The organism is Ensifer sp. KUDG1 (assembly GCF_050434285.1).
Lineage (GTDB): Bacteria > Pseudomonadota > Alphaproteobacteria > Rhizobiales > Rhizobiaceae > Ensifer.
This window is the reverse complement of record NZ_JBNDIG010000006.1, coordinates 113,517-344,202: the sequence shown is the minus strand read 5'-3', so window position 1 is coordinate 344,202 and position 230,686 is coordinate 113,517. Positions and strand designations below refer to the sequence as shown.

197 protein-coding genes and 3 riboswitches (2 of these 200 only partly in view) are annotated in these 230,686 nt (G+C 64.0%); of the genes, 84 read left to right on the top strand and 113 right to left on the bottom strand.

All coding sequences use genetic code 11. The annotated features are described in order from the left end of the window. Positions 1 to 91: the end of an NCS1 family nucleobase:cation symporter-1 gene (locus M2267_RS17810; protein ID WP_043626402.1), read on the top strand. The gene continues 1,358 nt to the left of window position 1, outside the view; only the last 91 of its 1,449 coding nucleotides appear in the window; its start codon lies beyond the left edge, outside the window; its stop codon occupies positions 89 to 91. A gap of 46 nt (positions 92 to 137) precedes the next feature. Here M2267_RS17810 and M2267_RS17805 read toward each other — a convergent pair whose 3' ends face one another. The 5 genes from M2267_RS17805 to M2267_RS17785 are packed head-to-tail and all read right to left on the bottom strand — an operon-like array spanning position 138 to position 5,362. After that, entirely contained in the window at positions 138 to 920 is a 783-nt protein-coding gene (locus M2267_RS17805; protein ID WP_429115884.1) for an ABC transporter ATP-binding protein, read from the bottom strand. A gap of 7 nt (positions 921 to 927) precedes the next feature. Beyond that, positions 928 to 1,956 carry a FecCD family ABC transporter permease gene (locus M2267_RS17800; protein ID WP_429115882.1) on the bottom strand — a complete coding sequence of 343 codons (1,029 nt, stop codon included), beginning with the start codon at positions 1,954 to 1,956 and terminating at the stop codon, positions 928 to 930. After that, a complete protein-coding gene (locus M2267_RS17795) occupies positions 1,956 to 2,963 on the bottom strand; it encodes a FecCD family ABC transporter permease (protein ID WP_429115880.1) in 1,008 nt (335 codons plus the stop codon). The genes M2267_RS17800 and M2267_RS17795 overlap by 1 nt, the downstream gene beginning before the upstream one ends. Then, entirely contained in the window at positions 2,960 to 4,324 is a 1,365-nt protein-coding gene (locus M2267_RS17790) for an MATE family efflux transporter (RefSeq protein ID WP_429115879.1), read from the bottom strand. The genes M2267_RS17795 and M2267_RS17790 overlap by 4 nt, the downstream gene beginning before the upstream one ends. A 42-nt stretch (positions 4,325 to 4,366) precedes the next feature. Continuing rightward, positions 4,367 to 5,362: an ABC transporter substrate-binding protein gene (locus tag M2267_RS17785; protein ID WP_429115877.1), complete on the bottom strand. Its 996-nt coding sequence runs from the start codon at positions 5,360 to 5,362 to the stop codon at positions 4,367 to 4,369. Between the two features lie 272 nt (positions 5,363 to 5,634). Between M2267_RS17785 and M2267_RS17780 the strand changes: the two genes are divergently transcribed. Next, positions 5,635 to 6,522: a LysR substrate-binding domain-containing protein gene (locus M2267_RS17780; protein ID WP_402325050.1), complete on the top strand. Its 888-nt coding sequence runs from the start codon at positions 5,635 to 5,637 to the stop codon at positions 6,520 to 6,522. 29 nt (positions 6,523 to 6,551) lie between these two features. Here M2267_RS17780 and M2267_RS17775 read toward each other — a convergent pair whose 3' ends face one another. After that, positions 6,552 to 7,493: a sterol desaturase family protein gene (locus M2267_RS17775; protein WP_052202129.1), complete on the bottom strand. Its 942-nt coding sequence runs from the start codon at positions 7,491 to 7,493 to the stop codon at positions 6,552 to 6,554. Beyond that, a complete protein-coding gene (locus M2267_RS17770) occupies positions 7,493 to 7,936 on the bottom strand; it encodes a hypothetical protein (RefSeq protein ID WP_043626390.1) in 444 nt (147 codons plus the stop codon). Before M2267_RS17770 ends, M2267_RS17775 begins: the two co-directional genes overlap by 1 nt. A gap of 31 nt (positions 7,937 to 7,967) precedes the next feature. Here M2267_RS17770 and M2267_RS17765 point away from each other — a divergent pair, with 31 nt between their 5' ends. Then, positions 7,968 to 9,437, top strand: a complete 1,470-nt coding sequence (locus M2267_RS17765) for an amidase (RefSeq protein ID WP_429115875.1) — start codon at positions 7,968 to 7,970, stop codon at positions 9,435 to 9,437. Next, complete coding sequence (locus M2267_RS17760) at positions 9,422 to 10,087, top strand: TetR/AcrR family transcriptional regulator (protein WP_429115873.1); 666 nt, start codon at positions 9,422 to 9,424, stop codon at positions 10,085 to 10,087. The genes M2267_RS17765 and M2267_RS17760 overlap by 16 nt, the downstream gene beginning before the upstream one ends. Here the strand turns inward: M2267_RS17760 and M2267_RS17755 are convergent. The 4 genes from M2267_RS17755 to M2267_RS17740 all read right to left on the bottom strand — a co-directional run bounded on the left by M2267_RS17755 (position 10,072) and on the right by M2267_RS17740 (position 18,562). Next, entirely contained in the window at positions 10,072 to 10,734 is a 663-nt protein-coding gene (locus M2267_RS17755; RefSeq protein WP_429115871.1) for a sulfite oxidase-like oxidoreductase, read from the bottom strand. The genes M2267_RS17760 and M2267_RS17755 overlap by 16 nt on opposite strands. A gap of 309 nt (positions 10,735 to 11,043) precedes the next feature. Beyond that, positions 11,044 to 16,026, bottom strand: coding sequence for an autotransporter domain-containing protein (locus tag M2267_RS17750; RefSeq protein ID WP_429115870.1), 4,983 nt, complete (start codon positions 16,024 to 16,026; stop codon positions 11,044 to 11,046). A gap of 257 nt (positions 16,027 to 16,283) precedes the next feature. Beyond that, positions 16,284 to 17,393, bottom strand: a complete 1,110-nt coding sequence (locus tag M2267_RS17745; RefSeq protein ID WP_429115868.1) for a GAF domain-containing DNA-binding protein — start codon at positions 17,391 to 17,393, stop codon at positions 16,284 to 16,286. Positions 17,394 to 17,806: 413 nt separating this feature from the next. Continuing rightward, positions 17,807 to 18,562: an IclR family transcriptional regulator gene (locus M2267_RS17740; RefSeq protein WP_429115866.1), complete on the bottom strand. Its 756-nt coding sequence runs from the start codon at positions 18,560 to 18,562 to the stop codon at positions 17,807 to 17,809. Between the two features lie 177 nt (positions 18,563 to 18,739). Between M2267_RS17740 and M2267_RS17735 the strand changes: the two genes are divergently transcribed. From M2267_RS17735 to pcaF, 3 genes are read left to right on the top strand one after another with little or no spacing between them, the layout of a single operon-like run. Next, entirely contained in the window at positions 18,740 to 19,600 is an 861-nt protein-coding gene (locus M2267_RS17735; RefSeq protein WP_429115864.1) for a CoA transferase subunit A, read from the top strand. A gap of 11 nt (positions 19,601 to 19,611) precedes the next feature. Beyond that, complete coding sequence (locus tag M2267_RS17730; RefSeq protein ID WP_429115862.1) at positions 19,612 to 20,394, top strand: CoA-transferase subunit beta; 783 nt, start codon at positions 19,612 to 19,614, stop codon at positions 20,392 to 20,394. Then, the gene (gene pcaF / locus M2267_RS17725) at positions 20,394 to 21,599 is read left to right on the top strand and encodes a 3-oxoadipyl-CoA thiolase (protein ID WP_429115860.1); all 1,206 of its coding nucleotides are present in this window, start codon (positions 20,394 to 20,396) and stop codon (positions 21,597 to 21,599) included. The genes M2267_RS17730 and pcaF overlap by 1 nt, the downstream gene beginning before the upstream one ends. Positions 21,600 to 21,880: 281 nt before the next feature. On the opposite strand, the gene M2267_RS17720 is transcribed toward pcaF, so the two are convergent. The 13 genes from M2267_RS17720 to M2267_RS17660 form a co-directional block, all read right to left on the bottom strand. Continuing rightward, positions 21,881 to 23,893 (bottom strand): beta-galactosidase, encoded by a 2,013-nt coding sequence (locus tag M2267_RS17720; RefSeq protein ID WP_429115921.1) that lies wholly within the window; start codon positions 23,891 to 23,893, stop codon positions 21,881 to 21,883. 125 nt (positions 23,894 to 24,018) lie between these two features. Then, the gene (locus tag M2267_RS17715; RefSeq protein WP_402325034.1) at positions 24,019 to 25,053 is read right to left on the bottom strand and encodes a LacI family DNA-binding transcriptional regulator; all 1,035 of its coding nucleotides are present in this window, start codon (positions 25,051 to 25,053) and stop codon (positions 24,019 to 24,021) included. A gap of 14 nt (positions 25,054 to 25,067) precedes the next feature. Further along, complete coding sequence (locus M2267_RS17710; RefSeq protein WP_429115858.1) at positions 25,068 to 26,771, bottom strand: amylo-alpha-1,6-glucosidase; 1,704 nt, start codon at positions 26,769 to 26,771, stop codon at positions 25,068 to 25,070. 4 nt (positions 26,772 to 26,775) lie between these two features. Further along, complete coding sequence (locus M2267_RS17705) at positions 26,776 to 27,588, bottom strand: carbohydrate ABC transporter permease (RefSeq protein WP_429115856.1); 813 nt, start codon at positions 27,586 to 27,588, stop codon at positions 26,776 to 26,778. Continuing rightward, positions 27,581 to 28,537 carry a carbohydrate ABC transporter permease gene (locus tag M2267_RS17700; RefSeq protein WP_043625690.1) on the bottom strand — a complete coding sequence of 319 codons (957 nt, stop codon included), beginning with the start codon at positions 28,535 to 28,537 and terminating at the stop codon, positions 27,581 to 27,583. The genes M2267_RS17705 and M2267_RS17700 overlap by 8 nt, the downstream gene beginning before the upstream one ends. A 19-nt stretch (positions 28,538 to 28,556) precedes the next feature. Further along, a complete protein-coding gene (locus M2267_RS17695; protein ID WP_429115854.1) occupies positions 28,557 to 29,786 on the bottom strand; it encodes an ABC transporter substrate-binding protein in 1,230 nt (409 codons plus the stop codon). A 20-nt stretch (positions 29,787 to 29,806) separates the two neighbouring features. Next, the gene (locus tag M2267_RS17690; protein ID WP_429115852.1) at positions 29,807 to 30,955 is read right to left on the bottom strand and encodes an ABC transporter ATP-binding protein; all 1,149 of its coding nucleotides are present in this window, start codon (positions 30,953 to 30,955) and stop codon (positions 29,807 to 29,809) included. Between the two features lie 197 nt (positions 30,956 to 31,152). Further along, positions 31,153 to 34,185 (bottom strand): aminotransferase class III-fold pyridoxal phosphate-dependent enzyme, encoded by a 3,033-nt coding sequence (locus M2267_RS17685; protein ID WP_429115850.1) that lies wholly within the window; start codon positions 34,183 to 34,185, stop codon positions 31,153 to 31,155. Between the two features lie 13 nt (positions 34,186 to 34,198). Then, positions 34,199 to 34,861 (bottom strand): SDR family oxidoreductase, encoded by a 663-nt coding sequence (locus M2267_RS17680; protein WP_043625698.1) that lies wholly within the window; start codon positions 34,859 to 34,861, stop codon positions 34,199 to 34,201. Between the two features lie 10 nt (positions 34,862 to 34,871). Next, a complete protein-coding gene (locus M2267_RS17675) occupies positions 34,872 to 36,527 on the bottom strand; it encodes an amino acid ABC transporter permease (protein WP_429115848.1) in 1,656 nt (551 codons plus the stop codon). A 78-nt stretch (positions 36,528 to 36,605) separates the two neighbouring features. Further along, on the bottom strand, positions 36,606 to 37,352 hold the full coding sequence (locus M2267_RS17670; protein WP_429115846.1) for a transporter substrate-binding domain-containing protein: 747 nt from the start codon (positions 37,350 to 37,352) through the stop codon (positions 36,606 to 36,608). Positions 37,353 to 37,371: 19 nt separating this feature from the next. Continuing rightward, on the bottom strand, positions 37,372 to 38,445 hold the full coding sequence (locus M2267_RS17665; protein ID WP_429115844.1) for a LacI family DNA-binding transcriptional regulator: 1,074 nt from the start codon (positions 38,443 to 38,445) through the stop codon (positions 37,372 to 37,374). Positions 38,446 to 38,623: 178 nt separating this feature from the next. Next, positions 38,624 to 39,379: an SDR family NAD(P)-dependent oxidoreductase gene (locus M2267_RS17660; RefSeq protein WP_043616289.1), complete on the bottom strand. Its 756-nt coding sequence runs from the start codon at positions 39,377 to 39,379 to the stop codon at positions 38,624 to 38,626. A gap of 335 nt (positions 39,380 to 39,714) precedes the next feature. Between M2267_RS17660 and M2267_RS17655 the strand changes: the two genes are divergently transcribed. The 6 genes from M2267_RS17655 (at position 39,715) to M2267_RS17630 (ending at position 43,774) form a co-directional block, all read left to right on the top strand. Continuing rightward, positions 39,715 to 40,302, top strand: coding sequence for a L,D-transpeptidase (locus tag M2267_RS17655; RefSeq protein ID WP_082006005.1), 588 nt, complete (start codon positions 39,715 to 39,717; stop codon positions 40,300 to 40,302). A 189-nt stretch (positions 40,303 to 40,491) separates the two neighbouring features. Beyond that, complete coding sequence (locus M2267_RS17650; RefSeq protein WP_082006004.1) at positions 40,492 to 40,623, top strand: ABC transporter; 132 nt, start codon at positions 40,492 to 40,494, stop codon at positions 40,621 to 40,623. 144 nt (positions 40,624 to 40,767) lie between these two features. Then, a complete protein-coding gene (locus M2267_RS17645; RefSeq protein WP_043616286.1) occupies positions 40,768 to 41,337 on the top strand; it encodes a hypothetical protein in 570 nt (189 codons plus the stop codon). A 181-nt stretch (positions 41,338 to 41,518) separates the two neighbouring features. After that, the gene (locus M2267_RS17640; protein ID WP_205237012.1) at positions 41,519 to 42,106 is read left to right on the top strand and encodes a protein-S-isoprenylcysteine O-methyltransferase; all 588 of its coding nucleotides are present in this window, start codon (positions 41,519 to 41,521) and stop codon (positions 42,104 to 42,106) included. 10 nt (positions 42,107 to 42,116) lie between these two features. Continuing rightward, a complete protein-coding gene (locus tag M2267_RS17635; protein WP_429115841.1) occupies positions 42,117 to 42,899 on the top strand; it encodes a hypothetical protein in 783 nt (260 codons plus the stop codon). Continuing rightward, positions 42,896 to 43,774 carry an SDR family NAD(P)-dependent oxidoreductase gene (locus M2267_RS17630; protein ID WP_429115839.1) on the top strand — a complete coding sequence of 293 codons (879 nt, stop codon included), beginning with the start codon at positions 42,896 to 42,898 and terminating at the stop codon, positions 43,772 to 43,774. The genes M2267_RS17635 and M2267_RS17630 overlap by 4 nt, the downstream gene beginning before the upstream one ends. Before the next feature lie 78 nt (positions 43,775 to 43,852). Here the strand turns inward: M2267_RS17630 and M2267_RS17625 are convergent, their stop codons facing one another. From M2267_RS17625 to M2267_RS17560, 14 genes are all read right to left on the bottom strand, one after another. After that, on the bottom strand, positions 43,853 to 44,536 hold the full coding sequence (locus M2267_RS17625; protein ID WP_429115837.1) for a DUF930 domain-containing protein: 684 nt from the start codon (positions 44,534 to 44,536) through the stop codon (positions 43,853 to 43,855). 158 nt (positions 44,537 to 44,694) lie between these two features. Beyond that, entirely contained in the window at positions 44,695 to 47,547 is a 2,853-nt protein-coding gene (locus tag M2267_RS17620; RefSeq protein ID WP_429115835.1) for a DNA translocase FtsK, read from the bottom strand. 341 nt (positions 47,548 to 47,888) lie between these two features. Beyond that, positions 47,889 to 48,968, bottom strand: coding sequence for a plasmid partitioning protein RepB (gene repB / locus M2267_RS17615; RefSeq protein ID WP_402325011.1), 1,080 nt, complete (start codon positions 48,966 to 48,968; stop codon positions 47,889 to 47,891). Positions 48,969 to 48,973: 5 nt separating this feature from the next. Beyond that, positions 48,974 to 50,233: a plasmid partitioning protein RepA gene (gene repA, locus M2267_RS17610; protein WP_429115833.1), complete on the bottom strand. Its 1,260-nt coding sequence runs from the start codon at positions 50,231 to 50,233 to the stop codon at positions 48,974 to 48,976. Between the two features lie 250 nt (positions 50,234 to 50,483). Then, entirely contained in the window at positions 50,484 to 51,923 is a 1,440-nt protein-coding gene (locus M2267_RS17605) for a M20 family metallopeptidase (RefSeq protein WP_429115831.1), read from the bottom strand. Between the two features lie 113 nt (positions 51,924 to 52,036). Beyond that, positions 52,037 to 53,581 carry an ABC transporter substrate-binding protein gene (locus M2267_RS17600; protein WP_429115829.1) on the bottom strand — a complete coding sequence of 515 codons (1,545 nt, stop codon included), beginning with the start codon at positions 53,579 to 53,581 and terminating at the stop codon, positions 52,037 to 52,039. 31 nt (positions 53,582 to 53,612) lie between these two features. Next, entirely contained in the window at positions 53,613 to 54,470 is an 858-nt protein-coding gene (locus tag M2267_RS17595) for a serine hydrolase (protein WP_429115828.1), read from the bottom strand. 1 nt (position 54,471) lies between these two features. Beyond that, positions 54,472 to 56,100, bottom strand: a complete 1,629-nt coding sequence (locus M2267_RS17590; RefSeq protein ID WP_429115826.1) for an ABC transporter ATP-binding protein — start codon at positions 56,098 to 56,100, stop codon at positions 54,472 to 54,474. Then, positions 56,097 to 56,915: an ABC transporter permease gene (locus M2267_RS17585; RefSeq protein WP_429115824.1), complete on the bottom strand. Its 819-nt coding sequence runs from the start codon at positions 56,913 to 56,915 to the stop codon at positions 56,097 to 56,099. Before M2267_RS17585 ends, M2267_RS17590 begins: the two co-directional genes overlap by 4 nt. Then, complete coding sequence (locus tag M2267_RS17580; protein WP_429115822.1) at positions 56,912 to 57,856, bottom strand: ABC transporter permease; 945 nt, start codon at positions 57,854 to 57,856, stop codon at positions 56,912 to 56,914. The genes M2267_RS17585 and M2267_RS17580 overlap by 4 nt, the downstream gene beginning before the upstream one ends. A gap of 218 nt (positions 57,857 to 58,074) precedes the next feature. Then, positions 58,075 to 59,193: an FAD-dependent oxidoreductase gene (locus tag M2267_RS17575; protein ID WP_429115821.1), complete on the bottom strand. Its 1,119-nt coding sequence runs from the start codon at positions 59,191 to 59,193 to the stop codon at positions 58,075 to 58,077. A gap of 57 nt (positions 59,194 to 59,250) precedes the next feature. Continuing rightward, a complete protein-coding gene (locus tag M2267_RS17570; protein ID WP_429115819.1) occupies positions 59,251 to 59,739 on the bottom strand; it encodes a GAF domain-containing protein in 489 nt (162 codons plus the stop codon). Between the two features lie 97 nt (positions 59,740 to 59,836). Further along, entirely contained in the window at positions 59,837 to 60,739 is a 903-nt protein-coding gene (locus M2267_RS17565) for a LysR family transcriptional regulator (RefSeq protein ID WP_429115817.1), read from the bottom strand. A gap of 159 nt (positions 60,740 to 60,898) precedes the next feature. Then, positions 60,899 to 61,285, bottom strand: a complete 387-nt coding sequence (locus M2267_RS17560; RefSeq protein WP_043617543.1) for a hypothetical protein — start codon at positions 61,283 to 61,285, stop codon at positions 60,899 to 60,901. A gap of 395 nt (positions 61,286 to 61,680) precedes the next feature. Between M2267_RS17560 and M2267_RS17555 the strand changes: the two genes are divergently transcribed. Both M2267_RS17555 and M2267_RS17550 read left to right on the top strand, forming a co-directional pair. Then, complete coding sequence (locus tag M2267_RS17555; protein ID WP_429115815.1) at positions 61,681 to 62,898, top strand: SfnB family sulfur acquisition oxidoreductase; 1,218 nt, start codon at positions 61,681 to 61,683, stop codon at positions 62,896 to 62,898. 78 nt (positions 62,899 to 62,976) lie between these two features. Beyond that, entirely contained in the window at positions 62,977 to 64,374 is a 1,398-nt protein-coding gene (locus M2267_RS17550) for an LLM class flavin-dependent oxidoreductase (protein ID WP_429115813.1), read from the top strand. 79 nt (positions 64,375 to 64,453) lie between these two features. Here M2267_RS17550 and M2267_RS17545 read toward each other — a convergent pair whose 3' ends face one another. The 3 genes from M2267_RS17545 to M2267_RS17535 form a co-directional block, all read right to left on the bottom strand. Beyond that, entirely contained in the window at positions 64,454 to 65,680 is a 1,227-nt protein-coding gene (locus M2267_RS17545) for an acyl-CoA dehydrogenase family protein (protein WP_429115812.1), read from the bottom strand. 138 nt (positions 65,681 to 65,818) lie between these two features. Further along, positions 65,819 to 66,394, bottom strand: a complete 576-nt coding sequence (locus M2267_RS17540) for a class I SAM-dependent methyltransferase (RefSeq protein WP_429115810.1) — start codon at positions 66,392 to 66,394, stop codon at positions 65,819 to 65,821. 66 nt (positions 66,395 to 66,460) lie between these two features. Continuing rightward, positions 66,461 to 67,078 carry a Crp/Fnr family transcriptional regulator gene (locus tag M2267_RS17535; RefSeq protein WP_429115808.1) on the bottom strand — a complete coding sequence of 206 codons (618 nt, stop codon included), beginning with the start codon at positions 67,076 to 67,078 and terminating at the stop codon, positions 66,461 to 66,463. Positions 67,079 to 67,129: 51 nt separating this feature from the next. Between M2267_RS17535 and M2267_RS17530 the strand changes: the two genes are divergently transcribed. Then, positions 67,130 to 67,843 (top strand): SDR family NAD(P)-dependent oxidoreductase, encoded by a 714-nt coding sequence (locus tag M2267_RS17530; RefSeq protein ID WP_429115806.1) that lies wholly within the window; start codon positions 67,130 to 67,132, stop codon positions 67,841 to 67,843. Positions 67,844 to 67,893: 50 nt separating this feature from the next. Here M2267_RS17530 and M2267_RS17525 read toward each other — a convergent pair whose 3' ends face one another. The 6 genes from M2267_RS17525 to urtA all read right to left on the bottom strand — a co-directional run bounded on the left by M2267_RS17525 (position 67,894) and on the right by urtA (position 74,395). Further along, complete coding sequence (locus M2267_RS17525; RefSeq protein WP_029742909.1) at positions 67,894 to 68,352, bottom strand: RrF2 family transcriptional regulator; 459 nt, start codon at positions 68,350 to 68,352, stop codon at positions 67,894 to 67,896. A gap of 304 nt (positions 68,353 to 68,656) precedes the next feature. Continuing rightward, on the bottom strand, positions 68,657 to 69,352 hold the full coding sequence (gene urtE, locus M2267_RS17520) for an urea ABC transporter ATP-binding subunit UrtE (protein ID WP_043617532.1): 696 nt from the start codon (positions 69,350 to 69,352) through the stop codon (positions 68,657 to 68,659). A gap of 35 nt (positions 69,353 to 69,387) precedes the next feature. Continuing rightward, entirely contained in the window at positions 69,388 to 70,152 is a 765-nt protein-coding gene (urtD, locus tag M2267_RS17515) for an urea ABC transporter ATP-binding protein UrtD (protein WP_429115803.1), read from the bottom strand. A gap of 4 nt (positions 70,153 to 70,156) precedes the next feature. Further along, positions 70,157 to 71,317: an urea ABC transporter permease subunit UrtC gene (gene urtC, locus M2267_RS17510; protein WP_429115801.1), complete on the bottom strand. Its 1,161-nt coding sequence runs from the start codon at positions 71,315 to 71,317 to the stop codon at positions 70,157 to 70,159. Continuing rightward, on the bottom strand, positions 71,314 to 72,930 hold the full coding sequence (gene urtB, locus M2267_RS17505; protein WP_429115799.1) for an urea ABC transporter permease subunit UrtB: 1,617 nt from the start codon (positions 72,928 to 72,930) through the stop codon (positions 71,314 to 71,316). Before urtB ends, urtC begins: the two co-directional genes overlap by 4 nt. Positions 72,931 to 73,102: 172 nt before the next feature. Then, positions 73,103 to 74,395: an urea ABC transporter substrate-binding protein gene (gene urtA, locus M2267_RS17500; protein WP_402324985.1), complete on the bottom strand. Its 1,293-nt coding sequence runs from the start codon at positions 74,393 to 74,395 to the stop codon at positions 73,103 to 73,105. A gap of 324 nt (positions 74,396 to 74,719) precedes the next feature. Between urtA and M2267_RS17495 the strand changes: the two genes are divergently transcribed. Continuing rightward, positions 74,720 to 76,030 (top strand): adenylate/guanylate cyclase domain-containing protein, encoded by a 1,311-nt coding sequence (locus M2267_RS17495; RefSeq protein ID WP_429115797.1) that lies wholly within the window; start codon positions 74,720 to 74,722, stop codon positions 76,028 to 76,030. On the opposite strand, the gene M2267_RS17490 is transcribed toward M2267_RS17495, so the two are convergent. Together M2267_RS17490 and M2267_RS17485 are read right to left on the bottom strand one after the other, a co-directional pair. Continuing rightward, the gene (locus M2267_RS17490) at positions 76,017 to 77,951 is read right to left on the bottom strand and encodes a DUF5054 domain-containing protein (RefSeq protein WP_429115795.1); all 1,935 of its coding nucleotides are present in this window, start codon (positions 77,949 to 77,951) and stop codon (positions 76,017 to 76,019) included. The two genes, M2267_RS17495 and M2267_RS17490, sit on opposite strands and share 14 nt — an antisense overlap. Before the next feature lie 11 nt (positions 77,952 to 77,962). Further along, positions 77,963 to 79,003, bottom strand: a complete 1,041-nt coding sequence (locus tag M2267_RS17485) for a LacI family DNA-binding transcriptional regulator (protein WP_429115793.1) — start codon at positions 79,001 to 79,003, stop codon at positions 77,963 to 77,965. Positions 79,004 to 79,235: 232 nt separating this feature from the next. Here M2267_RS17485 and M2267_RS17480 point away from each other — a divergent pair, with 232 nt between their 5' ends. The 8 genes from M2267_RS17480 to M2267_RS17445 all read left to right on the top strand — a co-directional run bounded on the left by M2267_RS17480 (position 79,236) and on the right by M2267_RS17445 (position 90,077). Continuing rightward, the gene (locus M2267_RS17480) at positions 79,236 to 80,597 is read left to right on the top strand and encodes an extracellular solute-binding protein (protein WP_429115791.1); all 1,362 of its coding nucleotides are present in this window, start codon (positions 79,236 to 79,238) and stop codon (positions 80,595 to 80,597) included. Between the two features lie 115 nt (positions 80,598 to 80,712). Further along, the gene (locus M2267_RS17475; protein WP_043617508.1) at positions 80,713 to 81,621 is read left to right on the top strand and encodes a carbohydrate ABC transporter permease; all 909 of its coding nucleotides are present in this window, start codon (positions 80,713 to 80,715) and stop codon (positions 81,619 to 81,621) included. After that, entirely contained in the window at positions 81,621 to 82,454 is an 834-nt protein-coding gene (locus M2267_RS17470; RefSeq protein WP_429115788.1) for a carbohydrate ABC transporter permease, read from the top strand. Before M2267_RS17475 ends, M2267_RS17470 begins: the two co-directional genes overlap by 1 nt. Before the next feature lie 13 nt (positions 82,455 to 82,467). Next, positions 82,468 to 83,571, top strand: a complete 1,104-nt coding sequence (locus M2267_RS17465) for an ABC transporter ATP-binding protein (RefSeq protein ID WP_429115786.1) — start codon at positions 82,468 to 82,470, stop codon at positions 83,569 to 83,571. A 7-nt stretch (positions 83,572 to 83,578) separates the two neighbouring features. Beyond that, positions 83,579 to 84,982 (top strand): CehA/McbA family metallohydrolase, encoded by a 1,404-nt coding sequence (locus M2267_RS17460; protein WP_429115785.1) that lies wholly within the window; start codon positions 83,579 to 83,581, stop codon positions 84,980 to 84,982. Between the two features lie 196 nt (positions 84,983 to 85,178). Further along, a complete protein-coding gene (locus tag M2267_RS17455) occupies positions 85,179 to 88,565 on the top strand; it encodes a hybrid sensor histidine kinase/response regulator (RefSeq protein ID WP_429115783.1) in 3,387 nt (1,128 codons plus the stop codon). After that, entirely contained in the window at positions 88,558 to 89,481 is a 924-nt protein-coding gene (locus M2267_RS17450) for a response regulator (RefSeq protein ID WP_429115781.1), read from the top strand. The genes M2267_RS17455 and M2267_RS17450 overlap by 8 nt, the downstream gene beginning before the upstream one ends. 95 nt (positions 89,482 to 89,576) lie before the next feature. Beyond that, positions 89,577 to 90,077, top strand: coding sequence for a hypothetical protein (locus tag M2267_RS17445; RefSeq protein ID WP_043617491.1), 501 nt, complete (start codon positions 89,577 to 89,579; stop codon positions 90,075 to 90,077). A 31-nt stretch (positions 90,078 to 90,108) separates the two neighbouring features. On the opposite strand, the gene M2267_RS17440 is transcribed toward M2267_RS17445, so the two are convergent. Then, on the bottom strand, positions 90,109 to 90,720 hold the full coding sequence (locus tag M2267_RS17440) for a glutathione S-transferase family protein (protein WP_043617488.1): 612 nt from the start codon (positions 90,718 to 90,720) through the stop codon (positions 90,109 to 90,111). Positions 90,721 to 90,814: 94 nt separating this feature from the next. On the opposite strand from M2267_RS17440, the gene M2267_RS17435 reads away from it, so the two are divergent. Next, positions 90,815 to 91,534 carry a helix-turn-helix transcriptional regulator gene (locus tag M2267_RS17435; protein WP_192450326.1) on the top strand — a complete coding sequence of 240 codons (720 nt, stop codon included), beginning with the start codon at positions 90,815 to 90,817 and terminating at the stop codon, positions 91,532 to 91,534. Between the two features lie 76 nt (positions 91,535 to 91,610). Here the strand turns inward: M2267_RS17435 and M2267_RS17430 are convergent, their stop codons facing one another. Further along, positions 91,611 to 92,936: a dicarboxylate/amino acid:cation symporter gene (locus tag M2267_RS17430; RefSeq protein ID WP_043617482.1), complete on the bottom strand. Its 1,326-nt coding sequence runs from the start codon at positions 92,934 to 92,936 to the stop codon at positions 91,611 to 91,613. 228 nt (positions 92,937 to 93,164) lie between these two features. On the opposite strand from M2267_RS17430, the gene M2267_RS17425 reads away from it, so the two are divergent. The 4 genes from M2267_RS17425 (at position 93,165) to M2267_RS17410 (ending at position 99,423) form a co-directional block, all read left to right on the top strand. Continuing rightward, complete coding sequence (locus M2267_RS17425) at positions 93,165 to 95,033, top strand: ATP-binding protein (protein ID WP_429115778.1); 1,869 nt, start codon at positions 93,165 to 93,167, stop codon at positions 95,031 to 95,033. 3 nt (positions 95,034 to 95,036) lie between these two features. Further along, positions 95,037 to 96,401, top strand: a complete 1,365-nt coding sequence (locus tag M2267_RS17420) for a sigma-54-dependent transcriptional regulator (RefSeq protein WP_429115776.1) — start codon at positions 95,037 to 95,039, stop codon at positions 96,399 to 96,401. Between the two features lie 97 nt (positions 96,402 to 96,498). Further along, positions 96,499 to 96,627: riboswitch (TPP riboswitch) on the top strand. Positions 96,628 to 96,717: 90 nt separating this feature from the next. Next, positions 96,718 to 98,541 carry a phosphomethylpyrimidine synthase ThiC gene (gene thiC, locus M2267_RS17415; RefSeq protein ID WP_429115774.1) on the top strand — a complete coding sequence of 608 codons (1,824 nt, stop codon included), beginning with the start codon at positions 96,718 to 96,720 and terminating at the stop codon, positions 98,539 to 98,541. 372 nt (positions 98,542 to 98,913) lie between these two features. Then, on the top strand, positions 98,914 to 99,423 hold the full coding sequence (locus M2267_RS17410; RefSeq protein WP_429115772.1) for a hypothetical protein: 510 nt from the start codon (positions 98,914 to 98,916) through the stop codon (positions 99,421 to 99,423). 223 nt (positions 99,424 to 99,646) lie between these two features. Here the strand turns inward: M2267_RS17410 and M2267_RS17405 are convergent, their stop codons facing one another. Genes M2267_RS17405 through M2267_RS17395 form a run of 3 tightly spaced genes read right to left on the bottom strand, consistent with a single transcriptional unit; the run spans position 99,647 to position 103,311 of the window. Further along, positions 99,647 to 100,897 (bottom strand): Zn-dependent hydrolase, encoded by a 1,251-nt coding sequence (locus M2267_RS17405; RefSeq protein WP_429115770.1) that lies wholly within the window; start codon positions 100,895 to 100,897, stop codon positions 99,647 to 99,649. 29 nt (positions 100,898 to 100,926) lie between these two features. After that, positions 100,927 to 102,102: a M20 aminoacylase family protein gene (locus M2267_RS17400; protein WP_429115768.1), complete on the bottom strand. Its 1,176-nt coding sequence runs from the start codon at positions 102,100 to 102,102 to the stop codon at positions 100,927 to 100,929. Positions 102,103 to 102,105: 3 nt separating this feature from the next. Next, positions 102,106 to 103,311 carry a diaminopropionate ammonia-lyase gene (locus M2267_RS17395; protein ID WP_043621409.1) on the bottom strand — a complete coding sequence of 402 codons (1,206 nt, stop codon included), beginning with the start codon at positions 103,309 to 103,311 and terminating at the stop codon, positions 102,106 to 102,108. A gap of 153 nt (positions 103,312 to 103,464) precedes the next feature. On the opposite strand from M2267_RS17395, the gene M2267_RS17390 reads away from it, so the two are divergent. After that, positions 103,465 to 103,947, top strand: a complete 483-nt coding sequence (locus M2267_RS17390; protein WP_043621407.1) for an Lrp/AsnC family transcriptional regulator — start codon at positions 103,465 to 103,467, stop codon at positions 103,945 to 103,947. Positions 103,948 to 103,996: 49 nt separating this feature from the next. Here M2267_RS17390 and M2267_RS17385 read toward each other — a convergent pair whose 3' ends face one another. Both M2267_RS17385 and M2267_RS17380 read right to left on the bottom strand, forming a co-directional pair. After that, positions 103,997 to 104,797 (bottom strand): anti-sigma factor family protein, encoded by an 801-nt coding sequence (locus M2267_RS17385; protein ID WP_043621405.1) that lies wholly within the window; start codon positions 104,795 to 104,797, stop codon positions 103,997 to 103,999. Beyond that, positions 104,794 to 105,336, bottom strand: a complete 543-nt coding sequence (locus tag M2267_RS17380; RefSeq protein ID WP_043621403.1) for an RNA polymerase sigma factor — start codon at positions 105,334 to 105,336, stop codon at positions 104,794 to 104,796. Before M2267_RS17380 ends, M2267_RS17385 begins: the two co-directional genes overlap by 4 nt. Positions 105,337 to 105,493: 157 nt before the next feature. On the opposite strand from M2267_RS17380, the gene M2267_RS17375 reads away from it, so the two are divergent. After that, a complete protein-coding gene (locus M2267_RS17375) occupies positions 105,494 to 106,891 on the top strand; it encodes a S8 family serine peptidase (RefSeq protein ID WP_429115765.1) in 1,398 nt (465 codons plus the stop codon). Between the two features lie 24 nt (positions 106,892 to 106,915). Here M2267_RS17375 and M2267_RS17370 read toward each other — a convergent pair whose 3' ends face one another. From M2267_RS17370 to M2267_RS17360, 3 genes are all read right to left on the bottom strand, one after another. Next, positions 106,916 to 107,623 carry a class I SAM-dependent methyltransferase gene (locus M2267_RS17370; protein ID WP_429115763.1) on the bottom strand — a complete coding sequence of 236 codons (708 nt, stop codon included), beginning with the start codon at positions 107,621 to 107,623 and terminating at the stop codon, positions 106,916 to 106,918. 141 nt (positions 107,624 to 107,764) lie between these two features. Then, entirely contained in the window at positions 107,765 to 108,937 is a 1,173-nt protein-coding gene (locus M2267_RS17365; protein ID WP_429115761.1) for a glycerate kinase family protein, read from the bottom strand. Between the two features lie 173 nt (positions 108,938 to 109,110). Next, entirely contained in the window at positions 109,111 to 110,589 is a 1,479-nt protein-coding gene (locus M2267_RS17360) for an SLC13 family permease (RefSeq protein WP_429115759.1), read from the bottom strand. A gap of 231 nt (positions 110,590 to 110,820) precedes the next feature. Between M2267_RS17360 and M2267_RS17355 the strand changes: the two genes are divergently transcribed. After that, entirely contained in the window at positions 110,821 to 111,270 is a 450-nt protein-coding gene (locus M2267_RS17355; protein ID WP_429115757.1) for a pyridoxamine 5'-phosphate oxidase family protein, read from the top strand. Between the two features lie 46 nt (positions 111,271 to 111,316). Here the strand turns inward: M2267_RS17355 and M2267_RS17350 are convergent, their stop codons facing one another. The 7 genes from M2267_RS17350 to M2267_RS17320 all read right to left on the bottom strand — a co-directional run bounded on the left by M2267_RS17350 (position 111,317) and on the right by M2267_RS17320 (position 119,381). Continuing rightward, a complete protein-coding gene (locus M2267_RS17350) occupies positions 111,317 to 112,153 on the bottom strand; it encodes a universal stress protein (protein ID WP_429115755.1) in 837 nt (278 codons plus the stop codon). 248 nt (positions 112,154 to 112,401) lie between these two features. After that, positions 112,402 to 113,646, bottom strand: a complete 1,245-nt coding sequence (locus tag M2267_RS17345; RefSeq protein ID WP_429115753.1) for a Gfo/Idh/MocA family protein — start codon at positions 113,644 to 113,646, stop codon at positions 112,402 to 112,404. 81 nt (positions 113,647 to 113,727) lie between these two features. Further along, positions 113,728 to 114,747, bottom strand: a complete 1,020-nt coding sequence (locus M2267_RS17340) for a LacI family DNA-binding transcriptional regulator (RefSeq protein ID WP_429115751.1) — start codon at positions 114,745 to 114,747, stop codon at positions 113,728 to 113,730. Beyond that, complete coding sequence (locus tag M2267_RS17335) at positions 114,744 to 115,700, bottom strand: ABC transporter permease (RefSeq protein WP_429115749.1); 957 nt, start codon at positions 115,698 to 115,700, stop codon at positions 114,744 to 114,746. Before M2267_RS17335 ends, M2267_RS17340 begins: the two co-directional genes overlap by 4 nt. After that, entirely contained in the window at positions 115,697 to 116,689 is a 993-nt protein-coding gene (locus tag M2267_RS17330; protein ID WP_429115918.1) for an ABC transporter permease, read from the bottom strand. The genes M2267_RS17335 and M2267_RS17330 overlap by 4 nt, the downstream gene beginning before the upstream one ends. Further along, a complete protein-coding gene (locus M2267_RS17325; protein ID WP_429115747.1) occupies positions 116,689 to 118,194 on the bottom strand; it encodes a sugar ABC transporter ATP-binding protein in 1,506 nt (501 codons plus the stop codon). The genes M2267_RS17330 and M2267_RS17325 overlap by 1 nt, the downstream gene beginning before the upstream one ends. 161 nt (positions 118,195 to 118,355) lie before the next feature. Next, positions 118,356 to 119,381 (bottom strand): ABC transporter substrate-binding protein, encoded by a 1,026-nt coding sequence (locus M2267_RS17320; protein ID WP_429115745.1) that lies wholly within the window; start codon positions 119,379 to 119,381, stop codon positions 118,356 to 118,358. Positions 119,382 to 119,829: 448 nt separating this feature from the next. On the opposite strand from M2267_RS17320, the gene M2267_RS17315 reads away from it, so the two are divergent. The 6 genes from M2267_RS17315 to M2267_RS17290 all read left to right on the top strand — a co-directional run bounded on the left by M2267_RS17315 (position 119,830) and on the right by M2267_RS17290 (position 126,012). Next, a complete protein-coding gene (locus M2267_RS17315; RefSeq protein WP_043621374.1) occupies positions 119,830 to 120,648 on the top strand; it encodes a DUF3100 domain-containing protein in 819 nt (272 codons plus the stop codon). Positions 120,649 to 120,663: 15 nt separating this feature from the next. Further along, positions 120,664 to 121,176: a hypothetical protein gene (locus M2267_RS17310; protein ID WP_043621371.1), complete on the top strand. Its 513-nt coding sequence runs from the start codon at positions 120,664 to 120,666 to the stop codon at positions 121,174 to 121,176. 114 nt (positions 121,177 to 121,290) lie between these two features. Beyond that, positions 121,291 to 122,448, top strand: a complete 1,158-nt coding sequence (locus tag M2267_RS17305) for a M20 aminoacylase family protein (RefSeq protein WP_429115743.1) — start codon at positions 121,291 to 121,293, stop codon at positions 122,446 to 122,448. 24 nt (positions 122,449 to 122,472) lie between these two features. Then, positions 122,473 to 123,390: a LysR family transcriptional regulator gene (locus tag M2267_RS17300; protein ID WP_429115741.1), complete on the top strand. Its 918-nt coding sequence runs from the start codon at positions 122,473 to 122,475 to the stop codon at positions 123,388 to 123,390. Positions 123,391 to 123,567: 177 nt separating this feature from the next. Then, a complete protein-coding gene (locus M2267_RS17295; RefSeq protein ID WP_429115739.1) occupies positions 123,568 to 124,452 on the top strand; it encodes an NAD(P)-dependent oxidoreductase in 885 nt (294 codons plus the stop codon). Between the two features lie 18 nt (positions 124,453 to 124,470). Continuing rightward, complete coding sequence (locus M2267_RS17290; RefSeq protein ID WP_043621359.1) at positions 124,471 to 126,012, top strand: aldehyde dehydrogenase family protein; 1,542 nt, start codon at positions 124,471 to 124,473, stop codon at positions 126,010 to 126,012. A 74-nt stretch (positions 126,013 to 126,086) separates the two neighbouring features. On the opposite strand, the gene M2267_RS17285 is transcribed toward M2267_RS17290, so the two are convergent. The 4 genes from M2267_RS17285 to M2267_RS17270 form a co-directional block, all read right to left on the bottom strand. After that, a complete protein-coding gene (locus M2267_RS17285; RefSeq protein ID WP_245281690.1) occupies positions 126,087 to 128,369 on the bottom strand; it encodes a TonB-dependent receptor in 2,283 nt (760 codons plus the stop codon). Between the two features lie 669 nt (positions 128,370 to 129,038). Continuing rightward, positions 129,039 to 129,998, bottom strand: coding sequence for a 3'-5' exonuclease (locus tag M2267_RS17280; RefSeq protein WP_043621356.1), 960 nt, complete (start codon positions 129,996 to 129,998; stop codon positions 129,039 to 129,041). A gap of 251 nt (positions 129,999 to 130,249) precedes the next feature. After that, positions 130,250 to 132,151 carry a methyl-accepting chemotaxis protein gene (locus M2267_RS17275; protein WP_043622648.1) on the bottom strand — a complete coding sequence of 634 codons (1,902 nt, stop codon included), beginning with the start codon at positions 132,149 to 132,151 and terminating at the stop codon, positions 130,250 to 130,252. A gap of 292 nt (positions 132,152 to 132,443) precedes the next feature. After that, complete coding sequence (locus M2267_RS17270; RefSeq protein WP_429115736.1) at positions 132,444 to 136,064, bottom strand: hydantoinase B/oxoprolinase family protein; 3,621 nt, start codon at positions 136,062 to 136,064, stop codon at positions 132,444 to 132,446. Between the two features lie 121 nt (positions 136,065 to 136,185). Between M2267_RS17270 and M2267_RS17265 the strand changes: the two genes are divergently transcribed. From M2267_RS17265 to M2267_RS17220, 10 genes are all read left to right on the top strand, one after another. Next, positions 136,186 to 136,770: a winged helix DNA-binding protein gene (locus M2267_RS17265; RefSeq protein WP_043622645.1), complete on the top strand. Its 585-nt coding sequence runs from the start codon at positions 136,186 to 136,188 to the stop codon at positions 136,768 to 136,770. A 13-nt stretch (positions 136,771 to 136,783) separates the two neighbouring features. Continuing rightward, the gene (locus M2267_RS17260; protein WP_429115734.1) at positions 136,784 to 138,616 is read left to right on the top strand and encodes a dipeptide ABC transporter ATP-binding protein; all 1,833 of its coding nucleotides are present in this window, start codon (positions 136,784 to 136,786) and stop codon (positions 138,614 to 138,616) included. 90 nt (positions 138,617 to 138,706) lie between these two features. After that, positions 138,707 to 140,194, top strand: coding sequence for an ABC transporter substrate-binding protein (locus M2267_RS17255; protein ID WP_429115916.1), 1,488 nt, complete (start codon positions 138,707 to 138,709; stop codon positions 140,192 to 140,194). Between the two features lie 63 nt (positions 140,195 to 140,257). After that, positions 140,258 to 141,181 (top strand): ABC transporter permease, encoded by a 924-nt coding sequence (locus M2267_RS17250; protein WP_043622640.1) that lies wholly within the window; start codon positions 140,258 to 140,260, stop codon positions 141,179 to 141,181. Between the two features lie 4 nt (positions 141,182 to 141,185). After that, the gene (locus M2267_RS17245) at positions 141,186 to 142,040 is read left to right on the top strand and encodes an ABC transporter permease (protein WP_429115732.1); all 855 of its coding nucleotides are present in this window, start codon (positions 141,186 to 141,188) and stop codon (positions 142,038 to 142,040) included. Further along, a complete protein-coding gene (locus tag M2267_RS17240) occupies positions 142,037 to 143,776 on the top strand; it encodes a M14 family metallopeptidase (RefSeq protein ID WP_429115730.1) in 1,740 nt (579 codons plus the stop codon). The genes M2267_RS17245 and M2267_RS17240 overlap by 4 nt, the downstream gene beginning before the upstream one ends. A 350-nt stretch (positions 143,777 to 144,126) precedes the next feature. Continuing rightward, complete coding sequence (locus M2267_RS17235) at positions 144,127 to 144,933, top strand: FkbM family methyltransferase (protein ID WP_429115728.1); 807 nt, start codon at positions 144,127 to 144,129, stop codon at positions 144,931 to 144,933. A gap of 258 nt (positions 144,934 to 145,191) precedes the next feature. Next, positions 145,192 to 145,866 carry a response regulator transcription factor gene (locus tag M2267_RS17230; RefSeq protein WP_043622631.1) on the top strand — a complete coding sequence of 225 codons (675 nt, stop codon included), beginning with the start codon at positions 145,192 to 145,194 and terminating at the stop codon, positions 145,864 to 145,866. Then, positions 145,863 to 147,200 carry a sensor histidine kinase gene (locus M2267_RS17225; RefSeq protein ID WP_429115727.1) on the top strand — a complete coding sequence of 446 codons (1,338 nt, stop codon included), beginning with the start codon at positions 145,863 to 145,865 and terminating at the stop codon, positions 147,198 to 147,200. Before M2267_RS17230 ends, M2267_RS17225 begins: the two co-directional genes overlap by 4 nt. A 202-nt stretch (positions 147,201 to 147,402) precedes the next feature. Beyond that, entirely contained in the window at positions 147,403 to 148,029 is a 627-nt protein-coding gene (locus M2267_RS17220; RefSeq protein WP_043622629.1) for an outer membrane protein, read from the top strand. A 75-nt stretch (positions 148,030 to 148,104) separates the two neighbouring features. On the opposite strand, the gene M2267_RS17215 is transcribed toward M2267_RS17220, so the two are convergent. The 8 genes from M2267_RS17215 to M2267_RS17180 all read right to left on the bottom strand — a co-directional run bounded on the left by M2267_RS17215 (position 148,105) and on the right by M2267_RS17180 (position 157,978). Then, a complete protein-coding gene (locus M2267_RS17215; protein WP_429115725.1) occupies positions 148,105 to 149,634 on the bottom strand; it encodes an FGGY-family carbohydrate kinase in 1,530 nt (509 codons plus the stop codon). A 115-nt stretch (positions 149,635 to 149,749) separates the two neighbouring features. Next, positions 149,750 to 150,592, bottom strand: a complete 843-nt coding sequence (locus M2267_RS17210) for a class I fructose-bisphosphate aldolase (RefSeq protein WP_429115724.1) — start codon at positions 150,590 to 150,592, stop codon at positions 149,750 to 149,752. Then, positions 150,565 to 152,313 carry a glycerol-3-phosphate dehydrogenase/oxidase gene (locus M2267_RS17205; RefSeq protein WP_429115722.1) on the bottom strand — a complete coding sequence of 583 codons (1,749 nt, stop codon included), beginning with the start codon at positions 152,311 to 152,313 and terminating at the stop codon, positions 150,565 to 150,567. The genes M2267_RS17210 and M2267_RS17205 overlap by 28 nt, the downstream gene beginning before the upstream one ends. 12 nt (positions 152,314 to 152,325) lie before the next feature. Further along, positions 152,326 to 153,321, bottom strand: coding sequence for an aldo/keto reductase (locus M2267_RS17200; RefSeq protein WP_429115720.1), 996 nt, complete (start codon positions 153,319 to 153,321; stop codon positions 152,326 to 152,328). Beyond that, a complete protein-coding gene (locus tag M2267_RS17195) occupies positions 153,318 to 154,328 on the bottom strand; it encodes a sugar-binding transcriptional regulator (RefSeq protein ID WP_043622624.1) in 1,011 nt (336 codons plus the stop codon). The genes M2267_RS17200 and M2267_RS17195 overlap by 4 nt, the downstream gene beginning before the upstream one ends. A 2-nt stretch (positions 154,329 to 154,330) precedes the next feature. Continuing rightward, a complete protein-coding gene (locus tag M2267_RS17190) occupies positions 154,331 to 155,320 on the bottom strand; it encodes an ABC transporter permease (protein WP_429115718.1) in 990 nt (329 codons plus the stop codon). 28 nt (positions 155,321 to 155,348) lie between these two features. Next, positions 155,349 to 156,890 carry a sugar ABC transporter ATP-binding protein gene (locus M2267_RS17185; RefSeq protein WP_429115717.1) on the bottom strand — a complete coding sequence of 514 codons (1,542 nt, stop codon included), beginning with the start codon at positions 156,888 to 156,890 and terminating at the stop codon, positions 155,349 to 155,351. Positions 156,891 to 156,949: 59 nt separating this feature from the next. Continuing rightward, on the bottom strand, positions 156,950 to 157,978 hold the full coding sequence (locus tag M2267_RS17180) for a substrate-binding domain-containing protein (RefSeq protein WP_034805587.1): 1,029 nt from the start codon (positions 157,976 to 157,978) through the stop codon (positions 156,950 to 156,952). Positions 157,979 to 158,214: 236 nt separating this feature from the next. Here M2267_RS17180 and M2267_RS17175 point away from each other — a divergent pair, with 236 nt between their 5' ends. Then, positions 158,215 to 159,201 (top strand): substrate-binding domain-containing protein, encoded by a 987-nt coding sequence (locus tag M2267_RS17175; RefSeq protein ID WP_429115715.1) that lies wholly within the window; start codon positions 158,215 to 158,217, stop codon positions 159,199 to 159,201. A 62-nt stretch (positions 159,202 to 159,263) separates the two neighbouring features. Here the strand turns inward: M2267_RS17175 and M2267_RS17170 are convergent, their stop codons facing one another. The 6 genes from M2267_RS17170 to M2267_RS17145 form a co-directional block, all read right to left on the bottom strand. After that, positions 159,264 to 160,529: an ABC transporter substrate-binding protein gene (locus tag M2267_RS17170; protein WP_429115713.1), complete on the bottom strand. Its 1,266-nt coding sequence runs from the start codon at positions 160,527 to 160,529 to the stop codon at positions 159,264 to 159,266. Between the two features lie 23 nt (positions 160,530 to 160,552). Then, positions 160,553 to 161,389 carry a carbohydrate ABC transporter permease gene (locus tag M2267_RS17165; protein ID WP_429115712.1) on the bottom strand — a complete coding sequence of 279 codons (837 nt, stop codon included), beginning with the start codon at positions 161,387 to 161,389 and terminating at the stop codon, positions 160,553 to 160,555. Continuing rightward, entirely contained in the window at positions 161,386 to 162,306 is a 921-nt protein-coding gene (locus M2267_RS17160) for a carbohydrate ABC transporter permease (protein ID WP_429115710.1), read from the bottom strand. Before M2267_RS17160 ends, M2267_RS17165 begins: the two co-directional genes overlap by 4 nt. Next, positions 162,299 to 163,465: an ABC transporter ATP-binding protein gene (locus M2267_RS17155; protein WP_429115708.1), complete on the bottom strand. Its 1,167-nt coding sequence runs from the start codon at positions 163,463 to 163,465 to the stop codon at positions 162,299 to 162,301. The genes M2267_RS17160 and M2267_RS17155 overlap by 8 nt, the downstream gene beginning before the upstream one ends. Then, positions 163,462 to 164,304, bottom strand: a complete 843-nt coding sequence (locus M2267_RS17150; protein ID WP_429115706.1) for a metallophosphoesterase family protein — start codon at positions 164,302 to 164,304, stop codon at positions 163,462 to 163,464. The genes M2267_RS17155 and M2267_RS17150 overlap by 4 nt, the downstream gene beginning before the upstream one ends. A 221-nt stretch (positions 164,305 to 164,525) precedes the next feature. Further along, entirely contained in the window at positions 164,526 to 165,455 is a 930-nt protein-coding gene (locus M2267_RS17145) for a LysR substrate-binding domain-containing protein (protein ID WP_429115705.1), read from the bottom strand. Positions 165,456 to 165,607: 152 nt separating this feature from the next. Here M2267_RS17145 and M2267_RS17140 point away from each other — a divergent pair, with 152 nt between their 5' ends. The 7 genes from M2267_RS17140 to nrdF all read left to right on the top strand — a co-directional run bounded on the left by M2267_RS17140 (position 165,608) and on the right by nrdF (position 174,104). Next, a complete protein-coding gene (locus M2267_RS17140; protein WP_429115703.1) occupies positions 165,608 to 165,898 on the top strand; it encodes a hypothetical protein in 291 nt (96 codons plus the stop codon). 18 nt (positions 165,899 to 165,916) lie between these two features. Next, positions 165,917 to 166,136, top strand: a riboswitch (cobalamin riboswitch). A 101-nt stretch (positions 166,137 to 166,237) separates the two neighbouring features. After that, positions 166,238 to 168,589: a 5-methyltetrahydropteroyltriglutamate--homocysteine S-methyltransferase gene (gene metE, locus M2267_RS17135; RefSeq protein WP_429115701.1), complete on the top strand. Its 2,352-nt coding sequence runs from the start codon at positions 166,238 to 166,240 to the stop codon at positions 168,587 to 168,589. Further along, entirely contained in the window at positions 168,586 to 169,377 is a 792-nt protein-coding gene (locus M2267_RS17130; protein WP_429115699.1) for an acyl-CoA thioesterase, read from the top strand. Before metE ends, M2267_RS17130 begins: the two co-directional genes overlap by 4 nt. 151 nt (positions 169,378 to 169,528) lie before the next feature. Beyond that, a riboswitch (cobalamin riboswitch) is annotated at positions 169,529 to 169,755 on the top strand. A 391-nt stretch (positions 169,756 to 170,146) separates the two neighbouring features. Beyond that, the gene (gene nrdH, locus M2267_RS17125) at positions 170,147 to 170,368 is read left to right on the top strand and encodes a glutaredoxin-like protein NrdH (RefSeq protein WP_192450207.1); all 222 of its coding nucleotides are present in this window, start codon (positions 170,147 to 170,149) and stop codon (positions 170,366 to 170,368) included. A gap of 12 nt (positions 170,369 to 170,380) precedes the next feature. Continuing rightward, positions 170,381 to 170,797 (top strand): class Ib ribonucleoside-diphosphate reductase assembly flavoprotein NrdI, encoded by a 417-nt coding sequence (gene nrdI, locus M2267_RS17120; RefSeq protein WP_429115697.1) that lies wholly within the window; start codon positions 170,381 to 170,383, stop codon positions 170,795 to 170,797. Beyond that, positions 170,767 to 172,920 (top strand): class 1b ribonucleoside-diphosphate reductase subunit alpha, encoded by a 2,154-nt coding sequence (nrdE, locus tag M2267_RS17115; protein WP_429115695.1) that lies wholly within the window; start codon positions 170,767 to 170,769, stop codon positions 172,918 to 172,920. Before nrdI ends, nrdE begins: the two co-directional genes overlap by 31 nt. A 209-nt stretch (positions 172,921 to 173,129) precedes the next feature. After that, positions 173,130 to 174,104 (top strand): class 1b ribonucleoside-diphosphate reductase subunit beta, encoded by a 975-nt coding sequence (gene nrdF / locus M2267_RS17110; protein WP_429115694.1) that lies wholly within the window; start codon positions 173,130 to 173,132, stop codon positions 174,102 to 174,104. Between the two features lie 83 nt (positions 174,105 to 174,187). Here the strand turns inward: nrdF and M2267_RS17105 are convergent, their stop codons facing one another. After that, the gene (locus tag M2267_RS17105; protein ID WP_429115692.1) at positions 174,188 to 175,384 is read right to left on the bottom strand and encodes a multidrug effflux MFS transporter; all 1,197 of its coding nucleotides are present in this window, start codon (positions 175,382 to 175,384) and stop codon (positions 174,188 to 174,190) included. 189 nt (positions 175,385 to 175,573) lie between these two features. On the opposite strand from M2267_RS17105, the gene M2267_RS17100 reads away from it, so the two are divergent. Then, a complete protein-coding gene (locus M2267_RS17100) occupies positions 175,574 to 176,242 on the top strand; it encodes a TetR/AcrR family transcriptional regulator C-terminal domain-containing protein (protein ID WP_429115690.1) in 669 nt (222 codons plus the stop codon). Between the two features lie 30 nt (positions 176,243 to 176,272). On the opposite strand, the gene M2267_RS17095 is transcribed toward M2267_RS17100, so the two are convergent. Next, positions 176,273 to 176,557 carry an acylphosphatase gene (locus tag M2267_RS17095; protein ID WP_429115689.1) on the bottom strand — a complete coding sequence of 95 codons (285 nt, stop codon included), beginning with the start codon at positions 176,555 to 176,557 and terminating at the stop codon, positions 176,273 to 176,275. Positions 176,558 to 176,815: 258 nt separating this feature from the next. Here M2267_RS17095 and M2267_RS17090 point away from each other — a divergent pair, with 258 nt between their 5' ends. From M2267_RS17090 to M2267_RS17065, 6 genes are all read left to right on the top strand, one after another. Then, on the top strand, positions 176,816 to 177,706 hold the full coding sequence (locus M2267_RS17090; RefSeq protein WP_429115687.1) for a substrate-binding domain-containing protein: 891 nt from the start codon (positions 176,816 to 176,818) through the stop codon (positions 177,704 to 177,706). 110 nt (positions 177,707 to 177,816) lie between these two features. Further along, positions 177,817 to 179,328, top strand: a complete 1,512-nt coding sequence (locus M2267_RS17085) for a sugar ABC transporter ATP-binding protein (RefSeq protein WP_429115685.1) — start codon at positions 177,817 to 177,819, stop codon at positions 179,326 to 179,328. After that, positions 179,325 to 180,287 carry an ABC transporter permease gene (locus M2267_RS17080; protein WP_043622580.1) on the top strand — a complete coding sequence of 321 codons (963 nt, stop codon included), beginning with the start codon at positions 179,325 to 179,327 and terminating at the stop codon, positions 180,285 to 180,287. Before M2267_RS17085 ends, M2267_RS17080 begins: the two co-directional genes overlap by 4 nt. Positions 180,288 to 180,309: 22 nt before the next feature. Then, positions 180,310 to 181,251 carry a tagatose kinase gene (locus tag M2267_RS17075; RefSeq protein WP_429115684.1) on the top strand — a complete coding sequence of 314 codons (942 nt, stop codon included), beginning with the start codon at positions 180,310 to 180,312 and terminating at the stop codon, positions 181,249 to 181,251. Between the two features lie 5 nt (positions 181,252 to 181,256). Then, positions 181,257 to 182,537, top strand: coding sequence for a D-tagatose-bisphosphate aldolase, class II, non-catalytic subunit (locus M2267_RS17070; RefSeq protein WP_429115682.1), 1,281 nt, complete (start codon positions 181,257 to 181,259; stop codon positions 182,535 to 182,537). 121 nt (positions 182,538 to 182,658) lie between these two features. Beyond that, a complete protein-coding gene (locus tag M2267_RS17065) occupies positions 182,659 to 183,675 on the top strand; it encodes a LacI family DNA-binding transcriptional regulator (RefSeq protein WP_043622652.1) in 1,017 nt (338 codons plus the stop codon). Positions 183,676 to 183,744: 69 nt separating this feature from the next. Here the strand turns inward: M2267_RS17065 and M2267_RS17060 are convergent, their stop codons facing one another. After that, a complete protein-coding gene (locus M2267_RS17060; RefSeq protein WP_429115680.1) occupies positions 183,745 to 184,362 on the bottom strand; it encodes an isochorismatase family protein in 618 nt (205 codons plus the stop codon). A gap of 106 nt (positions 184,363 to 184,468) precedes the next feature. Here M2267_RS17060 and M2267_RS17055 point away from each other — a divergent pair, with 106 nt between their 5' ends. Next, complete coding sequence (locus tag M2267_RS17055) at positions 184,469 to 185,491, top strand: GlxA family transcriptional regulator (RefSeq protein WP_429115678.1); 1,023 nt, start codon at positions 184,469 to 184,471, stop codon at positions 185,489 to 185,491. Then, positions 185,488 to 185,781, top strand: coding sequence for a hypothetical protein (locus M2267_RS17050; protein WP_429115677.1), 294 nt, complete (start codon positions 185,488 to 185,490; stop codon positions 185,779 to 185,781). Before M2267_RS17055 ends, M2267_RS17050 begins: the two co-directional genes overlap by 4 nt. 141 nt (positions 185,782 to 185,922) lie before the next feature. Here M2267_RS17050 and M2267_RS17045 read toward each other — a convergent pair whose 3' ends face one another. After that, positions 185,923 to 186,837: a LysR substrate-binding domain-containing protein gene (locus M2267_RS17045; RefSeq protein WP_429115675.1), complete on the bottom strand. Its 915-nt coding sequence runs from the start codon at positions 186,835 to 186,837 to the stop codon at positions 185,923 to 185,925. A gap of 91 nt (positions 186,838 to 186,928) precedes the next feature. Here M2267_RS17045 and M2267_RS17040 point away from each other — a divergent pair, with 91 nt between their 5' ends. From M2267_RS17040 to M2267_RS17020, 5 genes are all read left to right on the top strand, one after another. After that, the gene (locus tag M2267_RS17040; RefSeq protein ID WP_429115674.1) at positions 186,929 to 187,321 is read left to right on the top strand and encodes a glyoxalase; all 393 of its coding nucleotides are present in this window, start codon (positions 186,929 to 186,931) and stop codon (positions 187,319 to 187,321) included. A 2-nt stretch (positions 187,322 to 187,323) separates the two neighbouring features. Then, the gene (locus M2267_RS17035; RefSeq protein WP_429115672.1) at positions 187,324 to 187,995 is read left to right on the top strand and encodes an SDR family oxidoreductase; all 672 of its coding nucleotides are present in this window, start codon (positions 187,324 to 187,326) and stop codon (positions 187,993 to 187,995) included. A 59-nt stretch (positions 187,996 to 188,054) separates the two neighbouring features. Then, complete coding sequence (locus M2267_RS17030) at positions 188,055 to 189,155, top strand: alkene reductase (protein WP_429115670.1); 1,101 nt, start codon at positions 188,055 to 188,057, stop codon at positions 189,153 to 189,155. Positions 189,156 to 189,196: 41 nt separating this feature from the next. Beyond that, a complete protein-coding gene (locus M2267_RS17025) occupies positions 189,197 to 190,213 on the top strand; it encodes a zinc-binding alcohol dehydrogenase family protein (RefSeq protein WP_429115669.1) in 1,017 nt (338 codons plus the stop codon). Positions 190,214 to 190,550: 337 nt separating this feature from the next. Continuing rightward, positions 190,551 to 191,357 carry an arginase family protein gene (locus M2267_RS17020; protein WP_429115667.1) on the top strand — a complete coding sequence of 269 codons (807 nt, stop codon included), beginning with the start codon at positions 190,551 to 190,553 and terminating at the stop codon, positions 191,355 to 191,357. Between the two features lie 37 nt (positions 191,358 to 191,394). On the opposite strand, the gene M2267_RS17015 is transcribed toward M2267_RS17020, so the two are convergent. Together M2267_RS17015 and M2267_RS17010 are read right to left on the bottom strand one after the other, a co-directional pair. Next, the gene (locus M2267_RS17015; protein WP_429115914.1) at positions 191,395 to 192,372 is read right to left on the bottom strand and encodes a serine hydrolase domain-containing protein; all 978 of its coding nucleotides are present in this window, start codon (positions 192,370 to 192,372) and stop codon (positions 191,395 to 191,397) included. Positions 192,373 to 192,541: 169 nt separating this feature from the next. Continuing rightward, positions 192,542 to 193,114 carry a TetR/AcrR family transcriptional regulator gene (locus M2267_RS17010; RefSeq protein WP_429115665.1) on the bottom strand — a complete coding sequence of 191 codons (573 nt, stop codon included), beginning with the start codon at positions 193,112 to 193,114 and terminating at the stop codon, positions 192,542 to 192,544. 89 nt (positions 193,115 to 193,203) lie between these two features. Here M2267_RS17010 and M2267_RS17005 point away from each other — a divergent pair, with 89 nt between their 5' ends. From M2267_RS17005 to M2267_RS16990, 4 genes are all read left to right on the top strand, one after another. After that, on the top strand, positions 193,204 to 194,112 hold the full coding sequence (locus M2267_RS17005; protein WP_429115663.1) for an SDR family oxidoreductase: 909 nt from the start codon (positions 193,204 to 193,206) through the stop codon (positions 194,110 to 194,112). Positions 194,113 to 194,244: 132 nt separating this feature from the next. Beyond that, positions 194,245 to 194,499, top strand: a complete 255-nt coding sequence (locus tag M2267_RS17000) for a hypothetical protein (RefSeq protein WP_429115661.1) — start codon at positions 194,245 to 194,247, stop codon at positions 194,497 to 194,499. A 333-nt stretch (positions 194,500 to 194,832) separates the two neighbouring features. After that, a complete protein-coding gene (locus M2267_RS16995) occupies positions 194,833 to 195,822 on the top strand; it encodes a hypothetical protein (protein WP_429115912.1) in 990 nt (329 codons plus the stop codon). Between the two features lie 83 nt (positions 195,823 to 195,905). Beyond that, entirely contained in the window at positions 195,906 to 196,745 is an 840-nt protein-coding gene (locus tag M2267_RS16990) for a L,D-transpeptidase (protein WP_082006150.1), read from the top strand. Between the two features lie 48 nt (positions 196,746 to 196,793). On the opposite strand, the gene M2267_RS16985 is transcribed toward M2267_RS16990, so the two are convergent. Further along, positions 196,794 to 197,510 carry a L,D-transpeptidase gene (locus M2267_RS16985; protein ID WP_043622551.1) on the bottom strand — a complete coding sequence of 239 codons (717 nt, stop codon included), beginning with the start codon at positions 197,508 to 197,510 and terminating at the stop codon, positions 196,794 to 196,796. A 185-nt stretch (positions 197,511 to 197,695) separates the two neighbouring features. Further along, entirely contained in the window at positions 197,696 to 198,454 is a 759-nt protein-coding gene (locus tag M2267_RS16980; protein ID WP_429115658.1) for a L,D-transpeptidase, read from the bottom strand. A 115-nt stretch (positions 198,455 to 198,569) separates the two neighbouring features. Here M2267_RS16980 and M2267_RS16975 point away from each other — a divergent pair, with 115 nt between their 5' ends. Further along, complete coding sequence (locus tag M2267_RS16975) at positions 198,570 to 199,232, top strand: response regulator (RefSeq protein ID WP_429115656.1); 663 nt, start codon at positions 198,570 to 198,572, stop codon at positions 199,230 to 199,232. Continuing rightward, entirely contained in the window at positions 199,232 to 200,605 is a 1,374-nt protein-coding gene (locus M2267_RS16970) for an ATP-binding protein (protein WP_429115654.1), read from the top strand. Before M2267_RS16975 ends, M2267_RS16970 begins: the two co-directional genes overlap by 1 nt. Before the next feature lie 70 nt (positions 200,606 to 200,675). On the opposite strand, the gene M2267_RS16965 is transcribed toward M2267_RS16970, so the two are convergent. The 10 genes from M2267_RS16965 to M2267_RS16920 form a co-directional block, all read right to left on the bottom strand. Beyond that, the gene (locus M2267_RS16965) at positions 200,676 to 202,346 is read right to left on the bottom strand and encodes an ABC transporter ATP-binding protein (RefSeq protein WP_429115653.1); all 1,671 of its coding nucleotides are present in this window, start codon (positions 202,344 to 202,346) and stop codon (positions 200,676 to 200,678) included. After that, positions 202,343 to 203,287: an acetamidase/formamidase family protein gene (locus M2267_RS16960; RefSeq protein ID WP_192450159.1), complete on the bottom strand. Its 945-nt coding sequence runs from the start codon at positions 203,285 to 203,287 to the stop codon at positions 202,343 to 202,345. The genes M2267_RS16965 and M2267_RS16960 overlap by 4 nt, the downstream gene beginning before the upstream one ends. A gap of 59 nt (positions 203,288 to 203,346) precedes the next feature. Next, the gene (locus M2267_RS16955) at positions 203,347 to 204,966 is read right to left on the bottom strand and encodes an ABC transporter substrate-binding protein (RefSeq protein ID WP_429115652.1); all 1,620 of its coding nucleotides are present in this window, start codon (positions 204,964 to 204,966) and stop codon (positions 203,347 to 203,349) included. A 29-nt stretch (positions 204,967 to 204,995) separates the two neighbouring features. After that, positions 204,996 to 205,916 (bottom strand): ABC transporter permease, encoded by a 921-nt coding sequence (locus M2267_RS16950; RefSeq protein ID WP_034805440.1) that lies wholly within the window; start codon positions 205,914 to 205,916, stop codon positions 204,996 to 204,998. A 1-nt stretch (position 205,917) separates the two neighbouring features. Then, positions 205,918 to 206,766, bottom strand: coding sequence for an ABC transporter permease (locus M2267_RS16945; RefSeq protein WP_429115650.1), 849 nt, complete (start codon positions 206,764 to 206,766; stop codon positions 205,918 to 205,920). Beyond that, positions 206,766 to 207,347, bottom strand: coding sequence for an ANTAR domain-containing response regulator (locus M2267_RS16940; RefSeq protein WP_429115648.1), 582 nt, complete (start codon positions 207,345 to 207,347; stop codon positions 206,766 to 206,768). Before M2267_RS16940 ends, M2267_RS16945 begins: the two co-directional genes overlap by 1 nt. After that, entirely contained in the window at positions 207,344 to 208,480 is a 1,137-nt protein-coding gene (locus M2267_RS16935) for a transporter substrate-binding protein (RefSeq protein ID WP_429115646.1), read from the bottom strand. The genes M2267_RS16940 and M2267_RS16935 overlap by 4 nt, the downstream gene beginning before the upstream one ends. A 304-nt stretch (positions 208,481 to 208,784) precedes the next feature. Beyond that, entirely contained in the window at positions 208,785 to 211,277 is a 2,493-nt protein-coding gene (locus M2267_RS16930) for a TonB-dependent hemoglobin/transferrin/lactoferrin family receptor (protein ID WP_429115644.1), read from the bottom strand. 93 nt (positions 211,278 to 211,370) lie between these two features. Continuing rightward, on the bottom strand, positions 211,371 to 212,312 hold the full coding sequence (locus M2267_RS16925; protein ID WP_429115642.1) for a FecR family protein: 942 nt from the start codon (positions 212,310 to 212,312) through the stop codon (positions 211,371 to 211,373). Further along, positions 212,309 to 212,833 (bottom strand): RNA polymerase sigma factor, encoded by a 525-nt coding sequence (locus M2267_RS16920; protein ID WP_429115641.1) that lies wholly within the window; start codon positions 212,831 to 212,833, stop codon positions 212,309 to 212,311. Before M2267_RS16920 ends, M2267_RS16925 begins: the two co-directional genes overlap by 4 nt. Before the next feature lie 280 nt (positions 212,834 to 213,113). On the opposite strand from M2267_RS16920, the gene M2267_RS16915 reads away from it, so the two are divergent. Then, positions 213,114 to 213,548 (top strand): GFA family protein, encoded by a 435-nt coding sequence (locus M2267_RS16915; protein ID WP_043612921.1) that lies wholly within the window; start codon positions 213,114 to 213,116, stop codon positions 213,546 to 213,548. A gap of 46 nt (positions 213,549 to 213,594) precedes the next feature. Here M2267_RS16915 and M2267_RS16910 read toward each other — a convergent pair whose 3' ends face one another. Next, positions 213,595 to 215,265: a SulP family inorganic anion transporter gene (locus M2267_RS16910; protein WP_043612922.1), complete on the bottom strand. Its 1,671-nt coding sequence runs from the start codon at positions 215,263 to 215,265 to the stop codon at positions 213,595 to 213,597. A 304-nt stretch (positions 215,266 to 215,569) separates the two neighbouring features. Between M2267_RS16910 and M2267_RS16905 the strand changes: the two genes are divergently transcribed. Further along, complete coding sequence (locus M2267_RS16905) at positions 215,570 to 215,887, top strand: potassium channel family protein (RefSeq protein ID WP_043612924.1); 318 nt, start codon at positions 215,570 to 215,572, stop codon at positions 215,885 to 215,887. A gap of 49 nt (positions 215,888 to 215,936) precedes the next feature. Here the strand turns inward: M2267_RS16905 and M2267_RS16900 are convergent, their stop codons facing one another. The 3 genes from M2267_RS16900 to M2267_RS16890 form a co-directional block, all read right to left on the bottom strand. Next, entirely contained in the window at positions 215,937 to 216,539 is a 603-nt protein-coding gene (locus tag M2267_RS16900; RefSeq protein WP_429115638.1) for a nitroreductase family protein, read from the bottom strand. Positions 216,540 to 216,601: 62 nt separating this feature from the next. Beyond that, positions 216,602 to 216,814, bottom strand: a complete 213-nt coding sequence (locus M2267_RS16895) for a hypothetical protein (protein ID WP_429115636.1) — start codon at positions 216,812 to 216,814, stop codon at positions 216,602 to 216,604. A 233-nt stretch (positions 216,815 to 217,047) separates the two neighbouring features. Further along, positions 217,048 to 217,242: a hypothetical protein gene (locus M2267_RS16890; RefSeq protein ID WP_043612968.1), complete on the bottom strand. Its 195-nt coding sequence runs from the start codon at positions 217,240 to 217,242 to the stop codon at positions 217,048 to 217,050. 106 nt (positions 217,243 to 217,348) lie between these two features. On the opposite strand from M2267_RS16890, the gene M2267_RS16885 reads away from it, so the two are divergent. From M2267_RS16885 to M2267_RS16870, 4 genes are all read left to right on the top strand, one after another. After that, positions 217,349 to 218,248 (top strand): LysR substrate-binding domain-containing protein, encoded by a 900-nt coding sequence (locus tag M2267_RS16885; RefSeq protein WP_429115634.1) that lies wholly within the window; start codon positions 217,349 to 217,351, stop codon positions 218,246 to 218,248. A 129-nt stretch (positions 218,249 to 218,377) separates the two neighbouring features. Then, positions 218,378 to 219,202 (top strand): N-formylglutamate amidohydrolase, encoded by an 825-nt coding sequence (locus M2267_RS16880; RefSeq protein WP_429115632.1) that lies wholly within the window; start codon positions 218,378 to 218,380, stop codon positions 219,200 to 219,202. Then, complete coding sequence (locus M2267_RS16875; RefSeq protein WP_429115630.1) at positions 219,199 to 221,076, top strand: flavohemoglobin expression-modulating QEGLA motif protein; 1,878 nt, start codon at positions 219,199 to 219,201, stop codon at positions 221,074 to 221,076. Before M2267_RS16880 ends, M2267_RS16875 begins: the two co-directional genes overlap by 4 nt. Positions 221,077 to 221,084: 8 nt before the next feature. Then, the gene (locus M2267_RS16870) at positions 221,085 to 222,131 is read left to right on the top strand and encodes a glutathione synthetase (protein WP_429115629.1); all 1,047 of its coding nucleotides are present in this window, start codon (positions 221,085 to 221,087) and stop codon (positions 222,129 to 222,131) included. Between the two features lie 42 nt (positions 222,132 to 222,173). Here the strand turns inward: M2267_RS16870 and M2267_RS16865 are convergent, their stop codons facing one another. The 4 genes from M2267_RS16865 to M2267_RS16850 all read right to left on the bottom strand — a co-directional run bounded on the left by M2267_RS16865 (position 222,174) and on the right by M2267_RS16850 (position 226,424). Next, on the bottom strand, positions 222,174 to 222,650 hold the full coding sequence (locus M2267_RS16865) for an RbsD/FucU family protein (RefSeq protein ID WP_429115627.1): 477 nt from the start codon (positions 222,648 to 222,650) through the stop codon (positions 222,174 to 222,176). A gap of 146 nt (positions 222,651 to 222,796) precedes the next feature. Next, on the bottom strand, positions 222,797 to 223,810 hold the full coding sequence (locus M2267_RS16860) for an ABC transporter permease (protein ID WP_429115625.1): 1,014 nt from the start codon (positions 223,808 to 223,810) through the stop codon (positions 222,797 to 222,799). A gap of 1 nt (position 223,811) precedes the next feature. After that, positions 223,812 to 225,377 (bottom strand): sugar ABC transporter ATP-binding protein, encoded by a 1,566-nt coding sequence (locus M2267_RS16855; RefSeq protein WP_429115623.1) that lies wholly within the window; start codon positions 225,375 to 225,377, stop codon positions 223,812 to 223,814. 114 nt (positions 225,378 to 225,491) lie between these two features. Next, complete coding sequence (locus M2267_RS16850; protein WP_429115621.1) at positions 225,492 to 226,424, bottom strand: sugar ABC transporter substrate-binding protein; 933 nt, start codon at positions 226,422 to 226,424, stop codon at positions 225,492 to 225,494. Between the two features lie 294 nt (positions 226,425 to 226,718). Between M2267_RS16850 and M2267_RS16845 the strand changes: the two genes are divergently transcribed. Beyond that, positions 226,719 to 227,720 carry a LacI family DNA-binding transcriptional regulator gene (locus M2267_RS16845; RefSeq protein WP_429115620.1) on the top strand — a complete coding sequence of 334 codons (1,002 nt, stop codon included), beginning with the start codon at positions 226,719 to 226,721 and terminating at the stop codon, positions 227,718 to 227,720. 129 nt (positions 227,721 to 227,849) lie between these two features. On the opposite strand, the gene M2267_RS16840 is transcribed toward M2267_RS16845, so the two are convergent. The 3 genes from M2267_RS16840 to M2267_RS16830 form a co-directional block, all read right to left on the bottom strand. Further along, a complete protein-coding gene (locus tag M2267_RS16840; RefSeq protein WP_429115618.1) occupies positions 227,850 to 228,668 on the bottom strand; it encodes a hypothetical protein in 819 nt (272 codons plus the stop codon). Between the two features lie 95 nt (positions 228,669 to 228,763). Next, positions 228,764 to 229,753 carry a beta-ketoacyl-ACP synthase III gene (locus M2267_RS16835; protein ID WP_429115616.1) on the bottom strand — a complete coding sequence of 330 codons (990 nt, stop codon included), beginning with the start codon at positions 229,751 to 229,753 and terminating at the stop codon, positions 228,764 to 228,766. Continuing rightward, positions 229,750 to 230,686, bottom strand: partial view of an adenosylmethionine--8-amino-7-oxononanoate transaminase gene (locus M2267_RS16830; protein ID WP_429115615.1) — the 3' portion only. 332 nt of this gene lie beyond the right edge of the window; 937 of the gene's 1,269 nt are visible here — the last part of the coding sequence; the start codon falls outside the window, past its right edge; it ends in the stop codon at positions 229,750 to 229,752. Before M2267_RS16830 ends, M2267_RS16835 begins: the two co-directional genes overlap by 4 nt.

Below are 230,686 nucleotides of genomic sequence, written 5' to 3'. Positions count from 1 at the left end.
CATTTATGGCTGGTTCTTCGGCGTCGCCATCGGCGGGGCGATCTACTACGTCTTGAGGATCGGCGCCCGCAAGCCGGCCTTTGCGGCCTGACCGCTTAGCAATGCGCCCGGGCAACGTGCACCGGGCACATTGCCGCTCATGTGGCAATGTGAGCGTTGAAATAGACGGCACCGGCCTGATCGCGCGGGCGCTCGAAAGCACCGCTGACCGAAAACGTCGTTTCGATCAGGCCGCTGTCGGCGAGCGAGTCGGCCGTGCCGCAAAAGAGGGTCCGACCTTTCGCCAGCAGCACGATCCGGTCGGCGATCGCCATGGCCTGGTTGAGGTCGTGGATGGCAACCACGACCGTCACCTGCCGCTCACGGCGCAGACGGCAAAGCAACTCCAGCACCTCCACCTGATGGCCGATGTCAAGGAACGAGGTCGGCTCGTCGAGCAGCAGGATCTCCGCCTCCTGCGCCAGCGCCGCCGCAATCCAGGCCCGCTGGCGCTCACCACCCGACAGAGCCCTCAGGTCCCGGTGCGCAATATCGCGCAGATCGGCGCTGTCGAGCGCCCAATCGACCGCCTGGCGATCGGCAGTGGAAAAGCCACCGAAGGCGCCGGTATGGGCAAAGCGCCCATGCCGGACCAGTTGCTCGACGGTCATGCCCTCGGGCGAGAGCGGCGCCTGCGGCAGGAAGGAGAGCCGGCGCGCCAGCTGGCGACGCTTCCATGAGCGCACCGACCGGCCGTCGAGCGTGACGTCGCCGGCCTCCGGCACCGTCAGTCCCGCAAGCGCATGGAGTGCGGTGCTTTTGCCCGAGCCATTCGGGCCGATCAGCGCAACGATTTCGCCGCGGCCGAGCTCGAGGGCGAAGGTCGCGAGTGCGCAATGCCCGGCATAGCGTATGGTGACGTCGGCGGCTTTGAGATGCATCACGGCCTCATCGATAGCGGCGAAGAAGAACGAGCAGGAACGGCGCACCGGCAAAGGCTGTGACGACGCCGATCGGAATTTCCTCGGCGCCGCCGACAAGCCGTCCGACGAGATCGGCCCCCACGACCAGCGTCGCGCCGATGAGTGCCGTCAGCGGCAGGACCGCCGAAAAATGTCGGCCGGCCAGGAACCGTGCGAGATGCGGCACCACGAGCCCGATGAAAATCAGCGGACCGACGACGCCGACGGCACTGGCGGCAAGGACGCAGGCAACGGCAAGAACCAGCGTGAAATGCAGGCGATAATTCAGCCCGAAGGAGCGCGAGACGTCCTCCTCGAAGCGCAAGAGCGCCAGTGAACGGTGGAGGAACGGAAGCACGGCGAGAGCAGCGATCGTGAACGGCAGCAGAAAGACCACGTGCTCCCAGCCGCGGGCATAGAGGCTGCCGGCCAGCCATTGCATGACGATCTCGAACCGGGCGCTGCCCCAGCCGACGATGATGCCCATGGCAAGCGCGTGAAGAAAGGCGCCGATCGCGATGCCGCACAGCGTCACGCGCAGAGCGCTCAATCCCTTGCGCACGGCAAGCCCGTAAATCAGCGCCCCGGCCGCAAGCCCGCCGATGGCGCCGACCAGCGGCAGCCAGGCAACCGGCAGGGCGTAGAGCGTGTTGGCATCGGAGGCGACGCCATAGACGGCGACGAAGAGGAAGAGGGTCACCGCCAGCGTTGCCCCTTGGGAAATCCCCATGATGGTCGGGTCGGCCAGCGGGTTGCGCGTGACCGTCTGCAGCAGCGCGCCGGCGACCGCGAAATGCATGCCGGCGAGAATGCCGGTCAGGATGCGCGGGATCCGGATGGTCTCGATGATCAGCCGCGCGTTGTCGGTTCCGCGGCCGAGCAAAACGGCGACGACATCGGACATGGGCAGGTCCGCGACCCCGAGCAGGATCGCTGCCAGGAGAAGCGCGGGAAACAGGGCAACCAGCAGCAAGCTGTGTCGCAGCGCCGGTGCTTCCGTCGTGGTCCTCGTCATCACCGCGCGCCTCCAGCACCTGGCCGCGGCCCGCGTTGCGTCAGGTAGATGAACACCGGGCCGCCGATCAGCGCGGTAAAGATGCTGACCGGAATTTCCCGAGGTGCGGCGACCGAGCGGGCGAGTGCGTCTGCCGTCATCAACAGGCATCCGCCAAGCGCGATATTGAGGAGAAGCGCCCAGAGCGCCGAGCCAGGCCGCAACAGCCGAACGAGATGAGGAGCGGCCAGCCCGACAAAGGCAACGGGTCCTGCAACCGGCGTCACGCCGGCAACGAGGCAGATGGCGGCGACAAGCAGCAGGAGCTTCCACAGGGCGGGATTGGCGCCCATGCCGGCAGCGGCCTTGTCGCCGAGCGACAGGAGCGTGATGATGCGGTGGCAGGAAAGTGCAATGCCGAGCCCGACGACGATCCATGGCAGCATGTAGCCGACCTGCGCCCAGGATCTCCCTTGAAAGCCACCGGAAAGCCAGAACAGCACCGAGGGCGACTGTGGTCCGCCCCGGACAAGCAGGTAGGTGGTGACCGCGTTCAAGAACAGGGCAACCGTAATCCCGCCAAGTGCCAGATGCAGCGGGGAGGCCCGGCCACCCCGTGCTGCCCACAGCGTCAGCGCAGCGGCCGCCAAACCGCCGACCATACCGATGGCCGGATAGAGCGTGGAGGAGACGGCCGGGAAAAGGACGAAGGTCGCGACGATGAAGGCGACGGCGCCGGCGGTGACGCCGGTGAGGTCGGGCGCGGCCAGCGGATTGCGCGTGATCGATTGCAGCAGGTAGCCCGAGACGGCGAGCGCCGCGCCCGCGAGATAGGCGGCGATGCTTCTCGGCATGCGCAGCGTCCAGACGATGATCGAGTCGGTGCCACCTGCTGGCGACGACAGCGCCGTCAACGCCTGGGAAAGCGTCATCGGCTTTGCGCCGAAGATCAGCGCCGCCACGCTGACGATCAGCGCCGCCGCGAGCAACATTGCAAACCACAACGGCGCGCGCGCCTGTTCGCTCATGGCCGTTGCTCCGAAACGGACCCTGTTGCGGCCAGATCGGTCGTTGCCCGATGGAAGGCCCAGAAGAGGCCACTCGCGGCGGCAGCAAAGCCGAGGGCCATGCCGAGCCAGACGCCAGTGGCGCCGGGAGCGAGGTAGAAACCGATGACCCAGGCGGCCGGAACGCCAATCAACCAATAGCTTGCAAGCGTGATCCAGAAGCCGCTCGCGGCGCGGCCGACGCCGCGAAGCGCACCGATACCGATGTTCTGAGCGAAATCGGGCAGTTGGGCGAGCGCCGCGACGGACAGCATCGCGGAAGCAGCCAGGTAGGTTGCGCCCCCGGCGCCTGCCGGCGACAAGGAAAACAGAGCCAGGATCGGCCCCGGTAACAGCAGGAATGCCAACGAGAAGATGGAGGCAACCGAGATACCGAGCAGAGGCCCCGTTCTGCCGACCCGCCGGGCGCGTTCTCGGTCGGCGGCCGCAAAGGCTTCGCTGACCCCGACCGAAGTCGCGTGCGAGAGGCCGACCGACAGCATGAAGACGACATAGACGACCTGGTTGACCGCCGCCTGCGCAGCGAGCGCGGCGGCACCCCAGGCGCCGACCATGAGGGTGACGAGCGCCGTGAACCCTGCCTCGGAAGCATAGGATCCGGCTGTCGGGATGCCGATCGCAAGCAGCCGCCTGATGGCTGCGACGAGCTCCCCTATCGACGAGAGACGCGAGAACGACAGCCGCCGGTGCGTGATCCAGGCAATGGCTGCGAACTGCGAGAGGTAGGCGAGCGTGCTTGCGGCTGCGACGCCCGGAACGCCGAGCCTCGGCAGGCCGAAGGCACCGAACAGCAGGCCATAGTCGAGCAGGGCATTGACCAGAATGGTCGCAAGCGTGATCGCCAGCAGGACATTCGCCTGACGCCGGCCGACGACGACCCCACGATAGGCGTAGAAGCAGAAGAGCGGGATGATGCCGGGCGCCAGGAACAGCAGGTATTCCCGCGCAAGCTCAACGACGCCGGCATCCTGACCGAGCCAGCGCAGGCCGCTGCCGCCGATCATCATCAACGCAGCCGAAATCAGCCCGGCAACAACGGCAATGCTCAGTGCACCCAGCAAATGGGACGGCGCAACCTCTTCGCCTGATGCCTCGGCCACCAGATTGGAGGTGCCGACGATCAGGCCGAATCCGATAGTGCGCAGCAGGTTGAACACGGCGAGCCCGAGTGCGGCAGCCGCCAGCGCCTCGGCGCCGACCCAGCCGAGCATCAGCAGGTCGGTGGTAGAGATCGCGACCTGTGCGAGCTGTATCAGCGCCAGCGGCGTTGCCAGCTGCACGATGCGGTGCGCTTCGCAAACTGTGGGGCGGTTACGAGGCATGAGAATTTACCGGCCCCGCAAACGCAAGGGCCGGTTCACCTGTTACTGGATGGAGGCGGGGATGAACTTGCGGGCTTCCACCTTCACGTCGATGGCTGGAAAGGCATCGGGGTAAAGCAGATGCGCTGCCTCGCGCAACACCATCTGGCGGGCGATGGGGCCATGCGCCTCAACCCAATGGTCGCCGACATAATGCACGCGTCCGTTCTTCACCGCCGAGAGCTGCTGCCAGATCGGATTGTTTTCCTGCGGGCGATCCGGGCCGTAGTCGTAGACGAAGATGACCTCCGGATCCTTCTCCAGCAGGGTTTCGAGGCTCATTTCCATGCCCCAGTTCCCCGGAACGGACGGCGTCGGATTCTGACCGGCGATGTTGTCGCCACCAAGCGCCACCAGGATGGCAGCGGTCATGTTTTCCGAACGGAAGACCCAGGGAATGTCACCGCCCCACATTACGACGAAGCGCGGATGCTTGTCCTTCGGCGCCTTCGCTGCAAAGGCCTCGAGGTCGCTCTTGAAGGCAGCGTTGATCTCCTGACCGCGCTTCGGCTGGCCAAGGATCGTCGACAGTTGCGCGATGGTGCGGTCGCTGTCGGCATAGAGTTCAAGGTCGTAGGCGAGATAGGGCGCGACCTTCTCGTACTGGGCGGCGTTGCCTTCGGTGTAGCGGCGGATCGCAACCGTGAGATCCGGCTTTGCCTCCGCAAGCAGCTCGATGTTCGGAGTGGCGCGCTGGCCGATCTGCTTGACGCCATCGAGATCGCCGCCGAGGAAATCGGGATGGCGGCCTTCCACCATGTAGGTTGTCGCAACCGGCGTCAGGCCGAGGGCGAGCGCGACATCCGCGGCGAAATAGGAAACGGAGGCGACCCGCTGTGCCTTCGCCGGAATGGTGACCGCCACACCGCGATCGTCGATCACGTTGAAGGTGACGGCGTCTTCGGCGGCGGCACCGGCCGCTTGGCCGAGAACGCAGCCAGCAATTACAACGGCGCCGATCAGCTGCGTGCGTGCGGCTGCAAAAAGCGGGCTGGGCATGGGGGCTCCTCTTGCCATTGCGGTGTCAACGTTGCCGGAGGACGAAAGCCGGCGGGCACGCGCGTCGCCGCATGGCTCGCCGCTTGCGGCAGGCACATGCCGATAACTGCGGACGGCTTCCTCACGCCGCTGCGGGGCGCCAAACCTCAGACCAAGAAAACGCGCGATCGCCATCAACAAACCTCCCGACATCAGGCTTCCTGCCTTCCAATATGGAGGATTGTTGATATTTATGGTCAAGTTATTTGCAAGCGAAAGGTTCTCACGCCGGCATGAAAAAATCGCAAGCCAAACGGTTCAAGCTTCCGCCGCTCAGCGTGCTGCCGGCTTTCTCGGCGGCGGCGCGCACGGGCAGCCTGACGCTCGCGGCCGCCGAGATGCACCTGACGCCGGGCGCGGTCAGCCGCCAGATCAAGGCGCTCGAAGACGCACTGGGCACGCCGCTGTTTCACCGCAGCCACAACGCGATTGCGCTGACGGCCACCGGGCGCCAGTTCCTCACCCACGTGAACGGTGCGCTCGCCACGCTTGAAACGGGCGCACGCGCCGTCAGCCCCGAACGCTCGCGCCTGGTGATCCAGGCGCCGATCACCATCGCACGCCGCTGGCTGATCCCCCGGATCGGCTCCTATCGGCAGGCGCATCCGAGCGAGGATCTCGTCATCCAGTCCCTGGCGCTGGGTGCTGCCGAGCCAGCAGACATCACCATCACCTATCGCCGCTGCGGCGACAGCGACGATCACGCGCTCGCCTTTCTGGTGGACCGCACGCTCGCGGTGTGCTCGCCGCAGTTTTTTGCGCGATCCGAACGCGAGTTCGACGCCCGCGACGTGCTCGGCCTGCCGATCCTTCTCGACACCGCCGACGCCTGGTCCTGGCGGCGATGGTGCGATGCGGCCGCGATCCCTTTCGAGCCGAAGGGCGGCAGCATCGGCTTCGACACGGACGAGGCTGCCATCGACGCCTGCATTTCCGGCCTCGGCATCGCCCAGGTCAGCCCGGCCTTCATCGAGAAGGAGCTCAGAAGCGGCCAGTTGATCGCGCTTTGCCCGTCGATTTCACCGATCGTCGGGGCGTACGAGATCGCAAGGCGCGCGCCGTCGGGCACGCCGGACAGCTTTTCCACGTGGCTTTCGCAATGGGGCCACGCAGAACTCTAGCCGGAGATGCCGCTCCGCGCGCGACGCCGTCATGAGCGTCGCTTCGGGAGGCCGAGGATTTCGCGCACGCCGTTCTTGGTGAAGGGTTGCGCCAGTTGCGCCAGAAAGCCTCGGGCGATCTGGCCCTTGATGCCGATGTCGGTCGAGGACGGACGGTCGGGATTATAGTAGGTGCCGAACAAAAGGTCCCAGACGACGACGTTCTCGCCGTAGTTCATGTTGCCCTCGCGGAGGTCCTTCGAATGATGCCAGCGGTGCAGCCGCGGCGTGCTGAAGAGATAGTCGAAGGGACCTGTGCGCATGTCGACGTTGCAATGGGTGAGAATGCCCATGAAGGCCGTGACCGCGCCGAGCCACCAGAAAACGTGCAGGGGAGCGCCGAGGCAATAGAGTGGGATCTGGCTCATGGCGATCTTGAACAGCGAATCGGCCACGTGGAAGCGGCCGGTATTGATGACCCAGAGGCGAACGACGCTGTGATGCAGCGCGTGGAACCGCCAGAAGAACAGCTTTTCGTGGGCGATCCGATGCGACCAATAGAGGCCGAATTCGGCGACGACCACCGCAAGCGCCACCTGAAGCACCATCGGCCAATCCGATGGCCAGAGACCAAACTTGAGCGCTGCGAGCGGCTGCAGGATATTGGCGGCATACATGGGAAAGACGGCGGCGATCAGGCCAGCCGCCTGCAGCAGGCCCTTCGTCGCCAGCGTGTGGCCAATGTCGTTCACCGTTTCGCCGTCCGACTGAAGCCAGCCCCGCTCGTAGGGAATGTAGCGCTCGAGAAGAAACAGGATGAAGACGGCGGCCGCGTAGACCGCCACAAATCCGACCATCGGCTTTGCGCTCGCGAACGCGTAGTACGCGCCGAGCAGCCCGCCGAAAAACACCAGCGGCCAGGACAGATACCCAAGCACTAATCTGAAAACCTGTCCAAGCTTCGACACGGTGTCTCTGCGCTCTGCCTTCATCAACGACGCTCCATCCATTCAAGCAGTTCCCGGCATGTGCGCGGCCGGCCGTCGCTGACGCGCCCGTCGCTACATGCATCCAGGCGATGGTCCTCTTCGGACCAGCCGCCTCTTCCATGCCGGTACATGCGCCTGATCTCGGCGCAGGTTCGCGGCGTTCCATCACTTAACCGACCATCACGACAGGGATCGTACAAAGGCTGCACGGTCCGATACGGATTGTCCGCAATCCACATTCCCTTTTCTTCGGCATGACTTGGGCTCGCGCTGAAAAGGATCAACCACATCGGTAAAATGGCCAGGCGCATCGACAACGTCCTTTGTTGAAACGTTGCGCGAGCTTTGCGGGGAGTGGATTGCACCAGCATTGCAGGAGACGGGAAGATGCAATCAGTCGCCTGTGGATGCAACCGCTCATTGACGATGAAAAGAGAATCAATCATTCTCTTTTCATCGTCAATGGAAGCTGGACCGATGCGCGCTCCCAATCCCGAACTCTCGCAACTGGAATCGGACGACTTTTCCGCGCTGGACGCGACCGAACAGGCCAGCCTTGTCTCGACAGGTGAAGCCTCGCCGCTCGAACTCGTCGAAGCCGCCATCAGGCGCATCGAGAGGCGCGAGCCGCACGTCAACGCCCTTGCATCCGCGGATTTCGATCACGCGCGCAAGCTCGCCGGCGCTTTTCGTCCGCAAGCAAACATGCCGTTTGCAGGCGTGCCGACCCTGCTCAAGGACCTGCTTGCCTATCCCGGCCATGCGGCCGGCTTCGGCTCGCGCCTCTTCAAGGGACAGCCCGCCCAAGCCGGATCGGATTACACGGACGCTCTCGACAAGGCCGGTCTGATCGTCCTCGGCAAGACGACCACATCGGAGTTCGGCCTGCTCGGCACCACCGAGACCCTCGCCCATGGCGCCACGCGCAATCCTTGGAATTTTGCGCTTTCGACCGGCGGCTCGTCCGGCGGCGCGGTGGCGGCCGTTGGCTCGGGCATGGTACCGATCGCCCACGCCTCCGACGGCGGCGGCTCGATCCGTGGCCCCTCCTCCTTCTGCGGGCTATTCGGCTTCAAGCCGAGCCGCGACCGCACGGTGAATGCCGGCCTGCCGCCGGCGATGCCGACGGCGCGGCTGATCAGCGACCATTGTGTCAGCCGCTCGGTGCGCGACAGCGCCGCGTGGTTGGCGGCAACCGAACGGCCGGACCTGACCCAACCATTGCCTGCGATCGACGACATGCGCCGTGGCCCGCAGAAACGACTGCGCATCGGCATTTATCGCCACGATGTCTTTGGGCGCGGCGTGTCCGAAGTGGTCGAGGACGCACTCAACGCGGCGATCACGCTGTGTGCGGCCTTGGGGCACGAGGTCGTCGAATGCACTGGCCCTGACGTCAACGCGCAGGAGAACAGCCGCGCCTTCTTCAACCTGACCGGAATTGTTCTTTCCGGCCTGTTCGACCAGATCGCAGCCGCGATGGGTGGCGCTTTCGATGAGACCTTGTTCGAGCCCTACACGGTCGAGCTCGTCCGCCGGGCCCGGCGGCTACCGGAGAAGGCAATCACGGAGGCGATCGGCGCAACGCTGAGGGCCGAGGCGAGCGCAAATCAGGCAATCTCCGGCTATGACCTGCTGCTTTCGCCCACCGTCCCCTTCACGGCCTTTCCGCTGGGGACGCAAGGCCCGACCGAGGATCCGGACCAGCTCATCGCCTTTACCGAACGCCTCGCCGGCTTCACCAACGTGGCCTCCTTTGCCGGATGGCCCGCGATGTCGGTGCCGCTTTTCGGGTCGCCTGAGGGACTGCCGGTCGGCTGCCATTTCGCGGCGGCAGCGGGCGAGGACGCGCTGCTCTTCTCGCTTGCCTTCCAGCTGGAAGAGGCGGCCCCCTGGCAACCAAGGCTCGTCGAGCTTGCAGGAAGGTTCGCATGCCCCAGCGCCTGAAGCAGGAAGTGCGTGAGCGGCTGCTTGCGGCTGCGGCTGCGGTGTTTGCCGAGCAAGGCTTCGAAAAGGCCCGACTTGCCGATGTGGCGGAACGGGCGGGCACCAGCTCGAGCAACATCTACAAATACGTCGCCGACAAGGAAGCGCTGTTTTACGAGATCGTGACACCGGCGCTTGCCGGGCAATTGTTGCGCCTGCTGCGCGCCCGCGTGCGGGAACTGCGGTCAGTTGGCATCTGGCTGGAGGCCGACGCTTCCGGATCCGAGCATGCCCGGGCACTGCTGTCCTTCTGGATCGAACAGCGGCTCGTGGTGCTGATCCTGCTTCGCGGCGCGGATGGCACGCGCTACGCCCATGTCCGCAAGCTGATGATCCGGGAGATGGTGCGGCTGGCTTCCGGCTACCTGACCGACAAGGGCGGCGAGCAGGCCCTGACGCCGCTGATGGGCTTCATGCTCGAGCGAACCTTCACCCGAACACTGGACACCATTGCCGATACGCTCAGTGAATACCGTGACGCTCCGTCCATCCAGTCGGCCATAGCACTCTTCTGGCGCTACCAGCTTGCGGGGCTGCAGTCGCTTCTGGACCCGGACGCGCCGGGCGGCGGTCGTCAGGCCTTCGCCGGCCCCGATCAATCGTCCGAGTAGCGCTCCTCGCGCCACGGGTCGCCACGCATGTGGTAGCCGTTGCGCTCCCAGAAACCAGGCATGTCACCTTCGCGAAAGTCGATGCGCGTCAGCCACTTGGCACTCTTCCACAAATAGAGATGCGGAACGACGAGCCGCATCGGCCCGCCATGGGTACGGCCGATCGGCTGGTCCTCCCAGTCGGTCGCAAGGATCGCGTCTTCGGAGGCGAAGTCCGCAAGCGGCATGTTCGTGGTGTAGCGGTCATAGCTCGTCAGCATGACGTGGCTCGCCTCGGGTTTCGGCATCACCTGGTCGAGCAGATCGCGTGTGGCCACGCCCTGCCAGCGGTTGTCGTAGCGCGACCAGGTCGTCACGCAATGCATGTCGGAGAGCCGGTCGCTTTGCGGCAAGGCCTTGAACGCGGCCCAATCGAGCGACAATGGATGCTCGATGTGCCCGGTGATATCGAGCCGCCAGCTTTCCGTCCGGATCATCGGCTGCTGGCCGAGGTCGAGCACCGGCCAGTCCTTGACCAGATGTTGCCCAGGCGGAAGGCGCTCGTCCTCGGGGCGCACGATCCGCCCCGTCAGGAATTTGCCGTCGGCGGCCCAGCGCCGCTTCGTCGTCGTCAGCTTGGTTTCCGGCGGCTGCGTATCGTCAGTCATGATGGTCCACTCCCAGCCCGAATTCACACCCCAGGCGAGATAGAAAGCGTGGCGTCGCGGAACGTCAAGCGCGAACGCACGGCGTCGTTGGCTCGGCACCATGCGTACCGCCCCTTCGTGTGTCCTTCGCAGCGGCAGATAGCGCTCGACCACCTCCGTCGTGGCGACGTGCGGAGCGGGCGAAGCTTGGACGCGTTGGCCCCCGGCATGCCACGCGCATGCGCACGTCAATCCAGCCTTGAAACGCCAAATTGCCGCCGCAGGGTCCTCGGGATCCCGGCGGCGGCCGTTTGGCTCGACTACGATCAATCAGAACTTGACGCTCAGATTTGCCTTGACGCTCTGGTCGCTGACGCCGCCGCCGAATTGGCCTGTGTAGGTCAAGCCGAGTGTCGCCTCGGGCGCGACGGCGAAATCAAGGCCGGCTTCGATCACCGCAGAATTCTCGGCGATCGGGACACCGGCGATGGCAAATGTGCTCGCTGTCGAGAAGCCGTTCGACGACAGCGGCAAGGTGTCGCCGAAGGCATGTCTCCAGCCGACGGTGCCGCGGGCCGTCGCCAGCACGCCGCCAAGGTCGAAGCTGGACGCTGCGCGCAGGCCAAGGGTCGTGAACGTCGTGTCCTGCGAGGCGTCCTTGCCGATGAGAGCGGCAGCGCCACCCCGCTCGACAAAGCCGTCGCGGTTGAGATGCACATAGGCCAGGTTGGCAAACGGCTCCAGATCGACCGACCCGGCCTTGAAGGCATAGGCGAACTCGCCAAAGACCTGGCCTGTCCCGGCGCTGTAGTCGGCAGAAAGGCTGTCCGTGAAGCCCGGGAACGAAACGGTGCGGCTCGTCTCGATGTCGTGCCAGCTAAAGGCGGCGCCGGTTCTCAGCGACGCATCGCCCCAACGTCCACCGGCATAGATCCCGAGATGATAGTTGTCGGAGGTTGCCGACGAGAAGCGCGCGTCGATGTCCATCGAGGACCGCGAGTAGCCGGCAAGCGCGCCGACGGTCCATTCGTCCACCTGCGTATCGGCACCGACGAAGAAGCCACCGATGGAGCGATCCGCCTTGGCGGCATTGCCGTCACCGTCGATCCGTCCCCAGGAACCGAAGCCCTGGCTCCAGAGCGCAAGTTCACCGCTGTCGATCGCGCCGGTGATCTCGCTCGATTGCTTCGCCGCCACCGTGCCGAGCACAGTGCGCAGACGATCGTTCGCGGCATCGCGCAGGAACCGGCTGTCCTCGATCAGGATCGACTGGAACGAGCTGTGCACTTCGCCGGAGAGCAGATCGAAGGCTCTGCGTGCCGCTTCTGGCGTTGCGGCAAAGGCGACCGCGTTGAAGATGGGATTGCCCATGCCCAGACGGTCGACCCCGCCACTGGTGGCGATCTGGTTGCGGGTCTGGGCGACGCTGGCAAAGCTGAGATCGTTGCGGGTCAGCTGGAGCGACAGGTCGTTGCCGTCGCCGCCGCTGTAATCGACGGTCGGATCGAGGAACACCAAGTTGTCGACGATCGACGCAAACGTGCCGGTGATCGCCCCGGAACTCGTCTTGTCGATCAGGATGAACGGGCCGTTGACCGGGTTCCAGCTCGCCGCCGTGTTGGGGGAGAGCAGGAGATCAAGGGTCGCGCCGGAGATATCGACGCTGCCCGATACGACCAGCTTGTCGGTGGCCGTGGGCGTGCCCTCGATCTGCAGCACGCCGTTGTTGGTGTAGTTGCCGGCGATCGTCTGCGTGCCGATCGAATTGCCCGGGGCATGAACGCCGCCAGCCTGGACGGTCGTATTGCCAAGCGTGCCGGTTCCGCCAAGACGCGCCCCGCGCTGGATGGTGGTCAAGCTGGAATGCGCCAGAGAGCCGTTGACGATCAGGTCGCCCGAGGCAATGTTCGTCGCACCGGTAAACGTGTTGATACCCGTCAAGGTCAGCTTGCCCGTGCCCGCCTGGGTCAACGTGCCGCTGCCAGAGACCGCCCCGGCATAGGTCACGTCGTTCGAGCGGTTGTAGATCAGCGCGCCATCGTTGGTGATCGAACCCACGAATTTGCCGCTGCCGCCGATCCAGCCGGTCGTGCCACCATTGCCGAGCTGCAATGTGCTGCCCGTGCCGATCGTCACCGCACCGGATGTGCTGTTGTTGGCGGTGAGCGTCAGCGTGCCCGTACCGATCTGCGAGAACGAGCCGGGACCTGTGATCGAACCGCCGTAGGTCAAATTGCCCGCGCTGTTGAAGACGAGCGCGCCGAAGTTGGTGACGTTCGATGCGATCGAACCGCCGGTACCGCCATCGCCGATCTGCAGCGTCGCGCCCGAGGAGATGCCCGCACCGCCGGTAAAGCTGTTGGCACCGCTCAGGACCTGGGTGCCGGCACCGACCGAGATGCCGCCTGCGCCGGTGATCGCACCCGAGAACGTGCCCGTGGCGTTGTTGATGATGAGCGTCTTGCTACCGAGCACAACCTGCCCGCTGCCGGCAAGCGACTTGACCTGCGCCGAGGCCGCCGCCGAGACGTCGAAGGTACCGTCGGCCGTCAGGCCGCTCGAAGCGTTGATCCGCCCCTGGCCCGAAAGCGCCAGTGTGCCGCCTGCCGCAATCGACGTCGCACCCGTATAGGTGTTCATGCCCGTCAGCGTCAGCGTGCCGTTGCCGACCTTGTTGAGCCCTGTCCCGGTCGCACCGTTCTGCAGCACCGAGCCGATCGTGGTGGCAACGCCGTTACCGACATTGATCGTCGCCGCCGTGCCGCTTGCCGGATTGAAGGCAAGCACGCCACCGTTGATGGTGTAGCCGCTGCCGTCGTTCGTCGCGGAGAACTGCAGCGTGTCGAAGCTCTGCGTGCCGACGACATTGACGGTGCCGCCGGTCGCGCCGGCAAAGACGCCGACCGATCCGCCGAAGCTGCCGTTGATGTTGGCGCGCCCCGGTGCACCGGTCCAGTTGGTGCCACCGGATGTCCAGGTGCCGGTGCCGCCGTTGACGGTGCCGTTGCCCGTTGTGTCCGCGCCGTCCCAGAAGTGCATCGTCTGGCCGGCGCCGAGCACCGACAAATTGACCTGCTTGGCAATCCCCGTCTGGACCTGATGGCTGGCAACGGTGAAGCCAGGAGCCGTCGATGTCGCGGCCGTCGTCGCAAAGCTGCCCGACAGCGTGCCGTCATACTCGAACAGCCGGTAATAGCCGGCCGAGGCCACTTGCGCGTCCAGCGCGCCGCCGAGCGTCAGGTTGCCGCCGACCTTCACCAGATCGTTGCCCGCCGCACTGCCGACGAGGCCGGGCGTATTCAGCTCGAAAACCGAATTAGAGCCGGCATTGAGCGTCAGATCGCCACCGATCGTTATCGTGCCCGGGCTGTTTCCCGCCGAGAGCGTGCCATCGACCGTGACGTTGCCGCCGATCCTGCCCGATCCGCCGAGTGTGCCGGCCGAGCCGACATGAACGTTGCCACCAAGCTGGCCGTTGACATAGGTCGTGCCGGACGTCACCGACGTTGCACCGGAGAACAACGAGCTGTCGCCCGTCAGCGTCAGCTTGCCGGTTCCCGCCTGCGAAATCGTGCCGTTGCCCGAGACCTTGCCGGCATAGCTGACATTGTTCGAGCGGTTGTAGATCAGCGCGCCATTGTTGGTGATCGAGCCGACGAAGTTGCCGGTGCCGCCGATCCAGCCTGTGGTACCGCCGTTGCCGAGCTGCAGCGTGCTGCCCGTACCGATCGTCACCGCTCCGCGCGTGCTGCTGGTCGTCGTCAGCGTCAGCGTGCCGCTGCCGATCTGCGAGAACGTCCCGTTGCCGGTGATCTCGCCGCCATAGGTCACGTTATCGGAACGGTTGAAGATCACCGCACCGCCGTTGGTAATGTTCGACACGAGCGAGCCCCCCGTGCCGCCATCACCGATCCGCAGCGTTGCGCCGGTATTCGTCCCTGCACCACCGGTAAACGTGTTGGTACCGGTCAGGACTTGCGTACCGGCCATGACATTGATGCCACCGGTGCCGTTGATCGCGCCCGAAAAGGTACCCGTGGCGTTGTGGATCATCAGATATTGGCTTCCAAGCGTGACCTGTCCGCTGCCGGCGAGCGACTTGACCTGTGCAGAGGCGGCGGCGGAAACGTCGAAGGTGCCGTTGGCCGTCAATCCGCTGGAGGCATTGATGCGTCCCTGGCCCGACAATGCCAGTGTGCCGCCCGCGGCAATGCTCGTCGCGCCGGTATAGGTGTTCATGCCCGTCAGCGTCAGCGTGCCGCTGCCGGATTTGATGAGCGAGCCGTCACCAGTAATCGTATTGCTGATCCTACCGTTGCCGGTCTGGTCGATCGTCAGGCTGGCGGAATTGTTGATCGCGATGTTGCCGGAAAGATCTGGGCTCGCCGCAGAGAACCGGAACGTGTTAGCGCCACCATCGAAGGTCATGGCGTTGGCGGTCCCGCCGTTACCGCCGATGATCGAGCCCGACGCGCCCAGGGTCACGTCCAGGTTCCGGCCGAAGATGCCGGCTCCGTGCACGACGCCGGTCCCGCCGCTTCCGGCCACGCCGCCCGTCACGCTGCCGCTGTTGATGATCACCGTCCCGCCGTTCAGAGCGCTGATGCCGTGACCGCCGTCACCATTGTGTTTTTCGAGAACGTGCCCGCCAGCGCCGGCGTTACCGCCGTTGCCGCCCGTCACGTTCGTGTTCACCGTCAATGTGCCGCCACCGACGAGTGCCGCACCATCGCCGCCGTCACCGCCGCTGCCCCCGATTCCGATGCCTGATATTGTCCCACCGGCACCGCCGTGTCCGCCCCGTCCGCCGGACACTGCCGGTCCGGAGATGCTGTCTGTTCCACCGGAGGCAACAATACGGCCGTAACCGCCGGCGCCGCCGCCACCGCCGTCCCCGTTCGGAGACGTGCCACCTTCGCCACCGCGGCCAGCGACATTGCCGACGCTGCCGTGCGCACCGCCGCCGCCACCCGCACCGCCGCCAAAGTCGCTGCCGTTGCCGATGCCGCTTCCGCCGGTTCCTCCGTTCGGGCTGCCGCTGGTGCCGCCGGCACCACCAGTGCCGCCAACCCCGGCGCCGCTCTGGCTTCCCGCGCCACCGGCCGCACCCGGCCCGCCGCCGCCGCCACCGTTTCCGGAATAGGTCGCATTGCTGCCAGGCGTCCCCTGCAGATTGCCGTCGATATCACCGCCGGTACCGCTCGTGCTCCCACCGGCGCCGCCCTTGCCTCCTGCATGCGCCAGCGGCACGGCCGCGACCATACCGAGAGCAATACCAGAGGCTGCAAACAACCACAGAGCGGTACTGCTCATCAGCGAGCGCTGACGCCCCGCTGCTGAGCGGCGCGATGGCGGCCGCCGGTCGTTGCGCTCTTCGCTCTCACGCCCGGCTCCCAAGCCCTGATTCTGACAATTGATTTTTTTCAAAGGCTTGCCCTCCGCCCCGCACCCCTAAAATTCTCCAGGGTGCTGGCTGACACGACAACCCTACAGCGACAACGCCTTATCGACGAAGCAACCTACGGGTTCGACGAAACGACAAACCGCGATATCAGCCACTGTGGAAAATCTCAGATGCCGAGACGACTGCGCAATTCCTGCCTGTAGGGGCGGGATACGGTCCAGGTTTCGCCTGCCCTGCGCAGACGCACGGCCCATGCCTGTTTGGTCGGACCGGAATGACGGTCGAGCTCGGTCACGTGCGCTAGGTTGATCACAGCCGTCCGATGGATGCGCAAGAAGTTCGCCTTGGGCAGCAGACCGATCCAGAATGAAAGCGGACGAAGATCCAGGACCGCGGCTTCGTCCTTCAGCCAGATCTGGGTGTAGTCCTTGGCGGAGCGAAGCCCTACGATCGAAGACAGCGGCACGCCGCGGGTGCGTCCCGGCATATGCAGATGGACGACCGGGTCGGTCTCGGCGGACGGAATGGCGCCCGCATCGTCCCGGGCGCCATATGTCTGCGTGCGCCCGTAGCGTGCGATCCCGATCAGCTTTGCACAGCGGACGAGCTGGTGGATTTCTTCGATCGGCCACCGACGCAATGCCCTCGTCGCATCGAAGCCGATACAGCCACGCAACCTGCCCTCGTGAAGGACCGGGACGCAGAGAACGCTCTTGTCGTTCTGACGAAGCATTTCCGCCTGAAGCGCCCGCGCCGGACGCGGTAGCCTTGCGACATCGTTGATCATGACTGCCTTGCCGGCCACCAGCCACTGATGCAGCCAGCCGATCATCGTCACCGGCGTCTGCTGCAGCTCATCGACATGCGACGACACGCCGCCTCGCACCCATTCGTCGGTGTTGCGGAAGCGCAGAAGGTCGTCGCTGTATTCGAACATCCACGCCCGGTCGGCACCAGCAAGCTTGCCGGTTTCCTCCAGGATCGCGGCGATCGCCGTTTTGGCCGGCGAACCGATGAGGTGCGTGGCGGCCAGATAGGCCCAGTCGTGTGTGGGTTGTCCCACTGCAGGGCAAGGCGGCTCGTTCGTCGCGATCAGTTCGTAGGGCGGCAGGCCTATGGAATGATCGGACGGGTACAATTGCTCATTCATGACGCTCGATAGGTAAAGGCGAAAAGGAATCGCTCTGTAAATTTCGGGTTTCCCGGCAATCCGGGTCGTAACAGTGGCAGTAAAGCCAGACGTGGCCGAGAGGCGGCCGTAGACAAAATTCGACAAAATATTCGGTTATCGCGGTGCGATGGCCCCCCTCCATCGTCCAGTGTCGGCGGCGCTCTGCGCCGTCGACATCCACCCGCGCGACCACTTGAATTTGTGGGGAAAACAAATGCAAGCCCAAACTGCATTGCCTCACGGAAACATTTTTGGGTCGGTTTCGCGCGTTCCAGCGTCCCAGACCGGTTCTTGCCGGTGGGACGAGCACCACCAAACCATCCACGGCATGAAGCGCAGGGGGACCTGCCTGGCCACGAGACATGTTGCCGGGCAAGGGCGCGCGCGCTGAGATCTCCGAGGTCCGTCGCTGGCCAATTCGACCATTGGAGCCAGCACCGCAAGGCGCTGGCGCAGTTCCTACCGTTTTCGCACCGACACCGCGCGCGCAAGACATCAAGCGCCGACGCTGAATGCAGCTACCTCAGCACTACACGCAAGGCGGCCTGGGTCTCCTTCAACAGCGGAAGGTAGCGCTCCACCATCTCGGCTGCGGCCACATGCGCTGCCGGTGCGCCGATGTTGAGTGCCGCAACGATCCGACCGCGATCGTTTTCGAGCGGCACCGCGATGGAACAAAGGCCGAGTTCCAGTTCCTGGTCGATCAGCGCGTAGCCCTGGTCGCGCACGCGGCGGAATTCGGCGACGAGGTCTTCGGGATCCGTCTTCGTATAGGGCGTGTTCGCCTTGAGGTTCGAGCGCGAAAGGATCTCGCGCGCCTCGTTTTCTGGAAGTGCTGCGAGCCACACCCGCCCCATGGAGGCGCAATAGGCCGGCAGGCGCGAACCGGTCGTCAGGTTGATCGACATCACCCGCTTCTGCGAGGCGCGGGCGATGTAGACGATTTCGGTTCCATCCAAGACCGAGGCCGAGGCGCTCTGCCCGGCGCGGTCGGACAATTGGTCGAGATAAGGTTGGATGATCGTCGGCAGCGGCGTTGCCGAGAGATAGGCATGGCCAAGGCGCAGGATCTTCGGCGTCAGCGCGAAGAACTTGCCGTCATAGTCTGCATAGCCGAGCTCGGAGAGGGTCAGCAGCGACCGGCGCACCGTGGCCCGGTCAAGCCCGGTAATCTTTGACGCCTCGGCTATCGACAGTTTCGGCCGGGTTTCATCGAAGGCTTCGATCACTGCCAACCCGCGCGCAAAGCCGCTGACGAAGTCCGTTTCCCGCATCCTTGCCTCCCAAATCATGCCGTTCGATTTTGTGCGATATACGAACAAAAGTCAAATATCGCACAAAATATTTGACCGAGCCTTTCGATCGGCGCTTATTGGCATCCGGAAGAGGAAGGCGCCTGCCGCCCACCGGGCGACGAAGGCCAAGAGATCACTGAGATGAAGAGAGGAAACATGGCGAAGATCGTTTCGCTCGCCGAGGCCGTCGGCGACAATGTCAGGGATGGCGACACCGTCGCCATGGAAGGCTTCACCCATCTGATCCCCTATGCCGCGGGCCATGAGGTGATCCGCCAGTGCCGTAAGGACCTTTATCTGGTGCGCATGACGCCCGACATTCTCTACGACCAGCTGATCGGCGTGGGTGCGGCGCGCGGCATGAAGTTTTCCTGGGGCGGCAATCCCGGCGTCGGCTCGCTACATCGCTTCCGCGACGCGGTCGAAAACCAGTGGCCGCGGCCGCTGGAGATCGAGGAGCACTCCCACGCCGCCATGGCCAACGCCTATGAGGCGGGCGCTGCCAACCTGCCGTTTGCGACGCTGCGCGGCTATATCGGCGCCGACCTGCCGAAGGTGAACCCGAACATCAAGTCGGTCGCCTGCCCGTTTACCGGCGAGGTGCTGGCCGCCGTGCCGGCGATCCGCCCCGATGTCACGATCATCCATGCGCAACGGGCCGACAGGAAGGGCAACGTGCTGATCGAAGGCATCGTCGGCGTGCAGAAGGAGGCGGTTCTTGCCGCCAAGCGCTCGATCGTCACGGTGGAGGAGATCGTCGACGAGCTCAACCCGCCGTCGCCCAATTCCCTCGTGCTGCCAAGCTGGGCGGTCACATCGGTTGCCCATGTTCCGGGTGGCGCCTTCCCATCCTACGCACACGGCTACTACCCGCGCTCCAACGCATTCTACATCGGCTGGGACGAGATCGCCCGCGACCGCGACAGCTTCACCGCATGGATCAAGGAAAACGTGCTCGACGCCCGGCCGGAAGATTTCGCCAAGCACGCCGGCAACAAACCGGCAAAAGCGGCCTGAGGGAGGATAGGATGAGCGACTTTACCCCCACCGAAATGATGACGATCGCCGCCGCCCGCGCGCTTTCCAACGACGACGTCTGCTTCGTCGGCATCGGCGCGCCGTCTGCCGCGTGCAACGTCGCCCGGCTGACCCACGCGCCGGATATCACGCTGATCTATGAGAGCGGCACGGTCGGAACCAAACCGGATGTGCTGCCGCTGTCGATCGGCGACGGCGAACTCTGCGACACCGCCCTTTTCACCGTCTCGGTGCCCGAGATGTTCCGCTACTGGCTGCAGGGCGGCCGCATCACCACCGGCTTTCTCGGCGGCGCCCAGATCGACAAGTTCGCCAACCTCAACACCACGGTCGTCGGCCCCTACGACCACCCGAAGGTCCGTCTGCCCGGCGGCGGCGGTGCCCCGGAGATCGCCTCCAACTGCGGCCGTATCTTCATCACCATGGCGCTTTCCAAGCGCGGCTTCGTCGAGAAGCTCCCCTTCATCACCTCCATGGGCCATGGCGAAGGCGGTGACCACCGCGAGCGGCTGGGCATGAAAACCAAGGGACCGACGCGCGTCATCACCGATCTTTGCATCCTGGAGCCGGATCCTGAGACCAAGGAACTGACCGTCGTCTCGATCCATCCAGGCGTGACGCGCGAGCAGATCGTCGAGAATTGCGGCTGGGCCATCAAGTTCGCCGAAGAGGTGATCGAGACGCCGGCACCGACGGAACTGGAACTCAAGACCCTCCGCGACATCAACGCCCGCACCAAGAAGGCGCACCAGGGCGACAGGGAGGCTGCGTGATGGCCGAGGCTTTCATCTGCGACTATGTCCGCACGCCGATCGGCCGTTTCGGCGGCTCGCTTTCCTCCGTCCGAGCCGATGATCTCGGCGCGGTCCCACTTCGCGCCCTGATGGAGCGTAATGCCGATGTAGATTGGGACGCCGTCGACGACGTGATCTTCGGCTGCGCCAACCAGGCGGGAGAGGACAATCGCAACGTTGCGCGCATGTCGCTGCTTCTGGCCGGCCTGCCCGTCGGCGTCACCGGCACGACGATCAACAGGCTCTGCGGCTCCGGCATGGACGCTGTCATCGCAGCAGCGCGTGCCATCAAGTCGGGCGAAGCCGAGCTGATGATCGCCGGCGGCGTCGAAAGCATGTCGCGCGCGCCCTTCGTGATGCCGAAGGCGGATACCGCCTTCTCACGCAATGCCGAGATCTACGACACGACTATCGGCTGGCGCTTCATCAATCCCCTGATGAAGAAGCAATACGGCGTCGACTCGATGCCGGAGACCGGCGAGAACGTCGCCGCGGACTTCCATGTCAGCCGCGAGGACCAGGACGCCTTTGCCGTTCGCAGCCAGGCGAAGGCCGCGGCAGCGCAAGCCAACGGCCGGCTGGCGAAGGAGATCGTCTCGGTAACGATCCCGCAGCGAAAAGGTGAGCCTGTTATCGTCGATCGCGACGAGCATCCGCGCGCAACAACGATGGAGGCGCTCGCCAAACTCGGCACGCCGTTCAGACAAGAAGGCGGCACGGTGACGGCCGGCAACGCCTCCGGCGTCAATGACGGCGCGACGGCGCTGATCATCGCCTCGGAGGCGGCGGCGAAGAAATACGGCTTGCGTCCAATCGCCCGCATTCTCGGAGGTGCTACCGCCGGCGTACCGCCGCGCATCATGGGCTTCGGCCCGGCTCCGGCATCGAAGAAGTTGATGGCCCGCCTCGGGCTCACGCAGGCCCAGTTCGACGTCGTCGAACTCAACGAGGCGTTCGCCTCGCAAGGGCTCGCCACGCTTCGCGATCTCGGCATTGCCGACGATGATCCCCGCGTCAACCGCAACGGCGGCGCCATTGCGCTCGGCCACCCGCTCGGCATGTCCGGCGCCCGCATCACCGGCACGGCAGCACTCGAACTACAGGAGACCGGCGGCCGATATTCGCTGTCGACCATGTGCATCGGCGTCGGCCAGGGCATCGCGGTGGCGCTAGAGCGCGTCTGAGCACAGAACTAATTGCCGTCTGAAAAGCAAAGAGCCCGCCCTTCGAAAAGGCCGGGCTCTTTGATTCGAGCGATTGAGAAGCCGGAGGTAACCAATGTCTCCGTCATTCCTGTGCTTGTCACAGGAATCCAGCAAGCCCAAGTCCTTGGGCCGAAAGAGTCTCCTGACCCGACGGACGTCGGGTCGCTGGATCCCCGCCACGAGGGCGAGGATGAGGCAGATTGTGTGGCTCTCCCGCCAAACACCACCGTCAACGTCCGAAGCGGCCACTCGGCCCTCTGCTATTCCGACCAGATCGCGACGTCGACCGGGCCGAGCATGCGGCCGCCGACATGGAAGGTTGCGTTGGAAGACGCCGGCACGTCCACGGCGGTCTTGCCGTAGTTGAAGGCGAAGGTGAGCTTGCCGCGGCGGGTGATGCGCAGGTCGCCGAGATCCGCCAGCGCTTCGACCGAAGCCCAGCCGAGCGCATCGCCGATCACCTTGTCGAGCAATTCGCCGCGGGCGCCGGTTGCCATATAGCGCGCCTTGTCGTTGCCGACGAGCGCCGGGGCACCGTTGCGGTAGTCGCCCTCGAAGGTCGCAAGCACGGTTTCGCTGGTGCGGACCGTTTCGCGCCAGACGCCGGCTGGATAGGTCTCGTTGCCGTAGAGCACGCTCTCACCGTGGAATTCCGGCAGCGACTCGACGCGGGCGACGCTGACGTCGATCAGCGATGCGAGCGGTCCCGGCGGCAGGCCCTCGGGAATATGCATGTCCTCGGTCTTGCTGCCGCTGCGCGGTCCGAAAAGCACCTTGGCGCCAGAGGCCGCAAGCTTCTGAACGAAGGCTTGATCCGGAATGACAAGGTCCGGCGCCAGCACGAGCTGGTAGCCGTCGAGGTCCGAGTGCTGGCCGATGATATCGACGTCGACGCCGAGGCGGGCAACGGTCGAATACCAGTCGAGCGCGATCTGCGACGCCAGATAGGTGCGGCCCTGCGGCAGAGCTCGTGTCGCCCAGCGCGAATTGTAGTCGAGCAGGAACGCGACCTTGGCCTTCTCGCGACGTTCGCCCTTGGGCAGGCGCTTCATCTCTTCGGCCACCTGCGCGACTTCGAGATAACCCTGGTCCGCTTCGCTGTTCGGCAACAGCAGGCCGGCATGGAACTGCTCCTGCGCAAACGGCACCTGCCGCCAGCGGAAATAGGAGACCATGTCGACGCCATGGGCATAGGCGAGCCAGGTCCACAGCCGCACCATGCCATCAGCCGGCGACTGGTTGTGCGACGCCCAGTTCACCGGGCCCGGCTGCTGCTCCATCACCCAGACGCGGCCATTGCCGACGGCGCGGTAAAGATCGTGGTTGAAGGCCGGCTGGTCCGGATCGCCGACGCGCAGATACCGGCCCTTGTCTTCCGACGAAAGACGGCCGTTGAGCAATCCACCCATCGGATAGACGTCCCAGGAGGCGATATCGATGTCTTCACCGACCTTGTAATGATCGAAGTCGGTGTTCTGCGACATGAAATTGTGCGTCACCGGCCGGCCAGGCGAATGCTTGCGGATGATGTCGACCTGCGCCTTGTTGAAGCTCTTCACCTGGTCGGAGGAGAAGCGGATGTAGTCGACGATATGGGTCGGGCTCGGCTCTTCCACGAGGTTGTTCGGAAGCTCGATCTCGTCGAAGCTTAGATAGTTCATCGCCCAGAAGGCCGTGCCCCAGGCGCGGTTCAGCTCCTCGACCGAGCCATAGCGGGCCTCGAGCCATTCGCGGAAAGCGCGCAACGCCTCGTCGGAATAGCTGTAGATCGTGTCGTGGTCGCCGTACTCGTTATCGGTCTGCCAGGCATGGACAAAAGCATTGTTGCCGTAACGCTCGGCCATGGCTTCAGAGATGCGCGCGGCCTCGGTGCGGTAGCGGCGGCTGGAGAAGCAGTAGTGGCGGCGGGCGCCGAACTTGCGCACCACGCCCTTGACGTCGACGGGCAGGATATCCGGGTAGCGATCGATCAGCCACTTCGGCGGTGCGGCGGTCGGCGTTCCCAGAATGACCTTGAGGCCGGCCTTGCCGAGCACCTCAATGGCGTCGTCCAGCCATTCCCAATGGAACTCGCCCGACCGGGGCTCGATCTTCGCCCAGGCGAACTCGCCGATGCGCACCCAGGCAAGGCCGAGCTCGACCATGCGGCGGGCGTCCTCTTCCCATTTTTCGCGCGGCCACTGCTCCGGATAGTAGCAGACGCCGAGTTCCAGCATGTCGGTCTGCTGCTCTTTGGCGTTGAAGCGGTTCGATCTCGTCAGGGGCATGTGCACGGTCCGGTCCTTCGTCATGTCTTACGGCCGGTTGGGTCCAGCCTCGGGTTTTGTCAGTATGGCCTCAAATATAAACGTTTATATTCAAAGGCATGAATGAGCGCCCTGCACGGGCGCGAAGTTCGTCAACGGTTCGGGTTCAGGCGGTCGTCGCAGCGCTCGATCAGGTTCGGCATGAGCAGCGTCTGCAGCGCCTCCGGCGGCTCGCCTTCCATTCGCCTGAGGATATAGGCGCCGAGCAGGCTGCTCGGCTCGCTGATCGGCAGGTAATAGGTGGTGATCGGCGGCGCGAAATACTGGCTGACATTGAGATCGTCGGTGGCGTTGATCACGGCGTCACGCCCGTGCACCAGACCACGCTCGTGGAAACCGGAGAAGGCACCGAGTGCGGAGGCTTCGTTGGCGCAGATATAGGCGGTCGGCGGATTGCTGAGCTCGGACATGGTCAACACGTTCTCGCGGCCGAAGGCCGGCGTCAGGCGGCCATGAGCGACGAGCGCCGGATCGTAGGGAAGCCCCGCGACTTCGAGCGCGTGTTTGTAGGCTTCGAGCCGCGTGATGCCGTAGCTCAGGTCCGACAGCGGGTTGAGCAGCGCGATGCGACGATGGCCGCGCTCCGTAAGCCGCGCCATCGACACCCGGATCATCTGCTCGTTGTCCGCATCGACATAGGCATGCGGCGCATTGTGAATGCTGGTGCCGTAAGTGACGAAGGGGAAATCCGCCGCCTGCATGGTGCGAATGCGCGGATCGTCGGCGCGCGTTCCAGAGATGATGATGCCGTCAGCCTTCTTCAGCGACACGATCTGCTTGATGACCGCCTGGCTCTCCTCGAAATTGCGCACAGCATAGAGCGAGACGCGATAGGGGCTGTCTTCGAGCGCCCAGGAAATGCCGCTCAGGAGCTGGGCGTATTCGACGCCTTCCCATTCGTTCTGCTTCGGGCCAGGCGCGGTCATGATGGCGGCGACCTGATAGGTCTTGCCGGTGCGCAGTTGCACGCCGTGCATGTTGAGCTCATAGCCGACGCGCTCGGCCGCCTCGATCACGATCGCGCGCGTCTCCGGGCGAACCTGAGGCGAATGCTTCAGGGCCTTGGAAACGGTGGCGATGGAAAGCCCCGTCTCCTGCGCAATGGTCTTGATCGTCGGTCTCTGCATGGCGGTTCTGCTCGTCACGGGCTGTTGGCGCTGAGCGATGCTGCCAGCACAAGATAGACTGCGGATGTCCAGGCGAATGCGCGATCGCGAAGGCCCCTCCCCGAGCGCGCGTCGAAGTTTTCGGCCATACCGCTTTTGCTCGCCAGTGAACAGAACTTTTCCGCGACCTCGTTGGCCAGTTCAATCTCCCCTTGCTGGCGCAGCCCATCCCAGAGGAGCATCGTGGTCGGCGCCCAGATCGGGCCGCGCCAGTAGCCGTCGTCCTCGTAGAAGGAACTCTTCGGGCTCTCGGTCGCCGGTCCCCATTCGGTGATGAAGTCGCCGGCGACGAGCCGCGCCACAAGCTTCTCGCGCATGTCGGGCGTCAGACGTGTTCCCAGCAGCAGCGGCATGAACTGGATGAGGTTTTCGCCCGGCAAGATCCGCTCTGGATCCGCAGCGAGCCGAGCGCCAAAGGTTTCGCCGGTCCACAGACGTTCAAACAGCAGCGCCTGCAGGTCTGCAGCCTTCTGCCGCCACATCGCCCGGCGCTCTCCATCGTCTTCGAGAAGATCGGCCAGCGCCTCGCAGGCAAGGATCAGGAACACGGGCAGATCCGGCGAGATCACCGGGCCGCCTTCGGCAAAGAAGGTGGCGTTGTCCCAGCCGCTGTCGTTGCCGTGGAAATAGGACGGCAGGCTCGTCGCATCCCTGCGGCCATAGGTCAGCCAGTAGTCCACCTGCTTGCCGATAGCGTCGCGCAGGTATGCCTTTCGCTCTGCCGTCAGGAAGCTCGGATCGGCAGCCGCAATCAGCGAGACGGCCCAGCCATGCACCGGCGGCTTGGTGAAGGCGAAGAGCACGTCGCGGTCGTTGATATAATCCGGCAACAGGCCGGAGGCGTCCTGATGGTCGAAGATTGCTGCGAACTGGTCGAAGGCGAGATCCGGGTCGAAGGCGGCAACGCCGAGGGCGGAAAAGGCGTTGTCCCAGCTCCAGATGTTGATCATGTGGTTCTTGGACATGTAGATCGCCGGCCGCGTCAGCGCGCCGCCGGCGGGCACGCCGTTCGCCCAGAGCAGATAGCTCGCCAGCCCGTGCGCTTCGTCCTGGCCGTCGACACCGCTGGGAACGCGCGCATGCCATTCTGAGAACTCGGCCGTCGCATCCGCGAGCGCTTCTGCGAAGCGGCCGGGACGGTCAACAGGCGGCACGGTGCGGAAGAAATCGACATTGCCCTCGAAAGCCGCGGTCCCCGAGAAGGCGAATGACACGTCTTCGGAATGATCGCGCTGCCAGGCGCCGGTGACCTTCAGGTCGCCGGTGATCGCCCGCGGGATGAACTTGACGTTCTCGACCGCGGCAACGAGGCAATCCTCACCGGTCGGGGTGCGGTAGACATAATCGTAACGCGAGCCTTCGAGGTGGAAACGCACGCCGGCTTGCCTGCCGGATATGTGCAGCCGCTCCCCTTCGCCGATGACGAAGGTGATTTCGCCCTCGCCGATGCGAGCATCGAGCCGTTCCGGGGAAAGCACGAGCACAGGCGTCACGGTCGCACCCGCCGCATCGAGAAATTCGACGCGGCAGAGGCGACCAAGCGACGGCCGCTCATCACCGCCGGCGACGTGGCGCAGATAAAGCGCCCGCTCGCCGTCGCGGCCCGGCACCCGCATCATCGAGAGCGTCAGGAACCGGCCCCTGCGGCTGAAGGGGACATACTCGATATCGAACAGCATGCCCTTATCCCTTCACCGACGAGCCGACCGCGCCATCCATGATGTAGCGCTGGGCGACGAAGAAGAGCGCGAGCGGCGGCAGGCAGAGGATCACCGTGATCGCGGCGATCGAGGTCACGTCCACCTCGTGCAGGCCCTTGAACATCGAAAGCCCGAGGGTCAGCGTGTATTTCGACTGGTCGTTGAGGAAGATCAATGGGCCGAGATAGTCGTTCCAGGCGTTCATGAAGTGGAAGGTGCCGACCAGCACCAGCGCCGGCATCATCAGCGGCAGATGGATGCGCCAGTAGATGTCGAAGGCGTTGGCGCCGTCCATGCGCGCCGCCTCGTCGATTTCGACAGGTACGGTCATGATGTACTGGCGAAGCAGGAACACGAAGAAGGCATCGGCGAAATAGGCGGGCACGATCAAAGGCTTCAGCGTGTTGATCCAGCCGAGCAGGTTGAACTCCATGTAGAGCGGGATCATCTTCACGTCCCACGGGATCATCATCGTCGCGAGCAACAGGATGAACAGCGGGTCGCGGCCGGGGAAGCGGAAACGGGCAAAGCCATAGGCAACCAGCGACGAGGAGATCAACTGGCCGATCGTCGACAGCACCACCACGATCAGCGAGTTGGTGAGATAGGTGCCGAAGGGCTGCTTGTTCCAGGCGGCGGCGAAATTCTCCCAGTGCCATTCGGAGGGCCAGAAGACCGGCGGGAACTGGTAGAGTTCGGCCGAGCTTTTGATCGCCGTCATGAAGGTCCAGTAGAACGGCGCGATGAACAGCGCCGAGAGCAGGATGAGCGCGGAATAGAGCAGCGTCTTACGCATTGCGTTCTCCATCGTTCTCGCGGACTTCGCCTTCGTAATAGACCCAGGCGGCCGACCAGCGCATGACGCCGAGGCTGAGAAGCAGCACGATGATGAACATCACCCAGGAGCCGGCGGCGGCATAACCCATGTCGAAGTATTTGAAGGCGTTGTCGTAGATGTACATGGCGAAGAAATAGGTGGAGCCGAGCGGCCCGCCCTTGGTCAGGAGCAGCGCGATCGTCAACTGCTGGAAGGCGGAGATGATCGAGGTGATGAAGGTGAAGAGCAGCATCGGCCCGAGCATCGGCAGGGTGATGAACACCATCTGCGCCCAGCCGGGAACGCCCGAAACGGTTGCCGCTTCATAGAGTTCCTTCGGGATGGCTTTCAGGCCTGTCAGAAGGATCAGCATGGTGCCGCCAAGCCCCCAGAGGCTGGCGATGATGATCGCGACGATCGCCAGGTTCGGATCGCCGAGCCAGTTTGGCCCGTCGATGCCGATGAAGGACAGCATGAAGTTCAAAAGGCCGTATTCCCGGCTGTAGATCCAGCTCCAGATCGTCACCAGTGCGACGCCGGAAATGACGCTCGGCAGGTAAAAGGCGGTGCGGAAGAAGCCGCTGGCAAAAGTGATGTGATGCAGCATCAGCGCCAGCAGGAACGACATGACGATGTTGAACGGCACGTAGATCGCCGCAAACTTCACCGTGATCCAGAGGCTCTCCCAGAACTGCGGGTCCTCGAACAGCATGGAACGGTAGTTCTCGAGCCCGACGAAGGTGCGCTCGCCGACGACAGGCCAGTCGTAGAAGCTCATCGTCAAGGAAAAGACGAGCGGGCCGAGCGTGAAGAACAGGAACCCGAGGATCCACGGGGAGATGAACAGATAGGGCGCTGCATAGCGCGCGATGGCGGAGCGCTTGCGCCTTGCCACCTGAGGCTCTGCACCGGCATAGGTCATATCCATCTCCCCGTACTCCCTTTTCTTACTTGATCAGTCGCTTCGAGCGGGCGACCGCCTCGTCGAGATGCTGCTTGGCATTGCCCTGGTCGATCATCGTCGCCTCGATGGCACGGGCGAGATTGTCCTGAACCTTGCCCCAGTTGGCGTTCTTCAGGAACGCGTGGGTCTCGGTGTTGGACGTCGCGAGGATGTCGAAGAAGGGCTTGTAGATCGGGTCCTTGGTCATGCCCTTCTCTTCCGCGACGCTGGTGCGCACCGGCAGGTCGTTGATGCGCATGGCAACAGCTTCCGGCGACGAGAAGAACTTGACGAATTCCCAGGCGAGGTCCGGATGGGCCGCATCCTTGGCGATCGAGATCGCCGAAACGCCGAGTGCGGAATGGGCGGTCTTGTCGCCAAACTTCGGCAGCGGCGCCACGCCATACTTGATGCCGGAGGCGTCGATGCCGGACTTCGACCACATGGCGCTCTGGAACATGGCGATCTTGCCGCCCTTGAAGAGCGTGCTGCCCGACGTGTCGTCGCCGAGGTTGAGCGTGATCGCTTCCTGCTTCTTGGCCATATCGCCGAACATGTCGAGCACCTCAGCGGCCGCATCGCTGTTCATGTAGCCGTCGATCTTTTTGCCGTCGTCGGAGATGTATTTGGTGCCGTTCGACCAGAGGAACTGCTCGAAGTCGTACGGGTCGGGCTTGGCGTCAACGGCAAAGCCGTAAACCTTGTTTGGCTCGTCACGGAACTTGGCGGCCTTGGCGCGCAGGTCGTCCCAGGTCCAGCCGTCCTTCGGCTCCTCGACGCCGGCCTTGGCGAACATGTCCTTGTTGTAGAACACAACTTGCGTGGTGAAGCCCGACGGCATGCCGTAGGTCTTGCCCTCGACACGAACCGTGTTCATCAGGCCCTTCGGGAAATCGTCCGGCTTGATCTCGGCTGCGTCCTTGGCGATCAGATCGTCGAGCGGCTTCAGCGAGGTGTAGTACTGCGGGAAATTCCACATATACATGACATCAGGCGGGTTGCCGGCGCCAAAGGCGGCGATCAGCTTCTGATCGTAGCCATCGGCATAGGGCTCCACCTGGACCTTCACGCCCGGGTGCTTTTCCTCGAATTTCTTGGCGATTTCCTGCTGGATCGCCAGGCTTTCGTCCGTGTCCCAGGTCGCAAAACGCAAGGTCTCTTCCGCGCGGGCCGTGGCGGTTCCGGCCATCGCCAGAACCATCAGCGAGCCGATGATCGACTTCCTGTTGAGCATGCTTCTCCTCCTCGTTCGGGTTACGCGACCCGCTTTGCCTTTTCCTGATTGATCAGCGCCTGCGTCTCGACATCGAGCCTGCGCGCGACCGCCTGGCCATCGCCGTCAAACAGATGGCAGTGCTCGGCCGGCAGGCGCAGATGCACGCGTTCGCGTGCCGACACCGGATGCGTGCCGCGCACGACGGCGGTCATGTCGCCGCCATTTGCAAGGCTGATATGGACATGGCTCTCAGTCCCGAGTCGCTCGACCAGCCGAACGTCGCCAACGAGATGACCTCGCTCGGCCGAAACCAGTTCGATCTTGTCCGGGCGAATGCCGAGCGTCACCGACTTCGGCTTGGCAACAGGGGCTACAGTTTGCATTTCGAGCGTCAGCGGATGGGCGAGACCGCCGCCATTGAGCGTCACCGATGCATCGACCTGCCCGGTCACTTCGGTCTTGACGAAATTCATCCGCGGCGAACCGATGAAGCCGGCGACGAACAGGTTTGCCGGCTGGTAGAACAGTTCGAGCGGTGTGCCGAACTGGCTGACCTTGCCCTTGTCGAGCACGACAACCCGATCAGACAGCGTCATCGCCTCGACCTGGTCGTGGGTGACATAGATCATCGTCACGCCGAGCCGCTCGTGCAGCGCGGCCAACTCGACGCGCATGGTGACGCGCAAGCCCGCATCGAGGTTCGACAGCGGCTCGTCGAGCAGGAAGAGTTTCGGCTCGCGCACGATGGCGCGGCCGATCGCCACGCGCTGGCGCTGGCCGCCCGAGAGCTGGCGCGGCTTGCGGGCCAGCAGCTCCTTGATGCGCAAGATGTCGGCGGCGTTGTCGACACGCCGATCGATCTCGTCGCGCTTCATGCCGTTCAGCGCCAGACCGAAGGAGAGGTTCTTTCGCACGTTCATGTGCGGATAAAGCGCGTAGTTCTGGAAGACCATGGCAATGTCGCGCTTGGCCGAGGCGACATCGGTGATGTCGCGGTCGCCAAGACGGATCGAACCGCCATCCAACTCCTCAAGACCGGCGATCGAGCGCAGCAGCGTGCTCTTGCCACAGCCGGACGGACCGAGAAAGCAGACGAACTCGCCATCGGCGATATCGAGGTTGATACCCTTCAAGACTTCAAGCGAACCGAAGCCTTTGCGCAAATTGTCGATGCGGATCGCTGCCAACGGGCCCTCCCTGCCGGCGGAGCGCTGTAACGGTGACCAAAGGTCGGCGTTCAGCGACTAGTTAAACGTTTATATGCACGATAAAAACGTTTAACTTTGTTGTAAAGCGGAAAATCACTTCAGCCGGATTTTGCTGTTGAGGGCCACTGGCAATAGCAAAACGGCCGCCCGAAGGCGGCCGTTTTTGGTGTTTTATCTCAGACGCTTAGACGTCCGAGTGTCTCGTCGAGCGCATTGAGGAAGCGATCGCAATCCTCGACGCTGAAGGGCGCCGGCGGCTTCACCTTCAGCACATTGTGGTGCGGCCCCTCGCTGCTCAAGAGAATGCGGTGCTTGCGCTTCATCTCGGCGATGACGAAATCGAGCTCGCATGCGGCGGGCTCCAGCGTCTCGCGGTTGCGCACCAGCTCGATGCCGTTGAAGAGGCCATGGCCGCGGACATCGCCGATGATCGGATGTTTTGCTGCAAGCACCCGCGCGCCATCCATCAGCCTGTCGCCGACGACGCGGCAATGGTGCATCAGCCGCTCGTCGCGGATAACGTCGAGCACGGCGAGACCGATTTCCGCGGAAACCGGATTACCGCCGAAGGTGTTGAAATACTCCATGCCGTTGGCAAAGGACGCAGCGATTGCCTCCGTGGTGACGACGGCCGCCATGGGGTGGCCGTTGCCGATCGGCTTGCCCATGGTGACGATATCCGGCGTAACGCCCTGCAGTTCGTGCGCCCACATGTGGCTGCCGACGCGGCCGAAGCCGACCTGCACCTCGTCGGCAAGGCAGAGCCCTCCGGCGGCGCGCACATGCGCATAGGCTTCGCGCAGGTACCCGTCCGGCAGCGACAGCTGTCCGCCGGTGCCGAGAATGCCCTCGCTGAAAAACAGCGCCGGGCGACGGCCCTCCGCGGCGAGGGCTTCGATCTGGCTTCGCACGTCCTCGGCATACTTCCGGCCCGCATCGACATCGCCGTAGCGATAGCGCCCGCGGTAGAGGTCGGGCATCTCGGCGACCTTCACATGCGCCGCCTGGCCTTCCCCGCCCTTGCCGGCGAATTTGTAGGGGCTGACGTCGATGAGGCTCGACAGATGGCCGTGATAGGCGTGATCGACGGTGATGATATCGCGGTTGCCGGTATAGGCGCGCGCCAGCCGGATCGCGAGGTCGTTCGCCTCGCTGCCGGAATTGACGAAGAAGCAGACGTTCAGCGGATCCGGGAACTGGGCGGCGAGCCGGCGCGAATACTCGACCAGCGAATCGTGCAGATAACGCGAATTGGTGTTGAGTATTTGCATCTGCGCCTGCGCGGCCTTGACGACGCGCGGGTGGCAATGGCCGACGTGGCAGACATTGTTGACCATGTCGAGCCAGCGCGTGCCGTCCTCGTCGATCAGATGCGCACCTTCGCCGCCAACGATCTTCAAGGGGGTGGCGCTATAGGCGATGCTCAACGACCGGCCGATGCGGCGATGGCGTTCACGCACCAGAAACGCTTTGTCGCGCGGCACGATCACCGACACCGGAACCGAAAGGCCAAGCACGACGCTCGGATCCGGGCTCACCTCGCGCCAGACCTGCCATTGGTCGCCAACGCCGACGCCATGCATCTGTCCGCCAAGACCGAGATGATCGGTGACGACCTGGAAATGCAGATGCGGCGCCCAGTTGCCGTTTTCGTCAGCGGAACCGAAGGTGACAAAAACCTCGCCCTTGGCGATCGCCTGCCCATCGGTGAGCTTGGCAACGCTGTCGCGTGACAGGTGACCGTAAAGCGTCCAGAAGCGAACGCCGTTTTCGATCTCGTGCTCGAGAAGCACGGTCGGGCCGAAACCGTAGGCGACCGCGTCGTCGTGAATGAAGGCGACCTTGCCGGCAAAGGGCGCCGAGACCGGCTCGCCCGCCGGCGCGAAGATATCGACGCCGAGATGGACCGAGCGCCGCGCGCCCTCTATCGCCGTCTCGTAAGCGTCACCCTGATAGATGCCACGATCCTCGCCATAAAGGCCGATGCCGAAGGCGGCACGCTCGCTGCCGATCTGGGCCATGATACGGGCTTCGGCTTCCGCCGCGTCGAGGTTTGCCCATTGCGCGGCTTCAGATCCCGAGGCTGAGAAATCGAACACCGTCACCTTCGGCTTTTCGACCGAGGGCTGAACGATCGGCGCGAAGTCATGCGCGTTCTTTTCGAGCCAGCGAACGACGGCGGCGGCCTGCGGGATCGGTGCGAAACCGCAGGCGTCGCGGATGCGCGCGATGGCGATTGCGCGGTTCTCGCCCTGCAGGCGATTGAGTTCGCGCCAGACGTCCTCCTGGCTGACGAGCAGATAGGTATTTTCGGGATTGTCGCGGATCTGCTTTGCCGCCATGCACATGCTGACGGCGTAGCGGGTCACGACCAGATCGAAGACCAGTTCGATTTCCGTTTCGCTCAACGGATTGACCTGGTGGTAGGCACCGGCAAGGGCTGCGATCGTGCCGACAGGATCGGCAGTGCCGATCAGCGCATAGGCGGAAGCGACGGCGATCTCGATCACCCGCCAGGTCTCGACCATATCGCCGAAGTCGAGCAGACCGCTGACGGTTCCGTCCTTGTCGAGCAGCACGTTATAGTCGTTGGCGTCGTTGTGAATGACCTGCATCGGGCACGACGCCAGACGCGGAAGCACCGCCGCAGCAAAGCGGTCGAGGATCGCATCGACCGCTTCGCGCTTGTCGTCGCCGTCGATCAGTTCCACATGCTTGCGGTGCATGTCGGCGCGGCCGATGTCCCAGGCATAGAGCCGCTTGGCGCCGGCATGGGAAAAATCTTCGAGACTGCGATCAAGTCCGGCGAGCAGGCGCCCGAGACTTTCGGCGCTTGCCGTATCGCGCCGCGGCGCCTTCGCCCAGATATCGCCCGGCAGCCAGGAGAGAAGCCGTGCGGTGCGCGGACCCCGAAGTTCGACCCGGCTGGCGACACCGCCTGAACGATCACGAAACGCCCGCGAGACCGGCAAGCCCGATGCCTTGGCCGCGAGGTGTTCGAGCACAGCCACCTGCATGTCCAGTTCGTCCGCATCGCCGGCGGCGTGCAGCTTCAGCAGGTACTCCTGGCCATCGGCGGCGGAGACGCGATAGTTGAGATCGTGCTCGCCCGGTAGCGGCGACAGGCTCGCCTCGATGCCGTAGGTCTCGGTGAGCCAGGCCCGGATCGTCGCCAGTTCCTGCTCGGTTCTCAAATCTCTGTCTGCCATAGTCACTGTCCTGTCACCACGAAACCCGGCGCCCGTCATAGGCGCGGAAACTGCCGCTATCGACCAAGCCTGTGCTGTCGATGATCGCCTTCAACCCGGCCGCACTTTGAACCACCGAAACGACGGCGTCGCTGCCGCCCATGTCCGTCTGCACCCAGCCCGGATGCAGCGAAACGACGGAGATCCCGTCGCGCTCCAGATCCTGGGCAAGCTTGACCGTCGCCATGTTCAACGCCGCCTTGGAGCAGCGGTAGGCATAGTCGCCGTCGTCATCGTCGAGCGTGCCTTCGGCGAGCGACCCGGCGCGGCTGCTGATATTGGCGACGACAGTCTGTTTGCCGGCGCGCAGGTTCGCAAGCAGCGCCCGCGTCACCAAGAGCGGCGCCAGCGCATTCACCCGCATCACGTCGAGAAAGTCGCCCGGCTCAAGCGTCGCAAGGCCCCCGACATCGCCGCGCACGGCCGCGTTGTTGATCAGCAAGTCGATCGCGACGCCCTGTAGCGACCGCCCAAGGGCCTCGATTGACGCCGGATCGGCAACATCCAGCGCCAAGCGATCCGCCGAGCCTTCGCTCGAGATCGGCTCCCGCTGGCAGGCGATCACCCGCCAGCCGTCTTCGGCGTAGAGCCGCGCGAGCTCCGCGCCGAGGCCGCGCGAGGTGCCAGTGATCAGCACCGTGCGAGATTTAGCGGTGCTTGATGTCATATTTCCGCTCGACCATGTTGACGAGGCTTGCCGCAGCCAGCGTCAGGAAGATGTAGAAGATTGCCGCCGAGTTGTAGGGTGCAAACGGCAGGAAGCTTGCCGATTGGAACTCGCGCATGCGCTGGGTGATGTCGCGGATCGACAGGATCGACAAGAGCGACGTGTCCTTGAGGATCGCAATCAGTTCGTTGCCGAGCGGCGGGATGATGATGCGGAAGGCCTGCGGCAGCACGACGAGACGCGCCGTCTGCCAGCGGTTGAGACCGATGCTGCGCGCCGCCTCTATCTGGCCGACCGGGATCGCGTTGATGCCCGAGCGGAAGATTTCGGCGAGATAGGCCGAATAGGCGAGCGCCATGGCGACGATGCCGCGCATCAGGTTTGGCGGGTCGAGCACCCCTTGCGTCGCGTCCTTCAGCGCCCCGCTCAAGGGCAGGCCGACATAAAGCACGATCACCAGCATCGGAATGCCGCGGATCGTATCGACGATGAACTCCGAGCCGATCGCCAGAGGATGGCGCTGGTGCAGATAGCCGCCGAAAGTGAGAAGGCCAAGGATGATGGCAAGCACGGCGACGGTGACACCGGCGGCACGGTCGCGGTCGTTGAGCGCCTCGGTTTTCCAGAGGACGGGCATGTCGGCGGGCGCGGAGGCGGCCGGCAGCAGGGCACCTGAAACGCCTTCACCCTTGGCAATCGAGGCGAGAGCCTCGGCCGGGCCGACGAAGGTGCGCACCGGCGTTTCCGTCTGCGGCGCACCGTCATACTGGCCGAAGCGCACGGCGCTGATCAGGCCCGCCGGCGTGTTGGTGATGATGCCGACCTTGCCCTCAAGCGTGCCGGCGAGCACGTAGGTGTCGCGCGGCTGCATCAGGAACCAGCCGGCCGCAACCGCCAGCACAAGGGTGGCAATGGCAAAATAGAGGCTGGTTCTGACGGTCGAATGCAGTTGCAGCAGCCCGACCCAGACAAGGCCCATGAGCGCCGCCAGGATATAGGCTGCGATCGCGGCGCGGATGGTGGTCGCGACCCCGGCCGCAAAGGCGATATGGGCGAAGAGAAAGACGAAGACCAAACCGGCGCCATTGGTGAGACCCAGGATCCAGCGGGCGACGCGACGCGCCTTTCCGTCGGAAGGGGCATCTGGACGGCCGCTGACGAAATGAAGCCCGAGGCCAACCAGCGTGACGGCGAGATAGGCGGGGAACAGCCAGGCTTCGACGCCCTGCACCATCAGGTCCGCGGCTTCCGTCAACTGCCGGGGCGTCACGCCCTTGACGATCAGCGTCGACTTGAATGGATCGACGCCGTTGGCGACGACGGATGCGATGAAGGGGTGAATGTTGTGGCCGATGACGAGAACGGCGGCGGCAGCGAGATTGAGCAGCGCGGCAAAGTTCGCGAGCCGTGGGCGCGGCGCCTTGGCGCGCGAGAACACGAGCACCGCGATGCCCGAGCAAAACGCGATCGCCAGCGCCAGGAAGCCCGGCACGAAGGCCGACGAACCGTTCTCGACGCCGAGGATCGCCCGCAGCGAGCGCTGATAGTCGCCGGAGGAAATGAACAGATAGATGATGAAGGGCAGCGCGGTCAGGATGATCAGATTGCTCGGACGCACGCTTCTCAGGAACGACATTCATTCCTCCGGGGCACAGGACAGACAAACAGACGATCCGGAGCGCAGCACGCTCCGGATCCGATCGATTTCAAAGGCTTACTTGAGGCCCCAGTATTTGCTGATCAGCTGGTCGAGCGTGCCGTCGTCCTTGATCTGCTTCAGGCCCTCGTTGAAGGCCGCGACGTTTTCGTCACCCTTGCGGAAGACGAGACCGAGCGGATCGGATTCGAGATCCTTGATGGCAACGACGAGCTCGCCGGCGAACTCGCGCTCGTAGGCGGCCGCATTGGCGCCGTTGATGACGACGCCGTCGACGTCCTTGTTCTTGAGCGCGATGATCGCGGCGCTGAACGTATCGTAAGCGGCGACGTTCTCCTTGCCGACGACGCTTTCGGCAACCTGGGCGTCGGTGGTGTTGGCCTGGGCCGACAGCTTCCTGCCGGCGTCCTTGAAGGCGTCGAGCGTGATGCCCTGGTCGTCAGCACGCATCAGGACGGCCTGACTGTTGACGATGTAAGGGTCAGAAAAGTCCATCGCCTTCTTGCGTTCCTCGGTGATCGAGACGCCCGACGCGACGAGGTCGAAGCTGCCCTGGTCGAGGGCTGCGAAGATGCCGTCCCAGCCGGTGGTGATGAATTCGGCCTGGCAGTTGATCTTGGCGCAGACGGCATTGACGACATCGACGTCGAAGCCGACAACCTGTCCGGTTGCCGGATCGATGCTTTCCATCGGGGGCGAGGTCGTGTCGGAGCCGACCTTCAAGAGCTTGCCGCCGAGATCGGCGGCGTGCGACACGCTCGAAGCAAGGGCCGCAATGGCCAGGGCAATCATCAGTTTTTTCATGGTTCTCCTCCTTGGATGATTAGTTTTGGATCAGACGGCCGCCGAGATTGTCGGGCTGGCGCTCGATCAACGTCGGCCGGAAGACCTGCCGCAACGCCCCAGGGTCCTCTCCCTCCATGCGGCGCAGCAGGAATTGACCGAGCGTGCGACCGAGCACCTCGATCGGCTGATAGAAAGTGGTGATCGGTGGCGTGAAATAGGCGCTGACATTGATGTCGTCATAGGCGATGACATCGACATCGACGCCGACCTGGCGCCCGAGGCTGCCGAGGCCCGAGAGCACGCCGAGCGTGGTGGATTCGTTGATGCAGACGAAGGCGGTCGGCGCGTCGTCGAATTGCAGGAAATCGATCACCGTCTGCCGTCCGAAATGGGTCGAGAGATCACCCTCGGCAATCAGATCCGTCGGGGCTTCCAGGCCGACCTCGCGAAACGCCCGGACAAAGCCGTCGATCCTGTCGAGCGCGTAGGAAAGCCGCCGTTCCGGATTGACCAGCGCGATCCGCCGGTGGCCGCCGGCGATCAGCCGCGCGGTCGCCGCATGCGCAGCCCATTCGTTGTCGATGTCGACATGGGCATAGTCGAGATCCCCGCGGCAACGTCCCATCGAGACGAAGGGGAAATCCTCGCCGACGAGCAGATCGATGCGCGGATCGTCGGCGAGAATGCCGGAGAAGATCAGACCGTCGGCAAGCCCCTGGTCGACGATGCGGCGCGCCGCATCCGCGCCATCGGCGGCATCGCGGATGACATGCACGGACATGCGGTAGTCGGTGCCTTCGAGCGCCTGACTGATGCCGCTCAGGGTCTGGGTGTATTCGACGCCGTCCCATTCATAGTCGCGCGCCGCGGTCACCGGCATCAGCACGGCCGCCTGAAAACTCTTGCCGGTGCGAAGCGCCATGCCGCGGGCGTTGGCCTGGTAGCCGACTTCGCGTGCCGCCTTGTAGATGATGTCTCTGGTCGCCGGTGCAACCACGGGCGATTCGCGCAGGGCCTTGGAGATCGTGGCAATGGAATAGCCGGTCATCTCCGCCAGGGTCTTGATCGTCGGCGTCGGCGTGCGTCGCGCCCTGTGCATCTCAGTCGCCATGCACCCTCCCAGGCTTAGGCCTTCTCCTGGAGACTAGAGGTAACAGCCAATAAAAACGTTTTCAAGAAAAATAAAAACGTTTTTATTCCTGCCGCACAGCAAACGCTACGCGAAGCCGGACGCGCGTCTGCGTGCCCTGAACAACGGGAGGGGATTGGAACGGTGCGTGCGCGGCCCGCTAGTGAGCGGTGTAGGCGCCATCGACGAGGTGAACGCTTCCCGTGATGAAGCTTGCCTGTTCCGACAGCAGGAAACAGATCAGGGCCGCCACCTCCTGCGGCGTGCCACGGCGTCCCATCGGCTGCAGCGACATCATGCGCCGGCTGCTGGACACGTCGGCATTTTCGCCCGATAGCGGCGTGTCGATCCAGCCGGGCGCCACCGCATTGATGCGGATACCGCTACGGGCGTACTCGATCGCAGCGGCCTTCGTCAGCCCGACCACTGCGTGCTTGGCCGCCGTGTAGGCGGCGGCGGTCGGCAAGGCGACCGAACCGAGAATGGACGTTGTATTTACGATCGCGCCGCCACCCTGCGCCGCCATGGCCGCGATCTCGTATTTCATACAATAGAAAACGCCATGAAGGTTGACGTCCATCAGCGCGTGCCAGCTGTCGATTGGATAGTCGGCGGTTGCCTTGCGAACGCCGTCGATCCCGGCATTGTTGACTGCGAGATGCAGGCCACCACAGGTCTGAACGGCGTAGTTCACCAGCTTTTCAACGGCGGCTGCATCCGCGACATCAAGCGCGACGTGATGGGCCTTGCCTCCATTCGCGCAAATATCTTCAACGACGAGACGCACTGCGTCCGCATCGACATCGGCAGCAATGACTTCCGCGCCCTCGGCCGCGAGTTGCCGGCATACGGCCGCGCCGATTCCTGAACCGGCGCCGGTCACCACAGCGACTTTGCCAGTGAAGCCTAAATTCATACCGTCATTCCAGTTGTCACATTCGACCAATCGAACGTGTGCGATGTCGCAAATCATTTCATGCATTCGATGCGAGGCACAGATTTATCGACCCACCGTCCACAGAAAGACGCGAAAAACACCAGCAATTTTAATGAGATTTCCGAGCACCATTCAGATTCGTCCGCACGAATACATTATTCTTGCGCAGACTTTCCCGCGGAACGTGCAAAAATATCTCCTGTTCCGAACGCATAGGCTGACGCATGGTTTAGTTTGACTGATCGGAACTTTGCCGGCAAATATTGCAATGCTAAAAGCGAGTCGGGGTGTACCATTTTTCTCAGCAGGTAAAGATGGACAATCAGCGCATTACTCGGAGAGCCCTGTTTATCAGCAGCCTTGGCTTGCTGGCCGGGTGCAGTTCAAGCTGGCAGGGCGTTTCGTTCCCATCGCTGTACGGTGGCACACCGGGTGTGGATCCACGCTACCGAAAGAGACACGTCCGGTATGACGGCAAGGAACCGGCCGGAACAATTCTCGTCGATACATCGCAACGCTACCTCTATTCGATCGAAAACGGCGGATGGGCGATGCGTTACGGAATCGGCGTCGGAGAGGAAGGGCTCACACTCAAAGGGCGAGCCATCGTCGGTCGCAAGGCCGAGTGGCCGTCATGGACGCCTACCGCAAGCATGATCCGACGCAAACCGGAACTGGCGCAATACGCCGGCGGCGTTACAGGCGGCCCTCACAACCCTTTGGGCGCGTCGGCTCTATACCTTTATCGCAACGGACAGGACACCAAGTTCCGCCTCCACGGCACGAATGCACCCTGGACTATAGGCCAGGCCGTTTCAAACGGCTGCATACGTCTAACCAATGATGATATAGTCGATCTTTACGCGCGGACACCAATTGGAACTCCGGTATTGATCATTTGATAGCGTACTCTATCTCCCTTCCGTATTGGAGTAGGGCGGGAATGTTCCGAAACACAGTTTGGATTTTGGTAACGATAAAGCGGACAGGGAGTGTGTTCTTTCCGCACTAGGCCGAATCGTGAATTGCTACTAATACTGTAAGCGTTGCCTTCGAATAACCATTCCGACCACAGAGGAAAGGACATATTGATGAGCAGAATCCTAATCGTTACAGTTGCGTTGCTTTCCGTCGCCAGCCTCGCGGCGTGCGGGACCATCGGCAAAGGCAAAGGCAAGGCCCCACCACCGGTGGCCGCAGAACCGGCGCCCGTTTACAAATAATTCTGACCTTGGTTCGGGGAGGACCATCGTCCTCCCCGCCCTATCTGATCGTGGCCAGCCCGGCCACTCGTAGGGGCGCGCGGACCGAAAGCCTTAAGTGGCATTCTCGCGTGCTCATCAGAATTCGGGAAAGATGGCGCAGGAATGATGCGTTCACGAGGTCTTATTTCGTTCGCCGTATTGGCCACAATGGCGCTCACGGCGTGTCAATCGCAAGATAAGGGCCCACAGCCGCGGTTTGTCTCAAGCTATGCGGGCACGTCGCAACAGAGCAATCAGGGCTACTTCATCGAGTTCCGCTCTCGTTATGCGCTCAGTTACGGGCACTCCTATGTAATTTTCGGCCAGCTCAGCAAGTCCGGAGCAATGGTCAATCCGGAAGTTGCGGGGCTTGCACCCGCGACAAGCGATACCGCTCCCTATGTTATTGGCCACCTTCTGCCGGTCCCCGCCGAAACTGGCGCCAGCGACGGCGACCTCGAAGAACAATACAGGTCCGCGAGTTGGCGCGTCATGTTGACGGAGGCGCAATATCGCGACGTCGTAGCCAAGATCCGAAAGCTCAAGTCCGAAGCCCGCTTCTGGCAGGCGTCGATCTACAACTGCAACGCATTCGTCGCCGACATCGCGCGCTCCATGGGTTACAAGACACCTGGCATCTGGCTTCGGCCGCAGCAGTTCATCACGCGGCTGCGTGAGATGAACGGCGGCTAGCGGGCGAGCACGCCACGCCTGACCAGGCACAAGGAAGCGCCTCCATCGCCCGTCAACGGCGTTCTCGACCGCTGCGGTTTTATTGCCTTGTCAGGTCCGAGCGACGCATGGCAGTCTCGTGCGTGATTGCCACCTGCGGACCAGCATCCGCACAAAAAAGCTTGGGTGAGCCAACGTGAACATGTCTGCCGCTTCCATCGGCGAAATCGTCTGGGTCGTGGGCATCATTGCCTGGTATGTCGTCCGTTACCCGTTCGAACGCCGTGCAAGGCGTGTGCGGGTGATGAGCAACCGTCGATCGACGACCGATACGATTGGCCTGGCTGCGGCTTCGCTCGGCCTTGCCATTGTGCCAGCACTCTATGTGGCGACAGGAATTCCGAGATTTGCCGACTATGTCGCCCAACCATGGCTGGTCGGACTCGGGGCGTTCGTGTTCGCCGCGGCGATCTGGACCTTCCGTCGAACGCACAAGGAACTTGGCCGCAACTGGTCCATTTCGCTGGAAATCCGCGAAAAACACAAGCTGATCAGCACGGGCCCTTACGCCACCGTCCGCCACCCGATGTATACGAGCTTCCTGCTTATGGGCCTCGGCCAGATGCTGCTGCTGTCGAACTGGATGGTCGGACTTGCGGGGCTTGTTGGATTCGCTGTTCTTTTCTTCCTGCGCGTGGGCAAGGAGGAGCGCCTGATGCTGGAATTCTTCGGGCCCGAATATCGCGACTACATGGACAGGACGAAGCGAATTATACCCTACATCTACTAGAGGTGGCACTATGCGGGGCCGACCGATCAAGCTTTCCGCCGCACGACGCCTCGTCGGCGATCTGATGCGTTTTTCCATCGGCGTGCCTCGGGTCACGGTGCAGCGGCAGATGGACATCAGCGCGTTGCACAAAGCCCGGGCAAGCCGGTCGGACCGGCCCTCGTGGATGGTGTTGTTTCTCAAGGGCTACGGGTTACTCTCGCAGGAGACGCCAGATTTCCGCCGGGCCTATATCAAGCTTCCGAGACCGCAACTCTATGAGTACCCCGGAAGCATCGCGTCCGTGGCGCACGAGCGCGAGTACGAAGGCGAGCGGGTCGTTCTTCTCAGCACGATCAAGACACCCGAACGGCGATCCATTGCCGAATTGAGCGCCCTGCTCCAGGAGGCCCGGTCCCGTCCCGTGCTCGAGATCAGGGAATTTCGGCGGGCGTTGAAGATCGCGCGCCTGCCGGCGCCGTTGCGGCGGCTGCTGATGTGGCTCAGCCTGAACATGGGGCGCCAGCGGGGCCACCGCTTCGGCACCTTCCAATTGTCTGTCTATTCCGGCCTGGGTGCAGAATCGCTCAATCCGCTGACGCCGCTGACGACCATCTTCAACTATGGGCCGATCGGCGACGACGGATCGGTCACCGTGAGAATCCACTATGACCACCGCGTCATGGACGGCGCCAACGTCGCGCGCGCTCTGGCGCGTTTCGAGGAAATATTGAACGGCGAGATCGCCGATGAGGTGGCAGGTCTTACGAAAGCCGACAACGCGCCCATCGCTGCGCCGGAGCCTTCCGCATGACATTGCAGCAATCACCACGAGCCGCCATTGTCGTCGTCGGAGCGTCCCGGGGTATCGGCAGAGCAATTGCCGAGCTTGCCGCGCGAGACGGCGCGCCGATCGTTCTGGTCGCGCGGTCCATCGAAGGCTTGCACGTCGTGGAGGCTGCGATCAACCAGGCGGGCGGCGAGGCATTCTCCTTGCCAGTCGATCTTGCCGCCCCCGATGCCACGCGCATCCTCGACGAATTTCTCGCGCGCGAAGGCCTCGTCTGCGACGTTCTTGTCAACAGTGCCGGCTATGGCCTGCGCGGCGCGGCGACCGCTTTGCCGGTCGCCGACCAGATTGGCATGATCGACGTCAACATCCGCGCACTTGCGGCGCTGACTTTGCACCTGTTGCCGGGGATGGTCGCGCGCGGCCGCGGCGGCATCGTTAATCTGGCCTCCGTCGCCAGTTTCACGCCCGGCCCGTACATGGCGATGTATTATGCGAGCAAAGCGTTCGTTCGTTCCTTCTCCGAGGCGCTCTACCAGGAGACGCGAAAGACGGGCGTAACCGTGACCTGCGTTGCGCCGGGACCGGTGTCGACCGAATTCCTCGAAAAATCCGGCGCCAACAGGGCGGCCTTGTTCAAAGCGCTTCCGAAGGCCACTCCGGAATACGTGGCAAGATGCGCCTGGCGCGGTTTCAAGGCCCGGCGGCGGCTGGTCATTCCCGGCATTTCCGCCAGGCTGGCGATCCTGATCGCCAGCCTCCTTCCCTCCTCAGCGCTTCTGCCGCTTGTCGGTCGCCTGCAACTGCGCGGCAACGACCCCTGCCCTTGCGGATCCGGCAAGCAACTCAAGCACTGCTGTCGCGCAGGCCACGCCAAAGGCGGACCGGCCCCGGCGTGATCCCCCTTCGCAGCCTGTTCTCGTCCGGCGCCTCACCAAAATGCGCCGGGTGCAGGCGGACCCTGGCCATGGCGACGATCAGTGGGCTTCGGCGCCTGCAGGGAGGAAATGCGCCTCCCACTCACTTTTCGGAATTTCATCGCCGACCTGAAACTCGAACCGCACGACGCTTTTGATATCCTGCGCCACAGCGCAGCCAAACTTGATGCTGAACCAACGCCCCCTGCTGCGGAAGGCGGCGCCATCGGCGCGGAGGTCCCGCCCCGTCAGGCGGACATTCGACGTGGCGTAGGCGACGAGCAAGTCGGGGTTAAAGTCGACGCGCCAGCGATGAACCTGCTCCATCGCCTCGAGATTGCAGAGCTGGACGATCCGCTCATCAGCAGCAAGCTGAGAAAGCCCTTCCAGAGCCTGCCTGCTGCGTGAATCGGCCAATATCGCCGCCGAGAAGAACCGCTTCGCTTGCACGATCGGCTGGGCAGCTGGAGGCAGCGTGGTTGTTTCCGCAGCAGGCGCCGTCTCCGATACGGAAGGCGCGACGGCCGGAGCTTCATGTGGTTCGTGCGCGGGCTGTACCACCTCAGGGCGTGGGGGCGGCAATTCCAGTATCTGAACGGCGATCCCCTCGTCCGGGGCCGGAACAGGTGGCCTCGCTGACGGGAGGAGGAACAGCGCCAGCGCGGCGAAAGCATGAAGGATGAGAGCAAGCGTCAGGCTTGGCCAGATCGGTGTCTCATTGCGACGATGCGTTACTGCCTGCACCGATCAGATCATCCCATGCGCGATATCAGGGCCGGAAGCATTACGGCCGCTCCTGGCGCCGGCGACACTACCACCAACGCGACAATAGAAAAGCCGCCGCCGACAATCTGCCAGCGACGGCTTGATATCTGTGTTTTGGGCGACGCCTGCGACCGGTATCAATCCATGTCGTCGTTGTCGGGCGCGCTCATATGGTCGCGGTTACCGTAGATGATCTCGCGCTTACCGACATGGTTTGCCGGTCCGACGAGGCCTTCCTTTTCCATGCGTTCGACCAGCGAGGCCGCACGGTTGTAGCCGACGCCGAGACGACGCTGGATGTAGGAGGTCGAGCACTTCTTGTCGCGCAGCACCACCTTGACCGCCTGGTCGTAGAGTTCGTTGCCGTCTTCCGACGCAAGCGCGCTCTTATCAAAGACCGGCGTCTCTTCCTGCGGCTCTTCTTCCTCTTCTTCCGCCGTGACGGTGTCGAGGTATTCCGGGCGACCTTGCGTCTTCAGATGCGCGACCACGTGTTCGACTTCCAGATCGGAGACGAACGGGCCATGGACACGGGCGATGCGCCCGCCGCCCTGCATGTGCAGCATGTCGCCCTGGCCGAGCAGCTGCTCGGCACCCTGTTCGCCAAGGATAGTACGGCTGTCGATCTTCGAGGTCACCTGGAACGAGATGCGGGTCGGGAAGTTCGCCTTGATCGTGCCGGTAATGACGTCGACCGAGGGACGCTGCGTCGCCATGATCAGGTGGATACCAGCCGCACGCGCCATCTGCGCCAGCCGCTGGATCGCGCCTTCGATCTCCTTGCCGGCGACCATCATCAGGTCGGCCATCTCGTCGACGATGACGACGATGTAGGGCATCGGCGCCAGGTCCATTTCCTGCTGTTCGAACAGCGGCTCGCCGGTGCCCTTTTCGAAGCCGGTCTGGACCGTGCACATGACAGGCTCGCCCTTTTCACGGGCGGCGGCCGCGCGCTGGTTGTAGCCGTCGATGTTGCGCACACCGAGCCGCGACATCTTGCGGTAGCGGTCTTCCATCTCGCGAACGGCCCACTTCAGCGCCATCACCGCCTTCTTCGGGTCGGTAACGACGGGGGTGAGCAGATGCGGGATGCCGTCATAGACGGAGAGTTCGAGCATCTTCGGATCGACCATGATCAGGCGGCATTGATCCGGGCTCAAGCGATAGAGCAGCGACAGGATCATGGTGTTGATCGCGACCGACTTGCCCGAACCGGTGGTGCCGGCGACGAGCAGATGCGGCATCTTCGCGAGTTCGGCGATAACAGGCTCGCCACCGATCGTCTTGCCGAGGCAAAGCGCCAGCTTGTAGCCGGTCTTGCGGAAATCGACGGATTCGATCAGCTCGCGGAAATAGACGGTCTCGCGCGTGGCGTTCGGCAGCTCGATACCGATGACGTTACGGCCGGGCACGACCGCGACACGGGCCGAGAGCGCCGACATGGAGCGGGCGATATCGTCGGCAAGGTTGATGACGCGCGATGACTTCACGCCGGGTGCCGGCTCGAATTCATAGAGCGTGACGACCGGACCGGGACGCACATGGATGATCTCGCCCTTGACGCCGAAATCTTCGAGCACGCTTTCAAGCAGGCCGGCATTCTGTTCCAGCTGTTCCTGCGTCATGAAGAAGCCCTGACCGACAGGCGCTTCCTGCAGCAGCTCCTCGGACGGGAACTCGTAGCCGTCGGCGCTCGGCGCGCGGTCCGTCGAGCCGATAGCCGGCATGTTGCTCGGCGCGCGGGTCACCTGCGCCGGCATGGTGATCGCCGCCTTCGTGGCGACCGGCGCCGGCTGTTCGATTTCGACCGGTTCGGCGTCGATGATGTCAGCGGCGGCGACAGACGCCGGTTCTTCAGCCACGGCAACGGGAGCCGGGGCAACGTCGGCAAGCGGCTGCGATGCCGGCATATCCTCGGGCTTTGCGCCACGGACGTCCACGACGCGGAACAGCGAGGTGATCGCCGTCGGCGGCACGCGGCGGATTTCAACCGGGCGCACGGGCGCTGGCGGAGTGACCGCAGTAGGCGCAACAACGGCAGGAGCGATAACGGGCGTCATCGCTGCCGGTGCTTGCGTCTCGACAAAGGGCTTCGGATGCACGGCTTCGGCGCCCGTAGCCCCTGCATCGTCGGCCGGGCCGAATTCGAAGAAGGCGAAATCCGACAGGAAGACGGAATGCGCAGCGCTCTGGTCGACGGGAGCTTCGGCTGAGGTCGGAGCGGGCGTGGGCGTCACTTCGGCGACCGGTGCGGAAACGGCGATCGACGTCGTCAGAACCGGCGCAAGGGCGACGCCCTCATCGGCCGGCGCTTCGACGCGCTCGAGCATGGCCGGCTCGATCGTGTTTTGTGCCGCGGTCCAGGTCGGCAGCTGGTTGGTCAGCATGCGCAGCAGTTCGGACGGGCTGTAGGACGGCAGCGCGACCTCGGCCTGCGGCGCCTCGTCAGCAGCAGCGGCCGAAGCTTCCATCGGCGCGGGTTCGACCGGAGCCGTCGCGACGGGCTCGACGGTTTCGACCAGGACCGGAGCAGGCTCCGCCGCCGCCGCGACGATCGCCTCTTCGGCTTCGGTAACCGTTTCGCTTTCTTCGACCTGCGGCGCGCGCCGCTTCATGAATTCGCGCTCGGGCGTGCGGGTAAAGCGCACGTTCGGTGCCAGGAAGAAATGGCTCTCCCAGGTGGAATCACCGTAGTGGCCGGCAATCTCCGAGAGGGTCGGCAAGGGTTCGCTCATCGTCGACGTCACCTGTGCAGGAGCGTAGGCGGAACCCTGCCCATAGAGGCGGGTCGCACGGCTCGCGGTTTCGGCCTGCTGGTTTGCCGGCCGGCGGGGCGCCGCAGGCGCCTCGTACAACTGATAGGGGTCGGCGGGGTCCGCCTCATGGGTGGGCATACCGCTCAACGCATCATCCTGCGGACCATCGAAATAATCCGCCTGGTTTGCATCATGCAAAGCAGCCTGTGAGAAGTTTGTCCTGGGAATACGCATGGGTCCTGGAAGAGCTAGAGACATCGCCGCGGGGCCTTCTAAGCGATAGGAAATGAAGGTTAACAAGTCCCTTCCAACGCCCCGTTTCGAACCGGACTCGGCGGTCGATTGCCGTCTTTCTGTGGGCTTGATGCAACGGCAAGGCCCGACGCCCCAAGGCGGCCGCGACATCCCGTCGCCGCCCTCGCACGGCCGAAAATATTTCTTGGATGAAGGCGATATCGGCGCTCACTAAGGCATGCCCACGGTGGCTCGCCACCGGCTCCACCGGGAAAACGAATCGGGCCCGCGTGAGAGCATCACGCGGGCCCGATCGGACGTTTCTAAGACGTAGGCTTCGCTCAGCCTTCGCGGCCGGACGCAAACACCGCATGATGCCTGGCAAGCAGCTCGACGACCTCGTCGATGAAGGCGGGATCGACATCGGCCGAAAACTCGATGCGGGCATTCTTGCCGTCGCGCTTGAGCTTGGCAAAGGCGCGTCCGCCGGCGTCGACCAGCGTTTCCGGCTTGGTCGCCGCTGCATCCGGCTTCGGCTTGCGCGACAGGCGGGTGAAGACGATCTGGAACCGCTGGTCGCTTTCGGCCTCGAGGAAGCGGCGCGAGCGGCACTCTTCCTGCGCCAGTTCCACGGTCGCCATATCTTCAAGCAGCGCGCCAAAGGCCATCCAGCGTTCGCGGCCGACTTTCGGCGCCGGGCCGATGGCGCGGGCGATCGCCGGCGGCACGCCTTCTGCCACCTGCAGCAGGCGCGACAGCTCGCTCTTCTGCACGGCGAGCGCCTCGCCGATGACCTTGCGGTCGAAGCCGCGGTCGGCAAGAGCGGACGCAAACATGGCGCGCTCGATGAAGGACAGGTTGCGACGCTCGGCGTTTTCCTTGCCCTGCGCCAGCACCAGCTCGTCGTCGGTCAGCGGCCGGACGATGGCCTTGACCTTGATACCGAGGCTGCGCACGGCGTTGAGGCGGCGATGGCCGTAGGCCGTCTGGTAGCGGCCCTGCTTCTGCGGGTGCGGGCGCACGAGGATCGGAGATTGCTGGCCGCTGTCGCGAATGCTGTCGGCGAGCGCCAGGAATTCCGGATCGTCGGTCTCGCCATCGGTCAGGCGGTCGCCGACGAAGGACGCGTCGATCAGTTCCGGATCAAGCTCGACGACGCGCTCGCCCTGGTGCAGGGCCTCGCGCAGTGCGCGCGCCTCTTCCGCCTCGCGAGTGATACTGCCGAGCGAAAGCCCCATGGCCTTGATCGCGCCGGAGGCCGCCCGCGGCACGTCGGCCTGGGCTGCAGGGACGACGACCGGCTTTGCCGGCTGCACGCTTGGTGCGGCGGGCGCCTTGTCGTCCACTTCTGCGGCAGGCGCCGCCGGGGCGACATTGCCCGAAAAGAGTGCGCGCAGTTCGTTCTTGCGGTTGCCAGCCATGTCGGTCAGCGCCCCCAAGCCGCGTGAATGAGCGTTTCGATCTCGCCGTTGACGGCGTTCAGCGATTCGATCGCGCGGTCATAGGTGACGCGGGTGAAGTTCTCCCGCCCGACCTCGTAGAGCGTCTGCTTCGTCAGGCCCGCATCGGAAACCGCCGTCGATTTCACCATGGCCGATGTCAGCACGCGGTCGCCGAAGAGCGAGCGCATGAAGCCGACGATCTGCGCCTGCGGCCCGTCATTCGGCTCGAAGCGGGTGACGAGATAGCGCAGGAAGTCGAAATTGAGCTCGCCGCCGGCCTCGCGCACGACGCTGAGCAGATCCGACGTCATGTAGAGGAACTGGTTCATCGAGGCGACGTCGAGCATCTGCGGATGCACGGTGACGACGACGGACGTCGAGGCGCAAAGCGCCGACAGCGTCAGATAGCCGAGCTGCGGCGGGCAGTCGATGATGACGACGTCATAGTCGTCGGCAACGCTCGCAAGGGCGGCCTGCACGCGGGCGAAGAACAGCGGGCCAGCGTCCGCGCCATCGTGACGGGCGCTCAGTGCCTGCGGCGTCGTGTGCTCGAACTCCTGCAGCTCGAGATTTCCGGGCACGAGATCGAGGCCGTCGAAATAGGTCTTGCGGATGATGTCCTTCAGCGGCCGCGCCTCGGCGTCGTAGCGGATCGCGCCATAGAGCGTGTCGTTGCCGGTAAGGTCGAGTTCCGGCTGGTAACCGAAGAGTGCGGAGAGCGACGCCTGCGGGTCGAGGTCGACGGCGAGCACGCGGTGGCCGGTCAACGCCAGATATTGCGCGATATGCACCGACGATGTGGTCTTGCCGGAGCCGCCTTTGAAGTTGGTGACCGAGATCACCTGCAGGTGTTCGCCCGCTTCCGCATCGCGCCATTTCAGATAGCTGCGCGCCTTGGCGGCGTTGCCCTTGGCAAGAGCCTGTTCGGCCAGATGCCGGCGCAGCGCATTGATGTCGGAGAGCGAATAGGAACGGCGGCCACCAAGACCGGTATCGGGCTGCGGCCCTTCGCCGGCAAGCGAAAGCTGGCGCAGGTAACCGTCGGAAACGCCGATCAGCTTGGCCGCCTCGCCCGAGGTGAAGCTGCGCAGCGTCTTCATCGCCGTCGGCGGGAACAGGCGCTCGCGCATTGCCTTCAACTGTTCGGAAAGCGCGCGGGCATCCGCCGCGATCGCCTCGTCGGCCGGGCGGCGGGCCTGGGCGTGGCCGGCGTCCTGTTTTGCCTGGGTTGCCGTCATATTCATTCTGCCATACTCCTTGCGCGCGTCAGCGGCCCAACGGCGCCCCATCGCGCTAACAGAGATTCAATTCAAATACGGCCAATTGGCACTTATTCGGAAAACTCCGTAACAGAGATGCCGGAGCTTGCGATTCGCGTCAAGAGTCGGGCGCCAATCAAAGGCGCGTGCGCTTGACGGGCAGGCCTTCCGGACGCCCACAAAACGAAACGCCTGCGGGGCGGCGCGGGCGTTTGCAAACATCGAAAAAGTGAACTTAGAGCTTGGGACCGATATGATCAGGGATCGGGCACTGGTACGGTTTACCCTCGGTCTTTTCCCGCCATTCGGCTTTTGCCCGCGCCAAGAGATCGGCGTCGAGGATCAGGTCGAGACCGGTCGTGGCCAGTGATTTTGCCGCGTGGGCAAACGCCTTGTGGGCGGCCGGGCTCTTGCCCTGCGCCACCACCTGCCAGGTGTGCGGCGCCGTGCCGATCGCCCAGGCAGGCGCCCAGCATTGCGCCGTCGGCGTGATCCAGCTGACGTCGCCGACATCGGTCGAGCCGGCGCGGAAGTGCGACTGGCCCTCGAAATCGCGCAGGCCGAGATGCAGACCGGTCGAACCGTCCATGCGGCTGTTGGCGAAAACGTCGCCCTTGATCTGATAGAGCCGGATGCTGCTCGATATTGCTTCGGCCGTCAGCGTCTTCTGGATGTCCTTGGCAAAAGCGATATCCGCCTCGTCGAAGGGCACCGGGCCGAGCGCCACCATGTTGTCGTGGATCGCCGTTTCCAGCGCGATATTGGGCAGCAGGTTGGTCGCCGCGCGGTCGAATACGATCTCGACCTCGGTCTCCGTCATCATCGCCGCACCCTTGGCGATCTTGTCGATGCGGGCGGCGAGCGCCAAGGCCTCCGGCATCTGCGGCGCACGCACGAGATAGAGCGCCTCGGCGCGGGCCTGCACCACATTTGCCGCCTTCCCCCCGGCATCGGTGATCGCATAGTGCACGCGGCAATCCTGTGGCATATGCTCCCTTAGGAAGTTGACGCCGACATTCATCAGTTCCAGCGCATCGAGCGCGCTGCGGCCGAGATGGGCACCGTTCGATGCGTGCGCGGCCACGCCCTTGAAGCGGTAATAGATTTCGAGAACGGCGAGATTGTTGGTCGAGCGTACGCCGTTGAAGGGTGCCGGATGCCAGGTCAGCGCCGTATCGACATCGGCAAAGATGCCGGCGCGCGCCATGAAGGTCTTGCCGGAGCCGCCTTCCTCGCCGGGGCAGCCGTAATAGCGCACCGTGCCCGGCAAGCCGTTTTCCTGGAGGTAGCGGGCAAGCGCGACTGCGGCGAGCAGCGAACCGGTGCCGAGCAGATTGTGGCCGCAGCCATGGCCCGTACCGCCTTCGACTTCGGCGCGCGCTTCGGCAACGCCGGCCACCTGGCTCAAACCGGCCAGCGCGTCGAACTCACCGAGAAAGGCGATCACCGGCAGGCCCTGCCCGCTTTCGCCGACGAAAGCGGTGTCGATCTCCGCCAGCCCGCGCGACACGCGAAACCCGTGCTTCTCCAGCATGGCGATCTGTGTCTCTACCGACTTTTCCTCATGAAAACTCAGTTCCGCGTGGTCCCAGATCGCGTCGCTCATTGCTGCGAATTCGGGCTTCAGCGCTTCGATCGTTTCGACAAGGGCGGTTCGTGCGGCTGGATTTGGCATCAATCATCCTTTTGCGACGGCGCGGGGCGCGGTCGCATCAGCAGTTTTGTCTAGGGAGGCGCGGAGGGCGGCAAACGGCCGCCATCCGCTGGAGAGGAAGGGCTACGCCCGCATCAGTCGTCGAGCGTCACTTCCCAAAGGCGGGTGTTGGACTGCCAGACCGGCTGGCCATGCAGCTTCTTGGTGGCGCCCCAGATGTCGACCATGTCGTACATGAAGATGCCGGGGACCTCTTCGAGCATCAGCTGGTGAAACTCGTCGAAGATCGCCTGGCGCTTGGCCTGGTCGGCCTCGACATAGGCCGCCTTCATCAGTTCGATCGCCTTTGGGTTGTCCCACATCAGCGAGGCGTTCTTGTCCTTGTTGCCGACATAGAAGCTGTACATCAGCGCCGGATCGAGGCGCGGCGACACCGACTGCGAGATCACCTGGTAGTTGCCCGAGCGGCGGCGATCGACCTGGGTCGCATAGTCGAGCACTTCGATCTGCACGTTGAGGCCGACCTGCTGCATCATCGCCTGGGCGACGACGGCAGCCGGGAAGCTCGGCACGTTGCCGCGCTTGTTGGCGATGATGGTGATCGGCTCCCCGTTGTAGCCGGCATCGGCCAGGTTCTTCTTCGCCTTTTCCAGATCCATCGGGATCTTCTTCTTCTGGACGTCGGAGTAGAAGATTGAGTCGGCCGAGACCATCGAGGCGTTGGCTTCACCGGTGCCGTTGGAGACGGCGGCGACGAGCTGGTCGAGGTCGAGCGCTTCGGCCATGGCGCGACGGACAGCCACGTTGCTCAGCACCTTGTCGCGGGTCTGGAAGTAGAGCAGGTTCTTGCCGTTGTTGCGCTTGACGATGAGCTGCATCGTGTCGCTGTCCTTGAACTCGGCAATGAGATCGGCCGAGACTTCGGCCGTATCGAGCGCGCCGGAGAGCAGGCCGGTCTTCACCGTCGAGGCGTCCGGGATGACCATGAACTTGATGCCGTCGACGAGCGGCCGCTTCGAGCCGACCATGCCATCGGGCTTCCCGTCATTGGCAGGCGAAACGTAATCGGCATTCTTTTCCAGCCGGACATATTCGCCCTTCTTCCACTCGGCCCACTTGAACGGACCGGTGCCGATGGGCGCGACATAGGCGCCGTCGGCGCCGACGGAATCTTGGGAGACGATGCCGGTGTAGCCGCATTCCGGCCGCGCCATCAGGCCGAGGAAGACGGCCGAGGGCTTCTCGATGCTCATGGTCACGGTGGAGGCGTCGGCTGCGGCGACATTCGTCACCTTGATCGACTTGCTGCCGTCGAAGTCGCCGGCGCAGGTCCACTTGGTCTCCGGCTTCATGTAGCGGTTCCAGTTCCAAACCACGTCTTCGGCCGTCAGTGGCTTGCCGTTGTGGAACTTCACGTCATCGCGCAGCTTGAACGTATAGGTCAGGCCATCGAGCGAAACCTCAAAGCTTTTCGCGAGCAGCGGCTTCACTTCGCCGTTTTCGGCGTAGCCGACCAAGCCTTCGACGATGTGGAAGATCACCGAGTCGGTGTTGCCGTCTCGGTTTACGCCGGGCTCGTTGCTGCGGATGTCCGAACTCTGGGCGACCGTCAGGTCGCGCGCATGGCCGAGCGCGATCGCGCTCATCAGCATGGTGCCGGCAAGAAGTATGGTTTTCATGGGTTCCTCTCTCTTGTTGTTGGTTGTCGGTTCAAAATGCGCGCCAGCAGGCCTGCGACAGCTTGCCGATGGTTTCGAGCGCGATGGTGTAGCCGGGCGTGCCGTCGGGCATCAGCGCGGGCACACCGTCGGTAAAGGCGGCAATGGCGTAGAGCGGCTTGCCGTCGCGATAGACGACGCCGGCATCCATGCGGCCGCGTTTGCCACGGCCGCCCTTGCAGGCGGCAACCGTGTCGAAGGGCAGCCGCGCGCGGATGCCGTAGCGAAGAACCTGGTTCTTCAGCGTCTGCACGGCAAAGGCGGCCAGCTCGACCGAAACGCCAAGCTTCGCGGCGGCCGCGGCATCGTGCTCGGCGGCGAGGATCAGTTCCAGCAGCATCACCTGGTCGGCGGCCGTCGTCGTCGTGACATCGGCCAGCGAATGATCGGGTTTCAGCGCCAACGGCGGGATGAGGAAGCGGTGGTGCGTGCCCACCATGCCGAGCGCCTTGCAGTAGCCGTCGACCTCTTCGAGCGTCAGCCGCTCGAAAACCATCTTGGTGCAGACATTGTCGCTCAGCACCATCATGCCGACGATCGCGTCGCGCAGCGAAATGACGATGCCGGGTGTCAGGTAGCGGAACATGCCGCTCGCCACTTCCTGGGCGAGCCGCGCCTCATAGGTGATGCGCTCGTTGAGATCGAGCCGCCCCTCGGCCACCGCCTTCAGCGCCGCCATCATGATCGAGGTCTTGCGGGTGCTGGCAGACGGTGTTTCCTCACGCTCGCCGCGGCCGATGGTTTCACCGGTCCGAAGGTTGCGCACGAGGAAGCGGGTAACGAAGGGCTCGGCATCGGCGATCGCATGGAGTTCGGCCGCGATCGCGCCGGTCTTGATTTCCGTGCTCATCTCAGGCCTCCAGGCGCCATTTGAGGGTGACGCCGCCGGTCTGGTTGAGATCGAGCGCCGGGATCGCGGACAGCAGCTTGCGGGTATAGGCTTCCTTCGGCGCATCGAAGATGCGGTCGCGGTCGCCTTCCTCGATGATGCGCCCGTCCTGCATGACGATGACCCGGTCGGCCACCTGCTCGACGACGCCGAGATCGTGGCTGATGAACAGGCACGAGAAGCCGTAGCGCTTCTGCAGGTTGGAAAAGAGCTCCAGCACCTGGGCGCGAACCGTGACGTCGAGCGCCGAAACCGGCTCATCGGCGATCAGGAATTTCGGCCGCCGCGCAATCGCCCGGGCAATCGCCACGCGCTGGCGCTGGCCGCCGGAAAGTTCATGCGGGTAACGATTGGCGAAATCGGCGCTGAGTCCGACCTCCTCCAAGGTTTCCAGCGCACGGCGGCGCTTGGCCGGCGTGTCGAGATCCGGCACCAGCCGCAACGCTTCCTCGACCAGCGCCTGGATGGTCATGCGCGGATCAAGCGACGAATAGGGGTCCTGGAAGACCATCTGGCAGTTCAGGCGATAGTCGCGCCAGTCGGCGCTGCGCTCGCGGCCCTGGAACAGGATCTCGCCTTCGGCCTGCTGGACGAGGCCGGCGATGGTGCGGCCAAGTGTCGTCTTGCCGGAACCGGAACCGCCGACAAGCGCCACGACCTCGCCGACATGGATATCGACGCTGACGCCATGCAGCGCGCGCTTCGGCTCGTGGCGGCGGAACAGCCCCTTGCGGCCCGGATATTCGACCACGATGTTGCGCGCCGAAACCATCGGCGTGCGCGTCGTGTCGAGTTCACGCGCCGCGCCGCGGAACGGCAGCGAAGAGAGCAGCTTGCGGGTATAGGGATGCTGCGGCGCCTGCAGGATCTCCTCGGTCAGCCCCTGCTCGACGACGACGCCCTTTTCCATCACCACGAAACGGTTGGTGTAGCGAGCGACCATCGGCAGGTCGTGGCTGATGAGCAGCACCGCCGTGCCCTGGGCCTGGGTCAATTCGACCATAAGCTCCATGACGTCGCGCTGCACGACGGCATCGAGCGCAGTGGTCGGCTCGTCTGCAATCAGCAAGGCCGGCTTCAACAGCATGACCGAGGCCAGCATGATGCGCTGGCGCATGCCGCCGGAGAACTCGTGGGGATAGGCGGTCAAGGCCCGCTCGGGCTCACGGATGCCGACGCGACCAAGCATCGAGAGGATCGCGGTGCGGCGCTCCTCGACCGACATCTTTGTGTGCAGGATCAGCCCTTCTTCGAGCTGCCGGCCGATGGTGATCGACGGGTTCAGCGAGGTCATCGGCTCCTGGAAGACAACGCCGACTTCGCCGCCGCGAAGCTGACGCAACTCGCGGTCCTTCATCCCGAGCACATCCTTGCCCCGGTAGAGGACCTTTCCGCCGGTATGGCGGACGGCCGGCGGAATGAGGCCGATGATCGCGCGGGTCGCAAGCGTCTTGCCGGAGCCGCTTTCACCGACGATGCCGACGATTTCGCCGGGCGCGACGTCGAAGCTGACGTTCTTGACCACCTGGTTGCCGGTATGGCTGACGGCCAACGAGAGGCCTTCGACACTTAAGAGGGTCTTGCCGGTCATTTCAGGCCTCGCATGCGGGGGTCGAGCTTGTCGCGGAGCGCATCGCCCAGAAGGTTGATGCCGAGCAGGGTGAGAGCGATGCAGAGACCGGGGAAGAAACCGAGCCAGACGGCCTGTTCGATGAACGGGCGGCCGGCGGCGAGCATGTTGCCCCAGGTGGGGGCCGGTGGCGGAACGCCAAGGCCGAGGAAGGAAAGCGCGCTTTCCGACAGGATTGCCCAGCCGAACATCGAGGTCGCAAGCACCGTGATCGGCGCCAGGCAGTTCGGCAGGATATGGCGCAGCATCGTGTAGATCTCGCCGTTGCCCATCACCCGCGACGCCTCAATGAACTCGCGTTCGCGCAGCGACAGCACCGCACCGCGTACCACGCGGGCCATCGACGGCGTGTAGGCGATGCCGAGCGCAAAGATGATGCCGTACTGGTTGGCGCCGAAGACAGCGAGCAAGCCGAGCGCCAGCAGGATGCCGGGAAAGGCCAGAAGCGCATTGTTGATCGCCATGATGACGCCATCGATCCAGCCGCGGGCATAGCCGCTGACGATGCCGATGAAGGTGCCGAAGACGACGGCGAAGGTGACGGTCAGGAAGCCGATCCAGACGCTGGCGCGGGCGCCGACCATCAGGCGGCTCGCGACATCGCGGCCGAACTCGTCGGTGCCGAGCCAGTGCGCTGCACCGGGTGCGGCAAGCCGCGCGGTGAAGCCGAGCGCCATCGGATCATAGGGCGTCCAGAAAAGGCCGATGAGGGCGGTGATGACCAGCAGGCCGATCAGGCCGCCGCCGATGACGCCGTTGAAAGTGAGCTTTCTCATTCTGCCACCACCCGCGGATCGAAGAGAGGATAGAGGAGGTCGACCACGAGGTTGACGACGACATAGGAGAAGGCGACGAGCAGCAGGCAGCCTTGGATCACCGGATAGTCGCGCTGGAAGATCGCATCGACCATCAACCGTCCGAGACCCGGAATGGTGAACACCGTCTCGATGACGGCGATGCCGCCGAGCAGATTACCGAGGATCAGGCCGATCATCGTCCAGGTGGGGCCGAAGGCGTTCTTGAAGGCGTGGCGCCAGAGAACGGCACTTTCCGAGAGCCCCTTGGCGCGGGCGTGGGTGATGTAATCGAGCCTGAGCACCTCGAGCGTCGAGGCGCGGGCCATGCGGATGATCACGCCCATCTCGTGGATGACGAGGGTCATGACCGGCAGCACCAGATAGAGAAGCCCGGCCTTCCAGTTCTCCGAGATCGGCACGTAGCCGAGCACCGGCAGCCAGCCAAGCTTCAGGCCGAAGGCGAGAAGCAGAAGAAGGCCGAGCCAGAAGGTCGGGATCGACAGAAGCACGGTCGCCGAACCGACGAGCGCCAGGTCGGTCAGGCTGTTCTGCCGCCAGGCGGCGATGACGCCGGCCGGAACCGCGATCAGGCTCGCGAGAAGCACGGCGATGACGACGATTTCGGCGCTGACGAAGAAGCGGCTGACCACCAGATGCAGCACCGGCTCGCCGGTGACGATCGAGGTGCCGAAATCCCCGGAGAGGATGTTGCCGGCCCAGATGACGAATTGCTCCGGGATGCTGCGGTCGAGACCGAGCTCCGTGCGCAACGCGGCAATCTGCTGCGGCTCGGCCATGTCGCCGAGCATCAGCGCTGCCGGGTCACCGGGAATGAGACGGATAAGCGTGAAGACGGCCACCGAGACGATTACGATCGTCGGTATCGCCATCACGAGGCGATTGAGAATGAATTTGATCATGGGTTCCCCGTACTGAGGCAGGCTGCCCGCGTTACCGCGATTCTCCCGCCCGTCGGCTCTCTTGTTACAAGGGACTATGATCGATTGGAAAAAATCGCGCAATATTATGAGTAAACGTCATACCTCTATGAAAAGGGCATGCAACTTCAGCGCCCGCCGGACGGGCGTTGCCCGCTGGCTTGCCGGCGAAGAAGCCTTCGCGATCGCGCCTGTGTCCGTCAGGTCAGATGAAGAAAATCTGAGAGTTCGCGAGCGGCAGCGCCTCCCGCCCGGTTCGCACCGATGGTGGAAGCCGACGGACCGTAGCCGACGAGATGGATCCGAGGGTCTTTTGCCACCTGTGTCGCCAGCCGACCGGTCATCAGGATACCGCCATCGGTATTGCGCAATTGAAGCGGCGCCAGGTGATCGAGCGCGCTTCTGAAGCCGGTGCTCCAGAGAATGACGTCGACGGCCAGTTCACGTCCATCCGGCCAGCGCACGCCCTGTTCGGTCATTTCGGCAAACATCGGCTGGCGCTCGAGCGCGCCGCGTGCGCGTGCGGCCATGATCGCCGGTGTCACCGGAATGCCCGTCACCGAAACCACGGAACCCGGCGGCAGGCCCCGGCGGACCCGATCCTCGACCATCGCTACTGCGGCGCGTCCGACCTCCGGCGTAAACGGCTCATTGCGGAAGGCCGGCTCCTCCCGCGTTACCCAGGTGGTCGATGTCACCTGCGATATTTCATCGAGCAGCTGGATTGCGGAGATGCCGCCGCCGACGACCAGCACATGCTGCCCGGCGAACTGTCCCGCCGACTGATAATCCTTCGTGTGCAACTGGCGCCCCTTGTAGCGCTCCGCGCCCGGATAGGGCGGGATATAGGGGGCCTCCCAGGTGCCGGTCGCGTTGATGATGCCGCGGGCGGCATAGGCGCCGTCGTCCGTCTCCACCCTGAAGCGCTCGCCGCGATCGCACACGACCTTGACGGCCACCGGCCTGCGGACCGGCAGATCGAACGCCTTCTCGTAGGCGCCGTAATATTGCGGCACGGCGACGGCCGCGTGGACCTCGCCCTTGCTGGTATCGACCGCTTCGGAAAATTTCATGCCGGGGAGATCATGAATTCCGTTGACCGTGTTCAAGGTCAGCGATGGCCAGCGAAACTGCCAGGCACCGCCCGGCTGCGGCGACCGGTCGATGACGACATATTGCCTGTGAGGCTCCAGCCCGAGCCGGCTCAGATGATAGGCCGAAGACAGTCCCGCCTGCCCGGCACCGATGACGACGACGTCGATCTTGCGGGCCACACGCGCATGCGTTTCGACGTCCACGGACGGAGCGGCATCTGTCATGGCGCGGCCCGAAGCCGGAGTTTGTCTACCCTTGCCAGATCATCCACCGCGGCAGTCCTAAGCGATCGCCGCCGCGAAGATCGCAGCAAGTTTTTCGATGCCGTTCTGGTCGTCACGGTCGAAGCGCGCGGGCTCCGGGCTGTCGAGATCGATGACGCCGATCACCCGGCCGTCACGCCGCACCGGAACCACGAGTTCCGAGCGCGAGGCCGCGTCGCAGGCGATGTGCCCCGGAAAGGCATGGACGTCTTCCACAAGGATCGAGCGGTCTTCCTTGACGGCCGTGCCGCAGACCCCGCGGCCGACGGCGATGCGCACACAGGCAGGCTTGCCCTGGAACGGTCCAAGCACGAGTTCTTGGTCGGTTTCGAGGAAATAGAACCCCGCCCAATTGAGGCTGGGCATGGCCTGGAACATCAGCGCCGACGTATTGGCCGCGTTGGCGATCAGGTTGGGCTCGCCGTGAAGCAGCGATTCGAGCTGTTGGGCCAGCTCCGCGTAGAAAGCACGCTTGTCGCCTGTGTCGATTGCGGCCGCCTGAAACATGATTCCATCCACTTCCCTGTTCGTATCGGTCCGCAATGTAGTGTCGCGTCCGTTCCATTGCCAATGGCGCTCTGCCAACGGCAGAGAGACCATTGTCTCAAGGCTGCTGCGAAGCGGCGACCTGCCTTTTCAGGCAGTCGATCATTGCCTGCGCGGCCAGCGACAGCGGAACGCCAGCCGCAGTGGCAACGCCGAAGTCCTGGGTGAGGTGTGGCGAAAACGGGCGGATCTCGATCGGCAGGTGCCGGTGCAGATTGGCAAAGAAGCTGCTGATGATCGCGACCCCAAGGCCGTAGGCCGCGTAGGCGCAGGCCGAGCTGTTGCTGTGGGTCTCGATCTTGACCTTCTGCGGCACGCCGGCCTTGCGGAAGATCTCGTCGAGCATGACCCGCGTCGGCCGGCGGCGGCCGATCAGGATCAAGGGCACGCCCCGCAATTCCCTAGGCGTCACGGTTTCGTGCTGCGAAAGCGCATGCCCCTTTTCCATGACGCAGACGCTGAGGCCGGTTGCGACCGGCTGCATTTCGAGACCGGCGCTCAGCTGCCCCTCATAGCGCAGGAAGCCGAAATCGATGATGCGCTGCTCGACGAGGCGGGCGATCGCGACGGTCGTGTCGAAGAAAGTCTCGACGCGCACGCCGGGAAAATCCTTGGCATAGTCGGCGAGCATCGCCGGGGCAAAGGTCTCGGACATGCTGTTCGGCAGGCCGATGCGCACGACCTCAGGCCCGACCGCGCCGCTGCGCAGGTCCTGCGCCAGATTGGTGAAACGGTCGATGCCGAGCAAGATATGCTCCGCGTCCTCGGCGAGCTTCATCGCCTCGGGCGTGGCAATCAGCCGGCCCTTGTCGCGGGCAAATAGCGTCAGCGACAGTTCTTCCTCGAGCTGCTGCAACAGGCGGCTGACGCCGGACTGGCTGAGCCCCATGGTCTTTGCGGCCGCGATCGTCGATCCGGTCGCCAACAGCGTGCGCAACACTTCCAATTGTCGAAAATTCACGCCCGCCCCCGGTCCGCTCGAACATCCGCTTGCTCTCCCCTCCGTGTTTACGGGAAGGCGATGCTTCAAGGAAGGGGTGGGCAAGCTGCGGGAAAATCCGTGCCGGATACCCGCCGGGAACGAGGAGCGCGCGCACGCGCTCCTCAGAGGTCACCGGTCTTACGCGCTGGCATGGACCGGATGGTTGAAGCGGTCGGCGAAGATCTCGATCGAGCCGCGGCCGAAGCTGCGCAGCTGCCGCCGCGTCAGCACCGACATGACACGCGCCGCCGTCGAGACGGTCATGGCGTCGAGCGGCCCCTCACCGCTCCACGGCTTGTTCAGCCGGTCCGTCACGATGCCGATGAGGTTTGCCGGCATGATGTCGGTGCAAGGTTTCATCCAGTCGAAGACCTCGCTGATGGGAATGCGCTTGCCTTCGAACGCAACGATGGGCTCGGGCATGTTGGCGCCCCAGTCATCATAGGCCTCCAGAGCATCACGAAACAGGTTCTGCAGCGTGATGGAGGCGTGCCCTTCATGGAGAGCAGGCAGGAAATTCGTCATTTGTGTCTCCTTCAGTGGTTAAGGCCGGGAAACGCGAATGGCCAATTCTGTCAGCATGTATTTGTGTTCGTGCCGGGTGGCCGATACTCTGGGGCCACGCGACGGGTCAAACTGCAGGCGATGAGGCAATGCACAAATCGGGCGATGGTTCCCTGAGCCGCAGTCAATTTTGGCGGGAAATCGGTGAGCATACACGCCGCCGACCGTCACCAGGGTCCTCTTCCCCGGCCTTCCCCCGAATCGATTTTACCCATCCCGACCCGAAGGTAAACACCAAGTCGCCATCAAGGCCGAAACGAAATACTCCAATCGATAATTTCTATAGAATATACTATCTTACCCGATCAGGCCAGATAATTCACTGATATGCACCTCAATCGACAGGGAGCAGTCACATGGGAACGATCTCGCGGCTTTCCGAGAAAACAAGAGCCCCGGCGCACCGGATCGAAAGCGAAGAGGAAGCGCTGTCGATCGCGCGTGCGCTAGCGGCGGAATATGCAGGGAGCGCCAACGAGCGGGATACCGATCGCATTCTGCCCTTCGACGAGCTCGATTCGCTCGCCCAATCCGGCCTGCTGGCGATCACCGTGCCGCCGGAATATGACGGCATAGACGTCTCCAATGCCGTTCTTGCCGAAGTCACCGCCATTCTTTCGGAAGCGGACTCCTCGATCGGCCAGATCCCACAGAACCATTTCTACATTCTCGAGGCGCTGCGCACCGACGGCACCGAGGAGCAGAAGGCCTTTTTCTTCGGCCGGGCGCTTGCCGGCGACCGCTTCGGCAACGCCCTTTCCGAGCGCGGCACGAAAACCGTCGGCGACTATGAGACCCGGCTTTCGCCCGACGGCCCCGGCTTCCGCCTGAACGGGCGCAAATATTATTCGACCGGCGTGCTCTTTGCCGAATGGATCGTCGTCTTCGCCCTCGATCCGAACGACAAGCTGACCATGGCCTTCGTGCCCCGTGGCGCCGAAGGCTTGCAGATCATCGACGACTGGGACAGCTTCGGCCAGCGCACGACCGGTAGCGGCACGACCGTGCTGCAGAATGTCTATGTGGCGGCCGATGCGGTGGTGCGCCATCACCGCGGCTTCGAGCGACCGACGACGATCGGTTCCGTCGGCCAGATCATCCATGCCGGCATCGACCTCGGCATTGCCCGCGCGGCCTTTGCGGAGACCCTGGACTTCGTGCGCAATCATGCCCGCCCCTGGATGGACAGCGGCGTCGAACGGGCGACCGACGATCCGCTGACGATCGCCCGCATCGGCCAGTTGGCCATCCGTCTGGAGGCAGCAACGGCAACGGTCGAGCGTGCCGGCAAGAAGGTCGACGTCGCCCAGATCAACGGCACCGAGGAAAGCGTGGTCGAAGCGACGCTCGCCGTTGCCGCGGCAAAGGTCCTGACGACCGAAATCGCCCTGGAAGCGAGCAACACGCTCTTCGAACTCGCCGGCACCGCATCGACGAAGATCGGCCTCAACCTCGACCGCCACTGGCGAAACGCCCGCACCCATACGCTGCACGATCCGGTGCGCTGGAAACACCACGTCGTCGGCAACTACCACCTGAACGGCATCAAGCCGCCGAAGAACGGCGCACTCTGAGCCCATCGACCGCGCGCGATCGGCCCGAGGCGTGACCGACGCTTCGGGCAACGCCCAACCTTGCCCGAGGAGAGACCCATGAGCTGCGAAATCCGGCTGAATGCCTTTGACATGAATTGCGTCGGCCACCAGTCGCCGGGGCTCTGGACCCACCCGCGCGACCAGTCCTGGCGCTACAAGGATCTCGACTACTGGGTGCATCTGGCAAAGACGCTCGAGCGCGGCAAGTTCGACGGCCTGTTCATCGCCGACGTGCTCGGCGTCTATGACGTGCTGAACGGCAATACGGATGCGGCCCTTCGCCATTCGGCCCAGGTGCCGGTCAACGACCCGTTGCAACTGGTGCCGACCATGGCCTATGAGACCCAGCATCTCGGCTTCGGGCTGACGGCCTCGCTCTCGTTCGAGCACCCCTATACCTTCGCGCGCCGCATCTCGACGCTCGACCATCTGACGAAGGGGCGCGTCGGCTGGAACATCGTCACCTCCTATCTCAACAGCGGCGCACTCAACATCGGCCAGGCGCAGCAGGCGCGCCACGACGACCGTTACGATCTCGCCGAAGAGTATCTGGAGGTCTGCTACAAGCTCTGGGAGGGAAGCTGGGAGGACGCAGCCGTCGTGCGCGACCGGGCAAGCGGCATCTTCACCCATCCGGAAAAAGTGCACCCGATCAACCATCACGGCCGCCACTTCACCGTTCCCGGGATTCACCTCAGCGAACCGTCGCCGCAGCGCACGCCCGTGCTCTACCAGGCCGGTTCTTCGAGCCGCGGCAAGGATTTTGCCGGGGCGCATGCCGAGTGCATCTTCGTCGCCGCGCCATCCAAAACCGTATTGAAACGCTATGTCGCCAATGTCCGCGAGGCGGCAGCGCGCGCCGGCCGCAACCCGCGCGAAATCCTTGCCTTCAATCTGCAGACGGTGATCCTCGGCGAAACCGATGCGGAGGCGAAGAAGAAGTTCGACGAGTACCGCAGCCACGTCTCCTACGAGGGAGCCTTGGCGCTGATCTCCGGCTGGACCGGCATCGATTTCGGCCAGTTCGGCCCGGACGAACCGCTGCGCCACCGTTACACCAACGCGGTACAATCGGCCGTCGAGACCTTTACGACCATCGATCCGGACCGGGTGTGGACCGTGCGCGAAATGGCCGACTGGGTGGGCATCGGCGGCTTCGGCCCGGTGTTCGTCGGCTCGCCCTCGACAGTCGCCGATCTGCTTCAGGAATGGGTCGAGGACACCGATGTCGACGGCTTCAACCTCGCCTATGCCGTCACGCCCGGGACCTTCGAGGACGCCGTCGACCTGCTGGTGCCGGAGCTGCAACGGCGCGGCGTCTACAAGACCGGCTACCGCGAAGGCACGCTGCGAGAAAAGCTCTTCGGCGCCGGTCCAAGGCTTGCGGCGCCGCATCCGGGCGCCGGCTATCGCGACCTCGCCGGCCAGAGGCAGGCCGTCGCAGCCTCCGCTTGATCGAAGACATCACGGAAACGCCGCCGGAACTTCTGTTCAGGCGGCGTTTTTTTTTGCACAAGTACCCTGTGCGTCAGGTTCAGCTGTAGAGGCTGACCAGCGGGATCCGCCCGTTGAGCGCAAAGTCGCCGACCTCGCGCGCCTTGTAGGCGACCGGATCGTGCAGCGTGTGGGTGCGAACGTTGCGCCAGTAGCGATCGAAGCGATAGTGGCCGGCCGTCGCCCGCGCGCCCATCAATTCGAACACCCTTGCGGTCACGTCGAGCGCCACGTGGGTCGAATGCACCTTGGCCGCATAGGCCTCGATCGCCGCCGCACCCCGCGCCTCCGCCGTCACCGAACTGCCCTGCGACAAGGCCGCTTCCACCGCCGTAGCGGCCGCGTCGGCGAGCGCCACAGACGCCTTCAGGTTCGTCTGGAGTTCGCCGATCGCCTCGAGGATATAGGGGTCGTCGCCAGCGCGTTCGACGCCCGATGTCACCCAGGGACGCGTCGTGCTGCGGACATAGTCGAGCGCTGCTGCCAGCGCCCCCTCGGCCGTGCCGAGATAGAAATTGACGAAGACCAGCTGGATCAGCGGCGTGTTGAAGGTCGCCAGCACCGCTGGCGGGTCGGACGGATCGGCAAGCGGCAGGATGAAGTCTCGCCCATAGACCGGAAAGTCGCGGAACTCGACGCTGCCACTGTCCGACAGGCGCTGGCCGATATTGTCCCAGTCGTCGTTGGCGATGTAGCCGGGACGGTCGGTGGGCACGACGAAGTTGGCGATCTTGCCGTCGAGCACCGCATTGACGTTGATGCGGTCGGAGACATGGGCGCCGGTCGAAAACGTCTTGCGGCCATTCAAGACGTAGTGCGCGCCGCGCCGCTCCAGCGTCAGCCCGGGGTCGCGCGGGTTGACGGCGGCCCCCCAGTAGAGCTGCCGCTCCACGGTTTCGGCGCCCAGCACCCAGGCCTGCCGGGGGTCGGCGGCCGCCCAGTAGACGTATTGGCTGTTGACGTAGTGGTAGCCCAGCAATTGCCCGATCGAGCTTTCGCCGCGCGCGACGATGCGCACCAGCCGCAAGCCGTCGATCCAGTTCAAGCCCGCCCCGCCGATCTCCGGCGAATGCAGCGCCGTCAACAGACCGGCTTGGCGGAGCGCCTCGATCTCCTCGCGCGGCGGCGCGCCCACCCGGTCGAGTTCGGCGCCCCGCCGGGCAAGATCCTGTGACAACGCCTCGGCGCGGGCCAATAGCTCCCGTCGCCTTTCGTCGTGCTCGGCGCTCGCCGGCGCCGGTTCTCTCAGGAAGTGTACGTTGCTCATCCGCCTCTCCTTGGTTGAGGCGTAATAATGAACTTATTCTATAGACAATGACAGCAAATGGATTCCGACTTGGGCAGGAGGCCGAGAAAGTCCTACCGCCCAGCCGGCGCGCGCCGTCAACGTATTAGACCGCCTACCTCAGGCGCGGCTCCGCGAAATGCGATAGACGCTGGCAGGCGGCAGGTTGAGCGGCACCCAGCGCCGGAACGAAGCCTTGAGGCCAAGCTCGTCCAGAACGCGGGGAGAGATCGGGCATCGCGGCCCATAGGTAAACTGGAACAGGCTTCCGTCCTCGGCAAGGTGATGGAAGACCGACGAAAGGATCGCCCGCACGGTCTGCGCCGGCATGGACAGAAGCGGCAGGCCGCTGATCGCCGCGCCGACCGACTTCACCGAAGGCAGCGCCAGGTTCTGGGCGTCGCCCTCGATCAGCGTCGCACTCGGGAACCGCTCCCGCAACAGCGTCGCAAAAGCCGGATTGCGCTCCACGAGGATGAGATTGTCCTCGTAGACGCCATTGCGCAGCAGTGCCCGCGTGAAGGCTCCGGTGCCGGGCCCAAGTTCGAGCACATTGCCGCAGAGCGGGCCGATCTCGGTGGTCATGGCGACCGCGAGCCGCCTGCTTGAAGGTGCGATCGCCGCGACCTCAAGCGGTCTTGCCGCCCAGGATCTGAGGAAGAGCAGGAAATCCGATGCCGTTTTCTGTTTGGTCAAGATGAGCCTCCGTTTTGCAACGGCGGCTGGTATCGCGCCTTGTCGGATGCCGCGCATTAACCCGGGTTAAGCTTGGGCGGTGGCCTCGGCCCGCACGCGCTTGGCGATGCGACTGAGGCCGACCGGGGTAATGCCGAGATAACCGGCGAGGTCCTTCTGCGGCACGCGCGCGACCACCTCCGGTTCCTCGACAAGCAGCGCGCGATAACGTTCCGCGGGATCAAGCGTCAGGAACTGGCGTTCGCGGCGCTCCTTGCGCTCAGCCAGCATCATCAGCGCGCTTCGGATCATCCGTGACCAGCCGAGATCGGCATCGGCCAGTGCCTGCAGCGTCACGAACGGAATTCTCTCGAGGCGCCCACCTTCGACCGCGACCGCCGAGAAACTCGCCCGCCCGGCGGGCACCAAGGCCGAGAGGCTGGCAAAGAACCGACCTTCGATGGCGAAGGACTTGATCCATTCCTCGCCATCGGCACGCAGATAGGTGAGCTTCACCAGGCCTCTTTCGATCACGTAGACATAGGGATGCGGCTCATCCTGATGGAAGACGGTTTCGCCGGCCCTGATGCTGCGCACCTGGATCGCCTCGGCCAGCCGCTCCGCCTGCGCCAACGGGTGCCCGGCGATGCGCTCGAATAGCGAAATCGCAGCGCCCTGTCCGCGCTTAACCTCGGTTAATGCCATCCCCGTCCCCCCGTTGCAGATTCGACAGCGCAACAACGGGAAATAGATCACATGGCACGCTACGTCGTCACCGGGGCAAGCTCGGGAATCGGCCGGGAGATCGCACTGCAACTGGCTGCGGGCGGGCACGATGTCGTCGCGCTTGGCCGCGACCGGGAGCGGCTGGAGGACTTGGCCCTGCGAAACCGGAGGATCGAAACGCGGGTGGTGGATCTCCGCGATCGGGCCGCGACCATCGCCTGCGGCAGCGCGCTGGCGGGAGGTCCGATCGACGGTCTCATCAACAACGCGGCTATCCAGCACAATGTCCGTTTCGATGACCCCTACTACGACGTCGAGCACATCGCCGACGAGGTCGATACCAATCTGCTTGCGCCGATGTTGCTGTCGCGGCTGCTTCTGCCGAAGACGCCCGGACGCCCCTTCGTTATCGTCAATGTCGGCTCAGCGCTCGCCTGCCATCCAAAGACGACGTCTGCGGTTTACAGCGCGACCAAGGCGGGGCTGCGCATGTTCTCGGACGCGCTCTCCGTCCAGCACCAGGCCGGCGCGGTCAGGGTGGTCGATGTGGTGCTGCCGCTTGTCGATACCCCGATGACCTCGGGGCGGGGGAAGGGAAAGATCAGCGCGGCCTATGCGGCAAAGGAAATCCTGCGCGCACTCGAACCGGGCGCCACCCGCATCCATGTCGGCAAGGCGCGGCTCCTGCGCCTGCTCGAAATCATAGCGCCACCAGCGGCCGCCGCGATCATCAGGAAGCTCTGACGCCGCGATCGTTCGGTCGCATCTCGCGATCGCAGGTGCAGCCGACCAGGTCAGCCGGCTTCCGCGTCCCGCAAGGCGACGATCTCGGAGGCGTTGTCGTTGGCGGCGAACTGCTCCAGAGTCATATTGTCGAGGATCGAGGCGATCGCGTCGCGAACGTTGCTCATCGACTTGCGCACATGACAGTTGACCGGATCGGCACAGTCGTCGCAAGCCTCGAATGCGGTGCGGCTGGCGCAGCGGATCGGCGCCAGGGGGCCGTCGAGCGTGCGGATGACCTGGCCGATGCGAATGTCGGAGGCCGGCCGTGAGAGCGAATAGCCGCCGCCCGGGCCCTTCTTCGAGCGCAGGATGCCGGCATTGCGCAATTCGAGCAGGATCGCATCCAGGAACTTCTTCGGAATGTTGTTCCGCGTGGCGATCTCGGTGATGAAGGCGGTCTCTCCGGGCTCCAGTTGAGCCAGGTCGACAAGGGCCTTGAGCCCGTATTTTCCTTTTTTGGTCAACATGTCACTTCACTTTCCTGAACAAGGAAAGCCGCCACAAGTCCGCGTTCCGCGGCATTCACCGGGGGAAACGGGTTGTGACGGCCGCACTCTTTCGCTTAGGATGTCCTACACCCAAACTGCACCATTCTCAATAAAATACGTCAGTTACTGCATAGATTTAGTGATTTTAGAAGGCGCTTTTATGGCAGGGGAGAATTTCACTCCCTTGAGCCGGCGGTTTTGCCGCAAAAACCTGCAGTCGCTTGCCTCAAGCGCCACGAAATCCAGCGTCGGAGCGCCGCAGGCGCCGCTGTTCAGGATGCGATCACACCGTGAGGTGTCTCCGCGCCTCTGGCGTGTCCAGCGTTTCGGGTGCGCCCTCGTGGACCACAGCGCCCCGGTCCAGGATGTAGACGTGGTCGGCGAGTTCGCGGCAGAAATCGAGATATTGCTCGACCAAGAGGATCGCCATGCCGGTCGAATCCCTGAGGTAGCGGATCGCCCGGCCGATATCCTTGATGATCGAGGGCTGGATGCCCTCCGTCGGTTCGTCGAGCACCAGGATCTTCGGCCGCGTCACCAGCGCCCGGCCGATCGCCAGTTGCTGCTGCTGCCCGCCCGAGAGATCTCCACCGCGCCGGCCGAGCATAGAACGCAGCACAGGGAACAGGTTGAAGACGTCCTCGGGTATCGAGCGGTCGCCGCGCTTCAGTGGTGCGTAACCGGTCTCCAGGTTTTCCTTGACCGTCAGCAGCGGAAAGATCTCACGCCCCTGGGGGACGTAGCCGATGCCTTCTTTTGCCCGCCGATAGGGCGCCATGCCGGCGAGTGCTGCGCCGTTGAAGCCGATCGCGCCGGCGCTGACCGGATGCTGGCCGGTGATCGCTCTCAGCAGGCTCGACTTGCCGACGCCGTTGCGCCCGAGCACGCAGGTGATCTTGCCCATCTCGGCCGTGATCGACACGTTTCGCAGCGCCTGCGCGGCGCCGTAATGTAGATTGACGTTTTCGACGCTGAGCATGGCGCGCCCTCCTTGACGATTTTCGGTGTGGGCCATCACCGGCCAAGATAGTTCTCGATCACTTTCGGATCGCTGCTGACGAAATCGATCGAGCCTTCCGCCAGCACCGCCCCTTCGGCAAGGCAGGTGACCTTGACCCCGAGTTCACGGATGAAGCCCATGTCGTGCTCGACCACGACAACGGACCGGGTCTTGGCGATCTCCTTCAACAGGACGGCCGTTTCCGCGGTTTCGGCGTCCGTCATGCCGGCGACCGGTTCGTCGACCAGCAACAGCTCCGGCTCCTGCGCAAGCAGCATGCCGATCTCCAGCCATTGCTTCTGGCCGTGCGAAAGATTGGCGGCGAGATCGCCCCGACGCGAAGAGAGGCGGATGGTGACAAGGATCTCCTCGATCCGCGCCTTGTCCTCGGCCGTCACCCGATAGAACAGCGTCGAAAACACGCCGCGCTGGCGGTTCAGCGCAAGTTCGAGGTTGTCCCACACCGTGTGGCTTTCAAACACCGTCGGCTTCTGGAACTTGCGGCCGATGCCGAGCGAGGCGATCTCCGCCTCGTCCTTCTTCGTCAGGTCGATCTCGCCCTTGAAGAACACCTGTCCCTCGTCCGGCCGGGTCTTGCCGGTGATGATATCCATCATCGTCGTCTTGCCGGCGCCATTCGGGCCGATGATCGCCCGGAGTTCGCCGGGCTCGATAACGAAAGACAGCGCATTCAACGCCTTGAAACCGTCGAAGGAGACGGAGACGCCGTCGAGATAGAGAAGGCTGGTCGGCTTGGTCTGCCCGATTGTCTGGTTCATGATGTTACTCCGCCGCCATGGGTTCAACGGCCAGATTGTCCGGCTTTTCAGCCGCCCGCGCCTTGCGCGCTGCACGCCGGCGGACGAAATAGGCGCTGGCCGTTCCGACGACGCCCTTCGGCAGGAACAGGGTGACGAGCACGAAGAGGCCGCCGAGTGCAAAAAGCCAGAATTCCGGGAATGCCGCGGTGAAGATGCTCTTGCCGCCGTTGACGAGGATGGCGCCGACGATCGGGCCGATCAGCGTGCCGCGCCCGCCGACCGCCGTCCAGATCACCACTTCGATCGAATTGCCGGGCTCGAACTCGCCGGGATTGATGATACCGACCTGCGGCACATAGAGCGCGCCGGCAATACCCGCCATCATCGCCGAGACGGTGAAGGCGAAAAGCTTGATGTGTTCGACCCGGTAGCCGAGGAAGCGCGTCCGGCTTTCCGCGTCGCGGACTGCGACGAGCACCTTGCCGTATTTGGAGCGCACGATCGCCGACGTCAGAATCAGGCAGAGCGCCAGCATCAGCGCCGAGGCCGCGAACAAGGCGGCGCGGGTGCCGTTGGCCTGGATGTTGAAGCCGAGGATGTCCTTGAAGTCGGTCAGGCCGTTGTTGCCGCCGAAGCCCATGTCGTTGCGGAAGAAGGCAAGCAGCAGCGCATAGGTCATCGCCTGGGTGATGATCGAGAGATAGACGCCGTTGACGCGCGAGCGGAAGGCGAACCAGCCGAAGACGAAGGCAAGCAGCCCCGGCACCAGAACCACCATGAGGGCGGCGAACCAGAACATGTCGAAGCCGTGCCAGAACCACGGCAGCTCCTTCCAGTTGAGGAAGACCATGAAATCCGGCAGCAGTGGATTGCCGTAGGAGCCGCGCGCGCCGATCTGGCGCATCAGATACATGCCCATGGCATAGCCGCCGAGCGCGAAGAAGGCCGCATGCCCAAGAGAAAGGATGCCGCAGAAACCCCAGACGAGATCGAGCGCCAGCGCCAGCAGCGCATAGGTCAGATACTTGCCGAACAGCGAGACCAGATAGGTCGGCACATGCAGCGGATGGTCGGGCGCGGTCAAGAGATTGAGCGCCGGGACAAGCATGGCGAGGCCGACAAGGATCGCCACGACCGCAAGGATGCTGCGATCTGCTGATTTCATCAGAAACGAGGTGATCATGCTTCCACCGCCCTTCCCTTGAGTGCGAAGAGCCCGCGCGGTTTCTTCTGGATGAAGAGGATGATCAGCACCAGGACGAGGATCTTGCCGAGCACGGCGCCAGCATAGGGCTCGAGGAACTTGTTGAGGATGCCGAGCGAGAAGGCGCCGACGAGCGTGCCCCAGAGATTGCCGACACCACCGAAGACGACAACCATGAAGCTGTCGATGATGTAGCCCTGTCCGAGATTGGGCGAGACGTTGTCTATCTGCGAGAGCGCGACGCCAGCCATGCCGGCAATGCCGGAGCCGAGCGCGAAGGTCAGGGCATCGACGAGCGGCGTGCGGATACCCATGGAGGACGCCATGCGCCGGTTCTGGGTCACGGCCCGCATCCGAAGCCCCATCGGCGTCTTCTTCAGCAGGAACAGGAGGGCCGCGAAGACCGCCAGCGCGAAGACGATGATCCAGAGGCGGTTCCAGGTGATCGTCAGCCCGCCGAGATCAAACGCGCCGGACATCCAGGAGGGATTGCCGACCTCGCGGTTGGTCGGCCCGAAGAGCGAACGCACCGACTGCTGCAGGATGAGCGAGATGCCCCAGGTGGCGAGCAGCGTCTCGAGCGGGCGGCCATAGAGAAAGCGGATGACGCCGCGCTCGATTGCAAGGCCCACCGCGCCGGTCACGAGAAAGGCGAGCGGCAGCGCGATCGCCAGCGACCAGTCGAAGAGGCCGGGATAGGCGTTGCGTATGACCTCCTGCACCAGGAAGGTCGTGTAGGCGCCGAGCATGACCATCTCACCATGGGCCATGTTGATGATCCCCATGACGCCGAAGGTGATGGCAAGGCCGATTGCCGCCAGCAAAAGGACGGAGCCGAGCGACAGCCCGTACCAGACGTTCTGGCCGGCGCTCCAGAACGCCTGGGTCTGCTCGATCCGGGCGATCGCCGCCTCGATATCGGGTTTGAGGGAAACATCGGCAGTCGCGAGAGCAGAGGTCAGGACGGCAAGCCCGCTCCGCCCGTTGCCTTCGGCAAGCAGCGCGATCGCCTGCCGCTTCTGATCGTCGGGGCGATCCGAGACGAGCAGCGTCACCGCGCGGGCCTCGTCGAGAACCTGGCGCACGGTCCCGTCCTTTTCGGCTGCGATCGCCGTTTCGATTGACTCGAGCGCATCGGCATTCGGCGCCTGCAGCATGGATTGCGCCGCCTTCAGCCGCGCGCCGGTGTCGTCGCTGAAGAGCGTAAGGCCTCCGAGCGCGCTGCGAACGGCACGACGCACGGCGTTGTTGACCTTCACCTTCTGCATCGCCGCCTTCGGTGCAGTTCCGGCCTCGGCAGTGGTCACGGGATCGACGAGCAACAGGTCTGCGCCCTGCGCCTTGACGAGGAAGACCTTGCCGTCGGACTTGCGCTGGTAAAGCTCGCCCTCGCCCAGGGCCTCAAGCACCGGAATGACCTTCGCGTCGCCGGTCTTGGCCAGCGCCGCTATTAAGTCGTCCATGTCGGAAAGTTTCGCGCTGCCCAGATGGTCGATCAGCGGGCCGAGGTCTTCGGCTGCGCGGGCACCGACCACATGGGCCGATATCACCAGGCACAGCGCAACAAACAGGATCTGCAGAATTCGGTACATGGCCCCCTCGTCCGGGTCCGGTCATGCGGCGCATGCACAAACCCGTCATAGCCCCAGGCAGGCTCCCTTCGCTCGTGCGCGCCGCCGAACGAAGGGCATGCCTGTCTCAAGTTTTCGTCATGCAATCACTGTCCGGGCGGCAAGCCGCCCGGCCTTTGACTAGGTGATGAAATCAGGAGCCCTTGCCGCCGCACTTGCCGGTGGCAACGTTGAAGTTGCCGCAGGACATCGGTGCGCGCCAATCGGAGATCAGGTCCTTCGAGTCGGGCAGATAGTCGGACCATTCGTCGCCGACGACGAGGCCGGGCGTTTCCCAGACGGTCTCGAACTGGCCGTCGGCCTGGATCTCGCCGATCAGCACCGGCTTGGTGATGTGATGGTTCGGCATCATCGTCGAGTAGCCGCCCGAAAGATTGGGCACGGAGACGCCGATCATCGCGTCGAGAACCTTGTCCGTATCGGTCGTGCCGGCCTTCTCGACCGCCTTCAGCCACATGTTAAAGCCGATGTAATGCGCTTCCATTGGGTCGTTGGTCACGCGCTTGTCGTTCTTGGTATAGGCTTTCCAGGTCTTGATGAACTCGGCATTAGCCGGCGTATCGACCGACTGGAAGTAGTTCCAGGCGGCGAGATGGCCGACGAGCGGGCCGGTATCGAGGCCGGCAAGCTCTTCTTCGCCGACCGAGAAGGCGACGACCGGGATGTCCTCGGCCTTGACGCCCTGGTTCGCCAGTTCCTTGTAGAACGGCACGTTGGCGTCGCCGTTGATGGTCGAGACGACGGCGGTCTTCTTGCCGGCCGAGCCGAACTTCTTGATGTCGGAGACGATCGTCTGCCAGTCGGAATGACCGAAGGGCGTGTAGTTGATCATGATGTCCTCGGGCTTCACGCCCTTGGCGATCAGATAGGCTTCGAGAATCTTGTTGGTCGTGCGCGGATAGACATAATCCGTACCTGCGAGCACCCAACGCTCGACGCTTTCGTTCTCCATCAGATAGTCGACCGCCGGGATCGCCTGCTGGTTGGGGGCAGCCCCCGTGTAGAAGACGTTGCGCTGGCTTTCCTCACCCTCGTACTGGACGGGGTAGAAGAGGATCGAATTCAGCTCCTCGAACACCGGCAGAACCGACTTGCGCGACACCGAGGTCCAGCAGCCGAAAACCGCCGAGACCTTGTCGACCGAGACCAGTTCGCGCGCTTTTTCGGCAAAGAGCGGCCAGTCGGACGCCGGGTCGACGACGACGGCCTCGAGCTTCTTGCCGAGCAGGCCGCCCTTCTTGTTCTGCTCGTCGATCAGCATCAGCATGGCGTCCTTCAGCGTCGTCTCGGAAATCGCCATGGTGCCGGAGAGCGAATGCAGGATGCCGACCTTGATCGTGTCGTCCGCGGCGAAAGCGCCGCTGAACGCCGTTGTCGACAGGATGGCGGCCAGGAATGCGCCGGTCACGCTTGCCTTGATTGTCATCTGATGGAACCCCTCTCGTTCTGGAGCAACTGGCCTTTCGGTGCTTCTAGCCGCTGCTTGAGGGGATCATCGGACAGCCACGCTGCACTGCACATACGTCATTCTACGTAGGCGCCGGGGGCAAAGAGGAACGCGAGAGGTAGCCTGGCCGCGGGCAGTTGCATAGCAACGAAGGCAGCGGCCTTGACCTTCCCATCGTTGGAAGCCCTAGACCTGATCTGGCCGCAGGTCAGCGGGCGTGCGGCCTCGCCACATATTCGACGCGAATCGACTGGTAGCAGAGCGGCTATCGCCGGCCGTTGACGCAGGGGAATGCCGAAAGACATGACGTCCTCACTCCATCCGCATTGGGATTCTGCCCGGGAGAAGCGTTCGCTCACCCTGCGCTTCGTTGCTTTCGCAATCCTGCTGGCAAGCCTGCTGCTCGGCGGCAATGCGGGTGCGGAACGCATGCACGCGGTCGTCGTCGTCAGCTACCTCGCCATCAGCGTGGCGTCGGTGGCGACGGCGCGTTATCTGCCCGGCCGCACCTCGCTGACAACCCTCTTCGTCGTTCTCGATGCGCTGTTGGTCGCGCTGCTGCTCTATGCCCATATTCTGGCCGGTCCGGTGACGGCGAACCACAATCTGACGACGACCAGCCTCGTCGTCGCCTTTATCCTGCTCGTCCATGTCGGCCTCAAGCTCGAGCGACGCCTGGTCCTGCTCTTTTCCGCCATTGTGCTTCTATCCTGGGTAACGATGCTGGCCATGACTGCGGCAAGGCACGATGCGTCCGGTCCGCTCTCGCTGCTCGGAGCGTTCTTCAACCAGGATCTTGGTTTGACCGTGAGCTTCGGCTTCACCGCCTTTGCCATCTATCTTCTTGCGCGCGACCACGACCGGACGCGCAAGGAAGCGTTGAAGGCCGACCAGCGGCGGCAAAATCTCTCGCGCTTCTTCTCGCCGCTGGTTGTTTCCGCGCTTCAGGAGAAAGGCGATGTGCTCGGCCTGGAGCGGCGCAGCGCCGCAATCATGTTCGTGGACCTGCGCGATTTCACCAGCTTTGCCGAGGCGGCACCGGCACCTGAACTCGCCTTCGTGCTTGCCGAATACCGCCAGCTCGTCTCGCAGACGATCTTCGAACACGGCGGTACGGTCGACAAGTTCATCGGCGATGGCGTCATGGCGGTCTTCGGCCAGCCGAGACCAAAGGAAGACGATGCCGACAGGGCGCTTGCCTGCGCGCTCGATCTCGTCGACATCCTCACGGACTGGAAGAACCACAACGCGCACAACAACCATCCGGCGCTTGATGCCGGCATCGGCCTGCACTACGGCACCGTCGTAGGCGGCGTTCTCGACAGCGGCTGCCACAGCGAATTCACCGTCATCGGCGACGCGGTCAACGTCGCCCAGCGCCTGGAATCCATGACCAAGACGCTGCAGGTGCCGCTCGTCGTCTCCGCCTCGCTGATGTGCCGGCTTCAAGGACCCGCACCGGAGGCCGCATGGATATCGCACGAGGCGGTCGTGCTGCCGGGTCGTCGCCTTCCGGTCGACATCTGGTGCCTCCAACGGGAGACAGGGTCGGCTCACCCGAACGAAGACGAGCCCTCCGCCGCTCCGCAGTCGCTGACGATTACCGACCGCTGAAGCTGAGTTTGAAGCGCGTGGTGGAATCGCCGCCCCACCACATGGGGAAGTTGGTGCCCCATTTGTTGTTGTGGACGTTGAAGCGGACGCCTGAGGAATAGTCAGGCAAGTCCTTGCAGAAGGCCATGAACGGCCAGGACTGCGGCGCGACCAGCGGCGTGTCGAGATTTTCGACTAGCAGTTCTACACCCGCTTCCGTCTGCCCGCGAACAGCCGTGACCGCCTGCAACTGCGCGCCACCCGCACGGGCAAAATTGTCGGTCACATGCCAATGCCCCATCTTGCGCACCCCCCACGCGGAACGCCCCTCGGGCGTGAACGACAGGAAGCTCGCTTCCGGCATACGGTTGGCGTTCTTGCCGTAAAGCGTCAGCCGGATGTCTAGGCCGTCCTTGCCTGCGGAAAAGTCGATGGCGATTTCGGCCGGCGCACCCAATTGCTCCACGGCCTCGATGGGCATTTCCGCGACGATCGATGTCGCCGTCGTACCGAGAAGTCTCGGAGCATAGGTCCGGGAGCGGGCCTCCGCGACGTTTGCAAGGCCCGGCTTGTCGTGATCAAGCACCGCCCAGTCCATCCATTGGGTCAGGTAGGTGTCCATGTGCCGCCGCACGTCGCCGGCATCGTAGCTTTCGTAACGGTAGGCGATCAGCGAACCCTTCTCGCCACGGACCGTCCGGCCGTCGGGCGCGGTCAAAGCGACGACATCGCCTGTGGTCGGATCGAGGTCGATGGTCCAGCCGCCCACCTGTAGCCGAGTGGCAGAATTCGCGGGTTCAGGACACGGTGGCACGGCAAGCTCGACAAGCGCCGCTCCCGCACGCGCGGCATCTTCTCCGTCGAGTTCGGCCACCGCCTGTTCAAGATAGGCCCGCTGCTCCGCCCAGGAGGCCTCGGTATAGTGGAAGCGCTGATCGGATTTCCGTGCCGCCTCGAAAGCGGGGCGTGCCCAGGCCTTCTCGTCACGCAGGAAGGATTTGATGTCGACGCCGCACGTGTGTTCGGCCACCAGCGCCAGCTTGCGGCCAAAGGCCTGGCGGCTTGCGGTCATCCGCTCGCCGGCAAATCGATCGTAAAGCCGCTGCAGCGCCAGATAGCGGGCGATTTTTTCCGGATCGGTGCCGCTGCCGTGGATCCAGCTATCGCCGAGTTCCTTCTCCACCACGGGGAAACGTTCGCGCGCCGCCCACATAAGCTTGCCGTAGTCCTCGAGCGTCGCCGCGCGCACGGTTGCAGCCGGCTCGTGTTTGAGGATTTCGCGATAGGCTTCGGCCGCCTGCGACACGCTCTGGGGGCCGATGTTGTCGCTGGTATGGGCGAAGCTCAGGCCATCGGAGAGACCCTCGGGGAAATACGTCTCGCCATAGGAGCGCTGGTACATGACGACGATTTCCTCGCCGCCCGCCGCCCGCCAGCGGAAAATATCCGGGATCTCCGGCGGCGGCGAGGCCGAGTTCACGCCGATATGCAGGAAGCGCACGCCGGCTTCTGCCAAGAGCGGCACCATGCCGAGCGTATGGCCGGGCACATCGGTCATCTTGGCGGCGATCGTCTTCAGGCCAAAGCGATGGTCGAGCTCCTGCGCGTAGGAAAGCCCCGCCTTGAAAAGGTCCGGCGACATCAGTTCCGTGTGGGTGGTGAAGGGCAGCGCATGCCAGCGGATCAGGCCGCGCTCGATCGCCTGCTCCAGGCGGGCGACCTCTTCCTTCGAGCGAGAATTCAGGTGATCCCAGATCAGCCAGGCGCCCGTCGTCCAGACGAACAGCGGCTCGTCCGGGTTCTCATTGTAGAAGTGCGCGCCGGTCTCGATCGCCTGCGGAATGAAGCGCTCGTGATACTGCTTTCGGATCTTCTCGGCGTGATCGGTAAAGCCGATGTCGAGGTGGGTCTTGAAGACGACGTGGATGCGTTTTTCGGTCATGTTCGCTACCTTCAGCCGACGGTGCCCCGCACGATCAGGCGGGTGTTGAGTGTCTCGGTAAACGGCTCGGCATCGGGTGCCCTAAGCCGCATGAGGATGAGGCGGACGAGCGCACGCACGCGCTCTTCGAGGTCGATGCGCACGGTGGTGAGGTTGTAGCTCTTCCAGTGCGCCTGCGGGATGTCGTCGAAACCGACGACCTTGACGTCCTCTGGCACCGAAAGCCCGAGTTCGTGGCGCAGCGCATCGATCGCGCCGAAGGCGCCGACGTCGTTGGCCGCGAAGATCGCATCGGCGCCCTCGCCGATCCTGAAGAGATCGAGCGTCGCCTGGTAGGCGGTGTCATAGGTGTAATCGCCGGCAAGCACGACCGGCGCATCCATGCCGCGCTCCGCGAGCGTCTCCTTCAGCGTGCGCTCGCGCTCGGCATTGGCAAGCGACTGCGCCTTGCCGCCGAGATAGGCGATACGGCGCGCGCCATAGCCCTGAAGCAGGGCCACGGCCTGCTCGATGCCGTTCTTCTGCCGGACGAGCAGGCGGTCATAGAGCGTACCGGATGCGGCGCCAGCAAACTGCTTCACGTCGTCGTAGATCACGTAGATCGGCACGGCGCGGTCGAGAAAGCCGCAGAGCACGTCGGGCAGGATGTTTTCGGTAAAGGCGATCACCGAATCCGGATTGAAGCCGCGCATATAGGTGAGCAGGCGCGGATCCATGCTGAAATCGGCCTTGGCCTTGAAGAGCAAGGTCGCGAAGCCTTCCGCCTGCAGCGCCGTCGTCAATGCGTCGATCTCCTGGCTCTCCCAGGGGCTGCAGACGTCGGGCACGATCATGCCGACGAGATGCGAGCGGCCGGTCACCAGCGAACGCGCTGCCATGTCGGGCGTGTAGTTCAGTTCCCGCGCCACCTGGAGGATGCGGTCGCGCTTTTCCGGCTTCAGCGACGCATTCGGGTTGAAGGCTCGCGAGACCGCCACGCGAGAAACATTGGCCTCGCGCGCCACCTGGTCTGCGGTGGCTCGGGCAGCTTTCTTGTCGGCGCGCTCGTTCATCGATCCGTCACAAAATGAAAACGTGTTCATTTACAAAAGAGAGCAATGCGACGTTTTCGTCAAGTGGAATAGATATTCCGTCATTTTTTGCGCACGGAACACATGATCCATGTTGACAAAGATGAAAGCGTGTTCATTCTTGACCGTCGTCGGGACGCCGGACCTGGAGGAGGGACGGACTGTCGCAGCCAGACACTTAGGTCTTTGAGAGGACCGACCGGGAGGAGAAAACATGCGTACCAGGTTTCATTCCCTATTGCTCAGTGCAGCCGCGGCCATCGCCTTTGCGGCACCCGTGAGCGCCACCGAACTCAACATTACCTGCCGCTGCATCATCGGCGGCGTAAACAGCGGCATGGCCGAGTGGATCGAAAAGAAGGTCATTCCGGCCTTTACCGAGAAGATGAAGGCCGAAGGCAAGGACGTCAGCGTCAAGCTCACCCAGTTCGGCGGCGAGGACGAGCAGCTGACGCAGCAGCTCGCGCTCGATTTCTCCACCGGCGCCGGCCCGGATGTCTCCGGCTTCGACGGCTTCCTGATCCCGAGCTTCGTCCAGGGCAATCTCCTGAAGTCGCTCGAGGAAGTGGCCGGCCCAGACGTTCCGAAATGGGAAGGCTGGCAGCATATTTCCGACGGCACCAAGGCGCTGATGAGCTACCAGGGCAAGCCCTATGGCATCGCGCTCGGCACCGACGCCCGCATGATCTTCGTGCGCAAGGACCTGTTCAAATCGGCCGGCCTCGATGCCGACAGCTGGCAGCCGAAGTCCTGGGACGAGTTGCTCGACGCCGCCCGCAAGATCAAGGCGGCCGCCCCTGACAGCTTCCCGCTGCAGCTCAATGCCGGCGTCTCCATGGGCGAGGCGACGACGATGCAGGGCTACTGGATGGCGCTGCTCGGCACCGGCGAACAGGTCACCGACGACAGCGGCAAATACATCGTCTCAAGCCAGGGCATTCTCGACACGCTGAAGCTCTACAAGACCATCTATGTCGACGACAAGCTCGGCGACCAGCGCGCGCAGTTGCTGGCCGACGGCCGCAACCGCACCTTCGCCAATTTCCGCGACGGCAAGACGGCGATGCTCGTCGAGGGCGACTGGTTCTATCGCTCGGTGACAGCGCCCGGCGCCGAATTCGCCGTCGCCGATCGAGACAACACCATGACCTGGAAGAAGATGCCGGCCGCGGCACCCGGCAAGGGCCTGCGCGGCCAGGACTTCGTCACCATGTCCGGAGGCACGGGCTTCGTCATCAATCCGCATACGGACGCGCCTGCCGAATCCTGGGCGCTGCTGTCCTTCATGAACAGCAAGGAGCAGCTCGACGCCTTCCAGGAGATCCAGCCGGCAATCCGCATCCGCGACGACGTGGCGATCCCGAACTCGCCGTTCCTGACCGAAACGGCAACGACCCTGCTGCCGATCACCACGGCGCGCCCAAACGACGCCAACTACAACAAGGTCTCGACCGAGATCCAGCGCATGACGGAAAGCGTCGTTTCCGGCGAGCTTTCGCCTGAAGACGCGATGGCCCAGTACAAGGCGGCCGTCATCGCGATCGTCGGCGAAGAAAACACCGTCAGCACGCTCTAAAGCCAATGCGGGATGCGACCGCAACGCGGCCCGCACCCGCTTCGATCCAACGACAGAGCGCCCGGCTGCCATCCGTGGCCGGGCTCCCGATCCAGGATATGGGCATGAAACGCGCATGAAGAAATTCTCCCTGCTTTCGACGCGCGCCGGCGCGCTTTTCCTGGCACCGGCGTCGGCCCTCGTCGGGGTCTTCGTCATCATTCCCTTCTTCTGGGTGATCTTCGTATCCTTCACCAACCGCACGCTGCTGGGGCGCACGGCCGTCGATCCCGATTTCGTCGGCCTGCAGAACTATTTCGCACTCTTCAATCCCGCGACCTTCTTCACCCGCGGCCAGTTCGGCTTTTCGCTGATCCTGACGATCCAGTTCGTGCTGCTCTCGGCCCTGATCGGCCAGGCGCTGCTCGGCCTGCTGCTCGCCTGGCTCAGCCAGACAGTCACGCCGACGCTCAAGTCCTTCCTGCAGACGGCTGTCATCGCCGCCTGGATCCTGCCGGAGGTGGTGATCGGCTTCGCCTGGTTCGCCTTCCTCGACTACGACAACGGCACGCTCAACATGATCCTGCGCGGCCTCGGCCTGCCGCCCGGCGACTGGTTGTTGCAGCAGCCCTTCTGGGTGATCGTGTTCTTCAACACCTGGCGGGGTGCCGCCTTCTCGATGATGCTGTTCAACTCGGCCTTCCAGTCGATCCCGCCAAGTTATTTCCAGGCGGCAGATGTGGCCGGCGCCACCTCCTGGCAGAAGCTGCGCGACATCGCGCTGCCCTTGATCCGCGGCCATGTCGTCACCGACCTGATCCTCATCACGATGTGGACCTTCAACGTCTTCACGCCATTCCTGCTCACCCATGGCGGGCCGTCCTATCGCACCGAAATCCTCTCGATCTACACCTACCGCATCGCCTTCAAGGATTTCGAGTTCGGCAAGGGAGCCGCCGTCGGCGTCGTCATCATGCTGATCAACCTGGCATTCGCCCTCGTCTATCTTCGGCTTGCCCACAAGAAGCCGGTGGAGGCGGAATGATGCAGAAGAAAGCCCAGAACATCTTCGTGCGGCGCACGATCTTTGCGGCCGCCGCCACCTTCCTCGGCACTGTCTTCGCGCTGCCGCTCGTCTGGTTCATCTTCGCACCGTTCAACGCGCGTGCCGAACTCGGGCTCGCGATCCCCTCGCCCTTCACGCTCTCGAATTTCGCCACCGTCTTCCAGAACACGTTTGCCATGCAGGCACTGCTCAATAGCCTGATCCAGGCGGCGGGCGGCGTGGTGCTGGTCGGCGCGGCGGCGACACTTGCCGCCTATGCCCTCTCGCGCTCGCCGATCCCTGGCAAGGGCGCCGTCACCTACATCCTGCTGCTCTTCTCGTCGGTCGTTTCAGGCTCGGCGGCGATGGTGCCGATCTTCCTGATCATCTCGGCGGCCGGGCTGATCGATACCCATCTCGCCGTCATCCTTGTCTTTGCCGGCGGGCTGCTGCCGACGGCGATGTTCATTCTGCGCGATTTCATCGACGCCATCCCGCGCTCCTATGAAGAGAGCGCCATGGTCGCCGGCGCCTCGCCACTCCAGGCCTTCTTCGATGTGGCGCTGCCGGTCATCCGGCCGGGCATCGTGGTGGTCGTCGTCTGGGCCTTCGTCAACATCTGGGGCAGCTTCCTCATTCCCTTCATCCTGCTGCGCAGCGACAAGCTGATGCCGGCGTCGGTCGCCATCTACTCCTTCTATTCGGAGGCCGGCACGCCGATCGTCACGCTGCTCGCCGCCTATTCGCTGATCTACTCCCTGCCGGTCATCGCCCTCTATCTCTTCGTGAATTGGAAATTCGGTTTCCGGTTCTTCGGTGGCATCAAGTCGTAATCGGAAATCTGTCATGGCCTCTGTCGAATTCCAGAACATCTCCAAGACCTTCGGCGCTTTCGTCGCCGTGCCCGATATCAGCTTCCAGATCGCCGACGGCGAATTCATCTGCCTGCTCGGCCCCTCGGGCTGCGGCAAGACGACGAGTCTGCGCATGATCGCGGGACTCGAAACCCCGACCTCCGGCCGGGTGATGATCGGCGGCCGCGACGTCACCTATTTGCATCCGAAGGACCGCGGCATTTCCATGGTCTTCCAGGACTACGCGCTCTACCCGCACATGAACATCGCCGACAACATCGCCTACCCCCTGAAAGTCCGCGGCGAGCAGGAGACCAAGCGTCACGCCCGCGCCAAGGAAGTGGCCGACGTGCTCAAGATCGGCGACCTGATGAAGCGCCTGCCGAGCCAGATCTCCGGCGGCCAGCAGCAGCGCACGTCGCTGGCGCGTGCGCTGGTCTATCCGAGCGACGTCTATCTTTTCGACGAACCGCTTTCGAACCTCGACGCCAAGCTGCGCCTCGAGGCGCGCGGCTTCCTCAACCATCTGCAGCGTGACATGGGCATGACCGCGGTCTACGTCACCCACGACCAGGCCGAAGCCATGGCGCTTGCGACCCGCATAGCAGTCATGGACAAGGGCCGGATCGTTCAGTTCGCCCCGCCGATCGAGATCTACCGCCGGCCGGCGACGACCTTCGTCGCCAACTTCGTCGGCAATCCGCCGATGAACCTGGTGCCGGTCGCGGCATCCATCGGCGAAGGCGCATTGCACCTAAAGGCCGATGGCCTCCAGCTTGCCCCGATCGCACTCACGGGCGCCATCGCTAAGGCGGCGAAATCAGGCAAGATGACGCTCGGTGTTCGTCCCGAACATCTGCGCATTGCTGCCGCGGGTGACCCGAACGTGGTCTCCGGCGAACTCTTCGCCAACGAGAACATGGGACCGGAGAGCCTCGTCACGTTGGAGCGCGGCGACAACGGTCGCGTCACCGCGCGCATCTTCACCGACGACGAGATCAAGGTCGGAACATCAGTCCATCTCGCCTTCGACGCCAGGCACATCACCCTCTTCGACGACAGCGGCGCCCATATTCCCGCCTCCGACGAGCGCTGAGGCAACCATGCAGGAGTTTTTCATCCGGATCACCCGGCAGCATCAGGCGGCCGATCCCTATTTCTACCTCCCCTTCGAGGTGCCCGATGGGGTGACGCGCATCGAGGCCACGCTAAGCTATCCGAAGGCGGAGGATTGCATCATCGATCTCGGCGCGCTCGATCCGCGGGCGACCGATTATCCGACCCGCCAAGGCTTTCGCGGCTGGAGCGGTGGCGCGCGTGACCGTTTCTTCGTCGCCACCGACGACGCCACGCCCGGCTACATCCACGGCGAGATGCCGCCCGGCCAGTGGAAGGTGATGCTCGGCCTCTACAAGATCCCCGAAGAAGGCGCCGAAGTGCGCGTGACGGTCGATTTCGACAGAAGCCCGCGCTCCATCGTGCCGCAGCCGGAAAGAACGTTCCCGGTGCGCAAACATGCCGGATGGTATCGCGGCGATCTGCACTGCCACACCTTCCACTCGGATGCGGCCGGCTCGCCCGAGCTGCTGCACGCCGCCGCCAAACAGGCTGGCCTCGATTTTCTTGCGGTCGCCGACCACAACACCATCACCCAGCGGCGCTACTTCCATCCGCATTCCTCCGCCGACCTCGTCTTCGTCCGTGCCATGGAAATCACCACCGCGGTCGGCCATGCCAATGTCTTCGGCGTCGACGACTGGATCGACTTTCGCATGACGAAGCCGGAACATGCCCACACGCTCGCACGCATGGTACACGAGCGTAGCGGCCTGCTCTCGGTCAACCACGACAAGCCGACCATCCCCTGGGACTACGACCTGCCTAAGATCGACTGCATGGAGGTCTGGCAATCCCATTGGCTCGCCTGGAACTGGGTTTCGCTGGAGCGCTACCAACAGCGCCTTGCCTCGGGTCTGAAGATCTCGGCGATCGGCGGCAGCGATTTCCATCAGCCGGAGCGGCTGATGCCCGAGGGACCGCTGGTTCTTGCTCGGCCGACGACGGTTCTCTATCTGAATGAGCTCTCCGAAGACGCCGTGCTCGGGGCCATGAAATCAGGCCACGGCTATGTCACGGAAAGCCCAACCGGGCCGCATCTGGAACTGGTTGCCAACGGCCAGCCGATGGGATCGACGGTAGCTGGCCCGGTGGCTGCAGAGGCTTTGGTTCGCGGCGCCAGCGGCGACAGGCTGCTGTGGCTCGACGCGTCAGGCATCGTCAGCGAACAGGTGATCGAAGCCGACGATTGGACCGGCCACTATGCCGGTTCGCCCGATCGCTTCCTGCGGACCGAAATCGTCGCCATCGCAAGCCGCGAGACGATCGTTACCGAGTTCCGCGACGCATTCGCCGGTAAAAACCCGCCCTGGCAGCTTTCCGACGAGGATATCGCCCGCCAGACGATCCGCCGGGCGATCAGCAACCCAATCTATTGCCGCGCTGGCTGACGCACGCTTCCTGCTCGCGTTTGAATTGGTTTCCACGGCATCAACTAGCGCCTGCCGTCCATTGACCTATGGTCATTGGGAAGGGGCGCCCCAGTCTGCCCTTCCCGCAAATTTTTCGTTTGCAGCAATTTTAAGCAGAAATCTTCCGTGCTAAGAAAAGAGGCAATGACGCTCTCGACAGTACGTTAGGACTCCCATGGCGGCACGCCAGCGCATCATTCCCGTAAGGCGGGAATACAATCGTTGGGTCGCCAACCAGACGCTTGAAGACTATGCGCTGCGCTTCACCGCCAAGAGCGCGCGACGCTTCTCCTCCGAACGCATTTCACAGACCGCCATCGGCGCCATCTCCTTCCTGGCACTGGAAGCGATCGGCGGCGCCATCACCATGTCCTACGGCACGACCAATGCGATCGTCGCGATCGCCGTCGCCAGCCTGATGATCCTGACTGTCGGGCTGCCGATCAGCCGTTATGCGATCCGCCACGGCGTCGACATCGATCTTCTGACCCGCGGCGCCAGCTTCGGCTACATTGGCTCGACGGTGACCTCGCTGATTTATGCCAGCTTCACCTTCATCCTCTTTGCGATCGAGGCCTCGATCATGTCGGGCGCGCTCGAACTGGCGCTCGGTATTCCCCTGTGGATCGGCTACATCCTGAGCGCAGTCGTCGTCATCCCGCTCGTCACCCACGGCGTGCGGCTGATCAGCAAGTTCCAGCTGATCACGCAGCCGTTCTGGATCGTGCTCAACGTCCTGCCTTTCGTCTTCATTGCCTTCGCCGATTGGGAAAAGGTCGGCACCTGGCTCGCCTATGCGGGCATGCATCACGCATCGGGTCCACCCGGCACCTTCGCGCCGTTCGATCTCGTCGAATTCGGCGCGGCATCTGCCGTGATCTTCGCGCTGATGGCGCAGATCGGCGAACAGGTCGACTTCCTGCGCTTCCTGCCACCGGACGGGCAGCGCAAGCTGCATCATCGCATCGCCGTCTTTCTCGCCGGCTCTGGCTGGGTGATCGTCGGCGCGCCGAAATTGCTCGCAGGCTCCTTCCTGGTGGTGCTGGCGCTTTCGGCCGGGGTGCCATCGACCAAGGCTGCCGATCCGGCGCAGATGTACTACACCGCCTTCGGCTACATGATCCCGTCGGAAACGGCAGCACTGCTGCTGATGGTCGCCTTCGTCGTCGTGTCGCAGTTGAAGATCAACGTCATGAACGCCTATGCCGGGTCGCTCGCCTGGTCGAACTTCTTCTCGCGGCTCACCCACAGCCACCCGGGCCGCGTCGTTTGGCTGGTGTTCAACGTCGCGATCGCGCTTCTGTTGATGGAACTCGGCATCTACCGGCTGCTCGAAGAAACGCTCGGCGTCTTCTCGATCATCGCCATGGCCTGGCTCTGCACGATTTCGGCCGACCTCTTCGTCAACAAGCCGCTTGGTTTGTCGCCGCCGGGCATCGAGTTCAAGCGCGCCCATCTCTATGACATCAACCCTGTCGGCCTCGGCGCTATGGCGATCTCGGCGACGGTGGCACTGACAGCGCATTTCGGCGCCTTCGGCGAAATCGCTGCCTCGCTCGCCCCCTATATCGCGCTGGTCGCCGCCTTCATCGCCTCGCCTGCGATCGCCTGGGCGACCGACGGCAAGTTCTATCTTGCCCGCAAACCGCGCCGGAGCTGGGCGAACCGGACGGACATCACCTGTTCGATCTGCGAGCACCCGTTCGAGCCGGAGGACATGGCCTGGTGCCCAGCCTATGCGGCGCCGATCTGCTCGCTCTGCTGCTCGCTCGATAGCCGCTGCCATGACATGTGCAAGCCGAAGGCGCGCTTCAACGCTCAGGTCGCGACCGTGGCCAACACCCTGCTTCCGCGCACCGTCACCGAGAAACTCGCGACGCGGCTCGGCCGCTACGCGATCTCTGCGGTGCTGTCGATCGCCGGCATCGGCCTCATCCTCGCAATGATCGCCCACCAGACCGCCGGCGCATCCCCTGAGGTGAAGGCCGTCGTCGAGCGCACCGTCGCCGTCGTCTTCTTCGTCTTTGCCGTGCTCGCCGGCATCGTCTCGTGGTTCTACGTGCTTGCCCATGACAGCCGGGTGGTCGCCGAGGAAGAATCCTCCCGGCAGAACACGTTGCTCCTGAAGGAAATCGCCGCCCACAAGAAGACCGACGCCGCCCTGCAGCAAGCGAAGGAAACGGCGGAGGCCGCCAACCGCGCCAAGAGCCGCTATGTCGTTGGCCTCAGCCATGAACTCCGAACGCCGCTCAACGCCGTGCTCGGCTACGCCCAGGTGCTGGAGCGCGACGAGACGATACCGCCGGCGCGCCAGGGCGCGATCAAGGTCATCAAACGCAGCGCCGATCACCTCTCCGGCCTGATTGACGGCCTCTTGGATATCTCGAAGATCGAGGCCGGCAAGCTGCAGGTCTATTCCAATGAGATCAACATTCACGACTTCCTCGACCAGATCGTCGAAATGTTTCGGCCGCAGGCATTGGCCAAGGGCATCAGCTTCGAGCACGAGCGCGCTAGCGGCCTGCCACGCTACGTGAAGACCGACGAAAAGCGCCTGCGGCAGATCCTCGTCAATCTCCTATCCAACGCATTGAAGTTCACCGAGCGCGGCGGCATTCGTCTGGATGTCATCTATCGCAGCCAGGTGGCGACCTTCACCATTGCCGACAGCGGCCGCGGCATTGCCGACAAGGACCTGCCGCGCATCTTCGATCCCTTCCAGCGCGGCGAGGCCGAACATCAAGGCGGCATGCCGGGCCTCGGCCTTGGCCTCACGATCACGCGGCTTTTGACGCAGACGCTTGGCGGCGAAATTTCAGTCACCAGTGCGCTCGGGCAAGGCACCAGCTTCCGGGTGCGGCTGATGCTGTCGGCGGTCGATCGTCCGCTACCTCCCGCAGCCCCGCGCCGCATCACCTCCTATCTCGGCCCGCGCCGCACCATCATTGTCGTCGACGACAACGCCGACCATCGTGACCTCATGCGCGAAATCCTCGTGCCGATGGACTTCACGGTGCTGACCGCCGCGTCCGGAGCCGATTGCCTGGCGCTGCTTCAAGACCTCGGCGCCGACCTCTTTCTCATCGATATCTCGATGCCGGGCATGAGCGGCTGGGAGCTTGTCGATCGGCTGCGCCAGGGCGGACAGACCGCGCCGATCATCATGCTGTCGGCCAATATCGGCGACGGTTCGGCGACCGGAGCGTTCCGCGGCCACAGCGACACGCTCGCCAAGCCCTTCCCGGTCGGCCAACTCGCCGACAAGCTCGCCGTGCACCTTGGCCTCACCTGGGTTCACGAGGGAGAGGAGAAGCAAGCACACCCGTCGCCGGCGGCCGCACCGTTGACGCGCCCCGACGCCTATCACGTGGAAGAACTGATCCGCCTTGGAGAGATCGGCTACGTCAGGGGCATCGAGGCCAAACTGACGGAGATTGCCCTGCAGCCCGAACACCAGCCCTTCGCCGAGGCCGCCCGCGCCTATGTGCAGGCCTTCGACCTCTCGGGCTACGACGCTTTCCTCAAGAACAACGCGGCCAACGGAGACGATGCTCATGGCTGAGACCAGCGACCGCCGCGACATCGTGCTTCTCGTCGACGATTCCCCGGAGGCGCTCGGCTTCCTGACGGAAGCGCTGGAGCAATCCGGCTTTTCCGTGCTGATCGCGACCTCCGGCAACGCCGCCCTTTCGATTGCCGAGCGCATCACGCCCGACGTCATCCTGCTCGATGCCGTCATGCCCGGCATCGACGGCTTCGAGACCTGCCGCCGCCTCAAGGGCAACGCCGCCGTCGGCCAGACGCCGGTGCTGTTCATGACCGGGCTGACAGAGACCGAACACGTGGTGCGCGCGCTCGAGGCCGGCGGCGTCGACTATCTGACCAAGCCGATCAACATCGACGAGTTGAGGGCGCGCATCCGCGTCCATCTCTCCAATGCCCGCTCGGCCCAGAGCGCAAGGGTCGCCCTCGACGCGGCCGGCCGCCACCTGCTCGCGGTGCGCGGCGACGGGAGCGTCTGCTGGTCGACGCCCCAGGCAACGCGTCTCGTCAACGCCGCAACCGGCCGCGACGATGGCATGGCAATCGTCACCCGGCGCATCGCGGGCTGGATGGCAACCCGCCTGCGCGCCAGCGTGCCCGAAGACGGCAGCTTCACGCTCGACCAGCCGGAGCAGTCGTCGCTGCAGATATCCTTCCTCGGCTCGATCGGTCCGAATGAACACCTCTTCCGCCTCACGGCCGAAAATCGCCGCTCAGACGATGCGGTGTTGCGTCAGCACTTCGCATTGACCCCCAGGGAATCGGAGGTGCTGCTGTGGATCGCCAAGGGCAAAGCGAACCGCGACATCGGCGAGATCCTCGGCCTGAGCGCGCGCACCGTCACCAAGCATCTGGAGCAGATCTATGTGAAGCTCGGTGTCGAGAACCGGGCGTCCGCCGCGGTGAAAGCCACGCAGGTTCTGCACGGAATATGACGCCGCGAACGGAACATCCGCCGCCGTCACACGTTTGGCTGGTTATCCAGATGCCCTTTTTGTAAGATCGACGCCCTGGAGGGAGGGTTGCGTCCATGCCCCAATGGTTGCTGCTTGTCGCCATGACCGCACTCGCTGCCGGCGGTGCGCGCGCAGACGAAGGCGCTTTCCTGAAGACGCTCGGCGGCAACTGGGCGGGAACAGGAACGGTGCGCATCCGCACCAACCTGTCGCCGGTCAATGTCACCTGCAGCTTCAATTCCGAGGCCAGCGGCCTTGCCCTGTCGATGGAGGGCGTCTGCCGCGGCCTGCTCGTGATCTCGCGCTCGGTCGACGCGAAGCTGCGCTATTCCGGCTCGACCTATAGCGGCTCCTATCTCGGCCCGCGCGGCGGGCGCGCCGGCCTTAATGGCAGCCGGCGCGGCGACGCGATCAACCTCACCATCCGCTGGGCCAAGGAAGTCAACGGCGACCGCAGCGCCGACCTCACCTTGCGCAAGATCGGCGCCAATGGAATGCGGTTGACGACCATCGATGTCGATCCCGCTTCGGGAAAGCGGGTGGTGACGAGCGAGATCAATCTCAAGCGAAAATAGGCCGCCCCACCGGAGCGGCCTTGGCCGGCGATCAGGCCGCAGCCGTGGTGCGATTGTCGAAGTCGGTGGTCCATTGCAGCGACGGGCGCTCGCCGCAGCGCTCGACCCAGGCATTGACGACGGCGCTATCGGGCGTTGCCGCCGGATACCAGGCAAAGGGCGAGTGCAGCAGAAGGTCGACGGCCGTATAGCGGTCGCCCATCAGATAGGGACTGTCCTTCAAGGCGTTTTCGAGCCGCTCTGCGATTTCCGCCGGGCCGCGGAACGTGGCGTCGAGATAGGGGTGCGAGAGCCCGGCAGCGTGGGTGATCAGCACCGGCTCGACGACGCCGGCATACCAGGCAAGCCAGCTCAGATACCGACCGCGCTGCGGGTCACCTGCGACCGGCGCCATCTGCTTTTCCGGAAAGAGATCCGTCAGGTACTGGATGATCGCGATGCTCTCCCAGAGCACGACGCCGTCATGGACGAGCAGCGGAACCTTGCCTTCCGGATGCGGGTTCTTCGGATCCTTGCGGCCGCTGCCATCGCCTCGAGTGATATCGACGATCTCGATCGCGACCTTGTCCACGGCGTCGAGTTCGCGAAGCAGGGTGATGATGCGCGACGAGCGCGAGCGCGGGGCGTGAAAGAGTGTCAGCATGGTCTGGTTCCTCGGTTGCGTTTGGCAATGCGGATCTTATACAGTCGGCCAACTGCCAGTTTTCGTCAGTAGGCTTCCTCTATCCTCCAAAGTCATGGCCCGCAGTGATCGTCTGTTCCGCCTGCTCCAGGCGCTTCGCACACTCCCCTCCCCGGTAACGGCCGCGCGCCTCGCCGAGGAAACGGGCGTGTCGTTGCGCTCGCTCTATCGGGACATCGACAGCCTGCGCGCCGCCGGCGCCGTCATCGACGGCGAGCGCGGCTTCGGCTACCGGCTGACGGAGGACATCGCCTTGCCGCCACAGACTTTCACGCGCCTGGAGATCGAGGCACTGGTGCTCGGCCTTGCCGAGGTGCAGCACATGGGAGAGCCGGATCTCGCGGCCGCAGCAGGCGCCGTGCTTTCCAAGATAACGGCGACACTGCCCGATCGGTTGCAGCGCCAGGCGCTCCATGCGGCATCGCAGGTCTACCGCTTCGAGCGCCGGGAGCCGCCGGTTGCCGACGTCGCTCTTTTGCGTGAGGCCTGCTGGCAGGAGCGCGCGGTCATGATCGGCTATGTCGACGCCGACCAGCAGCGGACCGACCGACAGGTCCTGCCGCTGGCGATCGTCTATCTCGAGCGGATGCTGGTGCTGCTTGCCTGGTGCTGCCTGCGCCAGGATTTCCGCAAGTTCCGCGTCGACCGCATCGTCGATGTCGCGATGACGGAGGAGAGTTTCCGCCCGCGCCGGGTGCCGATGCTCCGGGACTTCGTCGCCTATCTGAACGCCGGTGCGCCCGAAACGTCGAAGATGACCTTGAGCGGCCAGTAGCCCAAACGACAACGCGGCCCGTGTTGCCACGAGCCGCGTCCGGACTGCTTTCGCAGTCATGCCTTGGGAGGCAAACTTATTCCGCGGGCTGCAATGCCGGCTGCGGCAAGGCTTCCGGCGTGCGGCCACCAAGGACCGCGGCCATCTGTGCCTCGTCGAGTTCCCCTTCCCACTTCGCAACGACGATGGTTGCGACCGCATTGCCGACGAAGTTGGTCAGCGCCCGGCATTCCGACATGAAGCGATCGATGCCGAGGATCAGCGCCATGCCGGCGACCGGTACGGCCGGCACGACCGAGAGCGTCGCAGCGAGCGTGATGAAACCGGCGCCGGTGATGCCGGCGGCACCCTTGGAGCTCAGCATCGCGACGAGCAGCAGCAGCACCTGGTCGCCGAGCGACAGCGGGATATCCATCGCCTGGGCGATGAAGAGCGCGGCCAGCGTCATGTAGATGTTGGTGCCGTCGAGGTTGAAGGAGTAGCCGGTCGGGATGACGAGACCGACGACCGAACGCTTGCAGCCGGCCTTTTCCATCTTGCTCATCAGGCCCGGAAGGGCTGCTTCCGACGAGGAGGTGCCGAGAACGAGCAGCAGCTCTTCCTTGATGTAGCGGATGAGCGCCACGATCGAGAAACCGTTGTAGCGGGCAACGGCGCCGAGAACGATGAACACGAAGAGGAAGGACGTGATGTAGAAGGTGCCGATCAGCATCGCGAGGTTGGCGATCGAGCCGACGCCGTACTTGCCGATGGTGAAGGCCATCGCACCGAAGGCGCCGATCGGGGCCGCCTTCATCAGGATTCCGACAAGCTTGAAGACCGGCAGCGTCAGCGCATGCAGGAAGTCGACGACCGGTTCGGCCTTCTTGCCGACCATGGCGAGCGACAGACCGAAGAGCACGGAAATGAACAGCACCTGCAGGATGTCGCCATCGGCGAAGGCGCCGACCAGCGTCGTCGGGATGATGCCCATCAGGAAGCCGGTGATCGTCTGCTCATGCGCCTTCTCGGCATAGGTCGTCACGGCCTTGACGTCGAGCGAAGCCGGATCGATGTGCATGCCGGCGCCCGGCTGCACGACATTGGCGACGATCAGGCCGATGATCAGCGCCAGCGTCGAAAACGTCAGGAAGTAGATCATCGCCTTGCCGGCGACGCGGCCGACCTTGGCAAGATCGGTCATGCCGGCAATGCCGGTCGCAACCGTCAGGAAGATGACCGGCGCGATGATCATCTTGACGAGACGGATGAAGGCGTCGCCGAGGGGCTTCAGTTCCGTGCCGAGCGACGGATAGAAATGGCCAAGCAGGATGCCGGCGGCGATCGCCACCAGCACCTGGACATAGAGATGGCGATAGAAAGGTGTCTTGCCGCGCGGTTCCGCGGATTGTTCGATAATCATGAGATCCTCCACTGGACCCAGTCCGGCGTCATGCCGGGCCTCCCGGGTCAAATTCCGATGCGCGACAGCGCGGGCTGTCATGAGGATGTCATTTGCAACGGCCGTGCCAGTTCGCCGCGGCAGAAACCAAGCCTTTGAATTGATGAGGATGTTTTGTGCGGGTGGCTTGGTGCGCACAAAGAGTTGAGCGGATTTCCGCACAGCCCATCTGGAAGCCTGAGCGAAAAAATGCACAATTGGGCCATGTTCGATGCCCTCTCCGCCCCCCTCAATATGGCAGATCTCGACCAGTCGATGCGCCGCACCTGGCTGGTCTTTGCCGGCCTTGCCGTCGCGCTGCTTGTCGCCGCGCTGCTGCTTGCCGGCGAATACGGCCGAAGCCAGGCGCTCGAAACTGTCGATGCCCAAAGCCGGATCGATGCCAATCTGAAGGCCTCGCTGCTGCGCGCCGTGCTCGAGCGCCAGCGCTCCACGCCGCTGGTGCTGGCCGACGATGTCGAGGTGAAGGCGGCCCTTTCGACCCGCAGCCCAGAGGCGCTGCAGCGGCTGGACGAAAAACTTCAGGCGCTGGCGGCCAACACCGACGCCGCTGTCATCTACGTGATCGGCCTTGATGGCGTCGCGGTCGCTGCCAGCAACTGGCGCGAGCCGACGAGTTTCGTCGGCAACGACTATGCCTTCCGCGAATATTTCCGCATGGCGATGCGCGACGGCAAGGCCGAGCATTTCGCCATGGGCAATGTCAGCAAGCGGCCCGGTCTCTATATCTCCCGGCGGGTCCAGGGCCCTAACGGTCCGATCGGCGTCGTCGTCGCCAAGCTCGAATTCGACGACGTGGAAGCCGAATGGCTCGCCTCCGGCAAGCCCGTCTACGTCACCGACCGGCGTGGTATCGTGCTGATCACCAGCTTCCCGTCCTGGCGCTTCATGACGACGAGGACCATTCCGCGCGATCGCGTCGCCGCCATCCGCGACAGCCTGCAGTTCGGCGATGCTTCACTGTTGCCGCTGCCCTTCCGCGACATCGAACCGACGAGCGACGGTTCCAGCGAGTTGCGCGCGCTCCTGCCCGGCGACAGCGAGCGGCGGTTCCTCCGAGTCGAAACCATGGTGCCGACCACAAGCTGGCGGCTGGAGCAACTGGCGCCGCTCGACGGCGCGATCTCGGCGGCAACCCGCGAGGCCCGGCTGATTGCGCTCGCCCTCCTCGCACCGCTGCTCGCCCTTACCACCTTCCTCCTGCGCCGCCGCCAGACGCTGGCGCTCGTCTCGGCGCGCGATCGCGCCGCCCGCGACGAGTTGGAAACCCGTGTGGCGGAGCGCACCCATGATCTCAGCCTTGCCCGCGATCATCTCGAAACGGAGATCGCCGACCATCGGCGCACCGGCGAAAAGCTGCAGGCGGTGCAACAGGAGCTCGTCCAGGCGAACCGACTGGCGATCCTCGGCCAGGTAGCAGCCGGCGTCGCCCACGAGATCAACCAGCCGGTCGCGACCATCCGCGCCTATGCCGACAACGCCCGCACCTTCCTTGACCGGGGCCAGCAGCAGACGGCGGTCGAGAACCTCGTCAGCATCGCCGAACTGACCGACCGGGTCGGCACCATCACCGACGAACTCAGAAGCTTTGCCCGCAAGGGCCGTTTCGTCGCCGAACCGACGCCGATGCGCGACGTGATCGAAGGGGCGATGTTGTTGCTGCGCAGCCGCTTTGCCGGCCGCATGGATGCGATCGTCATCGACCTGCCGGAAAATGGCCTCCGCGTGCTCGGCAGCCGCATCCGGCTGGAACAGGTGCTGATCAATCTTCTCCAGAACGCGCTGGAAGCGCTCGGCGCGCGTGCCGACGCCGAGATCCGCGTGCGCTGCGAGGACAGCACCTCCGGGACGGTTTCGCTCGTCGTTGCCGACAACGGCCCGGGCATTGCCCCGCATATCCGCGAGGATCTGTTCACGCCGTTCAACACCTCGAAGGACGAGGGCCTCGGCCTCGGCCTTGCCATCTCAAAGGAGATCGTCGCCGATTATGGCGGCGATATCACCGTCGACACCAGCGACAAGGGCACCGTCTTCACGGTTCGCCTGAAGAGGGCCTGAGCGATGCAGCCGACCGTCTATCTCGTCGACGACGACACCCATCTGCGCAAGGCGATGACGCAGACGCTGGAACTCGCCGGCCTCACCGTCATCCCGTTTGCCAGCGCCGCCGAAGCGTTGAAGACGCTCGATGCCAATTTCGACGGCATCGTCGTAAGCGATATCCGCATGCCGGGCATCGACGGCCTCGCCTTCTTCCGCCGCATCGAAGCCTTCGACGCAGACCTGCCGGTGATCCTCGTGACTGGCCACGGCGATATCCCGATGGCGGTGCAGGCGCTTCAGGACGGCGTCTACGACTTCATCCCAAAACCCTTTGCCGCCGATCGGCTGGTGCAAAGCGTGCACCGGGCGCTCGAAAAACGCCGGCTCGTGATGGAAAACCGAGCGCTGAAGCGGGCCGCCGAGACGGCCGGCGACAGCCTGCCGCTGATCGGCCAGACGCCGGCCATGGAGCACCTGCGCCAGACCATCCGGCACATCGCCGATACCGATGTCGACGTGCTCGTCGCCGGCGAGACCGGCAGCGGCAAGGAAGTGGTGGCGACGCTGCTTCACAATTGGAGCCGCCGCCGTAACGGCAACTTCGTGGCGCTGAATTGCGGCGCGCTGCCCGAAACGGTCATCGAAAGCGAACTCTTCGGCCATGAACCGGGCGCCTTCACCGGCGCCTTGAAGAAGCGCATCGGACGGATCGAGCATGCGAGCGGCGGCACGCTGTTCCTCGACGAGATCGAGGCGATGCCACCGGCAACGCAGGTGAAGATGCTGCGCGTTCTGGAAGCGCGCGAGATCACGCCGCTTGGCACCAACCAGGTTCGTCCGGTCGATATCCGCGTCATTGCCGCTGCCAAGATCGATCTCGGCAATCCGGCGGAGCGTGGCGATTTCCGCGAGGACCTCTACTTCCGATTGAACGTCGTGACGCTGTCGATCCCGCCGCTGCGCGAACGCCGTGACGATATCCCGCTACTCTTCTCGCACTTCCTGACCCGGGCGGCCGAGCGCTTCAAGCGCGACGTGCCGATGATCTTTCCGGCCGTACAACGGCATCTGATGACGCATGCCTGGCCGGGCAATGTGCGTGAACTCTCGCACTTTGCCGAACGCGTGGCGCTTGGTGTCGAAGGTCCGCTGGGACAGCCGATTGAGCGCGCCGAACAGCCCGGATTTGCGCTGCCGGAACGGCTCGAACGCTACGAGGCGGAGATCTTGAAAGAGGTGTTGCGCGCTCAGCGCGGCGACGTCAAGGCGACGATCGAGGCGCTCGGCATTCCGCGCAAGACCTTCTACGACAAGCTCCAGCGCCACGGCATCAATCGCGCCGATTATGCCGAGCGGACAGCACCGGAAAAGGCCGGCCGCTAGCGCCAAACTCGAATCCGAAAACACACGCACTAGGCGCATCTTTGTCGATAGGCGAATTCACGCTTGACGACCCGGGCCGTTCGATGGCTATGATCTAGGCATTCACCAGGGGGGTCCCGCAAGGGGCTGAGATTCTGCTGGATGGCCGGCTTGCCGGCTATAGCGCAGTGACCCGTTGAACCTGATCCAGTTCATACTGGCGTAGGGACGGTGCAGATATCGAAGCCAGGATTCCGTGCGGTGAGCACCTGGCGGAGCGTCTTTCATCTTTCCGGCATCAGAACTGGGTCTCCAATCGCAAACTTGGAGCCTCGTCATGAATATTGCCACCAAACCCGCAGCCCTCACGGTCACGCAAGGCCCGCTTCCGGCCTCCCGAAAGATCCACAAGCCGGGCGTTCTTCATCCGGATATTCGCGTGCCGATGCGCGAGATTGCTCTGCACCCGACCTCGGGCGAGCAACCGGTCACGGTCTATGACTCCTCCGGCGCCTATACCGCCGACGGTGCCGAGATCCGCATCGAGGACGGCCTGCCGCGGCTGCGCCGCAACTGGATCGTCGACCGCGGCGATGTCGAGACCTATGAGGGACGAACGGTTCGTCCCGAAGACAACGGCTTTGTGAGTGGCGACCGCCTGACGCCAACCTTCCCGTTCCAGCATGCGCCGCTGAAGGCCACGGGTGGCCGGGCAGTGACGCAGCTTGCCTATGCCCGCGCCGGCATCATCACGCCGGAGATGGAGTTCGTGGCGATCCGCGAGAACCTCGGCCGCGACGCGGCGCGCGCGAAAGTCCGCGACGGCGAAAGCTTCGGCGCCCACGTTCCCGATCACGTGACGCCGGAATTCGTACGCCAGGAAATCGCCAGCGGCCGCGCGATCCTGCCCGCCAACATCAACCATCCGGAATCCGAACCGATGATCATCGGCCGGAACTTCCTGGTGAAGATCAACGCCAATATCGGCAACTCCGCCGTCACCTCGTCGATGGCCGAGGAAGTCGAGAAGATGGTCTGGGCGACGCGCTGGGGTGCCGACACGGTCATGGACCTCTCGACAGGCCGCAACATCCACAACATCCGCGAATGGATCATCCGCAACTCGCCGGTTCCGATCGGCACCGTGCCGCTCTACCAGGCGCTGGAAAAGGTCAACGGCATTGCCGAGGACCTCACCTGGGAAGTCTATCGCGACACGCTGATCGAGCAGGCCGAACAGGGTGTCGACTATTTCACCATCCATGCCGGCGTGCGGCTGCACTACATCCCGCTCACCGTCGACCGCGTCACCGGCATCGTTTCGCGCGGCGGCTCGATCATGGCCAAGTGGTGTCTGCATCATCATCGTGAGAGTTTCCTCTACGAGCATTTCGAGGAAATCTGCGACATCTGCCGCGCCTATGACGTCTCCTTCTCGCTCGGCGACGGCCTGCGCCCCGGCTCGATCGCCGATGCCAACGACGCGGCACAATTCGCCGAACTCGAAACGCTCGGCGAGCTCACCAAGATCGCCTGGGCCAAGGATTGTCAGGTCATGATCGAGGGCCCAGGTCACGTGCCGATGCACAAGATCAAGGAAAACATGGACAAGCAACTGGCCGTCTGCGGCGAGGCGCCGTTCTACACGCTCGGACCGCTGACGACGGACATCGCACCCGGCTACGACCACATCACGTCGGGTATCGGTGCGGCGATGATCGGCTGGTTCGGCACCGCCATGCTCTGCTACGTGACGCCGAAGGAGCATCTGGGTCTGCCTGACCGCAACGACGTGAAAGTGGGGGTCATCACATACAAGATCGCCGCCCATGCCGCCGATCTCGCCAAGGGCCATCCGGCCGCCCAGGTGCGCGACGACGCGCTGTCGCGCGCCCGCTTCGAGTTCCGCTGGGAGGACCAGTTCAACCTCTCGCTCGACCCAGAGACGGCCCGAAACTTCCACGACGAGACCTTGCCGAAGGAGGCCCACAAGGTCGCGCATTTCTGCTCGATGTGCGGGCCCAAATTCTGCTCGATGCGGATCTCGCACGACATCCGTGCCGAGGCGCAGAAGGAAGGGCTGGAGGCGATGGCTGCGAAGTACCGCGAGGGCGGCGACCTCTACATGCCGGTGGAAGAGGCGGCTGGCGCGGCCAAGTAGGCGCCAAAGCCCACTGAAGGGGCCGGTCACGGCCCCTTCAATTCGCTCAGGATCTCCCGGTGTTCGCCAACGGTCTCCTCCTCCTTCTTCATGTTCGGGTTTGACCAGAGTGGGAGGCGCGCTACCGACCCGCCCAATCGGCGAACGCGCCCCCCCTGTCGAACCCGCGATCATCGGCGTGTTGCGGCCACCGCCATGGGCCCGCACCTTGCGCGGCACCCGAATAGCTTGTCCCCGCGTCGATTGAACGGTATGCAAGGCACTCGCAAAAGTCGCTGTCGCCGAAATTCATTCGCGACGCGCTGCAGTCCTATGACGCGCAGAAGGTGTTGCAGAACGACGCAACAACGCCGTTCGCACAAGGAGAAAGACTTGAGGACACGCCTGCTGAGACTGACGGCCCTGTCCATCGGGGTCCTTGCATTCGCAGGCGACCTGTCGCGCGATGGGAGCTTTACCGCGGGCCTTTCCTGGATTTCCGCCGCCCATGCGGACGACGCCAATACCGGCGGCGGGAATGGTGAAGGTGCTCCGGGCGGCGGCGACCAAGGCGGCGAAAACGTCGGGAGCGGCGGCACCGAGGGTGGCGGTGACGGGAGTGGCGGCAACTGGGGCTCCGGCGACGGTAGCGGCGCAGGCCCTGAGCCCGGCCTTGAGCCCGGCGGTACCGGCGCAGGCGGCGGAGGTGCTGCCGTCATCGACCGCAACAGCCACAGCGAGCCCCACTCATCGATGCGTGACTCGCGGGATTACGGACCTGGCGGCAGCACTTGGCACGGCGGCAGCAGTTTCCTGAACCTGTTCCGCCAGACGCCGGAACGGCGCGGCGAAGGGAGCCAGCCTCAATCGTCTGCCCGGCAGAAGACCATTCACACGAATTGAGAGCCCTGAAGAGAGGTCAAGTTCGTCGCAACGAAGGCGGGCCTGCGCTCTTTCTCGAAACCGGACTTCGGATGTGCGTGCAGGAACGGCTTCTGACGCGCGAGAACAGATCAACGGACGTCAGAATTTTACGTTCGAGATACGTCTATCCCGATCGCGACCTGCCTGAGTGAGGCGACGGAGCTATGGATAGAGAGCCTCATCGTTCTCGTCGTGAATCTTCCTAACTGCCGTTCCGGCCGCTGCAAGCAATCCGCTCGACCACATCGAGCAACACATTGGCGCCGGCGACGAGCTCGTCCGGCTCCGTGTGTTCGCGCGGGTTGTGGCTGATGCCGTCGCGGCTCGGCACGAAGATCATCGCCGTCGGCGCGATGCGGGCGATCATCTGGGCATCATGGCCGGCGCCCGAGGTCATGCGCCGGCTCTTGAGGCCTCGCGCGCTGGCCGAAGCCTCGATCGCTGCGACGATGCCCTGATCGAAGACCACCGGCTGGAAGCGTGCAAGCCTCTCAACGGCGATCGTCACCCCCTCTTCCTCGGCGATACGGACAAGGAAGTCCGCAAGCGCCGTTTCGAGCGCCTGCAGCCGTTCTTCGTCCGGATCGCGCAGATCGACGGTGAAGGTGGCACGCGACGGGATGACGTTGATCGCGTCGGGTTCGAAACGCATGGTGCCGATGGTCGCGACACTCGGCGCGTTCGACCGGGCAATAAGTTCGCGCAGGAACAGGCCAACCCGGGCGGCGGCGAGACCGGCGTCGGAACGCATCGCCATCGGTGTCGTGCCGGCGTGGTTGGCGACGCCATCGATCGTCACCCGCTGCCAGGAGATGCCCTGCAGGTTCTCGACCGCACCGATCGCAAAGCCCTCGCGCTGCAGCACCGGCCCCTGCTCGATATGGAGCTCGACATAGGCGTGGGGAGTGAGGAAACCCGGCTCGACGGTACCGGCATAGCCAATCCGCTCGAGTTCTTCGCCCAGCAACGAGCCATCCGTGCCGATGGTCGCAAGCGCCGTCTCCAGCGGCAGACCGCCGGCATAGACGAGCGAGCCGAGCATGTCGGGCGCAAACCGCACGCCCTCCTCGTTGGTGAAGGCGGCAATGACGATCGGCCGGGCCGGCGTCGCACCATTGCTCTTCAGCGTCTCGATCACTTCCAATCCGGCAAGCACGCCGTAGCAACCGTCATAGATGCCGGCATTGATGACCGTATCAATGTGCGAGCCGAGCAAAACAGGCGCTTCGCCCCCGTTCGCGTCGTCGCGCCAGATGCCGAAGATGTTGCCGATACGGTCGACGGCAACGTCGAGCCCGGCCGCCTCGATCCACGCCACGAGGCGATCGCGACCGACCTTGTCGTTGTCGGAGCCGGCGAGCCGAGTCAATCGCCCCTCCGCATCGCGACCGATGTCGCCGAGTTCACGGAGCCGCTCGATCAGGCGCGCGACGTCGATGGAAGGAAATGACATGTTAGTCCTGCTTTCATGCGGATTTCGGTTCATGGCCGGCTTTCGGTGGGCGCCAGTCTCTGCCGAACAATCTCGGCGTGATAACGCGCGCCGAAGATCAGGGCGTCGTCGTTGAAGTCGTAACGCGGATTGTGCAGCGGCGCCGACGCCTCGCCATTGCCGATGAAGACGAAACAACCCGGCACGTGCTCGAGGAAGCGCGCGAAATCCTCCGAGCCGGTCATCGGCTCGGCGGCCGTCGCGACATTCGCAGCACCGAACACCGTTTCCGCTGCGGCAAAGGCGTGGCCGGTCAGGGCCGCATCGTTGATCAACGGAACGAACTCGCGGGTGTAGCTGACCTCGACCGCGCAGCCGTAGGCATCCGCCGTTCCTTTGGCGATCACCCGCATCTCCGTTTCGATCTTGGCACTGACCTCCGGGCGGAAGCTGCGGGCATCGCCGAGGATGCGGGCGAGACCGGGTAGCGCGTTGCGCGTGCCATCGGTCAAAAGCTCGGTGACAGAGACAACGCCGATATCCGTCGGCGACAGGCGGCGCGAGACGATCGTCTGCAGATTGACGACGGTGGCGCAGGCGGCAACCAACGTTTCATTGCCCCAGTGCGGCCGCGCCGCGTGCCCGCCGACGCCCTTCAGCACAATCTCGAAATTGTCCTCCGCCGACATGATCGCGCCGACCCGGGTCTCGAAACGGCCGACCGGCAACCCGGGCATATTGTGCAGGCCGTAGATTTCGTCGAAGGGAAAGCGCTCCATCAGCCCGTCGTCGAGCATCGCGAGCGCGCCCTTGCCCCACTCCTCGGCAGGCTGGAAAATGAAACAGGCAGTGCCGTCGAAGCCGCCATCTTCGGCGAGCATCTTGGCGGCGCCGAGCAGCATGGCCGTGTGACCGTCATGGCCGCAGGCATGCATGGTGCCCGGCTTCGTCGAGCGATAGGGAAGTTCTCCCTGCTCCGGTATCCTGAGCGCATCCATGTCGGCCCGTAGCGCGATCGCGCGGTTGCCGCTGCCGCGTTTCAGCCGACCGACGACACCGGTACCTCCGACCCCCTCCACCACCTCGTCGAGCCCGAATTCCCTGAGCTTTGCCGCAACGAAGGATGAGGTGCGCTGTTCCTCGAAGCCGAATTCCGGGCGCGCGTGCAGGTCGCGGCGCCAGGCGGTCATGTCCTTCACAAGCCGGTCGAAATCCATTCCCGCCATGGCTCAGTTCCTCTCGTTCGATGTGTTTGCGACGGCCTCGGGCGACAAGCCGACGAGGGCGGCATAACGCTCGGGGTCGGTCGCGCCCTCGGTATTGATGACGAAGACGCGCGATTGGGCCGTCAATCCGAGCGCGTCGCGCAGCGCCGGATCACGGGCAACCGACAGCAATCCGGCCAGGCCGACGCCGCCGCTTTCGCCGGACACGATCGCTGGATCAGAGCCTGCGGGCCGCGCCAGCCGGTTCATCACCGAAACGGCATCCTCCTCGTCGACGGTCATGAACGCATCGGCGACACGTGACAGGATACGCCAGGCGACGAGCGACGGCTCGTAGCATTCGAGCATGGCCATGATCGTCGCCTCGCCATGCGCCACCTTGACCGGATGGCCGGCCCTGACGCTTTCGTAGAGGCAGGCGGCGCGCGCCGGATCGACGACGACGAAACGGGGACGCTGCGCGCCATAGCGCAGCGCCAGATGCCCAGCCGTGGCAGCGGCAATGCCGCCGACGCCCGCCTGCACGAACACGTGGGTCGGCGGCTCTTCCATCTGCCGCAGCGCCTCGTTCAGCAGCGCCGTATAGCCCTGCATCACCAGGCCGGGAATGTACTCGTAGCCGGGCCAGGTGGTGTCCGAGACGACCGTCCAGCCATTTTCGTCACAGACGCGTGCGGCCTCGCGGACCGAATCGTCATAGGTCCCGGCAACGCGGACGATCTCCGCACCATAGGCCGCGATCGCCTCGATGCGCTTCTCACTGACGCCTCCGTGCACGAAGATCACCGATTTCGCGCCGACCAGCCGAGCGCCCATGGCGACCGAGCGGCCGTGATTGCCATCGGTGGCGCAGCCGAAGGTCAAGGCGGTGGCGATCGCCCGAACCTCGGGCTTTTCCAGGTCGTCGAGATCGACGCTGCGCCCGAGGCGACGTTCCGCCTCTTCGAGCACCAGCCGGATCACCGCATAGGAGCCACCAAGCGCCTTGAAACTGCCGAGACCCAGGCGATGGCCTTCGTCCTTGATGAAGACGCCGGCGATACCGAGTTCGTCCGCCAAAGCGGGCAGGGCTTGAAGCGGCGTCGGCCGATGGTCGGGGCGCCGCGCAAGCTGCTGTTCGACACGGGCGGCGGCGGCAAGCGACAGCATGTCGGCATCCGCGGGCAGTAGCGGGTGGCCGAAATCGGCATGGGTGTTGGCAAGAAACATGGTGCAATCTCCGTAGACGGCGAAAATCTATTTCATCGCTGCCGAGAAATGCGCTCTAAATAGCCGGCGCGGATGCAAGTTTGTAAAGCGAATGGGGTGCCGTGACGTGGGGTTCCACCTTCGGCGCCCGGAGAGCAGGAACCGAAAGGCACTATGGCCCCGTCGAAAAAGCCACAGGTCGAACTGGATCGCTTCGATCTTGCGATTCTCGCCATCCTGCAGAAGGACAACACGACGCCGCAACGCCAGATCGGCGAGGCGGTCAATCTGTCGGCGCCCGCCGTGCAGCGACGGATCAAGCGCATGGAGGAAACCGGCGTCATCCGCGCCAATGTCGCCCTGGTCGATCCGGTCAGCGTCAATCAGGCGCTGACGATCCTCGTCGAAGTGGAGGTCGAGAGCGAGCAGATCGCGCTGCTTGATGCGGCGAAAGTGGCGTTTACCGCAGCACCCGAGGTGCAGCAGTGCTACTACGTCACCGGCGACGTCGATTTCATGCTCGTCGTCATTGTGCCGACGATGGCCGATTACGAGGCCTTCACCCGTCGCATGTTCTTCGGCAACGCGAACATCAAGCGCTTCCGCACCTTCGTGACGATGGATCCGGTGAAGGTCGGGCTTTCGGTGCCGCTCTAGGACGAGTCCGGAAGCGGCGCAGCGATTGCCCGACGTTGGAATTCTCCGTTTACTTCGTGCCGGCGAGCGCCTTCTTCTCGGCGTCCGCATCGAGCGGCTGCCCGGCGCCGATCGACGTCAGGAAGGCATCGACGGTCTCAAGCGAGGAGGCCGGTGCATAGCCGTCTCCGCCTTCCGGTCTGGCGACGGCCAGCCGCGTCTCCCAGGTTGATGCCTTGCGGCAAGCGACCGAAACGAGGCCGGGCGCACCGGGCCGGGCGAGTTCGTATTCGCGGCAGAGCTGCCCCGAGCCGAGTTCGAATGCCGATACCAGACGGACCGTCCCCTGGCCTTCACCAACGGCGACTTCGTCCCCCGAAGCCGCCTTGTCGAGGATGGCGGCGAGCGCGGGGCCGACAGTACCGGCCACCTGCAGGGCGCCGGTCTCCGCCAACCCGCCACCACGAAGCAGGTAGCCGCCGGCGCCGCCGACGATCACCAGCAGCGACGCTGCCATCGCCATCAGAAATCGCGACGGACCAGCGTGCGGCAACGCCGCCTGATCCGCAGGGCGCCGGAAGGCCACGACGTTATCGCCGCCTGTAGCAGGGGCATCCGCGGCGCGTTGCGCGTCGCTCTGCGCGGCCGCCATGGCTCGCACCTTGGCAACCAGTTCGTCCGGAACCGGCTCGTCGAGCACCGGCTTCAGGGCCTCGCTTGCGGCGGCGCGCGTTTCCATGAACATCGCGATCCGCGCCATCAGTTCGTCGTCCGCTTCCAGCGCCGCCTCGACACGACGCATCGTCTCCTCGTCGAGTTCGCCGTCGGCGAACGCCATCAAGATCTCATCGCTGAATTCCGTGTCGCTCATCTTGTCCCGCCTCTCATGTCCTGTGAACGCGCGACCGGCGGTTCTATTCCCGTTGCCTCCGCAAGATTTTTACGCGCCCGGGCCAGCCTGCTCATGACGGTTCCGATCGGAATGCCGAGAACCTCGGCCGCCTCCTTGTAGGAAAGCTCCTCGACGCAGGTGAGGATCAGAACTTCCCGCTGTTCGAGCACCAGGCCGTCGATCGCAGCCGCCACGCTCTTCAGCGCCATGCGCGCCTCGCTCCCGGCCTCGCCGGAGGGAACGGCGAGCTCGGCCTGAGCCTCGATCTCCTCCGTCGGGCCGGCGGTCTTCTGCCGGCGCAGCTGGTCGATCCAGAGGTTGCGCAGGATGCGGAACATCCAGGCATCGAAGCGCGTGCCTTCCTCGAAGCGGTCCGAACCGGCAAGCGCCTTTTCGCAGGCCGCCTGCACCAGATCGTCGGCCACGTCGCGCGACCGGCAAAGCGAAATGGCAAAGCGGCGCAGGTTCGGCAGAAACGCAACCAGCCGCTCACCAAAGGCGATGGTCGGGTCCGTCATCGGGCGCCTCTTTGGGTAAAACCCTTCGTTCCCGGTGGAATAATTTGTCCATTCATCCGTTGAGCGTTATGGGAACTACACCCGAAAGTCACCACTTATGGTCCTTTCATTCACGGTAAGCTTTCGTTTTCGGATGCCGTTGCACAAGGAGAAAACCTTGAAAAACCGCCTGTTTCGAATGTCCGTCCTGTCGTTGTGCGGCCTGGCTGCGGGCGCGGGGGACCTCTCCTTTGGCAGCAGCGACGGCCAGTCGGCCGTTCGCTTTGCCTGGGTCGGCCAGGCTCAGGCGGACGACGACGATGGGGGCGACGATGACGATGGCGGCAGTGGTGGCGGCTCGTCACGCAGCTCTAGCGATCGCGGCTCGAGCGGCAGTTGGGGCGGAGGCGGCGGCAACCTGCTTGACCTTTTCCGCGGAACGCCCGAGCGACGTGTCGTGCGCCAGCGTCCGCCGGCCCGCCGGGCGACCCACGTGCCGGGCGAAATCATCGCGCTCGGCCTCGACGAGGCGGCCGTCCAGCGTCTGACGGAAAGCGGCTTCACGGTGCGCGCGCGAGAACCGCTCGGGCTTTCGACGACAGAGATCGTCAAGCTCGGCGCGCCCCGCGGCATGGCGCTCGAAGACGCACGCCGGCAGGTCGCGGATGCGACGCCCGGAGCGATCGCCGATCTCAACCATTATTTCGATCCGAACGAAGGCGCCGCCTCACCGGCTCCCTGCGCCGACGGTGGTTGCGCGCTCGTTCGCACCGCCATCGGCTGGCCGGACGCCAGCGCGGCTTGCACGGCCGCCGGCCCGATCGGGTTGATCGACACGGCGATCAATCCCGCCCATCCCTCGCTCAAGGACGTCAAGCTCGACATCGTCAGGTTGGCGGAGGAAGAGGCGCCGGAATCCGGGCGCCAGCACGGGACCGCGGTTGCCGCCCTCATCGCCGGACGGAAGGACAGTCGCGCGCCGGGGCTGCTCGGCAATGCCCATTTGATCGCCGTCGACGCCTTCCAGCGCAAGGGCGGGGAGAGCGATATCGCCGAGACCTACGATCTCGTGCGTGCCATCGACCTCCTGGCCTCGCGCAAGGTCACGGTCATCAACATGAGCCTCTCCGGGCCGCACAACCTGCTGCTCGAAAAGACCGTCGCGCTTGTCGCCGAGCGGAACATCATCCAGGTCGCGGCGGCTGGCAATGACGGCCCGCGGGCAAAGCCCGTCTATCCCGCCGCCTATCCGGCTATGATCGCGGTCACCGCCGTCGACCGCAATTTCAAGCCCTATCGCCGCGCCGGGCGGGGCGACCATATCGATGTCGCGGCACTCGGCACCCGCGTCTGGACGGCCGCATCGATCGAGGGGGCAGCGCCGCGAACCGGCACCTCCTTTGCCGCCCCCTTCGTCACGGCTGCCGCCGCCATCCTGCGGGCATCGCATCCTGATCTCTCGGCGGCAGAAGTCGCAAAGCTCGTCACCGAGACGACGCAGGATCTTGGTGCGCCGGGCAAGGATCCCGTGTTCGGCTGGGGCGTTCTCAACGCCCGCGAGCTCTGCCGCTCGTAGCACCGGCGAGCGAGCGGCACGGAACTACGGCTTCTGCCAGTCCATGACCAGGAACGAGGGAACCCTTCGAAAGAAATCCGTCTGTTCCGGGTCGCCGCCCCGCGGCAACGGTTCGTCGAAATAGCGCAACTGCAGGCCCGCTCCCAACAACAGCGACATGTAGGTGCTGAGCGGCCGGTGCCAGTTCATCACTCGAAGATTGCCCCAGCCGATCCAATCGGACCGTTCGTCCATGTAATGGTCGATCGTGAAGCTGCGCTTGCCATCGCCGCCATCGCGCCAGCCGGTCGGGTTGCTGGCGCTGTAGAAGCTCGTCAGGTTTGCGATCAGCAGATGCCCGCCTGGGCGCAGAACCCGGTTCATCTCGCCGACCGCCGCCTCCAGGTCGGCAATGTCGATGAGGCTGAGATAGGCAACGACGAGATCGAAGGTCTCGTCCGCGAAAGGCAATTCTTCGGCCTGTGCGATGCGATAGTCACCATCCGGATGCAGGCGTCTCGCCTGGCCAACGAGCGACCTGGCGGGATCGATGCCGACCGTGCTCAGCCCCTCCGCCGTCAGCAGCCGGCAGAACCGGCCCTCGCCGCACCCGACATCGAGGACCGTTCTTGCCCCGCTTTGCCGCGCCCGTTCGAGCATGGGCGCATCGAGAACGAATCGCCGCGCAAAATCCCCTTCGACGCCCAGCCCGGAAATCCAGGCAGCCGCCGACTCTTCCCATCCGTTTGACATTTGACGTTTGGTCCTCGTGATCCGTCCTGCGTTTGCGAAGACTGAGAGGACAATCTCGGCGATTGCGTGACGGTAGCCACCCGTGCGGTTCCGGCGGGAGGCGGCAGCGCCACCATCCCGCCAGACCGGTCAATGCGTCAATCAGGCAGCCAGTCCACGCTCGTTCAGCAGCATGCCGACGCGCACCATGCGCACGGCATCTTCCGCGGCACGCACCAGCAGTTTCGGCGCTGCATTGATGGCGTCGTCGAGGGTGCACGGCGCCTTCAGGATCGAGGCGAAGGCATCGATGCCGTGATCGAAGTTGAGGGTCACGCCCTTGCCGATGGTGCCGGCGAGCGCGATGACCGGGCGTCCTGCGTCCTTGGCCCTGTGGCCGACCTCGGCCGGCACCTTGCCGAACGGCGTCTGCCCGTCAAGGCTGCCTTCGGCGGTAATCACCAGGTCGGCCCTGCCGATCATGCTGTCGAGATCGAGATAGCGCATGACGATGTCGTAGCGCGGATGCAGAGCGCCGCCGAGCAGCCCCATGACCGCCGCGCCGAGGCCGCCGGACGCGCCCGCTCCCGGTGCGTCGCCGACCGCGATGCCGGTCGTCGCCTGAATGGCCGCGGCATAGGTCTCCATCGCTGCCGCGAGCAGCTCCACCTGCTCCGGCGTCGCGCCCTTCTGCGGACCGAAGACGCGGGCGACGCCGCGTTCGCCGAGCAGCACATTATGCCAGTTGACGGCCGCGTCGATGCGAACCTCGGCAAGACGCGGATCGCGACCGGACATGTCGACGCTTGCCAGCGAGGCAAGCGCCGCACCGCCGGGCGCAAGCGGATTGCCATCGCTGTCGAGCAGCTTCACGCCCAAGGCCGCGGCCATGCCGGCGCCGCCATCGTTGATGCCGCTGTCGCCGCAGCCAAGCAGAATACGGCGGGCACCGGCGTCGAGCGCCGCCCGGATCAGTTCACCGACACCGTAGCTGGTGGTGATGCAGGGGTTGCGGCGATCACGCGGCACCAGCCGCAGACCGGCGGCCGCCGCCATTTCGATGACGGCCGTGCGTTCGGACTGCCCACCGAGAAAACCGAAATGTGAGGCGACGGGCTCGCCAAGCGGACCGGTGACATCAAGTTCATGTAGGCTGCCGCCGGTAATCGCGACGAGCGCCTTGGTGAAACCTTCGCCGCCGTCGACCATGGGCACCTTCAGAACCTCGGCATTCGGGCAGGCGCGCAGCACGCCCTTCTCGATGCAATCGGCAGCTTCTTCCGCCGACAGGCTTTCCTTGAAACCGGACGGTGCAACCAGAATGGTAAGTGACATGTGACAATCTCCTTGCACTTTTGTGACAATGCGGATGCAAGGGAGAAACGGCGGCTCGCGACGTTTATTCCGCCCGAAATGCAGAATTCTTTCTTTTGCGGAAAGAAAAACAAAAGAGCCGAAGCGAACGACGCTTCGGCTCAAAAAAATGTCTATATATCAGACGTTTATCGTTACGTCGCCAAGCCGATTGCCGGCCAGATCACAAGGGCGAAAAGGGCAAGCAGCGCGATGAACGGGAGGGCCAGCATCAAGGCCAGACGCAACAGATCGGAAGGGCTGAAAGCCGGTGGTTCCATGCCTCCGAACAACGCCACGGGTTTGGCCGAAACCATCAGCGTCTGGCAGAAACCACCACCTATGGCTGTAACCATGATGAGACTGGCGGGGCTGACCCCGAAGCCCGCCAGCGGCAGCGCCACGGCCGGAATGAGCACCGTCGCCCGCGCCGTTCGCGAGGCAATGACGATATGGGCAAAGGTCGCGACCGCGATGGCAAGAAGCACCACCAGCCACGCCGGCGGCTTGCCGATCTGGCCGAAAGCACCGATCAGACGATCGGCAAGCTCGGTCGCCGTTCCGGTCGACAGCAGCGCTTCGCCGATGACGAGCGTGCCGGCAAGAAACAGAAGCAGGTTCCACTCCACACCTTTCAGCGCCTTGCGAAACGGCATGCCGGAGATCTTTTCCGACGCCAGGATCAGGGCGCCGACGAGGGCGACGACCGGCAGCGCGATGCCGTGCAGGTCCGAGGTCGCGAGTGCGGCGACGATCGCCGCGGTGACAGCGAGGATCGCCTTGTCGCGCGCCGAGAACGGGCGTTTCTCTGTCGGTGCGGCCGGCAGGTCGAGGCGCCAGTTCCGATCGGCATCGTCGAGGAAGAAACGCAGGATCAGGCCGCAGGCAATCAGGCTCGTCAGCAGCGCGAAGGGCGCTGCGAGCAAGGCCCAGCCGAGGAAGCCCGGTGCTTCACCACCGCTGCGACGAATGAAATCGACGGCAACGAGATGGGCGCCGGCACCGGTCAGCGAAGCAGCCGCCGAAAGCAGGATCACCGACGGAAACAGCAGCGCCAAAGCGCGGGTGATGCCGGGACGGCCGATGGTCGAGGCGAGCCCCAGGAAGACGGGCATGAAAATGGCCGCCCGTGCCGAGGTCGAGGGAATGACGAAAGCGGTCACGAAGATCGTCAGCGTCACCACCCAGAACAACCGGCTGACGTCGCGGAAACGGGCGAGCAGCCGGAAGGCGAGCCGCTCGACGAGACCGGATGCCTGCAGCACCGCCGCAATCACCGATGCCGCCATCATCAGCCAGACGATGTCGTTGCCGAGCGCGGCGTAAACCGCCTCCTCGCCGACGGCACCGGTCACGGCCAGGGCCGCCGCCCCGGCAAGCGCCACCGGCGTTTCCGGCAGGTCGAAGATCGTCCAGCAGATCAGCGTCGTCGCAAACACCATCAACGAAAGCCGCATCGGCAGAGCCAGGCCGTCAGCCGCGAGAAAGATCAGAACGCCTGCAAAGGCGACGAGCATCGCGCCGACGAGCAGGCGCACCTGGCTCACCGGCATATGGCCGTCGATGCGTTCGGCAACCGCCGCGTTCAGGGTGACGAGGTCTTTTTCCGAAGCGATCACCGGGCTGATGGTCATAGCTACGCTCCCTTTTTGCTGGCCCGACGCTCGCACGCGGCAACCGCGCCGCACGCAAGCCATCAGGCTGATTTCGTGGGAGGGCAAACGCGGTGTCGGCAAGTTTATTCCCGCGCGCCTGAAGATTTTTTCGACTTCGCGTCCGATGGCCCGGTTTGAGCGAGATCAATGCCGGTTCGCCGGACCGGCAGAGACTGGTGGCCAGATGACCTCTTTGAAAAGGAGAGTTTCATGTTGATCAGGGAAATGTCGCGGCAGGAATGCATCGACCTCGTCGCCGAGAACCACATCGCTCGTCTTGGATGCGCCCGGGATGGCCGGCCCTATGTCGTGCCCTTCCAATATGCTTTTGCCGCTAACCGGCTCTACGGCTTTTCGATGCCCGGGCAGAAGATCGACTGGATGCGGGCCAATCCCCGCGTCTGCATTCAGCTAGACACGGCAACGGACCGGCAGCACTGGCGAAGCGTCGTCATCTACGGCCGCTATCAAGAACTGCCGGATACGAAACAATGGCACCGCGAGCGTTTGAACGCCTGGGCGCTTCTCGAACAGCGCGTGAACTGGTGGGAACCGGGCGGCCTGAAGCCTGGCGACCAGGCAATTGCCGGCGCCTCGCCGCATCTCTTCTTCGAAATCGAGATCGACGAGGTGACCGGACGGGCAGCGTCCGTGGGTTGATTGCCGTCGGCGCGCAGTCAGATGGCTGCGCGCCCGGCCCTGCCGATCAATGGGCCATGAGCACGGGAACCACGGCGTTTTCGAGCATCGAGCGGGTGACCCCACCAAAGACGCGTTCGCGCATTCTGGAGTGGCCATAGGCGCCCATGACGATCAGATCGGCCGCCACGTCGGACGCGAACCGATTGATCACGTCATCGACCCTATGCCCGCCGCTCGGCAGCCGCTCGACGGAAACCGAAACGCCGTGCCGGGCAAGGTAACCGGCGATATCGGCGCCCGGTTCCTCGCCGTTCTTGCCAGAGGAGGACCGCGGGTCGACCATCGTCACGTGCACGGTCTTGGCCCCCTTCAGAAGGTCGAGCGCTTCACGCACGGCACGGGCCGCTTCCAGCCGGGAGTTCCAGGCAAGCACGACCGTCTTCGGATCGAGCCGCGCCGGCTTGCCCTTAGGCAGGACGAGGACCGGTCGGGCGGAGTTGAACAGCGTCCCGTCGATGGTCCGCGACCGTAGCTCCGGGTCCAGCATCAGGCCGTCGCCGGCCAGCGTCAGGTCGGCATAGCGGGCGCGCTCGCCGATCTCGTCATCCGCCCAGGCGGCTTCGGTGTATTTCGTCTCGACGCTGAACGAGATGCCTTCCCGGGTGAGAATGTCGGTTGCACGCGCCACGCAGGATTCGAGCTTGTCGACTTCGCGCTGACGTTCGTTCAGCCAGTCAATCGAGATGGCGGCGGCAAAATCGCCGATCGGCGGAGAAGCGGCAAGCTTGACGATCAACAGGGAGAGGTGAGCGTTTGCCGAAGCGCAGACCTGTGCCGCGGCACGCAGATCCTCTGCGGAATGATCGACGCCGACCACGGCGAGAATTGTCTTGTATGTCATCGCGTTTCCTCCTCGCGACCGGACCTAAGAACTGAGTCAGCCTAGGCAATTGCGCATCCGGCGACATTGATCCCCGTCAACCGGGATCATGGAGGAAAGCGTATAATTATGGGGGCTCTACGCGCAGGCGTCTAAGCCGACCGCCCTCGTTGCGGGCGGGCCGGCGAAGACTATCATTGCCTCCGCCGCCCAATTGCTCCGCAAACTCGGCCTCACGGTCTCGACCGCGCGGCCCTGAACTTCAGTCGTCAGACACCCCGACGCGCGACGACTGGCACGTAATGTTCGAGCTCCGGCGCCGGGAAGCTGAGCGTCGCGTTGATTTCTGCCGACCGGTAAAGACCCATCAGCATCTCGACCACGGCAAGGCCGTCCTCGAAGGTTTCGAGCGGCTTTTCGCCCTTGCGGAAGCACTCGACCATATGGCGGTTCTCATCCGTGTAGCCATAGACGCCGGCCTCGTCCTCGAGCACCGGCATCAGGCCCTGCTCGGCATTCTGCTTCTCGACGAGATCCTCGCCTTCCGAGCCCTTGACCTCGCGCGACATGAAGATCTTCAGGCCGGTAGAGAGCGAATTGTATTCGAGCGCATATTCCGGCCCGAGCAGTTCGAGCTGGATGCGTAAGCCAGCGCCGACATAGGCCCAGGAGGTGGTCGCCTCGATCATCAGCTCGTTGCCGTCCTGGTCTTCGAGCGTCACCGTGGCGCGAGCGAAATCCTCGGACGGCCGGTTGCGATAATCGACCTCGTTGCCGAAGCGGTTGCGCAGTTGTTCGGCATACTGAGGACGCGTCCATTTGAGGTTGGCGACGGTGCCGTTTACCGCCTTGATCTTCAGCGAATTGCGCGGCGCACCGGGTGCCGTCAGCAGGTAGCGCGCGACCTCGACGCTGTGGCACATCATGTCCGAAAGCACGCCGCCGCCCTGCTTGTCGCCCTGCCAGAACCAGGGCTCGTGCGGGCCGGAATGTTCCTCGGCCGCGCGCGCCAGATAGGGACGGCCGGTGGTGGACGCCGCACGCCGCCAGATGATTTCCTTGCCGCGCAGCACCGGCGTGCAGAAAACCTGGTTTTCAAGATAGCCATGGTTGAGGCCGGCATCTTCGGCAAGCGACAGCATCTCGCGGGCTTCGGCCACGGTGCGCGCCAGCGGTTTTTCGCAGGCAACGGCGAAGACCCTGCTGCGGCCGTCCTTGACCGCCTTGTGCAGCGAACGCATGACGTCGATGCGGGTGTAGTTGGGCGAGAGGATCCAGACGGCGTCGACATCGTCGGCGGTCAGCAGCGCTTCCAGGCTTTCATGCGTGCGGCAGGTGCCGAGACCGAGGGCCTCGACCTCTTTCGCAAATTTCTCCCGGTTTTCCGCCTTGCGGCTGAAGACGCCGGTGACCTCGACATTGCGCACGCCGATCATCGATTTCAGATGGAAATGGGCGATGAAGCCCGATCCGACGAAACCCACGCGCAGCGTCTGCTTCGGTAGCTGTGTCATTCTCTTCTCCCATTGATCGATTTTGGTAACGGCGGGGTGCAAGCGCAAAACCGCACGCGGCTTTCCTCGTCCCACCTCTGGCTATTTACGTGGCGGTGCGGTGCTGCCACGGATGTTGAGCGTGGTCGGCAGGACGATGGCCGGCTCTGTGCCGACCTCACCATCCGAGAGGACGTTGAGAAGCTGGGACATCGCCGTGCGGCCGATGTCGGCGCGCGGCTGGCTGACGGTCGTCAGCGGCGGATAGAAGGCCTTGCTGAGATAGAGATCGTCGAAGCCGACGACAGAGACGTCGCCCGGAACATCGCGGCCGAGCCGCCGCAGCGCATGGATAGCGCCATAGGCCATCTCGTCGTTGGCGGCGAAGATCGCCGTCGGCGGTTCCGGCAGCGCGAAAAGGTCCGCGGCGCGGGCCTCGCCGCTTTCGAGCAGGTAATCGCCGCGAACCTCGTACCCCTCGGGGATATCAAGGCCGGCGGCCTTCATGGCGGCCCGGTAGCCGTCACGGCGGTGAAGCGCCATGACCTCCGGCAACGGACCGGCGATATGGGCGATGCGGCGATGACCGAGCGCGATCAGATGTTCGACCGCAGCCTGAGCCGCGGCGACATTGTCGATCTGCACATGCGGGAAACCGGATCCCTCGATCATTTCCAGCGCGATAACAACAGGCAGGTGCGAGAGATCAGCACTTTCACCCGGCTGCGGTGGCGGCAGCTTGCCGGTCATCAGGATCATGCCGTCGGCATGGCCGTCGCGCAGCATGTTGAAATACTCGACCTCGCGGTCCGGATCGTTCTCGGTGTTGCCCATGAGGACGGCGTAGCCGGCCTCGCGCGCAGTCGCCTCCACGCCCTTGAGGATCTCGAGATAGAAGGGGTTGCCGACATCGCGCACGACGAGCAGCACCGACATGGAGCGTCGGGTACGCAAGTTGCGGGCGCTGACATTCGGGCGATAGTTGAGCTCGCGTGCCAGCGCGTTGACGCGCTTGCGTGTCTCGTCGGTCACCAGCGACGAGCCGCTCAGCGCCCGCGACACGGTTGCGACCGAGACGCCGGCGCGCTCCGCGATGTCCTTGATCTTCGGCCGCTCGCTCATGCCCGCATCGCCCTCCCGCGGCCATAGAACAGCATGAGCAGGAGCAGGGTGGCGCCGAATACCATCTGACGCCCGGATTCGTCGATGTTCACGGTCGTCAGGATGCCCTGGAGGATGACCAGCAGAAGCGCGCCCGCCATGGTGCCTGTATACCCGCCCTTGCCACCGGCAAGAGACGTGCCGCCGAAGACGACGGCGATGATCGACGACAGCATGTATTGCTCTCCGACATTGGCAAAGGAGGAGCCGGAATAGCCGAGCAGGCAGAGCCCCGCAATCGCCGCGAACATGCCGGAGATCATGAAGAGACCGATGCGCATGAGCCGGACCGGCACGCCGGCCATATAGGCCGCATGCTCATTGGAACCGATCGCGTAGATGCGGTGGCCGAAGACCGTTCGATGGAGCAGGAAGGCCATGACCAGGCCGATCGCGATCCAGAGCCAGATGATACCGGGAATGCCGAGCGCCAACGGCTGGGTCACGAAGGCGGAAAGCCCCGGTGCGGCGCGGCCCGAGGGAATGCCCTGCCGGATGACGACCAGCAGACCCTGCAACACGCCGAGCATGCCGAGCGTCATCACCAGCGGCGGGATGCGCAGCAGCGTGACACCGAGCCCGTTTAAAAGTCCGAAGAAGGCGCCGGCTGCGAGGCAGGCAAGCACGGCCGGCAGGATGCCGCCATCGGCACCGTTCATGACATTGCCGGCGATGATCGCCGAGAGCGAGACGACGCCGCCGACGGAGAGATCTATGCCCTCGCGGCCACCGAGAATGACGACATTCTGGCCGGCAGCGACGATGCCGAGCAGCGCGGCGACGATCAAAAGTCGCAGGATCTGGTCGGCCGAGGCAAAGCCCGGCGAGAGGCTTTGGCCGAGAACAAGCAGCGCGACGATGAGGATGAGCGCCACGACCAGCGGCTGTTTGAAGAAGGCGAAAACCGAACTCATGCGCGTGCCCTCCGGCCGGCGAGCACGCCCGCCATCAGGACGATCAGAATGGCGAGGCCCTGGACGAAGTTCTGCCATTCCGACGGCGTGCCCATGAAGAAGACCAGCGAATTGACGAGGCCGATCGTCAGCGCGCCGAGGAGCGAGCCGACCACCGTCGTCCAACCGCCGGCAAGCGCACTGCCGCCGAGCACGACGGCGGCGACGCTGTAGAGCGTCATCTTGCCGCCGACCAGCGGATCGCCGCTTGCCGTATCGCCCGTCAGGCAGAAGGCTGCGAGCGCCGAGAACAGGCCGCATAGCAGGTAGCCCTTGATGCGGACCGCGACGACCGGCAGCCCCGTCTGATAGGCCGCCTGCTGATCATCGCCGACGGCCAGCAGTTCGGTAACGATGCGGGTGCGCGAAAGGAGATAGAGCAGCACGGCCAGCGCCGCGAGCACGTAAAAGACGAAGGGCAGGCCCAAGACGCGTCCACCATAGGTGCGCCAGAACAGTGCTGGCGCCGGCGTACCGGCAACCGGCATGACATAAAGCGCCAGTCCGGTGAAGAAGATGCTGGTCGCAAAGGTCGCGACGATCGCCTGCAGCCGAAGGGCCGCAACGACCAGTCCGTTGACCAGCCCGCAGGCAAGACCGATGAGGAGCCCAAGCGTCAGCGCAAGCAGCACTGCGCCTGCGCCGCCGCCCCAGCGCTCCATCAGCACGACGATTGCGACATTCACCAGCGACAGCGTCGCGCCGGCGGAAAGGTCGATGTCGCCGGCGGAGACGACATAGGTCTGTGCGATCGCGAGCATGACCAGCGCCATGTAGGTGCTGAGCAGGCCCGTCAGCGAGCGGAAGCTTAGGCTGTTGGGCGAAAAGAGGCCGTTCAGCGCAAGCAGCGCGATGAGGATGACCAGCGCTGGCAGGAACGGGTAACGCTCGAGACAGGAGCGCAGGCCGCCACTCCCTGGCGTAGAAATGTCTGTCGCGGTCGAAGTCATCATGCGGCCTCGTATGCAGCCTGGTAGAGATTGTAGCGGGTGCGATCGTCGCCGGTCAGTTCACGCGTCACCGAGCCGCCGTTGAAGACGAGGATGCGGTTGGCGTTGCCGAGCAGTTCGGCGTCTTCCGACGAATAGAGCAGGATGCCGAGGCCCTCGGCCGCAAGCTGCCGGATGAGTGTAAAGAGATCGGCCTTGGCCTGGAGGTCGATGCCCTTGGTCGGATCGTCGAGCAGCAGCACATCGGGACGATCGATCAGCCAGCGGGCGATGATCACTTTCTGCTGGTTGCCGCCGGAGAGCGAATTGATCGGATGGAAGAGGCTCGCAAACTTGGTGTGCATCGCTTCGAGCGCCGGCATTGCCTTGCTCTTCAGGCTCGCGGGTCGCGCGAGCATCAGCCGGTCGCGAAGATAATGGATGGGCGTGACGTTCTCGATGATCGGACGGCCGCTGATGACGCCGTCGCGACCGCGGTCGCCGGAGACATAGGCGCAGCCGTGGCGGATGGCGTCGCGCGGGCTTTTGGCATCGTAGCGTTGGCCGCCGAGCGTCACCGCGCCGGATGTGACGGTGCCTGCGCCGAAGATGGCCCGGAGCAGCGCCGACTGCCCCTGCCCGTGCAGGCCGCCGAGGCCGAGGATCTCACCCTTCGCCACTTCGAAGCCGACGTCGCAAAAGCCCTTACCCGAGAGGTTGCGAACCGAGATTGCCGCTTGTGCCCCGATTTCCACCACTGCCGGCGCCGAGGACCTTGCCGCCGGCATGTCGCTGGCGCCGCCGACCATCAGCCGGATGACCGTTGCCGGATCGGTCTCGGAGAGCTTGAGCGTCTCGATGGTTTCGCCATCGCGGATAATCGTGACGCGATCGCCGATCGCGGTGATTTCGTCCATGCGGTGCGAGATGAAGATGATGCCGCGCCCTTGCGCCTTCAGATCGCGCAGGATCTCGAAGAAGCGATCGACCTGGGCGCGGTCGAGCGCCGAGGTCGGTTCGTCGAAGATCAGGATCGGCGCTTCGCTGGCGAGCGCCTTCATGATTTCGACCAGTTGCCGCTGGTCCGCCCTGAGATTGCCGACCAGCGATTCTGCATGAAAACCCTCGCCGGAGACTTCGGAAAAAAGCGCGATGTAACGCGCCGCGCGCGCCTTCAACGCCGCCCGGTCGATGAAGAGACCCGCCTTCACCGGCAGCGCCGAAAGGCAGATGTTCTCCTCGACCGACCGGTGGCTGGCGAGGCTGAGTTCCTGATAGAAGATGCCGATGCCGGCGGCACGTGCGGCTTGCGGCCCGGAGATCGTCACGGGCTTGTCGTTGATCAGGATCTGGCCGCTGTCGGGTCGCACGCTGCCGGCAATGATCTTGCAGAGCGTGCTCTTGCCGGAGCCGTTGGAGCCCATCAGCACATGCACCTCGCCGGCAGCGATCTCGAGATCGCCGCGGCGTAGCGCCATCGTTGCGCCGTAAGCCTTGCTCACGCCGTTCAGTCTCAGTTTCGACATCGGCTGTCGTCCACTTGGTTGCTTGCCGCATCATCAGGGATGCCCGTGTCTCGGGACAGGCTCCACTGCAGCGCTCTTTCACGCCGGTCGGCCTTGTTCGCCATCGGCGGCATCGGTCGCCGGGCGGCTCAAGACAGGAGCCGCCCGGCAAACCCCCCTGCTTACTTGAACAACGCCGTGGCGTCGTCGATCGAAAGCGCGTTGGTGTAGGAGTAGTAGCCCGGCTTGCCGTCGAGCTGCTTGGCAGCGTCGCCAAGGTTCTTCGAGTCGATGAACGGGATCGGCAGATACATGGCGTTCTTGTACTGCCCGGCCGTTGCCGGCTCCTTCAGTTCCTTGCCCTGCAGCATCAGCACCGCGACGTTGAGCGCGCTTGCCATGACGCCGGGCGGGTTGACGGTCGCGCCGGAGTTCAGCTTGTCCTTCATCCACAGATCGATGAAGTCCTTGCGGATTTCGCCGGTTGCCGCGATCTGCCCGGTCTTGCCGGCGTCCATGATCGACTTCCAGGCGCCGGCCGCCATGCCGTCCTGCACGACGACGCCGTTGATGTCAGGATAGGTCGCAAGGATGTTCTGCATCGCCTGCTGGCCCTGGGCCTGATCCCAGTTGGCGTTGACCTCGTTGACCACCTGCAGATCTGGATAGTCCTTGAAGACGCTCTTGTAGCCGGCGACACGCATCTCGTTGGCCGGATGGCCGGCGACGCCGTTGATGGCGACCACCTTGCCCTTGCCGCCGAGCGTATCGGCCAGCCACTTGGCGCCGGCTGCACCCCAGGCCGTCTGGTCGATGCCGACATAGGTCGCATCCGGCGAGGAAACCTCGGCGTCCGTCGCGATCACCAGGATGCCGGCTTCCTTCGCCTGGGCGAAGATCGGATCGAAGGCCGTCGGGCTGTTGGGGTTGATAATGATGGCGTTGACGCCCTCGGCGATGAAGTTGCGCACATGCGCGATCTGGCCGGGCACGTCGACATTGGCGCTCTGGACGGATACTTCGACGTCGACGCCCTTCTCCTTCCACTTCGCCGCGGCCTCCTTGGCCTCGTCGATCATCTGCGTGCGCCATTCGCTGCCGACCCAGCCGTTGGACAGGCCGATCTTGAAAGTCTCGGCATTGGCGAAAGAAGCGGAAATAGCAATGGTTGCGACAGCGCCAAGCGCTGCGGCGATAAATTTCTTCATCAGATCCTCCCAAATCTTGCGAAAACCATGAAGCCAGAAAATGTAATCGATTTCAATGGGGGTTTTCAGGGAATTTTGTTGGCTCTCGTTTTCCGTCGCCGGAGTATCAACGAGATGATGGAGAGCGTTGGGCGCAGGCGGAATAGACTTCGCCAAGTCTCTCGCCGAAAGAAGCCAATAGCGCTTGGCTGCCCCTCCCCGCTGTGCGACAGCAAGGGCAGAGGCGGTGACGATTCGTCGTTGCGCCAACTGGAATGAACTGCAGGAATGACGCCATGACATGAAGGCGCTCAGGGATTGGTCCCGATGACCGCCCGAACAGTGGCCCCCGTTGCTCAAATCGCAACACTTCGTTGCTTGCCGGCCGGCTAGCCGCAATTTGCCCTCACCGCCTACTCTGAACGCTGGGCAAAGAACAACAACTGGCTCCCAACCAGAGGAGAACATCATGACCGGGAAAACCGGAGCCGCCTCGGGCGCGCTCTATCTGCATATCCTTGTGCTGGCGATCGTCATCGTCTCCGAGCTGATCGGCATTCAGCGCCTGCCGATCGGCATCGGCACTGTCATCTTCCTGCCGATCCTTTACGCCTTCGCGCTCGGCATCGCCTTCAATCCGGCCATTTTCAAGGCGACCGGCAAGTTCCTGTCGCGTGACGCGGTCAAGCTTTCCGGCGCGATGATCACCGTTGCCATCATGCCGTTCATCGCCAAGTTCGGAACGACGGTCGGCCCGCAGATTTCGCAGATCATCGAGGCCGGCCCGGCGCTGGTGCTGCAGGAACTCGGTAATCTCGGCACGATCATCGTCGCCTTCCCGGTCGCAGTGTTTCTCCTGAAGATGGGCCGCGAAGCCGTCGGCGCCACCTATTCGATCGACCGCGAGCCGAACATCGCGCTGATCGCCGACAAATACGGCCTCAACTCGCCGGAAGGTGCCGGCGCAATGGGCGTTTATGCGACCGGCACGCTGATCGGCACCTTCGTCTTCGCCATCATGCCGCCGATCGTGCACGGCCTCGGCATCTTCGACGTGCGTGCGCTCGCCATGTCCTGCGGCGTCGGCTCCGGCTCGATGCTCGCCGCCTGCACCGGCGGTCTTGTCGCCGCCGTGCCGGACCAGAAGGACATCATTCTCGCACTCGCCGCCGCCAGCAACATCCTGACCTACGCCACCGGGCTTTATGTCGGCATGTTCGTCGCGCTGCCCTTGACGGAGTGGCTCTACAACAAGGCTCGCCCGTCCGAGCGTCGCACCGCAGCCTGATCGGGAGAGAGAACCATGACCAACCAGAACACTTCCGCCAACTACGCCGACGATCTCCCGCTGAACCCGGAGGACGAACGCAAGCTCGACGTCGTCGGCCATGCCGGCCTGCTGATCATCGCCTGCGCCATTGGCCTCGTCGCCAACTGGGTCGGTACCGGCACCTCGCCGCTCACCGCATTGCCGGGCATGGCGACGCTTTATGCCGCCTGCATCGTCGGCCTGGCGCTTGCCCGCTTCGTGCCCTTCTACCTGCCAAGCGTCGCCTGGGTTTCGCTGATCGCGATCCTCATCACCATCCCGGGCGTACCGGGCGCTGCCTGGGTCAGCGAACAGGTCGAGCACCTCAACTTCCTCGCATTGGCGACCCCGGCGCTTGCCTATGGCGGCCTTGCCTTGACGGCGAACGAGTTCGCGATCGCCCGCCGCTCAGGCTGGAAGATCGTCATCGTCGCGATCTGCGTGATGGTCGGCACGTATATGGGCTCGGTCGTCGTCGCCGATCTCTTCCTACGCCTCGGGCAGTAACGTAGGAGCCCAATTCCAGGAAAACTGCTCAGCGGTTTTCCGTCTGGAACTGTGCAAAAGAAAAGGGTCGGCCGCTCTGCGGCCGGCCATCCCTCAAATGACAGGACGCACGCCATGACACGCCACGACATCAGCCCCGAGCGCATCGAGGAAACGATCCGCTGGCGTCATCACCTGCATGCTCATCCCGAGCTTGCCTTCAAGGAGCGCCAGACCGCTGCCTTCATCGCCGGCAAGCTTGGCGAATGGGGCATCGCCGTGAAGGACGGTTATGGCGGCACGGGGCTTGTCGGCACACTCAAGCGTGGCACGTCCGGCCGATCCATCGCCATCCGCGCCGACATGGACGCGCTGCCAATCGTCGAGACGAGCGGCGCTGCCTACGCCTCGAAGACGACGGGCAAGATGCACGCCTGCGGCCACGACGGCCATGTCGCCATGCTGCTCGCCGCCGCCCGGCAGGCGAGCGAAATGGACTTCGACGGCACCGTGCATTTCATCTTCCAGCCGGCCGAAGAGGCCGAGGGCGGCGCCCGCGTCATGGTCGAGGATGGCCTCTTCCGTGATTTTCCCGCCGATGCCGTCTATGCGCTGCACAACTGGCCGGCGCTCGACGTCGGCTCGGTGGTTGCCCGCGACGACGCGATGATGGCCGCCTTCGGCGTCTTCGAGATCACCATCACCGGTCGCGGCGCCCATGGGGCGATGCCGCATGAGGGTGCGGACCCGCTCGTCGCTAGCGCCCAGATCGTCACGGCCTTGCAGACGATTGCCAGCCGCAACGTCTCGCCGCTCGAAGCGGCCGTCGTCTCGGTGACGCAGATCCACGGCGGCGACGCCTGGAACGTGATCCCGGAGAAAGCCGTGATCCGCGGCACCACGCGCTGGTTCGACAAGGCGGTCGGCGATACGCTCGAAAACCGCATGCGCACGCTCGTTTCTGCACTTGCCGAGGGGCTCGACTGCACGGCCGAACTCGACTATCAGCGCCGCTATCCGGCGACGATCAACGATCCCGCAGCCGCCGCGCTCGCACGCTCGGTCGCCGCTGCGGACGCTGCCTTGACCGTCGTCGATGCGGCCCCGAGCATGGCGGCGGAAGACTTCGCCTTCATGCTCGACGAACGCCCCGGCTGCTACCTCTGGCTCGGCGCAAGACGCGAAGGCGCTAACCCCGGCCTGCACTCGCCGCACTACGATTTCAACGACGCGATCATCGGCCAGGGCGTAAACCTCTGGACACGCCTGATTGCGACCTCCCTTGGTCGTTGACCCCAAGGGGATTCCGTCGCATCCATGACCACCATGGACGTACTCGACGCGAAAGCGCTCAGGATCTTTATGGCGGTTGCGCGCATCGGTTCGATCCGGGGCGCTGCGGAGCATATGGGGCTGGCGCCATCGGTCGTCAGCCGCCAGATCGCCGACACTGAACGCGACATCGGCTTGTCCCTCTTCGAGCGCACCGCCCGCGGCACGGTCCTGACCGACGCCGGCGAACTGGTGCTCGAACACGGCAAGCGGGTACTCGAGGACAACGGGTTGCTCGCCGAACAGCTCGACCAGATCCGCGGCGTGCAGCAGACCCGCATCCGCATTCGATGCGGCGAGGGTTTCATGGCCGATCTGGTGGAGCACGGGCTTTCGTCGTTTTCGAAAGCGCATTCCTATGTGCGCTACATCGTCGAGCTCGGCAGCACGGAAGACGTGGTTGACGCCATCGCCAACAGCGATGCCGATATCGGCATCGCCTACAATCCCCTGACCGAGCCGCGCATCCGGGCGCTGGCGATTGCGCGCCAGCCGCTCTGCGTCATCGTGCCGGCGGGTCATCCGCTTTCCGAGCGAAGCGCCCTGAAACTTGCCGATTGCCTCGCCTTCCCCTGCGCCTTGCTCGGCAAGGGCAATGGCGTGACCCAACTGGTGGCGCGCGTGGCGGCCGATGCGGGGCTCGCGCTTGCGCCGCTGCTCGAAACCCATTCGATCGAGGTGCTCAGGCGTTTTGTCGCCGCAAACCTTGGCGTCACCTTCCTGCCGCGTACGTCCGTCACTGTCGAAATCGCGCGCGGGTCCATGCGGGCGATCGATCTCGCCGATCCGCTGCTGAGCGAGGCGAGCGCGCATCTGATGGTGCGGGCGCACCGCCGCCTGCCGCTGTCAGTCGAAAAGCTCGGCCAGCACCTTGCACAGGAAATGCAGTCCTTCCGGACGTAAGCTACCGTCCCCGGCTCCATGAAGCCCACGTGCCGCGGACGCGCCTGCCCCGTCGCCGGCGGCCCTCCAGACGTTGCCACGCCAGCAACGCATTGTACCAGGCGCGCCGTCTACCCGCTCACCAGCCCGCATGCCACCTTCGCCGGATCAATCTGTTCATACGAGGGTAAGCGGATCATGACGGCGGAACGAACGACAGTGGGCGTGGTGGGACTGGGGGCCATGGGGCTCGGCATGGCGACGACGCTCGCCAGCAAAGGCTTTGCCGTCAAGGGCTTCGACCTTTCCGACGCACGCCGCGCGCTTGCCGCCGATGGCGCGGTGACCCCGGTCGCCTTACTCGCTGAGGTCTTCTTCGACACCGATTTCATCGTCTTCTCGCTGCCGACCGCCAAGGACGTGGCCGCCGTCGTCGAGGCCAATCTCGAGGCGCTGAAGGAGGCCGGTCGGCGGGTCGTCATCATCGACACCTCGACCTCCGAGCCGGATGTCTCGCGTGATCTCGCCGCAGCCCTTGCAGGCCTCGGCCACGGCTTCATCGACGCGCCTGTCTCCGGCGGACCGGCGGGTGCCGCAAGCGGCAAGCTGACGATGATGATCGGCGGCAGCGATCAGGACGTCGGCCTTGCCGGCCCGGTGATCGACGCGATGTCGGCCAAGGCCCTGCATGTCGGCCCGAGCGGCGCCGGCAACGTCGCCAAGCTCGTCAACAACCTGCTCGCCGCCGCCCATATGGTGACGACGGGCGAAGGGCTGAAGCTGGCGCTTGCCGCCGGGCTCGATGCCGAAGAGGCGCTGAAAGTGCTCAACGCCGCCTCCGGCAAGTCGATGATCAGCGAAGTGCATTTCCCGACCTGGGTGATGAACGGCCGCTTCGACAGCGGCTTCACCATGGGCCTGATGCGCAAGGACGTGCGGCTTGCCAGCGAGCTTGCGGCCCGCACCGGCGCCGATCTGCCGCTCTCGGGCGCGGTCGCCAAGCTCTGGGCCGAAAGCCCGCTCGACAACGCCGAAGACTTCACCCGCATGGGCGCCTTCCGCCCCGTGGCCAACGACAACTGAGACTTGAAGGGAACGACGATGAACGACATGACCATGCCCGCCAAGGCCGAGCGCATCCGGGCGCTGTTCCACGGCCTCATCCCCGGCACCGAGATCGGCAGCTATGTCGACGGCACGCTAGTGCCCGGCTCCGGCGACGAACAGGCGCTCACCGATCCGGCGACCGGCGAAATCTTTGCCACCTTCAAGGATGCCGGCGCTGATGTCGTCGATGCGGCGCTGCAGGCGGCGGCGCGCGCCCAGCGCGAATGGATCTCGATGACCGCTTCGGCCCGCGGCCGGGTGATGAACGAGATCGCCCGCAAGATCCGCGAGCGCGCCGGGGAGATCGCCGAACTCGAAAGCCGCTCGGCTGGCCGGCCGATCCGCGACATTCGTGGCGAGGCGGTGCGCGTCGCCGAGATGTTCGAATATTATGCCGGCTGGTGCGACAAGCTACATGGCGAGGTGATCCCGGTTCCGACCTCGCACCTGAACTATACCCGCAACGAGCCGGTCGGCGTCGTCGCCCAGATCACCCCCTGGAACGCACCGCTCTTTACCGGCGGCTGGCAGATCGCGCCTGCCATCTGCGCCGGCAACGGCGTCGTCATCAAGCCGTCGGAACTGACGCCGCTGAGCACCCTCGTGCTCGGTGCGCTCTGCGAAGCGGGCGGCGCGCCGCGCGGCCTCGTCAACGTCATCGCCGGCCAGGGCGTGACTGCCGGCCAGGCGATGGTCGCCCATCCGAAGACGGCGCTCGTCGTTTTCGTCGGCTCGGCGCTCGCCGGTTCGGCGATTGCCGCGGCAGCGGCGAAGAACGTCGTGCCCTGCATCCTCGAACTCGGCGGCAAGTCCGGCAACATCGTCTTTGCCGATGCCGATATCGACCGTGCCATCGTCGGCGCCCAGTCGGCGATCTTCTCCGGCGCCGGCCAGAGCTGCGTTGCCGGCTCGCGTCTGCTCGTGCATCGCTCGGTGCATCAGCAGTTCGTCGAACGTTATGCTGAGGCTGCCGCCCGCATTCCGGTTGGCGATCCCTATCTGGATACGACGCAGATCGGTCCGATCAACAACGCCCGCCAATGGGCGAAGATCGAGGAAATGGTCAAGCAGGGCGTGGCCGAAGGTGCGACGCTTGCAACCGGCGGCGCCAAGCCGGCTGCCCTTCAGTCCTCCGGCGGCTTCTATTTCGCGCCGACCATTCTCGACAACGTCAAGCCGGACATGACGATCGCCCGCGAAGAGGTCTTCGGCCCGGTCGTCGGCGTTACCGTCTTCGACGACGAGGAAGAAGCGGTGACCCTCGCCAACGACAATCCTTATGGCCTTGCCGGTGCGGTCTGGACCCGTGATGTCGGCCGCGCCCACCGGGTCGCGTCAAAGGTGCGGGCCGGGACCTTCTGGATCAACGGCTACAAGACGATCAGCGTCATGTCGCCCTTCGGTGGCTTCGGCCGCTCCGGCTATGGCCGTTCCTCCGGCCGCGACGCACTGATGGCCTATACCCAGACGAAGAGCATCTGGGTCGAGACCGCGGAAAACCCGGCCGTCGTCTTCGGCTATTCGCCGGAAGCCTGATCAGCACGATCCCGAAACGAGAAACGGCCGGCGAAATGCCGGCCGTTTCTTTTTGTGACTGAAGTTCCGCTGGCTCAGAATTCGAATGCGGTCGACACCATGAAGGTGCGCGGCGCGCCGGCGGCAAGGAAGCCACGGGCTGACGAGGCCCAATAGTTCTCGTCGAAGACGTTCTGCACGGTCGCGCGCACTTCCACCGGCTTGCCGCCTTCGCGCTCGAAGGAATAGCGCGCGCCGAGATCGACCCGCGTCCAGTCCGAAACCTTCTGCGTGTTTTTCTGGTCGTAGTAGGTGCTGCCGGTGTAGACGAGGCGGCCCGTCAGCGTCAGGTTCTCGACCCAGGGAGTGTCATACTCGCCGTAGAGGCTGACCGCGACATCCGGAACGCCGGGAACACGATTGCCATCGAACCGTTCCCCTGTCCGCGAGTTTTCTGCCTTATCGAGCTTGGCGTCCATGAACGTGACCCCGCCAAGCAGGCGAACACCGTCAACCGGTTCGCCGTAGGCCGAGAGCTCGAGACCACGGTTAACCTGCAGGCCGTCGACGGCGAAGACGCCACCGGTCGTCAGACCGTTGGGCTGTCTGATCTCGAACAGCGCTGCGCCCAGCATCACCTCGCCGAGATCGTACTTGAGGCCGATTTCCTTCTGCTTGCTGACGACCGGAGGGAATATCTGGTTGCTGTTCACAGCGGTGGACGGCGCTGACGGCCCTTCGGTCAGGGCTTCCACATAGTTGGCATAGACCGAGAGGCTGTCGGAAACGTTGAAGAGAGCGGCGACGGCAGGACTGAACCGGGATTCTTCGTAGTAGTAGGTCTGCTGACCAAGCGGCACGGCACCGGGACGCGTATTGTAGCCCCGCACACGCATTTCCTGATAGCGCCCGCCGACCGTCAGCTGGAACCGATCCTCGGCGAACGAAAGCGTATCGGAGATTGCAACGCTAGTCGCGAGCAGGTCAGAAAATGCATGTAGGTCGTTCGAGCGCGGAAGTCCGCCCGTATTGACCCAATCGCTCGGCACATAGATCGGGTTGTAGATATTCGTCATATAGCTTCTGAAGCCGAGCCGACCGGGATGGAAGTAGCCGCGGTTGTTCTCGTTGAGCGCCCGGCTTACGGAAACGTTCAGTTGGTGACCGACGGGACCGGTATCGAACTCAGACCGAAGGCCGATTTCCCCCGAGACACCTTGGATCTCCTGCGGATTGTAGCCGAATTCGGCCAGTGCATCGCCCTTGGAGTTCTGAATTGTGTAGGAGGTGCTCAGGAAGTCCTCGCGGTAGCGGCTGATGCCGCCGGCCGCGTAAACAGTGGTGTTATCCAGCACGTCGAATTCGATGCGACCAGCGGCCATGTTATGCTCGCTGTCGTGGTATTCGAACGGGTTGGATGTGTTGATCCGGCCGTCCGGCGCTTCCGGGATCTTGATGCCCGGCGCTGCCGCGTTGAACAGCGAGGCCGGCGCATTGATGTTCTGCTTGGAGTGGTTGATGTCGAGCGAGGCGCGTACCCGTTCGCCGCGATAGTCGAGGCCGAGCGACAGCACGCCGATCTCGTTCTCGTTGTGATCAAGCGCCGTGTCTCCGCCGCGATAGGATCCGTTGAAACGGACGCCCCATTCGCCCTCGGGTCCGAAACGGCGACCGACATCGAGGTGCGACCACAGTTGCGAGTCCGACATATAGGTCGTCGTCAGCCGCGTCAGCGGCTCGTCGGTGGCGCGCTTGGGCACGAGGTTGATGGTTCCGCCGACGCGGCCGACGCCACCGTTGACCAGCGCGCTCGGGCCCTTCAGCACTTCGACCCGCTCGATGCCCTCAAGCGGGCTGCGGCGCGGATTGGTGATGTAGAACAGGCCGTCATAGGCGGTGTCCAGATTGGTGACCGAGAAGCCGCGGATGAAGAAGGAGTCGCGCTCGCTGAATGCCGGCGCATCCATGCGCACGGACGGATCGTTGAGCGTGATGTCGGAGATCGTTCGCGCCTGCTGATCGCGGATCAGCTTGTCCGTATAGCTGGTGATGCTGAACGGCGTTTCCTTGACAGGGCGGTTGCCAAGCGCGCCGAGCCGCGCACCCGTTGCCATCTGACCGCCCGCATAGGGAGCCGAAGGCTGGCCGATGGTGCCGGTCTCGGGCGGCTGGCCGCCCGTTTGCCCGACGGCCACGATGGGCGCCAGTTGCGTCGCGCCGCCCGAACTGCGTTCAGCCTGGGCCGGGCTTTCGACCCGGTTGGTCTTGCGCGCCTCCTGCGCCGACGTCGCTACGGCGGACATCGCCAGCAGCGACACACCCGCCAGAACGACTTTGCCTCGCCGACGCGAAACCGAATTGAACCTGCCCCTTGCCATTCTCTTACCCCTGTAACTTCGATTAACGTGAATTCCGTATCCGCCACGGTCGCCGGCCGAACCCAGCCGCCGCTCAGAACGCGACGCACCCGCCTTGCCCGTTGAACAACGGTGCAGGGCGAGCCCCAGACATTGCGTTCAGTTGCGGCTATTTCGACCGACAGACGGGTCTCGTGCGCAGCAGCTCGCTTCGGCAAAGCGGGTGCGTGACCGGCCCTTCGGTCACTGCGCGTGCGGTTACGCCGATGCAGGCCCGCAGCCAGACAAAGTGTCGGCGACCGCGGGGCGTCCCATGGTTGGGAACAGTCTCAAAACTGGGCGACATTGCGAACATCGGCATTGAAACATCAACTATAACAACGGCATAAAACTTGAATTTCTAAGTCAAGTCTGTGCACGTATAGTCGGATTCGGCCGGGCGTCCACGCTTTTTGTGCGTGAATTCAGCGGTTAACGGTAAACCGGACATTGCCTGCCAGATGCGGAATGACGGGTAATCGGGCCTGGCGGGTCCGTTATCTCACGCCGGACGGCACAACCCACTCCAACGCAGGCCGGCCGATCGGAAACCGGGCCATCCGAAGATCGATGGGAAAAGGATGCCCTTATCGAGCGACGCCCCTATCCACCCAAGGGCCGCTCAGTCCTCCGGAGCGGCTCGCTCGCCTGTCAGGCGCGGAAGCGATCGAAAGCGGTCAAGCGCTTGATCGGCGGATCGGCTTCCTTCCAGCGGTAGATCTCCGAGCGGAGATAGCCGAGTTCGTCTTCCAGTGCGGTTTCGGCGACCTCGACCCACCAGGCTTTCGGGCGCCCGTCGCTTCCGTCAGACCAGCGGTAGCCGCGGGCTTTCAGGTGATCCTTCATGTCGAACGGGCTGTTTTCCGCAAAAATGCGGACGCGCGATCGCAGGCTCGCCTGGTAAAGCTCGGCAAAGGGTGTTTCGCCGGAGCCGCCATCCTTGGCAAGGACTTCGAGCAGAGCGAAACAGTCGTCGACCGCCCGATGGCCGTCGTGGAAGTAGCCGGCCTGCCCGATCAGGTAGCCGAGTTTCGTGCCTTCGAAGCCGCGAGAGGACCAATCGACCTCGGAGACGGAACAGGCCCACGCCTTTCCGGCGAAAACGGGCGAGAAGGCCTCGCAGAAGGGCCGGTCGAAGCCGGCATTGTGGGCGATGACAAGGTCCGCCTTTTCCATCAGCACCCGCACCTCATCGAGGTCGATCGACTTTCCCGCAACCATCTCGTTGGTGATGCCGGTCAGGCGGGTGATTTCCGCGGGGATCGGGTTGGTCGGCTGGCGCAAGCCGCCGAAAACGCCGGTCACATCGCCGAGGTTCCCCTTCTCATCGAAGGTAAAGGCGACCAGCCCGATCTCGATGATCTCATCCTTGCGATGGTTGAGCCCGGTGGTTTCAGTATCGAGGATAACGCCATGCAGCGGAAAGCCGGGACGAGCGACGGGCACCACGGAACGCGGCACGAGCCGCTGCAACAGGCGATAACGACCCGTCGCCTGAAGGTGACGGACCATGTCTTCCTCGTTCAGCGATGCTCTTTTGACCGCTGAGCCACCGCCTGCCTTTTTGGAGGTGGCCTCGCTCGAAGCAAAGAGGTCGAACTGCTGCGTCATTCGGTTGTCCCGCACATTAACGACTCACACGCGTGCGCTCCAGAATAGCCGCTAACGGGCATGCTTCCCAGAAAATCAGGAAGAAGGCGCAGGAGCGCCTGTTTTTCAGGGGCAAAAGATGGGGAAACTGACCCTCGCTTCAATAGGCTGCGGCGGCACTGTCGTCCCTACCCCCGTCAACACGGGGTGCAGAAACGACAGTGCCGCCGCAGCGAGAACGTCAGTAACGTCGTGGCGATTGCGCCGCTCGATCAGGCCGCGCGGCTCCAGCTTTCACGTGCCGCAGCAGCTTCCAGCTTGAACTTCGCCAACATCGTGCGCAGCTGACGGCTTTCTTCGGCGAGTGTGCCGCTCGCCGCCGTGGTCTCTTCGACCATCGCCGCGTTCTGCTGGGTCATCTGGTCCATGTGGTTGACCGAGGTGTTGATCTCCTGCAGCGCAGTCGCCTGCTCGCGGGCAGCAGTTGCGATCGTGTTGACGTGGCCGCTGACATTGTTGACCAGCGTCTCGATCTCCAGCAGCGCCTCGCCGGTGGAACGCACCAGCGAAACGCCGGTTTCGACTTCCGATGCCGAGCTGTGGATCAGCGTCTTGATCTCCTTGGCCGCATTGGCCGAACGCTGGGCGAGTTCTCGCACTTCCTGGGCGACAACGGCAAAACCACGGCCGGCCTCGCCGGCGCGTGCCGCTTCGACGCCGGCATTGAGCGCCAGCAGGTTCGTCTGGAAGGCGATCTCGTCGATGACGGAGATGATCTGGTTGATGCGGTTCGACGAATCCTCGATGCGCCCCATCGCGTCGACCGCGCTGCGGACGATCGCACCGGAACGGCCGGCGCTTTCCTTGGTGGCACGCACCATCTCATGCGCCTCGTTCGCCCGCTCGGAGGCGGTGCGCACGGTCGAGGTGATCTCGTCGAGTGCCGCAGCGGTCTCTTCAAGCGCTGCCGCCTGCTGTTCCGTGCGCTTGGAAAGATCATTGGCAGCCGAGCTCAGTTCGGCCGAGTTGTCGTTGATGGTGCTTGCGGCGCTGCGCACGTTCTGCATGGTCGAGCGCAACGTCACCATCGTCTGGTTGACGTTCACCTGCAGCTCGGCAAAGGCGCCGTGGAATTCGCCGCGCATGGTCTGCGTCAGGTCGGCATCGGCAAGGGCTGCAATGACGCGGCGAACCTCGTTGACCGTCTGGTCGACGCTCGACACCAGCTCGTTGACGCTCGAGGCAAAACGGTTGAGGTCCTCGTTTTCGTAGTCCTTGTTGATGCGGCCGGTGAAATCGCCGGCAACGGCCGAGGCGACGACGACGCTGATGTTGGACTGCAGGTCGCTGCTGCGGGCATGGAGGGCTGCTTCCTGCGCCTTCATCGCACGCATGGCAATGCCGTTCTTGCGGAAGACTTCAACGGCGCGGGCCATCTCGCCGATCTCGTCCTGGCGGGAAACGTCCGTCGCATCTCCATCGAGTTTGCCGTCCGCAAGTTCGCTCATCGTCGAGGTCAGGTCACGGACCGGCATGACGATACCGCGGCGGGCAACGACGAGGCTGACGCCGACGCCGAAGAGTACGCAAAGCGCCGCGGCGGCGGCAAGGATCGTCATGGCCACGGACGAGGAGTTGAGCGCCTCTTCACGGGCCGTCGCCAGCGCATCGCCGGAATAGGTGCTGTAGGTCTTGACCGTTGCCGTCACCGTCTTTTGGGCTTCGAGCGCCTTGTCGAGTGCGGCCTTGACGGCACCGGCATCGCCGCCCTTTTCGGCGGCAACGGCGACCATGGCGCGGATCTCGTCGAAGTAGCTGTTGAGCGTCAGGCGAATGTCGTTCAACAGCTTGTCTTCGGCATCGTCGGCGACGGCCTCGATCTTGGTCAGGCGACCGAGCATTTCTTCGGCACGCTTCTCGGTTTCCGCGCCAAATTCGGCAGCGTTCTCAGGCGCGGCGGCGAGCTGGTAGGTCATGCGGCTGACGGCAATGATGTCGACCCGCAGGTCCATCGCCTCGCGCGCTGCTTCCTCACGGGCGCCGACATCGACGATCGTCGCACCGAGCGAGGAAAGACCACGCGCTCCGGCGAGCGCAATCAGAATGGAGGAAATGCCCATGACCACGACCACGAGGCCGACCTTGGTCAAAATCGAGAGGTTCTTGAACGTCACTGCCGTGACTCCTTGGATGTCGCGATCGCGCTGTTGGGAGGGACATGGTCAGCCAAACCGGCGGGAGGAGGACCGGATGTTTGCAAGCGCCGTCGAGGGAGGAGGTCGGGCGCGCACTGACCAATGAGCACTTAGTAATTTCGAATTTAAATTCGAGTTAAAAAAGCGATCACGTCTTTTCGCATATGCAGCAAAAGAAATGGCGCATATCCCGGAACGAAAAACGGGCGGACGATCGCTCGCCCGCCCGCAGACCACCGCAGCAGTCTTGGGAGATTTCAGTCTTTCCGGCTTATGACCGGCCGTAGCCGCCGCCGGTCGGGGTCACGACGGTGAAGGCTTCGCCGGCTTCCAGAACCGTATGGGCGCAACCCGACAGCTCCTCCGTCCGGCCGTCGTTGCGGCGGACGATGTTGCGGCCAAGTTCACCCTGGCTTCCGCCCTTGATGCCGAAGGGCGCGACCCGGCGATGACCTGAGAGGATGGCGAAATCCAGTTTTTCGCGGGCACGGATCGTGCGCTTCGTGCCGTTGCCGGCATTCCACTGGCCGCGACCACCCGAGCCGACACGAATGTGGAAGTCTTCGAGCACCACCGGAAAGCGGGTTTCGAGGATTTCCGGGTCGGTGAGCCGCGAATTGGTCATGTGGGTATGGACCGCATCGGCGCCGTTGTAGCCGGGACCGGCCGGTGCGCCCGAGCAGATCGTTTCGTAGTACTGATAGTTGTCGTTGCCGAAGGTCAGGTTGTTCATCGTCCCTTGCGCGCCCGCCTGGCTCTGGACCGCGCCGAACAGGCAGTTGGTGACGGCCTGGCTGACCTCGACGTTGCCGGCGACGACGGCGGCCGGATAACGCGGCGTCAGCATCGTGCCCTCGGGGATGACGATGTGGATCGGACGCAGGCAACCGGCGTTCATCGGAATGTCGGCCTCGACCAGCACGCGGAAGACATAGAGAACCGCCGCGCGGGTGACAGGCGCCGGCGCGTTGAAGTTGTCGCCGCGCTGCTCGGACGTGCCGGTGAAATCGACCGTCGCCTCGCGCTTGTCGCGGTCGACGGTGATCTTGACCACGATGCTGCAGCCCTGGTCCATCTCGTAGGAGAACTCACCATCGGGCAACTGGTCGAGCACGCGGCGCACGCTCTCGGCGGCATTGTCCTGGACGTGGCCCATATAGGCTTCGACCACATCCTCGCCGAACTGGGCGATCATCTTCTTCAGTTCGGCGACGCCCTTTTCGTTGGCCGCAACTTGCGCCTTCAGGTCGTTGACGTTCTGCAGGATGTTGCGCACCGGATAACGTGCACCGTTCAGAAGCGCTTCGAGCTCCACTTCGCAGAAGCGGCCGGCATCGATGAGCTTGAAGTTGTCGATATAGACGCCTTCCTCCTCGATATTGGTGGCAAGCGGCGACATCGAGCCCGGCGAGATGCCGCCGATATCGGCATGATGGCCGCGGCTGGCGACCCAGAAGCGGATCTCTCGTCCGGCATCGTCGAAGACTGGCGTGCAGACGGTGAGGTCAGGCAGGTGCGTACCGCCGTTATAGGGCGCGTTGATCAGGAACACGTCGCCCGGATGGATGACCGGGTTTTCGCGGATCGCAGTTGCGACCGAGGCGTCCATGGAGCCGAGATGCACCGGCATGTGAGGGGCATTGGCGACGAGATTGCCGCGGTTGTCGAAGACGGCGCAGGAGAAATCGAGCCGCTCCTTGATGTTGACCGAATAGGCGGTGTTCTGCAGTGTCACGCCCATCTGCTCGGCGATCGACATGAAGAGGTTGTTGAAGATCTCCAGCATGACCGGATCGGCATGGGTGCCGATCGCGCTTTGCTGCTGCAGCACCTTCACGCGGCGAAGCACGATATGGTCCTTCGCGGTTAGCTCCGCCTGCCAGCCGTCCTCGACGACGACGGTCTGGTTCGGTTCGATGATGATCGCCGGACCGTCGAGCCGCTGGCCGGGGCTCAGCTCGGCGCGCAGCAGGACCGGCGCATCGTGGAACTGGCCTTGAGAATAGAACTGGGTGCGACGTGAAACGTCTGGTGCGCCTGACGTGACGGATGCGCCTTCGCGCTCCATCTGGGCCGCACCGCCGCCGACCGTCTCGACTTCGACGGCGTCGATCACCAGCGCCTTGTTGTCGGCGACGAAGCCGAAGCGGCGCTTGTGCAGCTCTTCGAACTCGGCGCGCAGGCGGGCGATGTCGTCATGCGCCGGGAAGGTCGCGTCGACGGCGAGCACCGTATCAGTGCCGGCATAGCGGATATGGGCGCGCAGATGGGTGCGGATCTCGTCGCGGGCAATTCCTTGGGCTTCCAGTTCGCCGAGGCAGTCGACTTCCAGCTCGGCGCCGAGCGTGCTGAGCGCTGCCGGCGCCTGGTCGTCGAGCGCGACGCCGAGCGCCTTCTGGCGGGTCGAGCGGATATCGGCAAGGCCCATGCCGTAGGCCGAGAGCAGGCCGGACATCGGATGCACGAGAATGCTCTTCATGCCGAGTTGGTCGGCAACGAGGCAGGCGTGCTGGCCGCCGGCGCCGCCGAAGCAACTCAACGCATAGCGCGTCACGTCATAGCCGCGCTGCACGGAAATCTTCTTGATCGCCTCGACCATGTTGGCAACGGCGATGCGGATGAAGCCATCGGCCACGTCCTCGGGGCTCCGGCCATCGCCGATCTCGGAGGCCATGGCGGCAAAGCGGCCGCGGACGGTCTCGACATCGAGGCGCTCGTCCTGGTTCGGTCCGAAGAGCGCCGGGAAGAAATCCGGCATCAGCTTGCCGAGCATGACATTGGCATCGGTGACAGCAAGCGGGCCGCCGTTGCGGTAGCAGGCGGGGCCCGGGTTGGCGCCGGCCGAGTCCGGGCCGACGCGGAAACGCTCGCCGTCGAAGTGCAGGATCGAACCGCCGCCGGCGGCAACCGTGTGGATCAGCATCATCGGCGCGCGGACACGCACGCCGGCGACCTCGGTCTCGAACGCACGCTCATATTCGCCGTCGAAATGGGCGACGTCGGTGGAGGTGCCACCCATGTCGAAGCCGATGACGCGATCAAAGCCCGCGGCTTCACCGGTCTTGGCTAGGCCGACGACACCGCCGGCGGGGCCGGAGAGAATGGCGTCCTTGCCCTGGAACATCTCCGCTGCCGTCAGGCCACCCGACGACATCATGAACATGACGCGCGCGCCAGTGCGGGCAATGTCGAGCTCGCCCGAGACTTGAGCGACGTAGCGGCGCAGGACCGGGGAAAGATAGGCGTCGATGACGGTGGTGTCGCCGCGGCCGACATATTTGATCAGCGGCGAAACCTCGTGGCTGACCGAGACCTGCTCGAAGCCGAGTTCGCGGGCAATGCGGGCAACGGCCGCCTCATGCTCCGGGTATTTGTAGGCATGCATGAAGACGATGGCGACGGCCTTATAGCCCTTACCCTTCAGGTCATCGAGGGCAACGCGCGCCTTTGCCTCGTCGAGCGGCTGCTCGACGATACCGTCGGCCAGCACCCGCTCGTCGAGTTCGACGATGTCCTGGTAGAGCGCTTCCGGCTTGATGATTTCGGTCGCGAAGATCTTCTTGCGTTCCTGGTAGCCGATCTTCAGCGCGTCGCGGAAACCCTTGGTCGTCACCAGCGCCAGGGGCTCGCCCTTGCGCTCGAGCAGCGCATTGGTGGCGACCGTCGTGCCCATGCGCACTTCGCCGATGAGACCGGTCGGGATCGGCGCACCGGTCGCAAGGCCCAGATGCAGGCGAATGCCCTGCACGGCCGCGTCGCGGTAGGCCTCGGGATTTTCCGAAAGCACCTTGCGCGCATGCAAGTTCCCTTGCGGATCGCGACCGATGACATCGGTGAAGGTGCCGCCGCGGTCGATCCAGAAGTCCCAGCTGCCGGTTTCGCGTGCGCTCATTGTCCATCCCTCTCATTCGCGAGCCGCTTCATTGTGCAAGCCCGGAAATTCATCAAAGCAGTTCGTTGACAAAATGTCGATAAAATGATGACATAAAATCGTCAAGATGAGGAAGAGCTGAATGACGAAGAAGTCGGAGGATAGCTTCGAAGGAAGGGAATGGGCCGAAAATGCCCTGCCCGAACATCTAAAGCCGGTCGCGGCCATCGGCCCGATCGTTTCCTCCGCGCACCTGGCTGAAGGCGGCTCTCCCGGCCTCTCCGAGGTCGAATACGGGTTGATTCTCGCGTCGCATGCCTTTCACCGCTGGATGATGCGCTGCATGGCGGCTGCCGGCGTTCCCGGTCTCTCCCCCATCGAAATCCTGATCCTGCACACGATCCGTCATCGCGATCGCGGCAAGAAGCTCGCCGACATCTGTCTCGTACTCGACATCGAAGACACCCATGTCGCGACCTATGCCATCCGCAAGCTCGAAGCCGCCGGCCTGGTGACGACGGGCAAGGAAGGCAAGGAAAAGACCATCCTCATCACCGACAAGGGCTCGGACGCCTGCACGCGCTACGCAAAGATCCGCGAGCGGCTGCTGGTTTCCTCCACCGCCAAGGCGCGTCCTTCCGAAGAGACGCTTTCCGAGATCGCCGCCGTCCTGCGTTTCATGTCGGGCGCCTATGAACAGTCCGCGCGCGCCGCGACCACATTGTAACAAGGAAGACCGCGTGACCGTCGAAAAGCCTGCGCCCCTGCTCGCCGTTGAGAAGCTTTCCGTCGCCTTCAACGGCAATCCCGTCGTCGAAGACCTGAGCTTCACGGTAACACCGGGCCGCACGTTGGCAATCGTCGGCGAATCCGGCTCCGGCAAATCGGTGACGTCGCTGTCGATCATGCGGCTCGCCGACATGATGGGCGGCCAGTTTCCGACCGGCCGCATCCTGTTTCGCGGCAAGGACGGCGAAATCGATCTGACGAGCGCCCCGCAGAAGGCCATGCGCGCGATCCGCGGCAAGGAGATCGCCATGATCTTCCAAGAGCCGATGACGTCCTTGAACCCGGTCTTTACCATCGGCGACCAGGTCGCCGAAGTGCTGATGCTGCACGAGAAGATGACCAAGGCCGAAGCGCTCGTCGAGACGCGCCGCCTGCTCGACATGGTCCGCCTTCCTGACAGCGCCGAACTGATCGGCCGTTATCCGCACCAGCTGTCCGGCGGCATGCGCCAGCGCGTCATGATCGCCATGGCGCTTGCCTGCCGGCCGAAATTGCTGATCGCCGACGAGCCGACGACGGCGCTCGACGTGACGATCCAGGCGCAGATCCTGACGATCATCCGCGACCTGCAGAAAGAACTCGGCATGGCGGTGATCTTCATCACCCATGACATGGGTGTCGTCGCCGAAATGGCCGACGACGTCGTCGTTATGTGGAAGGGCCGCAAGGTCGAGGAAGGCCCGGTCGACGAGATCTTCGCAAGCCCCAAGCATCCCTATACCCAGACGCTGCTTTCCGCCGTGCCGAAGCTCGGCAGCATGACCGGCGAGGAATTCCCGAAGCGCCTGCCGCTGACCATGATGGTGGACGGCGAGCCGAAGCGCGTCGGCGAAACCCATATCCAGCGCACCGCCCGTTACGACGCTGCACCGATCCTTTCGGTGCGCGATCTCGTCACCCGCTTCGACGTGCGCAAGAACCTCTTCGGCAAGGCGACGCACCGCGTACACGCGATCGAGAATGTCAGCTTCGACATTTTCCCGGGCGAAACGCTGGCGCTGGTCGGCGAGAGCGGCTCGGGCAAGTCGACGATCGGTCGCACGATCCAGCAACTGCAGAACGCAACCTCGGGCGAGATCCTCTTTGGCGGTCGCCCGGTCTCGGCCATGAGCTATGCCGAGCGGCAGCGGCTGAAGCAGGAAATCCAGTACATCTTCCAGGACCCCTTCGCTTCGCTCGATCCGCGCAAGACTGTCGGCTTCTCGATTGCCGAGCCGATCCGCACCCATGGCCTGATCCTCGGTGAAAAGGAAATCGAAAAGCGCGTGCACGAATTGCTGGAGCGTGTCGGCCTGACGCCCGCGCATGCCAAGCGCTATCCGCACGAATTCTCCGGCGGCCAGCGCCAGCGCGTCTGCATCGCGCGGGCGCTTGCCTCCCGCCCCAAGCTGATCATCGCCGACGAGGCGCTGTCAGCCCTCGACGTCTCGATCCAGGCGCAGATCATCAACCTGTTCATGGAGCTGCAGGAACAGGAAGGCCTCGCCTATCTGTTCATCAGCCATGACATGGCGGTGGTCGAGCGTATGAGCCACCGCGTGGCCGTGCTCTATCTCGGCCAGGTCATGGAATTCGGCAGCCGCCAGCAGGTCTTCGAGACGCCGTCCCATCCCTATACCCGCCGGCTGCTTTCCGCTGTGCCCGTCGCCGAGCCCGGCAAGGGCCGCGAGCGCGCCATGCTGGAGGGCGAGATCCCGAGCCCGATCCGCCGCGTCGGCGACGAACCCGCGGTGCTGCCGCGCAAAGAGATCGCCCCTGGCCATTTTGTGGCCAAGGGTGCGTGAGCCGCTTTCTCTTCTCAAGAAGGCTGTCGAAACAGGAGTGAGTAAATGATCAACAAAAAGGGGATCCACGCCGCTTTCATCGCACTTGCGATGGCGGGCAGTTTCATGACCGCAGCCCCGGCCTTTGCCGCGGGCACGCTGACGGTGTCTTCGCCGCAGGATCCGGGAAGCTGGGACCCGGTCGACACCTTCCTCGTCAACTGGGCGTCGGTTGCCACCAACATCTATGACGGCCTGACCTATCGCGGCCCCGACTTGAAGCTCGTACCCGGTCTTGCGACCGCCTGGGAAGAGCTCGACGGCGGCAAGCGCCTGCGCTTCACGCTGCGCGAAGGCGTCAAGTTCCACAATGGCGAGCCCTTCAACGCCGAAGCGGTGAAGTTCACCTTCGACCGTCTGCTCGGCGAAGAAGGTTCCAAGGGCCCGCAGAAGTCCAACTATGCCGTGATCGAGAAGGTCGAGATCGTCGACGAGAAGACCGTCGACCTCGTTCTCAAGACCCCGGATCCTGTGCTTCTCACCAAGCTCGCCGGCTACGGTGCGATGATCGTTCCGCCGAAGTACATAAAGGAAAAGGGCGAGGACTACTTCAACGCCCATCCTGTTGGTACCGGCCCGTTCAAGTTCGTCTCCTATGAGCCGAAGGTCGGCATCAAGCTCGAAGCCTTCGCCGAGCATTGGGGCGGCGCGCCGAAGCTTTCCAACCTCAACTACCGCTTCATTTCGGAGCCGGCGACCGCCGTTGCCGAACTGCAGGCCGGCCGCGTCGATCTCGTCATCCCGCCGACCATTCCGATCGGCATGATCCCGACGATCCAGGGCGACAGCAATCTGGAGATCGTCTCCAGCGCCGGCCCGACGGTCTACGCGCTGCGCTTCAACACCCGCGACGGCATCACCAAGGATTCGAAGGTCCGCAAGGCGCTGATCCTCGGCGTCGATCGCGACACCATCATCCAGTCGATCCTCGCCGGCCAGGCCGACCCGATCGCCAGCTTCCAGGGCAAGCTCTCCTTCGGCTTCGACCCGGCGATGAAGCCGCTTCCCTACGATCCGGAACAGGCAAAGGCGCTGCTGAAGGAAGCCGGTGTTGCACCGGGTGCCTCCGTGCAGATCGACGTCCGCGGCAACGACGCGACCTTCAACGAGGTCGTGCAGGCAACCGCAAGCTACCTGCAGCTGATCGGCATCAACGCCACGATCAAACCGTACGAGACCAACGTTCTCTTGAACGACATCATCCCGGCCGGCAAGACCGGCGCGATGTTCCAGCAGTCCTGGGGCGGCTGGACGCTCGACTACGACAACACCGCCTACTCGATGTACCACTCGGGCGAAAAGTGGAACCCCTACGACAGCGATCCGGAACTCGACAAGCTGCTCGAATCGCAGCGCTCGATCACCGACCAGGCCAAGCGCGAGGAGATCCTCAAGCAGATCGCCAACTACGCCGCAGACCGTTCGCTCGAAATGCCGCTTTATAACCTCAACGCCATCTTCGGCGTGAGCAAGCGCGTCAAGAACTTCACGCCGGTGCCGGATAGCCGCCTGCGGCTGACGGACGTGACGGTCGAGTAATACAGGCCAGTCCGCCGCCTCACGCTTGAGGCGGCGGACCATTTTTCCAAAAGGGCGGGTCACTTGGCCGGATTTCTGATCAAACGTTTTCTGCAGGCGGTTTTCGTCGTGTTCGTCGTGACACTGACCGTCTCCTATGCCATCCGGTTCACCGGCGACCCGGCGCTGATGCTGGCGCAGGGTGCGGGCAGCGTCACCGAGGCCGACCTCGTGCGCATCCGCGAGGGCCTCGGCCTCAACCAGCCTTTCCTGGCGCAATATGCCGATTTCATCACGGGCATGTTCAGGCTCGATTTCGGCCGCTCCTTCATGGGCGGAACGCCTGTTTCGCAGCTGATCGCCTCTGCGTTGCCGGCGACCATGCTGCTCGCCTTCGCCTCGCTGATCGTCTCGATCGCAATTTCCATTCCGCTCGGCATTCGCGCCGCCGTCGCCCGCGGCAAATGGGCCGACCAGACGATCCGCATTCTGTCGCTGATCGGGCTTTCCTTCCCGAACTTCTGGCTGGCGATCATGCTGGTGTTGCTGTTCTCGATCGTCCTCAAATGGCTGCCGCCGAGCGGCATGGACGGTTTTGCAAGCTTCATCATGCCGGCGCTGACCATGGGCATCATCCTGACGGCAACCAATGTGCGCCTGGTGCGCACCGCGATGCTGGAAACCTTGCAGTCGCAATACATCATGGTCGCGCGCGCCAAGGGCCTCAGCGAAAGCAAGGTGCTCTACAAGCACGCGCTTCGTAACTGCGCGATCCCGCTGATCACCTATTTCGGCCTGCAGTTCGGCGGCCTGCTTGGCGGCATCGTCGTCGTCGAACTCGTCTTCAACTGGCCGGGCATGGGCACGCTGGCCTTCGATGCGGTCGCTTCCCGCGACTACCCCGTGCTTCAGGCGGTCATCACGGTGCTTTCGCTGATGATCGTGTTCGTCAATCTTCTGGTCGACATCGCCTATGGCCTCGTCGACCCGCGCATCCGGACGGAGTGAGCCGATGACGTCAAAGGCTGCAAACTCCCGCTTCGCCCGTTTCCGCAATCTCGAATTCATCCTCGGTGCGTTGCTCACCGGCGGCATCTGCCTCGCCGTTCTTTTCTCCGGCGTGCTCTTTCCCGGCGGCGTCGACAAGATCGACCTGATGGCGCGGCTGACGCCACCCTTCGTCAACTGGGCGCATCCGCTCGGAACCGACCCGCTCGGTCGTGACGTGCTTGCCCGGGTCGTTGCCGGCGGCAAGATCTCACTGCTCGTCGGCCTGACCTCGGTTGCCGGCGCCGTCGTCGTCGGCGTGGTCATGGGGCTCGTCTCGGGCTACTATCGCGGCTTCTGGGACATGATCGTCATGCGCTTTGCCGACGTTCAGCTCGCGCTCCCCTTCATTCTGCTCGCGATCACCTTCATCGCCATCGTCGGCGGCGGGCTCGGCAACACCATCATCCTGCTGATCGTCTCGCAATGGGTGCAATATGCGCGACTCGTGCGCGGCTCGGTGCTGTCGCTGCGCGAGCGCGAGTTCATCCAGTCGGCTCGCGCCATCGGCGTGCGCGACTACAAGATCCTGTTCCAGCACCTGCTGCCGAACCTGGTCGGCCCGGTGATCGTCCTGATGACGCTCAACGTCGCCAACAACATCCTGCTCGAAAGCAGCCTCACCTTCCTCGGCCTCGGCGTCGATCCGCTGATCCCGAGCTGGGGCGGCATGCTCGCCGACGGCCGTACCTACCTGCAGAACGCCTGGTGGGTCAGCGTCTTCCCGGGCCTTGCGATCCTCTTGACCGTTCTCGGCCTCAATCTTCTCGGCGACTGGCTGCGCGACAGCCTCGACCCAACCGGTAGAACCTCACGATGACGACGATTTTCGAAGGCGCCTTCGAGCGCACGCTCGACACGCTCCTGACCACCTACGGCAAGGAAGCCGCCCGCGGCACCAAGCTCGAAGCCTGGTTGTTCGACGATGCCGCGAGCCGCAAGGCGGCCGAACAGAAGCTCGCAAGCTTTGGCGTCAAGGCGGCGCTCAGGAGCGCCTACAAGCCGCTGCTGCATTTCTTCCTGGAAGAAGTGGATCGCGCAGCCCTCGCGAACGTCATCGTCCGCTATCCCCAGCATGAAGGTGCGCCACAGAACCGCTTCCTGCTCGAGGCCTATCCGCTCGCAGCCCTCCTCGGCGATGCCGAGATCCACTTTGCGGCCGGTAGCGCCAAGGCTTTCACCTACGATGTCGCACTGACCTTCCGTGACGGACGGAAGGAGAGCCACGCGGTCTTTGCCCCGAACCGCATCCACACCGACTTCATCGGCGAAACACTGCTGTCGCCGACGGGCTGGATCCGCCTCGACGAGGGCTGCGACAAACATCGCGAGTGCCACCTCGAGACCGATTACGAGCGGTTGTTTGCCGGTACGATGCAGGCGATCGCCGATCATGCCTGGGGCGACAGCGAGCCCTATTTCGAAGAGCTCAACATCCGCGCGACCCTGCCGATCACCGACTTCCGCCTGCCGGTCGGCGAAGAGGTCATCAGCCTTCGCGAGGCGCTGCACGAGGACTTCTATTTCTCGCTGCTCGAAGTCTTCCAGAAGAAATCCGGACGTCCGCTCGGCGACCGCGGCCTGAAGCCGGGCCAGATCGTGCCGGAGATCGTCTTCGGCGTCGGCAAGCCAACGGTCGCCGTCAAGGCCCGGCCGCTGCAGGCGACCGATGTCGACGGCGAAACCCTGCCGCTTAATACCGCCGAGGCACCGCTGGCGGTGGCGCAGATCCACGCCGAACTCGCCGCGATCGACGGCGAGCCCTTCGAGGCCAAGTCGCGTGCCGGCCGGCCGGTCAAGGCTCGCTACCACAAGGGAACCGACGCCGCTGTGATGATCAGCGGCGGTCAGCACCCGAACGAGACGACCGGCATCGTCGGCGTGCTCCGCGCCGCGCAGGCGCTCGCCACACGTGCCGGCACCCACTTCACCATCTCGCCGCTCGAAAACCCCGACGGCTATGCCGTGCATCAGCGACTGCGCGTCGACAACCCGCTGCACATGCACCATGCCGCCCGATACACCGCCCTCGGCGACGATCTCGAATATCGCACGGGTGCCGCACTCAACGAGCGCGAGATCCGCAAGGAAGCCGAGCGGCTGACGGGCGCGCAGCTGCACGTCAACCTGCACGGCTACCCGTCGCATGAATGGACGCGGCCGCTTTCGGGCTACGTGCCGCGCGGCTTTGCCATGTGGACCCTGCCCAAGGGCTTCTTCCTGATCATGCGCCACCACGCCGAATGGGAAGCGCGCGCCGAACAGCTGATCGCGGAAGTCACCGAGCGGCTTGCGGCCGTTCCGGGCCTGCTCGCCTATAACAACGCGCAGATCGCGCTTTACGAGACGCATGCCGGCGAGACCGGTTTCCGCATCATCAACGGCTTCCCCTGCATGATCTCCGTCGACGACCGCCACACGGCACCGCTGACGCTGATCACCGAGTACCCGGATGAGACCATCTACGGCGATGCCTTCATTGCCGGCCACGAGGCGCAGAAGGAAACGGTGCTCGCGGCCTATGACGCATTCCAGCGGATCATGGCGGTCGCCTGACCGCCACCATCGACCGGCTTATGGCCGGTCCGTGCCGCTGCGTGCCCTTGGGCAGCGGCACATCCTTGGCTCCCAAACCTCTCCCGGATCGCGCACGCACCTGCGGTCGCTCGGCCCTGCTTCATAGCGGCGGCGACGCGCCGGGGCTGCGGTGTCAACACCGCCGCGGCAAAAGCGATAGCCAGCGATTTTCCTGGGTACAAATGCAATCATGAGTAGGAAAACCGTCACACTCCCCGTTGACGGCCCGACAGGAATGCCTGAGAGGGCAATCCTATGGGATCATTGGGCTATTTCCCATCTGATCTCGGGGCAACACGACATGATTATATCGCGGGGGCGAAATTTAGATGAAGCTGCTGAAAAGCGCTCAGCAATCATTGATTGAGGGGATCTCCAACCGTCAGTTCGTCAGACTGGCAAACAGCACGAGTGCATTGAAGGGTCACAAGCATCGCATCGCGATGAACGACAACGACGCCATCATGACGCTGACGGATGGCAAAAACGAACTGCATATCTGCCGCCGCGATCGGCTTTGGCTCTACAAGCGTGGCATCGATGCGCGCATGGCCCAACTGACGCGCTCATACCTGCTGCACCACATCACCGAACCGCTTGAAGGGGCCTTCATCGATTGCGGCGCGAATGTGGGCGAACTCGGCAACTTTAGCCGCGGCAAGGGGCTGGAGTACCACGCCTTCGAGCCCGAGAACCTCGAGGCCGATTGCTGCGATCTCAACAATTTCGACGGCGCGCGCGGGACGAACCGCTTCGGGCTCTGGTCGCATGATGGCGAACTGACCTTCTATTCGAAACCTTCGACCGCCGATGGCTCGCTGTTCGAAACCGATGAATATGTCGATCAATTCAAGATCAAGGTGCGCAGCCTTGACAGCTTCGCCGCCGAGGTCGGCTTGAAGAAGATCGCCGTCCTGAAGATCGAAGCCGAAGGCGCCGAGCCTGAGATTTTGACCGGCGCACGCGAAATGCTGAAATCGACCGCCTATGTCACGGTCGACTGCGGCTTTGAAAAGGGCGTCAACAAGGAGAGCACTCTGGTCCCCGTCTTCAACATCCTGATCGATGCGGGCTTCGAGGCCGTCGACTGGAACCCGCAGCGCGTGACCGCGCTGTTCAAGGCCAAATCGCGCTGATCACGCTTTGATGACGGTCTCGCGTGGCAGCCCACCGGCGCTGCCGCGCAAGGCTACTTTACTGGCCTTCTTCCGATCGCCCGCCGTCCGGATGCGCGGGCATTCTCTCCGTCCCATCCGAACACGGTAAGCATCACCCGCGCTGCATTGCCGGGCTCCCGCCCTCGCCGCTAAAAAGGCAGGAAAGGCCGCAACGTTGTTGCAATCCTCGTCCACCAGACGTGAACGAGACACGCCTATCGGATTCGGAGATATTCAATGCGCCTGCTCCTTGTCGAGGATGAGCTGGAAATGGCGGCCGCGCTCAGCGCCGCACTTAGCCGCTATGACATGATCCTCGACCATGCACCGTCGATCGACCATGCAATGGCGGCGCTCGCCAACCAGGTTCACGACGGCATCATCCTCGACCGGCAACTGCCGGACGGCGACGGCCTGTCGCTGATCCCTCGGGTGCGCGCGCTGCGATCGGGTATCCCGGTGATCGTGCTGACGGCGCGCAGCGCGATCGACGAACGGGTCCGGGGGCTCGACATGGGCGCCGACGACTATCTCGCCAAGCCGTTTGCCGTGGAGGAACTGCTGGCGCGCATCCGTGCCCTGATGCGGCGTTCGCCGGATATTGCGCCGATCACCGCCCGCATCGGCCAGCTGATCTTCGATTTCGAAGGCAGACAGGCCCGCGTCGACGGCCGGGTGCTGGACCTGCCGCGGCGGGAACTCCTGGTACTGGAGGCGTTGGCGCGCCGGCAAGGGCGCACGGTGCAGCGCTCGACGCTGGAAGAATCCGTCTATGGCTATGACGACGAAATCCAGTCCAACTCTCTCGACGCGCATGTTTCGCGGTTGCGCCGGAAGCTCTCTGAAACCGGTGCCGGCGTCGAAATTCACAGCATCCGCGGCGTCGGCTACCTTCTGAGACCCACTCCATGACAAACGTTTCCACCAACTCGCTGAAGAAGCGGCTGATCTGGCAGATCCTGACCTTTCAGGTGCTGCTGCTGATGGCGGTCATCGCCGGTTTCATGGCCTTGCTGACGCGGGCCGATCTCGGCGGCAAGTTCCTCGACGCCGATGCCGCATCGATCGCGGCCGGAGCGATCCGGCCGGATCCCGCCGGTGGATTGACGCTTGTGGAGACGCCGCAACTGCTTGCCATGCGGGCCGAGTCCGCCGATTTCTGGTTCGTCGCGCGGAACGAACGCGGCGAGATGATCCGCAGCGGGCCGGTGCCGGACGCCTATCGCAGCATCGGCGAGCACCTCGACCGCATCGCCTTTGGCGATATGCGCGACAGCATCGAGCCCTATACGCTCTCGTCGATCGTGCGCTCGGTAACCACGGACAGCGGAACCTACACGGTGCTTGCCGGCGGCGGACGGCTCTGGAGCGCGTCCTTCGCCGTGTTCATCCTGGCCAACCTGCTGCTGCTGCCGATCGTCCTGATCGTGGTGCTGATCCCGGCCTTCGCAATTCCGATCATTGTGAGGCGCGCCTTTGCCGGCCTCGCCGAGGTTGTCGACCAGGCCAAGACGATCGATGTCGACCGCCGCGGCGCGCGGCTGCCCGATCATCGCATTCCCGGCGAAGTGCGGCCGCTCGTCGAAGCCTTCAACGGCGCGCTGCAGCGGCTCGATGAAGGCTACGAACGCCGCCAGCGCTTCATCCTCGATGCCGCGCACGAGCTTCGGACCCCGGTCGCGATCCTGCACACGCGCCTGGAAAGCATGGAGGCCGGCCCGCTCCGGAACCGCCTGCTGATCGATTCCAACCGTATTGCCGGGCTTGCCGAACAGTTGCTCGACCTCGAACGCATCGATCGCGACGGCACGGATTTCGGGCAGCTCGACCTGGTTTCGCTCTGCCGCGACGTGACGGCCGACCTTGCTCCGCTTGCCCTTTCGGCCGGCTGCGACCTTTCCTTCGCTCAGGGCACGGAGCGCGTCGTCGTTCGCGGAGATACCGGCGCCATCGAGCGGGCGGTCACCAATCTCGTGCGCAACGCCATCGAACATGCCGGCGGCCTGATCACGATCCGGGTGGAACGCGGCGGCGTGATCGAGGTTACCGACGAAGGCCCGGGCATTCCGGAACGGGAGCGCGCGCGGATCTTCGAGCCCTTCCATCGCCTGCAGCCGCGGGACCACGGCGCCGGGCTCGGCCTGCATCTCGTCAGCGAAATCATCGGCCGCCACAAGGGCCATATCTCCGTTGTCGACGATCCCGCCGGCGGCGCCTGCTTCCGGATCACCTTGCCAACCGGCTAGGTCATGTCTCCGTGGGGTTATGGTTAACAGACAACTAACAACAAAATCAGCAACTTAGACAAGTTGCGCAATGTTGATGCAATCCGCGAGGCCGACAAAGGCGGTGTACCGTCCAAACATGGCCATCTCGCCCCAAAGGTGAAGCGCGCATGGGAGGACGCAAGCGCCACCAAGGCGCGTTTCCTATGCACGGAGCAAGAAAATGCGGCAGTCCAGCAAGCTTTCCATCTGGTCGGGTCTTACCCTCCTCGCCCTCTGCGGCGCACAATCGTCCCGGGCGGCTGATTTCTCCGCCCCCACCTATCAGGACCCGCCAGCCTTCAGCTGGAGCGGCGCCTATGTCGGCGCCCATGGCGGCCTTGGTTTTACCGGCAGCCCCAACCCGTTCGCCGACCGCAACGGCGTCGCACTCGGCGTCCAGGCCGGCTACAACATGCAGGCCGGCCCCGGCATCGTCGGCGCGGAAATCGAAGGCTCCTACCTCGGCGACACCGAGCACAAGGTCAATGGCGGCAAGCTCAAGGAGAAATGGCGCGGCGCGATCAAGGCGAAGGCCGGTCTCACCTTCGACCAGACGCTCGTGTACGGCACGGCCGGCTATGCCATGACCAGCTACAAGAAGGGCGGCGACGTGCGTAACGACGTCGGCTTCAAGGGTGGCTATCTGCTCGGCGCCGGCGTGGAGCAGGCCTTTGCCGGCGGCCTCTCCGCCAAGCTCGAATACAACTACATCACGACGCCGGATGTCCGCACCCACACGAGCTCAGGCTCCAGCGAGAAGGACATCAACAGCCACGTCATCAAGGCCGGCATCAACATGCGTTTCTGACGGGGCAGACGGTTTGCGGCGGCGCGGCAACGTTCCTCCCCGCAGCGCCCCCACAGATCGATGCCCCTGCCTTGATCACTCCGCCGCTTCCCGCGCCGATCGCTCGGGCGTCGCCAGCCGACGCCAGATCGGCGCCAGGGCGGCGGCGATCTCGCCGTAAAGCGCAAAGCGCCTGTCGTAATGCGCGGCAAGTGCCGGGTTCGGCCGGTAGTGGCGCTCGGTCTTGACCATCGCCGCCGCACCAGCGGAGATGTCGGCGAAAAGGCCGATGCCGGCGCCTGCCGTGATCGCCGCACCGAGTGCGCCGGTCTCGCGCGAACGGGCGACCGTGACCGGCACGTCGAGCACGTCGGCGAAGATCTGCGGCCAGATCAGGCTGCGCGATCCGCCACCCGAAAGCACAGCTTCATCGAAGCGCGCGCCGGCGGCGCGCAACGCCGCGATATGCCGGCGATGGCCGAAGGCGACACCTTCAAGCACGGCGCGGACCAGATGGCCCTTCGAGTGCCAGCCGGCAACGCCGTAGAAGCCCGCGCGCGCGTTGCCGTCCTGCTGCGCGCCATAGAGGAACGGATGATAAAGCGGATCATCCGCGGCCGGCGTGATCTCGGCCGCCAACTGGCAGCAGAGATCGAAGGGCGACCGGCCGTCCTTGCCGTCATGCGGGAAGAGTTCGCGCACCAGCCATTCGAGATTGGCGGCAGACGTCGCACTCGCCTCGATCGCCATGTAGCGCTCACGGTCGAAGGTCGAAGACATGAAGAGCGGGCGCGAAAGATCCGGCTGATCGATGATCACCTGGTTGATGCTCCAGGTGCCCGCGATGATCGAGGCCGCACCGGTGCGGGTGACGCCTGAACCGATCGCCGAGGCGACCACGTCGAAGAGCCCACCGACGACGGGTGTGCCGGCAGCCAGACCCGTCTGCGCCGCCGCTTCTTCGGTGACGCGTCCGACGATATCGGCGCTTTCGGCGAGATCGGGCAGCAGCGCCATGTCGTCGCCGAGGCCATAGGCCTTCATCAATCCCGCATCGTAGCGCCGACCGGCGACATCGAGCAGACCCGCGCCGCTCATGTCCGAGACGTCGCTGACGCGCGCGCCGGTCAGGCGATTGACGACGAAGTCCTTGCAGAGAAATACCGTGCCGATCCTTGCAAACTGCTCCGGCCGATGGCGCTTCAGCCAGGCAAGCAGTGTCGGCGTCTGGGATGGCCAGGGCTTCTGTCCGGCGATCGGATAGGTTCGCTCGCCGACACCTGCGGCCTGCCACTCTTCGACGAGGCCAGCGGCGCGCGTGTCGAGCGACTGGATGCCGACAAGCGGTTCCCCGTCTCGATCGAGCGCATAAAGTCCGTTGCCGTGCCCGGCGCAACCGATCGCGGCGATCTCGCTGGCATCGATGCCGGCGCGCTCGATGCAGGCGCGGATTACCACCTTGGCATGGCTCCACAGTTCGCCGAGCCCACGCTCGACGTGGCCGGGCATCGGCACGTGGCTGTGTCCTTCTTCCGCAGCCATCGCGATCTCGTTGCCGTCGCGATCGAAAAGTACCGTCTTGATCACGGTGTTCCCGGCGTCGATCCCGAGCAGATATTTACCCATTGCCGAACCCCTCCCAAGGTCCTTAATTCCTTTGCCGGAACGCCGCCGGTGTCCTCACAGCGGCAGCGTTCCTCTTGCCCCGGAGCATCGCTGAAGCGGTTCCGGATGAGCGATTTCAACCGCGCTGGTAGAGCGCGTAGGCTTCGTCGCCGCTGACATCCTCGTGGATAATCGCCATCAGGCCGCGCACGACGGCGCTCGGATTGGCGTGCTGGTAGATGTTGCGCCCATAGACCATGCCCATTGCGCCCTGGCGCATCAAGGCCGCCGACTTGTCAAAGACGTTGCGCAGATCCTCCTTGCCGCCGCCGCGCACCAGAACCGGGCAGCGCGCCGCCTCGACGACCCGGTGGAAATCTTCGGCATTGGTGGTCGGATCCGCCTTGACGATGTCGGCACCCATTTCGCGCGCAAGCCGGGTCAAAGTCACGATCTTCTCGGCGTCGCCATCGACCATGTAGCCGCCATGCTCGGTGACCGGCTGCATCACCAGCGGCTCGATCATCAACGGCATGCCGTACTTGTCGCAATCGGCCCGCACGCGCGAGATGTTGGCGACGCATTGGCGGAAGAGATCGGGCTCGTCCGGCAGCATGAACAGGTTGACGACGACGCAGGCCGCATCCATCGCCAGCGCGCCGATCAACGGTTCGGCTTCGTTCTGCAGAACGGCCCACATGTGCCGGTGGCGGATGCGGTTATAGGGATTGCCCATGTCGAGGCGCATGACCAGCGCCGGCTTGTCCTTGCCCGGCACCTCCTGCAACAGATCCGACTGGCCATAGTTCATCTGGATCGCGTCCGGTGCGGCCGCAACCAAGGCCTTGACCACGGCGGACATGTCTTCCAGCCCGTTCAGGAAGGACGGTTCGTTGCAGACGCCGTGGTCGATCGCCACGTCGAGGCAACGTCCACCGCCGAACAGACGGTTCATCCGGACCTTGCTGTTGTTTCGCATAATGCACTCCTTTGTTCGTTCCGTACGGATAGGGTTTCCTCGTCGACGCCATGGCGCTCGGCGAGAAGGGTAAGAAATCTCTTACGCTCGGCAGCGACACGTGGCGGCGACCACTGCTTTTCGATGGCAAGCAGAGCGAGCACCGCGTCCACTATGTCGAGCGAGAGCGCGCCGGTGATTGCAAGCGTCGTGCGGCGCAGCAAAAGGTCGTCGAGATGTTCGGCGGCTTCACTGCGGATCAGGTATTGCAGCTCACGCGCGGTGTAGTCCGGATGCGGCAAGGCATGGTCCGCACCGGCGGCGATGAAATCGGCAACCTCTCGCGCGCCCGTTCCATAGCGGGCAAAAAGCACGCGCAAGCGCTCCCGCGAAAGCCCGGTGGCTGCTGCAACACCATCGATCCACCGGTCGCGATCAGCGGGATAGTGCTGCCCGCCACCGATGGCGCGCTCGCCCGTGCTGACGCGGCGCTGCTGTCCAAGCCGTTCCAGGGTGAGGTCCGCCGCCATTTCGCCGAAGGAGCGGAATGTCGTCCATTTGCCGCCGATCATGCAGAGCACCGGCGGGCCGCCGTCGGCGCCCTCCACGAAGGTGCAGAAATGGTCGCGCGGGATGCGTCCGGTAAAGCTGTCCTGGCTTGCCGGCAGCGGCCGGACACCCGAAAACTGGAAGACCACCTCTTCCGGCCGGATGCGGATATCGGGCAGGACGAAGGCGAGCGACTGCAGGATGTAGTCACGCTCGTCAACTTCACAGCGCACGGTTTCCGGATCATCGACGCGAATATCCGTCGAGCCCACCAGCACTTTGCCGAGATAGGGAAAGAGGATGCAGATCCGCCCATCCTCGTTCTCGTAGTAGATCATGTGGCCGTCGAGCGCGTCCATCAGCTTGGCATTGTCGATGATCAGATGCGATCCCTTGGTGCCGCCCATCAGCGGCGCCGGCTTCGAGGTCGAGGGAAACAGCGCGCCGTTGGCGATATCGATCCAGCCGCCGGTGGCGTTGATGATGAGGCCGGGCTCGATCGCAGCGACCGCGCCGGTGACACCGTCCTTCAGTTCGTAGCGTCCGGATGCCGCCAGCGTCAGTTCCGTGTAGTTCAGCGCCTGGGCGTGAGAACCTGCGGCAAGGCCGTCCTTCAAGAGCTCGATGCCGAGGCGCTCCGGCTGGCTGACCCAGGCGTCGTAATAGGTGGCGGAACTCTTGATATCAGGGTTGAGCGCCGGCCAGCGGGCAAGCGTGGCGCGCCGGCCGCGAAAGGCGTGCTTGGGCATCAGCGCCCGCTTGCGCGTCAGGAAATCGTAGATGCCGAGGCCCATCTTGACGGCGATGGCACCGCGGCGGCTCGGCCGACGGGTAAGCCCCAGGAAGCGCACCGCGCCATTGGCAAGGCCCGAGAAGATGTCGAAGATCGGCACGGTCGTCGGCAGCGGCGCCACGTAATGCGGCGCGTTCTTCAGCAGTCGGTCGCGCTCGACCAGCGATTCCCGGACCAGGCTGAACTCGCCATTCTCGAGATAGCGAAGCCCGCCATGCACCATGCGCGACAGTGCCGCACTGGCGCCGGAACAGTAGTCGTGCTTCTCGACGAGCAGCACGTTCACCCCTTGCAGCGCCAGTTCGCGAAAGACGCTGAGGCCGTTGATGCCGCCGCCGAGGACGCACACGTCCACCTTCGGGCTCTTGGCGAGCCCGTTGAAAATCTCTTTTCGGTTCATGATGGCAGTCCGTTAGCTGTCCATGTTGACGAGCGTCGCCGCGATCGCCGCGTCGATCCCCTTGAGATCGTCTTGATCGAGCCGGATCGTCCCGGCCCGTGCGTTATCGAGTGCCTGCGCCGGATTGCGTGCCCCGCAGAGCGCGAAAGTCACGCCCTCTTGGCAGAGCGTCCAGGCAATGACGATCTGGGCGATCGTCGCGCCATGCTTCTCCGCGACCGGCCGGATCGCCCTAGCGAAGACCGCGACCTTTTCGCGGTTGCCGACCGAGAAGCGTGGGTTGTCGCGCCGCTGGTCGTCGCCGGAAAAAACCCGCTCCGGTCCGATGCCCCCGGATAGAAGGCCGAGCGCCAGCGAGGAGTAGCTCAGCGTCGCAACACCGTTGCGCCGCGTCAGCGGCAAAAGCTCCGCCTCGATCTCACGATCGATCATGCTGAAGCGCTCCTGGATGGCATCGAGCCCGCCGATCGCGATGTACTGTTCCAGTTCGCCGCGCCCGACATTGCTGGCGCCGATCGCCTTGATCTTTCCGGCCTGGCGCAGCTCTTCGAGTGCAGCCATCGTTTCCTCGATCGGCGTCGTCGGATCCTGCCAGTGGGTGATGTAGAGGTCGATGTAATCGGTGCCGAGCCGCTTCAGGCTCTGCTCGACTTCTTGGTGGATGGCATCGCGGCCGAGGTAACGATGCACCGGCTTGCCGTCCTGATCGAAGAAGTGCCGCCCCTTGTCCGTATGCCAGACGAGCCCGCATTTGGTGGCGATGATTGCCTTGTCGCGACGGCCGGCCAAAGCCTTGCCGACGATTTCTTCGGAGCGGCCGAGGCCATAGGCCGGTGCCGTGTCGATCAGCGTCACGCCGGCGTCGAGCGAGGCCTGGATCGCCGCGATCGATTCCCGCTCGTCCGTGCCGCCCCACATCCAGCCGCCGATCGCCCAGGTGCCGAGCCCGACGGCCGAAGCCTTCACGCCCGACCGGCCGATCTCCCGCATCAATTGATCCCCGCTCATGCCAGAAGTCCCTTTTCTTGTGCCATGGCGAGCACGCGCTCGCCGGTCGCCTCGTCCGTCACCAGCGTGTCGAGGTGGTGCCCCCGCATGACGCTGAGAATCGGCCCGGCCTTGTTCGGTCCGCTCGCCACGCCGATCTTCGTCGGGATCGAGGCGAATTCCTCGAGCGTCAACGACACCAGCGAACGGTTGAGGCTGTAGTCACAGACCTGGCCCTTATCATCGAGCAGATGGGCGAGCAGCTCGCAGCTTGCGCCAGAGCGCTCGATCGCCGCCCGGTCCGTGCTCGAGGACGGATGCAGGTCGTAGTAACTCGAATCGTCCGAAAGGATCGAACCGATGCCGACGACGGCCACCTTCGCCTCGCGCGCCCGTCCGAAGACATCGGCCACCGAGCGCATGTTGATGAGCATCGCCCGCTCGGCGGCACTGTCGGCAAAGAGCGGCGCGTGGATCTGGAACGACCGCCCGCCAAGCCGATCCGCCATCATCGTCGAGACGTGGTTCACGTCCGTATAGTGCTTGCCCTGAACGCAGCCCGTTCCGGGGATAACCTCGACATCGAAGCGGCGCGGCGCCTGCAGCCCGGCGACGACGGCGCTGACGCCCTTGCCGCCGGTGATGCAGATGGTGTCGCCATCGCCGATCTCCTCAAGCAGCAGCCGAGCCGCCGCCTCGCCGACCGCCTGGAGGGCGGTCTGCTGGTTGTCGGAAACCGTCGGCACGACTATCGCCCGGCGGATGCCGCCGATCGCAAGCAGTTGCTCTTCCATGTCGACCAAGGGCTCGATCGGCGACTTGATCTTGATTTCGACCAGACCGAGCTGGCGACCGCGCTTGATCAGCCGGTTGACGGTCGGCTGCGAGATGCCGAGCCGATCGGCGATCTGCGACTGGGTCAGCCCTTCAAGGAAATGCAGGACGAGCGCCTGGTGCATCTGCCGCGCAACGACGAGTTCTTCTCGCGCAGTTGGGGCCTGGGACAAAATGGGTTTGGCAATCGGCATGGTCAGGCGGCCTTCCGCTTGTGCAGCAAGTGGTCGATGGAAACGGCAGCCAAGAGAATGCAGCCTTTGATCATGTCCTGCCAATAGACGGAGACGTCGAGCAGGATCAACGAGCTGGTGACGACCGAGAGCAGGGCCATGCCGAGGATTGCGCCGAGGATGGTGCCGGAGCCGCCGTTGAGCGAGGCACCGCCGATGACGGCCGCAGCGATGATGTTGAGCTCCATGCCGACGCCGAAGGTGGGGGTCGCCGCCCCGAAGCGCGACATGTAGATGACGCCGGCGACACCGGCGAGCGTCGAGCAGAGCACCGTCACCCAGAACTTCACCTGCTTGGTCTTGATGCCGGAATAAAGCGCCGCCTTCTCGTTGCTGCCGGTATAGAACACCTTGCGGAAGGCGGTCGCCCGGCGCAGCAGGAAGTCAAAGAGCACGACGACGGCGACGAAGATCAGGATGACATAGGGGACACCGTGGAAGGTGCCCTGCCCCACCGCCTTGAACGACGCCGGCAGCGTGAAGAGCGACAGCGGCGTGCCCTTGGTAATCACGAGGCAGAGGCCACGCACGATCACCATCGCCGCCAGTGACGTGATGAAGTGATTGAGCCCGACGACGGTGACGAAGAAGCCCATGATCATGCCGATCATGCTGCTGGCGAGGATACCGACCAGCGAGGCTGTCCAGGGATCGACACCGGCGAGGAACAGCGAGCCGGCCAGCACCATGGCGAAGCAGACCACCGAACCGACCGCAAGGTCGATGCCGCCAACGATGAGCAGGATCGTCATGCCGACGACGACGATGCCTTCGACCGAGAAGCTCATCAGCATAGCGCGCATGTTGCCGAAGGTGAGAAAATGCGGCGAGGCGAAGCTCATGATGATGCCGAGCGCCAGGATGATGGCGATCAGCCCCGCCTCGCGCATCGTGCCGATGCGTTTCCAGGCCGGCGCCTGTGCTTGCGTTGCAACCATCGTATCAACAGTCATTTCCGCCTCCCCGGCTCTGTCAGTTCTTTCAGGCGACATGATCCACCATCCGGCCGGCCTCGGCCGTCTGCGTCACCCCCGAGGCCAGGCGGATCACCGCCTCCTCGCTCATGTCCGTGTCATCAAGCTCACCGGCGATCGCGCCTTCGCGCACCACCAGCACCCGGTCGCAAAGCCCGAGCAGTTCCGGCAACTCCGACGAGATCACGACAATGCCGATGCCGGTTTCAGCGAGCTCGCGCAGCAACCGATGAATTTCGGACTTCGCGCCGACGTCGATACCGCGCGTCGGCTCGTCCATCAGGATCACTTGAGGGCGAACGGCGAGCTGCTTGGCGATCGCCACCTTCTGCTGGTTGCCGCCCGACAGCGACGAGACGGGCATATCGATGCCGCCCATGCGCACGCCGAGCCGGCGCACGAAATCGCGGGCGAGATCAGCCTCGGCCCTGGAATTCAGCAATCCGAGCGGCCCGGTCAGCGTCTTCAGGTCAAGCACGGAAATGTTCTGGGCGATCGACAGATCGACGAAGACGCCGGAGCCCTTGCGATCCTCCGAGAGGTAGACGATGCCGGCATCGACCGCATCGCGGTAATTGCCGATGCGATGCGGCTTTCCGCGCAGCGTAATCTCACCCTTCGACTTGGCCCTGAGGCCACAGATTGCTTCGGCGATCTCGGTTCGACCGGAGCCGATCAGTCCGCCGATGCCGAGGATCTCGCCGCGCTTCAGGTCGAAGGAAACGGTGTCGATACGATCGCCGTCGCTCAAGGCCCGGACCGAAAGAATGGTCTCGTCCGAGCGCGCCTCCGGCGCCTGCTTTTGCGGATAGAGCTGGCTGATTTCGCGGCCGACCATGCGGCGCACCACATCGTCGGCCGTCACGTCGGCGATCTTCTCGGTGACCACATGGCGGCCATCGCGAAACACCGTGACGCGGTCGCAAAGCGAAAAAATCTCGGCCATGCGGTGGCTGATATAGATGATGGAAATACCAGCAGCCTTGAGATCGCGGATGATGGCGAACAGCGCCTGCGCCTCGGCTTCCGTCAGCGCCGCGGTCGGCTCGTCGAGGATCAGCACGCGGCAGTCGAGAGTCAGCGCCTTGGCGATCTCGACGAGCTGCTGGCTGGAAATGGCAAGGTCGGCGACCTTGCGGCGGACGTCGATCGGCGCCAGCCGGTTCATCACAACTTGGGCTTCGCGTTCGAGCGCGCCGTAATTCATCAGCGGCGAACGCCGGCGGTTGGTGGCCGCCATGAACATGTTTTCCGCCACCGTCGCATCCGGGCAGAGCGCGATTTCCTGGTGGACGAGACCGATGCCGAGCGTCTGGGCGATCGCCGGCGAGGCAACCTTCACGGGCGCTCCATCGACCAGCACCTCGCCGTCATTCGGCTGCAACACGCCGGCAAGGATGTTCATCAGCGTGGATTTGCCGGCGCCGTTTTCGCCGCAGAGCGCGTGGATTTCTCCCCGCTCGAGGCGAAAATCCACCTCCGTCAGCGCCTTCACCGCACCGAAATGCTTGGTGACGCGCCGGACCTCCAGAACCGGTTGTGCTGTCATGCTGTCCTCCACCCGCAGTCCTGGCTGCCCGGAAACGTCCGGGCAGCCAATTCACGATCTTACTCGTCGATGCCCTTGGTGCCACGGCGCTTCAGGTACTTGTCCCAGTAGAAGTCATCGGCATTCTCGGCGGTAACGATCGAAAGGCCGTTGTCGACGAAGGGGATGCTCATTGGGTTGAAGCCGGAACGCTTGGCGTCGTTCATCGGGTCGATCAGTTCCGGATGCTTGGCCATCCACAGGAGCATGAAGCCCATGTAACCCTGCATGCCCTGGTTCGGGTTGATCGAGCCGAAGACTTCGCCGGCCTTGATCATGTCGAGGATGTTGGCGTTGACGTCGGCGCACATGACGAGCACCTTGCCGCCGCTTTCCTTGCTGGCCTGAGCCGCACCGATCGCGGAGTTGGCTTCCGGCATGAACACGGCGCCGAGGTTCGGATTGGCCTGGATAAGGCTCATCAGGCCCTGATAGGCCTTGTTCGGATCCTGGTTCGAGGCGGCGCGACCGACGAGCTTCATGTCCGGCCACTTCTCGGCCATGCGGTTGACGAAGGCGGTGATGCGCTTGTCGTGGTTGTCCTGGCCGGGGTTTTCAAGCACGGCATATTCGCCCTTGCCGCCCATCTTCTCGGCGATCGCGTCAGCGGCATAGATGCCTTCGCGGGTGTTGTCCGAGGTGATAAAGGAGACGCGCTTCGACAGCGGCGAGTCCGCCGCGAAAGTCACGACCGCCGTGCCCTGGTCGATCGCCCGGTTGATCGGCTCGATGAACGGATCGGAGTTCATCGGGTGTACCAGAATGCCGGCCGGGTTCTGGGCAAGCGCCTGGTCGAAAGTGGCGATCTGCTTGTTGACGTCATATTCCGGCGTGCCGGTATATTCAGTCTCGCAGCCGAACTGCTGGCCGGCCTGCTTGAACATTTCATAGACCGGGAACCAGTATTCGACGCCGGATACCATGACGTTCATGACGTATTTTTCGCCGGGCTGGCAGCGAAACGGGTTCGCCGTTTCGGCGCTGGCCGAACCTGCCCAGAACGAAGCTGCAATGACCGCCAGAGCGGTCGTGCTGAGAAATTTGCGCACGCGTCCTCCTCGAGGCCGAAGCCCCTCCCAAAAAACCGATAGGGCCGTTTGCTTGCGGCCGCTGAATGTATGAGTTTGCCGGAACTCCTCCTCGACTTCCGACAATTGCGATTTAAGCCGCGGACTCAGCCTCTGTCAATATAATTCATGGCATGAATAATAATTCATGCGCGACGTGGGAAAACTCGGGTCTGGTCATTCAATCAGCTGTCACGCAGACCCTTTAGAGCGCGCACATGATTACCCTGCAACAGATCGCCTTTCATGCCGGCTGCTCGCTGGCGACCGTCTCGCGGGTGCTGAAGGGCGAAGGCCCGGTCAGCGACGAAATGGTGCGCCGCGTGCGCCGGGCCGCGGCCGAACTCGGCTACCGGCAGCCGCCGGCCACGGGCCGTGCGACCAACCGCAGCCAGCCGATCGTCGGCGTGCTGGTGCCAAGCGTCACCAACCCTGTGTTCGCCGCCTCGCTCGGCGGCATCCAGCATCGATTGCAGGCCGCAAACCATGGCGTGCTGATCGCCCAGTCCAATTACGATCCCGCACTCGAGGCACGCGCCGTGCGCTCGCTGCTCGAACAGCGGCCGACCGGGCTGATCCTGACGCTCTGCGACGCCAAGACCAGCGAGGCGCTTTCGGCGGCGCTGCCGCCGACGGTGCTTCTCAACAACCGTCCGGTTGCCCGCTTCGCCGCCGCGGTCACCGTCGACAATTACCGGGCCGGTTTCGACCTCACCCGCCACATCCTCGACCACGGTCATCGCCGCATCCTCGTCGTCTCCGGCCACTTCCGTTCGTCCGACCGGGCGCGCCTGCGCTACGACGGATATTCCGCCGCCATGAGAGAAGCGGGTGTCCAGCCGATGGAAGCGGTCGAGATCCCCTTCGTCGACGGCTACGAGAACCTCGACCTCGCGACGGTTCTAACGCAGCACCGCCCGACGGCGATCATCGCTTCCAACGATCTTCTGGCGCTCGGCGTGATCGCGGCGCTTCGGCGCGAAGGCCTTGCCGTGCCCGACGATGTCTCCGTCGCCGGCTTCGACGGCATCGCCCTTGGACGGCTGATGACGCCAACACTCACCACCATCTCCATGCCCGACGGCGACATGGGGCTTGCGGCAGCCGCCCTGCTGCTCGATATGGCGGAAAACGCGTCGGTCTGCCGCCATCTCAATCTCGACTGCCGCCTTTATCCCGGCGGCACGGTTCGCCACCTCGCCTGAGCAAACACGAAAACGCCGCCCCGAGATTTCCCCGGGGCGGCGCTTGTCACCTAGGTACAGGATCAGCTCCGCGGCAGCAGGCTTTCGACTTCGGCTGCAGCTTCGTCCAGCGCTTCCTTCGGTGTGGCCTGCTGCTCGACGATGCGCGACAGGTTCTCGACGATCGTCTGCGTGACCTTCACGCCGTTGCTGCCCGGGAAGGCATACCAGGGGCGCATCAGCGGCATCTGCTCGAGGCCGGCGCGGAACAGCGGGTTCTCCTTGTAGAAGTTGGCGAGGTACTCCGGCGACTTGGCAGCCAGCTCGTTGTTCGGCACATAGCCGGTGCCGGGAACGACGACCGAGGCGCCATAGGGGCCGGCCGCGAACTTCGCGAACTTCCAGGCTGCTTCCTGCTTCTCGGCGTCGCGCGTCAGGATGACGACGGCATTGCCGCCGGTCGGCAGCTTGCCCTTGGCCGGATCGATCAGCGGAATATGCGCTGTTCGCAGGTCGAACTTGTCGCCGACATTCTTGATGGTGTTGCGAAGTGCCCCTGTCGTCTGGAAGGCGAAGCCGACCTTGCCGGCAACGAAGGCCTGCTCGCCCGCCTGCTTGGTCAGAACCGGCAGGCCACCTTCCTTGACCATGCGGTCAAGCACTTCGACAGCCTTCTCACCTTCAGGGCCGTTGAAGGCAACCTTGCTTTCGTCTTCGCTCAGCATCTCGCCGCCGGCGCCGAAGAGCAGCGCGGAGAACATCCAGTCGTCGCCCTGCCAGCGGAAGTCGATGCCTTCGTTGCCGTCGCCAAGCGCCTTGATCTTGCCCCCGAGCGCGATGACCTCATCCCAGGTCTTCGGCGGGGTGTCCGGATCGCCGCCGGCTTTGCGCACCAGATCGGCGTTGTAATACATGATCGGGTTGGAGGTGGCGAAAGCAAGGCCCACCTGCTTGCCGCCGACCTGGGCGAGCTTCAGGATGTTTTCCGAGAAGCCCTGCTCGGCCATGTTGCCGTCCTTGGCGATGAACGGGCCGAGATCGACGGGGATGTCGCGCTCGTTGACCATGCGCAAACGGTTGAGACCGATGAAGGTGAGATCGGGCATCTCGGCCGTGCCGGCCTGACGCATGATCGTCTGGATGCCCTCCTCATAGGTCGCCGACGGGTTGGCGAAGGTGATCTTGATATCAGGGTTTTCTTCCATGAACTTCTTCGAGATCGTGTCCATCACGTCCTTGAAGAAGCCGGGCATCGGATAATGCACCGTCAGCTGGGTATCGGCAAAGGCGGGGGCAGCGAGCATCAGCGATGCGGCAGCCGCGGTAAAAAGCTGTCTCAGATGTGTCATGGTTGCGCTCCAGGTTGGACCGTTCAGCCTTTGAGACCGGTCATGGTGATGCCCTCGACGAAGCGCTTCTGCGCCAGCAGAAAAGCGGTGACGAGAGGAAGGGTAATGATGAGAGTGGCGGCCATCAGCGCGCCGTAGTCGTCGCCGGCTTCCGCGGCTCGGAAGTAGAGAAGACCGAGCGGCGGGGTGGCATAATCCTGGTTGGTGACGACGATCAGCGGCCAGAAGAGATCGTTCCAGTGGGCGACGACCGAGAAGATCGCGAAAGCCGTGATCGCCGGCCAGGCATTCGGCACGATGACCCGCGCGACGATGCCGGCTTCGGACATGCCGTCGAGCCTTGCCGCATGGATCAGATCGTCGGGCATGGCGCGGAAGAACTGCAGGAACAGGAAGATCGCAAAGACCGAGATCGAGAAGGGCGCCACCAGGGCCGTGTAGCTGTTCAAGACCGAGAGCCTGTCGAAGGCCACGTAGATCGGCAGCGCCGTCGCATGGATCGGCACGAGCAGTCCGAGCATGACCAGAACCATCATGGTGCGGGCGGCCCGGAACTTCAGCTTCGCCATGGCATAGGCGCAAGGGATGGCGACGACGATCTGGATGACGAAGATCAGCGCGCAGACGATCACGCCGTTGAAGAGCAGCGTCGACATCGAGACGCGCGACAGCGCCTTGGAGAAGTTCTCGATGTAGGACCACTGCTCAGGGATCAGCGACAGCGACGAGGAGAAGATCTCGCTCTGCGCCTTGCCTGCGGTCGAGACCATGAAGATGTAGGGCGCTAGAAAGATAAGAGCGCCGAGCGACAGCACCGTCAGACGGGCGATGCGGGTGACGGAGAAGGCGTTGCTGGTCATGCGTAATGCACCTTCCGGTCAAGCACGCGGTACTGCAGAAACATCAGGACGACGAGGATTGCGAGGAAGACGACGGTCATGGCCGAGGCGTAGCCGACGCGCAGATAGACGAAGCCTTCCTGGTAGATCGTGAAGAGCAGCACTTCCGACGCCTTGTTCGGACCGCCCTCGGTCAGCGTCTTCACTGTCTCGAACACCTTCACCGAATTGATGATGCTGATGGTCGTGACGAACAGCGTCGTCGGCCCGAGCATCGGCCAGGTCACCAGCCGAAAACGATCGAACCAGGATTTCGCGCCGTCGACTTCGGCGGCGGCATAGAGTTCCCGCGGGATGGCGGTGAGGCCGGCGAGGAACAGCACCATGTTGAAGCCGACCGACTGCCAGATGCCGATGATCGACAGGCCATAGAGCACCGTGCCGGAGGCGCCGAGCCAGTTGGGGCCGGCAATGCCGAAAACGGCGAGGAAGGTGTTGATCGGGCCGATGGTCGGGTGGAACAGGAATTGCCAGACCGTGGCCATGGCGACGAGCAGCGAGGCGACCGGCAGAAAATAGACGGTCCTGAAGAAGGCTCGGCCCTTGGTTTCCGCCTCGATCAACATGGCGATCGCCAGCGAAAGCACGATCGATACCGGTGTGACGATCGCGGTGTAGACGGCGGTGTTCCAGAGCGAGCGACGGAAGGTGCGGTCGCCGAAGAGCTCGGCATAGTTCTCGAAACCGACGAAACGGAAGCTGCCGTAGCCGAGCTCGAAATCGGTGAAGCCGAGCACGATCACGGCAGCGGTCGGCAGCAGGATGAACAGGAAGAGCAGCGTGATGGCCGGCAGCGCCAGCAACCAGGCGATGCGGGCTTCGCGGCGATCGGGGTGGGACGCAGCAATCGCGGTTTCGAAGGTTGCGACACTAGCCATGGACCTTCTCCAGCGTCGCGGCGATAGTGATCGGCTCGGCTGCCACCCGGGTGCCCTCGCCGTCGAACAGCATCGCCCGTTCCGGCATGAACGCGACATCGACGGGCTGACCGATCGCGAGTGCTGCGGCTTCGGCGGGTGCTGACTTGGCAGTGACCACCTCGCCGATCGCATCGAGACGGGCGTGGACGATGACTTCGGAGCCGAGAAACTCCATGCGCTCGACCCGCGCGGTCAGGCGGCCGGCGCTTGCCGCATGGAAGCGGACAAATTCCGGACGGATTGCAAGCTTCACCGGTGCATCCGGCGCCTGCCCGCGGCTTGCCAGAAGCACGAAATCGCCGAAGCGCACGATGCTTGCGGTATCCGTGCGGGTTTCGAGCACGTTGATCTTCGGCTGACCAAGGAAGCGCGCAACCTCGATATGGGAGGGGTTGTCGTAGATCTCCTTCGGGCTCGCCAGTTGCAAGAGATTGCCGCCGATCATGACGGCGACGCGGTCGGCCATCGACAGCGCTTCCGACTGGTCGTGGGTGACGTAGAGTGTCGGCACACCGGCGCGGCGGTGCAGGTCGACGATTTCGCCGCGGGCATGGACGCGCAGGTTGGCGTCGAGATTGGAGAGCGGCTCGTCCATCAGGAACACGGCCGGACGGCGCACCATGGCGCGGGCAAGCGCCACGCGCTGGCGCTGACCGCCGGACATCTGCCCAGGCTTGCGGTCGAGCAGATGATCAATCTTCAGCGCTCCGGCCATCTCCTTGACCTGGCGCTGAATATCGCTGCGGATCTGCTTCTGGCCAGGCAGAAGACTGCCAATCATGGGCAGGCGCTGCATCGCCGTCAGGCGCCGCATGGCGAGCGGTACGGCAATGTTTTGACCTGCCGTCAGGTGCGGATAGAGCGCGTAGGACTGGAACACCATCGCAACGTTGCGGTCGGCCGCCGCCATGCGGACAACGCTACGACCGCCGATGACGATCTCGCCGGCATCGCCGTGATCAAGGCCGGCGACGATGCGCAGAAGCGTGCTCTTGCCGCAGCCGGAAGGGCCGACGAGCGCAATGAACTCGCCGGCTCCCGCCTCCAGGCTGACGCCCTTCAGGATGGCGTTGCCGCCATAGGACTTGGTGATGCCATCCAGCGAAAGCACGCTCATTGCGCTGCCTCCACGCGAACCTTCTTCTTGGCGGCGAGCGGATAGACGTCCTCGACGATCGGGTCGAGCACGTAGCTCGTCAGACCCGGCACAGCGACGATTTCGCTCGAAACACCGTCCTCAGTGAACGTGTGCACGACGGCACCCACCAGCCGCTCGCCCGGCATCGGCCGCTCCAGCGTGTCGATGATGAAGGAGGTCGGCGGAGCCCAGACAAGCGACGTCCCGGCATGTTCGCCGGTCCAGGCCCAGTGCAGGTGACCGCTGGCATGCAACGCCACCTCGGCTTCGGCGAAAAGATCAAAGAGCCGCTGGCGCTGGCGCGGACGGATGCCCCAGTAGCCGGTGTCGCCTTCGGCCGGGGCGTCGACGAAGAGCGGCTTGTGGGCGAAGACCGCCACCCGGCGGCCGTCGCGACCAAGCAGTTGTTCCTCCAGCCAGGCAAATTGCCTGTCCTCTTCCTCGTCTTCGAAGCCGATCAGCAGGCTGTTGAGGCCAAGCAGCCGCCAGTCGCCATGGTCGTGGCCCCAGTAGTCCGGACCGGCGAGACGGCGCCAGCGGGCAAGCCGAACGGGATCCACAGGCTGGTGCGAGCCCGGCAGATGGCCGACATCGTGATTGCCGGGAACGATCGCGACCGGCATCGAGAGCTGGCCGATCAGATCGAGTGAGAAGGTGATGTCGTCCTCGTGGTCGGCGCCATCGATGGTGACATCGCCCGTGTGGATGACGAGATCGGGTTTTACCGCCTCGATCCAGGCGCGAACCGGTTCCCAATTGCCGTTGAAATGGCTTTTGGCGGGGCTGAGATGGGTGTCGCTGATCTGGACGATTTTCATGGAAACGGGCCTCCGACGATGGCTTGCGGTATCCGCGTCGGAGGGCTGTCTCTCCCCTTCTCTGCGGTTGGCCGCAGTCTTTAGGGAGCCGCCATGTCAGTTTGGTAACAGCCGTTCTCAGCTGATTTTCAGTTTCTCCATGAAAGCGTCATTTTCCGAAGCCCGGCCGGCGCGAACCGGCACGCGCGCACCGGATGCGTCTGCGTCTTCTTTCCCCAGACTCACCACTTTGCACCGAGCTCGCCCCGAATAGATGCCGGACAGGATTGCTCCATGACGGTCGCAAGCATCGCATTCGACGCGTCTGCTTCGGCGACGACCCAGTCGCGAAAAGCCTGGATCTTCTTCTGCCGCCTGGTGCTTTGCGGATAGACCAGCCAATAGGCGCGGCCGTCGCGCACCACATGCTCGAACGGCCGGATCAACCTGCCGCTCTTCAGTTCATCCATCAGGAAGGTCGAGACGGCAATCGCCATGCCGTGATCCGAAAGGATTGTGGCGACATCCATCGCCTGGACGTCGAAGATCAGCTCGGTACCGTTGCTCGCCGGCGGCTCGACGCCGGTTTCGATCATCCAGCGCCGCCACCAGTTGGCGTTGCCGAAACGCCGGATCCTCAAGACGTCGGCGGGCTCCTTGAGTTGATGTTTCTCCAGGAAGGACGGCGTGCAGACCGGCACGTAATCGAGCGGAAACAAGGGAAAGACATCGTTTCCCGGCCAGTCGCCGGCGCCGCTGCGCACCGCGAGATCGATGGCATCACGCTTGAAATCGATGAGTTCGGTCGACATGTGCACCCTTATGCTGATGTTCGGATGCGCGGTCTGGAACGAGGCGAGCCGCTGGCCGAGCCAGCTCGAAACGACGGTCGGCAGCACCGAGATGTGCAGGTGATGTTCGGTCTTGTCGGCAATCTCCGAGAAGGCCGCCCCTAAAAGATCGATCGCTTCGGTTACCTTTGGCGCCAGCTGCCGCCCGGCACCGGTCAGCCGCACCTCGCGCGGAAGGCGGACGAAGAGCGGCGCGCCGATGCGGTCCTCCAACAACCGGATCTGGTAGCTGACGGCCGCCTGCGTCATGCCGAGCTCTTCGGCGGCGCGGGTGAAACTCAGGTGCCTGGCAGCGGCCTCGAAGGCGCGCACTGCACTCATAGGAGGAATCTTGCTCATGACGCTGAGATAAGCATTCTTTATGCCAGCATGCGAGAAATCGCTTTGCGCGAAACGGCAAAAAACCTCACTTTTTTCGCGAACACACGCCTTGTAGAGAAGTGAGGATAGCAATGCTTAGCGCAATGCGATCAATGATTTACCATGTCCTGAATTGGGCAGACAGGACCCTCAGCGCTCCGGTCGCCATCGACACGTTCAACGAGTTCCAGCTCCGGGATATCGGCCTGACGCGGGACCAGGAACATATCCGTGCGCGCGTCGGCGACACCGCGGATCCGTGGCACTGGCCGGAGGAGCCCGATCCCGTGCCGGTGCAACCCGCCGCCAAAGCAGTTTGCAGCGAAGGGCCGCGCATTGCCCGCGTCTCGCCCCGCGCCCTGGCTGGAGAAAATAAAGACATAAGCATTTCTTTATGCGATTGACGAGCAAGCGATTGCAGGGCATTGTCCCGGCATCGTGGTTCTGCGCCTCGCCATCCGGCGCGGCGGAGCTAAGAGGGAATTCGGTGCGGCGCTGACAAGCGCTAAGGCCGGAGCTGCCCCCGCAACTGTAGGCGGAGAGCGGCCGTTCGATGATGTCACTGAGGAAGACGCCTCGGGAAGACGGAACGGTCCGCGTTGACCCGCAAGCCAGGAGACCTGCCGCGATGAACAACGTCCACGGGCGGGGTGTCCGATGAGGCGCGTTGACGACGCGGGACCCTTCTCGCGTCGCGGATGCGTCGCATTCAAACCTTGCCCTTCAACCTTCGGGGTAAGGAAATGACCATCAAGACTGCCAATCTCGGCTTCCCGCGCATCGGCCGCCACCGCGAACTGAAATTCGCGCTTGAACGCTACTGGTCCGGCAAGATCAGCCGTGACGACCTTTTCGACGTCGGCCGCCGGCTTCGGGCCGAAAACTGGGCGGCGCAAAAGGCGCGCGGCATCGATATCCTCCCTTCGAACGATTTCTCGTTCTACGACCACGTGCTCGATACTGCCGTGCTCGTCGGTGCGGTTCCGGCCGCCTATGGCTGGAAGGGCGGTCCCGTCGATCTCGACACTTACTTTGCTATGGCGCGCGGCTCGACGGGTTCGCCCTGCGCTTCCGGTTGCACGCATGCGGGTGACGGCGGCAACGCCGCACTCGAGATGACCAAGTGGTTCGATACCAACTACCATTACATGGTGCCCGAATTCGAAGCGGATCAACGCTTTGCGCTGACGCATAACCGGCCGCTCGAAGCCTTTCTCGAGGCCGGAGCCCTCGGCTATCGAACCCGCCCGGTCCTGCTTGGCCCGGTGACCTTCCTCAAGCTCGGCAAGGCGAAGGGCGGAGATTTCGATCCCCTCGACCTGATCGAGCGCCTGCTTCCCGTTTACGTCGAGCTGCTCACCGAACTTGCCAATGCCGGCGCCGACTGGGTTCAGATCGACGAGCCTAGTCTGGTGCTCGATCTCACCGACCGGGAAAGGCAGGCCCTGGACCTTGCCTATCATACGTTCCGGGCGAAGGTTCCCGGGCTCCGGATCATGCTTGCGACCTATTTCGGCTCGATCGGCGAAAATATGGTGAGCGCCCTGGCGCTGCCGATCGCGGGCCTGCATGTCGATCTCGTGCGCGCGCCGCAGCAGATCGAGGTCCTCATCCAGTCCGCTCCGGCTGACCGGGTGCTGTCGCTCGGCATCATCGACGGCCGCAACGTCTGGAGGACGGATCTTGCCGGCCTGTTCCGCCGCCTGCAGCCGCTGGTCTCTGCCCATGGCCGCGACCGGATCGAGCTTGCGCCCTCGTGCTCGCTCCTGCATGTGCCCGTCGACCTCGGCATGGAAAAGGCGCTCGACCCGGAGCTTGCCTCGTGGCTCGCTTTCGCCGTGCAGAAGCTCAATGAATTAAGCCTTCTCGCCCGTGCCTTCGAGCCGGGGCTTGCCAGCCCGGAAAAGGTCTTTGCGGCCTCGATCGAAGCAGCCAAGGCGCGGCTGACGTCGCTCAGGATCCATGATCCACTTGTTGCCGGGCGACTGAAGGCGCTGACGGCAGCCGACAGCGAGCGCCGGTCTCCCTTCCCGGCCCGTCGCGCGCTCCAGGCGGACGCGCTGCCGTTGCCGCTTTTCCCGACGACGACGATCGGCTCCTTCCCGCAGACACCGGAAGTACGGCAGGCCCGTTCCCTGCATGCCAAGGGCGAACTCAGCTATGTCGACTACACCGCGTATCTGCGCCGGGAAACCGAGCAGGCGGTGCGCTGGCAGGAGGAGATCGGCATCGACGTGCTGGTACACGGCGAGTTCGAACGCAACGACATGGTGCAGTATTTCGGCGAGCAGCTCTCGGGCTACGCCTTTACCCGAAGTGGCTGGGTACAGAGCTACGGTTCGCGCTACGTGCGCCCGCCGATCATCTTCGGCGACGTTTCCCGGCCAAACCCGATGACTGTCGAATGGGCGGCCTTTGCGCAGTCGCTGACCGATCGCCCGGTCAAGGGCATGCTGACGGGTCCGGTCACCATGCTGCAATGGTCCTTCGTGCGCGACGACCTGCCGCGGTCGGTGGTGTGCCGGCAGATCGCGCTGGCGCTCAGCGACGAAGTCAGGGACCTCGAGGCATCGGGCATCGCCATCATCCAGATCGACGAGCCGGCGCTGCGCGAGGGCCTGCCGCTCAAGGCCGCCGACCGCAAGGCCTATCTCGACTGGGCGGTGGAGTGCTTCCGCCTCAGCGCCGCCGGCGTCGGCGACGCCACCCAGATCCACACCCACATGTGCTACTCGGAGTTCAACGACATCATGCCGGCGATCGCGGCGATGGATGCCGACGTGATTTCGATCGAGACGTCGCGATCGAAGATGGAACTGCTCGGCGCGTTCACCGGAAGGGCCTATCCGAACGAGATCGGCCCGGGCGTCTACGATATCCATTCGCCGCGCGTACCGGCGGTGGATGAAATGGTGCACCTCATCGAGCGCGCGACCGAAGGGCTGACGCCGGCGCAGATCTGGGTCAACCCGGATTGCGGGCTGAAGACCCGGCGCTGGGAGGAAACCCGGCCAGCGCTTGTCAACATGGTGGCGGCGGCGCGCGCCCTGCGCCAGGCCTTCGCGGATGATCCCTACAAGGCGCTTCGCGCATGACGGACCACCCGGAAGCGGCGTCGGGGGAAACCCCGGCGCCACAGACCCTCGTCGATATCGTCTTTCCCGGCGACACCAATCATCACGGCACCCTCTTTGGGGGTGCCGCATTGGCGCTGATGGACCGGATCGCCTTCATCGTCGCCACCCGCCACGGCCGCGTTCCCTTCGTCACCGCCTCCTGCGACCGGATCGACTTTCGCGCACCCGCCCGCATCGGCCAGATCGTCAGTTTCTCTGGCCGCCCGGTGCGCGTGGGGCGACGCTCGATGGTCGTCGACGTCGAGATGGTGGCCGAAGACCTTGCGACCGGCGGCCGCGATCTTTGCTCACGCGGACAGTTCACCATGGTTGGGATGCCGCAGGACAAAGGTGCCGACTGGCGCCTTCCGCCGCTCGCCGAGCCCGCGCCGGTGGTGCCCGCGGCGGATTTCGTCGGCATGACCGACATCGTTTTTCCGGGCCAGACCAACAGCGCCGGCGCGCTCTTCGGCGGCGATGCACTCGCCCGGATGACGAAGGCGGCCTTCGTCGCCGCGACCCGGCTGACCGGCAAAGCGATGGTGCTCGCCTCCTGCAGTAGCGATTTCAAGCGGCGTGTCGCCGCCGGAACGATCGTCGATACGCTGGCGCGCGTCACCCGGACCGGACGCAGTTCCACAACGATAGACGTCGAGCTCTGGTCGGAAGAACTGCTCAGCGGCGTGCGCGTGCTGACCGTCACCGGAACTTTCGTGATGGTGGCTGTCGACAGCCGCAACCGCCCAGTTGCGGCCTTCGCCGCCTGAGCAAGCCGGGGGCGCCGCTCATGGCGCCCCCGATCCACAGGATTGATTGCGCGCCGCCATTTACTCCCCGTTATCCACACCGAAAAAGAAAAGACCTCTGCACTCCCGCCTTCAGCATATAGAACCTATTGACGCAGATTTGCGATGAACTACTATATCTAGTGTTCGAGGTTCTTCCGATTCGCAAGGATTGGGAGCTAAGACGGGAATACGGTGCGCCGGCGGGTTTCCGCCCAAGGTTATGCCGTAGCTGCCCCCGCAACTGTAGACGGCGAGCAACTGTCCGGAATTGGACCACTGAGGCATGAGGCCTCGGGAAGGTCGGGATGGAAGCTTTGACCCGTAAGCCAGGAGACCTGCCTCGAGCAACAAACGTCCACGGGCGGGGTGTCCGGAGGGGTTGGGTGCATTGCGGCAGGATGAGCCTGCCGGATCGTCTCGACGTCTCCCCGGCAGCCTGTCGAAAGCTTCGGGGTGAAGTCATGTCAGTTTCTTCCAGTTCAGATCCACCTTCTGCGGACGGGTGCGCGTTGTTGCGCGCCTGATCGAAAGGCCGCGCCCTGAAAACCCGCATCCGCGGAATTCCTGAGCGCCCGAGCAAAACGAGCCGGCCCGGTTGCGTAACCGACCTTGGGCCAGCTTGACGACGTCAACTCCGGTCGAAGCGACCGGGGAGCGATGTTTCGTGCCCGATCGCCAAGCCCACGGTTCGCGTTCGCGCGACCCGCCGATTTTTTGCGCTCATTTGCCAGACCCTCACGAGGAACCCATGTCGATCACCGTCTACAGCAAACCCGCCTGCGTCCAATGCACCGCCACCACCCGCGCGCTCGACCGTCAGGGCATCGATTATCGCATCGTCGATATCTCCGAGGATTCCGACGGTTTCGCGCTCGTGCAGGGTCTCGGCTACCGGCAGGTTCCAGTGGTCGTCGCCGGCGAACGGCATTGGGCGGGGTTCCGCCCAGACATGATCAGCGCGCTTTCCTGAGGGAGAGAAGCAATGGGGCTGATCGTCTATTTTTCCAGCCGCTCGGAAAACACCCATCGCTTCGTTGAGAAACTCGGCCTTCGCACAGCCCGCATACCGCTCAAGGAGGGTAAAGATGCGCTTACGGTCTCGGAGCCCTATGTGCTCGTCGTGCCGACCTATTGCGGCGACGATGGCCGAGGTGCCGTGCCGAAACAGGTGATCCGCTTCCTGAACGACGCGGGCAACCGCTCTCACATCCGCGGCGTGATCGCAGCGGGCAACAGCAATTTCGGCGCGACCTACGGGATCGCCGGCGACGTGATCTCGGCCAAATGCCGGGTGCCCTTTCTCTACCGGTTCGAGCTGCTCGGAACCGACGAGGACGTCGCCAATGTCAAAAACGGGATGGAACGATTTTGGACGTCACAACACTCGAACGCCCCTTGAAGGCGACGGAAGCGGCGCTGGATTACCACGCGCTGAACGCGATGCTGAACCTCTACGACGAGGAGGGGAAGATCCAGCTCGACAAGGACCGGCAGGCGGCGAAGCAATACTTCCTCCAGCACGTCAACCAGAACACGGTCTTCTTCCATAACCTGCGGGAAAAGCTCGATTACCTGGTGACCGAGGGCTACTACGAGCAGGAAGTGCTGGACCAGTATTCGTTCAACTTCGTGCGCGATCTCTACGACCACGCCTATTCGAAGAAGTTCCGTTTCCCGACCTTCCTCGGCGCCTTCAAATATTACACGTCCTATACGCTCAAAACCTTCGACGGAAAGCGCTACCTGGAACGCTACGAAGACCGCGTCTGCATGGTGGCGATGGCCTTGGCGCGCGGCAACGAGGCGCTTGCCCGCGATCTCGTCGACGAGATCATTTCCGGCCGTTTCCAGCCGGCGACGCCGACCTTCCTCAATGCCGGCAAAAAGAGCCGTGGCGAGCTCGTCTCCTGCTTTCTGCTGAGGATCGAGGACAACATGGAGAGCATCGGCCGCGCCATCAATTCGGCGCTACAGCTTTCCAAGCGCGGCGGCGGCGTGGCGCTGTCGCTCACCAACATCCGCGAGATGGGCGCTCCGATCAAGCAGATCGAGAACCAGTCATCCGGCGTCATCCCGGTCATGAAGCTGCTCGAGGATAGTTTCTCCTACGCCAACCAGCTTGGCGCGCGCCAGGGCGCGGGCGCTGTCTACCTGCATGCCCACCACCCCGACATCATGCGCTTCCTCGATACCAAGCGCGAAAATGCCGACGAGAAGATCCGCATCAAGACGCTGTCGCTCGGCGTCGTCATCCCCGACATCACCTTCGAGCTCGCTCGCAACAACGAGGACATGTACCTGTTCTCGCCCTATGACGTGGAGCAGGTCTATGGCGTGCCGCTCACCGAAATCTCGGTGACGGAGAAGTATCGCGAGATGGTGGAGGATGCCCGCATCCGCAAGCGCAAGATCAAGGCGCGCGACTTCTTCCAGATCATCGCCGAGATCCAGTTCGAGAGCGGCTATCCCTACATCATGTTCGAGGACACGGTGAACCGGGCAAACCCGATTGCCGGCCGCATCACCATGAGCAACCTCTGCTCGGAGATCCTGCAGGTGAGCGAGGCGAGCGAATTCAACGACGATCTCTCCTACAAGCACATGGGCAAGGACATCTCCTGCAACCTCGGCTCGCTGAACATCGCCGCTGCCATGGACAGCCCGGATTTCGGCCAGACGATCGAGACCTCGATCCGGGCACTGACAGCCGTCTCCGAAATGAGCCACATCTCGTCCGTACCCTCGATCGAAAAGGGCAACGACGACAGCCACGCGATCGGCCTCGGGCAGATGAACCTGCACGGCTATCTCGCGCGCGAGCGCATTTTCTACGGCTCCGAAGAAGGCATCGATTTCACCAACATCTATTTCTACACGGTGACCTACCACGCCATCCGCGCATCGAACCGGCTGGCGGTCGAAAAAGGCAAGAGCTTCGCCGGCTTCGAAAATTCGAAATACGCCTCTGGCGACTATTTCGACAAATACACCCAGGCCGAATGGCTGCCGGCGACCGAAAAGGTGAAGGCGCTGTTCGAGGAAGCCGGCATTGTCATCCCGACCCAGGAAGACTGGTTGGAACTGAAACGGGCAGTGATGGAAGGAGGTCTCTACAACCAGAACCTCCAGGCCGTGCCGCCGACGGGCTCGATCTCCTACATCAACCACTCGACCTCCTCGATCCACCCGATCGTCTCGAAGATCGAGATCCGCAAGGAAGGCAAGATCGGCCGCGTCTACTACCCGGCCGCCTTCATGACCAACGACAATCTCGAATACTACCAGGACGCCTACGAGATCGGCCCGGAGAAGATCATCGACACCTATGCGGCGGCCACCCAGCACGTCGACCAGGGCCTGTCGCTGACGCTGTTCTTCCGCGACACGGCGACGACCCGCGACATCAACCGCGCCCAGATCCACGCCTGGAAGAAGGGCATCAAGACCATCTACTACATCCGCCTTCGCCAGATGGCGCTCGAGGGCACGCAGGTCCAAGGCTGCGTTTCCTGCGCGCTTTAACGCCGCGTTCCCATCAAGTGCCCCTCACCCTAGCCCTCTCCCCGCTCGCGGGGAGAGGGGACGTGCCCCACGAAACGCTGATGGATGCGTTAGGACGGTGCGGCTCGCACCTTCTCCCCGCGCGCGGGGAGAAGGTGCCGGCAGGCGGATGAGGGGCAATTCCCTCACCGCGTGGATGAGGGGCTGACACGACCCAAAAAGGCAAACCGATGAACATGCACACCAAACCCGCAAGCCGCATCCGCGCCATCAACTGGAACCGCATCGAGGACGACAAGGACCTGGAGGTCTGGAACCGGCTCACCGGCAATTTCTGGCTGCCGGAAAAAGTGCCGCTCTCCAACGACATTTCCTCCTGGGCGACGCTTAAATCCGAGGAGCAGACGCTGACGATCCGCGTCTTCACCGGCCTCACCTTGCTCGACACGATCCAGAACGGCGTCGGCGCCGTCAGACTGATGGAGGATGCGGCCACGCCGCACGAGGAGGCGGTGCTTTCCAACATCTCCTTCATGGAGGCGGTGCACGCGCGCTCCTATTCCTCGATCTTCTCGACGCTCTGCCTGACGCCTGACGTCGACGACGCCTATCGCTGGTCGGAGGAAAACGAGTTCCTGCAGAAGAAGTCGGCGCTGATCATGGCGGAGTATTCCTCCGGCGATCCCTTGAAGAAGAAGGTCGCCAGCGTCTTTCTCGAGAGCTTCCTGTTTTATTCCGGCTTCTACCTGCCGATGTACTGGTCGAGCCGCGCCAAGCTCACCAACACCGCCGACATGATCCGCCTCATCATTCGCGACGAGGCGGTGCATGGCTACTATATCGGCTACAAATTCCAGCGCGCTTTGGAGCGTCTGAGCGAGGAGCGCCGCCAGGAGATCAAGGATTTCGCCTTCGACCTGCTGCTCGAACTCTATGACAACGAGGCGAAATACACCGAGGCGCTTTATGATGGCGTCGGGCTCACCGAAGACGTGAAGAAGTTCCTGCACTACAACGCCAATAAGGCGCTGATGAACCTCGGCTACGAGGCGCTGTTCCCGGCGGAAGCCTGCAAGGTCAATCCCGCTATCCTCTCCGCCCTTTCGCCGAACGCCGACGAGAACCACGACTTCTTCTCCGGCTCCGGCTCTTCCTACGTCATTGGCAAGGCGGTCGCGACCGAGGACGAAGACTGGGATTTTTAAAGACAGCCCATCCGGTCACACCTGAAAACAAAAGGCCGGCGAGGAACAACCTCGCCGGCCTTTTGGTTCAGCAATAACAGCCCCTATTCCGCCGCGACCACCCGGCTGCGGCCGATCGTGGCCCGCGTCAGCAGGAACGCGGCGAGCGCGCAGGCGGCAATCGCGCCGGCCATCGGCAGCGCCGTGCCGTCGAAGAACAGGCTGGCGATGATCATCGCCACAGCCGCGGTGACGAAGTGCAGCGTGCCCATCAGTGCAGACGCTGTACCCGCGATCTCGCCATGGTCTTCGAGCGCCAGCACCGCCGAGGTCGGTATGACAAGGCCGAGCACGCCGTAGCCGACGAAGAGGAACGCGGCCATGACGGGCAACTGGTTGAAGCCAAGGCTCATGACGACAAACATCGTGACCATGGTCAGCGCGAACGCACTGACGGCAATCTGCATCACGCGGACGAGACCGAAACGCTCGCCGAGCCAGCCGGTCGCCTGCGACACGGCGAAGAACGACACGGCGTTCATCGAAAACGCGATGCTGTACTGCGTCGGCGTCAGGCCGTAGTGGTCGATCAAGACGAAGGGCGAATTGGCGAGATAGACGAGGAAGCCGGAAATGCCGAGGCCGCCAATGAACGTCAGCGTCAGGAAGTTGCGGTCGGACAGAAGCAGGCGATAGGCGGCAAGCGCGCTTGAAAGGCTGCTGTCGGCACGGTCCTTCTTCGGCCGGGTTTCCTGCAATTGCGTCGACAGCAGGATCAGGCCAATGAAGGCGGCAATGGTCACCGCATAGAACACGCCGCGCCAGCCGTAGAAGCCGATGACGGCGCTGCCGGCGAGCGGCGCGAGGATCGGCGAAATGCTGAAAACGAGCATCAGCATCGACATCAGCCGCGCCGCCTGAACGCCGGTGTGCATGTCGCGCACCACGGCGCGCGGGATGACCATGCCGGCGGCACCACCGATGCCCTGCAGGAAGCGGAAGGCAATCAGGGTTTCGATGTCGGTCGAAAGCGCGCAGCCGATGCTGGCGACGGTGAAGAGGCCGATGCCGAGGTAGAGCGGCGCCTTGCGGCCCCAGATATCGGAGAGCGGCCCATAGATCAGCTGCGAGATGGCAAAGGAGATGAAGAAGGCCAGCAGGCTGAGCTGCACGACGCCATTTTCGGCCGCCAGATCCTTGCCGATCGACGGCAGGGCCGGCAGGTACATGTCGATTGCAAAGGGGCCGATCGCCGAGATCAGGCCGAGCACGATCGCCGTGCGAAGGAAGGACGTTGTCATGGCAATGAACTTTCAGAAATCGCGCCAGCCGAACCGCTGCCGCCGGGATTGAAACTCAAAGACATCGTCGTGCCAGGATAGAGCGTTGGGGAACCGCATCCTGCGCTGACCATTTCGTCCATTAATTTGGACACATGTGTAAAATTAGACAGTATTGTCTAAATCGTCAATGGGGCCTATCTTCGGTCCATGAAGAAATTTGATTTGGCCTCGGCTGACGCTCGCCCGCAGAAAGGGCAATTCGCGAAACGCCTCTCGATCCTGGAGGCCGCGGCCGATGTTTTCTGTCGGGAAGGCTTTTCCGGCGCCAGCATCGACGAGATCGCAGTCGTTGCCGGGGTCTCGCGCCAGACCATCTACAATCACTACCGCGAGAAAGAGACGCTGTTCATGGCGGTGATCCAGGACATCATGGATCGCGTGAACGGCGTGCTTTTCTCCATCCTCGCGACCTTTCCCGAAAACGCCGACAATCTCGAGGAAGACCTGGCTGAATTTGCCGTGCGCCTCAACAAGAACTGCAATTGCAACCAGGACGCCAAGTTCATCCAGAAGCTGATCTCGACCGAGGGCAACCGCTATCCGCACCTGTTCCAGTTCTGGCGGGAGCAGGGACCGGGCAAGACCGACCGGGCGCTGGCGGCGCTGTTTGCGCGCCTTGCCCACGTCGCACCGCTCGACATCGACGACTTCGACCTCGCAGCGCGCCAGTTCATCGCGCTGATCAAGGCGGACCTGCAGATGGGCGGGCTCTTCGGTGAAACGCCGAGCGAAGAAGACCTGGAGATCAGCGCCCGTAGGGCGGTAAAGACGTTCCTGCGCGCCTATGGCCGGCCGGCAGCGGCCTCGGTGGGCTAACGCCACCCGGTACCAGAAACCGATCCCGACCTATCTGGTGATGCGAAAATCACCGATGTGCTCGGGCGGGTCGACAAATTCGGCAACGACCTTCGAAACCGATGCACCCGGCGGGCCGTCATGCAGGCGCTCTAGCATGAGGGTGACCGCCGCCTCCGGGCCGCTGATCAACGCAGCCACCGAGCCATTCGCTTCGTTTCGAACCCATCCCACAAGACCGAGCCTGCGCGCCTCGTCGCGCGTCCAGACCCTGAAGCTAACGCCTTGCACCCGCCCGAGAATTCGGACCAGCGCCGTCCTATTGGCCTCAGCCATGGCTCGTCTCCCTTGTCGTCTATCACGCAATCTGGCGCAGCCCGGTGGAAAGACAAGCCACCCGCAAAGGGACTGAAAGGCGACCACTGCAACCTAAAAATTTCCACACTACGTTTCAAATATTTTGTTCGTGTATTTTTAAAAGTTGACGCGCGAAAACTTTTGTGGTTTTTACGACCTCACCAAGACGGCGATGGGAGGGCCTCGCCAGCTTGGCTGAGACACAAGAAGGCCCGCGCCGTTTCCAGGGAGGAAACCATGAACATATCCCGCATTCTGAAATCTCTCGTCGCCGGCACGGCGCTGTCGCTCCTTGCCTCCGCGGCTCTTGCCGATGGCATCGGCGCGTCGCTTCTGACCCAGCAGCATCCGTTCTACATCGAGCTCGCCGACGCGATGAAAGCCGAAGCTGAAGCCAAGAACGTCAAGCTCGAGGTCTCGATCGCCAATCAGGATCTCAACAAGCAGCTCGCGGACGTCGAAGACTTCATCGTCAAGGGCGTCGACGTCATCGTCATCTCGCCGGTCGACAGCCAGGGCGTACGCGCCGCGATCGAGAAGGCCGAGAAGGCCGGCATCAAGGTGATCACCGTCGACGTTCCGGCCAACGGCGCGACCGTGACCTCGCATATCGGTACCGACAACTTCACCGGCGGCGTCAAGGCCGGCGAGCTGATGGCCAAGGTCCTCGACAACAAGGGCAAGGTCGCCGTCATCGACTACCCGACGGTCCAGTCGGTGGTGAACCGCGTCAACGGCTTCAAGGAAGCGATCGCCAAGCATCCCGACATGGAGATCGTCGCGATCCAGACCGGCATTACCCGCGCCGAAGCGCTGGCCGCGGCCCAGAACATGCTGCAGGCCAATCCCGATATCACCGGCATCTTCGGCTTCGGCGACGATGCGGCGCTTGCCGCCGCCGTCGCGGTCAAGGCTGCTGGTCTGGAATCCCAGGTCAAGGTCATCGGCTTTGACGGCATGAAGGAAGCCCGCGACGCCGTCGATACCAACCCGGTCATGGTCGGCGTCATCCAGCAGTTCCCGGACCAGATGGGCAAGCAGGCCGTCGACACCGCCGTCAAGGTTGCCGCCGGCGAAACCGTCCCGGCCGAACAGCCGATCGTTCCGGGCGTCTACACCGCGAAGTAAGTCCTCCCAGGACAGCCGCCGCCTCACCTCAGGGGCGGCGGCACCCATCAGGGTCCGTTTCCGTCCTCTGGCCGGAGGCGCTGCTCTCGGCTGACCTGAAGGAGGCCGCCATGTTTGGTTCGACCAGCGATACCATTCTCGAAATCGACAACGTCACCAAATCCTTCGGCCAGGTCGCGGCACTGAAGGGCATGCGCCTCAAGGTCCGGCGCGGCCGGGTGCACACGCTGCTCGGCGAAAACGGCGCCGGCAAATCGACGCTGATGAAAATCCTTGCCGGCGTGCACGCGGCGACCTCGGGTGAAATCGCACTCGACGGACGCCCCTACCAGCCCCGCAACCCGCAGGATGCCGCCGCCCTCGGGCTTGCCATCGTCTTCCAGGAACTCAGCCTCTGCAGCAACCTGACGGTGGCCGAGAACATTCTCGCCACCCGCGAGCCGCGTCGCTTCGGCTTCATCAACGAAAAGGAACTGGTCGCCCGGGCCCGCGCGATCGTCGCCGATCTCGGCCTGCCGATCGACGTCAGCGAGAAGGTCGGCAATCTCTCGATCGCCCAGCGCCAGCTGGTCGAGATCGCCAAGGGCCTCAGCCACGAGGCCAAGGTTGTCATTCTCGACGAGCCGACGTCGTCGCTCAGCGACAGCGAGGCCGAGATCCTGTTCGAGATCATCGGGCGGCTGAAGAGCCGCGGCGTCGCCGTCATCTACATCTCGCACCGCATGGAAGAGATCATGCGGCTCAGCGACGACATCACCGTCATCCGCGACGGGGAATATGTCTCCACCCATGACCGTGACGACGTCACCATCGAGGCGCTCATCGCGCTGATGGTCGGCCGCCGCATGGACGAAATCTATCCGCCGCCGGCGCACGAGCAGAAGGCGAAGGCCACGCCGGTTCTGGCCGTCGATGGCCTGACCCGCGACGGCGAATTCGAGGACATCTCCTTCGACATCCGGCCCGGGGAAATCCTCGGCTTCTTCGGACTGGTCGGTTCCGGCCGCTCGGAGGTGATGAACGCGCTGTTCGGCATGAAGACTGCGACCGGCACCGTGCGCTTCGAAGGGCAACCGGTCCGCTTCCGCTCACCGGCAGAGGCGATTGCCCGCGGCATCGGCTTCGTTACCGAAAACCGCAAGGAAGAAGGCCTCGTGCTCAGCCACAGTGTCGGCTGGAACATCTCGATGGCCGCCCTTTCCGACTTCACCAGCCCGCTCGGCTTCACCCGCAGCCGCGCCGAACGCACGGCGGCAGCCCAGGAAGTCGGCCGACTGGCGATCAAGACCCACTCGCTCGATACGCCCTCCGGCTCCTTGAGCGGCGGTAACCAGCAAAAGATCGTGCTCGCCAAGTGGCTGCTGACGAAGCCCAAGGTGCTGATCCTCGACGAGCCGACCCGCGGCGTCGATGTCGGCGCCAAGTTCGAAATCTACAAGATCATCCGCCAGCTGGCGGCCGAGGGAACGGCGATCCTGCTGATCTCCTCCGAGCTGCCGGAGGTTCTGGGAATGAGCGACCGTGTTGTCGTCATGCACGAAGGCGTCATCGGCGCAACGCTCACCAGTGCCGACCTCAACCCGGAAACGATCATGGCGCACGCAACGGGATTCCAATCATGACACAGCAATCCGAAGTCCAGGCCGCCTTCCTGCGTGCCCTGAAACAGTATGGCGGCATCCTTTTGTCGCTGGTGATGCTCTGCGTCATCTTCTCCTTCCTCAACCCGCGCTTCATGTCGGTCGTCAACTTCATGAACATCCTGCAGCAGGTAGCCGTGGTGGCGATCGCCGCCTTCGGCATGACCTGGGTGATCCTGCTCGGTGAAATCGACCTTTCGGTCGGCTCGATCATTGCGGTCGCCGGCATGGTCGGGGCGCAATGTTTCGCCTTCGGCCTCGGCTTCGCGCCGGCGCTGGTCGTCACGCTTCTCGCCGGCGCCCTGATGGGCATGCTGAACGGCGTGCTGACGGCAAAGCTGCTTTTGCCCTCCTTCATCGTCACCGTCGCGACCATGGGCATCTACCGCGGCATGGTCAGCCTGCCGACCAACGGCGCGCCGGCGATGATCGAGAATTCGACCTGGACTGCGATCGGCACCGAGAGCTTCCTTGGCCTGCCCATCATCATCTGGGTCGTCGCCGTGCTCTTCCTCGTCAACCACATCCTTTTGAGCAAGACGAGTTTCGGCCGCCGCGCCTATCTGACGGGCGGCAACCGCGAAGCGGCGGTCTATTCCGGCATCAAGGTCGACCGGCTGAAGATCACCATCTTCATGATCTCCGGCGTCATGGCGGCAATCAGCGGCGTGCTTCTGTCCTCTCGCCTGTTCTCCGCCCAGACGAATGCCGGCATGAGCTACGAGCTCGACGCGATCGCGGCTGCCGTGCTTGGCGGCACCTCCCTTGCCGGCGGCGTCGGCACCATGGTCGGCACGCTGATCGGCGCCCTCATCATCGGCGTCATGAACAACGGCATGAACATGCTGTCGGTCCCCTACTTCTACCAGCTCATCGTCAAGGGCCTGGTGATCCTGATCGCCGTCTGGCTCGACGTGCGCGCCAAGCAGGCAAAACGCTGATCTTTCCGAAGAGAACATTCCCATGCACAAGATACTGACGATCGGCGAAATCCTCGTGGAGATCATCGCCACCGAAAAGGGCGACGGCTTTCGCCAGGCGACCCCTTTGATCGGTCCCTACCCGTCGGGCGCGCCGGCGATCTTCATCGACCAGGTCGGCAAGCTCGGCCAGGCAGCGGCCATGATCTCGCGCGTCGGCAACGACGATTTCGGCCACGTCAACCTCGACCGGTTGAAGGCCGACGGCGTCGATATCTCGGGCATAGCGGTCGATCCGCTCGGCACCACCGGCAGCGCCTTCGTGCGCTACCGGACCGACGGCAGCCGCGCCTTCGTCTTCAACATCCGCCACAGCGCCTGCGGAACGATCAGGCTCGATGAGGCAACCCGGGCGCTTGTCAGAACCTGCAGCCACCTGCACGTAATGGGCTCGTCGCTCTACGCCCCGAGCGTGGTCGAGAGCATCATCGCCGCAATCGAGATCGTCAAATCGGCCGGCGGCACCGTCTCTTTCGATCCGAACCTGCGGCCGGAAATCCTCGACAGCCCGGGCATGCGCGAGGCGCTGCAGACGGTGCTTTCCAAGACCGACCTCTTCCTGCCGAGCGGACAGGAACTCTTCCTGTTCACGCAGGCAAAGACCGAGGCGGAAGCCGTTGCGGAACTGCTCGCCGCCGGCATCAAGGCCGTCGTCGTCAAGCGCGGCGCCGAGGGCGCGAGCTATTTCGATCGTGAAACGACGTTTTCGCATCCGGGCTTTGCCGTCGAGGAAGTCGACCCGACCGGCGCCGGCGACTGCTTCGGTGCGACCTTCGTCACCTTCTGGCTGAACGGAGCCAAACCCGCTGAAGCGCTGGAATTCGCCAATGCCTCGGGCGCGCGCGCCGTCATGATCTCCGGCCCGATGGAAGGCGCCTCGACGCGCGCCGATCTCGAAACCTTCATCACCGCGAAAAAGGGCTGACCGCCATGCAACAGAACCTTCTGATCGACATCGCCCGCTGGTCCGAACGCCCCGGCCCGCGTGGCATTCCCTCCGTCTGCTCCGCCCACCCGCTGGTGATCGAAGCCGCCATGCTGCGGGCACTCAAGGAGGACGCGGCGCTCCTGATCGAGGCGACCTGCAACCAGGTCAACCAGGACGGCGGCTATACCGGCATGACGCCCGCCGACTTCACTCGCTTCGTCGCCGAGATCGCCGATCGTGTCGCCTTCCCGAAGGAAAAGATCATCCTTGGCGGCGACCATCTGGGCCCGAACCCGTGGAAGCACCTGCCGGCCGAAGAGGCCATGGCCAAGGCCGAGACGATGATCGAAGCCTATGCCAACGCTGGCTTCACCAAGCTGCATCTGGACACCAGCATGGGCTGCGCCGGCGAGCCGGTGGCGCTGCCCGATGCCGTGACTGCGGAGCGCGCCGCGCGTCTGGCCGCCGCCGCCGAAGCTGCCCTTCGCGGCGAGGATGGCACCGCCCCCGTTTATATCATCGGCACCGAAGTGCCGGTTCCGGGCGGCGCGCTGGAAGAACTCGACACGCTGGAAGTCACCGCCCCCGAGGCGGCGATCGAGACTGTATCGATCCATCGCCAGGCTTTCGAGAAAGCCGGTGCTGCCGACGCCTTCGGACGTGTCGTCGGCGCAGTGGTCCAGCCGGGCGTCGAGTTCGGCAACGAGAACGTCATCGCCTATGACAGGGCGAAAGCCGCAAAGCTCAGCGCCAGCCTGAAACAGCTCGACGGCGTCGTCTTCGAGGCGCATTCGACCGACTACCAGACGCCGGAGGCGCTGCGCGATCTCGTCTCGGACGGCTTTGCCATATTGAAAGTCGGCCCGGGCCTGACCTTCGCGCTGCGCGAGGCGCTTTACGGCCTCGACCAGATCGCCGCCTTCCTGTTTCCGGACGCCCGCAAGCAGACGCTGACGGCGGTCACCGAGGACGTGATGCGCGAGGAGCCGGCCAACTGGGGCAAGTATTACCACGGCTCGGCGGATGCCCAGCGACTGCAGCGGCATTTTTCCTATAGTGACCGCATCCGCTATTACTGGCCGCATCCGAAGGTCGCAGCAGCGGTCGAAGAACTTCTGGCGCTGCTCGATGGCGTCACCATCCCGGAAACGCTGATCAGCCAGTATCTCCCCGGCAGTTACGAGCGGGTGCGCGACGGCAAGGTGGCCGCTCAAGCAAAACCGCTGGCACTTGCTGCCGTCGACCGGGTTCTCGAGGATTATTTCATGGCCTGCCGCGCTTAGCGGCAGGTCGGATGTTCGGTGAATATTTGCGAGCCGGTACTGCCTATCCCCTCGAAATGAACCTATAAACGAAATCAAAACAATATGGGGCACAGCGACCGTGGACAGACAGATCAAGACCATGGAGGATTTTTCGGAGTTCGTCGGCCTGTCGCGCCCGACGGTCTCGAAATACTTCAATGATCCAGGCTCGGTCCGCAAGAAGACCCGCGATGCCATCGAGGCGGCGATCAAGCAGTCGGGTTTTCGCCCGAACATCTTCGCCGTCAACCTCAACCGCCGCCGCACCAACATCCTCGGCGTCATCGTTCCGAACTCGACCGACCCGTTCTACATGGCGCTGACGCGCCGGATCGAGCACATCGCCAACCAGGCGGGTTTCCTCGCCTTCGTGCTCTCCTCCGACGGGCGGCCGGAGATGGAGGAACGGGCGATCGAAACCTTCAAGTCGATGAACGTCGCCGGCGCGATCATCGCGCCGCTCGGCGTGCAGTCGCACCACAAGACGCTGACAACGCTCGGCGCCAGCATTCCGCTGATCTACGTGGACTCGCCACTCGACGACAGCTCGTCCTTCGTCGGCACCGACAACCGCCAGAGTTTCCGCCTGATGGTCGATTATCTCTGCCGGTCCGGCAGTCCGCCCTGCTACTTCGGCATGCCACCGGTCAACAACAACGCGATCGCCCGGCGCGACGCCTATCTGGAGGCGATGCAGCAGCTGAAGATGGAGCCGGCGCTGGTCGAAACCACACCAAACGCCGCCTGGGATTTCGAAAAATTCGGCTTCGACGAGACGCTGCGGATCCTCGGCGCCGGCGGTTTTCCGACGAAGACGGTGCTCTGCGCCAACGACCGCGTCGCCTTCGGCGTTATCGCCGCCGCCTTCCAGTCGGGCCTCAAGGTCGGGCGCGATGCCGACGCGGATCTGCGTGTCGCCGGCCACGACGACCACCCGCTGTCGCGCTACACCTGCCCGCCGCTGACGACGGTGGCGCAGAACTATAACGAGATCGGCCGGCTGGCGATCGAGCTGCTGCTGTTCAAGCTCGGGGAAACCACCGACGACGGCGGCGCCTTCCCCGAGGACGAGCGCATTCTCCTGAGCGCCGAGATCATGCTGCGCGGTTCGGCCTAATCGACGTCGACCAGCAATTTCCCGGACTGCGACCCTTCGGAAAAGCCCGTCCAGGCAGACGCCCAACAATCAGGACCGGCGCGGCAGCGCCAGAACCTGATCGGTCGTCAGGATATCGCCGAAGCTGTCATCGATCGTCGCCAAAGATGCGCGATGCAGCAGCGCATGCGCAACGACTTCGCCATCCCCCGTATCGAGATCGCGCGTCGCGCAGGCGTCCGAAGCGACGATGACGTTGAAGCCGAGCGGTACGGCATCGCGTGCCGCGCCGGCCACGCAGGCGTGGGTCATCAGGCCTGACATCACGAGTGTTTCGACGCCCGCCTGCTTCAACTGGATGCTGATATCCGTGCTCGCAAAGACGCTGACCGACGATTTGCGCACCACCGAATGGTTCGCAGCCGGCTGAATGTCCCGGTGAAACGCCGAGGTCTCGCTATCCTCGGCAAACACAGGGCTGCCGGCCGGTGTGACATGCTTGATATGATAGACCTTCATGCCCTCCGTATCGGCGCGGGCGATCAGCCGCTTTGCATTGGCGAGCGCCTTTTCGCCATCGGGGATCGGCATGCGGCCGGCAAAATACTCGTTCTGGAAGTCGATCGCCAGCAGCGCCGTCCTCCTGGGATCTAGGCTGGCGGGGGCAGCGGCACCGGCAATCGTACGTATGGTCGGATGTTGTGTCATGGGAGGTTCCTTTCGCGTTTCGACGCTCGCGAAGATCGTCAAAGCGGGCTCAACGCGAAAGTGGCCTGAACGACAATATATGATAGGTTCCGGCCAAGTTGAGTGAATGAGTATCGGCCAGAACGTGCACACCATCGCCATCGTCGCCTTTGAGGGTATCAGCCCGTTTCACCTCTCGGTGCCCTGCATCGTCTTCGGCGACGACCTCCTGAAGCTCGGCGCGCCGCGTTACCGCCTGCTGATTGCCGGAGAGAAGACCGGTTCCATCCGCACCATGTCCGGCTTCAGCATCGCGGTGGAGCACGATCTCGCGAGCCTCGCGGGGGCGGATACGATCGTCGTGCCGGCCTGGGATGATCCCGGCCGCCGCCCGTCGAAAAGGCTGCTCGACGCTTTGCGCGTGGCCCACGCCCGTGGCGCCCGGCTTGTTGGTCTCTGTCTCGGCACCTTCGTGCTCGCCGAAGCCGGCCTGCTCGATGGGCGAGCAGCCTCGACACACTGGGCCTGGGCCGATGAATTCGAACGCGCCTACCCGCAAGTCGCGCTGAATCGGAACGCGCTCTATCTCGACGAGGGCGATATCCTGACATCAGCAGGTACGGCGGCGGCGATCGACTGCTGCCTGCACATCGTGCGCAACGACCATGGGGCCGAGATCGCCAACCGCATCGCCCGCCGGCTGGTCGTCGCACCGCACCGCCAGGGCGACCAGGCGCAATATATCGAAGCGCCGCTCCCCTCCCCCGGCAGCGGCGACCCGCTCGGAGCGACGATCGCCTGGGCGATCGAACATCTCGACGAGCCGCTGTCGCTCGAGCGCCTCGCCGACCACGCCGGCATGAGCCTGCGCAGCTTCACCCGTCATTTCCGCAAGAAGACCGGAACGACCTTCACGCAATGGCTGCTGGCGCAGCGTCTCGCGGTGGCGCAACGCCTGCTCGAAACCGGTTCCTGTTCCGTCGATCACATCGCAGACATGGCCGGCTTCGGCTCCACCGTCTCGCTCCGCCAGCATTTCACCCGGGCGTTTTCCATTTCGCCGGCGAGCTATCGCCGTCAGTTCCAGAACAAGAAGTCGTCGAATAGGGTCGTCTCAGATCGCAAACCTTCGGAAGCAGCAGTGACATGACCAGACTGGATTGCAACCCGGACGACGTCGAACTGGTGCAGGAAACCACGCCAGAAGGCTTCGGCGACTGGATCGCCCAGAAGATTGAGCGCGAATTCGGCGCCCCGAAATTCCTTGAGTGGGCTCCCGCCCCACACGTCCTGCTCTCACCGCTGCTGGACGCGATGGCGGCCGGAGATTCTCTGTGGTTGTGCCGCAGCAGGCACCGGGCCGTGCTCCATGGCAATGAGGGCGTCGCCCTCGTTCGGGACGGGCAGCCGATTCTCTACCTGCGTGTGATCCAGCGCTGAGGACATCCAGCCAGCATCGGCCGCGTCTTCGGCCGTCGCAACAGGATCGCCAGCAGCGGCACTGCAGCCGGCGAAACCTCGGCCACGCAGAGGAAAAAGGCCGAATAGTCGAAACGCTCGGCGATCCAGCCACCGGCCGGTCTAGGCACGTTTTGCCGCCAGCATCTGTTCGACGGCACCCAGATCAGTTGCGATGCGCTCGATCAACAGCCGTACCCGGCGCGGCTGCACGCTCAGCGGCGGATAGACGATCTGAAGCCCGGTTTCGCCGACCGCAAACTCTGAAAGCAGCTCGATGAGGGCGCCGGAGGCAAGGTCTTCGGCGATGTCCCATACCGATTTCAAGGCGATGCCGTGGCCGTCGCGGCACCACTGCGCCACCAGTCCACCGTCATTGGCGACGCGCCGGCCGCGCACCATCACCCTGTGCGGCTTGCCGTCTACCTGAAAGGCCCATTCGCGATCGAGATTGGCGCCGAAGCGCATGATGATGCAGTCGTGACGGGAGAGATCGTCGGGATGCTCCGGTCGCCCCACGGCTTCGAGGTAGGCCGGCGCCGCACACACCACGCGCCGGTTCTCCCCGAGCGGCCGAGACCGCAGCGTGCTGTCGGCAAGCACGCCGTGGCGGATTGCGAAATCCATGCCCTGGCCGACCAGGTCGAGGTAACCGTCGGTGAGATTGAGATCGACCGTCACGTCGGGGTGCTCGGCGAGAAACCGGTCGAGGATCGGCACGATATAGCGCCGCCCCATATCCTCAGGCGCACTCAGCCGGATCGGGCCGGAGATCGTGCGCGTGCCCGAACGGATGCCGCTTTCCAGTTCGTCGGCCTCCGCCAGCAACCGGCGGGCACCGTCCACCAGCAGACGCCCCTCCTCCGTCAGGCTGATCGCCCGCGTCGTCCGTTTCAGAAGTGCAGCGCCATAGTGCGCTTCCAGTGCAGCCAACCGCTCGGACACCGAGGCTGGCGACAACCCCTTCTCGCGGCCGGCGGCGGAAAGCCCGCCCTTTTCGACGATCAGAAGGAACAGGGCCAGATTGTCGAGCAGCATCTTTCGATTTCTCCGAAATATAATTTTGGAACTAAGCCAATTATCCGGATGCGCCGCAAGCGCTAAATTCCGAAACGAAAGGAGACGCGTGATGCAGCTCGACCATGTCACCATTCGCACTGCCGATATCGACGGAACGCGCGCGTTCTTCGAAACGGTCTTCGATCTCACCATCGGGGAACGTCCGGCCGCAATCCGACACATCCCCGGCTGCTGGCTCTATGCCGAAGGCAAGCCGATCGTTCACATCATCGGCAGCCGCGGCATGGGCTTCGAGCGGGCGGCCGAAGCGATCGATCATGTCGGCTTTCGGCTGGAAGGCTACGCCGCCTTTCGCGCCAGGCTCGACCGGCTCGCCATTCCCTATTCGACCATGGACCTTACCGATATCGGCGAGCGGCGGCTGTTCCTGCGCGCACCCGGCGGACCGCTGCTCGAAGCCGTCTTTTCCGAACCGGTTCCCACCCTTTATCCCGGAGAATGACCATGACCTTCACTGACACCACCGTCTCCGTCGTCATCGGCGGCACCAGCGGCATCGGCGCCGCCGTCGCCAAGGCGCTTGCCAAGCGCCCGGGCCGGGTGGAGATCGCCAGCCGCGCCACCGGTCTCGATCTTGCCGATACCGCAGCAGTGGCTGCCTATTTCCGCAGGCTCGGGCCGATCGACCACCTGATCATGACCGCCGGCTCCGCCGCGCCCGGCGGCAAGGTGAGCGATGTCGATCTCGATGCCGCCAAGGCGGCTTTCGACATCAAGTTCTGGGGATCGGTCGTGGTCGCTCGGGAGGCTGCCCGATACATGCGCGCCGGCGGTACGATCACCTTCACCTCGGGTTTCCTCGCCCGCCGAACGGTCCCCGGCACCTTCGTCAAGACGGCGATGAACGCGGCGCTCGAAGCGACCGCCAAGGTCATGGCCAAGGAGTTGGCCCCGCTGCGGGTGAACGTCGTCAGCCCCGGCCTGACGCGGACGGAAGCCTATGCCGGCATGACCGGCGAGGCGCGCGACGCGATGTTCGATCGCGCTGCAGCGACCCTCCCTGCCGGCCGCGCCGGGCAACCCGAAGATATCGCCCAAGGCTATCTCTTCGCCATCGACAATCCCTTCGTCACCGGCTCGGTGATCGACATCGAAGGCGGCGCGCTGATCAACTGACGCGCCTCCCCACGCTTTGCCCGGTCGCCCGGCGACTGCCCCTCACCAAGGATTTCACCATGCCATCGCTCTTTTCTCCGATCTCGCTCGGATCGCTGACCCTGCCCAACCGTATTGCGCTTGCGCCGATGACGCGGGCGCGCAGCAGCCAGCCGGGCAACGTGCCCAACGCCCTGATGGCCGAGTACTATGCTCAGCGCGCCTCGGCCGGGCTCATCGTCACCGAGGCCACCCAGATCTCGGCGCAGGGCCAGGGCTACTCGTTTACGCCCGGCATCCACTCTCCCGAGCAGATCGCCGGCTGGCGGCTCGTCACCGACGCCGTGCACCGGGCCGGAGGCCGCATCGTGCTGCAGCTCTGGCATGTCGGCCGCATGAGCCATGAGAGTTTCCACGACGGCGCCAGCCCGGTCGCACCGTCCGCGATTTCGCCGGACGCAAAGGTCTGGGTGGCCGATCCGGAAACCGGCATCGGCGCGATGGTCGACAGCCCCGTGCCGCGCGCCTTGGCGCTGAGCGAGATCGCCGGCATCGTCGAGGATTTCCGCCAGGCGGCAGCAAACGCCATCGAAGCCGGCTTTGACGGCGTCGAGATCCATGGCGCCAACGGCTACCTGATCGACCAGTTCCTGCGGCGCTCGTCCAACCGACGCGACGACCGCTATGGCGGCCCGGCCGAAAACCGCATCCGCTTCCTGGTCGAGGTCGCCGAGGCGGTTACCGGCGAGATCGGCGCCTCCCGCGTCGGCATCCGGCTTTCGCCCTATATCACCCAGCGCAACATGGAGGACGACGAGATCATCCCGACGATCCTGAAAGCCGCGCGTGAAATCGACCGCGTCGGTCTTGCCTATATCCATCTGGTGGAAGCCGATTGGGACGATGCGCCCGTTATCCCGGACGACTTCCGCCGCGAACTGCGCTCCGCCTATTCCGGCCGTATCATCCTCGCCGGCCGCTATGATCGTAACAAGGCCGAGGCGATCCTTGCCGCCGGCCTTGCCGACATCGTCGCCTTCGGCCGCCCGTTCATCGCCAATCCGGACCTGCCGCGCCGGCTGAAAGACGGGCTGCCGCTCGCAACCTTCGACAAGGCCACGCTTTTCGGCGGTAACGCCGAAGGCTACTCTAACTATCCGGCACTCGAGCGCGTGGCATGACCGCGGCAATCACACCTCTTCACCCCAAAAAGGAGCAACTCATGAAAGCTGTCGCCCTCACCCGCTATCTCCCGGTTTCCGACCCGGAGAGTTTCCTCGATGTCGAACTCCCGAAGCCGGAACCCAAGGGGCATGACATCCTGGTCACCGTCCACGCCGTCGCGGTCAATCCCGTCGACGTGAAGATGCGCGCCCCGAAGGACAAGGTCGAGGAAACGCCGCGCGTGCTCGGCTGGGATGCAAGCGGCATCGTCGAGGCCGTCGGCCCTGACGTGACGCTGTTCCAGCCTGGAGACGCCGTCTACTACGCCGGCGACCTGACGCGGTCGGGATCCAACCAGCAGTATCAACTGGTCGACGAGCGCATCGTCGGGCGCAAGCCGAAGACCCTCTCCTTTGCGGAAGCGGCCGCCCTGCCATTGACGACGATCACCGCCTATGAGGCCTTCTTCGACCGGCTCGGCATCGACCGGGACGGCGCCGACCGCGGCCAGTCGATCCTCATCGTCGGCGGCGCCGGCGGCGTCGGCTCGATCGGCATCCAATTGGCAAAGCGCGCCGGCCTCACCGTCATCGCCACCGCATCGCGGCCGGAAACCATCGCCTGGGTCAAGGAACTCGGCGCCGACCACGTGGTCAGCCATCGCGAACCATTGGTCGCGCAGGTCCGGGCGCTCGGCTTTACCCATGTCAATCACATCGCCATCTTCAACGACATGCGCCACTGGGACGACGCCGTCGAGCTGATCCGGCCGCAAGGCGGTATCGTCTCGATCGACAACACCGACGTGCCGATGCCGATGGCCGGCATGAAGACCAAGGCGGCGAGCCTGCACTGGGAGTTCATGTTCGCCCGTCCGATGCACCAGACATCAGACATGATCGAGCAACATCGTCTGCTCAGCTTCGTCGCCGACGAGATCGACGCCGGACGGCTGAAGACGACGCTTGCCGAGGTGCTCTCGCCGATCAACGCCGCGAACCTGCGCGAAGCGCATCGCCGCATCGAGACCGGGGCCGCCAAGGGCAAGATCGTCATCGAAGGCTTTGGCGGCTAACCGCCACGGTCGTCGATCCAAGTGAAATCGCTTGCCGCGACACAGATTGCGGCAAGCACCCCTCACTTCTGAAATTTCGGCAGCATGCCGCGCCGCGCCAAACGGCCGGGCAACTTTGGCGATCGCGGCGCCCCGTGCACAGCAATCGCGTTAACGCTCGCCCCAATGAAATTGCGACCGCAGCGCGATATCGATATATCCAAACAGATATATCGATTCTTCGAGGCTTCCCTTTCAGGCCAATCCCGACACATCCGCCAAAAACGCCCGAACAGGCGGCCTCGCGGCGCGCGAAAAGGCCGGTGTAAACGCCCGAAGAAAAATAAGGAGAATGCTCGTGCCCTACGAACTCGTCGTCTCCCAGGGACGCATCGCCGACAGAACGCCTGGCGCCATCCCCGGGGCGGCCCTGACGGCAGAAGCTCTGGGCAAGTGCACCGGGCTGCAGCCGATCACTATCGGCAGCCCGTCGCCGGCGAAGGAAGACGATTGGTCGGCAAGCCTGCCCGAGGCCGGGGAGACCCTGGCGGGCCTGCAGGCGGCGATTGCCGCAACACTGCAACGTGGCGACAAACCGCTTTTCATCACCAATACCTGCTCCGCCAGCCTTGCGACACTGCCTGTCGTTGCGCGGGAACGCGCCGACGCGGTGTTGCTCTGGATCGACGCCCATGGCGATTTCAACACGCCTCAGACAACCGAAAGCGGCTATCTCGGCGGCATGGTGCTGGCCGCCGCCTGCGGGCTTTGGGAAAGCGGCCACGGCAGCGGGCTGAACCCGGAAAAGGTTGTCATCGTCGGCGCGCGCGACATCGATCCCGCGGAGATGCATCTGTTGCAGCAGGCGGGCGTGCGCATCGTACCCCCCGCGGAAGCGACGCCGGAGGCCATTCTTTCGTTGATCGGCGATGCGCCGGTCTGGATCCATGTCGATTGGGACGTGCTCGAGCCGAACCATGTGCCGGCCGCCTATGCGATCAGCGATGGCCTCTATCCGCAGACCTTGCGCACCATCTTCGCGGCGATCCCGAAAGAGCAGATCGCCGGCATAGAGCTCGCGGAATTCGAAGCGTCCGAGGACGTGCGAAGAGATGAAGCTGCGATCGAATGCCTGCTCGGCATCGTGGAACCGTTGCTGGCCTGACGCGGAGCAGCGTCGAGCCAGCGCGGCCGAAGCCTCGTCACCCGTCCGTTTCCGGTTCGGCCTTCACCTTCGTGATGATCTCGCGAAGCACCAGATGCAGCGCGTCGCGGTAGCCGTTGCGGGCAGACGGGCCGCTTTCGGCCGAGGTCATCACCACGGTCAGATCAAGGCTCGGGATGATGTAGAGCATCTGGCCGCCATAGCCCCAGGCGAAATGCACCTCCTCGCCGGCGATCTGGCGCTCGAACCAGCCATAGCCGTATTCGTCGCCGGAGAAGCGCGAATTGGTGCGATGCTGCCAGGAGGCCGCAATCCACCCTGCCGAGACCAGTTGCTGGCCTGACGCGGTGCGCCCGCCATTGCGGTAGAGTTCGCCGAAGGCCAGCAGCGAGCGCGGGCTCATCGCCATCTGGTTGCCGCCCAAGTAGATGCCTTGCGGATCGCGGTCCCAGGCCCCGATGCAGAAGCCTTCCAGCGGCCCCAGCCACTCGCGCGCCAACGTCAGGGTCGACTTGCCGCTGACCTTCGTCAGGATCGCCGAAAGCAGATGGGTGGAGGCGGTGGAATAGAGCATCTCGCCGCCCGGATCGTCGTCGAAGGGCTGGGCGAGCGCGGTGCGCACCCAGTTGCGGCTGGCGACCCATCGACCGTAGTTCGGCCCCGAGAGACGACCAAGCCCCGCCTGCATCGAAAGCAAGTGGCCGATGGTGATGTCGTTGATGCGCGGATCCGGCGAGGCCGGCAGGTCCGCCTTCAGGATCGGCGCGATCTTCTGATCCGGCCCCTCGAGCAGCCCCTTGTCGATAGCGATGCCGACCAGCGCCGAGATAATCGATTTCGAGGCCGACTTGATGTTGGTCGAGTCCGTCACACGGTTGCGACCGTAACCGCGCTCGGCAACGATCTTGCCGTTGCGCGCGACGATTACGGTCTTCAGAGGATCAAGATCCGGCCGCGAGGCCAGTTCGTCCAGCAAGGCCGAAACCGGCGATGGCGTCTGGGCCACGGCCGGCATGGCGACGAGCGTCGAGACGACGAGGACCAAGGCGGCGAAGCGGGCGACGATGACTGCGGCAAATCTGATCATGGATCAGCATCTAAGACCGGCTTGCGCCGCCGTCATCCACTGCACGGCCATCTCACGGCGATTTGACAGCCCGGTGAGCGGGGCGCCGCCGTCGAACTCAGCCCTCCGGCCGCCGTGCGAAGGCTTCGACGAAACGCGTCAGGCTCTGCTCGACAAAGGCCGTCACCGGCATTTTCGGGTCGAAACTCCACCAGAGCAACGATCCCTGCCATTGCGACGCCATCAAAAGACCGAGGCCCGGGCTCGCAGCGGGCAGGCCGGCGAGACATTCGTCGAGCACGCCCGAGAGCACGTCGCGCCATTTCGCGCCGCGGGCACGCAGCAAAGGATCGCGCAGGTCTTCCCGAAGAATTCTGAGGTCGTCGGCATAACTGTCGATACCGCCATAATCGCCCGAGAGACCCACCAGCAGCGCGACAGCGCCCTCCGGCGTTCGCGGCACGCTCGCCATCAGCTCCGTCGTCTGCCCGTCCAGCCCATCCCAGGCCTGGATGAGCGCCCGCTGGATCAGCTTCGTCTTGTTTTCAAAGCGCTGCACCAGGGTGGCGCCGGAAAGACCTGTGCGTGCAGCCAGCGCCGCGAAGGTCAAGCCATCTGGACCATCGGCCCGCATCAATGCGAAGGCGGCGGCCAGCACTTCTTCGTCTGGCATCGTTTTTGGGCGAGGCATCTTGACTCTCATTTATAACCGAACAATCATTTATATATCATACCAGCCGGAAAACGCCAGTTGGCAATCGGCCATGAAGGAGAAAAATCATGACGCTAGAAGGCAAAGTCGCCCTCGTCGCTGGCGCGACGCGCGGCGGCGGGCGCGGCATCGCGACCGAACTCGGTGCCGCCGGCGCCACGGTCTACGTGACCGGTCGTACGACGCGGCAACAGCAGTCCGAATACAGGCGTCCCGAAACGATCGAGGAAACCGCCGAGATCGTCACCAGCCTCGGCGGCAAGGGCATTCCCGTCCAGGTCGACCATCTGCAACCGGAGCAGGTCAAGGCGCTCGTCGAGCGCATCCGCAATGAACAGGGACGGCTCGACATCCTCGTCAACGACGTCTGGGGCGGCGAATTGCTGTTCGAGTGGAACAAGCCGGTCTGGGGGCACAATCTCGAAAACGGACTGAAGCTTCTGCATCTGGGTGTCGATACCCACCTGATCACCGCCCACTACGCCCTGCCGCTGATGATCGAGAAACCCGGCGGCCTCTTGGTCGAGGTGACCGACGGCACCGCCGAATACAATGCCGAGAACTACCGGCTGTCGCCTTTCTACGATCTCGCCAAGGTTTCGGCCAACCGCATGGCCTGGGCTCACGCCAAGGACCTTTCACCGCACGGCGCCACCGCGGTTTCGATCACGCCCGGGTGGATGCGCTCGGAGATGATGCTCGAACATTTCGAGGTCGGGGAAGACAACTGGCACGACGCCACGAAAAACCAGCCGCATTTCGTCATTTCGGAAACACCGCGCTTCGTCGGCCGCGCCATTGCGGCGCTCGCGGCCGATCCGGACAAGGCCCGCTGGAACGGCCAGTCGCTGTCGAGCGGCGGGCTGGCGCAGGTCTACGGCTTCACCGATCTCGACGGCTCGCGGCCCGATTGCTGGCGCTATATGCGCGAGGTGATGGAAGCGAACAACCCGGCGGACGCGACCGGCTATCGCTAGGGCGCACAGCCGCCAAGCCGTCATCGGCAAACTTGAAACGGGGAGCCAGCTCCTATAGTTCGGTGTTTCGGGCAACCCCAGCACCGCCGCCCCCCCTTCTGGATGCGGCAGCGCTATCGAGTGTGATTGAACATGGCATCGCGGGATCGGTATTCGAGAAAGCTGGAATGCGCCAAGTGTGGAGCCGCCGGCTTCGCCGAAGCGTCGGAAAACGACAGCGGCAAGGGCAGCAGTCGCGGCTTTACCATCGACGTGATGCCGAAGGGCTTCTCCACCGAGCGCAATTCTCCCGACCCCGCCAAGCACATGGTGCGCTGCCGCTGCGGCAACGTCTTCGCCTTCAAGCAGAAGACCGTCTATGCACCCGCCAGCGAACCGCGGGACTGAAGCATCGGGACCTTTCCGGCGCCCGCGTTGAGAAAAAATTCACCATCTTGTCTCAACATCGACCCAATCGGCGGTCAGCTATGGCGGCGCGCGTTCAAGAATTGTTGATCGCGAGTGCCAGGGACAAAGGCTTGCAGCCAGGGCTGTCACCGCTTAATCGCTGAACTCAAGGCTGAACCGAACTGCGTCGAACGCTTCGGGTCGGCACCCGCGCCACACGAAGGACGCTTGGTGGCGGAAGCATTTCCAGGAGCCCGCATGCGGCGCGAGACGATCAACAGCCCTTCTTCCGAGACACCCCAGGCCGGCAGGATATTCGCGCAGCTGCGACGGATGCGGCATGCCCTGGCGATCGGCGCGATGGCTCTGGCGCTGTCCGGCTGCATGGCGCTCGACGCCGACGACGTGCGCGAGCCGCCGCCGATCCCGGCAAAGCTGATCGCCGCCATGGCAAAGAACGGCAGCAAGCCGGAAAGCCCGGTGCTGATCCGCATCTTCAAGCAGGAAAGCGAACTCGAGGTCTGGAAGCAGAACAAGCAAGGCCAGTACGCCCTGTTGAAGAGCTACCCCATGTGCCGCTGGTCCGGAAAACTCGGCCCGAAGACGAAGTCGGGCGATCGTCAGGCGCCGGAAGGTTTCTACCACGTCTCGGCCGGCATGCTGAACCCGAAATCGCAATATTTCCTGTCGTTTAACCTCGGCTACCCGAACCGGCTGGAATCGGCGCTCGGCTACACCGGTGAGGCGCTGATGGTGCACGGCGCCTGTTCGTCGTCCGGTTGCTACGCCATGACCGACCAGGGCGTCGGCGAAATCTATGCCGTGGTGCAGCGCGCGCTCGCCGGCGGCCAGGGCACGTTCCAGGTGCAGGCCTATCCCTTCCGCATGACGGCGGAGAACATGGCCAAGCACCGCGGCGACCCGAACTTCGATTTCTGGAAGAACATCAAGCAGGGCTACGACATCTTCGAGGCGACGAAGCGCCAGCCGAAGGTTGCGGCCTGCGGCCGCCGCTACGTCTTCAACACCGATTTTGCCGATGGCGAACCGTCCGACCCGCTTGCCGCCTGCCCGGCGGCGATCTCCACGCCCGATGCCGGACTGGTGGCGCGGCTGCAATCGGAGGACGCCAAGCTCGCCGGCATGATTGCCAATCAGACCTCGGCGCCCATCAACGCCTATGTCGATGGCGGCATGCATCCGAGCTTCCGGGCGCTTCTTGAGAAAAACGGCGCTGAAAAGCTGGCCGCGAAGATCTCGGGAACTAAGTATCCTATCAGCCGACCCGAAGCGGCGCTGGCGGACCCTTACGCCGGCCTGTGATCGTTCCGTCGGCTGGCGACGCACAATTGACTTAAAGGGTCGGTTGCATCGCCGGTAGCGAATAGAGGACGATCGAGGATTCCATGCCCGAAAGAGAGATCCGCCGCCGCGCCTTCCTGCAGCTTTCCGCCGGGTTGGCGGCCGCTGGTCTCGCCGGCTGCGCCTCGCCGCGGCCCACGGTGACGCGCTCCTACGCGCCGGAACCGGTTCCCGAGACCAATACGTTCCTGGCCGACATGTACGGCGAGAAGCCGAACGAGACCTACCCGCTGCCGGCCATTCCCTACGAGAAGATCGATCCGCGCTTCTATCGCCAGATGGTCGCCGATCCGACCGGTGAAAAGCCGGGAACGCTGGTCGTCGACGTCGGCAGCCACTTTCTCTATCGGGTCTATGAAGGCGGCCAGGCGATGCGCTACGGCGTCGGCCTCGGGCGCGCCGGTTTCGCCTGGGCCGGCCGCGGTGTCATCCAGTACAAGCGCGAATGGCCGCGCTGGAAGCCGCCGAACGAGATGGTGGCGCGCCAGCCCGAGCTGCAGCAATTCAGCATCGAGGCGGGCGGCATGGATCCCGGCCTCAAGAACCCGCTCGGCGCCCGCGCCATGTACATCTTCCAGAACGGCGAAGACACGCTCTACCGCATTCACGGTTCGCCGGAATGGTGGACGATCGGCAAGTCGGTGTCGTCGGGCTGCGTGCGCATGATCAACCAGGATGTCGTCGATCTCTACAACCGCGTGCCGAACGGCACGCCGATCGTGGTCACCGACCTCTCGGGCGGTGGCATGGTGCAGTCCCAGCCGATGCAGAACGCGCAGCCCCTGCCGGATGGGCAACCGTTGCCGGACTCACAGCCGGTGCGGCGGTCGCCGGACTATATGCTGATGGGACCGGACGGGCTGCCGCTTCCGCAGCCGCTCTGAGGCAATCCGTCCGGCAAGGGCGATGAAATTCCGCCAGAGTGTCGCCCGTTACAGGACGAGCAGCGGCGTCTTGCCTCTGACGCGATCATAGAGGTCGATCGCATCCTGCTGCAGCATGCGCACGCAGCCGGCCGACGCATTCTTGCCGATCGAGCGCCACTGCGGCGAGCCGTGGATGCGGTAGAGCGTGTCCTGCCCGTTCTGGAAAATATACATGGCGCGGGCGCCGAGCGGGTTGTCGAGGCCCGGATCCATGCCGCCGGCATCGATGCCGTACTTCTTGAGATGTGGCTGGCGCGCGACCATGTCGTCCGGCACGGTCCAGCGCGGCCATTTGCGCTTCCACTGCACCACGGCGCGGCCCTTCCAGGCGCGGCCGGCCGCGCCGAGACCGACGCCGTAGCGGATCGCACGGCCGCCCGGCAGCACGTAGTAGAGGAACATCGTGTTGGTATCGACGACGATCGAATGGGGCGGCTCGTTGGTGGCGTAGGCCACTTCCTGGCGCAGAAACTGGGACTTGATTTCGGTGTACTGGATGCCCGGAACGTCGTAGCCTTCGTCCTTCACCGGGGCGTAGACCTTCGCATAGTCGAAGGTCTTCGTCGGCACGCCCGCCGCATCCGCCGCCTTCTCCGGCGAGCCGCCGTCACCGGCGATCGGTTCGATCAGCTTCGGTTTCGGTTCGGGTTTCGGGATCTGCGTGCAGGCGCTCAAAACAGAGCTGGCGACCACCGCGAGCAGCGACCGGCGGGACAAATTCATCGACACTTTAATTCATTCCAGGGTTGGAGATTTCGGTTGGGAGGATCCGAGGGGAGGCCCAAGGCTGTTGGGCCGAACCGTGACCGAAATGTGGTGAAAATCTTTCTTTGGCGTGGATCGCTTGCGCGAGGCGGGACTCATCTTCGAAGTGTTGCAGAATTCCCGCGCTCGCCGCCTGCGCTCGCCTAACCGATCGCCATGTCGCCCTTGGTCGGATCCGGAATGACGACGATGGTGCTGCCGTCGCGGACCTGATCGTGAAGGTAGACGACATCCTGGTTGAGCAGGCGAATACAGCCGGAAGAAACCGCCTTGCCGATCGAAAACGCCTCGGGACTGCCGTGGATGCGGTAGAGCGTGTCCTTGCCGTCCTTGTGGATATAGAGCGCCCGGGCGCCGAGCGGGTTCTTGATGCCCGGAGGCATGCCGCCATTGGCGATGCTGTAGGGTTCGAGTTTCGGCTGGCGCGCCACCATCTCGTCGGGCGGCGTCCAGCGCGGCCATTTGCGCTTGTAAGCGACGATCGCCCGGCCCGACCAGGCAAAGCCCTCGCGCCCGACGCCGATGCCGTAGCGCATCGCCCGGCCGCCCGGCAGCACGTGATAGAGGTACTTCGCCGGCGTATCGACGATCAGCGTGCCGGGCCGTTCGCTGGTCGGATAATCCACCTCCTGCCGCCAGAACTTCGGATCGACCTCGGCGATCTTCACCTCGGGGATCGGAAACTGTTCGTCGGGCATCGCATAGTACATCGGCGGCACCGTGCGCCCGGCTGCCGGGCGGACGGGCATTATGGCCGCCGGCACCACCGCCGGCGTCGGGCGGGCGGTCGCGCAGCCGGTGACGAACAGCGAGGCCACGCCGACGACGAGGCCGCGGCGGGTCAGTGTGATGCCGGTCTTGTGATCGGCCGTGGAAGAAGAAGGCTCGTGTGCTTCGGTCATATCGGGCATTCAACGATTCGATTGTTGCAATGCCGCCTCAGAGGGAAGTTCTACCTTAAGGCTGCCTTAAGGGAGCGGTTAAAGGATCGCGCTCTCAGAAATGTTAGGAGTAGCGATGCGAGTCCTGATCGTCGAAGACGACGATATCCTTAGAGACGGCCTGAAGGTCGGCCTGGCGCTGGCGGGCTTCACCACCGATGCCGTCGGCACGTGCGACGCAGCCGCGACGGCGCTTGCCGCCAACGGCTTCGACGCGGTCGTGCTCGACCTGATGCTGCCCGACGGCTCCGGCCTCGACATCCTGCGGGACCTGCGCGCCAGGCAGAGCGACATTCCGGTGCTGCTATTGACCGCACGCGACACCGTGCGCGACCGCGTCGCCGGCCTCGACACCGGCGCCGACGACTATCTCGGCAAACCCTTCGACCTCGACGAGGTCGCCGCCCGGCTTCGGGCGCTGGCCCGACGCTCCAGCGGCCGGGCGACCGCCGCGCTGGAATGGTCGACGCTCAGGCTCGATCCGGCCAGGCAATCGGTGGAACAGGCGGGCAAGCCGGTGCAGCTGTCGCGGCGCGAATACTCCATCCTGCATACGCTGATGGCGCACCCGGGGGTGATTTTCTCCAAGACCAAGCTGGAGGACAAACTCTACGGCTGGCAGGAGGAAATCGAGAGCAATGCCGTCGAGGTGCACATCCACCATCTGCGCAACAAGCTCGGCCCGGGACTGATCGAAACCGTCCGCGGCATCGGCTACCGGCTGGGCGGAGCCGGCTGATGCAATCGCTGCGCGCCCGGCTTTTCGCCATCCTCCTGATCACGACGGGCCTTCTGTGGCTGTCGGCCACCGTCTGGATCTTCCTCAGCACCCGCGCCGAAGTGGAGCGCGTGCTCGACGCGCGGCTGATGGAGGCGGCGCGCATGGTGAATTCGCTGATCGTCAGCCCCGACATGATGAAGGAAGAAGGCGACACCCCCGCCAGCCGCCCGGCACAGAGCGCGATCCGGATCCCGCTGCTGGAGCACCCGCATTACGACCGCCAGCTCTCCTGTCAGATCTGGTCGCTGGATGGAACCTTGATCGGCAAGTCGGACAGCGCACCCGACACGACGCTTGCGCCCCATGCGATGGGCTTCTCCGAAACCGTCATCAACGGCGAGACCTGGCGCGTCTTTGCGGTGGAGAATGCCAGCCTCGGCGTGCGCGTGCTCGTCGGCGACAACCTGCGCATCCGCGACCGGCTGGTCAACGACCTGGTCAAGGGGCTGCTACTGCCGGCGCTGCTGATCATTCCGCTTCTGGCCGTCTTGATCTGGCTTTGCGTCGGGCGCGGCCTCGCGCCGCTGCGCAAGCTTGCCGGCGACCTCGCCGCGCGCGAAGCTTCCGACCTGCACGCGATCGAGGATACCGGCACGACGCGCGAGATCAGCCCAGTGCTGAAATCGCTGAACGGCCTTTTTGCCCGCGTTGCCGGCGCCCGCGAGCGCGAGCAGAACTTCATCGCCTTTGCCGCCCACGAATTGCGCACGCCGCTCGCCGGCCTGAAGACGCAGGCGCAGGTGGCACTCGCCAGCGACGACGGCGAAATCCGCGAAAAGGCGCTCGGGCAGATCGTCGCCGGAGTGGACCGTACCGGCAAGCTGGTGCGGCAATTGCTCGACATCGCCTCGGTCGAAGCCACCGAGAGCGCCAGGCCAGCAGCCGGTTTCGATGTCGGCGAGATGCTGGCAGGTCTCAGGACCGAACTTGCCGGTCAGCCCCATCGCGTCGATGTCGTCATCGACGCGGCGATGTCCGGCCTGCGCATCAGCATGGATCCGGACCTCTTCCGGCTCGCGGCGCGCAACCTGCTCGAAAACGCCGTCAACCATTCGCAACCGGGCGCAACGGTTCGCTGCCACGCCGAGCGTCGGGATCAGCATCTGGTGTTGGCGATCGACGACGAGGGTCCCGGAATCCCCGAAGAGGAAATGCCGCGCGTGACGGAGCGCTTCTTCCGCGGCCGGTTCAAGGCGGCTGCCGGCAGCGGGCTCGGCCTCAGCATCGTCGAGCGGGCGCTTGACCGCACCGGCGCCGAACTCGAACTGCGCAACCGACCGAGCGGTGGCCTCTCGGCCCGCATCGTGTTGCCGCAAGCCCTCGCGCAATGAGCGAGCCGGGCTGTTTCGAGCAGCAGCGGGATGCGGGCGAAAACCGCACCCGCCTTCTTCTGATATCGCTCTAGGCGCTTTTCCGCATCGGCGGGTCCGGCAGCGGCACGGCGGCCATCAGCGCCCGGGTATAGGCGTCCTGCGGATCCTCGAACACGGCCCGGCGCGTTCCCATCTCGACGATGCGGCCGCCGCGCATGACGGCGACATGGTGCGACATCCGCTCGATCACAGCCATGTCGTGCGAGACGAAGAGATAGGCGAGCCCCATCGTCTCCTGCAGTTCGAGCATCAGGTCGAGCACGCGCGCCCGAACCGAGACGTCGAGCGCGGCCACGCTTTCATCCGCAACGATCAGCTTCGGGTTGACCGCCAGCGCGCGGGCAATGCAGATGCGCTGGCGCTGTCCACCGGAGAATTCGTGCGGATAGCGGCTGGCGGCATCGGGCCCGAGGCCGACACGCCGCAGCAGATCGGCAACGCGATCCGTGCGTTCGCTGCGATTGCCGATGCCATGGATGAGCAGCGGCTCGGCAATCGCCGCCCCGACCGCCATGCGCGGGTCGAGCGAGGCATAGGGATCCTGAAAGATCATCTGCGCGGAGCGGCGCACGGGCCGCATCTGGCGTTGCGACAACGCGCCGATCTGCTGGCCGTCGATCGCCACATCGCCATCGAATGGAATGAGGCCGAGCACTGCCTTGCCGGTGGTCGACTTGCCCGATCCGCTTTCGCCGACGAGCCCCAGCGTTTCGCCGGGGAAGATGTCGAAGGAAACGTCGCTGACGGCGGCCGCCTGCTTCTTTCCGCCCAGAAGACCACCCGGTTTCTTGCCGTAAAAGACGGCGAGGTCGCGCACCGAAAGGACCGGGCTTGCAGTGCGCGGGACCGCTGCCGCAGCCGTGGCGGCGATACGCGGTGGGCCGTCGGTGCCGGCATGCGCCCCGAGCCTCGGCACGGCCGCCAATAGCTCCTGGGTGTAGCGCTCGCGCGGCGAGCGGAAGATCGGCAGCACGTCGCCCTGCTCGACGATGCGGCCCTGCTGCATGATGACCACCCGGTCGGCCATCTGCGCGACCACGCCCATGTCATGGGTGATGAGCACGATCGAGGCACCGAATTCGCGCTTCAGCTCCTTCATCAGCGTCAGGATCTGCGCCTGCACGGTGACGTCGAGCGCCGTCGTCGGCTCGTCGGCGATCAGCACCTTGGGTCGGCACGAGAGCGCCATCGCGATCATCACGCGCTGCCGCATGCCGCCCGAAAGCTCGTGCGGATGTTGGGTCATGCGCCGCGCCGGCTCGGTGATGTGCACCGCATCCAGCATGCGCAAGGCGACGGCGCTCGCCGTTCCTCCCTCGGATCCCTGATGCTCGCGGATGGCCTCGGTCAGTTGCTCGCCGATCGACATCACCGGATTGAGCGATGTCATCGGCTCCTGAAAAACCATGGCGACATCGCCGCCGCGCACGCTGCGCATCGCGCTGTTCGAGAGCTTCGAGAGTTCGCGCCCTTCGAGCTTGATGCTGCCGGAGGCGATCCTGAGCGATGCCTTCGGCAGGAGCCCCATGACGGCAAGCGAGGTCACGGATTTGCCCGAGCCGCTCTCGCCGGCAATGCACAGCGTCTCGCCGCTCATGAGGTTGAAGCTGACGGCATCAAGGACCCTTCGCGGTCCTTGCGGCGTCAGTGCATCGACGCTGAGGCCATCGATGCCGAGCACGGGTACTGCCGTTGTCACGAAAAGACGATCCTCGGGAAGTAGAAGGAAACGACCCAGTTCGGCTGGTCGACGATTTCGCTGATCCTGAGATCGCCGCAGACCGAGCAGAGCAGATAGGCATCGACCGGGCTCAAGCCGTGTTCGGCGCCAAGCAGGTCGATCATGCGCATCAGGCTTTCGCGCGCGCCGGTCATCAGATCCGGGCCGATGCCGGTCGTCACCTCGTAGCCGGCGGCATCCAGATGGCGGGTCACCGGACCCGGCGTGGTGAAGCGGGGGCTTGCGAGACGCGCGTCCTTGACGAGTTCGATCGTCGCTTCCACCTCCATCTGGCTTTCGATCGCCGTGCCGCAGACTTCGCCGTCGCCCTGCGCCGCGTGCGTGTCGCCGATCGAAAACAGCGCGCCCTCGACCTCGACCGGCAGATAGAGCGTGACGCCGGATGTCAGATCGCGAATGTCGAGATTGCCGCCGACCCGGCGCGGCGGCACGACGGAATGCAGGCCGGGTTCTGCCGGTGCGACGCCGATCGTGCCGGCAAACGGCTTCAGCGGCACGCGCCCGCCAGGGCCGTAAAGCGCCGGCGCCATGGTGTTGGCGTCATAGGACCACATGTGCAGCGCGGGATCGGTGAACTGATCGGCAAGCAGGCCGAAGCCCGGAATGTTGGCCGTCCAGCCGACGCCCGAGGGCACGAAGCGGCGGATCGTCACCTTCAGTGCGTCGCCGGGTTTTGCGCCTTCGACATAAACAGGACCCGTCACCGGGTTGATCCTGTCGAAATCGAGCGAGGCCAAGGTCTCGAGCGTCGAGCCGGCGCCAAGCTGGCCGCCGGAGGAATCCAGGCATTCGAAATGGATGGTCTCACCGGGCTTGGCGATCAGCGTCGGCTTGAAGTCGCGGTTCCAGCCGAAATGGTGCTTGGCGCGATGGATGGTGTGTGTGCAGGCAACGCACATGAACTCTCTCCCAAACGTAAGAAAGGCTCCCCGAAAACGCGTCCCGGGGAGCCCGCCGCTTATTGCTTCACGAAGATGGCGTCGTAGTTGATGACCCGGGTCGGATCGACGTAGATCTCGCCCTCGCCGCCCATGCGCGGCGACTTGGCAACGACGCGGCGCTCGTTGGTGACCGGCACCCACGGCGCATCGGCCATGATGTCGGTGAAGATCTTGCCCCACTCCGCCTGGCGTTCGGCGGCCTTTGCCGGATCCGACATGGAGTCGGCTGCGACCGCGCGCTTGTCGAGCGCCTCGTTGCAGTACCACGACCAGTTCCAGCCGCCCTGGACAGCACCGGAGCAGCCAAGGATCGGGCCATAGAAGTTCGACGGATCCGGGAAGTCGGCGATCCAGGCCATGCCGCCCGACCAGATCATCGGCGCCTCGCCTTCCGTGCCGCCTGCGGCGATGACGTTGGCCTGGGCAAGGGCGCGAACTTCCGCCTTGATGCCGATGGCGGCGAGATCCTGCTGGATCGCCTGGGCGATGCGTGGCTGCGGGTCGGTGTTGGTCGAATAGAGCACCGTCTCGAAACCATCGCCATGTCCGGCCTCGGCGAGCAGCGCCTTCGCCTTTTCAACGTCATAGCCATAGCCGGTGAAGGCCTTGTCATAACCCGGCATTAGCGGCGGCAGCGGCTGGTTGGCAGGCGTCGCGCGACCATTGAGGATGCGGGTGATACGCTCCTTGTTGATCGCCATATTGACGGCCTGACGAACCTTTACGTCGTCGAAGGGCTTCACCTTGGTGTTGAGCGTGACATAGCCGGTGTGCAGCTGCTGCCCGTCGACGATGATCTCGGCGCCCTCGGGCGAGTTCTTGATTTCCAGAAACTTTGCCGGCGGAATGCCGTCGCCGGCAATATCGACCTCGCCCTTCTGCAGGCGCAAGAGCGCCACCAGCGGCTCCTGGCCAACCTCGACCGTGAACTTGTCGATATGCGGCATGTCCTTGACGAAATAGTCTGGGTTGCGCTCGAAGGTCAGGCTCTGGCCGACGGTCCAGTCCTTGAGGATGAAGGTGCCGGAGCCGACCGGCTTCTTGCCGAAGTCGCCGGCAGCAGCCTCGACCGCTTCCTTCGGCACGACGGAGGCGAAGTTGACGGCGAGCACGTGCAGGAATGTGGCGTCCGGGCGCGATAGGTGGAAGACGACAGTCGCGTCATCCGGCGCCTCGATGCCTTCAAGCGTCGCCGCCTTGCCGCCCGACAGGTCGTCGAAGCCCTTGATCGCGCCGAAGAAGCCGGCGCCCGGTCCTTGGGTCTTCGGATCGACCGCGCGTTCGATCGAATATTTCACGTCCGAGGCGACGATCTCGCGTCCGTTGGTGAATTTCACGCCCTTGCGCAGCTTGAACGTATAGGTGAGGCCATCCGGCGCGACCTCGAAGGTTTCGGCGAGCGACGGCACCAGCTCGGTGGTGCCGGGTTTGTAGTCCATCAGGCGCGAGAACAGGCTCTTGATCATCGACCAGTTGACCCAGTCGTAACCGATGGCCGGATCGAGCGTGGCGATATCGTCCTTGTAGGTAATGACGATGTCGCCACCCTGTTTCGGCGCGTCCTGTGCCAGGGCCGAGAGCGGTGCTGCGAGCAGTGCCGCAGCGACGGTTGAAGTACGAAGCCAGCTTTTGAACATTGTTGTTCCCCTTTTTGGTTGGTTTCGGATTAGCGGGCGCGGATGCGCGGATCGATGAGCGGGGCGACGAGGTCGGCAAGGAGGTTGCCGAGCACGATCGCCAGCGCCGAGACGAGCGTCACCCCCATGATGATCGGGATGTCGACCTGCTGGATCGCCTGCCAGGCGAGCTGGCCGATGCCCGGCCAGCCATAGACGGCCTCGACGACGACGACCCCGCTCATGAACTGGCCGATATCGATGCCGATCATCGCGATGACGGGCAGAAGCGCGTTCGGCAGCGCATGGCGAAAGATGATGCGGAACGACGACAGGCCCTTGGCGCGTGCGGTGCGCACATAGTCCTGGTTCAAGACATCGATCATCGCCGAGCGCACCATGCGCGCATACCAGCCGGCACCGAGGATACCGAGCGTCAGGGCCGGCAGGACCACATGGGCGAAGCTGCCGAAGCCGCTCATCGGGAACCAGGCGAGGGTGACCGCGAAGACATAGAGCAACAGCAGCGCAGCAACGAATTGCGGCGCCGAGACGCCGACGAAGGACGCCATCATCACGAGGCGATCGACGAAACCGCCGCGCCGGATGGCCGCGACCACGCCGAGAAACACGCCGAGCAGGACTTCGACGAAAATGCCGGCCGCCATCAGGATCAGCGTTGCCGGCAGGCGCGCCGCGATCAGCGTACCGACATCGGTCTTCTGCGCGTAGGATCGGCCGAGGTCGCCCTGCACCAGCCCCTGCAGATAGCTCCAGAACTGCACGAGCAGCGGCTGGTCGAGCCCGAGTTCGCGGCGGATATTGGCGACCGTCTGCGCCGTTGCGCTGCGCCCGGCGATCATGCGCGCCGGATCGGCCGGAAGCGCGTAGAGCAGCAGGAAGGTGATGGCGGCAACGCCGAGCAGGATGAGCGCGGTCTGGACGAGACGGCGCAGCAGGAGAAACGCCATCTCAACCCCTCCCGCGTTGCGTCGGGTCGAGGATATCGCGAAGCGCATCGCCGACCAGGTTGAAGGAGAGCGCGGTCAACAGGATGACGGCGCCGGGGATGAAGACCAGCCAGGGGGCAGCCTGAAAGTAGCTCTGGCTTTCGAAGATGATGTTGCCCCAGGAGGGCGTCGGCGGCTGCACGCCGATGCCGAGGAAGGAGAGCGTCGCTTCGAGCAGCACGGTCGTTGCGATGCCGAGCGTGCCCCAGACGATCGCCGTCGGGATGAGATGCGGCAGGATGTGGTGAAACAGGATGCGCCCGTGGCCGGCACCGAGCGAGCGCTCGGCGAGGATGAAGTCGCGCTCGACGAGGCCGCGGGTCTCGGTATAGACGATGCGGGCGACCTGGACCCAGTTGACGAGCGCGATCACCATGGCGACGATCCAGAGGCTCGGGCGCAGCAGGGCGGCAAGGACGATCGCCAGCAGCAGCGCCGGAAAGGCCATCATCAGATCGGTGAAGCGCATCAACGCGTTGCCGACGAGGCCGCGCAGATAACCCGAGAGAATGCCGATCATCAGTCCGATCGAGACGGCGACGCCGTTGGCAACGAGGCCGATGACCAGCGACGTTCGCGCGCCATAGAGCAGGCGCGAAAAGAGGTCGCGGCCGAGCGTATCGGTACCGAGCAGGAACTGCGCACTCGGCGGCAATGGCGCGCCTTCGAGCGTGAGCCCGTCGAACATCTGTTCGTCCGGGCTATAGGGCGCAATCAGCGGCGCGGCCAAAGCGAGCATGACGACCAGTGCCACGACGACGAGACCGAACAGCGCCGCCGGCTGCCTGAACATGGATTTCAGAACCTGCATCAACCGGCCTCCGGCAGCGGCTCGGCACCGCCGAGGATGGAACCGGCGACCTGCTCCATCGACAGGCGCTTCTTCATCGCGCAATTGCGCAGGATGCCATAGGCCTGTTCTTCGTCGACATGACAGGCCTGGCCGATCTTCTGTACGGCGGCATGCACGAGCGGGCGCATGCGCACGCGTTCTTCGAGATGGGCGACCTTGTCGGCAACCGCCCGGCGTTCCTGGTGGATGCCGACGGCCATGACCAGCGCCGGATAGACCGCCGACGAGGCGACGGGTTTGGCGATGATCGCCGCTGCCCCCTGCCCCATCGCCCAGGCGACCCGGCCCGGTGCTTCCGAGCCAAGCAGGGCGATCAACGGCCGCGGCGCCTGTTCGTCCTTCCAGGGCAACAGCCCGCTCCAACCCTGGTCGGCGTCGACGAGGATGATATCGGGCAGGTCGCGCGCATCGAGCGGCTGCCATTGCACGCTGACGTCGAAGCCGAAGAGCTTGAGCTGTCGCACGAGCCGCTCCGTCGTCTGGTCTTCGCGGTGCAGGATCGCCGCACGCCAGCCGGTGAAGTTCGGTGTTTCCCTCATGAGACGATCCGCAATTGGGGCGCCTTGCGCTTGCGCTGGCCGGTCAGATAGGGGTCGGCGGCAATCGACGGCAGCGACGTGACGATGTCGAAACCGCCGTCGTCGCTGATGCGGCCGAGATGGAACGGCAACGCCGCATGGTGGGTCTGTGGATCGATCCTGAGCGGGCCGAGCACGCTCTGATGCGGCGCGGCCGAAACGAGCTGCGTGATCGTCGCGGGGTCGTCGACGCCCGCCTCGATGATCGCCTCGGCGCAGAGCTTGACGGAAGCATAGGCGCTGGCAAACAGGCTGGAAATGCGCCGCCCGGGTCCGAAGCGACTGGCGACGCGCAGCTTGAAGGCAACGTTGTCGGGCGAGATCACCGTGTCGAAGTAGGAAGCGGCACACAGCTGGCCGGTCGCAACCCCGAGGCCGATATCCGTCAACTCGCATTCCTGCAGATCGCAGCTGACGACCGGGCAATTTTCCGGGCGGAAGGCAGGATTGCGTTCGGCCAGCGCCCGGATCGCCGCATGAAAGGCGTAGCTGGAAGGCCCGACGAGATTGTTGAGAATGAAGCTCGGCCGGCGCTGCTCGATTTCGGCAACGATGCGCTCCACCGCGGTTTCCTCGAGTGGCAGGTAACGTTCGCCGAGCACGGCGCCGCCGGCCTCCTCCACCAGTTCGCGCGCCAGGCGGTTCATTTCCCAGCCCCAGACATAGTTGGCGCCGATCAGGTAGGGCCGGTTGCCGAAGCGCGGCAGCAGATAGTCGAGCAAGGGCAGCAAATGCTGGTTCGGGCAGCCGCCCGTATAGATGACGTTGTCGTTGGCTTCGAAGCCCTCATAGGGGCACATGTACCAGAGCAGGCCGTCGTGCTTTTCGACGAGCGGAATGACTTCCTTGCGGGCGAGCGACGTGATGGTGCCGATGATGTGGCGGCATCCGTGGTCACGCAGCAGCGATCTGGCGCCTTCGAGATAGCGGTCGATATTGGCTTCCGGATCGATGAAAACCGGTTCGATCCGGGCCGGATGGCTTGCCGCGATCTCCTCGATCGCCAGTTCCGCACCGTCGCGGCAGTCGCGACCCATCGTCCCGTACGGTCCGGTGGTCGAATAGAGGATGCCGATCTTTACCGCGCCGCTCATGTACCCGCCAAAAACCAAAAACCCCACGACGCCGTGCCCATCGAAGATGGGGGCATCATGGGGCCAAACTGCCCATCGACCATCGAGGTCATGTGAATGGATTGATCATGCTCAATCTGAGAGCATGATTAAGATACGGGCAATCGACGGCTGTCAAGCAAGGATTGGCAAGCTCGTACGGGATTGTGCGCAACTTTACACACAGAGCCGGGTGGAGCCCCGCAATCAAGCGCCACTGCTGCGTGGAAGGACCTACGAAGAAATTCGACCGGCCGCGTGCGAGCCGATCGAGTGTCCATGCCGGTCAGAACTTGCGGCTGATCGCGATCTTGAAGTTGCGGCCGGGCATCGCCGAGATCCCGTCGCTGAGATAGGGCTCGTAATATTTGTCGAAGATGTTGTCGACGGCGAGATGCACTTCGCCGCCTTCCATGAAGCCCGATGTCGGCGTCCAGTCGAGGAACAGGCCGTGCACCGCATAGCCGGCGCTTGGCGGACGCGCGTAGGTCTGTCCGCCCTGGTTGTAGGGCGTGCGGTTCTGGTCGTCGACGAAGGTGCCCGTCCAGCCGAAGGCGAGATCCCGGTCCGGCACCTTGATCCCGGCCGTCGCGATCACGGTCAGGGGCGCCAGATCGTTGATATAGGTGTCCGGCCCCCAGACGTTGTTGACCGCTCCGGTCCGCTCGCCGGTCATCCAGGACACGCCGAGATCGCCGAACAGGCGCTCGGTCTCGTAATGCGCCTGCCACTCGATGCCGCGGATATCGTAGGACGGCGTGTTCCAGTAGAACGGCACGTTGCCGGTGACGTCGGCGAGGTTGGCCGTGCCGAACCGGCGCGTTACCGGGTTGGAGACGTGGTTGTTGTAGACCGAGATGCGCGTCGACAGCATGTCGTCGGTCGTCAGCACGTCGTTGAAGCTGAAGTCGACGCCGATGTTGAAGGTGCTGTTGCGCTCGACCTCCAGGCCGCGGCTGGTGCCGGACGCCTTGGTGAGAACGCTCTGGGTCGAATAGAGTTCGTCGATGTTGGGCACGCGCATCGCATAGGCCCAGTCGGCGAAGAACCGCACGGACGGCGTCGCTTCCCATGCCAGGCTGATCGCCGGCGTCACGCCCTGGTGGGAGACTGCGGAATAGTCGTGTCCGGCCAGCGGATTGTTGAAGCGCGGCGCCGCGTTCGGCACGCCCTTCGAGCGCACATGGTCGTAGCGCAGGCCGGGCGTCACGGCAAACGTGTCGGTCAGGTCGATCCGGTCGCGAACGAAGGCGGCAAAGGTCTTTTGCGTGCCCTCGGGCATGAACCACGGCGCGTAGTAGCCGTAGTTGTACTGGGCCTGGGTGCGGTTGGCGATGTCGTACATCCAGATGTCGCGATCATGATCGAGATACTGAATGCCATAGTTCAGGCTGTGCGACAGGCCGCCGAGCGTGAAATTGGAGGTGTTCTCCGCTTCGAACTTGATGTCGGTGTAGGTGGCGTCGTTTTCGTAGCCGCCGACGGATGCGCTGGGGTTGAGCCCCGGAATGTCGGGCCGCTTCGCATGCTGGCTGGTCGACGAGAAGCTTCCCATCATGCGGTAATTCACCAGGTCGCTGTCGCCCGTATAGCTATAGGTGAGCGTCGAGGTGAAATCCTCGATTTCGCGCCAGGTGAGAAGGCGGCGCATCGCTTCCTTGTAGCCGTAGCGCGTGATGTTGTAATCCGACGGCGCCGACTGGCCGCGGATGGCGGCCACGGGTCCCCAATTGTCGTTCTGGCCGTAGGCGACCGTCCCCCTGATCTCGTGGCCGTCATATTCGGCACCGACATTGGCAAGCAGGGTGGTCAGCTTCGAGTTGGAATAGTTGTAGACCTCGCCGCCGCCGACGCGCATGTCGTCGCTCTTGCGCCATGTGCCGGCCAGAAGGCCGTCATAGGTGATGGGGCCGCCGAAATCCGACTTTCCGTAGAGCGCGCCGGTTTCGAGAAACTGCTTGTTGGCGCTCTGGAAACCGGACTTGGCCCAGACGCCCCATTCTTCGCCGGGCCTCAGCATGTCGGCCGCGTCCTTGGTCTCCATCAGCACCGTGCCGCCGAAGCCGCCATTGCCGTAGCGCACCGACGTCGCGCCCTTTTCGATTTCGACGCGCTTGAGCAGTTCGGGCTCGATGAAGACGGTGCCTTGATCGTATTTCTCGAAGTTCTTCGGCGCGCCGTCGAGGATGATGCGAACGTCCGACTGCCGGGCAAAGCCGCGGATGGCGAGCGTCTGCCCCTCGATACGCACGCCACCGCCCATCGAAACGCCGGGCGTCTTCTGCAGCAATTCCGGAAGGCTCGATGCCTGGGCCTTTTCGATATCCTCGGCGTCAAGAACCGCGATGTTCGGCGCGCGGTCACCGTCCTTGGCGTCGCCGCGGGCGACGATGGGTGCGAGCTTCGTGCCTTCGCCGTCTGCCGGCGCCGCGGCTTCCACCGCCCCCATCAGCTTCACCGTCGAGCCGCCGACGAAGCGATAGCGGACGCCCGTTCCGCTCAGCAGCCGCGCTAGCGCTTCTTCGGCCGTCATCTCGCCGGAAAGGCCTGGCGTGGTGACACCTGAGGCTACCGAGCTGTCGAACACCACCTGCAGCTTGAGCTGCGCGGCCAGGCGGTTGACGGCAGTCGTCAGCTTGCCCGCGGGCACGTCGACCGGGTACCGCAACGCATCTTGCGCGAGCGCGACAGTCGTGGTGAGGGCAAGAACGGTGCCTGCCATCAGCAGGCTGAAAATTCCGGATTGGCGGCGGCGGCCGGTCGTATTCGAATGTGGCATGATGCTTCCAGACAGAGAGATGGCCGAAACGGCCGGGGTCTGGTTTCTGGACGAACGAGGTGCCGGTTCAGGGACACCTCGTCCTCGATTTTTTTAGCGAAGGATCGTGACGTAGGGTCCAATCCGGGTGACCTTGACGTCGAAGGCTTCGGCAAGACCTTGCAATGCGCCGACGGGATCGGAGAGATCAAAGCTGCCGGACACCCGCCTGGCGCCGATACCAGCATGGGCGATCAGGATCGTGCCGGGAACGTAGCGCCCGATTTCCTCGACGACGGACGCGATCGTGCGTTCCTCGAAGACCAGGCGCCCCTGTCGCCATGCTGCTGCCACGAACGGATCGATCGGCGTGATATCGCCGAGACGGCCGTCATAGTCGTAGCGGACCTGCTCGTTGACCGCGACACGGCGCGGCAGCATCGCCATGTCCGTCGCGACCGATACCGCGTGTTCGATCACGGTGACTCTGGTGCCGTCGTCGGTAAGATTGACGTCGAATGCCGTCCCCAGTGCCGTCGTCGTGCCGCCTCCAGCCTCGACGACAAAGGGTCGGCTGCTGTCGGCTGCGACCTGGACGAAGGCCTCGCCACGCAACAGCACGATCCGCCGCTCGGCGGAAGTGAATTGATAGGCGACGGCGGACTGGGCGTTGAGCTGCAGGGTCGAACCATCCTCAAGGGCAAGGATCGGCCGTTCGCCCTTGCCGGCGATGACGTCCGCCCGCATCCACATGGCGCCGTCGAACGAAAGAAAGAGCCCGGCGCCGATGCTGACGATGGCCGCCAGAGCCGCCACCGTTTTTCTCCGCGTCCCGGTCGCTGTCATAGCCTTTTGGGCAAATTCCGGTTCGCGCCGGATCAACAGCGATGCGTCGCCGATCGCCCTTTGGACGCGGGCAAAAATCTCGGCATGGGCAGGATCCTCCGCGCGCCAGCGTTCGAAGGCGAGCCGCAACGCTTCGTCGTCTGGATCGCCCGTTAGGCGAACCAACCAATCCACCGCCTGCTCGCGCACCCGCCTGTCACCCGCCGTCACAACACCTCCTCCAGCCGGTCGAGGCAATGCAGATAGGCCTTGCGCAGATGGCGGTCGACCATGTTGCGGCTGATGCCGGTGCGCATGGCGATTTCGTCCGAGGTGAGGTTGCCGATGCGGCTTGCGAGAAAGACGCGCCGCCGCTGCAGCGACATCTCCATGATCGCCCTTTTCAGGATCATCAGTCGCCGGGGAAGATCGATGTTGGCGTCGGGTCCGGGGATATCGCTGGCGACCGCCAGGGCGTCTTCTTCGCTGCCGGAGAAAAGTTTGAGCTCAAAGCGGTCGCGCCGCAGCCGGTCGATGCCGAGATTGGCGCAGGCGCGGCGCAGAAACGCCCTCAGCGACGACTTGTTCTCAAGCGGCGTGCGCCGATCGACCAGCCGGACATAAAGCTCGTGCACGACCTCGTTTGCGGTGGCGGCCTGGTGACCACGTCGCCGCGTCATGGCGCAGAGTTCGTCGTAGTAGGCCACGATCGCGTCGTCGAGCATCAAATGCGAAGCTGATTTCTCTGGCATGACAATTTTCAGGGCCGATCCGGAGCCGTCGGCAGAGCGAAGATGAGAGACAGGGCGCGGCGCGCACGAGGCAGCGCCGGCGTTCATTAGCGCGTCCTCGCAGCACACACAACAAATATGAGTATTGTACTCATCTTTTATTTCCGGAACGGCCGGCAATGCAACTAGCTCGAAAGGAGGCGTTGACCTCAGGGCTCAGAGTGAGACCCTCAGTCAAGGTTCACGCCGGTGATCCGCTAGAGCCAGATTTCCGGGTGACAAGAGCCGAAAGGAGAAAGTCATGGCAGGAAACGGCAGCCTCAACGGAAAGTGCTTCTGCGGCGCAGTCGAGATCGAAGTGAGCGGCGATCCGGCCGCCATGGGCTATTGCCATTGCAGTTCCTGCCGCAGCTGGTCGGCAGGCCCGGTCAACGCCTTCACGCTCTGGCCACCGGAAAAGGTCAAGATCATCAAGGGTGCGGACAATCTCGTCGGCTACCAGAAGACGGCAACGAGCGTACGCAAATGGTGCAAGGCTTGCGGCGGGCATCTCATGACCGAGCATCCGCTGTGGGGTGTCACCGACGTCTTTGCCGCGGCAATCCCGGCGCTTGCCTTCAAACCGATGCTGCACGTCAACTATCAGGAGACAGTGCTGCCGATGAAGGACGGCCTGCCGAAATATCGCGACTTCCCGCCGGCCTTCGGCGGAACGGGCGAGATGATGGCGGAATAGCTCACGCTTTGAGCGTAATTCCGGACGGAAAACGGCTTGAGGTGCTCTACTCCGGCGCGGCGCCGGCCAGATAGTGCTGGAGCGCCGTGCGGGTATTGACGAACAGGCGGTCGGCGCCGAGCTGATCGGCAAAGCCGGATGCGCGCACATAGGCAAGCACGTCCGGGTTCAGCTCGGCCAGCCAGACGGTGACGCCGTGTTCGCTGATGCGGCGCTCGCCCTCCATCATCATCTGCAGCGCCGAATATTCGATGTCGAAAACCCGGCTCATGTCGAGCACGACAACCCGGGGCTTCTGTTTTGCGACGAGCATCTGCGCCTGATCGGCCACCTGCTGGGCATTGCCAAAGAAGAGCCGTCCCTCCGGCCGGATGATCAATAGCCCCTCGAAGGTCTCGTCGTCGGGGTGCTCGGGCGAGAGCGGCCGCAGCCGGTCGGTGTCGCGCTTGCGTCCGACGACATAGACCTTCGCTGACGCCGCCTGGCGGGCGAGCCCGATGAAGGAGAGCACGATCGCGACGATGATGCCCTGCAGCGTACCGAAGAAGAGCACGCCGAGGAAGGCGGCCAGCGCCCAGTGAAACTCCATCAGCCGAACCTTGCGGACGGAGAGGAAATCCGCCGGTTTGATCAGCCCGACCGAGTAGACGATGACGATGGCCGCAAGGACGGCCTGCGGCAGGAGACCGAGAAGCGGCGCCAGCACCAGCATGGTCGCGGCCGCGGCCGCCGCGGTGACCAGAGACGCCATCTGGCTGTGGCCGCCGACAGCCCGCACCACGGCGGTTTGCGACGTGCCGCCGCCGGCACTCATGGCACCGAAGAAGGCGCCCCCGAAATTCGCAGCACCCGTGGCCAGCAATTCGCGGTTCGCCCGGATCGGCGGGTCGGACGGCGCGGCGAAGGCGCGGCCCGCCGCGATGGTTTCGGTGAAGCTCATCAGCGCGATGCCGAGCGCGCCCGGCAACAGTTCCTGGACAAGACCGAGGCTCGGAAGCGTCAGCGACGGCAGGGACTGCGGGATGAAGCCAACGGTGGAGACGCCGAGCGCCTGCAGCCCGGCAAACCAGGAAAGCGCGATGCCCGCGGCCACGGCCAGAAGCGGCGCCGGCGAATGCGGCCAGAGCCGTTCCATCGCCAGCAGCGCCACCAGCGCCGCGGCGGCGATCGCGAGCGTCAGCATCGAGGTCTCGGACAGGTGGCCGGCGATGCTTAGGATATCGCGGAAGAAACCTTCCTTGGTGATGTGGATGCCGAGCAGCTTCGGCACCTGATCGAGCACGATGACGAGGCCGATGCCGGCCTTGAAGCCGATCAGCACCGGCGACGAGATGAAGTTGGCGACGAAGCCGAAGCGCAGCAGCGACGCGAGGAAGAGAAGCGCGCCCGTCAGGGCGGTCAGCGTCGCGGTGGCCGTCAGCAGCTTGGCGGGATCGCCGTCGGGGACGGCAAGGCCGAGCTGCGTGCCGGCAAGGATCGCAAGGGTGGTGGTCGACGAAACGCTCAGGACGCGGGAGGTGCCGAGAAGCGCGTAGATGATCATCGGCACGAAGGCGGTGTAAAGACCGACGCTGACCGGCAGACCGGCGACCGTGGCATAGGCCATGGCCTTGGGCAGGACCACGGCGGCGGCGGTAAGACCCGCGATCACGTCAAGCCGCAAACCCGCGGAGAGACCACGGCTGTCGCCGGCAAGTGAATGCTCATGCGATGCCATCGGGATCGTCCTTCGGCAGGAGATTCATGAGATTATTCTAAATCGATAACACTCGGTCAAAGCGGTTGCAAGAAATGCAATTGTCCGCATCGTACCTTACCTGCCGGCCGGCAAAACAGGCGCTGGAAGCCGTCCCGACTCAGGTCTATCCTGATCGCGGCAGCTCGCATCGAGAGGGGATTTCGACGACGGGAAACGGGCCTTGGGTGGAGCGTTACGAGGGCGTGGCTGGTTCGCCTCGGGCCTACCCGCGAGAGGGAGGATTGCGGTGGCAGAGTCTCAACGCCGGCGGCAGACGAAAAGAATGCGACGCCGGTTCTTCTTCAATCTCTACCAGCAGCTTCAGCTGCTCTGGCCGATCTTCTCGGCGATCCTGATTGTGATGGTCGGGGCCGGTATCATCATCTGGCGCATCGAAGACTGGCGGCTCGACGAGGCGCTTTACTTCACCTTCGTCACGGGCCTGACCATCGGCTATGGCGACATCACGCCCAAGCATCTGAGCGCGCGGGTGCTGGCACTGGTGATCGGCTTTTCCGGCATCGTCCTGACCGGCCTCGTCGCAGCGGTCACCGTGCAGGCGCTGAACGAGACCAGCCGGGATGAGACCGACGACCCCTGAGAGGTCGGGCCGGCAAGCCCCACCTCCCCGCGGTACCTGGTTTCAAGGATCAGCCAGCGACGAACCGGCCTTCCGATACGATCTCCGACAGCGCCTTGCGCGGGCTAGGCTGCTCGCGCTGCTGCAGCGCTTGCGGCAGCAGCGCCTTGTCGCCGAGGCGCCCGATCGCGACGGCCGCTTCGATCCGGTAGTTTTCCGGCACGCCAAGCTCGGCGCGCGCCCGCTCATAGTCGAGACCGGCCATGCCGTGCGCCTGCCAGCCGGAATGGGCGGCCTGCAGCGCCAGCGCACCCCAAGCGGCACCGGCGTCGAAGGAATGGGTGTAGGACGGCACTTCCTCACTGGCGCCCGGCGGCAGCAGAGAGGTCTTCGACAGCACGAAGATCAGCGCCGAGGCCTCTGCCGCCCAGCTCCGGTTGAACTCGTTGAGGAGGCCGAGCAGGCTCTCCCAGCCTTCAGTGCTGCGGCGCGCATAGACGAAATGCCAAGGCTGGGCATTGTAGGCGGACGGCGCCCAGCGGGCAGCCTCGAGCATCTGAAACAGTTCGGGCTCGGAAATCTCGGCACCCGAATAGGCGCGCGGAGACCAGCGCTCGAGGAAAAGCGGGTTGATCGCATAATCTGCGACGCGGGAATTCACATGCAATGTCATGGGGATGTTCCATTCATCGACGGCGTTTCGCCGTCACTTGGGGTCATTGTTGGCGGGTTTGATCACCGACGGCCGAAGCTTTGATAGCGATCGCAGCGGCTTTTCAAGGTCGAAATCTCCTCGGAGAGTTCGGCGATGCGGTCCTTGAGTTCGTGGACCGTGCCATCCTCGATATCGTCGAAACCAAAACAATCGCGTGCCTCGTGCAGTTCCAGCCGGCCCTGAAGGACCTCGCGGATCGCACTCAAACGCTCATATTGCCGCAGCATGCTCATCATGGACCTCATCTCAGGCGGCCGCCGCAAACCTGCGTCGACCGGACATCACCGATGATTATCCACTTAACTAGTAGATTAAAGGAATTCTGACCCAAAGAGCGGGCGGGTCGTGGAAAACTGCTCCCCGACGACGACGCTGCGTCGCGGGCATGAAAAGACCCGGGCGGTGGGAGGTCCGCCCGGGTCTTTCGAAATCATCCGGTAGGGCGAAATCATGCGGACCGGCAAAATCACGTGGTCGGGAGGTCGTGCCCCTCGGGGCGGTTGCCGTCGAGAAAGCCCATATCCCGCTTCAGGTGATCCGACAGATCCCTGACGTCGACGACATCGGTCGTCCGGCTCTTCCTCGCGAACAGGAACGCCAGCCAGGAACCGACGGAAAAATCGTTTGTCGACGAAAAACTACGTACTTGAATGGTTGTCATAGCCGTCATCCTCTTCATCAATCCGTCTAATGGACGGACCTTGAAAATGGTTGTGGGCGGCATCAACTTCCAATCGAATATCGGTCACCATGCATAAGGCCATTTAATGCATAAGACACTTCCGCTCCCACCATTGACGGCGATACGCGTCTTCGAGGCGGTCGCGCGCCATGGAAGCTTCACCAACGCCGCAAGCGAACTCGGCATGACGCAAGCCGCGGTGAGCTATCAGATCAAGGTGCTCGAAGATCGGATCGGCGCGCCGGTGTTCCTGCGCCGCCCGCGCCAGATCGCGCTTACCGAGGTCGGCCAGCGGCTCGCCCCAGTGGTGACGCAGGTCTTCGAGCAGCTCAGCGAAGCCTATGTAAACGCGCGCGGCGGCGCCCAGGGAACGCTGGTCATCAGCACGATCGCGACCTTTGCCTCCAACTGGCTGGCGCGGCGCCTCGGCTCGTTTCAGATCGCCCACCCCTCGCTTGCCGTGCGCCTTCAGACCGAGCCGCATCTGGTCGACTTCAGCCGCGAGGAGGTCGATATCGGCATCCGCTCGGGCCGCGGCGCGTGGCCGGGACTTGCGGCCCACCGGCTGATCGACGCCGACTTTTCACCGATGCTGAGCCCGGGCCTTGCGGCCAGCATCGGCGGTGTGAAGGAACCGGCCGACCTGCTGCGGCTGCCGCTTCTCGACCCCGGCGATCCCTGGTGGGCGCGGTGGTTTGCCGCCGCCAACGTGCCGGTGGAGGGGCTTGCGAGCCGGCCCGGCGCCAGCATGGGCGCCCAGGTCTATGAGGGGAATGCAGCGACCGCCGGACAGGGCGTGGCGATCCTGACGCCGGCCTTCTTTGCGGCGGAACTTGCCGACGGGCGCCTGATCCAACCCTTCGATCTGCTCTGCGACGAGAGCCAGGCCTATTGGCTTGTCTATCCGGAAAGCCGGCGAAACTCCCCGAAAATCAGCGCCTTCCGCCAGTGGATTCTCGGCGAGATCGGCCAGCAAAAACCGTGAAGACGGCTGTCGGAGCAGAGTGATCTTGCGTCTCGACCGGTCCGGAATTTTCCTGCGCCCCGGAACCCTTCGGGCCACCGGGGAGTTGCACCCCCGTAGCGACCAGAGCGAGGGAGTGCCGGAGCGAAGATGCCAAGCGAGCCGACGGAACAGTTCCGCTCAGCCAGCGAAACCACCTGGTGGACCGTGCAACGCGGCGACGCGCCAGTCGTCGGCACCGCGATCCACAACGGGCACGCCATGCGCGGCGACGCCCGTGCGCTCATCGCCCTGACGGACGAGGAACGGCTGCGCGAGGAGGATCCGTACACGGAATTCGTCATCCGCGATCTTGCCAACCGCATCGTCGTTCACAGGTCCCGCTTCGAGGTCGATCTCAACCGTGCCCGCATGGGCGCGATCTATCTTCAACCGGCGCAGGCCTGGGGCCTTTCCGTCTGGCGGGAACATCCGCCCGTCGAGATGATCGAGGCGTCGCTCGCCGTCCATGACGAATACTATGCCATGCTGCATTCGATGCTGACGGCGATCGAGCGCCGCCACGGTCGCTTCATCGTGCTCGACATGCACAGCTACAACCACCGGCGGCAGGGACCGGAAGCGGCGCCCACGGCCGCCGACGAAGCCCCGGAAATCAACATCGGAACCTCCTCGATGGACCGGCTCAGATGGGCCGACGTCATCGATACGCTGATGTCGGCGCTCAGTGCCGCCCGTATCGACGGCCGACCGGTGGATGTGCGCGAGAACATAGCCTTCCAGGGACGCGGAGAGCAGACGCGCTTCATCCACGAGCATTTTCCCGAGACCGGCTGCGCGATCGCGATCGAGTTCAAGAAGACCTTCATGGACGAATGGACCGGTAAGCCGGATATCGGTGCGCTTCGTTCGCTGCGGGCACTGGTCTGCTCGCTCGTCCCAACCCTGACCGAAACGCTGGCGAGGCAGCGATGACGGAGGAGAAAGCGGCACCCACAAGTTCGGCCCCGGCCTGGCTCGACGAGGCCATCGGCCGACTGACGGAAGGCCGCGCCGTTCGGCGGGATTTCGGCGAGGGCGGGCGACTGCACATCGACCGTCTCGTTCCCTTCCTCTGCGTGCACATCGCCGCCGAGTACCAGCAGCCGGTGGCCCGCGACATCGCCCAGGCGAACGCCGCCTATCTGTTGGCGCCCGACGTCGACACCGCCGCCGCAATCATCGAACGTGTGGGGCGCGTAATCGAACAGCGCCTCGGCCTGTTCATCGTGCTCGAATTCGGCGAACTTGAAAGCGATGAACCGCCGGCCAAGGACGCGCCCTTCCTGCCGCCCTTCTTGATCGAGGTGGTCGCCGGCGCGCACGCCGCCGAGCAGGTCGCCGCCAAGGCCTTGATCGAGACGGCAGCGACGATCGAAGGCAAGTTCCGGACGCCGCATGTGACGCTCGTCGAGCGCCCGACGACGACAGGCCGAAAGGCGCTTGCGCTCGACTACCCACATCTGACGGTGCGCTTTGCGCCGATCTACTGCGAGCCGGGAACGCGCCGCATCTATCCGCAACTGCGCGAGCGGCTGGTCGCGAGCGTCTTCGACGCAGGGCTGAGGGCCGTTGCCGCTTTCGCCCGCGCAAAATCGGACAATTTTCGACTGCCGACGCACCGCGCCTTCGGCCGAAAGGCTTTCGTCGATGCCGTCGTGCGCGCCGACCGCGGCATCGACGAGATCGCGTCGAGCTTCGACTTCCTGCTGGCGGTGACGCCGATCAACGCGGAAGCCGCATGGACGGAATTCGCCTCGGGCGGCTTCTCCAAGAGCCCGCGTCTCTACTACCGGCCGCTGACGCTGCAGATCGAGACGGCCAAGCGGAAGCTCTTCTCGCTCAATTTCGAACACCTCGAAGATCCGCTGCTCTACGCCCTCTACCGGGAAAAGCAGCAGGAGGTCGATCTGCAGCTGTCGATGATCTCGGCGCGGGAAACCCGCACCTTCGTCGAGTTCGGCCGCGCCCTCTACGGCCCGGTGGAAGCCACGCTTCACGACGCCGCCTCCGAAATCCTGGCACGCACGGCGCCCGATCGCCACGCCCCGTCATCGAGCGCAGACCGGCGCGATTGCGAGTACATAAGGGAGCGCGCTCAGGCGATGATATCGGCCTATCGGTGCCAGTCGGCCGATTTTTCCGCCTCTATCGACATCCGCGACGACCTGCCGGCCGGCCTGCTCGTTTCCCGCGGCCAGCTTTTGATTGCCAGGAGTTCCGCGCTCGACGCCGATCGCGTCGAGGCGCTGCTCAACCACGAGATTGGCGTGCATCTGCTGACCTATTTCAACGGTTCTGCCCAGGGACTGCGTATCCTCCGCTCCGGACTGGCCGGTTACGAAGGCATGCAGGAGGGGCTCGCGGTCTTTGCCGAATATCTGAGCGCCGGCATGACGATCGACCGGTTGCGCGTCCTGGCAGCACGGGTCGTCGGCTGCGCCGCCATGCTCGACGGCGCACCCTTTCCGCAGACCTACCGGCTGCTCGTCGACGGACATGGCTTTGCCGCCGCCGAGGCCTTCAACATCACCCTGCGCATCTATCGCGGCGGCGGGTTGGTCAAGGACGCGATCTACCTGCGCGGCCTGCTGCAGCTTCTCGATCATCTGGCCCGCGGCGGCAGTCTCGAACCGTTCTGGATGGGCAAGATCGCCGCCTCCCATTTCGGCGCGATCCAGGAGCTCAGCCTGCGCGGCCTCCTTGGTGCCGCAGCGCTCCGCCCTATCTTTCTCGATGAGGTCAAAGCGCGCGACCGACTTCAGCGAGCCCAAGGGGGACTGTCCCCGCTCGACTTGATCGCAGAGTAGGAAACCGAATGCGCATTGCCTTTCTCGTCAACTCCATCGAGGCCGAAGAGACGTTCTATGCGACGACGTCGCTGGCGCTCGCAGCCCTCGCCCGCGGCCACGAGATCGTCTACCTCACACCCGGCGATTTCGTTCTGACACCCGACGGCCGGCTAATCGTCCACGCGCTTTCTCTCGGAACGGCAAAGCCGCGCAAGGCCGAAACCTTCATAACGGCGCTGCGGGGCGACGCGACCCGGCGCGAGATCCTGGACATTACGGACATCCAGATCCTCTTTCTGCGCAACGACCCGTCGGAGGATGTCGCAACACGGCCCTGGGCGGCCCAGGCCGGCATCATCTTCGGGCGGCTCGCCGCCGAGCGCGGCGCGATCGTCGTCAACGACCCGGACGGATTGGCGGCAGCACAGAACAAGCTCTATCTGCAGGGTTTTCCCGAGGTCGTCCGTCCAACCACGCTGATCACGAAACACATGGAGGAGGTCCGGTCCTTCCTCGACGCCCATCCCGAGGGCGTCATCCTGAAGCCGCTGCAGGGCTCCGGCGGCAAGAACGTCTTCAAGGTCGGCTCCAGCCATGAGACGAACCTCAACCAGATCTTCGAGGCCGTCAGCGAGATGGGCTATGTGATCGCGCAGGAATACCTGCCGGCGGCGACGGAGGGCGATGTCCGCCTGTTCCTGATGAACGGCCGGCCGCTGAAGCGTGGCGACACCTACGCCGCCGTGCGGCGCGTTCCGGCGGAAGGCGAGCTGCGCTCCAACATGCATGTCAACGGCCGGCCCGTCGCCGCCGTCGTCACCCCGGCGATGCTCGCCGTCGCCGAGGAGATGCGCCCCAAGCTGGTGCGCGACGGCATGTTCCTGGTCGGCCTCGACGTCGTCGGCGACAAGCTGGTGGAGGTCAATGTCTTCACGCCCGGCGCCCTGCCGGAGATCGCCGAGCTGACCTCGATCGAGTTCAGCGAAGACATCGTCGCGGAGCTCGAACGGAAGGTCGAGATAAGGCGCGCCAATGATGGCATGCTTTCCAATCGGGAGCTTGCGACCCTTTGATTGGCGGCGCCCGCCGCCGGCGACTATTCCCCAAGGTGGCTCTCACCCGGCGACGGTCTCGTCCCAGTGGCTGGCTGGCGGCACCACGCCTTTGGTGAAGAGGAAGCTGCCGAAGCGGCGCGCCTCGCCCGTCACGATGACGCAATAGGCGCGCTTGGCTTCCTCGTGGAAGGCGAAACGCTCGATCGCATACATCTTCGAAAGAGGACCATCCGCGCGCTCGACCTCGGCCTGCACCTCGCGCTGGACCTCCGGCAGTTCGCCCGCCGCCCCATCCGCCGTCAGCCGTGCCGCCGAAGGCTGTAGCGGCGTGTCGAGCGGCATGACGGAAAGAATGGCGCGCACCGCACGCGCGGCCGAGACATTCGCAATGTGCAGCGGGAGACCGAGCCGGGTGTGGCGCGCGATGGTGTCGGCGGGAAAATTCGCGTCAACGATCGCGATCCGGTCTCCATGTCCCATTGAGCGCAGCGCATGCAGCACGTCGGCGTTCAGCGCCGGATCGATGTTCTTGAGCATCAGCCTGCCTTCCTCATTTGCTTCTGCGGTGAAAGCCGGCCCGCGAAGATCCCCGCGGGCGGGTCCATCGACCCGACCACCCAGTGCGTCACCGCGTCTCGTCGGTTGCGACGGGCGGCGATCCGCCCGCACCGTGGCCCCAGGTCCTAAATGCCGGTCAGCCGCTCGCGATACTTGTCGATGATGACAGCAAGGATGATGACGACGCCTGTTATCATCTGGCGCATGAAATCGCTGAGCCCGAACAGGATCAGGCCGTTGGCAAGCACCCCGGTGATACAGGCGCCGAGCAGGGTGCCGATGACCGTGCCGCGGCCGCCGTTGAGGCTGGTGCCGCCGATGATGACGGCGGCGATCGCGTTCAGCTCGAAGCCGATGCCGATGATCGGGCTCGCGATGTTGAGGCGGGCCATATAGACCATGGCCGCGATGCCGACGAGCGCACCGGCAATCGTGAAGGCCGCCACCTTGTAGAACATCAGCGAATGGCCGGCGAGACGCACGGCCTCCTCATTGTTGCCGATGCCATAGAGCAGCCGGCCGAACACCGTCTTCGACAGCACGAACCAGGCGATCGCGACGAGCAGCAGCGCGATCAGGAAGACGACGGGGATGCCGAAAATCATCTGCGAGCCGAAGGCGTTGAAGCTTGGCGGAAAGGAATAGATCGTGCGCGCATCCGTCACCTGCAGTGCTGCACCGCGGGCGATATTGAGCATGCCGAGCGTGACGATGAAGGACGGCAGCCCCCAGAAGGCGCTGATCCAGCCATTGAGGAAACCGCAGACGACGCCCGTTCCAACAGCGGCAAGGGTCGCGAGCGTCACCGCCTGAAACACCGAGAGATCGGGGATCGTCAGCACCGTGCCGCCGACGACGGCGCAGAAGGCGAGCATCGAGCCGACCGAGAGGTCGATGCCACCGATCAGGATGACGAAGGTCATGCCGACGGCGAGGATCAGGTTGATGGTGATCTGCGTCAGGATGTTGGAGACGTTGTTGGCCGTCAGGAAGTGCTCGGTCGAGACCGAGAAGAAGACGATCAGGAGCAGGAGCGCGAGGCCGATGCCGGCGTCGCGCAAAAGCACCTTCGGCGACCAGCCCGAAAGCCGGCGCGTGTCGATGGTTTCGCCGGATTCTGTCTTTTCGAGTGCTTGCATCTTACTGCCTCACCTGTTGCTGCTCGCCCTGGTAGGCAAATTGCAGGATACGTTCTTCGGAGAATTCCGGCCGCGACAGCTCGCCGACGACACGGTGCTGCGACATCACGAGGATGCGGTCCGAGAGGGTCATCAGTTCCGGCAGCTCGGACGAGACGATCAACAACGCCAAGCCGCGTTCGGCGAACTGGCGGATCAGGGCGTAGATCTCCGCCTTGGCGCCGACGTCGACGCCGCGTGTCGGCTCGTCGAGCAACAGGACCTTCGGGTTGCGTGCCAGCCATTTGGCGAGCACCACCTTCTGCTGGTTGCCGCCCGAGAGCGTCGCGGCATTCTCGCCGGGGCCGCCATATTTCAACTTGAGCTCGGCGCCGAGCCGTTCCGTCACTTCGATTTCCGCCTTCCTGTCGAGAATTCCGGCACGCGAGACGTCCGAGAGGGACGCGAGCGTGACATTGGCCGAAATCGGCATGTTGAGGATCAGACCTTCCTCCTTCCGGTCCTCGGTCACGAAGCCGATACCGGCATTGATCGCCTCGCGCGGCGAGCGGAAGGAGGCGCGGTTCCCCTCAAGGAAGAGCTCGCCGGAGAGCGGCAGTTGAGCGGCCGCGATCGCCCGCAGTAGCTCGGTGCGACCGGAGCCGACAAGCCCGGCGATCCCCAGGATTTCGCCCTTGTGCAATTGCAGTGAAATGCCCTCGGCATGCGGCGATTGCGGCGGCCGAAACCGGTTAAGCGACAACGCTTGTGCCGGCCGAGCAAACGAGACCACTTCGTTCGCCATCTGCTGCTGCAGCTTGCGGCCCACCATCGCGCGCACCAGCTCATCCTGGTTGGTCTCGGCGATCGGCCGCGAGAACACCGTCTCACCGTTGCGCAACACCGTCACCCGGTCGCAGATGCGGAACACCTCGTCGAGATGATGCGACACGAAGACGATCGAGACGCCGCGACCGCGAAGGTCGCTGACGATCTTGAACAGCCGCTCGGTTTCGCGCGACGTCAGCGTCGCCGTGGGCTCGTCGAGGATGAGGATACGGCTTTCCGTCATCAGCGCGCGCGCCACCTCGACCAACTGTCGATGGGCGATACCGAGGCGCGAGACCGGCCAACGCACATCGATGTCGCTGAGGCCGATGGCGTCGAGTGCGGCCCGTGCGCCCACGTGCATTTCCTGCCGCCTGACGACGCCGAAGGCGTTGCGCGGCAGATGCTCGATGAAGATGTTCTCCGCTACCGACAGATGGGGCAGAAGGTTGAATTCCTGGTGCACCACCTGGAGGCCGTTGGCCTTGGCCTCGCGCGGTGTTGCCGGCGCGTAAGGCCGGCCTGCAAGATTGATTGCGCCCTCGTCCGGATGGACGATACCGCAGAGAACCTTGATCAAAGTCGATTTGCCGGCACCGTTCTCGCCGATAAGGCCGTGCACTTCGCCCGGCTGAATGGAGAGGCTGACGCCGTTCAGTGCCTTGGTGCCACCGAAGGCCTTCTTGATATCGTGCAGTTCCAGAACCGGCGGCATCGAAACACCAGCCGCTTCCGCCTGCACGGTTTGCGTGTTCGTCATGACCTAGCCCTTTTGAAACGCAGCGATCGCGCACGCGAACCATTGGCTTGCGGCGGATGCTGTCCTTGCCGAAGCGCACCGGGCAGCGCCCGGTGCGCACGCGCGGTCTCAGGGCTATTTCACGTTGTCTTTGGTCACGAGCTCGATGTCGGTCTTCACCCAACCTTCGAGCTTGGGCCCGCCGGCCACGACTTCGAGCGCCTTGTCGATGGCGTTCGCCGCCATCTGCGAACCGAACTGGTCGACCGTTGCCAAAAGCTTGCCGTCCTTCAGCATCGGGGCGACCGCCGGCACATTGTCGAAGCCGACGACCTTGATATCGTTGCGGCCTGCCGCGTCCAGCGCCTTGACGACACCGATCGCCATGGAATCGTTGGCGGCGAGCACACCCTGGATATCGGGATGCGCCGTCAGCATGGTCGAGAAGACGGAATTGGCCTCTTCCGTTTCCCAATGCGCCGTGCGGGAATCGAGAAGATCGAGTTTGCCCGCAGCGATCGCATCCTCGAAGCCGAGCTTGCGCTGCGCCGCATTGTCGGCGCCCGGATTGCCCTCGAGGATCACCACCTTGCCGCCGGTGCCGAGATCCTTGGCGAGCGCATCACCGACCATCTTGGCGCCGCCGCGATTGTCAGGGCCAACGAAGGCCAGATCGACGCCGGCATCTTTCTTCGCCTGCTCGTCGAGCGAAACGTCGAAATTGATGACGACAATGCCGGCGTCCATGGCCTTCTTCAGCGGCGCGACCATTGCACGGGAATCCGCCGGCGCAATCACGATCGCGTCGACGCCTTGCGTGATGAAGTTCTCGACACCGTTCAACTGGCTTTCGAAATCGGTCTCGTTCTGCATGCCGATGGCTTTGAGTTCGTAGTCGCCACGCTTCTTGGCATGGGCCTCGGCGCCTTCCAGCATGTTCTTGAAGAAGTCGTTGGCCAGCGACTTCATGACGAGGCCGACGACGGGTTTGTCGGCAGCCATGGCAAGCGTCGGCAATGCGGTGGCAACGGTAAGTGCGACGATAGATGCGTACAGGGAAAATTTCATGGGTTCTCCTCCGGTGAAAAGATGGTCCTCCAACCATCTATGAAACGTTTCATCGCATAGGCATGCGTGGTCCGTTTCTAGCTTTAAAAGATAGAAAGGCGGCATCTCTGTCAATATGAAACGTTTCATCGAAAAGAAAATTGTGCTGGAAGCTGCTACCCGTTCGCGGCATTCTCTGATTTAAGAGGAAGGCCAGCGCCGTCGGGCGAACCTGCGGCCGCTGGCGCAAGACTTTGATCTGGCGCGCGATTTTCGCTTGCCGCCGGTCGCAGATACGTAAGGAGGAGCCAACGTTTGAACCCGACGATCAAGGATGTTGCACAGCGCGCCGGCGTCTCTGTAGGCACGGTTTCGCGTGTGCTTGCCAAGAACAAGACGGTGAGCGAGGACATCAGGGCGAAGGTCGAAGCGACAATCGACGCGATCGGCTACCGGCCGAACATTCTCGGCCGCAGCCTCCGGCTCGCCAAGACCGACATCATCGGCCTCGTCGTGCCTGACATCACCAACCCCTTCTTTGCCGAACTTGCCAAACAGGTGGAGATGCTGGCGTCCGCCGAGGGCTACTCGGTGCTGCTTGCCAACACACATGACGACCCGGGCGCCGAGAAGCAACAGATCGAAACCCTGCTCGGACGGTTGCCGGCCGGGTTGATCCTCGTGCCGGTCAGCAACAGCCTCGCCGACGGGCTGGCGTCGCGCACGCGAACGGTGACCGTCGACCGGCCCTTGAGCGGCCATGCGCTCGTCTCCGTCGACAACCGTCAGGGCGGTTATCTGGCCGCGGATCACCTGCTTTCGCTCGGCCATCGTCGGCTCGGCTACATCAGCGGTCCCGGCACGACCGAGGTCTCCGGCGAGCGGCGCGGCGGCTTCGTTCAACGGCTCGACGAATTCCGGAAGAGCCACCCCGGCGAGTACGTTCAGCCGCAGATCGTCGAAGGCCATTTCGATTACCGCTCGGGCGAAGAACTTGGTAAGCAGCTGCTGACGCAGTCCGAAGCAACCCGCCCGACGGCGATCGCCACAGCCAGCGACCAGCAGGCGATCGGCCTGTTGCGCGCTGCCGACGACATGGGGCTTCGGGTTCCGAACGACCTTTCGATCGTCGGCTTCGACGACATTCCGCTGGCCTCGCTGGTGTTGCCGCGGCTGACCACCATTCGCCAGCCGATCGACGAGATCGCACGGCTCGCGCTTGAAGGCGTGCTCGGCAGCCATGCACTGCAGGAGGAATACAAGCTGCAGCCAATGCTGATGAAACGCGGCTCGTGCGCGGCACCGGGAACGGCTTGACGAGAGTTATAGCCCCGGCACAGCGCGGTATTACCTGTCAGGTCATCCGTAGTGGCAGCAAAAAATCAAGATGAGTACGTCGGCAGCGATCCACCCCAAACGAATCGGACATTCGATCGCCACAACCGATCAAGCTTGGCCCAAACCACCGCGGCCATAGGCTATCAGCAATTGCTCAAGCGCCCGATGATATTCGAATGTGGAGACTTTGAACGCGTCAAACACAGGGTAGATTTCCGAAGTTCTCAACTCTTTCAGTGCCGCGTCTCTTCGTGTTTTTGAATAGGCGTCATCATAATCTCGACCTGGTCGGAAATACGGGATCGCATCGGTCATATATCCACAGCCTTTGACAAATAGCACAGTCGTATCTTCGGCCTGCGCCTTGAGCCGGGTAAGGTGCGCATCGAAAAGCTCGCTGATATCGTCTGGCATCGAATGCAGAAAGTTGCGGTTGTACGCACGCACAGCGTTCTCCACTCGCTCGAACAGAATCAACAATTGCAGCGTTCTTTCGCTTTCCACGTTATCGGCGCTAGCAACGTCATGAAGCGGCAGAGTGAGACCGGCTATTTCGTCATATGACTGCTTGTGCAATCCAAACGCCCGATGCAGCCTCAGGTAATCTGCTCGAATACTAACCCCAAACAGTTCGTGGTGTCGTTTCTCAGCCAACTCATCTGTGGCTCGCATTTGAGCAACTGTTATGTAGGCAGCGATCATTGCCGCCAAGCCTCCTATCAAGCTTTGATATCGAATGACCCAGTCGCTAGGCGATTGTGTATCGGGATCGCTCACGGTTGCTACCAAAATCGCGACTGCAACAACAATAATGCAGGCGACCAGGAAGGGTGGAACGGCAGGTTTATTCTCCGGATGGGGCTTTCTCATCATCGCGCCATATCGGAGATCAAATTGATTCGATACAAGTCTAAATGGTACTGCCAAGCAGTCTTCGGATCCACTGTTTGGTCATTGTCAAAGCCGGCCAGCTTGTACGACAACGCGTACTGCGTTTCAGAAAATCGGCAGCACCCGCCCGGCTAGAAGCCGAACACCACGGCTCCCCCAGTAAGACCGGCACCCGCCGCCGTCAGCAACAGCTTTTCGCCGGCAATGAACGGTTTTTCCCGATGCGCCAGCGACAGCGACAAGGGGATCGTTGCCGCCGACGAATTGCCATAGTCAGCGATGGTCCGCACGGTTCGGGATGGCGCGATGCCCAGGCGCCCGCAGACGGCATCGAAAATGCGGGCATTGGCTTGATGCGGCACCAGACGGTCAATATTCGGCGCGGCGCAGCCGGCGGCATCCATCGCCCGGACGGCGCAGGCCGTCATCAGTTCTACCGCCTGAGCGAATATTTCCCGGCCGTCGCGCATCGTCATCAACAGATCCGCAGGTTCCATGCCCGCCGAAAACGGCGTACTGCTGCCGCCGCCGGCGATCGAGATCAGGTCGTAGCGGCTGCCATCCGAAGCAAGATCGACGCCGAGCAGGCCCGTTTGCGGCGTGTCGGACGGCGCAACGACCACGGCACCGGCGGCATCGGCAAAGAGCACAGCGCTCGCCCGTTCCGCCGGATTGATGCGGCGGCTCAGAATGTTGGCCGCCACCACCAGCACAGGTCTTCCCTGCGTCCGCGCGAAACCGTCGGCGAGCGTCAACGCATAGAGAAATCCGGAACAGGCACCGGCCAGATCGACAGCGCCCGAATTCCGCAGGTCGAGCCGATGCGCAAGCAGGGGCGCGGACGGCGGCAGCAGGTGATCGGGCGTCGAGGTCGCAAGCAGGGTCAGGGCGATATCGTCGCACGCCAGCCTGGCATCGTCGAGCGCCGCCGATCCCGCTCGCGCTGCAAGACCAGTGAGCGTTTCGCCATCCGCAGCCCAGCGTCGTTCGCGGATGCCGGTGCGGCGTTCGATCCAGCCGGGCTCCAGGCCGAGTGTCGCCTCGATCTCGGCATTGGCGACGCGGCGCTCGGGCACCGCATGGCCGAAGCCGACGAGACGAGATGCCGGCGCACCGCTCACAACCGACCCGCCGCAAAAAGCGACGCCGCCGCGTCGATCGCTTCATAGGCTCGCGCGAGGTCCGCCTCGCAGACGCAGTAGGGCGGCATCAGATAGATGACGTTGCCGAGCGGACGGATCAGCAAACCGCGCTTACGGAAAAACGCCCGGAGCCGCGGGCCGACCTCGGCGAGATAGCCGCCGGACGGCACCACGAGATCGAGGGCCGTAATGGTGCCGATCTGGCGGACGTCGGCGAAGCGCGGGTCATCGACGAAGCGCGCCAGATGGCGACGCTGGTGCGCGACCAAAGTTTCGATGCGCGCCTCGACCGGCTCCTGTCTCCAGACGGCGAGATTGGCGAGTGCCGCGGCACAGGCGATCGGATTGGCCGTGTAGGAACTCGAATGGAAGAAGGTCTTGCGCCGGTCGGCCGAAAGATGCGCCGTAAAGATCTCCGAACTGCAAAGCGTCGCGGCCAGGGGAAGCGCGCCGCCGGTCAGCCCCTTCGAGGTGCAGAGAATATCGGGCGTGATCCCGGCCTGCTCGCAGGCAAACAGGCTGCCCGTCCGCCCCCAACCGGTCATCACCTCGTCGGCGATCAGCAGGCTGCCATGCCGTTCGGCGATGCGTTTCAGCTCGGACAGCACGGAAGCAGGATAGGTCTTCATGCCGCCGGCGCCAAGCAGTAGTGGCTCGATCAACAGGGCGGCGACCTCGCCGGAGGCGCAAGCCCGCTCGAAGGCGTCGAGCGTCGCCTGCTCCCGGCCCGGCTCCGGAAAGGGCAGGCGATCGACGGCGAAAAGCAGCGGCGCGTAGGCAGCGTTGAAAACGCCTCTTTCGCCCGCCGACATCGTGCCGATCGTGTCGCCGTGATAACCGTGCTCCAGCACGCAAATGCGGTTTCGCGGCCGGCCGTTGTTGTGGAAGAAACCGAGCGCCATTTTCAGCGCG

Bases quoted from the DNA above. Each gene is read 5' to 3' on its own strand.
- M2267_RS17775 (WP_052202129.1), bottom strand. From the start codon at position 7,493: ATGAAGGCAGAGCGCAGAGACACCGTGTCGAAGCTTGGACAGGTTTTC.
- M2267_RS17575 (WP_429115821.1), bottom strand. From the start codon at position 59,193: ATGACAGATGCCGCTCCGTCCGTGGACGTCGAAACGCATGCGCGTGTG.
- M2267_RS17300 (WP_429115741.1), top strand. From the start codon at position 122,473: ATGACCACCATGGACGTACTCGACGCGAAAGCGCTCAGGATCTTTATG.
- M2267_RS17445 (WP_043617491.1), top strand. From the start codon at position 89,577: ATGCCCCAATGGTTGCTGCTTGTCGCCATGACCGCACTCGCTGCCGGC.
- M2267_RS16930 (WP_429115644.1), bottom strand. From the start codon at position 211,277: ATGCCACATTCGAATACGACCGGCCGCCGCCGCCAATCCGGAATTTTC.
- pcaF (WP_429115860.1), top strand. From the start codon at position 20,394: ATGGCCGAGGCTTTCATCTGCGACTATGTCCGCACGCCGATCGGCCGT.
- M2267_RS17360 (WP_429115759.1), bottom strand. From the start codon at position 110,589: ATGACCATCAGCCCGGTGATCGCTTCGGAAAAAGACCTCGTCACCCTG.
- M2267_RS17405 (WP_429115770.1), bottom strand. From the start codon at position 100,897: ATGTCATTTCCTTCCATCGACGTCGCGCGCCTGATCGAGCGGCTCCGT.
- M2267_RS17715 (WP_402325034.1), bottom strand. From the start codon at position 25,053: ATGCAGAGACCGACGATCAAGACCATTGCGCAGGAGACGGGGCTTTCC.
- M2267_RS16985 (WP_043622551.1), bottom strand. From the start codon at position 197,510: ATGAATTTGTCCCGCCGGTCGCTGCTCGCGGTGGTCGCCAGCTCTGTT.
- nrdF (WP_429115694.1), top strand. From the start codon at position 173,130: ATGAACATGCACACCAAACCCGCAAGCCGCATCCGCGCCATCAACTGG.
- M2267_RS17390 (WP_043621407.1), top strand. From the start codon at position 103,465: ATGGCCCCGTCGAAAAAGCCACAGGTCGAACTGGATCGCTTCGATCTT.
- M2267_RS16870 (WP_429115629.1), top strand. From the start codon at position 221,085: ATGCGCATTGCCTTTCTCGTCAACTCCATCGAGGCCGAAGAGACGTTC.
- M2267_RS17450 (WP_429115781.1), top strand. From the start codon at position 88,558: ATGGCTGAGACCAGCGACCGCCGCGACATCGTGCTTCTCGTCGACGAT.
- M2267_RS17535 (WP_429115808.1), bottom strand. From the start codon at position 67,078: ATGGCATTAACCGAGGTTAAGCGCGGACAGGGCGCTGCGATTTCGCTA.
- M2267_RS17395 (WP_043621409.1), bottom strand. From the start codon at position 103,311: ATGTTTCTTGCCAACACCCATGCCGATTTCGGCCACCCGCTACTGCCC.
- M2267_RS17215 (WP_429115725.1), bottom strand. From the start codon at position 149,634: ATGGGTAAATATCTGCTCGGGATCGACGCCGGGAACACCGTGATCAAG.
- M2267_RS16895 (WP_429115636.1), bottom strand. From the start codon at position 216,814: ATGAGCATGCTGCGGCAATATGAGCGTTTGAGTGCGATCCGCGAGGTC.
- M2267_RS17460 (WP_429115785.1), top strand. From the start codon at position 83,579: ATGCAGGAGTTTTTCATCCGGATCACCCGGCAGCATCAGGCGGCCGAT.
- M2267_RS17700 (WP_043625690.1), bottom strand. From the start codon at position 28,537: ATGGATATGACCTATGCCGGTGCAGAGCCTCAGGTGGCAAGGCGCAAG.
- M2267_RS17320 (WP_429115745.1), bottom strand. From the start codon at position 119,381: ATGAAGAAATTTATCGCCGCAGCGCTTGGCGCTGTCGCAACCATTGCT.
- M2267_RS17730 (WP_429115862.1), top strand. From the start codon at position 19,612: ATGAGCGACTTTACCCCCACCGAAATGATGACGATCGCCGCCGCCCGC.
- M2267_RS16975 (WP_429115656.1), top strand. From the start codon at position 198,570: ATGCGAGTCCTGATCGTCGAAGACGACGATATCCTTAGAGACGGCCTG.
- M2267_RS16935 (WP_429115646.1), bottom strand. From the start codon at position 208,480: ATGAGCGGCGCGGTAAAGATCGGCATCCTCTATTCGACCACCGGACCG.
- M2267_RS17175 (WP_429115715.1), top strand. From the start codon at position 158,215: ATGATTACCCTGCAACAGATCGCCTTTCATGCCGGCTGCTCGCTGGCG.
- M2267_RS16880 (WP_429115632.1), top strand. From the start codon at position 218,378: ATGCCAAGCGAGCCGACGGAACAGTTCCGCTCAGCCAGCGAAACCACC.
- M2267_RS17620 (WP_429115835.1), bottom strand. From the start codon at position 47,547: ATGCGTATTCCCAGGACAAACTTCTCACAGGCTGCTTTGCATGATGCA.
- M2267_RS17380 (WP_043621403.1), bottom strand. From the start codon at position 105,336: ATGACGGACCCGACCATCGCCTTTGGTGAGCGGCTGGTTGCGTTTCTG.
- M2267_RS17530 (WP_429115806.1), top strand. From the start codon at position 67,130: ATGGCACGCTACGTCGTCACCGGGGCAAGCTCGGGAATCGGCCGGGAG.
- M2267_RS16905 (WP_043612924.1), top strand. From the start codon at position 215,570: ATGCGACGCCGGTTCTTCTTCAATCTCTACCAGCAGCTTCAGCTGCTC.
- M2267_RS17705 (WP_429115856.1), bottom strand. From the start codon at position 27,588: ATGCGTAAGACGCTGCTCTATTCCGCGCTCATCCTGCTCTCGGCGCTG.
- M2267_RS17425 (WP_429115778.1), top strand. From the start codon at position 93,165: ATGCACAATTGGGCCATGTTCGATGCCCTCTCCGCCCCCCTCAATATG.
- M2267_RS16940 (WP_429115648.1), bottom strand. From the start codon at position 207,347: ATGAGGGAAACACCGAACTTCACCGGCTGGCGTGCGGCGATCCTGCAC.
- M2267_RS17685 (WP_429115850.1), bottom strand. From the start codon at position 34,185: ATGGCAGACAGAGATTTGAGAACCGAGCAGGAACTGGCGACGATCCGG.
- M2267_RS17475 (WP_043617508.1), top strand. From the start codon at position 80,713: ATGAAGAAATTCTCCCTGCTTTCGACGCGCGCCGGCGCGCTTTTCCTG.
- M2267_RS17005 (WP_429115663.1), top strand. From the start codon at position 193,204: ATGACGCTAGAAGGCAAAGTCGCCCTCGTCGCTGGCGCGACGCGCGGC.
- M2267_RS16990 (WP_082006150.1), top strand. From the start codon at position 195,906: ATGCCCGAAAGAGAGATCCGCCGCCGCGCCTTCCTGCAGCTTTCCGCC.
- M2267_RS17455 (WP_429115783.1), top strand. From the start codon at position 85,179: ATGGCGGCACGCCAGCGCATCATTCCCGTAAGGCGGGAATACAATCGT.
- urtC (WP_429115801.1), bottom strand. From the start codon at position 71,317: ATGATCACCTCGTTTCTGATGAAATCAGCAGATCGCAGCATCCTTGCG.
- M2267_RS17295 (WP_429115739.1), top strand. From the start codon at position 123,568: ATGACGGCGGAACGAACGACAGTGGGCGTGGTGGGACTGGGGGCCATG.
- M2267_RS17785 (WP_429115877.1), bottom strand. From the start codon at position 5,362: ATGCCCAGCCCGCTTTTTGCAGCCGCACGCACGCAGCTGATCGGCGCC.
- M2267_RS16865 (WP_429115627.1), bottom strand. From the start codon at position 222,650: ATGCTCAAGAACATCGATCCGGCGCTGAACGCCGACGTGCTGCATGCG.
- M2267_RS17525 (WP_029742909.1), bottom strand. From the start codon at position 68,352: ATGTTGACCAAAAAAGGAAAATACGGGCTCAAGGCCCTTGTCGACCTG.
- M2267_RS17055 (WP_429115678.1), top strand. From the start codon at position 184,469: ATGAGTATCGGCCAGAACGTGCACACCATCGCCATCGTCGCCTTTGAG.
- M2267_RS17545 (WP_429115812.1), bottom strand. From the start codon at position 65,680: ATGAGCAACGTACACTTCCTGAGAGAACCGGCGCCGGCGAGCGCCGAG.
- M2267_RS17490 (WP_429115795.1), bottom strand. From the start codon at position 77,951: ATGACCGAAAAACGCATCCACGTCGTCTTCAAGACCCACCTCGACATC.
- M2267_RS16920 (WP_429115641.1), bottom strand. From the start codon at position 212,833: ATGCCAGAGAAATCAGCTTCGCATTTGATGCTCGACGACGCGATCGTG.
- M2267_RS17095 (WP_429115689.1), bottom strand. From the start codon at position 176,557: ATGGCTGAGGCCAATAGGACGGCGCTGGTCCGAATTCTCGGGCGGGTG.
- M2267_RS17580 (WP_429115822.1), bottom strand. From the start codon at position 57,856: ATGATCAAATTCATTCTCAATCGCCTCGTGATGGCGATACCGACGATC.
- M2267_RS17465 (WP_429115786.1), top strand. From the start codon at position 82,468: ATGGCCTCTGTCGAATTCCAGAACATCTCCAAGACCTTCGGCGCTTTC.
- M2267_RS17285 (WP_245281690.1), bottom strand. From the start codon at position 128,369: ATGGCAAGGGGCAGGTTCAATTCGGTTTCGCGTCGGCGAGGCAAAGTC.
- M2267_RS17290 (WP_043621359.1), top strand. From the start codon at position 124,471: ATGAACGACATGACCATGCCCGCCAAGGCCGAGCGCATCCGGGCGCTG.
- M2267_RS17755 (WP_429115871.1), bottom strand. From the start codon at position 10,734: ATGACTGACGATACGCAGCCGCCGGAAACCAAGCTGACGACGACGAAG.
- M2267_RS17225 (WP_429115727.1), top strand. From the start codon at position 145,863: ATGACAAACGTTTCCACCAACTCGCTGAAGAAGCGGCTGATCTGGCAG.
- M2267_RS17780 (WP_402325050.1), top strand. From the start codon at position 5,635: ATGAAAAAATCGCAAGCCAAACGGTTCAAGCTTCCGCCGCTCAGCGTG.
- M2267_RS17795 (WP_429115880.1), bottom strand. From the start codon at position 2,963: ATGAGCGAACAGGCGCGCGCGCCGTTGTGGTTTGCAATGTTGCTCGCG.
- M2267_RS17355 (WP_429115757.1), top strand. From the start codon at position 110,821: ATGTTGATCAGGGAAATGTCGCGGCAGGAATGCATCGACCTCGTCGCC.
- M2267_RS17145 (WP_429115705.1), bottom strand. From the start codon at position 165,455: ATGAGTGCAGTGCGCGCCTTCGAGGCCGCTGCCAGGCACCTGAGTTTC.
- M2267_RS17740 (WP_429115866.1), bottom strand. From the start codon at position 18,562: ATGCGGGAAACGGACTTCGTCAGCGGCTTTGCGCGCGGGTTGGCAGTG.
- M2267_RS17045 (WP_429115675.1), bottom strand. From the start codon at position 186,837: ATGCTGCTCGACAATCTGGCCCTGTTCCTTCTGATCGTCGAAAAGGGC.
- M2267_RS17170 (WP_429115713.1), bottom strand. From the start codon at position 160,529: ATGACACATCTGAGACAGCTTTTTACCGCGGCTGCCGCATCGCTGATG.
- M2267_RS17640 (WP_205237012.1), top strand. From the start codon at position 41,519: ATGTCTGCCGCTTCCATCGGCGAAATCGTCTGGGTCGTGGGCATCATT.
- M2267_RS17065 (WP_043622652.1), top strand. From the start codon at position 182,659: ATGGAGGATTTTTCGGAGTTCGTCGGCCTGTCGCGCCCGACGGTCTCG.
- M2267_RS17075 (WP_429115684.1), top strand. From the start codon at position 180,310: ATGCACAAGATACTGACGATCGGCGAAATCCTCGTGGAGATCATCGCC.
- M2267_RS17265 (WP_043622645.1), top strand. From the start codon at position 136,186: ATGACGAAGAAGTCGGAGGATAGCTTCGAAGGAAGGGAATGGGCCGAA.
- M2267_RS17420 (WP_429115776.1), top strand. From the start codon at position 95,037: ATGCAGCCGACCGTCTATCTCGTCGACGACGACACCCATCTGCGCAAG.
- M2267_RS17270 (WP_429115736.1), bottom strand. From the start codon at position 136,064: ATGAGCGCACGCGAAACCGGCAGCTGGGACTTCTGGATCGACCGCGGC.
- M2267_RS17670 (WP_429115846.1), bottom strand. From the start codon at position 37,352: ATGAAAAAACTGATGATTGCCCTGGCCATTGCGGCCCTTGCTTCGAGC.
- M2267_RS17370 (WP_429115763.1), bottom strand. From the start codon at position 107,623: ATGTCAAACGGATGGGAAGAGTCGGCGGCTGCCTGGATTTCCGGGCTG.
- M2267_RS17770 (WP_043626390.1), bottom strand. From the start codon at position 7,936: ATGATTGATTCTCTTTTCATCGTCAATGAGCGGTTGCATCCACAGGCG.
- M2267_RS17105 (WP_429115692.1), bottom strand. From the start codon at position 175,384: ATGACAACGTCCTTCCTTCGCACGGCGATCGTGCTCGGCCTGATCTCG.
- M2267_RS17195 (WP_043622624.1), bottom strand. From the start codon at position 154,328: ATGCCGATTGCCAAACCCATTTTGTCCCAGGCCCCAACTGCGCGAGAA.
- M2267_RS17240 (WP_429115730.1), top strand. From the start codon at position 142,037: ATGACGACGATTTTCGAAGGCGCCTTCGAGCGCACGCTCGACACGCTC.
- M2267_RS17480 (WP_429115791.1), top strand. From the start codon at position 79,236: ATGCGTACCAGGTTTCATTCCCTATTGCTCAGTGCAGCCGCGGCCATC.
- M2267_RS17325 (WP_429115747.1), bottom strand. From the start codon at position 118,194: ATGTCGAAACTGAGACTGAACGGCGTGAGCAAGGCTTACGGCGCAACG.
- M2267_RS16860 (WP_429115625.1), bottom strand. From the start codon at position 223,810: ATGCAAGCACTCGAAAAGACAGAATCCGGCGAAACCATCGACACGCGC.
- M2267_RS17605 (WP_429115831.1), bottom strand. From the start codon at position 51,923: ATGCCAAATCCAGCCGCACGAACCGCCCTTGTCGAAACGATCGAAGCG.
- M2267_RS17050 (WP_429115677.1), top strand. From the start codon at position 185,488: ATGACCAGACTGGATTGCAACCCGGACGACGTCGAACTGGTGCAGGAA.
- M2267_RS17635 (WP_429115841.1), top strand. From the start codon at position 42,117: ATGCGGGGCCGACCGATCAAGCTTTCCGCCGCACGACGCCTCGTCGGC.
- M2267_RS17665 (WP_429115844.1), bottom strand. From the start codon at position 38,445: ATGGCGACTGAGATGCACAGGGCGCGACGCACGCCGACGCCGACGATC.
- urtB (WP_429115799.1), bottom strand. From the start codon at position 72,930: ATGTACCGAATTCTGCAGATCCTGTTTGTTGCGCTGTGCCTGGTGATA.
- M2267_RS17735 (WP_429115864.1), top strand. From the start codon at position 18,740: ATGGCGAAGATCGTTTCGCTCGCCGAGGCCGTCGGCGACAATGTCAGG.
- M2267_RS16945 (WP_429115650.1), bottom strand. From the start codon at position 206,766: ATGCAGGTTCTGAAATCCATGTTCAGGCAGCCGGCGGCGCTGTTCGGT.
- M2267_RS16850 (WP_429115621.1), bottom strand. From the start codon at position 226,424: ATGAAATTTTCCCTGTACGCATCTATCGTCGCACTTACCGTTGCCACC.
- M2267_RS17590 (WP_429115826.1), bottom strand. From the start codon at position 56,100: ATGACCGGCAAGACCCTCTTAAGTGTCGAAGGCCTCTCGTTGGCCGTC.
- M2267_RS17220 (WP_043622629.1), top strand. From the start codon at position 147,403: ATGCGGCAGTCCAGCAAGCTTTCCATCTGGTCGGGTCTTACCCTCCTC.
- M2267_RS17090 (WP_429115687.1), top strand. From the start codon at position 176,816: ATGAACATATCCCGCATTCTGAAATCTCTCGTCGCCGGCACGGCGCTG.
- M2267_RS17085 (WP_429115685.1), top strand. From the start codon at position 177,817: ATGTTTGGTTCGACCAGCGATACCATTCTCGAAATCGACAACGTCACC.
- M2267_RS17010 (WP_429115665.1), bottom strand. From the start codon at position 193,114: ATGCCTCGCCCAAAAACGATGCCAGACGAAGAAGTGCTGGCCGCCGCC.
- M2267_RS17030 (WP_429115670.1), top strand. From the start codon at position 188,055: ATGCCATCGCTCTTTTCTCCGATCTCGCTCGGATCGCTGACCCTGCCC.
- M2267_RS17130 (WP_429115699.1), top strand. From the start codon at position 168,586: ATGACGGACCACCCGGAAGCGGCGTCGGGGGAAACCCCGGCGCCACAG.
- M2267_RS17345 (WP_429115753.1), bottom strand. From the start codon at position 113,646: ATGACACAGCTACCGAAGCAGACGCTGCGCGTGGGTTTCGTCGGATCG.
- M2267_RS16995 (WP_429115912.1), top strand. From the start codon at position 194,833: ATGCGGCATGCCCTGGCGATCGGCGCGATGGCTCTGGCGCTGTCCGGC.
- M2267_RS16890 (WP_043612968.1), bottom strand. From the start codon at position 217,242: ATGACAACCATTCAAGTACGTAGTTTTTCGTCGACAAACGATTTTTCC.
- M2267_RS17630 (WP_429115839.1), top strand. From the start codon at position 42,896: ATGACATTGCAGCAATCACCACGAGCCGCCATTGTCGTCGTCGGAGCG.
- M2267_RS17750 (WP_429115870.1), bottom strand. From the start codon at position 16,026: ATGAGCAGTACCGCTCTGTGGTTGTTTGCAGCCTCTGGTATTGCTCTC.
- M2267_RS17000 (WP_429115661.1), top strand. From the start codon at position 194,245: ATGGCATCGCGGGATCGGTATTCGAGAAAGCTGGAATGCGCCAAGTGT.
- M2267_RS17555 (WP_429115815.1), top strand. From the start codon at position 61,681: ATGGGAACGATCTCGCGGCTTTCCGAGAAAACAAGAGCCCCGGCGCAC.
- M2267_RS17585 (WP_429115824.1), bottom strand. From the start codon at position 56,915: ATGAGAAAGCTCACTTTCAACGGCGTCATCGGCGGCGGCCTGATCGGC.
- M2267_RS17210 (WP_429115724.1), bottom strand. From the start codon at position 150,592: ATGCGAAACAACAGCAAGGTCCGGATGAACCGTCTGTTCGGCGGTGGA.
- M2267_RS17550 (WP_429115813.1), top strand. From the start codon at position 62,977: ATGAGCTGCGAAATCCGGCTGAATGCCTTTGACATGAATTGCGTCGGC.
- M2267_RS16980 (WP_429115658.1), bottom strand. From the start codon at position 198,454: ATGACCGAAGCACACGAGCCTTCTTCTTCCACGGCCGATCACAAGACC.
- M2267_RS17150 (WP_429115706.1), bottom strand. From the start codon at position 164,304: ATGAAAATCGTCCAGATCAGCGACACCCATCTCAGCCCCGCCAAAAGC.
- M2267_RS17305 (WP_429115743.1), top strand. From the start codon at position 121,291: ATGACACGCCACGACATCAGCCCCGAGCGCATCGAGGAAACGATCCGC.
- nrdH (WP_192450207.1), top strand. From the start codon at position 170,147: ATGTCGATCACCGTCTACAGCAAACCCGCCTGCGTCCAATGCACCGCC.
- M2267_RS17040 (WP_429115674.1), top strand. From the start codon at position 186,929: ATGCAGCTCGACCATGTCACCATTCGCACTGCCGATATCGACGGAACG.
- repB (WP_402325011.1), bottom strand. From the start codon at position 48,968: ATGGCTGGCAACCGCAAGAACGAACTGCGCGCACTCTTTTCGGGCAAT.
- M2267_RS17140 (WP_429115703.1), top strand. From the start codon at position 165,608: ATGATTTACCATGTCCTGAATTGGGCAGACAGGACCCTCAGCGCTCCG.
- M2267_RS17660 (WP_043616289.1), bottom strand. From the start codon at position 39,379: ATGAATTTAGGCTTCACTGGCAAAGTCGCTGTGGTGACCGGCGCCGGT.
- M2267_RS17595 (WP_429115828.1), bottom strand. From the start codon at position 54,470: ATGAGCACGGAAATCAAGACCGGCGCGATCGCGGCCGAACTCCATGCG.
- M2267_RS16910 (WP_043612922.1), bottom strand. From the start codon at position 215,265: ATGGCATCGCATGAGCATTCACTTGCCGGCGACAGCCGTGGTCTCTCC.
- M2267_RS17335 (WP_429115749.1), bottom strand. From the start codon at position 115,700: ATGAGTTCGGTTTTCGCCTTCTTCAAACAGCCGCTGGTCGTGGCGCTC.
- M2267_RS17435 (WP_192450326.1), top strand. From the start codon at position 90,815: ATGGCCCGCAGTGATCGTCTGTTCCGCCTGCTCCAGGCGCTTCGCACA.
- urtD (WP_429115803.1), bottom strand. From the start codon at position 70,152: ATGAACCAGACAATCGGGCAGACCAAGCCGACCAGCCTTCTCTATCTC.
- M2267_RS17470 (WP_429115788.1), top strand. From the start codon at position 81,621: ATGCAGAAGAAAGCCCAGAACATCTTCGTGCGGCGCACGATCTTTGCG.
- M2267_RS17255 (WP_429115916.1), top strand. From the start codon at position 138,707: ATGGCGGGCAGTTTCATGACCGCAGCCCCGGCCTTTGCCGCGGGCACG.
- M2267_RS17440 (WP_043617488.1), bottom strand. From the start codon at position 90,720: ATGCTGACACTCTTTCACGCCCCGCGCTCGCGCTCGTCGCGCATCATC.
- M2267_RS17430 (WP_043617482.1), bottom strand. From the start codon at position 92,936: ATGATTATCGAACAATCCGCGGAACCGCGCGGCAAGACACCTTTCTAT.
- M2267_RS16875 (WP_429115630.1), top strand. From the start codon at position 219,199: ATGACGGAGGAGAAAGCGGCACCCACAAGTTCGGCCCCGGCCTGGCTC.
- thiC (WP_429115774.1), top strand. From the start codon at position 96,718: ATGAATATTGCCACCAAACCCGCAGCCCTCACGGTCACGCAAGGCCCG.
- M2267_RS17280 (WP_043621356.1), bottom strand. From the start codon at position 129,998: ATGACGCAGCAGTTCGACCTCTTTGCTTCGAGCGAGGCCACCTCCAAA.
- M2267_RS16950 (WP_034805440.1), bottom strand. From the start codon at position 205,916: ATGGCGTTTCTCCTGCTGCGCCGTCTCGTCCAGACCGCGCTCATCCTG.
- M2267_RS17350 (WP_429115755.1), bottom strand. From the start codon at position 112,153: ATGACATACAAGACAATTCTCGCCGTGGTCGGCGTCGATCATTCCGCA.
- nrdI (WP_429115697.1), top strand. From the start codon at position 170,381: ATGGGGCTGATCGTCTATTTTTCCAGCCGCTCGGAAAACACCCATCGC.
- M2267_RS17760 (WP_429115873.1), top strand. From the start codon at position 9,422: ATGCCCCAGCGCCTGAAGCAGGAAGTGCGTGAGCGGCTGCTTGCGGCT.
- M2267_RS17155 (WP_429115708.1), bottom strand. From the start codon at position 163,465: ATGAGCGTGCTTTCGCTGGATGGCATCACCAAGTCCTATGGCGGCAAC.
- M2267_RS17485 (WP_429115793.1), bottom strand. From the start codon at position 79,003: ATGAACGAGCGCGCCGACAAGAAAGCTGCCCGAGCCACCGCAGACCAG.
- urtE (WP_043617532.1), bottom strand. From the start codon at position 69,352: ATGCTCAGCGTCGAAAACGTCAATCTACATTACGGCGCCGCGCAGGCG.
- M2267_RS17765 (WP_429115875.1), top strand. From the start codon at position 7,968: ATGCGCGCTCCCAATCCCGAACTCTCGCAACTGGAATCGGACGACTTT.
- M2267_RS17495 (WP_429115797.1), top strand. From the start codon at position 74,720: ATGACGTCCTCACTCCATCCGCATTGGGATTCTGCCCGGGAGAAGCGT.
- M2267_RS17070 (WP_429115682.1), top strand. From the start codon at position 181,257: ATGCAACAGAACCTTCTGATCGACATCGCCCGCTGGTCCGAACGCCCC.
- M2267_RS17315 (WP_043621374.1), top strand. From the start codon at position 119,830: ATGACCGGGAAAACCGGAGCCGCCTCGGGCGCGCTCTATCTGCATATC.
- M2267_RS16970 (WP_429115654.1), top strand. From the start codon at position 199,232: ATGCAATCGCTGCGCGCCCGGCTTTTCGCCATCCTCCTGATCACGACG.
- M2267_RS17800 (WP_429115882.1), bottom strand. From the start codon at position 1,956: ATGACGAGGACCACGACGGAAGCACCGGCGCTGCGACACAGCTTGCTG.
- M2267_RS17200 (WP_429115720.1), bottom strand. From the start codon at position 153,321: ATGAGCGGGGATCAATTGATGCGGGAGATCGGCCGGTCGGGCGTGAAG.
- M2267_RS17695 (WP_429115854.1), bottom strand. From the start codon at position 29,786: ATGCTCAACAGGAAGTCGATCATCGGCTCGCTGATGGTTCTGGCGATG.
- M2267_RS17165 (WP_429115712.1), bottom strand. From the start codon at position 161,389: ATGACCAGCAACGCCTTCTCCGTCACCCGCATCGCCCGTCTGACGGTG.
- M2267_RS17365 (WP_429115761.1), bottom strand. From the start codon at position 108,937: ATGTCACTTACCATTCTGGTTGCACCGTCCGGTTTCAAGGAAAGCCTG.
- M2267_RS17650 (WP_082006004.1), top strand. From the start codon at position 40,492: ATGAGCAGAATCCTAATCGTTACAGTTGCGTTGCTTTCCGTCGCCAGC.
- M2267_RS17310 (WP_043621371.1), top strand. From the start codon at position 120,664: ATGACCAACCAGAACACTTCCGCCAACTACGCCGACGATCTCCCGCTG.
- M2267_RS17035 (WP_429115672.1), top strand. From the start codon at position 187,324: ATGACCTTCACTGACACCACCGTCTCCGTCGTCATCGGCGGCACCAGC.
- M2267_RS17185 (WP_429115717.1), bottom strand. From the start codon at position 156,890: ATGACAGCACAACCGGTTCTGGAGGTCCGGCGCGTCACCAAGCATTTC.
- M2267_RS17805 (WP_429115884.1), bottom strand. From the start codon at position 920: ATGCATCTCAAAGCCGCCGACGTCACCATACGCTATGCCGGGCATTGC.
- M2267_RS17080 (WP_043622580.1), top strand. From the start codon at position 179,325: ATGACACAGCAATCCGAAGTCCAGGCCGCCTTCCTGCGTGCCCTGAAA.
- M2267_RS17340 (WP_429115751.1), bottom strand. From the start codon at position 114,747: ATGAGCGAGCGGCCGAAGATCAAGGACATCGCGGAGCGCGCCGGCGTC.
- M2267_RS17230 (WP_043622631.1), top strand. From the start codon at position 145,192: ATGCGCCTGCTCCTTGTCGAGGATGAGCTGGAAATGGCGGCCGCGCTC.
- M2267_RS17245 (WP_429115732.1), top strand. From the start codon at position 141,186: ATGACGTCAAAGGCTGCAAACTCCCGCTTCGCCCGTTTCCGCAATCTC.
- M2267_RS16915 (WP_043612921.1), top strand. From the start codon at position 213,114: ATGGCAGGAAACGGCAGCCTCAACGGAAAGTGCTTCTGCGGCGCAGTC.
- M2267_RS17675 (WP_429115848.1), bottom strand. From the start codon at position 36,527: ATGTCGTTCCTGAGAAGCGTGCGTCCGAGCAATCTGATCATCCTGACC.
- M2267_RS17710 (WP_429115858.1), bottom strand. From the start codon at position 26,771: ATGCTGTTCGATATCGAGTATGTCCCCTTCAGCCGCAGGGGCCGGTTC.
- M2267_RS17570 (WP_429115819.1), bottom strand. From the start codon at position 59,739: ATGTTTCAGGCGGCCGCAATCGACACAGGCGACAAGCGTGCTTTCTAC.
- M2267_RS16960 (WP_192450159.1), bottom strand. From the start codon at position 203,287: ATGTGCGTTGCCTGCACACACACCATCCATCGCGCCAAGCACCATTTC.
- M2267_RS17100 (WP_429115690.1), top strand. From the start codon at position 175,574: ATGAAGAAATTTGATTTGGCCTCGGCTGACGCTCGCCCGCAGAAAGGG.
- M2267_RS17400 (WP_429115768.1), bottom strand. From the start codon at position 102,102: ATGGCGGGAATGGATTTCGACCGGCTTGTGAAGGACATGACCGCCTGG.
- M2267_RS17600 (WP_429115829.1), bottom strand. From the start codon at position 53,581: ATGAAAACCATACTTCTTGCCGGCACCATGCTGATGAGCGCGATCGCG.
- metE (WP_429115701.1), top strand. From the start codon at position 166,238: ATGACCATCAAGACTGCCAATCTCGGCTTCCCGCGCATCGGCCGCCAC.
- M2267_RS17025 (WP_429115669.1), top strand. From the start codon at position 189,197: ATGAAAGCTGTCGCCCTCACCCGCTATCTCCCGGTTTCCGACCCGGAG.
- M2267_RS17205 (WP_429115722.1), bottom strand. From the start codon at position 152,313: ATGAACCGAAAAGAGATTTTCAACGGGCTCGCCAAGAGCCCGAAGGTG.
- M2267_RS17190 (WP_429115718.1), bottom strand. From the start codon at position 155,320: ATGACTGTTGATACGATGGTTGCAACGCAAGCACAGGCGCCGGCCTGG.
- M2267_RS17160 (WP_429115710.1), bottom strand. From the start codon at position 162,306: ATGGCTAGTGTCGCAACCTTCGAAACCGCGATTGCTGCGTCCCACCCC.
- M2267_RS16955 (WP_429115652.1), bottom strand. From the start codon at position 204,966: ATGTTCAAAAGCTGGCTTCGTACTTCAACCGTCGCTGCGGCACTGCTC.
- M2267_RS17655 (WP_082006005.1), top strand. From the start codon at position 39,715: ATGGACAATCAGCGCATTACTCGGAGAGCCCTGTTTATCAGCAGCCTT.
- M2267_RS17645 (WP_043616286.1), top strand. From the start codon at position 40,768: ATGATGCGTTCACGAGGTCTTATTTCGTTCGCCGTATTGGCCACAATG.
- M2267_RS17330 (WP_429115918.1), bottom strand. From the start codon at position 116,689: ATGACTTCGACCGCGACAGACATTTCTACGCCAGGGAGTGGCGGCCTG.
- M2267_RS17385 (WP_043621405.1), bottom strand. From the start codon at position 104,797: ATGAGCGACACGGAATTCAGCGATGAGATCTTGATGGCGTTCGCCGAC.
- M2267_RS17790 (WP_429115879.1), bottom strand. From the start codon at position 4,324: ATGCCTCGTAACCGCCCCACAGTTTGCGAAGCGCACCGCATCGTGCAG.
- M2267_RS16885 (WP_429115634.1), top strand. From the start codon at position 217,349: ATGCATAAGACACTTCCGCTCCCACCATTGACGGCGATACGCGTCTTC.
- M2267_RS17235 (WP_429115728.1), top strand. From the start codon at position 144,127: ATGAAGCTGCTGAAAAGCGCTCAGCAATCATTGATTGAGGGGATCTCC.
- M2267_RS17560 (WP_043617543.1), bottom strand. From the start codon at position 61,285: ATGACGAATTTCCTGCCTGCTCTCCATGAAGGGCACGCCTCCATCACG.
- repA (WP_429115833.1), bottom strand. From the start codon at position 50,233: ATGAATATGACGGCAACCCAGGCAAAACAGGACGCCGGCCACGCCCAG.
- M2267_RS16855 (WP_429115623.1), bottom strand. From the start codon at position 225,377: ATGACGAACACGCAAACCGTGCAGGCGGAAGCGGCTGGTGTTTCGATG.
- M2267_RS17060 (WP_429115680.1), bottom strand. From the start codon at position 184,362: ATGACACAACATCCGACCATACGTACGATTGCCGGTGCCGCTGCCCCC.
- urtA (WP_402324985.1), bottom strand. From the start codon at position 74,395: ATGACAATCAAGGCAAGCGTGACCGGCGCATTCCTGGCCGCCATCCTG.
- M2267_RS17015 (WP_429115914.1), bottom strand. From the start codon at position 192,372: ATGCCGGCCGTGGCCCAGACGCCATCGCCGGTTTCGGCCTTGCTGGAC.
- M2267_RS16900 (WP_429115638.1), bottom strand. From the start codon at position 216,539: ATGACATTGCATGTGAATTCCCGCGTCGCAGATTATGCGATCAACCCG.